This is a genomic window from Chryseobacterium lactis (genome assembly GCF_003815875.1).
Classification (GTDB): Bacteria; Bacteroidota; Bacteroidia; order Flavobacteriales; family Weeksellaceae; genus Chryseobacterium; species Chryseobacterium lactis.
Genome location: NZ_CP033924.1, coordinates 1,037,856 through 1,268,541, shown reverse-complemented (window position 1 = coordinate 1,268,541; position 230,686 = coordinate 1,037,856). Strand labels below are relative to the sequence as shown.

At 36.2% G+C, this 230,686-nt stretch carries 199 protein-coding genes, 6 tRNA genes and 1 pseudogene (2 of these 206 only partly in view); 100 read left to right on the top strand and 106 right to left on the bottom strand.

From position 1 onward, the window contains the following. The 4 genes from EG342_RS05475 to EG342_RS05460 form a co-directional block, all read right to left on the bottom strand. Nucleotides 1-7,381, bottom strand: partial view of a non-ribosomal peptide synthase/polyketide synthase gene (locus tag EG342_RS05475; RefSeq protein WP_123868036.1) — the beginning only. The gene continues 35,597 nt to the left of window position 1, outside the view; the window shows 7,381 of its 42,978 coding nt (coding positions 1-7,381); it begins with the start codon at nucleotides 7,379-7,381; its stop codon lies off the left edge, out of view. 614 nt (nucleotides 7,382-7,995) lie between these two features. Further along, nucleotides 7,996-9,756 carry a fibrobacter succinogenes major paralogous domain-containing protein gene (locus EG342_RS05470; RefSeq protein ID WP_103288751.1) on the bottom strand — a complete coding sequence of 587 codons (1,761 nt, stop codon included), beginning with the start codon at nucleotides 9,754-9,756 and terminating at the stop codon, nucleotides 7,996-7,998. Nucleotides 9,757-10,015: 259 nt separating this feature from the next. Further along, nucleotides 10,016-10,579, bottom strand: a complete 564-nt coding sequence (locus EG342_RS05465) for a hypothetical protein (RefSeq protein ID WP_123868035.1) — start codon at nucleotides 10,577-10,579, stop codon at nucleotides 10,016-10,018. 188 nt (nucleotides 10,580-10,767) lie between these two features. Then, the gene (locus tag EG342_RS05460; protein WP_103288749.1) at nucleotides 10,768-11,430 is read right to left on the bottom strand and encodes a 4'-phosphopantetheinyl transferase family protein; all 663 of its coding nucleotides are present in this window, start codon (nucleotides 11,428-11,430) and stop codon (nucleotides 10,768-10,770) included. Nucleotides 11,431-11,654: 224 nt separating this feature from the next. On the opposite strand from EG342_RS05460, the gene EG342_RS05455 reads away from it, so the two are divergent. After that, entirely contained in the window at nucleotides 11,655-12,158 is a 504-nt protein-coding gene (locus tag EG342_RS05455) for a superoxide dismutase family protein (RefSeq protein WP_103288748.1), read from the top strand. A 53-nt stretch (nucleotides 12,159-12,211) separates the two neighbouring features. Here the strand turns inward: EG342_RS05455 and EG342_RS05450 are convergent, their stop codons facing one another. Continuing rightward, nucleotides 12,212-14,341 (bottom strand): carboxy terminal-processing peptidase, encoded by a 2,130-nt coding sequence (locus EG342_RS05450; RefSeq protein ID WP_103288747.1) that lies wholly within the window; start codon nucleotides 14,339-14,341, stop codon nucleotides 12,212-12,214. Nucleotides 14,342-14,688: 347 nt separating this feature from the next. Here EG342_RS05450 and EG342_RS05445 point away from each other — a divergent pair, with 347 nt between their 5' ends. Then, nucleotides 14,689-14,859: a lmo0937 family membrane protein gene (locus tag EG342_RS05445; protein WP_027372130.1), complete on the top strand. Its 171-nt coding sequence runs from the start codon at nucleotides 14,689-14,691 to the stop codon at nucleotides 14,857-14,859. Nucleotides 14,860-15,172: 313 nt separating this feature from the next. Next, the gene (gene surE / locus EG342_RS05440; RefSeq protein ID WP_103288746.1) at nucleotides 15,173-15,961 is read left to right on the top strand and encodes a 5'/3'-nucleotidase SurE; all 789 of its coding nucleotides are present in this window, start codon (nucleotides 15,173-15,175) and stop codon (nucleotides 15,959-15,961) included. Between the two features lie 179 nt (nucleotides 15,962-16,140). On the opposite strand, the gene EG342_RS05435 is transcribed toward surE, so the two are convergent. The 3 genes from EG342_RS05435 to EG342_RS05425 are packed head-to-tail and all read right to left on the bottom strand — an operon-like array spanning nucleotide 16,141 to nucleotide 18,543. Beyond that, nucleotides 16,141-17,544, bottom strand: a complete 1,404-nt coding sequence (locus EG342_RS05435) for a radical SAM protein (RefSeq protein WP_103288745.1) — start codon at nucleotides 17,542-17,544, stop codon at nucleotides 16,141-16,143. A gap of 10 nt (nucleotides 17,545-17,554) precedes the next feature. Next, nucleotides 17,555-17,791, bottom strand: a complete 237-nt coding sequence (locus tag EG342_RS05430; protein ID WP_103288744.1) for a hypothetical protein — start codon at nucleotides 17,789-17,791, stop codon at nucleotides 17,555-17,557. Next, complete coding sequence (locus tag EG342_RS05425; protein WP_103288743.1) at nucleotides 17,788-18,543, bottom strand: prolipoprotein diacylglyceryl transferase; 756 nt, start codon at nucleotides 18,541-18,543, stop codon at nucleotides 17,788-17,790. The genes EG342_RS05430 and EG342_RS05425 overlap by 4 nt, the downstream gene beginning before the upstream one ends. A 63-nt stretch (nucleotides 18,544-18,606) precedes the next feature. On the opposite strand from EG342_RS05425, the gene EG342_RS05420 reads away from it, so the two are divergent. Next, the gene (locus tag EG342_RS05420) at nucleotides 18,607-19,644 is read left to right on the top strand and encodes a GMP reductase (protein WP_103288742.1); all 1,038 of its coding nucleotides are present in this window, start codon (nucleotides 18,607-18,609) and stop codon (nucleotides 19,642-19,644) included. Nucleotides 19,645-19,738: 94 nt separating this feature from the next. Here the strand turns inward: EG342_RS05420 and fabG are convergent, their stop codons facing one another. The 4 genes from fabG to EG342_RS05400 all read right to left on the bottom strand — a co-directional run bounded on the left by fabG (nucleotide 19,739) and on the right by EG342_RS05400 (nucleotide 24,343). Then, nucleotides 19,739-20,482, bottom strand: a complete 744-nt coding sequence (gene fabG, locus EG342_RS05415; protein WP_103288741.1) for a 3-oxoacyl-[acyl-carrier-protein] reductase — start codon at nucleotides 20,480-20,482, stop codon at nucleotides 19,739-19,741. Nucleotides 20,483-20,658: 176 nt separating this feature from the next. Continuing rightward, nucleotides 20,659-22,107: a WG repeat-containing protein gene (locus EG342_RS05410; RefSeq protein WP_103288740.1), complete on the bottom strand. Its 1,449-nt coding sequence runs from the start codon at nucleotides 22,105-22,107 to the stop codon at nucleotides 20,659-20,661. Between the two features lie 65 nt (nucleotides 22,108-22,172). Then, entirely contained in the window at nucleotides 22,173-22,847 is a 675-nt protein-coding gene (gene rsmI, locus EG342_RS05405; protein ID WP_103288739.1) for a 16S rRNA (cytidine(1402)-2'-O)-methyltransferase, read from the bottom strand. Nucleotides 22,848-22,849: 2 nt separating this feature from the next. Beyond that, nucleotides 22,850-24,343: a hypothetical protein gene (locus EG342_RS05400; RefSeq protein ID WP_103288738.1), complete on the bottom strand. Its 1,494-nt coding sequence runs from the start codon at nucleotides 24,341-24,343 to the stop codon at nucleotides 22,850-22,852. A 61-nt stretch (nucleotides 24,344-24,404) separates the two neighbouring features. On the opposite strand from EG342_RS05400, the gene EG342_RS05395 reads away from it, so the two are divergent. The 6 genes from EG342_RS05395 to EG342_RS05370 all read left to right on the top strand — a co-directional run bounded on the left by EG342_RS05395 (nucleotide 24,405) and on the right by EG342_RS05370 (nucleotide 33,029). Continuing rightward, the gene (locus tag EG342_RS05395; protein WP_103288737.1) at nucleotides 24,405-24,992 is read left to right on the top strand and encodes a thymidine kinase; all 588 of its coding nucleotides are present in this window, start codon (nucleotides 24,405-24,407) and stop codon (nucleotides 24,990-24,992) included. Nucleotides 24,993-25,050: 58 nt separating this feature from the next. Further along, entirely contained in the window at nucleotides 25,051-27,498 is a 2,448-nt protein-coding gene (locus EG342_RS05390; RefSeq protein WP_103288736.1) for a bifunctional UDP-N-acetylmuramoyl-tripeptide:D-alanyl-D-alanine ligase/alanine racemase, read from the top strand. 2 nt (nucleotides 27,499-27,500) lie between these two features. Continuing rightward, the gene (locus tag EG342_RS05385; protein ID WP_103288735.1) at nucleotides 27,501-29,657 is read left to right on the top strand and encodes a patatin-like phospholipase family protein; all 2,157 of its coding nucleotides are present in this window, start codon (nucleotides 27,501-27,503) and stop codon (nucleotides 29,655-29,657) included. Nucleotides 29,658-29,661: 4 nt separating this feature from the next. Then, on the top strand, nucleotides 29,662-30,081 hold the full coding sequence (gene ybeY, locus EG342_RS05380; RefSeq protein ID WP_103288734.1) for an rRNA maturation RNase YbeY: 420 nt from the start codon (nucleotides 29,662-29,664) through the stop codon (nucleotides 30,079-30,081). A gap of 146 nt (nucleotides 30,082-30,227) precedes the next feature. Further along, nucleotides 30,228-32,090, top strand: coding sequence for a tRNA uridine-5-carboxymethylaminomethyl(34) synthesis enzyme MnmG (gene mnmG, locus EG342_RS05375; RefSeq protein ID WP_103288733.1), 1,863 nt, complete (start codon nucleotides 30,228-30,230; stop codon nucleotides 32,088-32,090). Between the two features lie 117 nt (nucleotides 32,091-32,207). Further along, on the top strand, nucleotides 32,208-33,029 hold the full coding sequence (locus tag EG342_RS05370; RefSeq protein WP_103288732.1) for a class I SAM-dependent methyltransferase: 822 nt from the start codon (nucleotides 32,208-32,210) through the stop codon (nucleotides 33,027-33,029). Between the two features lie 1,324 nt (nucleotides 33,030-34,353). On the opposite strand, the gene EG342_RS05365 is transcribed toward EG342_RS05370, so the two are convergent. Next, nucleotides 34,354-35,544 (bottom strand): phosphoglycerate kinase, encoded by a 1,191-nt coding sequence (locus tag EG342_RS05365; RefSeq protein WP_103288731.1) that lies wholly within the window; start codon nucleotides 35,542-35,544, stop codon nucleotides 34,354-34,356. A 646-nt stretch (nucleotides 35,545-36,190) separates the two neighbouring features. On the opposite strand from EG342_RS05365, the gene rpiB reads away from it, so the two are divergent. The 7 genes from rpiB (at nucleotide 36,191) to tsaB (ending at nucleotide 42,922) form a co-directional block, all read left to right on the top strand. After that, nucleotides 36,191-36,625, top strand: a complete 435-nt coding sequence (gene rpiB, locus EG342_RS05360) for a ribose 5-phosphate isomerase B (RefSeq protein WP_034694035.1) — start codon at nucleotides 36,191-36,193, stop codon at nucleotides 36,623-36,625. A 336-nt stretch (nucleotides 36,626-36,961) separates the two neighbouring features. Further along, nucleotides 36,962-39,112: a ribonuclease R gene (gene rnr, locus EG342_RS05355; protein ID WP_103288730.1), complete on the top strand. Its 2,151-nt coding sequence runs from the start codon at nucleotides 36,962-36,964 to the stop codon at nucleotides 39,110-39,112. Nucleotides 39,113-39,360: 248 nt separating this feature from the next. After that, nucleotides 39,361-40,047, top strand: coding sequence for a LysE family translocator (locus tag EG342_RS05350; RefSeq protein ID WP_103288729.1), 687 nt, complete (start codon nucleotides 39,361-39,363; stop codon nucleotides 40,045-40,047). Beyond that, nucleotides 40,044-40,973: a S66 peptidase family protein gene (locus tag EG342_RS05345; RefSeq protein WP_103288728.1), complete on the top strand. Its 930-nt coding sequence runs from the start codon at nucleotides 40,044-40,046 to the stop codon at nucleotides 40,971-40,973. Before EG342_RS05350 ends, EG342_RS05345 begins: the two co-directional genes overlap by 4 nt. A gap of 18 nt (nucleotides 40,974-40,991) precedes the next feature. Beyond that, nucleotides 40,992-41,363, top strand: coding sequence for a YraN family protein (locus EG342_RS05340; protein WP_103288727.1), 372 nt, complete (start codon nucleotides 40,992-40,994; stop codon nucleotides 41,361-41,363). 67 nt (nucleotides 41,364-41,430) lie between these two features. Then, nucleotides 41,431-42,180: an SDR family NAD(P)-dependent oxidoreductase gene (locus EG342_RS05335; RefSeq protein ID WP_103288726.1), complete on the top strand. Its 750-nt coding sequence runs from the start codon at nucleotides 41,431-41,433 to the stop codon at nucleotides 42,178-42,180. 67 nt (nucleotides 42,181-42,247) lie between these two features. Further along, nucleotides 42,248-42,922 (top strand): tRNA (adenosine(37)-N6)-threonylcarbamoyltransferase complex dimerization subunit type 1 TsaB, encoded by a 675-nt coding sequence (gene tsaB / locus EG342_RS05330; protein ID WP_103288725.1) that lies wholly within the window; start codon nucleotides 42,248-42,250, stop codon nucleotides 42,920-42,922. A 76-nt stretch (nucleotides 42,923-42,998) separates the two neighbouring features. Here the strand turns inward: tsaB and porW are convergent, their stop codons facing one another. The 4 genes from porW to EG342_RS05310 all read right to left on the bottom strand — a co-directional run bounded on the left by porW (nucleotide 42,999) and on the right by EG342_RS05310 (nucleotide 47,487). After that, the gene (porW, locus tag EG342_RS05325) at nucleotides 42,999-45,578 is read right to left on the bottom strand and encodes a type IX secretion system periplasmic lipoprotein PorW/SprE (protein ID WP_123868034.1); all 2,580 of its coding nucleotides are present in this window, start codon (nucleotides 45,576-45,578) and stop codon (nucleotides 42,999-43,001) included. Between the two features lie 87 nt (nucleotides 45,579-45,665). Then, the gene (locus EG342_RS05320) at nucleotides 45,666-46,220 is read right to left on the bottom strand and encodes a Maf family protein (RefSeq protein ID WP_103288724.1); all 555 of its coding nucleotides are present in this window, start codon (nucleotides 46,218-46,220) and stop codon (nucleotides 45,666-45,668) included. Between the two features lie 9 nt (nucleotides 46,221-46,229). Continuing rightward, nucleotides 46,230-46,748, bottom strand: a complete 519-nt coding sequence (locus tag EG342_RS05315; RefSeq protein ID WP_103288723.1) for a KdsC family phosphatase — start codon at nucleotides 46,746-46,748, stop codon at nucleotides 46,230-46,232. Further along, nucleotides 46,738-47,487: a Rossmann-like and DUF2520 domain-containing protein gene (locus EG342_RS05310; protein WP_103288722.1), complete on the bottom strand. Its 750-nt coding sequence runs from the start codon at nucleotides 47,485-47,487 to the stop codon at nucleotides 46,738-46,740. The genes EG342_RS05315 and EG342_RS05310 overlap by 11 nt, the downstream gene beginning before the upstream one ends. Nucleotides 47,488-47,667: 180 nt before the next feature. Here EG342_RS05310 and EG342_RS05305 point away from each other — a divergent pair, with 180 nt between their 5' ends. The 7 genes from EG342_RS05305 to EG342_RS05275 all read left to right on the top strand — a co-directional run bounded on the left by EG342_RS05305 (nucleotide 47,668) and on the right by EG342_RS05275 (nucleotide 54,041). Next, entirely contained in the window at nucleotides 47,668-48,219 is a 552-nt protein-coding gene (locus EG342_RS05305) for an RNA polymerase sigma factor (protein ID WP_103288721.1), read from the top strand. A 17-nt stretch (nucleotides 48,220-48,236) separates the two neighbouring features. Then, nucleotides 48,237-48,782: a hypothetical protein gene (locus EG342_RS05300; protein WP_103288720.1), complete on the top strand. Its 546-nt coding sequence runs from the start codon at nucleotides 48,237-48,239 to the stop codon at nucleotides 48,780-48,782. Nucleotides 48,783-48,791: 9 nt separating this feature from the next. Continuing rightward, nucleotides 48,792-49,301: a hypothetical protein gene (locus EG342_RS05295; protein WP_103288719.1), complete on the top strand. Its 510-nt coding sequence runs from the start codon at nucleotides 48,792-48,794 to the stop codon at nucleotides 49,299-49,301. Nucleotides 49,302-49,401: 100 nt separating this feature from the next. Next, nucleotides 49,402-50,424 (top strand): hypothetical protein, encoded by a 1,023-nt coding sequence (locus tag EG342_RS05290; protein ID WP_103288718.1) that lies wholly within the window; start codon nucleotides 49,402-49,404, stop codon nucleotides 50,422-50,424. A 74-nt stretch (nucleotides 50,425-50,498) separates the two neighbouring features. Next, on the top strand, nucleotides 50,499-52,295 hold the full coding sequence (gene lepA / locus EG342_RS05285) for a translation elongation factor 4 (RefSeq protein ID WP_103288717.1): 1,797 nt from the start codon (nucleotides 50,499-50,501) through the stop codon (nucleotides 52,293-52,295). A 141-nt stretch (nucleotides 52,296-52,436) separates the two neighbouring features. Continuing rightward, nucleotides 52,437-52,892: a T9SS type A sorting domain-containing protein gene (locus tag EG342_RS05280; RefSeq protein WP_103288716.1), complete on the top strand. Its 456-nt coding sequence runs from the start codon at nucleotides 52,437-52,439 to the stop codon at nucleotides 52,890-52,892. A 9-nt stretch (nucleotides 52,893-52,901) separates the two neighbouring features. Further along, complete coding sequence (locus EG342_RS05275; RefSeq protein ID WP_123868033.1) at nucleotides 52,902-54,041, top strand: NHL repeat-containing protein; 1,140 nt, start codon at nucleotides 52,902-52,904, stop codon at nucleotides 54,039-54,041. A 35-nt stretch (nucleotides 54,042-54,076) separates the two neighbouring features. Here EG342_RS05275 and EG342_RS05270 read toward each other — a convergent pair whose 3' ends face one another. Continuing rightward, the gene (locus EG342_RS05270; protein WP_103288714.1) at nucleotides 54,077-54,709 is read right to left on the bottom strand and encodes a DUF1579 domain-containing protein; all 633 of its coding nucleotides are present in this window, start codon (nucleotides 54,707-54,709) and stop codon (nucleotides 54,077-54,079) included. Nucleotides 54,710-54,832: 123 nt separating this feature from the next. Here EG342_RS05270 and EG342_RS05265 point away from each other — a divergent pair, with 123 nt between their 5' ends. The 16 genes from EG342_RS05265 (at nucleotide 54,833) to EG342_RS05190 (ending at nucleotide 67,785) form a co-directional block, all read left to right on the top strand. Beyond that, nucleotides 54,833-55,528, top strand: a complete 696-nt coding sequence (locus EG342_RS05265; protein WP_103288713.1) for an NUDIX hydrolase — start codon at nucleotides 54,833-54,835, stop codon at nucleotides 55,526-55,528. A 304-nt stretch (nucleotides 55,529-55,832) separates the two neighbouring features. Further along, entirely contained in the window at nucleotides 55,833-56,375 is a 543-nt protein-coding gene (locus tag EG342_RS05260; RefSeq protein WP_103288712.1) for an NADAR family protein, read from the top strand. A gap of 31 nt (nucleotides 56,376-56,406) precedes the next feature. Beyond that, a complete protein-coding gene (locus EG342_RS05255; protein WP_103288711.1) occupies nucleotides 56,407-56,952 on the top strand; it encodes a 2OG-Fe(II) oxygenase in 546 nt (181 codons plus the stop codon). 71 nt (nucleotides 56,953-57,023) lie between these two features. Next, nucleotides 57,024-57,359, top strand: coding sequence for a hypothetical protein (locus EG342_RS05250; protein ID WP_103288710.1), 336 nt, complete (start codon nucleotides 57,024-57,026; stop codon nucleotides 57,357-57,359). 2 nt (nucleotides 57,360-57,361) lie between these two features. Continuing rightward, nucleotides 57,362-58,216, top strand: coding sequence for a hypothetical protein (locus EG342_RS05245; protein WP_103288709.1), 855 nt, complete (start codon nucleotides 57,362-57,364; stop codon nucleotides 58,214-58,216). A gap of 233 nt (nucleotides 58,217-58,449) precedes the next feature. Then, entirely contained in the window at nucleotides 58,450-59,520 is a 1,071-nt protein-coding gene (locus EG342_RS05240; protein ID WP_103288708.1) for an adenylosuccinate synthetase, read from the top strand. An 87-nt stretch (nucleotides 59,521-59,607) separates the two neighbouring features. Next, nucleotides 59,608-60,201: a DUF4291 domain-containing protein gene (locus EG342_RS05235; RefSeq protein ID WP_103288707.1), complete on the top strand. Its 594-nt coding sequence runs from the start codon at nucleotides 59,608-59,610 to the stop codon at nucleotides 60,199-60,201. A 290-nt stretch (nucleotides 60,202-60,491) separates the two neighbouring features. Beyond that, a complete protein-coding gene (locus tag EG342_RS25610; RefSeq protein WP_260232357.1) occupies nucleotides 60,492-60,626 on the top strand; it encodes a hypothetical protein in 135 nt (44 codons plus the stop codon). 54 nt (nucleotides 60,627-60,680) lie between these two features. Next, nucleotides 60,681-61,499, top strand: coding sequence for a TIGR02452 family protein (locus tag EG342_RS05225; RefSeq protein WP_103288706.1), 819 nt, complete (start codon nucleotides 60,681-60,683; stop codon nucleotides 61,497-61,499). Nucleotides 61,500-61,520: 21 nt separating this feature from the next. Next, nucleotides 61,521-62,561 carry a DUF2971 domain-containing protein gene (locus EG342_RS05220; RefSeq protein WP_103288705.1) on the top strand — a complete coding sequence of 347 codons (1,041 nt, stop codon included), beginning with the start codon at nucleotides 61,521-61,523 and terminating at the stop codon, nucleotides 62,559-62,561. Next, nucleotides 62,558-63,244: an SIR2 family NAD-dependent protein deacylase gene (locus EG342_RS05215; protein WP_103288704.1), complete on the top strand. Its 687-nt coding sequence runs from the start codon at nucleotides 62,558-62,560 to the stop codon at nucleotides 63,242-63,244. Before EG342_RS05220 ends, EG342_RS05215 begins: the two co-directional genes overlap by 4 nt. Further along, nucleotides 63,244-64,191, top strand: coding sequence for an ADP-ribosylglycohydrolase family protein (locus EG342_RS05210; RefSeq protein WP_103288703.1), 948 nt, complete (start codon nucleotides 63,244-63,246; stop codon nucleotides 64,189-64,191). The genes EG342_RS05215 and EG342_RS05210 overlap by 1 nt, the downstream gene beginning before the upstream one ends. Next, nucleotides 64,188-64,667, top strand: a complete 480-nt coding sequence (locus EG342_RS05205) for a hypothetical protein (protein WP_103288702.1) — start codon at nucleotides 64,188-64,190, stop codon at nucleotides 64,665-64,667. The genes EG342_RS05210 and EG342_RS05205 overlap by 4 nt, the downstream gene beginning before the upstream one ends. A 15-nt stretch (nucleotides 64,668-64,682) precedes the next feature. Next, entirely contained in the window at nucleotides 64,683-65,225 is a 543-nt protein-coding gene (locus tag EG342_RS05200; RefSeq protein WP_103288701.1) for an RNA 2'-phosphotransferase, read from the top strand. A 2-nt stretch (nucleotides 65,226-65,227) separates the two neighbouring features. After that, complete coding sequence (locus tag EG342_RS05195) at nucleotides 65,228-65,956, top strand: metallophosphoesterase family protein (protein WP_103288700.1); 729 nt, start codon at nucleotides 65,228-65,230, stop codon at nucleotides 65,954-65,956. 104 nt (nucleotides 65,957-66,060) lie between these two features. Beyond that, entirely contained in the window at nucleotides 66,061-67,785 is a 1,725-nt protein-coding gene (locus EG342_RS05190; protein ID WP_103288699.1) for a M14 family metallopeptidase, read from the top strand. Between the two features lie 60 nt (nucleotides 67,786-67,845). On the opposite strand, the gene EG342_RS05185 is transcribed toward EG342_RS05190, so the two are convergent. Continuing rightward, nucleotides 67,846-68,727 carry a cupin-like domain-containing protein gene (locus EG342_RS05185; protein ID WP_103288698.1) on the bottom strand — a complete coding sequence of 294 codons (882 nt, stop codon included), beginning with the start codon at nucleotides 68,725-68,727 and terminating at the stop codon, nucleotides 67,846-67,848. Nucleotides 68,728-69,397: 670 nt separating this feature from the next. On the opposite strand from EG342_RS05185, the gene EG342_RS05180 reads away from it, so the two are divergent. Further along, the gene (locus EG342_RS05180; RefSeq protein ID WP_103288697.1) at nucleotides 69,398-72,106 is read left to right on the top strand and encodes a TonB-dependent receptor; all 2,709 of its coding nucleotides are present in this window, start codon (nucleotides 69,398-69,400) and stop codon (nucleotides 72,104-72,106) included. A 52-nt stretch (nucleotides 72,107-72,158) separates the two neighbouring features. On the opposite strand, the gene EG342_RS05175 is transcribed toward EG342_RS05180, so the two are convergent. Beyond that, nucleotides 72,159-72,656 carry a DinB family protein gene (locus EG342_RS05175; RefSeq protein ID WP_103288696.1) on the bottom strand — a complete coding sequence of 166 codons (498 nt, stop codon included), beginning with the start codon at nucleotides 72,654-72,656 and terminating at the stop codon, nucleotides 72,159-72,161. Between the two features lie 169 nt (nucleotides 72,657-72,825). Here EG342_RS05175 and EG342_RS05170 point away from each other — a divergent pair, with 169 nt between their 5' ends. The 8 genes from EG342_RS05170 to EG342_RS05135 all read left to right on the top strand — a co-directional run bounded on the left by EG342_RS05170 (nucleotide 72,826) and on the right by EG342_RS05135 (nucleotide 82,394). Then, nucleotides 72,826-73,728, top strand: a complete 903-nt coding sequence (locus EG342_RS05170; protein WP_103288695.1) for a GLPGLI family protein — start codon at nucleotides 72,826-72,828, stop codon at nucleotides 73,726-73,728. A gap of 133 nt (nucleotides 73,729-73,861) precedes the next feature. Beyond that, entirely contained in the window at nucleotides 73,862-74,116 is a 255-nt protein-coding gene (locus tag EG342_RS05165; protein ID WP_103288694.1) for a FeoA family protein, read from the top strand. Further along, the gene (gene feoB, locus EG342_RS05160; RefSeq protein ID WP_103288693.1) at nucleotides 74,116-76,149 is read left to right on the top strand and encodes a ferrous iron transport protein B; all 2,034 of its coding nucleotides are present in this window, start codon (nucleotides 74,116-74,118) and stop codon (nucleotides 76,147-76,149) included. The genes EG342_RS05165 and feoB overlap by 1 nt, the downstream gene beginning before the upstream one ends. 218 nt (nucleotides 76,150-76,367) lie before the next feature. Further along, nucleotides 76,368-77,381 (top strand): DUF4421 family protein, encoded by a 1,014-nt coding sequence (locus EG342_RS05155; protein ID WP_103288692.1) that lies wholly within the window; start codon nucleotides 76,368-76,370, stop codon nucleotides 77,379-77,381. A gap of 71 nt (nucleotides 77,382-77,452) precedes the next feature. Further along, nucleotides 77,453-78,835 carry a phosphoglucosamine mutase gene (gene glmM, locus EG342_RS05150; protein ID WP_103288691.1) on the top strand — a complete coding sequence of 461 codons (1,383 nt, stop codon included), beginning with the start codon at nucleotides 77,453-77,455 and terminating at the stop codon, nucleotides 78,833-78,835. A gap of 51 nt (nucleotides 78,836-78,886) precedes the next feature. Continuing rightward, nucleotides 78,887-79,468: a Crp/Fnr family transcriptional regulator gene (locus tag EG342_RS05145; protein WP_103288690.1), complete on the top strand. Its 582-nt coding sequence runs from the start codon at nucleotides 78,887-78,889 to the stop codon at nucleotides 79,466-79,468. Nucleotides 79,469-79,836: 368 nt separating this feature from the next. After that, complete coding sequence (locus EG342_RS05140; protein WP_103288689.1) at nucleotides 79,837-80,808, top strand: quinone oxidoreductase family protein; 972 nt, start codon at nucleotides 79,837-79,839, stop codon at nucleotides 80,806-80,808. A 206-nt stretch (nucleotides 80,809-81,014) separates the two neighbouring features. Then, a complete protein-coding gene (locus tag EG342_RS05135) occupies nucleotides 81,015-82,394 on the top strand; it encodes a tetratricopeptide repeat protein (protein ID WP_103288688.1) in 1,380 nt (459 codons plus the stop codon). Between the two features lie 55 nt (nucleotides 82,395-82,449). Here the strand turns inward: EG342_RS05135 and EG342_RS05130 are convergent, their stop codons facing one another. The 4 genes from EG342_RS05130 to EG342_RS05115 are packed head-to-tail and all read right to left on the bottom strand — an operon-like array spanning nucleotide 82,450 to nucleotide 85,305. Next, nucleotides 82,450-83,301 carry a hypothetical protein gene (locus EG342_RS05130; RefSeq protein ID WP_103288687.1) on the bottom strand — a complete coding sequence of 284 codons (852 nt, stop codon included), beginning with the start codon at nucleotides 83,299-83,301 and terminating at the stop codon, nucleotides 82,450-82,452. A 47-nt stretch (nucleotides 83,302-83,348) separates the two neighbouring features. Beyond that, complete coding sequence (locus tag EG342_RS05125; protein WP_103288686.1) at nucleotides 83,349-84,227, bottom strand: DMT family transporter; 879 nt, start codon at nucleotides 84,225-84,227, stop codon at nucleotides 83,349-83,351. Continuing rightward, complete coding sequence (aat, locus tag EG342_RS05120) at nucleotides 84,214-84,867, bottom strand: leucyl/phenylalanyl-tRNA--protein transferase (protein ID WP_103288685.1); 654 nt, start codon at nucleotides 84,865-84,867, stop codon at nucleotides 84,214-84,216. The genes EG342_RS05125 and aat overlap by 14 nt, the downstream gene beginning before the upstream one ends. A 60-nt stretch (nucleotides 84,868-84,927) precedes the next feature. Next, nucleotides 84,928-85,305 (bottom strand): DUF3127 domain-containing protein, encoded by a 378-nt coding sequence (locus EG342_RS05115; RefSeq protein ID WP_103288684.1) that lies wholly within the window; start codon nucleotides 85,303-85,305, stop codon nucleotides 84,928-84,930. A gap of 180 nt (nucleotides 85,306-85,485) precedes the next feature. Between EG342_RS05115 and EG342_RS05110 the strand changes: the two genes are divergently transcribed. The 5 genes from EG342_RS05110 (at nucleotide 85,486) to EG342_RS05090 (ending at nucleotide 86,107) form a co-directional block, all read left to right on the top strand. Continuing rightward, a tRNA-Leu gene (locus EG342_RS05110) sits at nucleotides 85,486-85,567 on the top strand. 4 nt (nucleotides 85,568-85,571) lie between these two features. Beyond that, nucleotides 85,572-85,647 (top strand) — tRNA-Gly (locus tag EG342_RS05105). A 5-nt stretch (nucleotides 85,648-85,652) separates the two neighbouring features. Continuing rightward, nucleotides 85,653-85,736 (top strand) — tRNA-Leu (locus tag EG342_RS05100). A 123-nt stretch (nucleotides 85,737-85,859) separates the two neighbouring features. After that, nucleotides 85,860-85,941, top strand: a tRNA-Leu gene (locus tag EG342_RS05095). A gap of 82 nt (nucleotides 85,942-86,023) precedes the next feature. Next, nucleotides 86,024-86,107, top strand: a tRNA-Leu gene (locus EG342_RS05090). Nucleotides 86,108-86,259: 152 nt separating this feature from the next. On the opposite strand, the gene EG342_RS05085 is transcribed toward EG342_RS05090, so the two are convergent. After that, the gene (locus EG342_RS05085; protein WP_394338011.1) at nucleotides 86,260-86,904 is read right to left on the bottom strand and encodes a helix-turn-helix domain-containing protein; all 645 of its coding nucleotides are present in this window, start codon (nucleotides 86,902-86,904) and stop codon (nucleotides 86,260-86,262) included. 100 nt (nucleotides 86,905-87,004) lie between these two features. On the opposite strand from EG342_RS05085, the gene EG342_RS05080 reads away from it, so the two are divergent. The 5 genes from EG342_RS05080 to EG342_RS05060 all read left to right on the top strand — a co-directional run bounded on the left by EG342_RS05080 (nucleotide 87,005) and on the right by EG342_RS05060 (nucleotide 95,866). Beyond that, entirely contained in the window at nucleotides 87,005-87,400 is a 396-nt protein-coding gene (locus tag EG342_RS05080) for a type III secretion system chaperone family protein (protein WP_103288682.1), read from the top strand. A gap of 19 nt (nucleotides 87,401-87,419) precedes the next feature. Further along, nucleotides 87,420-88,121, top strand: coding sequence for a PspA/IM30 family protein (locus EG342_RS05075; protein WP_103288681.1), 702 nt, complete (start codon nucleotides 87,420-87,422; stop codon nucleotides 88,119-88,121). A 3-nt stretch (nucleotides 88,122-88,124) separates the two neighbouring features. Further along, the gene (locus tag EG342_RS05070) at nucleotides 88,125-88,781 is read left to right on the top strand and encodes a hypothetical protein (RefSeq protein WP_103288680.1); all 657 of its coding nucleotides are present in this window, start codon (nucleotides 88,125-88,127) and stop codon (nucleotides 88,779-88,781) included. Between the two features lie 109 nt (nucleotides 88,782-88,890). Further along, entirely contained in the window at nucleotides 88,891-90,912 is a 2,022-nt protein-coding gene (locus EG342_RS05065) for an SPFH domain-containing protein (protein WP_103288679.1), read from the top strand. Between the two features lie 151 nt (nucleotides 90,913-91,063). Next, the gene (locus EG342_RS05060) at nucleotides 91,064-95,866 is read left to right on the top strand and encodes a DNA repair ATPase (RefSeq protein ID WP_103288678.1); all 4,803 of its coding nucleotides are present in this window, start codon (nucleotides 91,064-91,066) and stop codon (nucleotides 95,864-95,866) included. Nucleotides 95,867-95,923: 57 nt separating this feature from the next. On the opposite strand, the gene EG342_RS05055 is transcribed toward EG342_RS05060, so the two are convergent. Further along, the gene (locus EG342_RS05055; RefSeq protein ID WP_103288677.1) at nucleotides 95,924-97,216 is read right to left on the bottom strand and encodes a DUF389 domain-containing protein; all 1,293 of its coding nucleotides are present in this window, start codon (nucleotides 97,214-97,216) and stop codon (nucleotides 95,924-95,926) included. A 186-nt stretch (nucleotides 97,217-97,402) separates the two neighbouring features. On the opposite strand from EG342_RS05055, the gene EG342_RS05050 reads away from it, so the two are divergent. The 3 genes from EG342_RS05050 to EG342_RS05040 are packed head-to-tail and all read left to right on the top strand — an operon-like array spanning nucleotide 97,403 to nucleotide 99,727. Further along, nucleotides 97,403-97,768: a hypothetical protein gene (locus EG342_RS05050; protein WP_103288676.1), complete on the top strand. Its 366-nt coding sequence runs from the start codon at nucleotides 97,403-97,405 to the stop codon at nucleotides 97,766-97,768. Between the two features lie 43 nt (nucleotides 97,769-97,811). Beyond that, a complete protein-coding gene (locus EG342_RS05045; RefSeq protein ID WP_103288675.1) occupies nucleotides 97,812-99,230 on the top strand; it encodes an aminotransferase-like domain-containing protein in 1,419 nt (472 codons plus the stop codon). A gap of 11 nt (nucleotides 99,231-99,241) precedes the next feature. Further along, entirely contained in the window at nucleotides 99,242-99,727 is a 486-nt protein-coding gene (locus EG342_RS05040) for a GNAT family N-acetyltransferase (protein ID WP_103288674.1), read from the top strand. Nucleotides 99,728-99,803: 76 nt separating this feature from the next. Here EG342_RS05040 and EG342_RS05035 read toward each other — a convergent pair whose 3' ends face one another. The 6 genes from EG342_RS05035 to EG342_RS05010 form a co-directional block, all read right to left on the bottom strand. Then, nucleotides 99,804-101,657: an alkaline phosphatase family protein gene (locus EG342_RS05035; RefSeq protein ID WP_103288673.1), complete on the bottom strand. Its 1,854-nt coding sequence runs from the start codon at nucleotides 101,655-101,657 to the stop codon at nucleotides 99,804-99,806. Between the two features lie 361 nt (nucleotides 101,658-102,018). Continuing rightward, a complete protein-coding gene (locus EG342_RS05030) occupies nucleotides 102,019-102,687 on the bottom strand; it encodes an HAD-IA family hydrolase (protein WP_103288672.1) in 669 nt (222 codons plus the stop codon). A 6-nt stretch (nucleotides 102,688-102,693) separates the two neighbouring features. Further along, nucleotides 102,694-103,848: a TIGR03364 family FAD-dependent oxidoreductase gene (locus EG342_RS05025; RefSeq protein WP_103288671.1), complete on the bottom strand. Its 1,155-nt coding sequence runs from the start codon at nucleotides 103,846-103,848 to the stop codon at nucleotides 102,694-102,696. Nucleotides 103,849-103,859: 11 nt separating this feature from the next. Then, nucleotides 103,860-105,158, bottom strand: a complete 1,299-nt coding sequence (locus EG342_RS05020) for a DUF5690 family protein (protein WP_103288670.1) — start codon at nucleotides 105,156-105,158, stop codon at nucleotides 103,860-103,862. A gap of 9 nt (nucleotides 105,159-105,167) precedes the next feature. Beyond that, nucleotides 105,168-107,993, bottom strand: a complete 2,826-nt coding sequence (locus EG342_RS05015; RefSeq protein ID WP_103288669.1) for a TonB-dependent receptor — start codon at nucleotides 107,991-107,993, stop codon at nucleotides 105,168-105,170. Nucleotides 107,994-108,530: 537 nt separating this feature from the next. Then, nucleotides 108,531-109,100: a helix-turn-helix domain-containing protein gene (locus EG342_RS05010; RefSeq protein ID WP_103288668.1), complete on the bottom strand. Its 570-nt coding sequence runs from the start codon at nucleotides 109,098-109,100 to the stop codon at nucleotides 108,531-108,533. A gap of 206 nt (nucleotides 109,101-109,306) precedes the next feature. On the opposite strand from EG342_RS05010, the gene EG342_RS05005 reads away from it, so the two are divergent. The 10 genes from EG342_RS05005 to EG342_RS04960 all read left to right on the top strand — a co-directional run bounded on the left by EG342_RS05005 (nucleotide 109,307) and on the right by EG342_RS04960 (nucleotide 118,706). Further along, on the top strand, nucleotides 109,307-110,014 hold the full coding sequence (locus EG342_RS05005) for a response regulator transcription factor (RefSeq protein WP_103288667.1): 708 nt from the start codon (nucleotides 109,307-109,309) through the stop codon (nucleotides 110,012-110,014). 3 nt (nucleotides 110,015-110,017) lie between these two features. Continuing rightward, entirely contained in the window at nucleotides 110,018-111,418 is a 1,401-nt protein-coding gene (locus EG342_RS05000) for a sensor histidine kinase (RefSeq protein WP_103288666.1), read from the top strand. Between the two features lie 241 nt (nucleotides 111,419-111,659). Further along, nucleotides 111,660-112,154 (top strand): hypothetical protein, encoded by a 495-nt coding sequence (locus EG342_RS04995; RefSeq protein WP_103288665.1) that lies wholly within the window; start codon nucleotides 111,660-111,662, stop codon nucleotides 112,152-112,154. A 29-nt stretch (nucleotides 112,155-112,183) separates the two neighbouring features. After that, complete coding sequence (locus EG342_RS04990; protein ID WP_103288664.1) at nucleotides 112,184-113,011, top strand: YoaK family protein; 828 nt, start codon at nucleotides 112,184-112,186, stop codon at nucleotides 113,009-113,011. Nucleotides 113,012-113,297: 286 nt separating this feature from the next. Next, complete coding sequence (gene mutL, locus EG342_RS04985) at nucleotides 113,298-115,085, top strand: DNA mismatch repair endonuclease MutL (RefSeq protein WP_103288663.1); 1,788 nt, start codon at nucleotides 113,298-113,300, stop codon at nucleotides 115,083-115,085. A gap of 5 nt (nucleotides 115,086-115,090) precedes the next feature. Beyond that, nucleotides 115,091-115,819, top strand: a complete 729-nt coding sequence (locus EG342_RS04980; RefSeq protein WP_103288662.1) for a rhomboid family intramembrane serine protease — start codon at nucleotides 115,091-115,093, stop codon at nucleotides 115,817-115,819. 9 nt (nucleotides 115,820-115,828) lie between these two features. After that, entirely contained in the window at nucleotides 115,829-116,818 is a 990-nt protein-coding gene (locus EG342_RS04975; protein WP_103288661.1) for an endonuclease/exonuclease/phosphatase family protein, read from the top strand. Nucleotides 116,819-116,892: 74 nt separating this feature from the next. Further along, on the top strand, nucleotides 116,893-117,864 hold the full coding sequence (locus EG342_RS04970; RefSeq protein WP_103288660.1) for an endonuclease/exonuclease/phosphatase family protein: 972 nt from the start codon (nucleotides 116,893-116,895) through the stop codon (nucleotides 117,862-117,864). A 4-nt stretch (nucleotides 117,865-117,868) separates the two neighbouring features. Continuing rightward, nucleotides 117,869-118,231 (top strand): hypothetical protein, encoded by a 363-nt coding sequence (locus EG342_RS04965; RefSeq protein ID WP_103288659.1) that lies wholly within the window; start codon nucleotides 117,869-117,871, stop codon nucleotides 118,229-118,231. 28 nt (nucleotides 118,232-118,259) lie between these two features. After that, nucleotides 118,260-118,706, top strand: coding sequence for a hypothetical protein (locus EG342_RS04960; protein WP_103288658.1), 447 nt, complete (start codon nucleotides 118,260-118,262; stop codon nucleotides 118,704-118,706). Nucleotides 118,707-118,804: 98 nt separating this feature from the next. Here EG342_RS04960 and EG342_RS04955 read toward each other — a convergent pair whose 3' ends face one another. From EG342_RS04955 to mraZ, 17 genes are all read right to left on the bottom strand, one after another. After that, entirely contained in the window at nucleotides 118,805-120,319 is a 1,515-nt protein-coding gene (locus EG342_RS04955) for a GH3 auxin-responsive promoter family protein (RefSeq protein ID WP_103288657.1), read from the bottom strand. Between the two features lie 104 nt (nucleotides 120,320-120,423). Continuing rightward, complete coding sequence (locus tag EG342_RS04950) at nucleotides 120,424-120,834, bottom strand: BrxA/BrxB family bacilliredoxin (RefSeq protein WP_027372869.1); 411 nt, start codon at nucleotides 120,832-120,834, stop codon at nucleotides 120,424-120,426. 428 nt (nucleotides 120,835-121,262) lie between these two features. Beyond that, nucleotides 121,263-121,709 carry a GatB/YqeY domain-containing protein gene (locus tag EG342_RS04945; protein ID WP_103288656.1) on the bottom strand — a complete coding sequence of 149 codons (447 nt, stop codon included), beginning with the start codon at nucleotides 121,707-121,709 and terminating at the stop codon, nucleotides 121,263-121,265. Nucleotides 121,710-121,722: 13 nt separating this feature from the next. Beyond that, nucleotides 121,723-122,295: a cysteine hydrolase family protein gene (locus EG342_RS04940; protein ID WP_103288655.1), complete on the bottom strand. Its 573-nt coding sequence runs from the start codon at nucleotides 122,293-122,295 to the stop codon at nucleotides 121,723-121,725. A gap of 8 nt (nucleotides 122,296-122,303) precedes the next feature. Next, nucleotides 122,304-124,211 (bottom strand): cell division protein FtsZ, encoded by a 1,908-nt coding sequence (ftsZ, locus tag EG342_RS04935; protein ID WP_103288654.1) that lies wholly within the window; start codon nucleotides 124,209-124,211, stop codon nucleotides 122,304-122,306. A gap of 91 nt (nucleotides 124,212-124,302) precedes the next feature. Further along, nucleotides 124,303-125,685 carry a cell division protein FtsA gene (gene ftsA, locus EG342_RS04930; protein WP_103288653.1) on the bottom strand — a complete coding sequence of 461 codons (1,383 nt, stop codon included), beginning with the start codon at nucleotides 125,683-125,685 and terminating at the stop codon, nucleotides 124,303-124,305. A gap of 84 nt (nucleotides 125,686-125,769) precedes the next feature. Further along, the gene (locus tag EG342_RS04925) at nucleotides 125,770-126,747 is read right to left on the bottom strand and encodes a cell division protein FtsQ/DivIB (RefSeq protein ID WP_103288652.1); all 978 of its coding nucleotides are present in this window, start codon (nucleotides 126,745-126,747) and stop codon (nucleotides 125,770-125,772) included. Between the two features lie 218 nt (nucleotides 126,748-126,965). After that, nucleotides 126,966-128,327 (bottom strand): UDP-N-acetylmuramate--L-alanine ligase, encoded by a 1,362-nt coding sequence (gene murC / locus EG342_RS04920; RefSeq protein ID WP_103288651.1) that lies wholly within the window; start codon nucleotides 128,325-128,327, stop codon nucleotides 126,966-126,968. Nucleotides 128,328-128,454: 127 nt separating this feature from the next. Then, entirely contained in the window at nucleotides 128,455-129,555 is a 1,101-nt protein-coding gene (gene murG / locus EG342_RS04915) for an undecaprenyldiphospho-muramoylpentapeptide beta-N-acetylglucosaminyltransferase (protein WP_103288650.1), read from the bottom strand. 61 nt (nucleotides 129,556-129,616) lie between these two features. Continuing rightward, entirely contained in the window at nucleotides 129,617-130,855 is a 1,239-nt protein-coding gene (locus tag EG342_RS04910) for an FtsW/RodA/SpoVE family cell cycle protein (RefSeq protein WP_103289279.1), read from the bottom strand. A gap of 22 nt (nucleotides 130,856-130,877) precedes the next feature. Next, entirely contained in the window at nucleotides 130,878-132,215 is a 1,338-nt protein-coding gene (gene murD, locus EG342_RS04905) for a UDP-N-acetylmuramoyl-L-alanine--D-glutamate ligase (protein WP_103288649.1), read from the bottom strand. Nucleotides 132,216-132,299: 84 nt separating this feature from the next. Continuing rightward, complete coding sequence (mraY, locus tag EG342_RS04900; RefSeq protein ID WP_103288648.1) at nucleotides 132,300-133,541, bottom strand: phospho-N-acetylmuramoyl-pentapeptide-transferase; 1,242 nt, start codon at nucleotides 133,539-133,541, stop codon at nucleotides 132,300-132,302. 79 nt (nucleotides 133,542-133,620) lie between these two features. Beyond that, complete coding sequence (locus EG342_RS04895; RefSeq protein WP_103288647.1) at nucleotides 133,621-135,081, bottom strand: UDP-N-acetylmuramoyl-L-alanyl-D-glutamate--2,6-diaminopimelate ligase; 1,461 nt, start codon at nucleotides 135,079-135,081, stop codon at nucleotides 133,621-133,623. 61 nt (nucleotides 135,082-135,142) lie between these two features. After that, nucleotides 135,143-137,134 carry a penicillin-binding transpeptidase domain-containing protein gene (locus EG342_RS04890; RefSeq protein ID WP_103288646.1) on the bottom strand — a complete coding sequence of 664 codons (1,992 nt, stop codon included), beginning with the start codon at nucleotides 137,132-137,134 and terminating at the stop codon, nucleotides 135,143-135,145. Further along, nucleotides 137,118-137,483, bottom strand: a complete 366-nt coding sequence (locus EG342_RS04885) for an FtsL-like putative cell division protein (protein ID WP_100377881.1) — start codon at nucleotides 137,481-137,483, stop codon at nucleotides 137,118-137,120. Before EG342_RS04885 ends, EG342_RS04890 begins: the two co-directional genes overlap by 17 nt. Nucleotides 137,484-137,549: 66 nt before the next feature. Next, complete coding sequence (rsmH, locus tag EG342_RS04880) at nucleotides 137,550-138,443, bottom strand: 16S rRNA (cytosine(1402)-N(4))-methyltransferase RsmH (RefSeq protein ID WP_103288645.1); 894 nt, start codon at nucleotides 138,441-138,443, stop codon at nucleotides 137,550-137,552. A gap of 49 nt (nucleotides 138,444-138,492) precedes the next feature. Then, the gene (gene mraZ, locus EG342_RS04875) at nucleotides 138,493-138,951 is read right to left on the bottom strand and encodes a division/cell wall cluster transcriptional repressor MraZ (RefSeq protein WP_103248544.1); all 459 of its coding nucleotides are present in this window, start codon (nucleotides 138,949-138,951) and stop codon (nucleotides 138,493-138,495) included. Between the two features lie 272 nt (nucleotides 138,952-139,223). Between mraZ and EG342_RS04870 the strand changes: the two genes are divergently transcribed. From EG342_RS04870 to EG342_RS04860, 3 genes are all read left to right on the top strand, one after another. Next, nucleotides 139,224-139,985 (top strand): alpha/beta fold hydrolase, encoded by a 762-nt coding sequence (locus tag EG342_RS04870; RefSeq protein WP_103288644.1) that lies wholly within the window; start codon nucleotides 139,224-139,226, stop codon nucleotides 139,983-139,985. A 65-nt stretch (nucleotides 139,986-140,050) separates the two neighbouring features. After that, on the top strand, nucleotides 140,051-140,674 hold the full coding sequence (yihA, locus tag EG342_RS04865; RefSeq protein WP_103289276.1) for a ribosome biogenesis GTP-binding protein YihA/YsxC: 624 nt from the start codon (nucleotides 140,051-140,053) through the stop codon (nucleotides 140,672-140,674). Continuing rightward, nucleotides 140,667-141,116, top strand: a complete 450-nt coding sequence (locus EG342_RS04860; RefSeq protein WP_103288643.1) for a GNAT family N-acetyltransferase — start codon at nucleotides 140,667-140,669, stop codon at nucleotides 141,114-141,116. Before yihA ends, EG342_RS04860 begins: the two co-directional genes overlap by 8 nt. Before the next feature lie 89 nt (nucleotides 141,117-141,205). Here EG342_RS04860 and EG342_RS04855 read toward each other — a convergent pair whose 3' ends face one another. The 5 genes from EG342_RS04855 to EG342_RS25075 all read right to left on the bottom strand — a co-directional run bounded on the left by EG342_RS04855 (nucleotide 141,206) and on the right by EG342_RS25075 (nucleotide 145,286). Next, the gene (locus EG342_RS04855; RefSeq protein ID WP_103288642.1) at nucleotides 141,206-141,511 is read right to left on the bottom strand and encodes a hypothetical protein; all 306 of its coding nucleotides are present in this window, start codon (nucleotides 141,509-141,511) and stop codon (nucleotides 141,206-141,208) included. A 78-nt stretch (nucleotides 141,512-141,589) separates the two neighbouring features. Beyond that, complete coding sequence (locus tag EG342_RS04850) at nucleotides 141,590-142,657, bottom strand: type I restriction endonuclease (protein ID WP_103288641.1); 1,068 nt, start codon at nucleotides 142,655-142,657, stop codon at nucleotides 141,590-141,592. Nucleotides 142,658-142,768: 111 nt separating this feature from the next. Further along, a complete protein-coding gene (locus tag EG342_RS04845; protein WP_103288640.1) occupies nucleotides 142,769-143,434 on the bottom strand; it encodes a helix-turn-helix domain-containing protein in 666 nt (221 codons plus the stop codon). Between the two features lie 4 nt (nucleotides 143,435-143,438). After that, nucleotides 143,439-145,076: a tetratricopeptide repeat-containing sensor histidine kinase gene (locus tag EG342_RS04840; protein ID WP_103288639.1), complete on the bottom strand. Its 1,638-nt coding sequence runs from the start codon at nucleotides 145,074-145,076 to the stop codon at nucleotides 143,439-143,441. Nucleotides 145,077-145,121: 45 nt separating this feature from the next. Beyond that, nucleotides 145,122-145,286, bottom strand: a complete 165-nt coding sequence (locus tag EG342_RS25075) for a hypothetical protein (protein ID WP_164465148.1) — start codon at nucleotides 145,284-145,286, stop codon at nucleotides 145,122-145,124. Nucleotides 145,287-145,666: 380 nt separating this feature from the next. On the opposite strand from EG342_RS25075, the gene EG342_RS04835 reads away from it, so the two are divergent. Further along, on the top strand, nucleotides 145,667-146,491 hold the full coding sequence (locus EG342_RS04835; protein WP_103288638.1) for a hypothetical protein: 825 nt from the start codon (nucleotides 145,667-145,669) through the stop codon (nucleotides 146,489-146,491). Nucleotides 146,492-146,519: 28 nt separating this feature from the next. On the opposite strand, the gene msrA is transcribed toward EG342_RS04835, so the two are convergent. From msrA to EG342_RS04785, 10 genes are all read right to left on the bottom strand, one after another. Beyond that, the gene (gene msrA, locus EG342_RS04830) at nucleotides 146,520-147,074 is read right to left on the bottom strand and encodes a peptide-methionine (S)-S-oxide reductase MsrA (RefSeq protein WP_103288637.1); all 555 of its coding nucleotides are present in this window, start codon (nucleotides 147,072-147,074) and stop codon (nucleotides 146,520-146,522) included. A gap of 343 nt (nucleotides 147,075-147,417) precedes the next feature. Continuing rightward, on the bottom strand, nucleotides 147,418-148,386 hold the full coding sequence (locus tag EG342_RS04825) for an ROK family protein (protein WP_103288636.1): 969 nt from the start codon (nucleotides 148,384-148,386) through the stop codon (nucleotides 147,418-147,420). Between the two features lie 79 nt (nucleotides 148,387-148,465). Continuing rightward, entirely contained in the window at nucleotides 148,466-149,677 is a 1,212-nt protein-coding gene (locus EG342_RS04820; RefSeq protein ID WP_103288635.1) for a PepSY-associated TM helix domain-containing protein, read from the bottom strand. Between the two features lie 51 nt (nucleotides 149,678-149,728). Then, nucleotides 149,729-151,840, bottom strand: coding sequence for a TonB-dependent receptor (locus tag EG342_RS04815; protein WP_103289273.1), 2,112 nt, complete (start codon nucleotides 151,838-151,840; stop codon nucleotides 149,729-149,731). After that, on the bottom strand, nucleotides 151,840-153,042 hold the full coding sequence (locus EG342_RS04810; protein WP_103288634.1) for a PepSY-associated TM helix domain-containing protein: 1,203 nt from the start codon (nucleotides 153,040-153,042) through the stop codon (nucleotides 151,840-151,842). The genes EG342_RS04815 and EG342_RS04810 overlap by 1 nt, the downstream gene beginning before the upstream one ends. A 38-nt stretch (nucleotides 153,043-153,080) precedes the next feature. Further along, a complete protein-coding gene (locus EG342_RS04805; protein ID WP_103288633.1) occupies nucleotides 153,081-155,285 on the bottom strand; it encodes a TonB-dependent siderophore receptor in 2,205 nt (734 codons plus the stop codon). Between the two features lie 32 nt (nucleotides 155,286-155,317). Beyond that, nucleotides 155,318-157,492, bottom strand: a complete 2,175-nt coding sequence (locus EG342_RS04800; protein ID WP_103288632.1) for a TonB-dependent siderophore receptor — start codon at nucleotides 157,490-157,492, stop codon at nucleotides 155,318-155,320. 152 nt (nucleotides 157,493-157,644) lie between these two features. After that, on the bottom strand, nucleotides 157,645-160,719 hold the full coding sequence (gene secA, locus EG342_RS04795; protein ID WP_103288631.1) for a preprotein translocase subunit SecA: 3,075 nt from the start codon (nucleotides 160,717-160,719) through the stop codon (nucleotides 157,645-157,647). 126 nt (nucleotides 160,720-160,845) lie between these two features. Further along, nucleotides 160,846-161,067, bottom strand: coding sequence for a DUF2795 domain-containing protein (locus tag EG342_RS04790; protein WP_002662059.1), 222 nt, complete (start codon nucleotides 161,065-161,067; stop codon nucleotides 160,846-160,848). 136 nt (nucleotides 161,068-161,203) lie between these two features. Further along, a complete protein-coding gene (locus EG342_RS04785) occupies nucleotides 161,204-162,232 on the bottom strand; it encodes a GDP-mannose 4,6-dehydratase (protein WP_103288630.1) in 1,029 nt (342 codons plus the stop codon). A gap of 90 nt (nucleotides 162,233-162,322) precedes the next feature. Here EG342_RS04785 and EG342_RS04780 point away from each other — a divergent pair, with 90 nt between their 5' ends. From EG342_RS04780 to EG342_RS04770, 3 genes are all read left to right on the top strand, one after another. Then, entirely contained in the window at nucleotides 162,323-163,120 is a 798-nt protein-coding gene (locus tag EG342_RS04780; RefSeq protein ID WP_103288629.1) for a DUF2797 domain-containing protein, read from the top strand. Between the two features lie 31 nt (nucleotides 163,121-163,151). Next, nucleotides 163,152-163,382 carry a hypothetical protein gene (locus EG342_RS04775; RefSeq protein ID WP_123868032.1) on the top strand — a complete coding sequence of 77 codons (231 nt, stop codon included), beginning with the start codon at nucleotides 163,152-163,154 and terminating at the stop codon, nucleotides 163,380-163,382. 140 nt (nucleotides 163,383-163,522) lie between these two features. Further along, on the top strand, nucleotides 163,523-166,174 hold the full coding sequence (locus EG342_RS04770; RefSeq protein ID WP_103288627.1) for a hypothetical protein: 2,652 nt from the start codon (nucleotides 163,523-163,525) through the stop codon (nucleotides 166,172-166,174). A 119-nt stretch (nucleotides 166,175-166,293) separates the two neighbouring features. On the opposite strand, the gene EG342_RS04765 is transcribed toward EG342_RS04770, so the two are convergent. Continuing rightward, nucleotides 166,294-166,644 (bottom strand): hypothetical protein, encoded by a 351-nt coding sequence (locus EG342_RS04765; RefSeq protein ID WP_103288626.1) that lies wholly within the window; start codon nucleotides 166,642-166,644, stop codon nucleotides 166,294-166,296. A gap of 176 nt (nucleotides 166,645-166,820) precedes the next feature. Here EG342_RS04765 and EG342_RS04760 point away from each other — a divergent pair, with 176 nt between their 5' ends. Both EG342_RS04760 and EG342_RS04755 read left to right on the top strand, forming a co-directional pair. Continuing rightward, on the top strand, nucleotides 166,821-167,015 hold the full coding sequence (locus EG342_RS04760) for a hypothetical protein (protein WP_103288625.1): 195 nt from the start codon (nucleotides 166,821-166,823) through the stop codon (nucleotides 167,013-167,015). Nucleotides 167,016-167,138: 123 nt separating this feature from the next. Beyond that, nucleotides 167,139-168,185 (top strand): PA0069 family radical SAM protein, encoded by a 1,047-nt coding sequence (locus EG342_RS04755; protein WP_103288624.1) that lies wholly within the window; start codon nucleotides 167,139-167,141, stop codon nucleotides 168,183-168,185. A gap of 372 nt (nucleotides 168,186-168,557) precedes the next feature. Here the strand turns inward: EG342_RS04755 and EG342_RS25070 are convergent, their stop codons facing one another. Continuing rightward, complete coding sequence (locus tag EG342_RS25070; RefSeq protein WP_164465147.1) at nucleotides 168,558-168,719, bottom strand: bacteriocin-like protein; 162 nt, start codon at nucleotides 168,717-168,719, stop codon at nucleotides 168,558-168,560. Nucleotides 168,720-168,947: 228 nt separating this feature from the next. Between EG342_RS25070 and EG342_RS04750 the strand changes: the two genes are divergently transcribed. Next, nucleotides 168,948-169,220 carry a hypothetical protein gene (locus EG342_RS04750; RefSeq protein WP_103288623.1) on the top strand — a complete coding sequence of 91 codons (273 nt, stop codon included), beginning with the start codon at nucleotides 168,948-168,950 and terminating at the stop codon, nucleotides 169,218-169,220. A gap of 50 nt (nucleotides 169,221-169,270) precedes the next feature. Here the strand turns inward: EG342_RS04750 and EG342_RS04745 are convergent, their stop codons facing one another. Further along, nucleotides 169,271-170,221, bottom strand: a complete 951-nt coding sequence (locus EG342_RS04745; RefSeq protein ID WP_103288622.1) for an isopenicillin N synthase family dioxygenase — start codon at nucleotides 170,219-170,221, stop codon at nucleotides 169,271-169,273. Between the two features lie 84 nt (nucleotides 170,222-170,305). Here EG342_RS04745 and menD point away from each other — a divergent pair, with 84 nt between their 5' ends. Together menD and EG342_RS04735 are read left to right on the top strand one after the other, a co-directional pair. Beyond that, complete coding sequence (menD, locus tag EG342_RS04740; RefSeq protein WP_103288621.1) at nucleotides 170,306-171,982, top strand: 2-succinyl-5-enolpyruvyl-6-hydroxy-3-cyclohexene-1-carboxylic-acid synthase; 1,677 nt, start codon at nucleotides 170,306-170,308, stop codon at nucleotides 171,980-171,982. Between the two features lie 37 nt (nucleotides 171,983-172,019). Further along, a complete protein-coding gene (locus tag EG342_RS04735; RefSeq protein ID WP_103288620.1) occupies nucleotides 172,020-173,666 on the top strand; it encodes a GLUG motif-containing protein in 1,647 nt (548 codons plus the stop codon). 1 nt (nucleotide 173,667) lies between these two features. Here the strand turns inward: EG342_RS04735 and EG342_RS04730 are convergent, their stop codons facing one another. Together EG342_RS04730 and EG342_RS04725 are read right to left on the bottom strand one after the other, a co-directional pair. Then, nucleotides 173,668-174,294, bottom strand: coding sequence for an aminotransferase class IV (locus EG342_RS04730; RefSeq protein ID WP_103288619.1), 627 nt, complete (start codon nucleotides 174,292-174,294; stop codon nucleotides 173,668-173,670). Further along, nucleotides 174,278-175,255 carry an aminodeoxychorismate synthase component I gene (locus tag EG342_RS04725; protein ID WP_103288618.1) on the bottom strand — a complete coding sequence of 326 codons (978 nt, stop codon included), beginning with the start codon at nucleotides 175,253-175,255 and terminating at the stop codon, nucleotides 174,278-174,280. The genes EG342_RS04730 and EG342_RS04725 overlap by 17 nt, the downstream gene beginning before the upstream one ends. 44 nt (nucleotides 175,256-175,299) lie before the next feature. On the opposite strand from EG342_RS04725, the gene EG342_RS04720 reads away from it, so the two are divergent. The 4 genes from EG342_RS04720 (at nucleotide 175,300) to EG342_RS04705 (ending at nucleotide 178,181) form a co-directional block, all read left to right on the top strand. Further along, entirely contained in the window at nucleotides 175,300-176,025 is a 726-nt protein-coding gene (locus EG342_RS04720; protein ID WP_103288617.1) for a hypothetical protein, read from the top strand. Nucleotides 176,026-176,097: 72 nt separating this feature from the next. Next, entirely contained in the window at nucleotides 176,098-176,826 is a 729-nt protein-coding gene (locus EG342_RS04715) for a beta-carotene 15,15'-monooxygenase (RefSeq protein ID WP_103288616.1), read from the top strand. Between the two features lie 11 nt (nucleotides 176,827-176,837). Then, nucleotides 176,838-177,917 (top strand): AI-2E family transporter, encoded by a 1,080-nt coding sequence (locus EG342_RS04710; protein ID WP_103288615.1) that lies wholly within the window; start codon nucleotides 176,838-176,840, stop codon nucleotides 177,915-177,917. A 12-nt stretch (nucleotides 177,918-177,929) separates the two neighbouring features. Beyond that, nucleotides 177,930-178,181 carry a DUF3820 family protein gene (locus EG342_RS04705; protein WP_103288614.1) on the top strand — a complete coding sequence of 84 codons (252 nt, stop codon included), beginning with the start codon at nucleotides 177,930-177,932 and terminating at the stop codon, nucleotides 178,179-178,181. A gap of 52 nt (nucleotides 178,182-178,233) precedes the next feature. Here the strand turns inward: EG342_RS04705 and uvrB are convergent, their stop codons facing one another. The 3 genes from uvrB to EG342_RS04690 all read right to left on the bottom strand — a co-directional run bounded on the left by uvrB (nucleotide 178,234) and on the right by EG342_RS04690 (nucleotide 182,199). Then, nucleotides 178,234-180,225: an excinuclease ABC subunit UvrB gene (gene uvrB / locus EG342_RS04700; RefSeq protein ID WP_103288613.1), complete on the bottom strand. Its 1,992-nt coding sequence runs from the start codon at nucleotides 180,223-180,225 to the stop codon at nucleotides 178,234-178,236. Nucleotides 180,226-180,395: 170 nt separating this feature from the next. After that, complete coding sequence (locus EG342_RS04695; protein ID WP_103288612.1) at nucleotides 180,396-181,826, bottom strand: M56 family metallopeptidase; 1,431 nt, start codon at nucleotides 181,824-181,826, stop codon at nucleotides 180,396-180,398. A 1-nt stretch (nucleotide 181,827) separates the two neighbouring features. Further along, nucleotides 181,828-182,199, bottom strand: coding sequence for a BlaI/MecI/CopY family transcriptional regulator (locus EG342_RS04690; protein ID WP_103288611.1), 372 nt, complete (start codon nucleotides 182,197-182,199; stop codon nucleotides 181,828-181,830). Nucleotides 182,200-182,304: 105 nt separating this feature from the next. Between EG342_RS04690 and EG342_RS04685 the strand changes: the two genes are divergently transcribed. Beyond that, nucleotides 182,305-183,522, top strand: a complete 1,218-nt coding sequence (locus tag EG342_RS04685; RefSeq protein ID WP_103288610.1) for a PQQ-dependent sugar dehydrogenase — start codon at nucleotides 182,305-182,307, stop codon at nucleotides 183,520-183,522. A gap of 77 nt (nucleotides 183,523-183,599) precedes the next feature. Here the strand turns inward: EG342_RS04685 and EG342_RS04680 are convergent, their stop codons facing one another. From EG342_RS04680 to EG342_RS04640, 9 genes are all read right to left on the bottom strand, one after another. Then, complete coding sequence (locus EG342_RS04680) at nucleotides 183,600-186,041, bottom strand: TonB-dependent receptor plug domain-containing protein (RefSeq protein ID WP_103288609.1); 2,442 nt, start codon at nucleotides 186,039-186,041, stop codon at nucleotides 183,600-183,602. A gap of 162 nt (nucleotides 186,042-186,203) precedes the next feature. Beyond that, the gene (locus tag EG342_RS04675; RefSeq protein ID WP_103288608.1) at nucleotides 186,204-187,361 is read right to left on the bottom strand and encodes a pyridoxal phosphate-dependent aminotransferase; all 1,158 of its coding nucleotides are present in this window, start codon (nucleotides 187,359-187,361) and stop codon (nucleotides 186,204-186,206) included. Between the two features lie 3 nt (nucleotides 187,362-187,364). Next, nucleotides 187,365-188,441 (bottom strand): FAD-dependent monooxygenase, encoded by a 1,077-nt coding sequence (locus EG342_RS04670; protein WP_103288607.1) that lies wholly within the window; start codon nucleotides 188,439-188,441, stop codon nucleotides 187,365-187,367. Nucleotides 188,442-188,706: 265 nt separating this feature from the next. After that, nucleotides 188,707-190,083 carry a tryptophanase gene (locus EG342_RS04665; RefSeq protein WP_103288606.1) on the bottom strand — a complete coding sequence of 459 codons (1,377 nt, stop codon included), beginning with the start codon at nucleotides 190,081-190,083 and terminating at the stop codon, nucleotides 188,707-188,709. A 90-nt stretch (nucleotides 190,084-190,173) separates the two neighbouring features. After that, nucleotides 190,174-190,791 (bottom strand): DUF502 domain-containing protein, encoded by a 618-nt coding sequence (locus EG342_RS04660; protein WP_103288605.1) that lies wholly within the window; start codon nucleotides 190,789-190,791, stop codon nucleotides 190,174-190,176. Between the two features lie 24 nt (nucleotides 190,792-190,815). After that, the gene (locus tag EG342_RS04655) at nucleotides 190,816-191,397 is read right to left on the bottom strand and encodes a MiaE family protein (RefSeq protein ID WP_103288604.1); all 582 of its coding nucleotides are present in this window, start codon (nucleotides 191,395-191,397) and stop codon (nucleotides 190,816-190,818) included. A gap of 74 nt (nucleotides 191,398-191,471) precedes the next feature. Next, complete coding sequence (locus EG342_RS04650) at nucleotides 191,472-192,560, bottom strand: acyltransferase family protein (protein WP_103288603.1); 1,089 nt, start codon at nucleotides 192,558-192,560, stop codon at nucleotides 191,472-191,474. Between the two features lie 112 nt (nucleotides 192,561-192,672). Next, nucleotides 192,673-193,563, bottom strand: coding sequence for a neutral zinc metallopeptidase (locus EG342_RS04645; protein ID WP_103288602.1), 891 nt, complete (start codon nucleotides 193,561-193,563; stop codon nucleotides 192,673-192,675). Between the two features lie 187 nt (nucleotides 193,564-193,750). Next, the gene (locus tag EG342_RS04640) at nucleotides 193,751-194,638 is read right to left on the bottom strand and encodes a neutral zinc metallopeptidase (protein WP_103288601.1); all 888 of its coding nucleotides are present in this window, start codon (nucleotides 194,636-194,638) and stop codon (nucleotides 193,751-193,753) included. Between the two features lie 186 nt (nucleotides 194,639-194,824). Between EG342_RS04640 and rplU the strand changes: the two genes are divergently transcribed. The 6 genes from rplU (at nucleotide 194,825) to EG342_RS25760 (ending at nucleotide 196,624) form a co-directional block, all read left to right on the top strand. Then, nucleotides 194,825-195,403, top strand: a complete 579-nt coding sequence (gene rplU, locus EG342_RS04635; RefSeq protein WP_103288600.1) for a 50S ribosomal protein L21 — start codon at nucleotides 194,825-194,827, stop codon at nucleotides 195,401-195,403. Nucleotides 195,404-195,415: 12 nt separating this feature from the next. Next, complete coding sequence (gene rpmA / locus EG342_RS04630; RefSeq protein ID WP_027372929.1) at nucleotides 195,416-195,673, top strand: 50S ribosomal protein L27; 258 nt, start codon at nucleotides 195,416-195,418, stop codon at nucleotides 195,671-195,673. A gap of 189 nt (nucleotides 195,674-195,862) precedes the next feature. After that, nucleotides 195,863-196,027 carry a bacteriocin-like protein gene (locus tag EG342_RS25775; RefSeq protein ID WP_407919939.1) on the top strand — a complete coding sequence of 55 codons (165 nt, stop codon included), beginning with the start codon at nucleotides 195,863-195,865 and terminating at the stop codon, nucleotides 196,025-196,027. Nucleotides 196,028-196,044: 17 nt separating this feature from the next. Then, nucleotides 196,045-196,203, top strand: coding sequence for a bacteriocin-like protein (locus EG342_RS25770; RefSeq protein WP_407919938.1), 159 nt, complete (start codon nucleotides 196,045-196,047; stop codon nucleotides 196,201-196,203). A 65-nt stretch (nucleotides 196,204-196,268) separates the two neighbouring features. Beyond that, nucleotides 196,269-196,442, top strand: coding sequence for a bacteriocin-like protein (locus tag EG342_RS25765; RefSeq protein ID WP_407919937.1), 174 nt, complete (start codon nucleotides 196,269-196,271; stop codon nucleotides 196,440-196,442). A gap of 17 nt (nucleotides 196,443-196,459) precedes the next feature. Further along, nucleotides 196,460-196,624: a bacteriocin-like protein gene (locus tag EG342_RS25760; protein ID WP_407919936.1), complete on the top strand. Its 165-nt coding sequence runs from the start codon at nucleotides 196,460-196,462 to the stop codon at nucleotides 196,622-196,624. 69 nt (nucleotides 196,625-196,693) lie between these two features. Here the strand turns inward: EG342_RS25760 and EG342_RS04625 are convergent, their stop codons facing one another. The 7 genes from EG342_RS04625 to EG342_RS04595 form a co-directional block, all read right to left on the bottom strand. Beyond that, complete coding sequence (locus tag EG342_RS04625) at nucleotides 196,694-199,159, bottom strand: DUF5686 family protein (RefSeq protein ID WP_246008736.1); 2,466 nt, start codon at nucleotides 199,157-199,159, stop codon at nucleotides 196,694-196,696. A gap of 340 nt (nucleotides 199,160-199,499) precedes the next feature. Next, nucleotides 199,500-199,576, bottom strand: a tRNA-Asn gene (locus EG342_RS04620). Between the two features lie 292 nt (nucleotides 199,577-199,868). Next, nucleotides 199,869-203,042: a S41 family peptidase gene (locus EG342_RS04615; protein ID WP_103288597.1), complete on the bottom strand. Its 3,174-nt coding sequence runs from the start codon at nucleotides 203,040-203,042 to the stop codon at nucleotides 199,869-199,871. Between the two features lie 309 nt (nucleotides 203,043-203,351). After that, nucleotides 203,352-204,086, bottom strand: coding sequence for a metallophosphoesterase (locus tag EG342_RS04610; protein WP_103288596.1), 735 nt, complete (start codon nucleotides 204,084-204,086; stop codon nucleotides 203,352-203,354). Nucleotides 204,087-204,127: 41 nt separating this feature from the next. Then, nucleotides 204,128-204,490, bottom strand: coding sequence for a hypothetical protein (locus EG342_RS04605; RefSeq protein ID WP_123868031.1), 363 nt, complete (start codon nucleotides 204,488-204,490; stop codon nucleotides 204,128-204,130). 125 nt (nucleotides 204,491-204,615) lie between these two features. Next, nucleotides 204,616-205,029 carry a hypothetical protein gene (locus EG342_RS04600; protein ID WP_123868030.1) on the bottom strand — a complete coding sequence of 138 codons (414 nt, stop codon included), beginning with the start codon at nucleotides 205,027-205,029 and terminating at the stop codon, nucleotides 204,616-204,618. A 6-nt stretch (nucleotides 205,030-205,035) separates the two neighbouring features. Then, nucleotides 205,036-205,500, bottom strand: a complete 465-nt coding sequence (locus tag EG342_RS04595) for a hypothetical protein (RefSeq protein WP_103288593.1) — start codon at nucleotides 205,498-205,500, stop codon at nucleotides 205,036-205,038. Nucleotides 205,501-205,650: 150 nt separating this feature from the next. Here EG342_RS04595 and EG342_RS04590 point away from each other — a divergent pair, with 150 nt between their 5' ends. Continuing rightward, the gene (locus tag EG342_RS04590) at nucleotides 205,651-205,905 is read left to right on the top strand and encodes a helix-turn-helix domain-containing protein (protein WP_103288592.1); all 255 of its coding nucleotides are present in this window, start codon (nucleotides 205,651-205,653) and stop codon (nucleotides 205,903-205,905) included. 242 nt (nucleotides 205,906-206,147) lie between these two features. Here EG342_RS04590 and EG342_RS04585 read toward each other — a convergent pair whose 3' ends face one another. Together EG342_RS04585 and EG342_RS04580 are read right to left on the bottom strand one after the other, a co-directional pair. After that, complete coding sequence (locus tag EG342_RS04585) at nucleotides 206,148-206,594, bottom strand: JAB domain-containing protein (RefSeq protein WP_103288591.1); 447 nt, start codon at nucleotides 206,592-206,594, stop codon at nucleotides 206,148-206,150. A 271-nt stretch (nucleotides 206,595-206,865) separates the two neighbouring features. Next, nucleotides 206,866-207,216 (bottom strand): hypothetical protein, encoded by a 351-nt coding sequence (locus EG342_RS04580; protein WP_103288590.1) that lies wholly within the window; start codon nucleotides 207,214-207,216, stop codon nucleotides 206,866-206,868. 353 nt (nucleotides 207,217-207,569) lie between these two features. On the opposite strand from EG342_RS04580, the gene EG342_RS04575 reads away from it, so the two are divergent. The 3 genes from EG342_RS04575 (at nucleotide 207,570) to EG342_RS04565 (ending at nucleotide 209,617) form a co-directional block, all read left to right on the top strand. Beyond that, on the top strand, nucleotides 207,570-207,887 hold the full coding sequence (locus EG342_RS04575; protein WP_213083879.1) for a hypothetical protein: 318 nt from the start codon (nucleotides 207,570-207,572) through the stop codon (nucleotides 207,885-207,887). Continuing rightward, on the top strand, nucleotides 207,887-208,846 hold the full coding sequence (locus EG342_RS04570) for a hypothetical protein (protein ID WP_246008735.1): 960 nt from the start codon (nucleotides 207,887-207,889) through the stop codon (nucleotides 208,844-208,846). Before EG342_RS04575 ends, EG342_RS04570 begins: the two co-directional genes overlap by 1 nt. A gap of 165 nt (nucleotides 208,847-209,011) precedes the next feature. Then, entirely contained in the window at nucleotides 209,012-209,617 is a 606-nt protein-coding gene (locus tag EG342_RS04565; RefSeq protein ID WP_103288588.1) for a hypothetical protein, read from the top strand. A 14-nt stretch (nucleotides 209,618-209,631) separates the two neighbouring features. On the opposite strand, the gene EG342_RS04560 is transcribed toward EG342_RS04565, so the two are convergent. The 4 genes from EG342_RS04560 to EG342_RS04545 form a co-directional block, all read right to left on the bottom strand. Then, complete coding sequence (locus EG342_RS04560) at nucleotides 209,632-210,855, bottom strand: DUF3871 family protein (protein ID WP_103288587.1); 1,224 nt, start codon at nucleotides 210,853-210,855, stop codon at nucleotides 209,632-209,634. Beyond that, the gene (locus EG342_RS04555) at nucleotides 210,842-211,804 is read right to left on the bottom strand and encodes an AAA family ATPase (protein WP_103288586.1); all 963 of its coding nucleotides are present in this window, start codon (nucleotides 211,802-211,804) and stop codon (nucleotides 210,842-210,844) included. Before EG342_RS04555 ends, EG342_RS04560 begins: the two co-directional genes overlap by 14 nt. A 402-nt stretch (nucleotides 211,805-212,206) precedes the next feature. Then, a complete protein-coding gene (locus tag EG342_RS04550; RefSeq protein ID WP_103288585.1) occupies nucleotides 212,207-214,723 on the bottom strand; it encodes a DEAD/DEAH box helicase in 2,517 nt (838 codons plus the stop codon). Nucleotides 214,724-214,777: 54 nt separating this feature from the next. Then, nucleotides 214,778-215,980 carry a site-specific integrase gene (locus EG342_RS04545; protein WP_103288584.1) on the bottom strand — a complete coding sequence of 401 codons (1,203 nt, stop codon included), beginning with the start codon at nucleotides 215,978-215,980 and terminating at the stop codon, nucleotides 214,778-214,780. A gap of 505 nt (nucleotides 215,981-216,485) precedes the next feature. Here EG342_RS04545 and EG342_RS04540 point away from each other — a divergent pair. Next, entirely contained in the window at nucleotides 216,486-217,697 is a 1,212-nt protein-coding gene (locus EG342_RS04540; protein WP_059344206.1) for a site-specific integrase, read from the top strand. 36 nt (nucleotides 217,698-217,733) lie between these two features. Here EG342_RS04540 and EG342_RS04535 read toward each other — a convergent pair whose 3' ends face one another. The 12 genes and pseudogenes from EG342_RS04535 to EG342_RS04480 form a co-directional block, all read right to left on the bottom strand. Further along, nucleotides 217,734-218,657 (bottom strand): nucleotidyl transferase AbiEii/AbiGii toxin family protein, encoded by a 924-nt coding sequence (locus EG342_RS04535; RefSeq protein WP_228428817.1) that lies wholly within the window; start codon nucleotides 218,655-218,657, stop codon nucleotides 217,734-217,736. 79 nt (nucleotides 218,658-218,736) lie between these two features. Further along, nucleotides 218,737-219,281 (bottom strand): annotated as a pseudogene (locus EG342_RS04530) (DUF6088 family protein). A 215-nt stretch (nucleotides 219,282-219,496) separates the two neighbouring features. Beyond that, complete coding sequence (locus EG342_RS04525) at nucleotides 219,497-220,675, bottom strand: hypothetical protein (RefSeq protein WP_123868029.1); 1,179 nt, start codon at nucleotides 220,673-220,675, stop codon at nucleotides 219,497-219,499. A gap of 6 nt (nucleotides 220,676-220,681) precedes the next feature. Then, complete coding sequence (locus EG342_RS04520) at nucleotides 220,682-221,023, bottom strand: hypothetical protein (protein WP_123854600.1); 342 nt, start codon at nucleotides 221,021-221,023, stop codon at nucleotides 220,682-220,684. Between the two features lie 585 nt (nucleotides 221,024-221,608). Next, nucleotides 221,609-223,822 carry a multicopper oxidase family protein gene (locus tag EG342_RS04515; protein WP_246008785.1) on the bottom strand — a complete coding sequence of 738 codons (2,214 nt, stop codon included), beginning with the start codon at nucleotides 223,820-223,822 and terminating at the stop codon, nucleotides 221,609-221,611. A 7-nt stretch (nucleotides 223,823-223,829) separates the two neighbouring features. Continuing rightward, nucleotides 223,830-224,525 (bottom strand): heavy metal-binding domain-containing protein, encoded by a 696-nt coding sequence (locus EG342_RS04510; RefSeq protein ID WP_123868028.1) that lies wholly within the window; start codon nucleotides 224,523-224,525, stop codon nucleotides 223,830-223,832. Nucleotides 224,526-224,532: 7 nt separating this feature from the next. Then, nucleotides 224,533-226,659 carry a heavy metal translocating P-type ATPase gene (locus EG342_RS04505; RefSeq protein ID WP_059344210.1) on the bottom strand — a complete coding sequence of 709 codons (2,127 nt, stop codon included), beginning with the start codon at nucleotides 226,657-226,659 and terminating at the stop codon, nucleotides 224,533-224,535. Between the two features lie 37 nt (nucleotides 226,660-226,696). Next, nucleotides 226,697-227,269 carry a DUF305 domain-containing protein gene (locus tag EG342_RS04500; RefSeq protein ID WP_223200381.1) on the bottom strand — a complete coding sequence of 191 codons (573 nt, stop codon included), beginning with the start codon at nucleotides 227,267-227,269 and terminating at the stop codon, nucleotides 226,697-226,699. Nucleotides 227,270-227,315: 46 nt separating this feature from the next. Next, nucleotides 227,316-227,876 (bottom strand): AAA family ATPase, encoded by a 561-nt coding sequence (locus EG342_RS04495; RefSeq protein ID WP_059344211.1) that lies wholly within the window; start codon nucleotides 227,874-227,876, stop codon nucleotides 227,316-227,318. Nucleotides 227,877-227,885: 9 nt separating this feature from the next. Next, a complete protein-coding gene (locus EG342_RS04490; protein ID WP_059344212.1) occupies nucleotides 227,886-229,259 on the bottom strand; it encodes an MBL fold metallo-hydrolase RNA specificity domain-containing protein in 1,374 nt (457 codons plus the stop codon). A gap of 12 nt (nucleotides 229,260-229,271) precedes the next feature. After that, a complete protein-coding gene (locus EG342_RS04485; RefSeq protein WP_059344213.1) occupies nucleotides 229,272-230,114 on the bottom strand; it encodes an ATP cone domain-containing protein in 843 nt (280 codons plus the stop codon). Between the two features lie 26 nt (nucleotides 230,115-230,140). After that, on the bottom strand, nucleotides 230,141-230,686 hold the 3' portion of the coding sequence (locus EG342_RS04480) for a class I fructose-bisphosphate aldolase (RefSeq protein WP_078677243.1). The gene runs 516 nt beyond the window's last position; only the last 546 of its 1,062 coding nucleotides appear in the window; its start codon lies beyond the right edge, outside the window; the stop codon is at nucleotides 230,141-230,143.

Sequence of the window (230,686 nt, the reverse complement as noted above, 5' to 3'; positions counted from 1 at the left end):
AACTTTGAACTCCAAACATTACCTGAAACACCGGATGACGGGACGTATCCTGTTCTACTCCCAATTCTTCAACCAATTTTTCAAAAGGAAGATCCTGATGTGATTGTGCTTCTGCTAGTGACTCTGATATCTGAAAAATAAAATCTTTAAGATTCTGCTCAGGACGGATATTTCCCCGTAAAGCCAATGTGTTAACAAAAAAGCCTATAATGTCTTCAAGACCTGCATGATGACGGTTTGAAATCGGACTTCCAAGTATAATATCTTCCTGTCCTGAATAGCCAGATAGCATAAGATAATAGCCGCCCAGCATCACGCTGTATAAGCTGACACCAAGGTCTCTCGAAATTTTTCTCAATCCTGAAGCTACTTCATCTGACAGACTAAAATAAATAGCTGCTCCTTCATAAGAAATAGTCGCCGGACGTTTAAAATCCAATGGTAAGTTGAGGGCTTCAAAATCGTTTAGCAGATCTTTCCAATACGTAATTTGCTGATCAAGTATTTCTCCTGTCAGGTAGTTTCTCTGCCAAAGAGCGAAGTCTTTATACTGGATTTTAAGCTCAGGAAGCTGATGCCTTTCATTTTTAATCAAAGCATCATAAACCGTCTGTACCTCTTTTAATAAAATATCTATCGACCAGCCGTCAAAAGCAATATGATGAACGACAACTGAAAGATAATGCAGATCGTTCAGCTTTAATAAAGTAATCTCCAAAGGAAGCTCCTCTTCAAGGCGGAAAACCTTGTGCGCACAAGCACTGATTGCATTGTACAGTTCTTCTTTGGTATTTACTTCTACCATTTTAAATTCCGGAACAAGCTCGCTGACGATTTGATATCCTACTCCTTGTTCTGTTGTTTTGATCACAGAACGAAGCACTTCATGACGTATGATAACGGTCTCCAGAGACTTTTGAAGTACATCCAATTGCACATTTTCATCCAGATTGAATAGCATCGGAATATTGTAAGCATTACTTCCCCCCTCATAAGCCTCTATAAACCAAATTCTTTCCTGTGCGAAAGACAAACGTTGCTCTTCAACTGAAGAAACCTCAATCGGTTCTATTACAATATTCTGATCATCTTTATACCCGGTTTCCAGGAAAGTGGATAAGGAAGCTATAGTCTTGTAGGTGAAAACAGTGCTTACCTGAATATGCCTATCCAGGATATTTTTAATTTTACTGATCAGTTTGATTGCCATAATGCTATTGCCTCCCAGCCTGAAGAAATCGTCATGGATACTGATAGTCCCGGAATCCAGTCCTACCACTTCACTGTAGATGTGACAAAGTTTTTCCTGAAGTGTATTTTGTGGGGCTGTATATTCTCTGATTCCGGTAAATTCCGGCTCCGGAAGAGCTTTTCTGTCGAGTTTTCCGTTAATCGTTAACGGAATATTTTCAAGCTGCACAAATACAGCCGGAATCATATAATCCGGTACAACTTTGGCCAGGAATGCAGAGAGATTTTCTTCACTTATCGTTGTATCAGATACATAATATCCGACAAGAAATTTCATTCCTGCTTTGTTTTCTTTAGCAAGTACAACCGCTTGTTGTATTGCAATATGCTGCTGCAATTTATTTTCTATTTCACCTAATTCAATGCGGTAGCCTCTGATTTTAACCTGAAAATCATTCCTGCCTATATATTCGATATTTCCATCCGGAAGGAGGCGAACAAGATCACCGGTTTTGTACAGCTTGCTATTTATTCCTCTCATTCCCTGTATTGCAGATTGAAAAGGATTTGCAATGAAACGTTCGGCAGTAAGTTCCGGTTGATTTAAATATCCCCTCGCAATTCCGTTTCCTCCAAGATAAAGTTCCCCCATTGCTCCAACAGGAACCGGACGATGGCTGCTATCCAACACATAAGCAGAAGTATTCCCTATGGGACGGCCAATCAGATGTACATCACCGTGTTCCACTTTTTTATAGGTTGCATAAATGGTAGCTTCTGTAGGTCCGTAAAGGTTGTAAAGGGATGTATATTCCGACCAGTATTTTCCGGTTTCAAAATCACAAGGTTCTCCGGCATATAAGATTCCTTTGAGCGCAGGATATTCTATTCGCGGCAGAACAGAAAGCATTACCGGCGGCAGATAGGTATACGCAATATTATGTTTTAAAAGGTAATGGCTTATAGAATCTGCATCTTTTTTAATGCTTTCTTCCAGAAGGTGCAGCTCATTTCCGTACAACAACGCATTGAAAAATTCTGATACAGATACATCAAATACATAAGAGGTATAAGCGGTTATCTTTTCTCCTTCACTAAACCCATAGGCCACTCTGATCTGGGAAATGACATTGACTACATTTTTATGTTCTATCATAACCCCTTTAGGCATACCGGTCGTCCCACTGGTATAGATGACGTAGGCAAGGTTATTGGAAGTAACCGTTGTAGTTGGATCATGAGAATCTTCCTTTTCAAGAATTGTTCTGAATGACAAATCATTTAAAGAAATAATATCTACATTTTCTTGTGAAATATCATCTATCAAAGTCTCTCCTGTGATGACTATTTTTGCATTAGTATCATTCAAAATATGACTTATTCTTTCTGCAGGATATGATGGATCCATTGGAACATAGGCTGCTCCTGCTTTCAAAACGGCCAGGATGGCAATAAGCATATTTTCTGAACGATCGAGACATAAAGGAACCAGGTCATCAGGCTGAAGATGATATTTTCTGATCAGATAATTTGCAAGACGATTGGCTCTTTCATTCAATTCGTTATAAGAAAGCCTGGTATTCTGATAGACCAACGCTGTAGCATCAGGAGACTTTGTTACCCGATTTTCAAACAATTGATGAATGGTAAATCCTTCAGGATATGAAGATTCATTTTGATTCCAATTCTCAGTTATCTTTTTATAGTCTTCTTCTTCTAAAAAACGAAGAGTATTAATCTTAGTATTTTTTGAAACTCCAATTTCAACGAACTGCTTCAGAATGAGCAGATACGTCTCTTTCATCCTCAAAATGGTCTCAAAACTGAAAAGAGAAACGGCATAATTAAAGATTCCCCGAACTTTTTCCCCATGATCATCGATTATCATGGTCAGATCAAACTTTGCTGATTTATAATCTATATCTCCGTCAAAAGGAAGAAGGATTGCTTTATCATTTTTGGAATGTATTTCTGCTTCAAAACTTTGAATTCCAAACATAACCTGGAATACAGGATGTCTTGATGTATCTTGTTCAACTCCCAGTCCTTCCACTAATTTTTCAAAAGGAAGATCCTGATGAGACTGAGCTTCCGTCACCGACTGTGATACTTGGAGAATAAAGTCTTTTATGTCTTGCTCCGGATGTATTTGTTCTCTTAAAGCTAAGGTGTTGACAAAGAAACCGATCATATTTTCAAGGCCGGCGTGGTGTCTGTTGGCAACCGGACTTCCAACCACAATATCGTCCTGGCCTGAGTAGGCAGACAGCATCAGGTAATACCCGCTCAGCATGATGCTGTACAGGCTTATTTCAAGATCTTTAGAAAGCTTTTTTAAATCCGAAGCGAGAACTGAAGGCACCTCAAAATAGGTTGTAGCCCCCGCATAGGAAATATGGGTAGGTCTCTTACAATCTAAAGGAAGATCCAGCGTATGAGAACCTTCGAGCTTACTTTTCCAATACAATATTTGCTGATCAAGAATCTCCCCGGAAAGATAATCTCGCTGCCATAATGCAAAGTCTTTATACTGAAACGCCTGCTCCGGGAGTTCAATATTTCTTCCTTCTTCAAGAGCCTGATAAATTGTATTAAATTCTTTAATGAAGACTTCTGTAGACCATCCGTCAAAAGCAATATGATGAATCACCACCGACAAATAGTATTGATCTTCCCATTGTATAACATTGACATGTATCGGAAGTTCCTCATTTAAACTGAAGATTTTACCGGCTGCCTGATCCGTTACCTGTTCAAGCTCTTCCCTGGAATTGGCATGAATACAATGAATATGAAGTTTCTGATCTGTAACAACCTGATATCCTACTCCTTCCTCAGTGGTAAGAATAATACTTCGCAATACTTCATGACGTTGCATTAGTTTTTCAAACACATTTTGAAGAAGATCTAATGAAAGCTGTCTTCTGAGTTTAAAAATCATGGGAATATTATAAGCGCTGCTACCTCCTTCGTAAGATTCTATAAACCAAAGCCTTTCCTGTGCAAATGACAAACGCTGTTCTTCCGGAGAAGATACTTTTACAGCATGCAATAGAGCTTCCTCGGATAACTTGTCTTCATCAAGTACATCAGACAATGACTCAACTGTTTTGTGAGCAAATACCATCGTTATATTTACCTGTATTCCTAGCTCTTGTTTAATCTTACTGATCAACTTAATAGCCATGATACTATTTCCTCCTAACCGGAAGAAATCATCATGAATCCCAATGGCAGACGGATCAAGTCCCAGAATTTCTCCGTAAATCCTGCAGAGTTTCTGCTGCTGGTCGTTCTCTGGTCCTGTGTATTTTCTATTTTCAGTGAATTCCGGTTCAGGAAGCTGGTTTCTGTCCAACTTCCCATTTATTGTCAGTGGCAAGGCAGTTAAATGTACAAAAGCTCCCGGCAGCATATATTCAGGTAAAGCTTCAGACAGATAATCTGTTAACTTTTCAGCTTCTATCTTTTCTTCAGCAACATAATAACCTGCCAGATATTTCATCCCGGCAGCATTCTCTTTGGCGAGAACTACAGATTGTTTCACTTTCGGAAACTGTGAAAGTCTGTTTTCAATCTCTCCCAGCTCTATTCTATACCCCCGTATTTTTACCTGGAAATCATTTCTTCCGAAATATTCTATGTTTCCATCCGAAAGCCACCGTACCAGGTCTCCGGTTCTATATAGCCGGCCATTCTCTCCTTTTTCTTTCTGCTCATTCGTTTGAAAAGGATTGTCAATAAAGCGTTCTCTGGTAAGTTCGGGAAGGTTCAAATATCCTCTGGCAATACCTGTACCTCCCAAATAAAGCTCTCCTACCGCTCCAACAGGTAGTAAACGATGTGAAGCATCCAATACGTAAGCAGAACTGTTTTCGACAGGACGACCAATTAAGTGAACATCTCCCCGGTCTATCTTTTTGTATGTGGCATAGATCGTGGCTTCAGTAGGGCCATACAGATTATATACTATTTTATTTTCCGACCAGTATTTTCCGGTTTCATAATCACAAGGCTCTCCGGCATAGAGAAGTCCTTTCAACAAAGGATAATCTACACGTGGCAAAACAGATAATATCACCGGCGGAAGATAGGCATAAGCAATCTCATTGATTAACAAATATTTGCTTATTGCCTCAGCATCTCTTTTTGTAACCTCATCTAAAAGGTGAAGCTCATTTCCGTACAATAACGTGTTAAAAAACTCTGATACTGATACATCAAAAACATAGGAAGTAAAAGCAGTAATCCTTTCACCTTCCGAAAAACCATAAGCTTCCCTTACCTTATCCAGTACACTTACAACACTTTTATGCTCTACCATTACTCCTTTTGGGAGTCCTGTCGTTCCACTGGTATAAATGACATAAGCCAAATGGGTTGGGTTGGTTTCAGTAGAAGGGTTGGTTGATTCCTGTTGTTTTAAAACTTCACAGAATCTCAGTCCATTTAAAGAAACCGGCTCTACAGAAAGTTGATTCAGTTTTTCTATTGTATTTTCTTCTGCGAGTACCACCTTAGCTCCGGTATCCTGAATAATATGTTCTATTCTATTTGCAGGATAAGAAGGATCCATCGGAACGTAAGCTGCTCCGGATTTTAAGACTCCTAAAATCGCGATCAGCATATTTTCTGACCGGTCGAGATACAATGGAACTAAATCATCCGGTTGCAACCCATGGGTTTTAATTAAATAATTTGCTAAGCGGTTTGAACGCTCATTAAGCTCTTTATAGGTTAATTTAACATCCTTATAAACCAAAGCAATAGCTTCTGGTGTTCTTACAACTTGTTCTTCAAAAAGTTTATGAAGAGTTTTTATGGACTGATCATTTAATCCAATTGAATTCCAGGCATTTACTATAACATCATGGGTGTCTTGAGTCAAAAGTTCATATTGAGTGATCAATTTATCTGAATTCCCTTTCAACAGATCTTCCAGAACCTCAATGAATACTCTTTTGTACATATTGGCAAAATTGAAAACCAACTCCTGATCAAGTTCATCATTTTTGAACTTAATTCTATAGTTGAGTTGTTCATTCTTTATTTCCTGTTCAAACAATAATTTCCCGACCAGATCAACATTCAGTTCTTTGTTAATTGTACAATGATTGATTCCTTCATACTGAATTGCCCCGTCTTTAAGGTTGGTTTGAATAAATGCAAGTTCGAAAACATTCAATCCCGGAGTATATCTGATTAAATCTCCAATGGGAAGATATTTTGCTTTATTAACTTTGGATTCCTGAAGGTGAGCTATATTCTCGTTAATAATATCTTCAAGCTTCGTATCTGCGGTAAATCTATATACTTTTAAGATCGTATTGACATGGGAGCCAAAAATAAAATCTTTACCTTCCTTAATTCCGATTGGATAGCTAATTGCTAAATCATCAATCCCTGTAATTCTATGCAATATTATCGCAAATACCAGTTTTCCAAAGGTGTAAGGCGTGAGCTGAAAACTCTGATTTAGTTGTTTTAATTTCTCAAATACCAGGTCAGAAAAGGTAAACCGAAACTCAGATATTGATGGGATATTACTATCATTGGGTTTGAAGTGAGAAGACTTACCACCTTTTAAAAAATTCAGATCAATATTTTCAACACCCTGCATATAATCACTCCAGAAATTTTTCATCTCTGTTCCATGATGATGTAAAGTAGCATCCAGACTTTCGCTTAGTTTTTCGTGTAATTGCTTTTGTTCCGTAAGATCAAACCTGTTTTTATAATTCGGGTCATTATAATACAGACTTAATTCTTCGCACATCTGATCAATGCTTAATCCGTCCAAAAGAATATGAGGAATAATATAAATAATCCTATGATCTCCGTTATTTTGTTTAATCGCATAAAACTTTGCAAGCAGTTCTTTTTCAAGGTCACAAGGTTGTAAGGCAATCTTTAATACTTCTTCGTCACTTGGTTCCTGAGCAATGAAATTCAGTATTTGAGCATCTTTGGAAAGCAATGGTCTGTGTCTCCAAAACAAATCTCCTGATTCATTTACAACATTACTGTTTACGAGTAAATTATTGTTTACAAATCTGACTAAACTCTCGTTCAATCTTTGAATATTCAGATGCCCTGACATGGACTGATCAAAAATAATGTTGTAGTCACTTCTGGATGGATGCAGTATCCATTCATGATAAAATGTTGATTGGTATGGTGTTAGCTTCATAGAAAATATATCCGAAAGGATATCAGGTTAGGTTAGGTGTAGGTACATTTCTTATTCATTCAGCTATGTAAAATGTTCGTCCATTCAAATATCCCAGGCATAACGAGAATACCGTATCTGAAGAACTTTACTTTTATAAAAGATGAATAACGAGGCTTGCCAACAAGAAGCTACAAGGTGAAAAAGTTACATGAGATTAAGTTAGGAACTGATTTTAAGACATACATCCGTAGCCCACAAACCATAAAGACTCACCTCATCAGGAAAGAAATAATTTTTTTTGTTTGGTGTCTTTCTCAATAACATTTCAATATGCATTTTACTTATAATAGCAATGCCTATTTTTATATTAACATTATTTAAAATTTACATATAAGGATATAAGACCAGATTGAATAGATTTCAAAGCAGCGTACAGCAAACCCGAAATCATCAAGAAAAAGATGATTATTTTATCTATTAAGTGTTTTTTTAAAAAAAAGGAATACTCCAATATTGCAACTTTTTCTTACAATCACAATCTTGTCTTTACATATTTAATAATTATTTAATCTATCAAATAGCTACCAACAAATGTTGGCAGCTACTCAATGGATATATGTCAATTTTTACTTTTACTCTTTAATACAACGAACTGAATTTCCTTGTGATTTCGTAGATCCGCTGGTAGTATTAGCAGTTCCAAATGTTGGAATCTGAAGAACATAGGCGGCAGGATTAGCAACGGCATCAGTTGAACTACTCCAGTAAAATCCTTGTTGTCCGGTATATATGGATGAAAGTGTTCCCTGTCCGGCATCACGTATTCCAGGAACCGTGAGTCCAAGTTTATTTGATGAAGCTCCGGATGATCCATTGATTACATTGGCATCCAGATAGCTGGACAATTGAGCTCTTGTAGGAACTTTAAATCCGATAGGACATGGATTATTCGTTGAAGTTGAATTATCCCATAAATTCGAATTCGGATTTACTCTCCAATCGCCTCCTACAGCTATAAATAATGGATTAGCAGGAACATCGCTTTTCGTACCGGTTATTCCGTTTACAGGAGTTCCGTTATTAGGCCCTGTCCATTTAATCAATTCATGTGCATCCGGTCTTCTTCCCCATTGGAATAACGATCCGTAAGCACGGTAATCTGATGAAGAAGTTGCTTTTTGTCCAAGATTAAAATTAGGACTGTTGATATCAGTATAATCTGCTCCTAAGTTATGATTCAGCCATACATTATTATCTTCACCCTGTACCGGCAGATAAAGGAAATTATGATTAAAGTTACCCTGAACATCCGGTTCATTAAACATTCTATCAGGGATAGCTGCAATAATACGAACCTCATATCCTTTCTGAGCTCCGGAATTTGGCAGCACAAATCTTCCCAGCAATACTCCCAGGTAATCATTTCCAATTCCGGCATTTACATCCAGCTTACGGGCATTTAATGTGCCTACTTCAGATTTTAGAGTTGCCGTTATCGATTTAGTAGAGGCATTATAAGACTGCGAGTTCCATGAAAGAGTGATATTTCTGGAAATACCGTCTTCAGTAAGATTTGCAGGGATATTTATAGTTTGGCTCCATGCTCCGACAGTTCCACTTCCGGTGGCTGTAGCAGGAATATAAACGGTAAGGCCTGATGTAGGGATAATTCCCTGAAGATCTACCAGTGTATCATTGATTCCATCGGCTGCAACAGGTCTTGCCGTAGTCGCCGGTCCAGTTGGAAGCGTAAATGGTGAATAGTCCTGATCATAAATTGAAGCAATAAAATATCTACCTTCAATGGTAATATTTGTCGGAATCACTGGTGTTCCAGGATTTACCGGAAGAGAGATTGCAGAACAGGTACTACCATTCACTGTAATACTAAAAACTGCACTTCCCGAGCTAATCGGATAACCTGTAACTGTAAATTGTAATGTTCCGGGACCTACAGCAAATGTTCCGGGTGCTAAGGTGGCGGTTAATCCATTAGCCTGAACAGTTTGCCCGGGATAAGCACTTCCGTCTCCTCCGGTGTAGGGAATTGTTAGCGTCCCATTATAAAGTTGTCCTTGTGTTGCAGTAGCGGGTGAAAATACAGCAGAGCCACAGGTTAGTGCAAAATTGGGATTATCTTTCCAGAAGCATTTTGACCATGCTCCTCCCTGATAAGCCTTTACGCATTGCTCTGACACATCGTAAATCACCATACCGTTAATCGGATTTTTTACTACGCCAGGGTTGGGAACTCTGTTTAATAGTAAGCTTTTGTTTGTAGATCCCAATTCAAGATCAGCACTGAGATTTGGATTAGGTTGATTAATCCCAACCTGTGCTAGCAAGTAAATGCTAAAACAAAAAAAGACTGTTAGTAATAATTTTTTTTTCATTTTTGAATTTTTTTTGTGGTTTTAAAATTTGTCTATAAAATATTTCCTCAACGAAGTTGCCATGAAAATAGGATAGAAAAGCCAGGTAGATAGGTTCAACTGTGTTTTATAAAATATGCTCTAATGAATTACTAATACCTCCGTAATTATCAGAAACCTGCCTGCAAAAGGCAAATTCTACTTTCTGCATTCAATAAAATGCATGAATTAGATATTAAAAATGTATTAATTGAAACCTGCCACCCATATTTCTATCGGATTACCGGGAAGCAACTGAACAGGTATTTCCAACAACATTAACGTTAAAAGTTATGTTTCCCGTTTGATCAGGCGTACCCGTTACCGAATACTGCAGATTTCCGCTGCCCTGCGAAAACATTCCTGCAGGTAATACAGCACTCAAACCATTGGTCTTGACTATTTGACTTTCATAAGAGCTTCCATTTCCTCCGGTATAAGGAATAGTTAAGGTTCCTTTATATGTTTTTCCAGAAGTTGGAGCAGGTGAGATTGTCGCAGAACTACATGACAAAGAAATAGAGCTTATGGCACTCCTGCTGTTGAGACCTTTACCAAGGCATTTTGACCATTTCTTGTTTTGATATGCTTTTACACATTCTTCAGACCTATCATAAATCATCATCCCATCAACGGGATTGGCAATGGCACTGGTGTTAAGAACTCTGTTTAAAATTAAAGTTTTGTCGTTTGAACCTAGTTCAAGGTCTGCACTGGGATAAGGCTTATCCGTCTTAATGCCAACCTGTGCAAAGGAAAGCATACTGATGCCGAAAGTAATCAGCACACATACGTTTTTCATCATTTGTAAATGTTTTTTAGTGTTTAAAATAATTTTTTTCTCCGAGTAAAGATATATGTTAATTTTGAATGTGCAAAAAAAAATCCGCAAAATTTGCAGCTTTTATCACTGCATAAGGACTTTTTATTTTACTTTAAGCATTTGGATTTCATCGGTATAATAGGCGGTACAAGAGGTAATTTTCAATTAACTCAAATTTTATAAGGGACAAAAAAAGGTACCATATTTTTAATATTTTTATCTGTAGACGCCAGACTAATTTGGTAATTATTATCCACAAGAACATCCATTATAAAGAATTTATTTCCATCAATTTCACATTCATTATTTAAAATTTCAAAAGAATTCAAAGGAATCATCATCCCATCACCATGAGCCTTTATAACGGCTTCTTTTCTCGTCCAATATGTAAAAAAACTCCCGATTTTATCTTCAGCATGTTGAATTTCCTCAAATTCATTCGTCGTCATTTGAAATCGGAAATCGAGATAATTAATATTCCTGTCTAAAAATTCAATATCAATTCCTATGGGAAACTGAGCAATTGCACACACTACAAGATCCCCGGAATGCGATATATTAAAATAAACCGGGTTCTCTTTTAAATAGGGTTTATGATTAGATGATGTACAAACTTCAAATTCTGCCAGATGAAAGTAGGTATTTAAACCATGCCGCAAAAGGATCCTCCCCAGTAGAGAAAGTTGAGCATCCTGCCATCTTCTGTACTTAAGAATATTCGCTTTAAAATCTTCAGAAAATGCATTTAAATATCTGTCTAAAAGATCCTGATGCTTTTCTTCATTAATGAATGCATGTAGAATTACTACTCTTTTATATTCTTCAGATAACATACTTTATTTAAATTTTCTTATTTGCCAGCAAGCTAAAAATAAACAATTTTTCACTCCTTACAAAACAATTACTAATGACCCTCACCGTTCGAAATACGCCTATTAAATTGCCTCAATCTAAACTCTCCTTTCAAGTAACTTCTGAAAAAAAGACTGAAATCATAAAGCGCTTTGGAAAATCTTTTTTAAATTTAACATCAAATCACTATAAAATCATTTAAAAAATGAAAGTACAAACATTAGCATTACTGGCAGGTTGCGCATTTTTGGCCGCTTCATGTGGAACAACAAAAACGTACTCCGTAAATGCCAAGAGTGGAACTCAAACGGAAGGAACGGCCAAGTTTACCCAACAGGGAAATGAAGTCGTTATGAAGCTTGATGTGATGAACCTTACCCCTGGAATTCATGCCGTACATATTCATGAAAAAGGAGACTGTTCAGCAGCAGACGGAACATCTACAGGCGGACACTGGAACCCAGGCAAAGATGATCACGGAAAATGGGGTGCAGAACACTTCCATATGGGAGATATAGGAAATCTGGTAGCTGACCAAAGTGGTAAAGCAACGCTTACTTTCAAGACTGACAAATGGTGTCTTGGTTGTACAGATGATTCTAAAAACATTATCGGAAAAGGTCTTATTTTACATGCTGCGGCAGACGATTTCCATACTCAGCCAACTGGAAATGCAGGAGGAAGAGTAGGATGTGTAGAAATTAAGTAATCAATTTACTCTGTAAAAAGACCCGCTAATTTCGTTAGCGGGTCTTTTTTATTTTATGATTTTGTTCCCATCTCTGATACAATATTCATTGCTTCCTGCAGGTAAAGATCTTTTTTCAGATTCTTGATCCACATTTCAGATTTTTTCTTGAACGCTTCATCTTTTTTCTCTCTTTCAACTTCACTCGGATACATCGTAAACTGAAGTCCGTTCTCAAATTTTGTCAGAACTTTAAACTTTTCAATCTGAGCCTTTCTATGCTTCATCACTTCATTGAATTTATTGATATTCAAAGTAATGTTTTCTTCTTTGTCCAGTTTTTCTCTCCATTGAGCTGATTCCAGCAATAATTGATAATTGCTGTTTTTGGCCATTCTGTCGGCACTTGCTTTTTCAAGAGCCTGGATATTGAAATAGTTCAGTTTCTCGAATTTTGTTGGCGGAATTTTATCCCAAGCCAGCGCATAATCATCATATCTCTCTCCTACTTCTGCATAGGTAAAGAAATCTTTCATCTGAATATCTGAAACAATTCCTTTTCTTTGGGTAGATTCTCCGGTAATTCTGTAGAACTTCTGAATCGTTAATTTTAAAGATCCGAAATCATCTTCCGTATTTAAGAATCTGTTCAAATCCACAAAGGTCTGAACAGTTCCCTTCCCAAAAGATTGTGGCGACCCTATAATCATTGCTCTTCCGTAATCCTGCATTACTCCGGCTAAGATTTCCGAAGCTGATGCCGACAGTTCGTTTTGCATAATCACAAGAGGACCTGTCCATATCGGAGTCTCATATTTGTTTTTTAAGGTCTGTATTTTCCCGTTTCCATCTTTTACCTGAACATAAGGTCCTGCATCCATGAAAAGTCCCATAATATCGCCTACTTCCGTTAAAGAACCTCCGCCGTTATTTCTAAGGTCAAGAATAATACCTTCGATATTTTGTGCTTTAAGCTTTACAATTTCGTTTTTAATATCATCAGAAGCATTTCTTCCTTTTGCATTTTCAAAATCAGCATTAAAGCTAGGTAAGTTGATAAACCCGTATTTTTTTCCGTTTGGAGCATTCACTACAATACTTCTTGCAAAAGTATCTTCAATAGCAACTTCTTCACGGATCATGGTTACATCCTTGATGCTACCGTCTTTTTTCTGAACTGTCAGGGTAACAGGAGTTCCTTTCTCTCCTCTGATGAGTCTTACGGCTTCATCAGAAAGCATTCCCACAACGTTTACAGCATCATCTTTTGGTTTAGATTTCACTTTCAAAATCTTATCGCCTTCAGAAAGCTGCTTAGACTTCCAGGCTGGTGCTCCGATCGTAAGAGCTCCCAGAAAAAGATTTCCTTTTTTCTCCTGAATAAGTGCACCAATCCCAATTACTTTACCGGTAAACTGGGTATCAAAATCTTCTTTATCTTTTGGAGAATAATAATTGGTATGTGGATCAAATACCTCTGTGTAGGCATTCATATACACTGTAAACCAATCCATTTTCTTTCTCTTTTTGAATCTTGTGAATGTATCTTTTACAAGATCTTTCACTTCATCTGTCGCTTTTTTAAGCTTCTCATCCTGACTAAGCGCCTTAAACTTAATCGTGTCTTTTAATTTATATTTCTGAACAGAATCTTTCTTTTCCTTTTGGGCTTCTTCCTTGCTGTTCATAGATTCCATTTCAAGAAGAATGTTGTATTTAATAAACTTCTTCCATTCATTATACTGTTCCTGCTTATTGGCAGGTACCTTTTTAAGCTTTGGTTCTAAAGTAAGATTCTCTTCTTCCTGAAGATTAATAGGCTTGCTCAGGATATCCTGAGTAATTTTATCAATTTCATCAACTCTCTGGTAAAGCCTGTCTATTGTAACTTTGTAGAATGAGAGGTCTCCTTGCCCAATATAGTCATCAAGCTTTGTTTCATGCTTGCTGAACTCATCCATATCAGATTGAAGGAAATATCTTTTAGCGGGATCTACTAACTCAAAATAATGCTTATAAACGTCCTTCGAATAAGCATCATTAATAGTTTTCGGGCTATAATGAAGATAAGAAAGTGTGTTTTTTACGCTCACCATTATTGTTTGCATCTTTTCATCGTCATTCTTTGGCGAGTTGAAACAAAACATTAGACTGGTTAATGGAATTAGTAGTAAAAATTTATTCAGTTTGAAATTTTTCCACATAAACTGTCTTTATTTATTAATTTTTAAAAAATACGTACTGTAATTAGTAGCAAGAACTACCGGGTCGTTACAAACGATCAAATTTAATACCTTATTTACAAATATCAGGCAGTTTTGATCTTTTTTATTGGAAGAGATTTGTAAATAACAAATCTTATTTCTGTTCTAGCCGATAATCAAAGCATTTATTGAAAGATAAGAAAAATAATTATCTACTTTTCAAATGATTTACTAAAAAGTTTAATTTTCGTTAAAATTTTAAAACAGATACCACAAAAACTAATTATAATCCAAAAAGGCATAAAATATGCAGGTAATTCATCAGATAACTTTAAAAAAATATCATTATGAGAAGTTTATTATGGTTAGTCGCAGTCATTTGTATTGTTGTATGGCTTTTAGGAATGTTGGGAATTATACCCGGAATCAGTACAGGTTACCTGGTTCATGTTCTTCTGGTCATTGCTATTATTGTTGTTCTTTACAACATCATTACAGGTAGAAAACCTCTTGACTAGGGGTTACCTTGTTAAAAGCAAAGTTTAATATCGGGCCATCTTTTACAGGAAGAGATCCTATTTCATTTTTAAAAATTCAAAAGTAAAGTTCCTGGTCTAAAAACAGATTTTTACATAAAATTTTTAAGCTTCGGCAGTCTTTTTTGATTGAAATACAGTTGTATTTAGTTTTAACTCACCTCATATTATCATAAATAATCTGTTTTATAGCAGCTTATTTTTAACTACATTTGATGTGTTGAAAATTCTTATTGTCCCATTTTAAAGATGGGCATACAGCACTGTATTTGAATTAAAAAATTAAAAATAATTTATGGAAAGACCACTTATTCTGGTTACTAATGATGACGGAATTACAGCTCCCGGTATCAGAAATCTTGTCAATTTTATGAATGAAATAGGAGAAGTAATTGTTGTAGCTCCAGACTCTCCTCAAAGCGGGAAAGGTCATGCTATTACGATAAATTCTACCTTAAGTTACGAAGAAGTAAATCTGGATGGCCCACAAACTGATTTTTCGTGCAGCGGAACTCCCGTTGACTGTGTAAAAATGGCTCTTGATAAAATTCTTACAAGAAGACCGGATATTGTTGTTTCCGGAATCAATCATGGAGCCAATTCATCCATTAATGTCATCTATTCAGGAACGATGTCTGCCGCTGTTGAAGCTGGTGTAGAAGGAATTCCTGCCATCGGATTTTCATTACTGGATTTCAGCTGGGAAGCAGATTTTACTCAGGCTAAGGAATATATTCAGAATATTGTAAAAAGAACGCTGGAAAACCCAATGCCAAAAGGAATTGTCCTGAATGTCAATATCCCTAAACTTTCTGCAGAAGAAATAAAAGGAGTAAAAGTTTGCAAGCAGGCTCATGCAAAATGGGAAGAAAGCTTTGATGAAAGGGTAAACCCACACGGCAAAAAGTATTATTGGCTGACAGGTTACTTCAACAATATGGATGAATCTGAAGATGCTGATGAAACGGCTTTGGCCAATGGCTACATCTCTATCGTCCCTGTAAAGTTTGACCTTACAGCGTATGAATACATGAAAACACTGGAAGACGTAATGGCTTTCGATAGCGTGAAAGAAGCAAAGTAAAAGTTGTGAACTAAAGATAGAAAAAGCGTGAAATCAGATTTCACGCTTTTTTATTTAAAACTCTCATCACAGATTGAGGTGATATCACAAATTTATTTTACTTTAATAGTAGCTCAAACGCGATCATCTGTGAAAATCTGTGTCATCTGTGGTAAAAAATAAGACTTACTCCCATGGGGCTAAAACAGTACTTTATCTTCTTTCCTTAATTCCTCAAGATAACTTTTCTTATCATCTCTGTAGAAAAGATTCATGGTTTCAAAAGGAATTAGTTTCAGGTCTTTGTTGACGATATGAACACAGGACTTTTTTACGGCTCTTACATCAAAATCGTGAGCATCCATAAAGTTCATGATAATAATTCTAAACAGATTGTCATAATCCAGATCCGGAGCAATGACTTCCGGAAGGCAGCAAAGTAACTGGTTAACCTTTGGCTGTACTTTATCTACAGAAATCCCGGTACTGAATATATCCAGCAATTGCATATGAAGGCCTTTATCCTGTTCATAAACAATTGTATTTCTCGATTCATTATTCAGAAGATCGGCAGGATTGATATATCTGGTCAAAGGGATAATTTCACCCTGAAGTTTTAAAATATAACCCATCGCCAAAGCGTCCGGATTACACGGAACCGGAATAATATCATCAGAATTTAATAATGGGAATTGATTCAGAATTTCCTGTCTTACTTCCGTTAAGGTTATTTTTTCATGAGCAGAATCTTCCCTGTTTCTTCCGGCAATTTCCACTGGTTGAAAAGTAATTCCTCTAACACATTTCTGTTTCAGGGCAAATTCGATAATCTTTCCGATTTCATCTATATTCTTCCCTTTTTGAAGGACGATAACCAACGTTGTGGAAAGATTAAGTTCATTTAATTTTTCCAGGGCTTTCATTCTGACAGCCGTAAGATCTTTGCCTCTGAAATCTTCCAGAACTTCAGGTTTGAAGGAATCAAACTGGAGATATACTTCAAATTCCGGAGCATAAGTCGCCAGTTGTTCTGCAAATCCCGGATCATTGGCAATTCTGATTCCGTTGGTATTCAGCATCAGGTGTTTAATGGGTTTTGACTTTGCAATATCCATTATTTTAAAAAACTCAGGATGTATCGTAGGCTCTCCCCCACTAATCTGGACCACATCCGGCTCTCCTTCGTTTCTCACAATGGTATCAAACATCGCTTCTATTTCTTCCAGACTTCTGTGACTGCCATAATGCGGAGAAGACATCGCATAGCAAGTAGGACAAGTCAGGTTACAACGGTCGGTAACTTCCACAATCGAAAGACAGCTGTGTTGCTCATGATCTACACAAAGTCCACAGTCGTAAGGACATCCGTATTCTACATCAGTCCCGAAATGAACGGGCATCTCGGAAGCTTTATTGTAGTTTCTTATGTTTTTATAATAATGTACGTCAGAGGCAATTTTTGTTTTAAAAAAGCCATGATCAGGACATCTTTTGGTCATAAAAACCGCTTCATCTTCGATAATAATCTTTGCGCCGACTCTTTTAAGACATTCCGGGCAAAGACTGATTGTATAATCGTAATAGGTATAATTTCTTACTGGCATAATTAAACTTTTAAAATCCTCCCCCACAAATATATCCGCTAATCAATCCACAGATTAAAAGACATATCAACATGGTTTGTATAAATTGTTTTTTGCTGAATTTCCGGTCACCTTTCCATTCGTAAATTATTTTAGCAACAAAAGTGACCACCAGAGAAATAAAAAGTGCTCCTAAGATAATCATCCCGACGATCATGACGACCACTCCGGTTAAATCACCTACTTCTAAAATGGTTAAAGTTTTCATCTTGAATATTTTAAATACAGAGATCTGGTATTTTTAATAATATAAATGTAGTAAATAATTACACTAATGCAAACAATCTGAATAGTTCCCAGATTTCCTACGATTTCTACTCTCGGTTTTATAAAATCCAGAAAGAATCTGAACGTAAAATAACTTAGCATAAAGACCTGGAAAAGAAATCCTGGTGGATATTTTTTCCAGGTCTGAATATATTGTAAACCTATCCATAGAACAATTAAAAACCCGATTTCATACAGCGCAACCGGATGCCGCAAATATTGATCTCCCAAATGCATCCCAAAGATTGAATTGGTGGGTACCCCATAGGTTTCCTCATAAATCCCTGTAAGAAAGCATCCTACCCTTCCTATGATTATTGCAAACATCAGAGGAAAAACAATCAGATCTCCCGTACTTTCTTTATGACCTACTATTTTCTTCGCGAGTTCAACTCCCAGAAGACCAAAGGCTAAGCCCCCGACAATCGTATTATTGGACCAGAATTTCTTAATACTGAAATTTTCAAATAAAGCATACGGACTTTCCAGATTGCCAATAAGCTTGGAACCAATTAAAGCCCCTGCAGTAGCTCCGATCAAAACCGCAGCAGAAGTATTGAATGATAATTTCTCCTTAGATTTTCTTTTAAGGTAAAAATAAAATCGCATCCCCAAAAACATCCCGACAGCCTCAAAAAGAGGATGCGCAAGAATTGTTTGACCGAAAATATGAAATGTTACAGGAAAATCCATGGTTTCAAAAATAATCTATTTCATACTTATTTACTACCTTTATTCTGATAAATAAATTACAAGATGCGTATAGAATATGACATAAAACTGGGTTTTAAGGATGTAATGTTCCGCCCGAAACGTTCTACTTTAAAATCCCGTTCAGAAGTAGATTTAGAGAGAGAATTCACTTTTAAACATACAGGAAAAAAATGGAAAGGCGTTCCCATTATTGCCGCTAATATGGATACGGTAGGAACTTTTGAAATGGCTGTAGAACTGGCTAAAGACAAAATTATTACCGCCATCCATAAACACTATACTCCGGATGAATGGCATCAGTTTCTGCAGAGCCAGCCCGAGAGCATCCATCAATATATTGCCCTGAGTACCGGAACGGGTAAAGCAGATGAAGAAAAAATCAGATTGATCCTCGATAAGCACCCAAAAATCGAATTTCTTTGTATTGACGTTGCCAATGGTTATTCGGAGCATTTCGTTGACTTTGTGAAGCGGGCAAGGGCCAATTTTCCAGATAAAATTATCATAGCCGGAAATGTAGTTACGGGAGAAATGGTTGAAGAGCTTCTTTTGGTAGGTGCAGATATTATTAAAGTAGGTATCGGGCCGGGTTCCGTTTGTACAACGAGGGTAAAAACAGGAGTTGGCTATCCTCAGCTTTCTGCTATCATTGAATGTTCTGATGCCGCACATGGGTTAGGAGGTCATATTATTGCAGACGGTGGCTGTAAGGTACCTGGAGATGTTGCCAAAGCTTTTGGAGGCGGTTCCGACTTTGTCATGTTGGGCGGAATGTTTGCCGGTCATGATGAAAGTGGCGGAGAAATGATTGAAGAAAATGGTAAGAAATACCGTCTGTTTTATGGGATGAGTTCAAAAACAGCGATGGATAAACATTCCGGAGGAGTTGCCGAATACCGTGCTTCTGAAGGAAAAACAGTAAAAGCAACCTACAAAGGACCTGTCTCGGAAACGGTGAAAGATATCCTGGGCGGAGTACGTTCTACCTGCACCTATGTAGGCGCATCCAAGCTTAAAGAACTTTCCAAAAGAACTACTTTTATCAGGGTTCAGGAACAGGAAAATCAAATTTTTAGCTAAGGATTTCAATAATGAAACTTACTAGTTTTTTAAAAACTTAACCTTTGAAATAGGAAAAAGAGGTTACACAAATTGTATAACCTCTTTTTTATTTTTAAGTCAGCATTCCTCCATCAACGTTTAATGTCTGCCCGGTAATATACGCTGACATTTCACTTCCAAAGAACACGCATGCATTAGCAATGTCTTCAGGCTGTCCCCCTCTTTTCATAGGAACTCCTTCTCTCCATCCCTGAACTGTCTTTTCATCTAAAACAGCAGTCATTTCTGTTTCAATGAATCCCGGAGCAATTGCATTACATCTGATGTTTCTTGAACCCAATTCCAGTGCTACAGATTTCGTAAATCCGATAACACCTGCTTTGGATGCAGCATAATTGGCTTGTCCTGCATTTCCTTTTACTCCAACTACTGAAGTCATATTGATAATAGATCCTGATCTTGCCTTCATCATTGGCTTGATCACAGCTTTTGTAAGGTTAAAAACCGAATCTAAATTTACTTTGATTACTTGATCCCAATCTTCTTTGGACATTCTCAATAACAGGTTGTCTTTTGTAATCCCTGCATTGTTTACCAAAATATCAATCTGGCCGAACTCCGTCATTACTTCATCCACCAATTTTTGAGCTGCATCATAATCCGATGCGTCAGACTGATATCCTTTAATTTGGGTTACAGAACTTAAAGCTGCTTCTAATTCTTTAGCTTTGTCTACAGAGCCTGCGTAGGTGAATGCTACTTTTGCCCCCTGTTGAGCAAACATTTCAGCAATACCCTTCCCGATTCCTCTTGTAGCTCCGGTAATTAGTGCTACTTTTCCTTCTAATAATTTCATATCTCTTAACAATTATTTTCTTATAACTTGTTCAGCTTGTGAGAGCTGAATCATTCAGTATCTATAATTCTCTTCTGGAATTAAACGGTTTGCAAAGATATTATAAATTGTTATTCAATACATTTAAATCAATAAAATACATGATTTTTTTATAGTTTTTTATGATTTAACTACAATTACAGTGAATTATTTTTAAATCTTGAGAAATAAATAAAATCAGATTTTTTGTTTTTATCCAGCCTTAACGCTTCCTTTTGCCAAAGGTAGGAATCATAGATAATCTCCTTTAATGGCTCATTTTGAAAGTTTAAAACTCCATATTTCCCTTCCTTTTTTACTACAACCTCATTCTCAGCATTCTCAAACGCTATAATATCTTCGTATTCGAACGGAACAATTTCCGTACCCTTTCCATCCAAAATACCATAAAAATTGGCATTATTTTTACAAACAAGAGGTTTTGAATATTGATTAAGGAGATTAAAGTAGTTCATATCCTGGTTTTTTATCAGGTTGATATCCTTCAGCTCCGTTATTGATTGATTCGTTACCGAAAATTTAAAGTATTTCTCCGCTCTTCTGATGATTACATTTTGAGGATAAAAGCCCATAATCTGCGCTCCGTCAATTATTGTATTTTTAAGTTCCTTATCTAAAAGTTTTTCCTCTCTTCCTTTTTTAAGGTAAATAAAATCCTTTCCGGAAATGGTAAAACTCTTAATAAAATCAAATTCCTGAGGAAGAATTATATTTCCCTGCAGATCAACAATTCCGAATTTATCAGATTTATCCGTGTAAGCGCTGAAAAGATTGTCTGATAAAGGGTCTAGATATTTAAAACTATTTGGATAAAGTTTTTTATCTTTTTTTGCAAAAACTGTGGTTTTACCGCCTTTTCTAAGATAAATAAATTCTCTTTTACCAAAATATTCAGGGGTGATATCATTGAAAAGTTCTTCAGCCAATATATTTTCATCGACATCGATCAGGCCGTATTTACCGGTAGTTTTATTTCTGGTGATTAAAAATGGATAGGCATTGATATCTGAGATTTGTTTTGAAAAGACATGCAGGGTTTTCCCATTATTATCAATGATTTCGCTTTGATTATCGTCGTTAACAATCAATGCTTTGCCATCGTTAAAGGTGTAATCATCTTTAAATCCTCTTTCACTGATCTGCTTACCATTCAAATCATAGAGAAACCATTTTTTATCTCTTAAAACAAAAAAACGATTCTTTCCCGAAAAGCGGATTCTGTCTGAATATGGGATAATTTCTTTCCCATTATAATCATACACCGCTTCTTTTGCCTGTTTGGAAGAAATAATTCTCTCCTTACTCCACCAGGGAGTATTAAAATCATGATCATCAAAGGGAATCAATTCATTCCCTTTTTCATCAATAACGGCAGATTTTCTTCTGGTATTGGCTTCATCCGAATATAGGATAAATCTGTTTTTAAAAATATGTAAAATGCTGCCTTTGTAAGGGGATTCAAAAGTAATAGTACCCAAAGAGTCTACAATACCCTGCTTTTTTGAAGCAGGATCATAAACAGTTCCATATCCTTCAGCATAGGAGTTTACTTCCTGTCCGGTTTTTTTGGATAGGATAACCTTCATGTACTGGTTAGTTTGTGCCGTACAAACTGCAGAACATAATACGAAAAGTAATTTTTTCAATGAAATCAGATAGAATTGTTGACAATAAGAACGATCTCTCCTTTTAAAGTTTTCGACTTGGAAAATTCAATTAGTTCATTGATTGTTCCACGTTTTGTTTCTTCAAACTTCTTAGAAATCTCGCGACTTAAACTTACTTTTGTTTCTTCTCCAAAGAATTCTTTAATCTGCTCGAGAGTTGTATTGATTTTATGGGGACTTTCATATAAAACAATAGTCTTCTTTTCTTCGGCAAGCTGCTTCAGTTTTGTCTGTCTTCCTTTTTTCTGAGGTAAAAAACCTGCAAATAAAAATTCATTATTCGGCAGACCTGAGACTACCAATGCAGGAATCAATGCTGTTGCTCCCGGAAGGCAGATCATCTGAATATTATTATCTGCACCGGCTTTTGCCAGCAGATAACCCGGATCTGAAATACCGGGTGTTCCGGCATCTGTGATAATAGCGATATTCTGACCGTTTTTAAGGTCTGTAATCACTTTTTCCGTAGCCTGATGCTCGTTGTGTAAATGATACGATTTTAAAGGCTTGGAGATTTCGAAATGCTTTAAAAGTATTCCTGAAGTCCTGGTGTCTTCGCATAAAATATAGTCAACTTCTTTAAGGACATTCACCGCCCTGAAAGTCATATCTTCAAGGTTCCCGACTGGTGTGGGAACAAAATATAAGATTCCGCTCAAAATTATAAGAATTTATTTTCCACCAATATCCAAAGTCTCTGTGCATATTCGTCCACCTTACTCCACTTTCTGTCGTAATAAAGATCGCTCAGGTATTCTTTAGCTTCTTCCAATGTTCTGAAATGGTTCAGCTGCGCTATGGCATCATTAAGATCAGTCTGACTTCCTTCAAATAACATTTTTGAGAAAGCAATTCTGTCATTCAAATCTAATTTAAATTCCGGTTTTTGCTTTTCGGCTTCCATAAAATTGGTTGGAATATTAGATTTAAGAATACTTCCCGTATCTTCTTTTACAGCTGGATTTTCGATTTCCTTTGGAGTTTCTCTTTCCAGAGGATCATCGTCAAAAAGTGACTGCACTGCTTTCAGTCCTTTGATATTGGATAATTTTATTTTTTTCTCCTGATGATATTCGTCCAGATTTTCAAAACTTTCATCAGAAGGATGTATTTCTGTTTCTTCGGGAACAGGTTTGTCTATCTCAACAATTTTTCTCCTGTCATATACTTCTGCAAGTATATTTTCCTTTTTCTCTTCCTCTGAATGATCGTTTTTAATCTCACTCAGGATATTATCTACATTGGAAGTTTCAGTAACCAATTCTCCTTGTTCTATGGAGGAATTTGATGGACTGAATTGTTCTTCACTTTCTTCAATCAGCATTTCATCATCAAGGGTTTCCGTATCAAAAATACTTGGAATCGTTTCCTTTACTGTATTTTCTCTGATTTGAGTTATTTCGGCATGATCTGCATCGTTTTTTGATTCAGGCTCAGAAATGTTCTCATCCTGATCAATTTCATTCAGTTGATTATTAAATATCGCCTCCTCTTCTGTCACGTCATCAGTAAACATCTCTTCATTGATATCTTCATCTGAATCCGGGTGAGCATCTGAAAGAATTTTTTCTTCATCCACAAAACTCATAACAGCTCCGTATGGCTCTGTTTCTGAAGATTCATTTTCGATATCATTCAACTGGCTATTGAAAACATCATCATCCTCTGCTGTAGGATCAGGAAGGGTTTCCTCACTATTTTCAGCCGGCTTCCCTTCATAGTTTTCTGCTGCAAAACTTACGATATTCTCATGGAATTCATTTTCAACAATCTCATTCAGCTGGTTATTGAATACGGCTTCTTCCTCATTGCTTTCATGAAGGAAATGATCATTTTCATGCTCGTCAATTTCATTTAGCTCGTTATTAAAAATAGCCTCTTCTTCTGTTACTTCGTTGTGATGGTCATGATGATGATCCTGTTCTCCCGAGGCAAAAGAAACGTGCTTATTTTCCGAATGCTGAAGATGATCATCAGCCACGAAATATTCAATATTCTTTTCCAGTAGTTTCAAAAAAGAAATCCTGTTAGCAAGCTCATCTACAAGATCTTGCTTGGAAAGTAATTCGTCTACGTTATTTATTTTATCCAGATTATCAATGATATTCATGGACTCAAAAAAAATCTTTTCCTTTAAATCTTGGATATTTTGCATAATAAGATTCTTATTAAAATTGCTTACTTTTGATGTTAAAAATATACGGCTAATTTAACAAATGTTTTTAGAAAATACAATTAATCATTCCAAACAAAGCGGTTGGATGGAAGTGATCTGTGGCTCTATGTTTTCTGGTAAAACTGAAGAATTGATCAGAAGATTGCGAAGAGCAGAAATGGCGGGACAGAATGTAGAAATTTTTAAACCGAAACTGGATATCCGGTATTCTGAAGAGGATGTAGTTTCTCATAATCAGAATAAAATTCGTAGTACCGCAGTAGAAAATCCTAATGAAATTCTGCTGTTGGCTTCCAATTGTGATGTAGTAGCCATTGATGAAGCCCAGTTTTTTGATGAAAGTATTGTAGATGTTGCCAACCAACTTGCCAATAGTGGAATAAGAGTGGTTATAGCCGGATTGGATATGGATTTTCTGGGACGTCCGTTCGGGCCGATGCCCAACTTAATGGCTACGGCAGAATATGTAACAAAAGTGCATGCTATTTGTAAGAGAACTGGTAATCTTGCCAATTATTCCATGAGAACTTCACAAGGAGATAATCTCGTAGAACTGGGAGAAACCGAGAGTTATGAAGCAGTAAGCCGCCGCGTATTTATTGATGAAGTACTTTTAAAGAGAAAATAAAATATTCATAAAAACTGATTAGCAAATTTGCTATTAAAATAAAGCAGAAAGGGCACCAATGAACTATACAGTACAACACATTGCAGAAATCACCAATAGTCAGGTTATTGGAGACAAAAGTTTAATGATTAAAAATATCGCATATGACAGCAGGATTATTTATTCGATAAAAAACACTGCTTTTATTGCGATTAATACCCCGAAAAATTCGGGTGAAAAATATATTGAATCTGCAATTGACCGGGGAATTAATATCATTATTTCTGAACGTCAATATCCACAGTTTGAAAATATCACGTGGATCATTGTTGAAAATTCTATAGATTTTCTTCAAAAATTAGCAAAATATCATTTTGAAAATTCTCATCTACAATCGATCGGAATCACAGGAAGCAACGGGAAAACTATTTTAAAAGAATGGTTATACCAATGTTTATGGAATGAATTTGCTACTGTAAAAAGTCCCAAGAGTTTTAATTCTCAGATTGGCCTTCCCCTTTCTCTTCTTCAAATCAACAGTTCTCATCAACTAGGAATTTTTGAAGTAGGAATATCTCATCCGAACGAAATGGAAAAGCTTAAACATATTTTCCATCCTCAGATCGGATTGCTTACCCATATCGGAACTGCCCATGCAGCCAATTTTTCTTCCGAAGAACAGTTGATTGATGAAAAGATTAAACTTTTCAAAGATTCGCAGGTGATCATTTATAATGGTGACCATCCTTTGGTTGATGAAAAAATTAAAAATTCATATGCTGATAAAAAATTAATTTCTTACGGTTTTAAAAAAGAAAATAATGTCTTCATCAAAAACAATATTTCCAAAGATGAAAACATCATTGTTGAATATTTTGGTGAAGAAATCAGTTTTCCTGCTCATCAAAGAGACGAAGCGACATTAACCAACGCTATGGCGCTTATCACAGTCCTTAAGGAGTTACATATCGAAAATAAAAAGATCGTTGAAAAAATCAACCTTTTAAAAGCCGTTGAAATGAGGCTTGAAGCGATCGAAGGAAATAAAGGGAATATTATCATCAACGATTCTTTTAACCTGGATCTCGATTCTTTAAAGACTGCCCTTCAATTTTTGAATGAATACAATAAACAAAAGAAATCTTTGGTCTTAACAGATATAGTAGGAGTGAATGCGAATTCCAAAGAACTGTATGAAGAGGTTTCTGAATTGGTGAACGAGCAACATTTTGATTCCGTCTTCCTGATCGGCGATGAAATTTCAAAGTTTAGTGAATTATTTAAAAGTAAAACATTTACTTTCATTGATACCAAAGAGTTGATTGAAAGCAAACACCTTACTGAAATAGAAAACCAGATTATTTTACTGAAAGGAGCAAGAAAATTTGAGATTGAAAAACTTAAAGATATCCTTGAACTCAGAAAACACGATACCGTACTGGAAGTAAATCTGAATGCTATTCTTCATAATATCAATTATCACAAATCACTGCTGAAGCCCGGAACAAAAATGATGGCCATGGTAAAAGCCAACGCTTACGGATTGGGCAGCTACGAAATATCTGAATTTCTTCAGTATCATCACATCGATTATCTTGGTGTAGCATATGTAGACGAAGGTGTGGAGCTTCGTAAAAAAGGAATCACCACTCCTATTATAGTGATGAATCCTGAGCAACACAGCTACCACACTATTATTGAATACAACCTGGAGCCAGAAATTTACAGTTTCAGAGTGCTCGAACTATTTTATGAAGCGGTACAGAAATCCGGATACGATAAAAAATATCCGATTCATATCAAACTGGAAACAGGAATGCACCGTCTTGGTTTTAAAGATTTTGAATTGGATCAGCTTAGTGAAACTTTAAGTGAGAAAAATCTGAAAATACAGAGTATGTTCAGCCACTTGTCATCTTCAGATATGCCCGAAGAAAAAGAGTTTACTTTAAAGCAGTTTGAGATTTTCGAAAAAAATTCAAGTTATTTAATAGAAAAAATTGGTTACGCTCCACTTCGTCATATTTTGAATTCTTCTGGAATTACTAGCTATTCTGATCATCAGTATGATATGGTGAGAATAGGAATAGGAATGTTGGGAGAATCACCGGACGAGAAGATACAAAATCAACTGCAGTCTGTAGTTAGCTTTAAAACTGTAATTTCACAAATTTCAATGGTTGAAAACGGAGAATCGGTAGGCTACAGCAGAAAATATAAAGCAGATCATCTGACAAAGATTGCTACCATTCCTGTTGGCTATGCAGACGGAATCCCGAGATTAATCGGAAATCAGGTAGGAAGTTTAGGCGTTAATAAAACGTTAGCTCCTATCGTTGGAAATATCTGCATGGATATGATGATGATTAATGTTGACAATATTCCGAATGTAAAAGACGGAGATACTGTAACTGTTTTCAATGCCAAACCAAGCTTAAAAGAATTCGCAGGCTACTGCAAAACTATAACCTATGAAGTATTAACCTCCATTTCACCTCGGGTGAAACGGATTTATATAAAAGATTAACTATGAGAAAACTCCTGATTCTTCTTTTCGTATTCCAGCTCCTTTTGATCCATTCTCAGGTAAAAAAGAACTTAGTGATTCCGAAAAATCCCAAAATAGGATTATCACTTGCAGGTGGTGGTGCCAAAGGCTTTTCACATGTTGGAGTACTTAAAGTATTAGATTCGCTAGGAGTAAAAGTAGATTATATTGCCGGAACCAGTATGGGAGCCATTGTTGGAGGACTTTACGCTTCCGGCTATTCAGGGAAAGAAATAGAAAAAATTGTAATGGATACAGATTTCTATTCTCTGATTATGGATCCAAAATCCAGGCAGGAAGCCAGTTTTTTCAATAAATCTGTAGATAAATATCTGTTATCTATTCCTTTGAAAAACGGAAAAATTACACTTCCCTCTTCCATCAGTACAGGGCAACGAAATGTCTATTTGCTAAAAGAGCTTTTTAAAAATGTCTCAAATATTGATGATTTTTCTAAAATGCCCATTCCTTTTTTATGTGTTGCCACCAATCTTGAAAGTGGAAATATGCAGATATTTGAAAAAGGAGATCTTGTACAATCCATCATGGCCAGCTCAGCGTTTCCATCTTTAATGGATCCCGTTAAAATCGGAGACAGTATTTATATTGATGGTGCTATGACGGTAAATTATCCTTCAAAGCCTTTAAAAGACAAGGGAATTGATATCGTCATCGGTGTTGACCTGAACCAGGATCTGTCCAAAAGAGAAGATTTAAACAATATTATATCCATCCTGAACCAGGTGATCGATTTCGGAATAAAAAGAGATACAAAAAAACAGTACAGATACACAGATATTAACATTAAGCCTGACCTTAAAGGAATGTCTGCAACCAGTTATGATGATAAGAAAAAAATCCTCGATAGCGGGTATGCAGAAGGCTTAAAATACACGAAAATACTGGATGAGCTTCCTAAACGTCCCTTTGACCGTCTAAGACAGCAAATAAACCCAATATACTCCAATGTATATAAGATTGACAGTATATCCATTGAAGGAAGCAAAATCTACGGTAAAAACTATGTTTTAGGGAAAATGGGATTACGTCTCCCCTCTCTTCAAACCTACGGCAATGTCAACAAAATGATTGATAAATTGGTTGCTACCAATAACTATAAATTCATTAACTATGATATTGTTCAGGAAAATAACGCCAACTACTTAAAGCTGTATGTCACAGAAGACGATGCGCGCCATTTTTTAAAATTCGGATTACATTATGACGAAGTTTTCAAAACAGGTCTTTTGTTGAATTATTCAGCGAAAAGACTTTTATTTAAAAACTCCAATCTTTCAGTAGATGTCATTGTAGGAGACAGACTCAGATATTATCTGAATTACTTTATTGACAACGGATATATTCCGGGATTCGGTATTTACTCTTCCGGTATGAGTTTCGACTTGAAAAATGCGGATAATAATGTCATGGATAAATGGGCCTGGACCAGAAACGAGGCCTATATACAGTCTATTTGGAAGGATAAATTCGCTATTGGAGGTGGAATAAGCCACGACTATTTCAGAGCCGAAATTAACGGTGATAATAAGCGATACGGACGTTTTCTAAATCCATATATATTCTTAAAAAGCGATACACAGGATGATAAAGAATTTCCAACAAAAGGAGTTTACTTTTCCGCGGAAGGAAAGGTCATTGATCTTCTGAAATCCGAGGTAGATAAAAGGATCGTCCAGATAAAGGCCGATCTGAGGATAAATATTCCTCTCTGGAAACAATTTACTTATCGTCTTAATTTATTTGGTGGAATAACATTAGGGGAACATCTCCCCCAATACTACCAGTACAGACTGGGTGGAATATTTGAGCAGAATATTATTAATTTCAGAAGCTTTGGTGGATTTTATTTTGCCCAGCTGAACACTAATAATGTGATTATTGCCTCGAATGATATCCAGTTCAGGTTTAACAAAAACTATTTTGTCAGCGGAAACTTTAGCTTTGCCAACCTTTCCAATGATATAAAATTCGAGGATGCCGTTAAAGTAAATTATAGCTCATTAGGGATTACCGCAGGGTATAAATCTCCTTTCGGGCAAATTAAAGTAAACTTTAGCCACTCACTTAAAAACAATCAAAAAGGTATATTCAGTGTGATATTAGGGCACTGGTTTTAAAAAAATGATACAGTTCTTTTACGAAAATTTACCGGAGTCGGTAAATACAGATTACAAAAAATGGCTGGAAGATCTTATTCTTTCAGAAGGAAAAAAGCTAGGCGAAATCAATTATATTTTCTGCGATGATGAATATCTTTTAAAGATTAATCAGGATTATTTACAGCATGATTATTACACCGACATCATCACTTTTGATTATGTAAAAGGCAAAACTATAAGCGCTGAGATTTTCGTATCTTTGCAGCGCATTTCTGATAACGCCTCTACCCTTTCGAGAGATCACGAGGAAGAATTAAGAAGGGTTTTAGCCCATGGAATTCTACACCTGGCGGGGTATAAAGATAAGACGGAAGAGGAAGAAAAAGAGATGCGAAGAATGGAAGATTTGTACTTAGACAAATATAGGGATTCAAGGATTTAAATTGAACAATCACTTAAAGTCCGATATGTAAAGTGCTCAAATATAGCAATAATACAAGATCACTTAGAGTGCATTCTCCAAAAATGTTTCACGTGAAACATTGATTATAAAGATAAGGTTTAAAGCTTAATAAGCGAGATAGAAAAATGATTTCAGAAATATATGATGTAATAGTAGTCGGTGCCGGACATGCAGGTTGTGAAGCAGCAGCAGCAGCAGCCAACCTCGGTTCAAAAACCCTACTTGTTACTATGAATATGCAGACCATCGGACAGATGAGTTGCAACCCGGCAATGGGTGGAATCGCAAAAGGACAAATCGTAAGAGAGATTGATGCAATGGGAGGATACTCCGGAATTGTGGCAGACAAATCTGCAATCCAATTCAAAATGCTGAATCTTTCAAAGGGTCCTGCCATGTGGTCTCCAAGAACCCAAAATGATAGAATGCTTTTTGCCGAAGAATGGCGATTGGCATTAGAGAATACTCCCAATCTTGATTTCTTTCAGGATATGGTGAAACAACTGATTGTTGAAAATAATAAAGTAACTGGAGTTGTTACTTCTTTAGGAATTGAGATCAAAGCAAAATCAGTGGTGCTTACCAACGGAACTTTTCTTAACGGACTAATCCATGTTGGAGACAAACAATTAGGCGGAGGAAGAATGGGTGAACCAAGAGCATTCGGAATTACCGAACAATTGGTAAATTTAGGCTTCGAAGCCGGAAGAATGAAAACCGGTACTCCACCGAGAGTGGACGGAAGAAGTTTGGATTATTCTAAAATGGAAGAACAAAAAGGAGATGAAAATCCTCAAAAGTTCAGTTATCTGGATACTCCAAAATTAACCAAACAATTAAGCTGTCATATCGTTTACACAAACGAAACAGTACATGATATTTTAAGAGAAGGCTTTGATAGGAGCCCAATGTTTAATGGAACTATTCAAAGTTTAGGACCTAGATATTGTCCAAGTATTGAAGATAAAATTAATCGTTTTGCAGAGAGAAACAGGCATCAACTTTTCGTAGAACCGGAAGGATGGAAAACTGTGGAGATCTATGTAAACGGATTCAGCTCTTCTCTTCCTGAAGATGTACAGATCAAAGCAATGAAACATATTCCAGGATTTGAAAATGTAAAAGTTTTCAGACCGGGTTATGCTATCGAGTACGACTACTTCCCTCCTACCCAATTGAAGCACACCCTGGAAACAAAATTGATTGACAATTTATATTTCGCAGGACAGATCAATGGAACAACCGGATATGAAGAAGCAGCTGGTCAGGGATTAATTGCAGGAATCAATGCTCATAATAAAGTTCATGAAAAAGGGGATTTTATCTTAAACAGAGATGAAGCCTATATTGGAGTTTTAATTGATGACCTTATTACAAAAGGTACTGAAGAACCTTACAGAATGTTTACTTCACGTGCAGAATACAGACTTTTATTAAGACAGGACAATGCCGATATCAGATTAACAGAAAAAGCGTATCAATTAGGACTGGCAAAAGAGGAGAGATTAAGAAAAGTAGAATCCAAAATATCTGATAGTCAATCACTTGAAGAGTTTTTACGAGAAACTTCTTTAAAACCAGGTGTTATCAATCCAATTCTGGAATCTATTGAAAGTAACCCGGTAGATCAGGCTTACAGAGCAGCTCAGATCCTTACCAGACCTAATATGACGTTGGAAAAGTTGGATAATATTGATTTCATCAAAGAAATTTCATCAAAATATAACGATGAAGTAAGAGAACAAGCAGAAATCAATATCAAATACAAGGGGTATATTGAGAAAGAAAAAGAAAATGTAGCCAAATTAAACCGTCTGGAGAACATTAAAATTCCCGAAGACTTTGATTATACTAACCTTTCCAGCCTTTCTGCAGAAGCAAAACAGAAAATGTCCAACGTTCGTCCGAAAACTATTGCACAGGCAGGAAGAATAAGCGGTGTATCACCAGCTGATATAAACGTTTTACTAGTGTATTTGGGACGTTAAAAATAAAAATGTTTCACGTGAAACATATATAAATTTAAAATAAAAATTAAGGTATTTATAAGCTTACAAGCAGCTTCTGAATATCTTAATTTTTTAATATAAAAGATCACGACTTCAATGAAAATAAAAGATCATTTTCTTTCACAGGAAATATTTGAAATCAAAGAAACAGAAACTAAAGGAGTATTCAAAACCTCCCCTATTCCATCCAATATTTCCAAATATTATGAAAGTGAAGATTACATTTCCCATCATCAGGATTCCGGAAGCATAAAAGAAAAATTATATAAATTCCTTCAATCCTTTAATCTGCAGTATAAGAAAAATATTCTGCTGGATCGTATAAAAAAAGGATCCCGTGTTTTGGATTATGGATGTGGTGCCGGAGAATTTGTAAAATATATAGAAAATGATTTTGAAACTTTCGGATTTGAACCGGATTCTGACGCTCGTACAGCAGCACAAAGTAAAATAAGCAAAGCAGAAATTTTGGATAATATCCAAAAAATCGAAAATACAAGTTTAGACGCTATTACTTTATGGCATGTATTTGAGCATATAGAAAACCAGGATGAAATGCTCAACCTCTTTCATGAAAAATTAAAAGATAAAGGATTACTTATTATAGCTGTTCCTAACCCCACCTCTTATGATGCTCAACATTATAAAGAATATTGGGCGGCTTATGATGTACCAAGACATATTTATCATTTTTCAAAAAATGGAATGGAAAATCTAATTTCTAAAAATCCAAATTGGAAAATGAGAAAAATCAAACCATTGGTCCTTGACTCTTATTACATCTCTATGTTAAGCGAAAAATATAAAAAATCACCTCTTTTTTGGCTGAAAGCAACCATTTACGGAACAATTTCTAATATAAAGGGCATTTTTTCGTCCGAATTTTCAAGTTTGATATATATTATCGAAAAAAGATAGAAAATCGATTTTTAAGCCATTTATGAAGGTCAAATTTCAGCCTTTTGAATCAAAAAATATAGAAACTCAGGAAAATCTCCTGAGTTTTTTTATTTGGAACTATAATCAAACGATGGATAAAAAATGAAGATCTTAAAAAAGAAAAAATTTAATACATAAAATCAAAGACTTATATTTTAAAGAACTCCCCTACCCCTTAATTTGATATCATTAAAAAAAAATTATCAACAGCGTTAAACCACATATCAAAGTTTACCATAAAATATAGTAAGCACCCGATGGAAAAATTACACAAAGCCACAAGAAAGCTTTAAAAGTAAAAAAAATAGAAAACGAAAATAATTCATACAGAAACACCCTTATTATCCCTCAAATCAAAAATTATAGGATTTAATAGGTAAGAATTAAATTATTACGTAAAAACACCAGTTCTGAAGGTTACTTTTTTACCATAAAAAAAAATAATAATCATTTGCTTCCCTACTCTATGCATTCGCAAAAAAAAACGAAACTTCGTTAAAACAAAATTCTTATAACATTAAATCAAAGAATAGTATTTTTCCAAACTTAGGAGCTTTTAAAAAAAATTTAGTTGATTACTAAGTAAGATTAAAAATCTAAAATTCTACTAAGAAATAGTATACTTATATCAGCTCACAAATTCTAAATAAAAAAATAACATCATTTCAATTTTCAATAACTCTTCAATGCACCTTCAAAGAATTGAGAAAATACATATGAAAAACTAATGTGAAAATTTGGAATTTATTCATTCAAGAAAAACGAACAAAGCTGAATTTAAATTTTTTTATATCACTAATTCCTGCTTTGCACCGTTGAAAAAATTGAAGATTGGCTACCAAATATAAACAACAATTTCCCGATTAAAGCTAAAAATCCAACCATTATAGTTATAACTTATAATTATAACTAAGTATTTACGGTTGCTTATTATACTAGCATCAATTCTTCAAAAATAAAGAAAATCCATAACAAATCGTGGTAAAAATATCTAAAACGTTTACCAAGTAAAAGCGCCAATATTAACATATCCTTAAACAATGAAACCAAACCTTAAGGTATTAATGTTCTCAAAATTAAAACATCCATTATAATAATCATAAGAAATAATCAAAATATGTATGTATAATACAATATGAATACACATGAAAATCTCAGTTCAGATCTGTGAAAATCCCAATATTTACGCCCTATTTAGCACTTTTCTAAAGCACAAAATACAATTAAATTATAGGAAAAAAACATCAAAAAATAAAAAAACCTGCTAATAAAATTAGCAGGTTTTATATCTGAAAAAATAATATTAATTATTGATAGCAGCTACTCCAGGAAGCTCAAGACCTTCCAGACTTTCAAGCATTGCTCCTCCACCTGTAGAAACATAACTCACCTGATCAGCATATCCGAATTGTTTAACGAAAGCAACACTGTCACCACCTCCTACTAACGAGAAAGCTCCCAATCTTGTTGCTTCAGCTATACTCTCACCCAATGCAACAGTTCCACCAGCAAAATTTGACATTTCAAAAACACCGATCGGACCGTTCCAAAGTATTGTCCTTGAGTTCAATAGCACATCATTAAACTGATCTCTGGATTTATGACCTGCATCCAATCCCATCCAACCTTCAGGAATTGCATAGATATCAGTCTCTTTTCTTTCAACATCATTACTAAAACTTTCAGCAATAATAGCGTCTGAAGGAAGATATACTTTTACTTTATGTTCTTTTGCTTTTCCTAAAATCTCAAGGGCCAAAGGAAGTTTATCCTCCTCTACTAAAGAGTTACCAATTTTTCCACCAAGAGCTTTAATAAAGGTAAAAGCCATACCTCCGCCAATGATTAAATTGTCTATCGCAGGAAGGATATTTTCTATAATGGTAATTTTAGTTGAAACTTTCGAACCACCCAAAATGGCTGTAATAGGTCTCTCACCACTTTTTAATACTTTATCAATCGCCTGTAGTTCCTTATTCATTAATAAACCGAAAAACTTAGTTGATGGAAAGAACTTGGCAATAACAGCTGTAGAAGCATGAGCTCTGTGCGCAGTACCAAATGCATCATTTACAAAAGCATCTCCCAATTTCGAAAGTTGCTCAGCAAATCCTTCATCGCCTTTTTCTTCTTCATTATGAAAACGTACATTTTCCAATAATAGGATCTCACCCGGCTTCAATTCAGCTGCAGCTTTTTCAGCCTTCTCTCCTATACATTCATCAACAAATTTCACTTCTTTTCCAAGAACAGCAGAAACTTCACCAACGATATGTTTCAAAGAGAACTCATCTTTCACTTCTCCTTTCGGTCTTCCAAGGTGTGTCATTAAAATGACAGAACCGCCATCATTAAGAATTTTCTCAACCGTAGGTTTCACCGCTACGATTCTTGTGTTATCAGATACGTTGAGTTGATCATCCTGCGGAACATTAAAGTCCACTCTTACCAGAGCCTTCTTGTCTTTAAAATTGAAATCATTGATTGTTTTCATATGTAGATTTATTTTATTTCTTGAGATCGAATGCAATCGCCCTGGTTAAAATGGTTTGCCTTTCGGCATATTTTGTCTGGGGCAATTTCATCAATTTGATTTGAATTTTCGTTTCACAAATGTAAGGTTTTAAACTTTTTCAACAGATTGATTAAAATAAAAGTTTTCAAAAACTTTCCCCGAACCCAATCACCCATTAATCAACAAATTCTTTCTCTTTAAAAAAAAGAATAACGTTGTTGTTGTTATGTATTGTTAGTATCGGGGATAAGTTTTAGGCTTAAAGTTTATAATACTCAACTCCTACTCAATTCATATTTAACTCACAATGTAAAAGGCTGTAAATAGGCTATTTCACACACTTATTCACAATTGTTGATAACTTTGAGAAATACCAATTCTTAGTTATTTTTTTATGGAAAAGCCTGGGGATAGCTGAAGAAAACATCTGGAAAGTTGTGGTCAAAATTTCCGGAAGAGTTTTCCATTACGAAATAAATTGATCTTTAAAAATAGAAAGTTGATAAAAGTTTTCCACACTTATTAACATACCTTTTAACAATTAATCCCCGGTTTACTAACACGAATTGTTATTATCCTTACCTTTGTAATGAAATAAAATCTAAAAAGACTTAATACAAGTATTATGAAAAGAAAAATTGCTATTGCAGCAGACCATGCAGGCTATGAATATAAAGAGATTGTTAAGAACTATCTTTCAGAACGATTTGAAGTACAGGATTTTGGAACGTTTTCCACAAACAGTGTGGATTATCCGGACTTTGTACACCCTGCAGCAACCTCTGTTGAAAATGGGGAAAATGAGTTGGGAATTCTGATCTGTGGAAGCGGAAACGGAGTTCAGATCACTGCCAACAAACATCAGAAGATAAGATGCGCACTTTGCTGGATGCCGGAGATTGCAACACTGGCGAGACAACATAATGATGCCAATATGATTTCTATGCCGGCAAGGTTTATATCAAAAGAATTGGCTCTTGAAATTGTAGACAAATTTCTTTCAACAGATTTCGAAGGTGGAAGACACCAGAACAGAGTTGATAAAATTGCAGTTTGCTAAATATACTAAGGCTTGTAAATCGTATTACAAGCCTTATTTATTTTTTATTCGTACATTTGCATTGTCCAATAGAAATTACATTCTATTTTTCTCTACAATCCTTCTCCATATTAAGAGATATTTTAATAGAAGGTTTTTCTCTTTTCTTCTCCATATTTGTAGTAAATTTATACAGAACTAAAGCTCCCGTTATAAGTAAACTGAAATGGAATTGCTGATGTTTTTACTGTAACAAATTAAATAACAAAAATTGAATTACCTTTATATTATTATATAGAGAGAAATTTTAAGATGGGTTTATTTTGATGGAACCCAAAACAAATTAAAAAAATTAAAATGCCAAAAAAAAGAAAATATATAAGTCATAAAAATGATTTAAAACTAATGGAAATCGGAAGACTTATTCTCCGATTTATGAATGCAAATGCATCCAAAATTTATAACTATAAACAGATCGCTGAAGGGATCGATTATAAGAACCCGAGACAACGAGAATTAGTCATTCAGGCTCTACATAAACTTCAAGGTTCTGAAAAGATCCAGGAAGTAGAAAAAGGCAAATATATTGTGAATTTGAAAATTGCCGGAACACTTACGGGAATTATCGATTTCAATCAAAGTGGTAATGCCTATGTAAGTGTCGAAGGATTGGAAGATGATGTCTTCATTCATGCAAAAAATGTGAAAGATGCCTTACAGGGTGATAAGGTTCTTATTATAACTTATCATTATAAAGGTAAGAAGCTGGAAGGTTCAGTTCTCGAAGTTTTAGAAAGAACCAGAACAGAATTTGTAGGTACTTTTCAGAAGGTTGCTCACAAAGATTTCGGCTTTGTTGTTTGTGATAAGAAATCAATCAATACAGATATTTTTATTCCCAGAGGAAAATTCAGTGATGCCGAAGATGGCGACAAGGTAATTGTCAAAATGACGGAATGGAGACCAGGTGATAAAAATCCTCAGGGCGAAATTACCCAAGTACTGGGTGCTCCGGGAGAACATGAAACAGAAATCCACTCTATTCTGGCGGAATATGGACTTCCTTATGAATTTCCGAAAGAAGTTGAATTAGATGCAGATAAAATTGACCGAAGCATCACTGATGAAGAAGTAGCAAAACGTCGGGATATGCGTAGTATCTGTACATTTACTATTGACCCTAAAGATGCTAAGGATTTTGATGATGCCTTATCAATTCAAAAGCTGGAAAATGGAAACTGGGAGATTGGCGTTCATATTGCCGATGTATCTCATTACGTAGTTCCGGGAACGATGCTTGATGATGAAGCTTATAAGAGAGCTACTTCGGTATATTTGGTAGACAGAGTAGTTCCAATGTTGCCGGAAGTGTTGAGTAATGATGTTTGCTCCCTTCGTCCAAATGAAGATAAATATACATTCTCTGCAGTTTTCGAATTGAATGATCAGGCAGAAATTCAGAAACAATGGTTTGGAAGAACAGTAATTCATTCAGACAGAAGATTTACGTATGAAGAAGCTCAGGAACGTATCGAAACAGGACAAGGAGATCTGGTTGATGAAATCAACACGCTTGACCGGTTAGCCAAGATTTTGCGTAGCGAACGTATCAGAAAAGGTGCTATTACATTTGATAGAAGTGAAGTAAGATTCAATCTTGATGAGAATAATGAACCGATCGGAGTTTACTTTAAAATAAGTAAAGATTCTAACCACCTGATCGAAGAATTCATGCTTTTAGCTAATAAAAAAGTGTCGGAATTTGTATCCCTTACGAAAAAAGGAGAGATTACAAATAATACATTTATCTATAGAGTGCACGATGACCCGGATCCTGCAAAGCTTGAGGCTTTAAGAGACTTTGTTTCCACTTTCGGATATAAAATGGATCTTGCCAATACCAAAAAAGTGGCGGAATCTTTAAATAGATTACTTCACGATGTAAAAGGTAAAGGGGAAGAAAATATGATTGAAACATTAGCGATGAGGAGTATGAGCAAGGCAGTTTATTCTACAGAACCTATCGGACACTACGGCCTTGGTTTTGATTATTACAGTCACTTTACCTCTCCTATCCGTCGTTATCCTGATTTGATCGCTCACCGTCTTCTTCAGCATTATCTGGATGGAGGAAAATCTCCAAACAAACCTGAGCTGGAAGAAAAAGCAAAACACTGCAGTTCAATGGAGAGATTAGCTGCCGATGCAGAAAGAGATTCCATTAAGTTTATGCAAGTGAAATTCATGGAAAAACACCTTGGAGAAACTTTCACAGGAGTGATTTCCGGGGTTGCAGAATTTGGTTTCTGGGTAGAAATTCCTGAAAACGGTGCGGAAGGTCTTATTAAATTAAGAGATCTTGTAGATGATTCCTATATGTATGATGCCAAAACACATGCTGTTTACGGTATGAAACACGGAAATAAATACCAGTTGGGAGACCAGGTTCAGATCAAAGTGGTAAAAGCCAATTTAATTCAAAAGCAATTGGATTTTAAGATTGTGTAGGATTAGTATTTGTCTTCGGATAAAATATAAAATGAAAAAAGACCGTTATGTTGTAAAAACAGACGGTCTTTTGTTTTTAAGTTCCAGGTACTTTCTTTTTCGGTTCTACAGCACATTCATTGAAAATCTGTTGTTCAAAACACGAGCTAATTACTATTGATATATCACAACTTTATTGAATAATTAAATCATAAAGTATAACTTTGTATTAAACGAAATGAATTTTTGTTCATTTTAAAATATATTAAATGCTTGAACTTGTATTATCTGCCGTCATATTAGGATTCATGCTGAGTCTGGTTTTTATAGGGCCTATCTTTTTCCTTTTAATTGAAACCAGCTTTTCCAGAGGTCCAAAACATGCTTTATCATTGGATCTCGGAGTTATTACTGCGGATCTCTTATGTATTCTTGCGGCATATTATGCTAGTGCGGATATCGTCACTTTAATTGATAAACATCCCGGTTTTTACAGAATCACTTCCATCCTTATTTTCGTCTACGGAATTGTAATGCTGGTTACCAAAACCAAGATGCATATGCCGGGTGAAGAAAAAATTATTAGTCAAAACTATATTAAAACTTTTTTTAACGGTTTTTTCTTTAATCTCTTAAATGTAGGTGTCATTCTTTTCTGGCTGGTAACGGTAATTTCCGTAAGGAATCAATATCCGGACACTAGCAGCTTTGTTTTATATATAGGAATTGTAATCGGAACCTACCTTTGTATTGATCTGGCTAAAATATTTCTTGCCAAACAATTTCACGATAAACTTACCCAGAAACTGGCCAACCAGATCAGAAGAGTGGTTGGTGTTATTCTTATTATTTTCAGTTTCTTTATCTTTTTACAAAGCTTCAAAAAGTTTAACCAGTTTGAAAGACGACTGGAAGAAGCAGAGAAAAAAGAAGTAAAATACCAAAAAACAAAATGAAAAAAATGATCTTTCCGAAACCCCTTAAAAAAGGGGCGAAAATTGCCGTTATTTCCCCAGCGGGAGCCGTAGAGCCATCCCAACTGGAAAAGGGAATAGAAATGATTAAAAGCAGAGGATTTGAGCCTGTCCTGGGAAAACATCTATACACTAAGTTTTCTAACGGCTACAATTATGCAGGAACGGAACAGGAAAGGATAAAAGATATCAACTGGGCATTAAACGATAAAGAAATCGGTGCAATCTGGGCTTCCAGAGGCGGTTACGGATGTCAGCATCTCGTTCAGCATCTGAAGTTGAAAAACTTTACAGAAAACCCGAAATGGTACATTGGCTATTCTGATAATACGGTTATACAAAGCTATTTGTTGAAAAAAGGATTTGTTTCTATTCATGGGCAAACTATTAAAACATCAAGTTTTGGAGTAACCGATGAAAGCTACAACGGAATTTTTGATATTTTAAAGGGTAAGACCCCAAAATATAGCCTGCAGCCCCATAAATTAAATAAAAAAGGAAATATTGAAGGTGAAGTTATCGGAGGCAATTTGGCACTGGTTTATGCCCTTTTGGGAACTTCCTATTCTTTTGATTTTAAAGATAAGATTCTATTCATTGAAGACATCGGAGAAAACTTTTATGCCTTAGACCGAATGATTATGAGTCTTGAACTGGCTGGAGTTTTCAAAAAGATTAAAGGCCTTATCGTTGGTGGAATGACCAATATGGGTGATGAAAAAGACAATAAAAGCTACGAAGAAAGCTTTGATGAATTTGCCTATCAACTGATCTCCGAAAGAATTTCGAAATATAAATTTCCGGTAGTTTTTGGCTTTCCCAATGGTCACATTAAGGATAACAGACCTCTGCTGATTGGAGGAAATGCAAAGGTGAAAATTGACACCAATGTAAAGATCGAATTTTAATACTCTCCTACTTAAACGATGGCTAGTCACAATGATTTTGGAAAAATAGCAGAAGATATGGCAACAGATTATCTTCAGAAAAACGGCTATAAAATCCTGGTCAGGAATTTCCGTTTCCAGAAAGCAGAAATCGATATTATTGCTGAGAAAGATAATCTGATCATCATTACCGAAGTGAAGGCAAGATCTACCGATGCTTTTATACTGCCTCAGGAAGCCGTCACCAAAACAAAGATCAGATCTATTGTTTCCGCTGCCAATCACTATCTGGAAGAATTTAAAAGAGAGAATGAAGTGAGATTTGATATTATTTCCGTTTTACCTGATGAAAAGAGAAACTTGTGTATTGAGCATATTCCCGATGCGTTCCAGGCATTTGATGCCAACTAATAAATAAAAGATAATAACAATTTGTCAGTATCGTACACTGTCCGATTGATCCATTAATACTTACTTTATGAAGACAATATTAATCACCGGAGCGACTTCTGGTATAGGTAAATCCACTGCTGAGTTATTGGCGAAACAAGGGAACAGAATTATCATTTGTGGAAGAAGAAAGGAGGTGTTGGAATCTCTTAAAACGGAGCTTTTTCAATATGCCGAAATATTTAGTTTAATATTTGATGTGCGTCAACTAAACGAAGTGGAAGCTGCCATCAGCTCCCTTCCGGACGAATGGAAAGATATTGACGTTCTGATCAATAATGCCGGTAATGCTCACGGGCTAGATCCATTGTCAGCAGGAAAGACAGATGATTGGGATTCAATGATAGATGGGAATGTAAAAGGACTTTTATATGTTTCCAAAATGATCATCCCGGTTATGAAAACTAAAAACTTAGGTCATGTAGTTAATATCAGTTCCGTTGCTGCAAGACAAACTTATGCCAATGGTGTTGTGTATTGTGCTACCAAGAAAGCAGTAGATGTTATCTCAGAAGGAATGAGATTGGAACTTACTGAATTTGGAATTAAAGTAACCAATCTTCAACCCGGTGCTGTGGAAACAGATTTTTCAATGGTACGATTCAAAGGTGATTCTGAAAAAGCAGCTAATGTATACGCCGGATATGAACCTTTAAAAGCCGAAGATATTGCAGATGCCATTGCCTACTGTGTGAATGCTCCGAAACATGTGACGATTTCCGACATGACCATCTATCCCAGTGCTCAGGCTGAACCAAGAACGATCTACCGCAAATAGTCTCAAAATAAAGCTTTAAATTTGTAAAATATTACCTGCAATTTGCAGTTTAGTTTAAATCAAGAAAATGAAAATTCTATATCTCGAAACCTCTTCAAAGAACTGTTCAGTAGCCGTATCTGATGATGATAAATTATTGTGTCTGTGTGAAGAAGTTTCTGAAAATTATAAACAATCCGAAAGCCTTCATACCTACGTGGAATGGGCGCTGGAAGGCGCTGGAATTTCACTTAAAGAAATCGAAGCTGTTTCTTTGGGTAAAGGACCGGGATCATACACGGGTTTAAGAATTGGTGCAGCTTCTGCAAAAGGATTCTGCTACGGACTGAAAGTTCCATTGGTAGCCGTGAATTCTCTTGAAAGCATGATAGAGCCTTTTTTAGGCCATAACTATGACTTTATAATTCCATTGGTCGATGCGAGGAGAATGGAGGTTTATACGGCCGTTTATGACGGTAAAACCGGAAAAGAGCTTGCAAAGACCGAGGCTAAAATTCTTGACGAGAATTCTTTTGAAGAATTCAGAGATAAAAAAGTGTTGTTTGTAGGAGACGGAGCCAAGAAAACAAAGGATATTGTAAATCTTCCTGACGCTGAATTTAAGGACGACGTATACCCTTCTGCGCAATACCTTATCAGGCCTTCACTGGATAAACTGAAAAACAATAAGGTGGAAGATATCGCCTATTTTGAGCCTTTTTATCTAAAAGATTTCCACGGAGTAAAGAAAAAGGAATCGTAGTATTCTGTACGAACAGAGAATAAACAGCTCTTAATAAAAAAGCAAAAAAGCGAAGAATATATCTTCGCTTTTTTTATTATTGTGGCTTAGCAGGAGCATTTGAGTTGTTGAGTTTCTTCAGTTTCTGCTGTTGATTATTACTTGAGTTTGGCTGTTGCTGGGTGGGATCTATCATTTGAAGATCAGTAGCTTGTTTATTATTCATCATTGGAGAATTATTATTATTCAGCTGCTGGTTCTGATTGTTAGGCTGTACAGGCACTCCCGGTTGTTGTGGGATAGCATTTCCCTTATTGTCCGTTGCTTGGAAGCCAAGGTCACTCTTTAGATAATTGAGCATTTCTTTAGCCCTTACTCCTTCCTGTGTTTTAGAATAATTAAGAGCAATCTGTTCAAGCTGCAGAATCATGACCTCTTTCCCACTCGATTTCCCGGCATTAAAGGCATTTAAGAGATAAAGCTTAGGAACCAGAGCATCCTTTGGAAACTTCTGAAGCGTTTCGTCAATCACTTGTTTACTTTCCCCGAATTTCTCCGATTCATATAATGCGTAGGCCTTTTTATATTCATTTTCAACATCTGCCGTTGACTTTACAAAAGAGTTGTTTTTAGGATTTCTTGCAAACTCTGCGTACGAAGTATAAGGATAATCTGTTAAAAGAATTTGTTTTGCTCTGTCGGCAGCCTGAGGAGTTTTCTCATAGTTCATCGCAAAAATCTCGTACAATGCCTGAAGCATTACCTTTTCTTCCGGTTTTACCTCTACAAGATCATACAATGTTTTGGTAGCTAAAGGAGTATTGGTAAAATAGTTCTGGTACATCATACCCAGCCCTAATGAAGCCGTATCTCTATCCTTTTTTAACTGGGATAATTTCCCCTGATCTGTAGGTATCTGTTCTATATAAAACGCTGGTTCAAAACGTCTTGGGTTCGGTGCAGAAGTTACTCCCAATGCTTCATTTTTCATATCCTCAATAGAAGCCATTTTTTTAGAATAACGCCAGTTATCAGAAAGAGCTCTTTCGCCCCAGACCTGCTTAAACGAAGATGATCCTTTGCTTACCGTTCCGGTATTACTGAAATAAAATCCTTTGGTAGTCACTCCGAAATCCTCGAAAGAATTGGCACTATTGGCAAAAATTGAATTGGCATTATAATCTCCCGTATCGAATCCTTTGTTCCTTTCAGCACGTTTTCTCTCCAGTTCTTCTTTCTCTTCCTTGATTTTAAGTTTTGCAATATGCTTGCTAAAGAAATCAGTTCTTTGAGCATCATTCATTTTTGCTAAAGAAAGGATACTGTCGTTCTTTTTGATCAAGTAGTAATTTTTTGAGATTTTTTTGATGTAGGCAGATTGGTCTTTAAGTAGAATTTTAGACGGCTCGTAGGTCATTACTACAAGTGCAGAGTCATAATATGCTCCGGCCCCGATGTAGTCATTCTTCTCCAGATAGCTCTTCCCTATTTCATAATACGCCAATCCACGAATCTGAGGATCAGATACTTTCTCAAATAAAGACTTTCTGAAAAACTGCTGTGCTTCGTCCTTTTTACCGGCTTTATTAGCCATTAAACCCAAAGCATAGTAAAACTCATTTTTTCTTGAAGCGTAAGTTCCTTTTTTACTGATTCCTTCCAGGTAATTTTTAGCCCCGTTGTAATCCCCTTTTCCGTTAAAAGTTTTGGCAATAGCAATTTGGGATTTTACTTCAAATTCAAAATCATTGGCATATTTGTAGGCATTGGTGTAGCTTTCTCTGGCTTTATCAACCTGTCCGAGATTTTCCAGTACCTGCCCTCTTAAATAAGCAATTCTGCTTTTCAGTTTCCTGTCGGAATTCAATTCATAAGCTACATCAAGTTCTTTGGCAGCCTCTTCTTTTTTTCCTGCATCCAGCAAAGACTCAGAATAATAGATGCTCAGGAGCTTTCCGTAGCTTTTATTGATGTCCTCTCCTTTCAGCTTGGCAAAAGTTTCATGGGCTCTGTGATAATCTTTAATTTTATCGTAAGCCACTCCCTGATATATTCTTGCCAATGGTACTCTTTTATCATCTTTCATATGAGTGAAAACATAATTAAGGGCATCCAATGCTTCCAAAGGCTTGTTCTGATAGATTCTTGATTGAGCCAGAATAATATAAGCATCAAAGATCTGCTTATTTTTCTCTTCCCCGTTTCTCGTAACAGAATACTTATTAATAGCTTTTAAGGCCTTAGCTTCTGCAATTTCAAGGGTGGTCGCTCCTTTCGCCGGACCTTGATCTCCTTCTTGTTTTCCGGAGTTATTATTTCCCTGGCCAGGTATATTGGGCATACCCGGAATGCCGGAATTACCTCTTCCCGAAGGCCTGTTGACCACCTCGCCCATCTTCATGGAGTTTTCGGCAAATGCAGCAGACTGACCCAGATCACTTCCTAAAGGTTGCTCCTCAAAGGTGAGAATAGAGATATAAGGAGCATAAAAATTGTCCTTATGTCCTTTATCACGGTTCGTAAACTCACTGTTTAATGCGTCTTTAGCATTAAACAGAGTGTTATAATATGTGGAAAATCCTTTTAGCAGCTTGGATCGCTGTTCCGGCTTCTTTGTTTTGGTAGCACAGGAAGCAACAATACATATGACCAGAAGGAACAAAATATTCTTTTTCATTATTCAATATAACTCGCTAATCTGCTTTTTATTATCAGCAGGTTTGATGATTTTGTAAAAATAATAAAATTTTATAATGAATAATATTTATATTTCTTTCAAAATTTTGTACACAAGATGAGTAGGAAGTCCCATAATCGTGTAAAAACTTCCAGTCATCGTCTTAATCTTGGCCATTCCCAGCCATTCCTGGATGCCATAGCTTCCGGCTTTATCAAACGGCTTATAATTTTGAATATAATACTCTATTTCTTCATCGGTAATTTCATCAAATGTTACGTCTGCAACGTCGGTCTCCGTATAGATTTTATCCGCTGTTTTAATCGTAATTCCTGTATACACCTGATGTGTTTTTCCGGAAAGACGGCGAAGCATATTTTGAGCGTCCTCTTTATCTTTTGGTTTTCCAAGGATTTGATTATCAATGGCAACTACAGTATCTGCTGTCAGTAAAACTTCGTCGTCTACCAAGTTTCTGAAGGCATCTGCTTTTAATTCAGATAAATAAGCGGCCGCTTCCTCTATTTTCAAATGCTCCGGGATAATCTCTTCACAGTCAATTTTGACCACTTTGAATGCAAATCCAAGGCTTGAAAGCAGTTCTTTTCTTCTTGGTGATTGTGAGGCTAAAAGTAATTTCATCATGATCGTTTATACAGATTGAGTATTATCATCATGCCAGTTCCCCTGAACTTTCATTACCTGTTCAATCACATCACGTACTGCTCCGCTTCCGCCCATTTTAGGAGAGATATAGTCTGAAATTCCTTTAACTTCCGGTACCGCATTTTCAGGACATGCTGCAATCGCTGAACTTTCCATGATATGAATATCCGGGAGATCATCTCCCATCGTCAGAATCTCTTCATTTTTAAGATTATACTTCTTTTTGAAATCTTCAAAATCTTCAATTTTATTATGAGATTTCGGATAATAATCCTGTATTCCAAGGTAATTGATTCTATGTTTTACCATGTCATCGTTTCCACCGGTGATTACACCTATTAAATAATTGTTTTTTAATGCTTTAACTACTGCATAGCCATCCAGCACATTCATTACTCTGCACATGTTTCCTCCGGGTAAAAGATAAACACTCCCGTCTGTGAAAACTCCATCAACATCAAATACAAATGCTTTAATATCTTTTAATTTCTCTTTATAGCTCATACATTTTCTGAATAGAATGATTCATTACTTTATAAATATCAAGACTTTCGCCTTTTAATAACTGTTCATGCAACTGTAAAACCCTAACGTCATTTCTTACCGCAGGACCGGTTTGCGCTAATTTAGGCTCAATTTCATAAATCTTCTGAACCGTTTCATCAATTAAGGGTAAAAAATAATCAAACGGAATATCCTGAGAATCTGAAATTTCTTTCGCTCTTGAAAAAAGGTGGTTCACAAAATTGCAGGCAAAAACAGCCGTCAGGTGAATGTATTTTCTTTTTTCATGATTGCTTTCCATGACATTTTTTGAAATTTCGGAAGCCAGCTCAAATAAAACCTTTTTATCATTTTCATTCTCCGTCTCAATGAAGAACGGAATTTTTTCATAGTCCAGCTCTTTTGATTTGGAAAATGTCTGTAAGGGATAAAAACTTGCTTTTCTATATTCGCCTGCCAGGATTTCTTTGGGAAGAGAGCCTGAAGTGTGGGCTACCAGACAGTTTTTCTTAGTAATGATCTTAGAAACTTTCTCTACAGAATGATCACTCACACAGATGATGTATAGATCTGCATCTTCCAAATTTTCGGTGGAGTATGGGATGTTGAGTTCTTCAGAAATTTTATTCAATTCTTTTTCGTTCCTTCCAAAAATCTGGGTCAAAGGAATGCCTTTCTGAGTGAAAGCTTTGGCCATATGATAGGCAACATTTCCGGAACCGATAATTACAATTTGCATCTAACAAATATAAGATTTTAAGTCGAGTTTAAAAACGAGAGGGGTGGTATCAATCTCAACTTTTGCCTAGGCACGCTTATTGCGTAACTATCTCATATTATTTTTAATATTTAAATTAAAAAGTGATTGAATAATTTAACTTTCGGTTATTTTTGTAATCTAAAACAGTGAAAGGCATTTATGAAGATTAAGGACGCGGAAATTATTTCGTTGATGCAGAATCCACGGACCCAGGATAAAGGTGTCCGTGCCTTGATGGATGCCTATCAAAGCAGATTATATTGGCATATTCGAAGAATTATTGTAGACGGAGATCTTGCCCAGGATACTTTGCAGGAAACTTTTATTAAAGCTTACCAGAATTTTCATCAGTTCAAAAATGATAGTCAGTTGTACACCTGGCTGTACAGAATCGCTACCAACGAAGCATTACAGCAGGTCAACAAAATGAATAAAATGAAAAAAACGGATGAAGATGCAGAGTACCATATGCAGAATCTCGTTGCCGATAATACGGAAGGAGATGCCGAAGAAATACAGATCCTGTTGCAAAGCGCCATACAAAGCTTACCGGAAAAACAGAAACTTGTATTTATGATGCGGTATTATGATGATTTACCTTACGAAGAAATATCTAAAATTGTAGATATGTCTGTAGGGACGTTAAAGACGAATTATCATTATGCCAAGCAGAAAATTGAAGAGTATATTAAAGAAAATTACGAAAGATAATTTTTGACAAAACAAAGATGAAAGAGTTCGACATAGAAAAACTAGAACGTAAGAACATTTACACAGTTCCTGATAAATTATTTGAAAGTATTCAGGATAGCGTTATGAACGATATAAAGACGGATACAAAAGCACCTGTCTTTAGGCTGAACTGGATGTATGCCGCAGCAGCGTCACTGGCTTTGATCTTTGGAGTGACTTATGTTTTTAATTCTGATAATAACAATTCAGTGGAAGAGGGTTTGAATTCAAAAACGACAATTGCTTCCCAAAAAGGTGAGCCAAAATCAGAAAGCGAGGTAGCCTATGAAACTTTAAAGGCTGATTTAACTTCTGTTGAAAATAATAATCAAACTGTTGAAAATCAGAAAAATAATTCTACCTACGCTTATAAAAGCGAAAATGGAATTGAAAAAGCAGCTGATTCACCAAAACCCGTGAAAACTGCACCTAAAAAAGAAGATACCCGAATGAATGAGTATTTGGATTCGTTCTCTAATTCTGAGATTGCAGAATTGGCAAGTAATTCAACTCAAGATGTTTATTTGGATTTATATAACTAATAAAGAAAGATGAAAAAGATATTATTGACGTTTTTTATTATTTATGGTTTTGGCTTAAATGCTCAAAGATCAGATTACGACTGGAAAAAGATGGATCCTAAGGAAAGAAAAGAGGTCATCAACAACCTTTCTCCGGAAGAAAGAAAAGACCTTCTTAAGAAGTTCAGAAACAATATGATCGTGGATAACCTGAATATCGATGCCGGAAATAAAGCGGAATTTACACAACTTTATAACGAGTATCTCGATAGCCAGAAAAAAATAAAAAGTCAATTTGATCCGGGCTTTAACCCCGAAACTTTATCAGATGATGAAGCGAAAGCAAAGTTGCAACAAAGCTTTGAAATAGGGCAGAAGCTCCTGGATAACAGAAAAAAATATGCAGATAAGATGCAACAGGTGATACCCTGTCAAAAAGTCCTGAAACTGTTTCAATCCGAAGGAATGATGAGAGATAAAATGAATGAAAGAAAACCTCACGGAAATAATATGAACCAGGGATCTAGACAAAACCCATAATAGTTTATTTTTTTAATGTTGGACGGCTCTTACAAATTTTTTTGTGAGAGCCGTTTAATTTTATCTTCTAAAAATTATATTTTTGCCGAAAAATTAAATAATGAAAAAATTATTGCAGATCGTTTGTACTTGTATAGCGATCATTTCTTTTTCACAGGCAAAAGAAGTAATTAAACTAAAGGGAAACATTGTCAATTATACTGAATATGCATACAAAAGCATCAAGGTAATCGATCAGAGAGAAGATAAACAAATAGGAGAGATTCCTTTCGGTGATAATAAGGAAATGAGAGAGGTGGTATTTCCTTCAACACCTGCTATTGATTTCAACGGTTGGTTTGCCAAAGGGAATGACCTGGATAAAGGGAAAGTTGAATTTGTGCTGGTTTTAAAGAAACTGAAACTTTCCGTAGGTGAATCTGATGGAAAAACCACAACAGGAACAATGGATTTTTCTGCTCAAACATTTGCAAAAGCAGGAGATAAATATCAGTTTATCTATAAAAAAGACACGGTATTTACTTTTAATCATAAAGAAGTTTCTGAGCAAATGGTGAAAAATATTCCCGTAATTTATTCAGCTTTCATTAAGAAATCTTACACATTAGATCCCTCAGATAAGAAAATTACTGACAATGATATCAAAGATTATGAGTCATATGTAAAGGCTAATGCTGCAGCGCTTAAGGAAGAGCAATTGAAAGATGGGATTTATTTAAGTTACACTTCTTTTTTTGATCAGCTTCCGGAACCGGGAAAGTATAATCTTGAAACCAACAGCAAAGGGGAGATTACAAAGGCCGTGAAGGAAGAAGATGGAAAGAAAAGTAAAATATCCTCATACAAGATGTTTGCTTATGTAGAAAAAGGAAAAGCTTACAAGCAGACATTTTCTGGCTTTTTGGAGCTGAACAGAGATGAAAAAGGCTTCTATGTTACAACAAACAGAGGTCATCTTTTCCCTGTACAGTCCAACAGCACGTATGGGATGTTTGGTCTTATCGGAGGTATTGCAGGAGCAATAGAACAAGGAGAAAGACAGAAAAAAATGAAAAAACAGGAAGCCGAAAAGATCTATATTGATCCTCTTACAGGAGAATATGACTTTTCTGGTGAATCATAAATTATTCATTACAATGAATTTAAGAGAGATATATCGCTCTCTTTTTTTATCTTTGCAAATTACAAGATTCTTAAATGAAAAACATACGAAATTTTTGCATAATCGCTCATATCGACCACGGTAAAAGTACCTTGGCAGACCGTCTTTTGGAGTACACCAATACTGTTACTCAAAGAGAATTACAGTCTCAGACGCTGGATGATATGGATTTGGAGAAAGAACGTGGGATTACTATTAAATCGCACGCCATCCAGATGGATTATGAATATAAAGGCGAAAAATATATTTTAAACCTGATTGATACCCCGGGACACGTAGATTTTTCTTACGAAGTTTCCCGTTCTATTGCTGCCTGTGAAGGAGCGCTTCTTATTGTTGATGCTGCACAAAGTATTCAGGCGCAAACGATCAGTAACCTTTATCTGGCTTTGGAAAATGACCTTACGATCATTCCGATCCTTAATAAAATTGATCTTCCATCTGCCAATCCTGAGGAAGTAACCGATGAGATTATGAATCTTATCGGATGTGAATATGAAGATGTATTGAGAGTTTCAGGAAAAACAGGTGAAGGAGTACATCATCTGTTGGAACAAATCGTTGATAGAATTCCACCTCCGGTTGGAAATCCGGACGGGCCGCTTCAGGCTTTGATCTTTGACTCAGTTTATAACCCTTTCAGAGGAATTGAAGCTTATTTCAAAGTAGTAAACGGGAGTATTTCTAAAAATGAAAAAATTAAATTCTTCGCAACAGGAAAAGAATATGGAGCTGATGAGGTAGGAACCTTAAAACTGAAGCAAGTTCCTAAGAAAATTGTTGAATGTGGCGATGTAGGATATTTAGTTTCCGGGATTAAAGATGCCAGAGAAGTAAAAGTTGGTGATACAATCACTTCTTTTGAAAAACCGGCTGAAGGTCCTATTGATGGATTCGAAGAGGTGAAACCGATGGTATTTGCCGGTATTTATCCAATCGATTCCGAAGATTTTGAAGAATTGAGATTCTCATTAGAAAAATTAAGACTGAATGATGCTTCCCTGGTTTTCGAACCGGAGAGTTCTGCAGCGCTTGGTTTCGGATTCCGTTGTGGATTCTTGGGAATGCTTCACATGGAAATCGTTCAGGAACGTTTGGACAGAGAATTCAATATGAACGTAATTACTACGGTACCTAACGTTTCTTATTTCGGATATACTAAAAAAGAACCTGAAGTTCCGATTTTGATCAATAACCCATCTGAAATGATGGATCCTTCGACAATGGATAGAGTAGAAGAACCTTTCATTAAGGCTTCTATCATTACAAAATCTGATTTCGTAGGAGCAGTAATGACTTTATGTATCGAGAAAAGAGGTGAGATCGTAAACCAAAGTTATTTAACATCTGAAAGAGTTGAATTAATCTTTAATATGCCATTGGCAGAAGTGGTTTTTGACTTTTATGACCGATTGAAATCAATCTCTAAAGGATACGCATCATTCGATTATCACCCAATCGGGTTCAGAGCTTCCAAGCTTGTAAAAATGGATATCCTGATCAACGGTGATATGGTAGATGCTCTTTCATCACTGATTCACGATAGTAATGCTTATTATATCGGAAAGAGAATGTGTGAAAAGCTTCGTGAGCTGATCCCGAGACAGCAGTTTGATATCGCTGTACAAGCGGCATTAGGTACGAAAGTTATCGCGAGAGAAACGATCAAGGCATTAAGAAAAGATGTTACCGCAAAATGTTACGGAGGAGATATTTCCAGAAAGCGTAAACTATTGGAAAAGCAGAAAGAAGGTAAGAAAAAAATGAAGCAGATCGGAAGAGTAGAAGTACCTCAATCAGCATTCATGGCTGTATTAAAGCTTAATGATTAAAACAATCACAATTATACTATAAAAGACCGGTTTATCGCCGGTCTTTTTCTTTTTAATAAATGTTGTTTGGAATTAATTTAACATAAAATAAATTTTAAAAACTTAGCCTTCTTTAGTTTATATTTGTTAAAATTAATTTCCATGAAAAAACTTTATGCTCTGACAGGGGTTTTAATATCTGTCACCTTCTATTCCCAAAGTCTCATGGGAGGAGTCAATTCCGGAGGAGTATCCAATGAAAATCTTATGCATACGGTGGGCGAGATCTATGTGATCCCTGATGATCCGGATCAGCAAAATTCCGGAACCCTCGGAATGCTTTATCAAACTGTTTTAAATGTCCTAGGCGTTAATGAAGTGGTCGCGAACCAGGAGAAAGTCAGCGTTTATCCTAACCCTACAGCAGATTATATTACCCTTCGCATTTCTTCAAAAGAAAAGCCAAAAGAGGTTTCCATTTATGACCTGTCCGGAAAACTGGTTATGCAAAAAGAAATCAACGGCGATCGTATTGATCTTTCTTCCCTCATTAATGGAGTGTATCTGCTCACCTTTAAAAGCTCAGACTTAAAACCTATAAAAATCATTAAAAAATAAACTAATATCATGAAGAAATTATACACTTTATTGCTGGCAATGACAACAGCTGTTGTCTTTGCTCAGGTTCCTCAGGGATTTACCTATCAGGCTATTGCCTTTAATCCTTCTGGAAACCCTGTAGCCAACGGAAATGTATCTGTAAAAATTAGCATTTTAAATAATTCTGTTACCGGAACTAATCTTTATACGGAAACACATTCTAAAACAACCAATTCCAAAGGGTTGATTAATTTGAATATAGGACAGGGGACACCGGTTTCAGGCACTTTTTCCGGAATCAACTGGGCCATAAATTCTAAATTTATTAAAGTAGAAATAGATCCGGCAGGAGGAACTAATTATACGAGCGTGGGTACCAATCAATTAATGAGTGTTCCTTATGCAATGACTGCGTCTAAAATCGATATTTCTTCTCCTGGTTCGTCGATCGGAGATGATATATTGGAAAGTAAAAGTACTTCTCATTTTTTTACAGACAAATATGATGGAAAGGTCTATGTTTTAAGCTCCAGAACAGGGATCTGGTCTCCTCAAACGTATAATGTCGGATACACCAATAATAATACTACACCTGAAGTGACTGCCAACAATGGAAATGTTATTTTTATCGATAAATATGACGGGAAAGTTTACATATTTAGTTCCAGAGCAGGAACGTGGTCTTCACAGCCATATAATGTGGGCTATACCAATAATAACATTATCCCTTATTTGTTTGCTTTATCTAACGGAAGTACCTTATTTATCGACAAATTTGATCACAAAATCTATGTTTATAATTATACGAGCGGAACATGGTCTTCACAGGATTTTAACATAGGCTATACCAATAACAATATTGAACCTTCAACCTTTGCTTCAGGAAGTAACTTTGCGTTTATTGATAAATATGACCATAAAGTAGTGGTTTATAACACTAAAACGATGGAATGGAAGTCACAGCCTTATAGCATTACATACTATAACAATAATTTGAGTTCTCCTGATATTACCAGATCTAACGGAAACTTTATATTTGTAGACAGGTATGATCACAAAATATACGTTTTCAATGCAAAAACAGGAAATTGGACTTCTCAGGAATACAATGTAGGATATTTGAATAATAATAGTATTCCAACACTTTTGGGATCAGAAACTAACTAAATAATAAAAAAAACGCTTCATCTGAAGCGTTTTTTTTATTGACGGGTAAACTTTACTTCCATCGTTCTTATAACCTTTCCTGTTTTAGGATCCGGACCAAATATTTCCACGGTGTGGCTTTGGTCGTCTATAAAAGTATACACTTCTCTTGCTTCCCATTCTTTTCCCGGTTGAATAGGATCTGGCATTTTTCCTTTAAAGCTGATTGTTTTTTTTGCAGCATTCCATTCCCCTTCGGTTTGCATAAATCCTGTTCCCATATTGTCGATAAGAGTGCTTACAAACTTTTTCTTGGCTTTATCATAGCCCATTGTTTTCATTACTTCAAAAGGTTGTCCCATAATAGTTCCCGAATAGTTGGTGATAAGGTAACGACCCCCTAAAATCATGGTATTGGTACATTCAGATTTGCTGATGATTGCTTTTCCATTGTCTTGTATCCATGTACTGACCTCGCCTTTCCAGTTGCCTTTATATTTCTCCAATACTTTATGCATTTCTCCGGGACTTCTGAAATCCGTCCAGGTTTTAGCGGCCATAGCTGAATCTACTGAGTTCCAGGTGGGCTCTGATGCAGTTTTGCCGGAATTATCAGCCTTTTTTTTGTTCGTTTTTTCACAAGCTGTGAAAGCAATAAACAGTGAAAGAACAATGAGTGAATTTTTCATAATTGTGTAATTTTATATAACTTATTATATGATCCCGAAAATATAAAATTTTTATTATTCATAAATTATTTTTTATTGTAATGATAAATTGTAATTTTGTGTATTCGTAACGCAAATTAATATATGGAGTCTCCAAAAAAATTACAGGATATAAAAGTGGCTGTAGATGCCGTTATTTTTGGATATTTTGATAAAAAAGATCTTCAGATTCTTTTAATTAAAAGAAATATTGAACCATTCAAAGGAGGGTGGGCGCTTCCGGGAGGTCTTGTTCTTGATGATGAAAACCTTGATGATGCCGTTAAAAGAGAACTGCATGAAGAAGCCGGTATAAAGCCCGATTTTTTAGAGCAACTTTATACTTTTGGTAATGTGGGCAGGGATCCCAGAAACAGAGTGGTTTCCGTGGCGTATTTAGGCCTTGTAAACCCTTCTTATCATGAACTCTTCGCCGATTCTGATGCAGACGATGCACAGTGGTTTAGCGTAAACCAACTTCCGGCAGTGGCATTTGACCATAAAAATATCATCGACATTGCTTTAAAAAGACTTCGCACAAAAATTCAGTATCAGCCAATCGGTTTTAATCTCCTCAATGAAGAATTTCCGTTTTCAGATCTTGAAAATCTCTATAAAACAATTGTAGGTCAGGAAATTGACCGCAGAAATTTCAGAAAAAAAATCATGAGCTACGGATTACTTAATGAAACGAATAACATAAAGAAAGAAGGCAGCGGAAGACCCGGAAAACTCTTTACGTTCAATCAGGAAAAATATAAGGAACTGGAAGAACAAGGCTTTTATTTCGAGATTAAATAACTGTTTAAACACGAATAGCACAAATACCTTGATAGTAACTGCTGTTACAATAGATGATCTTCTAAAAAATATTTAATTACAACGGGCTTTAACCCGTTTTTTTTATAACATTACCCCTCATTGGCTTTAACCGAAAGTTCTTCATACCTGCCATAATTACCGGACATTAGAAATCATAGTATTTTACAGATTAATTTTTTTATATTGATAATCAACTGATTAAGTTCATTAGTGTAAAATTAACACAAATAAATTTGGTTGGTAAAATGATATTCTTTTAAATTTGTGTAAAAATAACGCAATAATGAACTACACCTTACAAAATACAAAAGAAAGATTTCAGAAAAAGGAAAGAATCAAGTTTCTGTTTTTCTGGGGTCATTCAGCAAAAGATGAGATTACCAAATCCTGTTTCAGCCAATGGTTTCCGGGAAGGATTGAAGAAAATGGAGTAGTATATAAAACAGCTGAGCATTATATGATGGCGGGGAAAGCAAATTTATTTAATGATGTTGAAACGTTGAAAGAAATTTTGCAGGCAAGTACTCCCAATCTGGCAAAAAGCTTAGGAAGAAAAGTTAAAAATTTTGATCCTAAGAAATGGGATGAGTATAAATATCAAATTGTAAAAAACGGAAATCTTTTAAAATTTTCTCAGAATCAGAAATTCAAAGACTTTCTTTTGTCAACCGGTGATAAAATTTTAGTAGAAGCCAGTCCGTACGACAAAATTTGGGGAATCGGAATGTTGGAAACAGATACAAGAGCAGACAATCCTTTACTATGGAACGGAGAGAACCTGTTAGGGTTTGCTTTGATGGAAGTACGGGATGAATTGAGAGGGTAAAAACACAATAACCAAACACAAAATATTAATTATGGAAAAAGTTGAATTGCACCCACAGATATTTATGATCGAAGATTTCCTGACTGAAAGTGAATGTGATCAATACGTTAGTCTTTCCATGGAAAAAGGTTTTGAGGAGGCAAAAGTTGGCGTTCAAGGGCAGCAGAAGATGAATAAAGGAGTCAGAAATAATGACCGTCTGATGATTTTTGATAATCATTTAGCGGAAGACCTCTTCGAAAGAGCAGCAGGATTTCTTCCAGACTATCATGAAGGCCTTTCGCTTTTAAATTTTAATGAAATGTTCAGAGTGTATAAGTATTCTCCCGGACAACGATTTAAAATGCACAGAGACGGAAGCTACATCCGAAATGAGAAGGAAAAAAGTTTTTACACTTTTTTAATCTATCTGAATGATGATTTTGAAGGAGGAGAAACTGAATTCGAAAACCTCTTTACCATTACCCCTAAAAAAGGAACGGCTTTAGTATTTTGCCATCCTTTAAGACACGAAGGGAAAACATTACTCACCGGATTTAAGTATGTCTTAAGAACAGATATAATGTATTCCTTTTAGAAAAAAGAAAAAAATAAGGCATAACTGTGCCTGTTTTAATTAGCGTAATAATAACACAAATAAGTTTTGATATGGAAGACAGATTACAACCAAGATTTATTGAATCATTACAAAGAAATAATGATCAGATAAGAGAAGATCGTGCGCGTACCATCGGAGAAGATTCAGAATTAATCTACAGACGACGGGTGGAAGATATCGAGCTCAGAATAAAGAAGCTCGAAAGAGAGCAGGAAGGGCTTATTGACATCAGTCCTTTGGATAGAAACAGCCTGACATTCGCGGATTTTAATTCCGAAACATTTGTTCAGAAAGATATGGAACTATCATTAACCATCAGAAATCTGAACATCCAGCTCGAAGTCAGCAGAAAAAGATTTGAATATTTATTTGGAAAAACATTTTAGTTATGGGAAGCACAAGATACGATATAGACGCTCGTTATGACAGAGCAAGTAAAGCAGGCTACGGAACAAAATCCGCAGGAGAGATTTTCACTCAGAATGCCAAAAGAAAAGCTCATGAATCAATGAATCCTAAAGGCATTTCTTTCAGAGAATCCAGAGATTCTGAGGTTCATCCGAATTCCATTCCCATTATTTTGGGACTTGATGTTACGGGAAGTATGGGACATATTCCATACGAATTAATTAAAGAAGGATTACCGAAACTCATGGGAGGTATTATTCAGGGCGGAGTCCCGGATCCTGCATTATTATTCCTGAGTATAGGAGATCATGAATGTGACAGTTACCCGTTGCAGGTAGGACAATTTGAATCAGGAGATGAAGAACTGGATATGTGGCTTACCCGTACCTATATTGAGTCCGGAGGCGGAGGTAATGCAGGAGAAAGTTATCTGCTGGCATGGTATTTTGCAGCGTTCCACACCAGAACAGATGCCTTTGAAAAAAGAAATCAAAAAGGATTATTATTTACAGTGGGTGATGAACCTTGTTTACCGGTGCTTTCCGCTTCCGCAATCAGAGAAATTATGGGATCAGGTCAGCAAACTTATACTCATCTGGAATTGTTGGAAGCGGCGAAGAAAAAATATGAGGTCTACCACATCAGTGTTTTACATTCTGATCAGGGCATCAGAGCCGATAGAGGCTGGAAAGAATTATTGGGACAGAATTGTATCTCCATTGAAGATCACCGTGAGATTCCCAATGTTATTAAAGAAATTATCTGTGATAAGTTTAAAAATCAAGCTTTAAAAACAAATGATCTGTCAGGATTAGATGGGATTCAGATGCTTTAAAATATGGTGATTATATACAGTTTACACTAATTCTGATATCTTAATTATTATGACTCTGTCATTCTGAATATAACGAAGTGAAATGAAGAATCTAGCCACATATCAGATTCTTCCTTTGTCAGAAATCTAAGATTCGGCGTAGCCAATGACAATGATGTAAATTTTATATAGTCACCTAAAATATAAGCGACAATTGGGATGAAATAGGATTTAATATAAAATGTAAAAAAAATATGAAAAAGGCACAAATCGTTATAGGATTGGGTTTTGGTGATGAAGGAAAAGGAATTACAACTGATTTTCTGGCGCAACAAAATCCGGAAGCGGTGGTCATCAGATTTTCAGGAGGACAGCAGGCTGCCCATACCGTGATGATCGACGACAGAAAGCATGTTCATTCCAGTTTTGCGAGCGGAGCATTGCGAGGCCTGCCTTCTTATTTTACAGAACATTGTACCATTCATCCTGTTTTCCTGTTAAATGAACGGGAAGAGTTAAGAGAGAAAGGAGGAAATATAGAATTACATATTCACCCCTTGGCAAAAGTAACTACTCCTTTTGATGTCTGGCAAAACAGAACAAGCTCCAAAAACCTGGAAGATGGCACCTGCGGAAAAGGAGTTGGAGCTACCATGAAAAGACATGAAAGTCCTTATAAACTATTTGCCATTGATTTGATTGCCCCAAAAGCAATGCTGGTCGAAAAGCTGAAAAACATTGCTTATTACTATGGTTTTTTAGATAAGGACGAGGTTGAAAAACAATTGCAGTCTTTTTTAGAAGCAATCGATGCCATCGACTGGAAAATAGATGATTATCATTATCTTAATTCCTTTGATCATTTTATTTTTGAAGGTAGTCAGGGAATTTTATTGGATATGGATCACGGAGTTTTTCCCAATGTGACTTATGCCAGCACCACTTCAAAAAATGCCTTTGAGGTATGCAAATATCTTGGGATTGAAAATATAGAAATGTACTATGTGACAAGAAGTTATACCACGCGTCATGGAAGCGGATGGATGAGTAATGAAAAGCCATTGAATTTAAAAAATAATGAGGAAGAAACCTGTATATTTAATGAATATCAGAAACACCTGAGATTAGGTGATCTGGATTACAACCTGCTGAATTATGCCTTAAAGCTTGATAGTGCCTATGTTAATTCAACAAAAAAGAATCTGATAGTAACATGCCTGGATCAGATTGATAAGGAATTTAAATGGGAAAATCTGGAAATGAAGTTTGATGCCATTTTTGGATCTTATTCTCCTTATTCAAAAGATTTTCAACAGCTTTTTTAAATCTTATCCGGTAAAATAGAAAGATGTAGAGGCATAAATTTTATATTTAATGGAAGGTTATAGAAATTTTGAATAAAACGAACAACAATGAAAGAATTTGAAATAAGAGCAGATTATAAAAATGATACCCTGGTGGTATATCAGGCCTATAATAAAGTCATTGCAAAAGCTGCTTTAGAGAATCAGAAGTTTACAGCTCCGTTTTCATTCAACAGAATGACGTGGATTAAACCTTCTTTTCTGTGGATGATGGAACGGAGTAATTACGGACAAAAACCGAATCAGGAATATACGCTTGCCTTGCATATTAAAAGAGAAGCCTGGGAAAAAGCACTGGAACTGGCTATTTTAACTTCTCCTGAAAAAAGAGCATATCCCAATCCCAAAATCTGGGAAGAAGAGTTTGAAAATGCCAACGTATATGTACAATGGGATCCGGAACGAAATATCAAAGGTACAAAACTCAATTACCGTTCCATACAGGTCGGAATCAGCAGGCATCTGATAGAAGAATTTAATGAAGATTGGATCGTCAAAATAGAAGATTATAACCCTTTGGTAAAGAAGATTTTAAACTTGACAAAGTCCGGAGAATTTGAGAAGGCAAAAAAACTCTTACCTGTGGAAAAAAATTATCCATTATCAGGAGAACTGGCCCGGAGAATAGGAGCCGATATTTAACAAAAAAAAAAATCATGCAAACGATAAAATTATACAGACCCGTAGGAGAAAAAGAAATGATCTTAATTATAGAGAATGGATACAAAATGTTTCCTCCCAGATTAGAATGGTAGCCCATTTTTTATCCAGTTCTGAATGAAAACTATGCAGCGGAAATTGCTGAAAAATGGAACACCAGAGATGAATTTGGTAACTACCTTGGTTTTGTAACAGAATTTGAAATTATAAAAGAAATCGCAGACCAATATCCTGCACAAAATGTTGGTGCCAGAAATCATAATGAATTGTGGGTGCCTTCAGAAGAGCTGGAAACATTTAATCAGGCCATTGTGGGAAAAATAATAGTAAAAAAAGTATTTGTAGGAAGTAGTTTTAAAGACTCTGAAAATGAAGGAGTAAAAAACCTGATCAATACTTTACAATAATCTTCACAAATTCACAGCGAAATAATATATGGATTTGTGATAAAAAAACGAATCATGACAAATAAAGGAATGGCAAAAGATACACTGGAAATCCTTGCCAAAACATATTATATAAATAAAGAAAACGAAAGAATAAGTATAGCAAACGAAATGGAGTCCAGTAAAAAAAGGACTACATTATACACTCCGGAACGACTTTCAGGATTGGTAGAAAACCCAATGCCAGAACCCACTTTTGAAACTCGGATTGAAACCTGGAATTGCAGTTCTCTGAAAGCTATTTTAAAACTGGCTGAAGAAGAAAATCAAGATAAACTTATGTGCCTGAATTTTGCTTCAGCAAAAAATCCGGGTGGTGGTTTTATGAGTGGCGCAGAAGCACAGGAAGAAAGCCTGGCCAGGACTTCAGCTTTATATGAAACCCTGTTAATGGCAGAGGACTATTATACCACCCATCGCAATATGAAATCATGTTTTTATACGGATAATATGATTTACAGCCCGCAGGTTCCCGTTTTCAGAAAAGATAAAGGGGAATTGCTTGATAAACCTGTTTTATGTAATTTCATCACTTCTCCTGCAGTCAATGCAGGTGTTGTAAAACGCCAGGAACCGGAAAGGATAGATGAGATATTAAGTGCTATGGCGAAGAGAATGGACAAAATGTTTTCACTAGCATTAAACGAGGGAAATGAAGTCTTAATCTTGGGAGCATGGGGATGCGGAGTGTTCAGAAACGACCCGAAGGAAATTGCGGGATTATTTAAAACACATCTTCAGGGGAAATATAAAAATAAATTTAAGAGAGTGGTTTTTGCAGTGCTTACAAAGAAAGAAGAAATGCTGAAACTGTTTGAGGAAGTTATTTCCTAATAGAAAAATAAAAGAATTATCATGAAAGTTTACAAATATCGGTCAATAGAGGAAGATATCTTTAAAAGAGATTTCGAAACTATAAGTAACAATTCTTTTTACTCATCAAACTATAGCATGTTAAATGATCCGTTTGATATTTATTTTAATGAAGAAATATCTCAAGTTATAGATCTTTTGAAAACATTGTTTCCACATAGTGAATTGGACAACCTCGAAAAACAATTTCGGGAAGTTTTAAATTTTAAAGAAGAGATTGGGGTTTATTGTTTAAGCACGGATTTTTTGAATGAACAATTATGGGCCTATTATGCTACTTCATATTTTGGATATTGTATAGAATATGACTTAGACAAATTAGTTGATAAAGGACAAAATTTTGATTTTCAATATCAATTTGAAATAGATTATAAAGATAATATTCCAATTTTGGGAATTGAGGACCTAATAAATTTGCAAGATGGCTTTATAAGAAAGATGTTTGCTACAAAGAAGTCTGCATGGCAACATGAAAAAGAAATACGTCTAATCTTTGATCAGTATGGGATGAAAAAAATTCATCGTTCGGCTATCACGGGAATTTATTTTGGAATTAAGACACCGGAGAAAATAAAGGAAAATTTTTACAAGCTTTTCGGGAATGATGATGTGAAATTTTATGAAGTTTTTCCTTCAAATTTTGAATTAGATTTTAAACTAGTAAATGAGACCAAAAGAAAGTTAAAACATGATATAAATAAGTTTGATTTTGAAATATTGAAACATCGAATTAATGTATCTCATGAATCATATTATGTTCTTTATAAGGGTAGCAAAAATGAAATAGATATAAAAGAATTTATTTTAGCATTTAGAGAAGCTTTTTTAATTAAAGAGAATAATAGTCTTTACATTTTTGATAATAAAGAGGTAGAACCTTTAATTGATATTTATCCTAAAAATGATGAACAATATATTAATTATGCTAACTCAATAATTAGTGTTTGTGAAGATTGGGAAGAAGCTGGTATCAATAATCCCTATAAAGACTTTCATTATAATGAAATTATAAATAAAAGATGAAAAAACTAACGATATTAAGCGGCGCAGGAATCAGTGCCGAAAGCGGAATAAAAACCTTCAGAGACGGAGACGGTCTCTGGGAAAATCATAGTGTAACCGATGTGGCAAGTCCGGAAGGATGGAGAAAAGACAGAACTTTGGTGTTAGAATTTTACAATCAACGAAGACGTCAGCTTCATGAAGTAGAACCTAATGATGCCCATAAGTTACTGGCTGAATTGGAAAAACACTTTGAAGTGCAGATCATTACTCAAAATATCGATGATCTTCATGAAAGAGCCGGGTCAACCCGGATTTTACACATCCACGGAGAATTATTAAAGTCCTGTTCCAGTAATAATAAGGGACTGATTTACGAACAAAAAGATGATATCAATATCGGGGATAAAGCAGAAGACGGAGCCCAATTAAGGCCATTTATTGTTTGGTTCGGGGAAGATGTTCCTCTATATCAGACCGCGAGGGAAATGGTAAAGGAAGCCGATATCTTACTGGTTATCGGAACCTCTTTACAGGTATATCCCGCTGCCGGATTAATTCATGATATTAAAGATGATTGTCTCTTAATTGTGATCAACCCTAACGAAACAGGATTTGGATATGGTCAAAGAGCGGTAGTAATGAAAGAAACAGCAACCCAGGGAATGAAGCTGTTATTTGATAAACTGGTAAACCTTGCCTGATGGAAAATAAAATAAAGGCAGGAATTTTCGGTGTTTGCATCGGAGATGCTTTGGGAGTTCCGGTAGAGTTCAAAAGCAGAGATTATTTAAAAAATTTTCCAGTAAAGGACATGCAGGAGTTTGGTTCCCATAATCAGCCTAAGGGAACGTGGAGCGATGATAGTTCTTTAACATTATGCCTTGCGGAAGAACTTACAAAAGGGTATAATCTCGAAAAGATCGGACAAAGCTTTGTAAAATGGAATAAATATGGCCATTGGACGGCCCATGGAAGACTTTTTGACATTGGCTTAACTACCAGAGAAGCCATTGCAAGACTGATAAAAGGGGAAAGTGCCAGATTTTCCGGAAATATTTTTGAAGAAGACAATGGGAATGGTTCTCTGATGAGGATCCTTCCTTTGGCTTTTTATCTTAAAGATGAAGAAAACATCGAAAAGGTATATCAAACGGTAAAAGAAGTTTCAACGATTACGCATGGTCATTTCCGTTCCGTTTTTGCCTGTTTTATCTATGTAATTTTTGCAATTCAATTGTTAAAAGGTAAAAATAAAACCGAAGCTTATGTGCATACCCAAAATACGGTGCTGGAATATGCAGAAAAACAATCGTTTAGCTTAAATGAAGTTGCGCTTTTTCATAGGGTTTTGCAAAATGATATTTCCGGTTATCCTGAAGATGAAATTAAAAGTGGTGGATATGTTTTACATAGTTTAGAAGCTTCATTATGGTGTTTATTAAACTCTGAAAGCTATGCAGAAGCCGTTTTAAAAGCCGTCAACTTAGGTGAAGATACCGATACCACAGGAGCCATAACGGGAGGTCTTGCAGGAATTTATTACGGCTTTGAAAATATTCCGCAGGAATGGGTGGCTGAGCTCGTGAGGAAAAAAGATATTGAAGAACTTTGTGATAGATTTCAAAATAAATACCCTCAGACAACATGAATTTTTTTCTAAAAGTCTTGTCAGGTTTCTTTTCCAGTCATGATCCCAAGAATATCACTCAGGTTGAACCTTTACGAAAATATGAGGATGACATTGAAATAATTCAGTATATTGAAATGGGAAATAATAGTGTTCGGGATTCAAAAGACCACTTATTTCAAACACCAACTGAAGTTTTGGATATCCTGCATGATAATACGGTTCTTTGGATAGATAAAAGGAATGACCGGTTTGGCATCTCAAACCATATGAAAAGTTTGATCATTCCGCTGCATCAGGTAAAAGGATTTGAAATTCAGAATATATTGCAGGGAAAAGGCTCTGGAGAATCTTATATTTTAGTTTGTCTGTCCAATAGCAAATATTTGATGCTCACGACCTCTCCTATTACTTATGAATTTGATCAATACTCGGATATCTTATCCAAAACTTTAGGTGTACCCGTTACTTTTGCACCTGAGTTTTATAATTGTTAAATTACAATACCAACCATGAACGAAATAGAAAAGAAAAAAATAAGTAAATTTTTAAGCCTTATTTTAAGGCACCAGCCTGAAAGTATCGGGTTAAAGCTTGATGAAAGCGGATGGGCAAATGTTGAAGAACTGAAAACAAAATCAGCCCAAAAAAGAATCTATTTTACTACCGAAGAATTAGATGAGGTGGTAGAAACCAATAATAAAAAGCGTTTTGCATTCAATGAAGATAAAACCATGATCAGGGCAAGTCAGGGTCACTCTATTGATATAGATCTGGCTATAGAAGCCCAACAACCCCCTGAATTTTTATATCATGGAACCGCAGAATCAAATATTTCCTCTATTTTAGATCAGGGGATTCAAAAAAGAAATCGTCAACATGTACACTTAAGTGCTGATAAAGAGACTGCTACAAAGGTGGGAATGAGACACGGAAAGCCTGTTATCCTCACCATCAGAACAGGAAAGATGTACGAAGACGGATTATCTTTCTATCTTTCGGCCAATGAAGTCTGGTTGACGGATTTTGTAGATGCAAAATATATTTCAAAATAAAAATGAGCAGAACACTAGTTATAGGAGATATTCACGGGGGATTTAAAGCCTTGAAACAAGTTCTTGAAAGAGCTGAAGTTACACAAAATGACCAATTGATTTTCCTCGGCGATTATGTAGACGGGTGGAGTGAATCTTCACAAATTATTCAATTTTTAATAGAATTTTCCGAAAATCAGGATTGTATTTTCATCAAAGGAAATCATGATACCTGGTGTGAAGATTGGCTGGTATCCGGATTGGCTCCCGATCTTTGGCTTTTCAACGGAGGACAAAAGACCGTAGAAAGTTACGCTCACTACTCTTTGGAAAAGAAGCTTGCGCATTTTGAATTCTTTCAAAAAATGAAAAGTTATTATGTAGACGATCAAAACCGTTTATTTATTCATGCCGGCTATGCTTCTATGCATGGTCCGGAAAAAGAAGTGTATTCAAGCAATTACCGATGGGACAGAACCCTTTGGGAAACAGCAGTAGCTATGGATAAAAAACTAACCAGGAATTCTGAATTATACCCTAAGAGATTTCTTTTGTATAACGAAATATTTATAGGCCATACTCCCACTCTGGATATCGGAATTACAACCCCCGCCCATAAAGCCAATATCTGGAACATGGATACGGGAGCTGCCTATACTGGTGCATTGTCTATCATGGATATCAATACCAAAGAATTCTGGCAGAGTGATCCGCTTCCTTCCCTATACGCCAATGAGAAAGGGCGAAATTAGCAGGATAAAAAATATCGATTCGAAAATTTGCTGCCAGCTTTTGCTGTTTTGCTTTTGTAGCCAGATGAGATTACTTAATTTTAAAGTCTGAAAATATGACTTCCATGAAATTGAAATATCTCCTGCTCACCCTGAGTTCAAGCTTAATTTTTGGCCAGAAAACTTTTCCGACCCCTTTTGAAAAAGGAAATGGAAACCAAACGGTAACCTATGATGAAATGAATAGGTATTATCAGGATCTGTCCAAGAATTTTAAAACGATTCAATATCTTAAAAAGGGCGAAGATGATAATGGCCAACCCATTTATGTAGTGCTTTACAATCCTTTTCCCGAAAAAGACATTGAAAAACTGAGAAAAGATAAGGCTATTCTTTTTGTAAATAACGGAATTCATCCGGGAGAACCTGATGGGATCGATGCAATGATGATGTTGATGAGAGACCTGGCAACTCAAAAGATTGAAACTCCAAAAAACTTCGTCATTGCTGCTATCTCTGCCTATAACGTAAGTGGAATGCTCAACAGAGGTTCTCATTCCAGAGCTAATCAGAATGGGCCGGAGCAATACGGTTTCAGGGGAAATGCAAGAAATTATGACCTGAACCGGGACTTTATCAAAGCAGATTCTAAAAACGCAAGAAGCTTTCAGGAAATCTATCAATGGCTGAAGCCGGATGTTTTTATTGATAACCATGTCAGCAACGGAGCCGATTATCAATATACATTTACCTATATTTCTACGTTTAAAGAACGATTGGGGAATACTTTAGGTACTTACTTTTATAATGATTATCAGGCTAAAAATCTTGATGATATGAAAAAATTAGGTTATGAAAGTACACCCTATGTCAACATTCACGGCGATATTCCCGAGGTTGGATTTGCCTCTTTTGAAGACTCACCAAGATATTCCACAGGATATACTTCTCTGTTTAATTCTTTGGGAACCGTTCCTGAGACACACATGCTGAAGCCTTATGATAAAAGGGTAGATGCTACCTACAAATACATGTTGGTAAATCTTAAAAATCTCGATAAAGATTATCAGAAAATAAAACAACTTCGCGTTGACAATTTAAAACAATATCAGGCTGGCAAACAGTACGGAATCCGTTGGAAAATAGACTCGACGAAGTTTTCAACGATGGATTTTAAAGGCTATGAAGGCAAATATAAACCCAGCGAGATCTCCGGAAAACCAAGATTATATTACGACAGGAATAAACCTTTTACCAAAAATATAAAACTGTTTACCACTGCTGTTCCTACAGGATATATTAGTATTCCTAAGTATTATGTGATTCCGAAGTCTCAATACCGGGTGATTGAGGAATTCAATAGAAATCAGATTCAGATGAAACCGATCCGAAAGGACAGTACTTTTTCCGTTGAATCTTATAAAATCAAGGATTTTAAAACAGTAAAAAACCCTTACGAAGGACACTATCTGCATTATGAAACTACGGTAGATAAAAGGACGGATAACCTGAAATTTTCTACCGGCGACTACTTGGTTTCTACTGATCAACCTGGAGTAAAGTACATTATTGAAACCCTTGAACCTGAGGCATTAGACTCATTTTTTAACTGGAATTTCTTTGATGGTATTCTGGCACAGAAAGAATATTATTCAGCCTATATATTTGAAGATACCGCTGCAGAATTAGTAAAGCAGGATAAAAAACTCAAGGCAGATTTTGAAGCAGCAAAAGCAGCCGACAAAAAACTTTCGGAAGACGGCACTGCTCAGCTGGATTGGATATACCGACATTCACCTTATTTTGAAGAAAAAACTTTCAGACAGTATCCTGTTTACAGAGTCTTGTAATGTATTGTTAATGAGTGTTTAAAATTAAAAAAGACGTTTCAATCTGAAACGTCTTTTTAGTTATCTTGGTAAGCCCCTTTTCAAGGCAATTTCTGCTCTTTTAACAGCCATTTTTTCTTTCCAGTCCATGTACTGGGTTTTGAATTTTGACTTCATAATATCGTCAAATTTACGTTGTACGGTGAGGTTCCACAAAGAATGTGCCTTTACCGACCATGATTTGTCCCAGGCTCTTAAAGAAATAGAGAAACTTCCGTCCAGATATTTCATCCAGTGCCACCATCCTGTCGGCATAAATAACGTATCGCCGTGTTCAAGGAAACACTCGATACCCTCTACACCATCCAACGCCGGGAACTTGGTGAAGTCAGGGTTTTCAATATCATAATCCTCCAACGCATAGGTTGCGTAAGGAATCTGATACAGTCTTTCTTTCCATTTATAATCGAAAAGAAGAATATGTTTCCTTCCATTAAAGTGAGTATGGAAGATATGCGCCATATCAATATCGAAATGAAGGAACGTTACAGATCCTTTTCCACCAAAAAACATATTGGGATATTTATCGAGAAATCCACCCATTAATTCCTTGGGAGAAATATAATCTTCTAAAAGTGTTGGAGCATATTTTATAGGATCAAAAAGGAAAATTCTCAGGTCGGTAGGCTCTCTCTGGATGAGATCTATATAGTCTCCGAATTTCATTTTTGCAGCTGAGGAATTGATGGGAGCAGAAGGGTCTGCTTTTGAACTATCATATAACGGAACTTCCACATCTCCTACTACCTCCTTCATATATTCCATCGTCCATTTCTGGTAAGCAGGCCATCTTTTTGCCATATTTTTGATGACAACGGGCCTCCTTGGCTTTAGATACTTTTCGTAGAATTCTTCTTTAGAAATATCATCTACAATATCTATAGGCTTTAAATTAATTCCCATTTTGTAAATTTTATGTTACAAAATTATTAAATAATTATTTACGACACTTTGTTTAAGTTTTTTTTAATCTATGATTCAAATCAGATTTAACGATCCTTTTTAAGTTAAAAAATTGAAATTTTAATGTAGTGATAAGACCCTTTTTTTTGAAGAATATAAACAAAATACCCTGCGATAAATATCACAGGGCAAAAACACAAAATAGATGAATAAAAATCCATTCTGGTGCTAAGGTATTATTTTTAATTAAATAGCAAACTTCAGGAAAAGTTGATAATATAAATAGAAAATAGCAGATAAGTTATATCAATTCAAAATATGGGGAAATAATTTTTAATTATAATTCAAAAAAAGTAAGACTTAAGAAATTTTTAAAGTTTAAAAATAAATTTACTTTTTTTAATATTGTTTTTAAATAATTGATACAGTGTAATTTAAATTTAATTTTATTTCAAGAAATTGTGAGTTTTAAGGGTTTAATTTGGTGTTTCGGGCTCCTGATTTTGATTCTAAAACACTTTTTTCATGTGTTTTGTATTTTTTCTGCTCACCATAGAATAAATATAACTATTTTTATAGTGATATAAATTTAACTTTTACTGATAAAAACGATCTTTAAAAAAGTGTAACGAAAAACAAAATTGACAAACTAATTGTGCAAATAATAAATATGAAAAAAAATATTTCCTTATTTCTGATGCTTTTCTTTACTGTGCTCACCTTTGCGCAGAAAACGGTTTCCGGAAAGATTACCGATGATGACGGAATGGCAATACCAAGCGCAAGTGTTACCATTGAAGAACCGGGGAAAGATGCTATTTTAGCTTACGGAATTACCAATTCAAAAGGGGAATATAAAGTAACTTTCACTTCTGCAGAATCCAATGTGGATTTAAAAGTGAAAGCATTCAATCAAAAACCACTTACCAAACAGATCAGCAACAGCGATCAGAACCTGAATTTTAAAATGCAGTCTGAAGCTACTGAAATAAAGGAAGTACAACTGAAAACCAAAATGATCACCGCAAGAGGGGATACCATTTCTTATGATCTTAAAGCGTTCAACAGTAAAAATGACCGAACCCTGGCCGATGTTATGAGAAAGATCCCGGGAATAGAAGTCAATAAAGATGGAACCATCCTATATCAGGGAAATGCGATCAATAAATTCTACGTCAACGGAAAGGACCTTATGGAAGGTGGTTACGGAACCATCAACAACTCACTTCCCAAAGACGCCGTACAGAAAGTAGAAGTCCTCGAAAATCACCAACCTGTCAAGATCCTTCAGGACAAAGTCCCTTCAGATCAGGCCGCCATCAATATTAAGTTGAAAAACTCGGTGACCATGACCGGAAGAGGAGAGGTGGGAACCGGTTTTGGAGATCCATGGCTTTGGAATGTAAAACTTACTCCAATGTTTTTCGGACAGAAAAGTCAATGGGTGGTTAATTACAAGACTAATAATATGGGTGAGCAGGTAGAAAATGAAGGGAATATTTTGGCATTTGGAAGCAGCTGGGAAGGAAGAAGAATTAATGCCGGGCAAAACAATTGGTTGAATGTTGACAATGCAAGTACGCCAGATCTGCCGGTACGAAGATATTTAATGAATAATGTTCATTACCTGTCAGCCAACTATCTTGTTAATATTGATAAAAAGAAAGAATGGGAATTAAAGGCCAATGCCAACTATACCAATAACACTGTAGAAAGAGAAAGTTATAAGCAAACTGATTATTTTGCAACGGCTAATGTACCTGCTTCAAAAGTAACCCAGAATATTTTCAATAATTTTTACACGGATAAACTAAAAGGAGAGTTAATTTTCACTAAAAATGCTAAAAAAGGATTTTTTAAAAATACAACGAGTTTCTCTCAGTTTTGGAATGCAGACAGAGCTATTGCCGATAGGGTAAGTACCAGTTTGAATACTTCTACCAGACATGGTGAAGAAGCATTAGAATCACCCACATCATCCTTTCAAAACTCATTAAGTACGATTATTCCCTGGAAAGAAAAAATGGTTAATCTTAGATCATTTATCAACTACCAGACCGATAAACAGACATTAAATATTTCTCCCGCTTCCTATCTAGAAGTTCCTGCTTTCACTCCTGTTAACAATTCAGAAACAGTAATACAAAATTTCAGGTTGAAGACCTTCGAAGCCAACCATTCTGCCAATATAGGTTTTTCAAAAAGTGGATGGACATTTACTCCCGAAGTTGGATTTAACTTTAAAAGAACCTCTCTGACTTCAAACCTGTACAATTTGCAATATGGAAACGGGCAGCAAGGCGAAATATTTAATAACGATCTTACGTATACCACAGCCATTCCATATGGAAGTCTTGGAGTAAACTTCAAAAGCGAGTCGTGGATGTTATTTGCCAATCTTCCGGTAAATTCGAATAATATTAAGGCGGAAGACCCACTGAGGAACGTTTCAAGAACAACCAATAAAGTTACCTTTGAACCGAATATTTTTGTCCAGTATTCATTTGCATCCTTCTTTAAAGCAAGTGTGAACGGAAACATCAGCAATAACTTTGGTGAAGTAAATTCTGCGTATGCTGGATTTGTAATGCTTTCTCCCAGTTCAATAAATGCAATGGACCCTAATAATCCAATTCCACAAAATAATACTAAATCAACAGGGACAAGATTAGAATATAGAAACCCATTAAATAACCTGTTTTTTAATGTGAATTATCGCTTTAATGATGTTAAAAGAAATCTGATTGCTGATCCGGACCGAAACAGTGCGGGAGGAATAATCAGTCGTTATATAGAACAGGATAATCATGCTATCAGCAATGCTTACAGTGCAGAAATAGGAAAATACTTCCCTAAGTTTAAAACCAATGCTTCAGTCAGCTATAGTAACAATACTTCCAGGTCAGATGCTTATCTCAACAGAGGAGCGTATACGAATAAAAATATTGTTCAGTCCTATGGATTTAAGCTAAATAACACTTATTTCAGCTGGATGAGTTTAGATTATAACGCGAGTATTTCTCTCACAAAACAAATCAGCACAAGTTTACTTCCTGAATATAACAATGAAACCTCAAGGAATGGCTTTACTCACAATCTGGCAGTATATTTTTACCCGATTGAAAATCATACGGTAGGTTTCAGCTGGGATCAGGTGAATAGCAGCATTGGAAGCCAAAAATATAACAATGCATTTTATGACATTTCCTATCAGTTTTCCTGGGCAAAAAAGAAAATTGATTTTGAATTGAAATGGATGAATATTGCTAACAGAAAGGTCTTTGAAACATATGATGTCAATGCAACATATAATTCATACACCAGAATTCAGTTGCGCCCTAGCCAGGTAATGTTTACGGTTAAATTTAATTTCAAATAAAATAAAAACCAATCCATCCGGATTGGTTTTTTGTTGAGATATATTGATGGTATTAAAAGCTTTGCTGATCTGCAGAAGGGCCATAACTTCCCGGTAAAGGAATATTATTTAACCTGTAATATACACCCAGTTGTGCCCTGTGGTGAGTAATTTGATTAAGCGCATGGCGGATAGCTCCATACTTGCTCCAGCTCGCCAGCTCATGGCCATCGTTTTTAATGGTCCAGCTTGGATTGAGCTCATCTTCTGAAGCCTTTTCCAATGCTGATTTGCCGGCCTCATAGCTGTCGTCCAGTTTTTTGATAAGATCTTCTTTCGTTGAAAGAATGGTAGGTTGAAATCCACCTGTGGCAAAATCTAGTTCAGAAGTATTCAAAATGGTATTAGGCCATTCAAAAACCTCTACCAAATGGGTGGCAAGAGGCATTAATTTCATGCTCTTTTCATGAGGAGCGTAGTCGTTTTTTCCTTCAGGAAACAAATTGATGAATTTTTTTGTGGTTTGAAATTCTCCCTCCAGTTCGGATTTTAATTGAGATAAGGTGTCCATAATATTTTGTTTTTTAGAAACTTAAAGGTAAGATTTTTAGAACCGAAAATGTTTTAACAGAATCATAATTTTTTCATGAATCACCATTGTTGGTTACCGAAAAAATAAATTTTTAAAAAAGTTGTAACAAAATGATACTTACGGGTACTAATTAGGAAAACTTGATTCAATGAGAAATTTATTCTCAATATTTTTGATCACTCTTTTTGCCTTTGCCAATGCACAGGAAACTAAGGAAACGGCCAACCGATTCTTCTATGAGCTTACTTTTAAGCCAAAGAAAGATTCGGCTAAACTGGATAAAGTCATTACTATTTTAGATATTACTGATAAAAACAGATCTATTTATCAAGACTATACTATAATAGCCCAAGATTCTATTATGAAAATTGAAATGGAGGCTATTAAGAAATCAGGAATGATGAAAGATTTTTCAAAATCACTTAAAACACCAAAGATTTCTGCCAGAATATATAAAACATATCCAGAAATGAAAGTTCAGTATGTGGATAAAATTGCAAATGGTTTTACTCCAACAAACATTGGCTATACTGAAAATTTAAAATTCAATTGGAATATTCTTGCTGATAAGCAAAAAATTGGAGAATATAATGCACAAAAAGCAACGACTGATTTTGGCGGGAGAAAGTGGACGGCTTGGTTTACAACAGATATTCCTTTTCAGGACGGGCCATATAAATTTTATGGGCTTCCAGGTTTAATCGTCAAAATCGAAGATGCAGACAAAAATTATTCATGGGTTTTACAGGGCAATAAAAAAGTAAATGATTACACGGAATTATCCTATATTGAAAATCAAATGAAAATGTCAGTAAAAGTGAATGATTTGTCAAGAGAAAAGTTTGAGAAAACATTTAGTGATTTCAAAAAAGATCCATTTTCTTCTGTGCGCCCTATGATGACTCAGGAAATGCTCTCAAAGACTATACCAGGAATGGATGGAACAGTAGGAGACATGATGAAAAAGCAGGAAAAACAATATAAAGATTTTTACAATGCTAACGATAACCCAATAGAAAAAGATCAGATATCTGATAAAAAGAAAAAATAGCACATTCATATCAACTAAATTATATTTCAGGTCACCCCAGATACAGCGATGTATTTGGGGTGATTTCTTTTACGACATACGTTATTTAGATTAAATTTAAATAACGTATATTTGCAGGACTAAAATTTAGGCTTTGAAAGAGAAAGGATTACATAAATTAAGTGGATTTCCTAAAAACAAAATGGGAAAGATATTGGGATATGATAATGACCATCTGAAAATGCCCAATAAAATCATCGAAATGGGTCTTCTTCCGGAGACCGTTTTCAGGATTTTATACCAAGCTCCGTTCAATGGGCCGATGTATGTGGAATTTGGAGTAGAAAAAAGCCGGATTGCTCTTCGTGAGGAAGAAGGAGAATATATCATTGTTGAAGAATTGAATTAATGCAGGCAAATAAGAAAAAACAGATCCTTTTAGTTGGAAATCCCAATGTAGGAAAGTCGACGGTTTTCAATACACTTTGTAACAAAAAGCAGAAAACGGGAAACTATGCCGGAGTTACTGTGGCAAGTCATTCGGGAAATTATGTTTATAAAAATGAAGAAGTTGAGGTTATTGATCTTCCGGGCTCTTACAGTGTGTATCCAAGCTCTGAAGATGAAGCTATTTTTTCTAAATTCCTGATTGAAGAGCAGGAAAATTATGCCGGTGTTGTTTATATTCTGGAAGCATTAAGCTTAAAAAGAGGGCTGCTTTTATTCCAGCAGATCCAGGATCTGGGAGTTCCTATGATTCTGATCGTAAATCAGATCGACCAGGCTGAAAGGAGAGGGATTACTATAGATATTCAAAGATTTTCTGAAGCACTGGGGATTAAAATTATTCAAACCAATGCTAAACAGAAAATAGGAATTGATGAAGTGCGTGAAGCAATTCACAACAATGAATTCCTAAAGACCGATAAAACATCTTTTGAAACCCCGAATGAACATAGAGATTTCATTCAGAAACTGGCGGCACACAAAGGCTTTACCAATGAGTATAAAGCATGGATGAGTCTTTCATTAGGGACAGATCTTGGAAGAATAGAGTCTGTTATGGAACAGATTCATGATTCTGAGGTTAAAAGTTTGGTTCCTAAAAGATTACAGGTTCAGGAAACTGTGAGAAGATATCAGAATGTTGACAAAATATTAGAAAATGTAATTTCTAAAAAAGCTCAGTTTAAAGAGCTGCTTACAGAAAAGCTTGACAAAGTATTGGTTCACAAATTCTGGGGATATATCGTCTTTTTGGCGATTTTGCTGGTTATTTTCCAAAGTGTATTTTTTCTTGCAGAATATCCGATGAACTGGATTGAGAACTTTTTCTCGTGGCTTGCTGCCTTTACCAGTGAGCATCTTCCGGAGGGACCTATCAACTCTCTGATCTCAAACGGAATTGTTCCCGGAATCGGGGGAATTGTAGTATTTGCCCCTCAGATCGGGATTTTACTATACTTTCTTTACCTGTTGGAAGATTCCGGATATATGGCAAGAGTGGTGTTTCTGATGGATAGAGTTCTTCGCCCGTTCGGACTGAATGGGAAAAGTATTGTTCCGCTTGTTTCGGGAACCGCATGTGCTATTCCTGCCGTTATCTCCACAAGAAATATTGAGAACGTCCGTGAAAGATTACTAACGATTTTGGTAACTCCTTTCATGACGTGTTCCGCGAGACTTCCGGTGTACAGTATTATTATTGGACTGATCATTTCGGAAGGCACATTTTTAGGCATAAAATATAAAGCAATTGTACTGATGGGAATGTACCTGTTAGGATTCTTTGTCGCATTATTTTCTGCTGCCATTCTTAAACGATTTATTAAAGATAAAGGCAAAACATACCTGGTAATGGATCTTCCGGCTTACAAAAAGCCACTTTTCGGATACGATTTCAAAATGGTTTTAGGAAAAGTATGGGACTTTATTACAGGAGCCGGGAAAATTATTTTTATTGTAAGTATCATCATCTGGTTCTTAAGCTATTTCGGACCAAAACAAAAACAGGATGAATTGGTAGCAACCAATGTGCACCTTGATCACTCCTACCTGGCGAAAATGGGTAAAGGAATAGAACCTGTAATTGCTCCGTTGGGCTATGATTGGAAAATGGGAGTAGGTATTCTTACGAGTTTCGTTGCACGTGAGGTCTTTGTAGGAACAATGTCAACGTTGTACAGTCTTGAAGATGACGCTCCTGAAGTGAAAGTAATTGATAAGATGAGAAGAGACGTAAAACCCAATGGCGAAAAGGTATTCAGTTTTGCGACGGGAGTTTCCGTACTTCTGTTTTACGCGTTTGCAATGCAGTGTGTTTCTACACTGGCAGTAGTCTACAGAGAAACCAAAAGCTGGAAATGGACAGGCTTTCAGGTAGCAATGATGACAGGTTTGGCATATTTTGTGTCGATGATAGCATATCAGATTTTAAAGTAATGGATTCATCATTAATTTTTCAATACGTAATTATTTTCTTAGTAGTGGCATTTGCGTGTTACTCTTTGTTTAAGATGCTTAAAAAGAATTTTGCACCCAAGAAATTCAGTTCCAAAAGAACAAATTGTGATAAAGACTGCGGCTGTTCATAACATAGACTTCTCCGGATAATTGAAAAAAATGTAGTAAATTCATTTTTTTAATTTAAAATATCCAGTTTGAGTCTTTCAAAGCTAGCATTCGTTTTATTCTTTTTTTCATTTGCTGTAATAGCGAAAGCACAAAACGATACTGCTAATATCAAGTCGTATAGGGATCAGATTATGATTCGTTTAAATCTTGATACCAATATCGAAGGATTTGTTATTTCAAACGGAAATGAACCGAACGTACAAAAGACTGTCCTGTCAATTAATAACAGAGCCAGCACCTCTATTTCATTCGATTACAAGGTCATTAGTGCCAGCATTACTATGACTCCGCGTTTTATCTCCGGAGGAAATGATGAGTTGAAGGGCAATAGTTCCTACAGCGATTTCCAGTTCAGGCTTTTTCCAAAGAGATTTATTCAAAACGTTTATTACAAAAATGTCAAAGGCTTCTATGTTGAAAATATGAAGGACTTTGTTCCCGGATGGGAAGAAGGGAAAGATCCTTATATTCGTTTCCCTGGCCTTCAGGTACAGAGCTACGGAGGTTCTACATCATATATCCTTAATAAAAGCTTTTCTGCAAAGAGTATTTATACCCAGGGCGAATGGCAGAAGAACAGCGGCGGAAGCTGGATCCCTTCAATCGATTACGACTTTACCATTCTAAGCAATACAGCCAACGATGAGAAAAATAAAGTTACTCAGTTAAAAATTGGGGGAAATATGGGCTATTTCTACAATTGGGTAATTGGCAAAAAAGTGAATATAGCCCCTTATCTTGCCCTTGGAGTCGGTGCCAAATTTGCGAGTTATCGTAATATCCTGGAAGATAGTGAGAAACAGCATACCCAATACCTGACCATACGCATGGAAGGAGGACTTCACGCCGGATACAATACCGACCGGTTTTTATTCGGAGGTAAAATTAATTTTAATGCATCAGCTTATAACGAGAAAAAAAATCAGACTATAGAAAATAATTATATCTATGGTCTATTGTATATTGGTTATCGTTTTCGCCCACCGAAAGTGGTGAAAAAGACCTACGACAAAATGCAAAAAACAATTCCTCTTTTATAACATAAGACTCTTTTAAGTATCTTTGTTTCGGACAAATTATTATATAAACAATAAAGAAATATAAAAACATAATGTCGTTAATAAAATCTATTTCAGGAATTCGCGGAACCATTGGCGGAAAAGTAAATGATAATCTGACACCACTTGACGTGGTAAAATTTGCTTCCGCATTCGGAACCTGGCTTCAGAATAATAAAAATAAAAAAGACCTTACTCTTGTCATCGGAAGAGACGCAAGAATTTCAGGGCAAATGGTTTCTTCTTTAGTAACTGCTACCTTACAAGGATTAGGGATCAATGTTGTTGACCTGGGACTTTCCACAACACCAACTGTTGAGGTAATGGTACCGGAATTGAAGGCAGACGGAGGAATTATCCTTACAGCTTCTCACAACCCAAAACAATGGAATGCATTAAAGCTGTTAAATGATAAAGGAGAATTCATCAGTGGTGAAAACGGAGCAGAAGTATTGGCTTTAGCAGAAAATGAGGATTTCAATTATGCAGAAGTAGATGATCTTGGGAAATACGAAACAAGAGATGATGCTTTTGATATTCATATCCAGCAAATCCTTGAGCTTCCGATGGTTGATGTGGAAGCTATTAAATCCAAAAACTTCAAAGTAGTATTGGATGCGGTAAACTCTACCGGAGGTATTGCAATCCCAATGTTATTAGATAAATTAGGTTGTGAAACTATTAAATTATACTGTGAACCAACTGGGCACTTTCCTCACAATCCTGAACCTTTAAAAGAACATTTAGGAGATATCTGCGAGTTGGTTAAAAAGGAAAATGCAGATTTGGGAGTTGTAGTAGATCCCGATGTAGACAGATTAGCTTTAATAGACGAGAAAGGGGAGATGTTCGGTGAAGAATATACCCTGGTTGCCGTAGCTGATTATTTATTAAAGAACAAAAACGGAGCAGCCATCTCCAATCTTTCTTCAAGCCGTGCCTTGAGAGATGTTGCACAGACTCACAATTCAGAATATTTTGCAAGTGCTGTAGGAGAAGTGAATGTAGTTACCTTGATGAAAGAAAAAAATGCGGTAATCGGTGGCGAAGGAAACGGTGGTATCATCTATCCTGAATTACATTACGGAAGAGATTCTTTAGTAGGAGTTGCTTTATTTTTAACACATTTGGCAAAAGAAAATAAAACCGTTTCAGAATTGAGAGCTGGATATCCAAGCTATTTCATGGGAAAAAAGAAAATAGAACTGACTCCCGAAATTGATGTAGATGCCATTTTAAGCAAAATGGAACAGGAATATCAGAATGAACAGGTTTCTACCGTTGACGGTGTTAAAATTGATTTTGAAAACAACTGGGTTCACCTTAGAAAATCCAATACGGAGCCCATTATCAGAATCTACACAGAGGCAAAATCTCAGGAAGAAGCAGATCAACTGGGAGATGATATCATTGCAAAAATTAAAAGTTTAATTTAAATAAAAACAAAAGAACGGAACAGATGCGCTCCGTTCTTTTTTTATATCGAAATGTTTGAGCATATCACCAATAAGTTTCCCTTTCCCAAAGAAAAATGGAGAAAATTTCTGGGCGGTTTTGAGCGGATGGAAGTCCCGGCTAAAACTTTACTGTTACAGGAAGGTAACGTTTCATACAATGCCTTTTATCTTGAAAAAGGACTGGTAAGAGCCTGGTATAATAATGACGGGAAAGATGTGACCTTTCAGTTTTTTATTGAAAACACAATGTTTTCTTCTCTCGAAAGCTTTAAAAAAGGATTGCCAAGCATGGTCTCTTTTGAAACCATAGAACCTTGCGTTTTGTATAAAATAAAAAAACCTGATGTAGAGGCTTTTCTGGAAGAAGTGTATGAATGTCCGGAACTCAGAACGCTGTTGATGGATGCTCTTTTTGAAAGGATGTTTGATTATATGAAACATTTTTTCTCATTTATTAAAGATTCACCCCAACAACGATATCTTAATCTTGCTAATGAAAAACCGGAGATTATCAGAAGAGTTCCCCAGCATTATATCGCTTCGTATCTGGGCATTACAACGGTACATCTCAGCAGGATAAAAGCCAAAATATTAAAAGAAAAACTTTCTTAGCCGGAAATATGGAAGCCAGAGATTGGATGTTTTTGCTGGCCCTTTATTCGTTTCTATTTTACTTATCTTATTTTGCCGCAAAAGACGCAAATAATTTTAAAATAATTTCTTCAAAAAGTCCACAATGGCGTTTCACTTAGCAAAGGTTCGCATTCTTTGCTGAACGAAGTGCCTCTGCGAACGAAAAATAATACGGTATTTATCAACCTTTGTGGCCTTAGCGTTTTTATACCATACCTTTATTAATAAAGTCTTCAACAACTTCCAGCACCCCTATCCCAGCTTCCTTTTCTTCTTCTTTCAACTGATAACAAATGTTATTGCTCTCCCGCTTTCCCCACCTTAATTTTGTATAAAAATTTAAAATAATGAAAGCAGCAGTTGTATTTGAAAAAGGGGGTATACCACAATATGCAGAATTTTTAGACCCTGAAATCGTTCAGGAAAACGAAGTATTGGTATCCGTAAAAGCGGCCTCTATTAAAAACCTTGACAGGGCAAGAGCAAGTGGAAACCATTATTCAACCGAGAATGAAGCACATCAGCCTAAAATTATCGGTTCAGATGGAGCTGGCTATCTGGAAAACGGAAATAAAGTATATTTTTTCAGTAAAAAAGGAACTGTTGCTGAAAAAGCGGTGGCAGATAAAAAGATGATCGTTCCTATTCCTGAAGAACTTGATTTTTCTACAGCAGCAGCTTTGCCCAATGCAGTAATGGGATCTGCAATGGCGCTGAAATTCAAGGCGGGAATACAACCTGGAAATACGGTTCTTATCAACGGAGCAACAGGTATTACAGGCAGAATTGCCGTTCAAATTGCTAAGTTGTATGGTGCTCGCAAGATTATCGTGACCGGTAGAAATGCAGAATCTCTGAAAGCTTTGTTCGAACTGGGAGCCGATGAGGTAATCTCTTTACTGAAAGAGGATGAAGATTTTAAGCAGAATATTAAAAAAATACATGAGGAAACACCTATTGATATTATTGTGGATTATATTTGGGGTCATTCTGTGGAAATAATATTATCAGCGCTGAAAGGCGATGGCTCCTTTTCTCATAAGACAAAGCTCGTTACCATAGGAGGAATGAGTGGAGATACCATTCAATTGTCTTCTCAAATTCTCAGATCAACGGACATCAGTATTTCAGGATCAGGGTTGGGAAGCTGGGCAAAAGAAGAATCAGCTCTTTTATTTTCAGAAATAATCCCGGAAATGTTTGATGCAGCAGTAGCCGGGAAAATTAAAATAGAAACGGAAGTCTTTGATCTTGAGAATATTGAATCAGCCTGGAATCTTGAAATTCCTAACGGAAAAAGACTGGTGATAAGAATTTAACCACAATTTCATTTTTTTATCCACAATCCTTTTATCTGTTTTCTTTTTTTACTATTTTTATAATAGAAATTTATGAAATGGAAAATTCAAAAAAAAGTTGCAACTTTGCATAAATATTTGAATATCAGTTTCAGATGTATTATTAATTAAAAGTTTGCCGAGGTTTGTAAGCAATTTCAAACATCAGGTTGACAAAGAGGACACTATTGGAAGAGTATTTTGGAAATGAACTTGTAAAAAAGTTCGAGGAAATGATGGAAAACAATGATGAATTCTACTTCGACACCGAAGAGTTGGAAGACATTATTGTTTATTATTTGGAGCTGGGTGACTTTAATTACGCCGATATGGCTGTTAATTATGGTCTGAAGCTTCATCCTAATTCTTTAGATATCAAGATTAAAAAACTTGAGATTCTTTTGGAATGGGAAGAGTATAATACAGCGAAGGAGCTTATCAATGAGCTCAAAGGTTCCTCCATGGAAAATACAGACTTTATGGTTTGCTACGCCAAGTATTATTCGAACTTAGGAAATCCTAAAAGATCCATTGAAATTTGCAAACAAGCTTTAACATTAGGGGAAGAAGAAAACTTCCTTCACAACTTTATTGCAGATGAATATGTGAATCTGGGAGATCCTTTTAACGCTCTTAGACATTACAGAAAAGCACTGAAAGAAGATCCTACGGATGAGTATGCATTAGAAAACTGTATGGTGTGCTTTAGCGACTTGAATAAGAGTGAGGAGGCAATTGCCTTTCTTAATGAATATTTAGATGAGTTTTCTTATTCTGAAACCGCATGGTTTGAGTACGGACAATTCTATTTCAACAGAAAGAATTTTGATGAAGCGATAAAAGGGTATGACTATTTATTAGCCATCAATTCAAGTTCTGTTGGTGTATATGCCAATAAAGCAGCTTGTTACGAAGCTTTAGGACAATATCAGAAAGCGATCGAAACGTATGAAGAAATGCTGGAGCTGGAATATACAAAAGCTTTTACTTTTTATAAGATCGGACTTTGCAACAAAGCATTAAAGCAACCTATTGTAGCTTTAAATGCGTTCCAGAAGTCATTGAGAGAAGACCCGCAGTTTTATCTTGCGATGATGGAACAGTCTTATCTGTATGAAGAAATGGGCGGAATGTCCGAGGCTTTGCACTTTGCAAAAGAAGCCACTCAATTGAATGAAAATAATCTGGATTATCAAAAAAGATTAGCTTTTCTGTTCATTGATTCAGGAAAATTTGAAGAAAGTCTTGCTTGTCTTAAAAAACTGGTAGATGCAGAGCCGTCGAGGTTTTACAACTGGTATGCTTACTCCGAAGTATTGATGCTTTTAGGTGAGTATGAAGAAGCAGTAACTGTTTTGAACAAGGCTGTAAAAAACCATCACCGTGCAGAACTGTTTTACCAGCTTGGAAATTGTTTTTTCAATTTAAAAGACGAGAGCAAAGGAATGGAATCCCTTCAAAAAGCCCTGGATCTGGATTCATCTTTAGCGAAGGATATGCAGAAAAAATATCCGTTTATCAAAGATGAGGTGAAAAAGGTTAAAGCCAGAGTGAAAAAGAAGAATTAATTAAAAAATTACTTAATTAAATAAGAAATCCTGCAGCAATGCAGGATTTTTTTTGTTAATGATTGTAATCGTATATAAATTTATCCGGTTGCGTGGTCGTAGGATTTCCGCTTGCATCTACTGATTGCCTGATTTCAGTGGCAGGATAACCGCTGGGAGTAAACATGGTAGTATATTCATACCCTACATAAGCACTTCCGCTGCCACCGGAGGTAAGTGTTCCTTTGTAGGAACTTAAACTATTCTGGATATTAGAAAACAAAACCGTTACCCCATCACTTTCGTCGCCGTTGAAAATAATTTTATCAAACCCTTTTACATTTTTAAATGCATAGCTTTTATTGGTATAAGTATAAGCTCCGTCTTGAGTATAAGTTACCGGAACTCCGTTGTTGTTACCATTTCCTGAGCCTGTAACCTTTACCATATTGCCGTTTCCATATGTATATACGCTGTTGATGATATAATTATTATTGGTTCCGAGGTCAGCCTGCTTTTTTACATTAATCTCTGTTGTACTCACAGGAGTATACGTATAAGAGATTGTTTTTTCCAACGCACCTGCAGTAGAATATTTCTTATTGATTGAAGAGGTCATCTGTTGACCGGAGTAGGAAAACTGAACCGTATTCTGAAGAATATTATTTTCGAAACTTTTAATACCGGTAATAAAATCATCAGTATAGGTAAATTCTGTACGGTATCCGGGATCTTTGATGCTGGTTAAATTAAGAATCTTAGTTCCATTGTAATTGATTTTCATGGAAGAACCACCCATCGTTATTTTCACGGGAAGCATCACGCTTTGATTGGCAGGATCGGTATTATCAAATGGAGTTTCCTCATCAGAATTCCCACAGGAAAAAAGAAATAAGGCAAGAGAGCCCAATAGTAGAGTTTTTTTCATAGTTATAAATTAGATTATCCAAATATAATTTAATTTATAATGAAACTCTATTTTTTTTGATTTGTTCTTAAAAATATCAGTCCTGCAATGATAATTCCTGCACAGATAAATTGCATGTAAGTAAGCTTTTCACCATCTACAATTCCCCAGATAATAGCAACAATGGGCATAATTAAAGTAACCGTTGAAGCAAAAAGAGGACTGGAAACTTTCAGTAAACGATAATTCATGGTCATTGCTAATCCGGTCCCGAAAACAGAAAGTAGGCCCACGAAAAGTAAACCAAGCATATTGTCCTTTGAAAAGGTAAACTCAGAAAAGAATCCTGTAGAAGTGAGGGCAATAAGTGAAGGTAAAAATAAAACGAATGAAAAAATAAATCCTGAGAGAATGACCGAAGAAACATCCATCAATTTTGATTTTACAGTTGTTGTACTCACAGCATAACACAAAGTGGCTAACAATAACAGCAAAATCGGAATCATTTTAAATTCACCGCTGTCACCTCCACCGAAGGCCAGAATACAAACTCCGGTAAAACTTATAAAAGTCCCGATAATCTGCTTCTTTGTCGTTTCAAACTTCCAGACCAAAGCACCTACGATAATGACAAAAATAGGCATCATAGAATTGATTATCCCGGCAATACTGCTGCTTATCTCAGTTTCAGCAATGGGAAATAGGAACATGGGGATAAAATTCCCCGTAAAAGCAGCCAGAATAAGCCACTTCAAATGCTTTTTCGGAAATAATTTATAATTGGAAATAGCTACGGGAAGCAAAACAATTCCCGCAATAAGAACTCTTAAAGATCCAACCTGAAACGGATTGAAATGTTCCAGTGACTTTTTGATCAGAATAAAAGATGATCCCCAAATAATACTCAGGATGATCAAAAGAACCCACTTTTCTTTATCTGCGTTCATTATTTTCGTGTAAGATTTTTAGAAATTCTTGTTTAGGAATCATTGTAGCGCCCAAGCTTTCCAGGTGTTCTGTATGAGATTGGCAATCAATTAATTCCAGCTGGTCTTTATTGGTTTCCACAAAATGAATAAATCCTGCCTTGGAAGCATTGCTTACCTTGGCAAACATGCTTTCACCACAGAAAACATTTCCGATTTGCAATCCGTAAAAGCCGCCAACAAGTTTTCCGTCCTGCCATACCTCAATACTTTTGGCCAGGCCGTATTCATGAAGCTGAATAAAGGATTCCATCAATTCATCAGAAAGCCATGTTCCGGATTGCCCCTTTCTATTTGCTTGCTGGCAATTTCTGATGACTTCCCTGAAATTTTGATTCTCTGAAAAAGAAAAAGTATTTCTGTTTAAAATTTTTCTCATCGACTTGGAAACCTTTATTTCTGCTGGAAATAAGACAAATCTTGGGTCGGGACACCACCACAGAATCTCTTCTCCGGGATTGTACCAGGGGAAAATTCCCAATTGATAAGCAAACCAGATGCGTTCTACAGAAAGATCACCACCAAAGGCAATCAATCCGTCATGACCGTCATAAAGCTCGGGGTCAGGGAATGAAATGTCGTTTTCGTCTAATCGGATCATTTTGAGCAAAAAAATCCCACTTTAGCAAGCAGGATTTATATTTAGATCTTTATTCCTTAATTAGAAAGGTAAATCATCATCGTCATCTCCGGCAAACGGATTCTCATTAGAAACAGGAGAAGCTGATTGCTGAGGCATAGCCTGAGTAGGCTCTGATGCATTATCAGAAACTTTCTCTACTCTCCATCCTGTAATAGAGTTGAAGTACTTGGTTTCTCCCTGTGGAGATACCCATTCTCTTCCTCTGATGTTGATTCCTACCTTTACGTTCTCTCCCTCTTTCAGGTTATCTAATAAACTAATTTTATCAGATAAAAATTCTATGTTTATCGGCTGTGGATACTGTTCTTGAGTCAAAATAACCATTTCTCTCTTTTGAAACCCGCTCGCAAATGTTTGAGCATCAAAAAGTTTCTTTACCGTTCCTTGTAATTCCATATCGTAAAATATTAACGATGTAAAAGTAATAAAATCAATTGTAATAATATGTGCCGCGAGGAAAAAAACTATAAATTTTAATTTTTTTTTCTGAAAAGTTTGGAGGTAAAGGAAATTGTCCTATATTTGCACTCACAAAAACGAAGCAAGCTCTTTAAAACTTACAATATAAAAAAACCAGCGGATGTGGTGTAATTGGTAGCCATGCCAGACTTAGGATCTGGTGCCGTGAGGCGTGGGGGTTCGAGTCCCTTCATCCGCACTATGCGAAAATAGCTCAGCTGGTAGAGCACAACCTTGCCAAGGTTGGGGTCGCGGGTTCGAATCCCGTTTTTCGCTCCACACCTGCCCTGGTGGTGGAACTGGTAGACACGCAGGACTTAAAATCCTGTGCCTCTTTTGGCGTGCGGGTTCAAGTCCCGCCCGGGGTACAAAGCCCTCTGTATTTCGTTACGGAGGGTTTTTTGTTTTTATAGAGGGTGTTCTTTAAAAAGAATTTCTTATATTTGTAAGAGAAACGATAGAATCTGTAGAAAAACAGATCAATATAATCAGCGGATGTGGTGTAATTGGTAGCCACGCCAGACTTAGGATCTGGTGCCGTGAGGCGTAGGGGTTCGAGTCCCTTCATCCGCACTATGCGAAAAGTGCTCACTGATAAGTAAGCCTTTAAAGGTTGGAGCCATTGGTTCGAATCTTTTTTTTCGCCCACAACCAAGCCCTGGTGGTGGAACTGGTAGACACGCAGGACTTAAAATCCTGTGTCCGCAAGGACGTACGGGTTCAAGTCCCGTCTGGGGTACAAAGCCCTCTGTAATCGGATTACGGAGGGCTTTTTGTTTTTCTTAAAATTCTGATTTCAGGTAATGAAAAATTACCTTTCAAATAAAAATGCTCCCTGCTATTCATAATTGGCGGGGAGCATTTTTTATATAGGATTCTTTGTGTGAGCAGCTATCTGTTCTTTCTTTCCAGATTTTCCAATCTTTCAAAGATGCTGGTGAAAATGTTTTTTTCAGCAGTAGAAATATAGCCTACCATTTTAAATACCTCGGTGGATTTAAAGTTAATTTGTTCATTGTCAGAAAGATATGTAAGTTTTCCATCTGTATGTACGAATAAGGTCTGAGATAGCTCTTTTTTAGCATCAACCTTATTCAAAAACAAAATGTCTCCATACTGATATTGGGGCAGCAATGGTGTTTCTGTGGTAAATTCATACACCAGATCTACGGATGCTAATATTTTTTGCATAATTAAGGCGTTCGGCGAATTATCCTTAATTATAGTGTTGGCTTCCTGGCTGTTTTGTATGGCAAGCTCAGGAAAAAGCATCAGCTGATCAATGTCTGAAACGCTTACTAACTGGTTTACCTGCAGGATTTCTGTTAATAATTTATCAAGATTAAGATTAAAATGATTGGCCACTTTTAGTATTGTGTCAATTTTTGGCTCGGCACGACCTTCCTCATAGGAACTGATTACTCCTCTGTTTAAATCAAATAAATCAGCAAAAGCTTTCTGACTCAGTCCTTTAACCTGTCTTATTTTTTTAATATTAGTCCCAAAGAAGCTCATTTTGTCTAATCTTTTTTGCAAATATAGAGAATCTCAAACAAATGAATGCTAAAAATATTTGCAATTTGAAAATTTTATGTTATATTTGTTAGAAGAATTTTAAACACTAAAGCCAGTCATCATGAAAAATCAAATATTTAGAACGGTCAAAGAGTGGTTGTTAGATTATGAGTTTAACATCACGTTGGAAGATGAGGCTCAGAGAATACTGATCATCGAAAAAGAATCCAACGGGATAAAAAATATGATCCTTATTATATCAGATTCTATTCTGATCATGGAACAGTTTCTTTTTGAAATCAAAAATCCATCCGAAAAAACATTCCTGAGGTTGCTTCAGAAAAACAGAGATATTGTACACGGAGCCTTCGTTTTGGACAGTACAGGAAGAAGGGTAATTTTCAGAGATACGCTTCCCACAGATAATATGGCACAAAATGAAGTGATGGCTTCTATCAATTCACTAGGAATTCTTGTAGGAGAATTTACCAACGAAATGCTTGAAATGAGTAAGTAATTTACAAAAGATATTTAAAATGAACATTTTCAAAAGATTATTAACAATAGGAAAAGCAGAGATCCATTCTGTGATCGACAGCTTTGAGGATCCCATCAATTTAACGGAACAGGGAATCCGTGAAATGAAAGAAGAACTGGGGAAAAGTGTTGAGGCACTGGCACAGCTTAAAGCACTGGATATCCGGAAAAAGAACGAAGCGGAAGCCGAGGAACAAACAGCTACAGATTATTATAACAAAGCGATCGTGATTATTCAGAAAGCCGAAAAAGGAGATGTTGTGGCTTCAGAAGCTGATCGTCTCGCTAAAGAAGCGTTAAAAAAACAAGCTTCTGCTCATGAAAAAGCACAACTTCTGCTTAAGGAACATGAAAAACTTCATGTCGAATGCGAGAAAATGCAGGGTAATATTGCTCACCTGAAATCGAGTATTGCCAAATGGGAAAATGAATTGAAAACTCTTAAAGCAAGAGTTCAGGTAAGTGAAGCTACAAAGGATATTAACCGTAAAATGACACAGATGGATACGGGAAGTACGGTAAGCATGCTGGAAAAATTAAAAGATAGAGTAGTGCAACAGGAGGCATTGGCTGAGGCTTATTCAGATCTTTCGAAATCAGGGAAAACTATTGATGAAGAGATTGATGCCCTGGTCAGCAACAATGACACAGAAGCTGAAGAAGCTTTAAACAGATTAAAAGAAACCCTTAAAAAAGGCTAGTATATGACCTTTCAGGAATTTTTAAATGTGGCGTTTTCCCCGGTGAATACGATATTAAGCGTATTGCTTGGACTTTCAGTGATCTATTGGTTATTTACCATAATTACAGGATTGGATATTGACGTGGGAATTCATTCTGATCTGGATGTGGGAGGAGATATTCACGCTCCGGATGGCCATATTCATGCGCCGGATCACAATCCTTCAGGATGGATGCATTTTCTGAAGTTTCTGAATCTGGATATTGTTCCGGTCACCTATTTTCTCACATTGTCACTTTTGATTACCTGGCTGGCGTCGTTTTACCTTAATTATTTTATTCCGATGCCGGTTTGGCTGGGGGTTTTGGTGATACTACCATTAATGATTGCGGGAATGCTGCTTACTAAAATCATTCTTAAACCTTTAAATCCCTTTTTCAGAGAGATTAACCACAAAGGAGAAGTCGCTCATGATTTTTTGGGGAGAGAAGGTCGTCTGAAGTCCAATATTCAGGATGGAAAAATAGGAATGATGGAAGTTTTTATCGGAAGCGATCCGATGACGTTGATGGTGAAAAGTAAAGACGGAACCAGACTGGAACATGGTACAAAAGTTATGATTGTAGACGAAGAACCGGATAAAAGAATTTACTACGTACAAAAGTCGATGTGGTCCTAAAACCGAAAAATATGCTGTACCTCTTTCTTATTGTACTGAATTATATTTTGGACGTTTTGTACCTCTATTTTTAAAACAAAAACACACTTATATATAAACTTATAAAACTATGAATTTACCTTTAATTGCTGGAATTATTGTTGCTGTAGTAGCAACAGTAGGGTTGATTTTCTGGATTCTATCCATGTATAAAAAGACCGTTCAGGGAATCGTTATTTTGAGAACAGGCTACGGAGGAACAAAAGTTTTCTTTAATGCCGGAATTGTTATCCCTATTATTCACCGTATGGAATCTATGGATATTTCCGTGAAAAAGCTGGAAATATCTCGTGAAGGAAGAGCAGGATTGATCTGTAAAGATAATATGAGAGCAGATATCCAGGTAGCCTTCTTTATCAGGGTTAATAAATCGTTGGATGATATCATTAATGTTGCTCAAACAATCGGATGTCAGAGAGCTTCTGATGCACAAACATTAAGAGAACTATTTGAAGCCAAATTCTCGGAAGCCCTTAAAACCGTTGGGAAAAAATTTGATTTTACAGAATTATACGAAGCCAGAAGTGAATTCCGTCAGGAAATCCTTGATATCATCGGAACAGATCTGAACGGATATGTGTTGGATGACTGTGCAATCGATTATCTGGAACAGACTTCCATCGACAAATTAGATAAGGACAACATCCTTGATTCTGAAGGGATTAAGAAGATTACGGAACTTACAGCTACACAGAATATTAAAGCCAATCAGGTTCGAAGAGACGAAGAAAAAACAATTACGAAGCAAAACGTAGAAGCCCGCGAAGCTATACTTGAGCTGGAAAAACAATTGGCAGAGAAACAGGAGTCTCAAAAAAGAGAAGTCGCCAATATCAAAGCCCGTGAAAATGCTGAGATTTTAAAAGTAGAAGAGGAAGAGCGCCTGAGATATGAAACTGTACGTATTGCTACTGAAGAAAAGCTGCAGATTGCGGAAGAAAATAAACTTCGTCAGGTAGTAATTGCCGCTAAAAATAAGGAAAGAGCAGATCTGGTAGAAACGGAAAGAGTATTGAAAGACAAAGCGCTGGAAGCTACAGAAAGAGAAAGAATTGTTTCTCTTGCTCAGATTGAAAAAGAAAAGGCGATAGAACTTGAGAAGAAAAGTATTCAGGATGCAATCCGTGAGCGTTTAACAATGGAAAAAACGGTGGTGGAAGAGCAGCAGGGAATCAAAGATCTTGAAGCATTCAAAACGGCAGAGAGAAACAAGCAGGTTGAAATCACGGTGGCCACTCAGGAAGCCGAGAAAAAACTGATCGAAGAAACAAGAGCTGCAGAGTCAAGAAGATTATCCGCAGAAAAAGATGCACAGAAATATGTAATCGAAGCACAGGCGAAAAGAGATGCGGCAGAAAAAGAAGCGGAAGCAAGAAAAATTATTGCTGATGCAAAAGCAAAAGAAGAAGCAACAGTGGGGCTGTCTGAAGCTCAGGTAATGCATGCCAAAGCAGATGCTGCCGAAAGACAGGGAATTGCTGAAGCAGTAGTGATTGAGAAGAAAGCGGATGCCATTAAAAAAGAAGGTATTGCGCAGGCAGAAGTGATCAAAGAAAAAGCATTGGCAGAGGCTGCAGGAATTACGGAGAAAGCAGAAGCAATGAAAAAACTGAATGAAGCAGGAAAAGATCACGAAGAATTCCGTCTGAAACTGAATAAAGAAAAAGAAGTGGAATTGGCTGAAATCGCTATCCAGAGGGATATTGCAGATGCACAGTCATTAGTATTGGCGGAAGCCTTCAAATCAGCAAAAATTGATATTGTAGGCGGAGATAACACCTTCTTTGACAATGTGATCCGCCAGGTTTCGGCAGGAAAAGGATTGGATAAATTCATCAACCATAGCGAAAATGCACAGCTTATAAAAGAAAACCTTCTGGGAGACGGTGAAAATATCATCGGAAGAGTGATGGGAATGGTGGATAAATACAAAATTTCATCTGAAGATATTAAGAATATGAGCATTGCCTCTCTGATTTTTAAACTGAAAGGAGTGGCTAATCAACAGGAAAACGGAATCCTGGAAAGAGCTCTTGACATGGCAAAACATTTAGGTGTAGATCATAAACCGGTAAATAATAACCACATTTAAACCATTCATGAAACTCTCAATGAGATTCATTAAATGGTTAGAAATCTGATTCTCATCATAAACCTTATAGGACCTAAAAACCTATAAGGTTTTAACCAACACTGTGAGGAACTGCTATTGTATGGCAGGAACTACAACTTAATTAAACACTATGTCAGAAAAACTTAATTCCGGAACCTACGAAATTATTCAAAACCGTCTGAATGAGCAGAAGAATAACCTTATTCAGAGGCTTCAGCAGCTTAATGAAAACCGTAAAAATATATTCGGTGGAATCGACTTTTCTCTCATTGCCAACGAAAGAATTTCTACGGAACACAACTGTATTGCCAAGGATATTTATTCCTTAGGTAATCATTTGATATTCGGATCCAATGCCCATTTGGGATTGCAGACGGAGATTAACATTTCGGATGTATTTTCAATATACACGATCAATAAAAACAGATTTGAACCTCAGGATCATGCCTTAATCAATAATGAAGTTTTCATTGATGAGTTTAAAAATCTCTATAAATACTACAGAAATACATTCTTTGCCCGATTCTGGTTTACGGAAAACTATCTGTATATGGTTTTTCAGCTTTCGGAAAGTACTACAGACATTAAAGCTTTCAAATGGCTGGTCAGAGAAAATCAATTGATCTATGTAGATTCTAGAAGTGCCTCTGAGACGGCCTATCCTCAACAACATGACTTTGTATGGACAAAAGCTACAAGGGATATGCAACGTTCTGGAAAACATCCTCATATCTCTCTTGCAGATAAAGTTTTTGTAGAAAGTATCGGTGGAGATATTACTATTAAAGTAGAAGACAATACAGATACGGGAAAAGGAATTTATTCCGAAGATGTTATTCATAAGGATCAGAACCTTGACGATGCTGAAATCCATTTCTGTGATCTTGATAATCTTGTTTTGTTTAAAATAAAACCCTATCAGGAAACAGAACGGTATTTCATCTATAACCATAAGGAAAAAGCAGTTTCAAGAGCTGATGCTCTTAAATACTCAGGCGTATTACTTCCTGAGAATCAGGGAATATTGTTTTCGAACGGGTATGCTTTACAAACAGGTGGTCTCAAGGTTATTTCTCAGGAGCAAAACAGACTTTATTATCTGAAAACGGTTATTGAGCCCAATGGAGAGAACTTTTTATACGTTTTCTACGATGATAAAACGAATAATTATCAGCTGATTTCGTATAATATCATCACACAAACTATAGAAACGCCCATCCGTTGCAGTGGTTTTACCTTTTTGAATGATGGAAGGCTGATCTATCTCAGAGAAAGTATAGAAACGACTAAACATCATCTGGCTCAGATCTGGCAGACTCCTTTTTCCAAAGAATTACAACCTAATGCCGAAAAAGCAGATAGTTTGTTGTACAAGATCGGAAACAAAGATATTGTGAGAGTGATGGCGGAAAGTCAGGAACTGATCACGCTTTTAAATAAAAAAGATTCTTACAGCGGGCTGTATAATGATATTGTAAAACTTTCAACATTCATTCTGGATACCTATTATTTTTTGGGTGAAGAGGAGGTGCAAAAGCTGGATAAACCATTGAAGGAGATCAGAGCCATTGCCCATTCTGCAATCAATGAGTATGAAAAGGTTGTTGAACAGAGAAAAAGTACAGAAGAAGCATTAGAAAAAATAAAGCAGTCTTGTGACAAGATTCTTGAGGACACCAAAAGGCTCCACTATTCTCAGCTTACAGAATATATTGATGCGCTTTCCCAGATAAGAGCGTTAAGAGGCGAAGTAACGGGAGCCAGAGAGCTTAAATACGCTGATGAATCGTTGCTCAATTCTCTTGAAAAATTGCTGGCAGACCGATATACGGAGCTTTCCAATGCATGTGTTGATTTTCTGCTGCAGGATGGGGCATTAATACCCTACGAAGAAAAGGCACAAAAAATTTCGGAAGAAATTATCGGATTGCAAAAAGCAATTGATGCAAAAAGCATAGATGAAAATATCAGTACATTATCAGGGCAGCTTGAATTATTGGTAGATATTGTCAACAACCTGAAAATAGAAGATACCTCCCAGTCTACGCAGATTATTGAAAATATTTCATTAATCTTTGCCCGCCTGAATCAGGAACGCCTGGAGCTCAGCAAGAGGAAAAGAGAAATTTCAGGAAAAGAACTTGCCTCGGATTTTCAGGCACAGATTACCTTGTTTGATCAGTCGGTGATTAATTTCCTTGAACTTTCCCAGACACCGGAAAAATGTGATGAATATTTGACAAAACTTTCCATTCAGCTGGAAGAAATGGAAACCAAATTTATCGACTTCGAAGAATTTATTCAGAAAATAGGAAGTAAGAGAGAGGAGGTGTACGGGCATTTTCAGAATAAGAGAGTACAGCTTACCGAATCGAGAAATAAAAGAACCCAAAGTCTTTTTGATGCGGCACAAAGAATCCTAAAATCTATACAGACCAAAGGAGATTCTTTTGACTCTGAAAATGAGATTAATGGATATTTTGCCTCAGACTTAATGGTTGAAAAGGTAAGAGACTTTGCCCGGCAATTGGCTGAAATGGAAGATTCTGCAAAATCAGAGGAGATCCTGACTCTTTTAAAAACATCCCAGCAGGAGGCGATCAGGAAGCTGAAAGATAAAAAAGAAATCTATGCGGATGGGGAAAGTATTATTGCTTTAGGAGACTATAAATTTGCAGTTAATCAACAGAAACTTGACCTTACGCTGGTCTTGAGAAATGCTCAATATTATTACCACCTTACCGGAACAAGCTTTTATGAGCCTCTGAATTTTAACACGATAGATGAATTTAAAGAAGTGTGGAACCAGGAATTCATTTCAGAAAATAATAAGGTAAAAAGATTCGAATACCTTGCCTGGAATGTATTTTCAACTCATAAAGATATTGTAACGGAACAACAGAATGAGCAATCTGTGTTACAATTTGTAGCAGAACATTTCGGGGAAGGATTAGTTAAAGGAATTCATGACCATGACGCGAGAGTTATCGTTACTAAACTTCAGCAGATGCATAATGAACTGGGACTGATGAGGTTTACTGCTCAGGAAAGAAGCCTTGCTCAGCTTTTCTGGTTCTTTTTAGATGCCGGAAGAAAAGAATATTATACTAAACAGCTTGATGCTGCAGCTATTATTTCCCAATCATTTGTTACAAAACAGGGATTTGAATATTTAAGCAAAGAGCTTGCTACAGAAATGAAATCTTTTGCATCAGGTCACGGTATTTTTAAAGAGACAGATTGTATCAACGCTGCAACCTATTTGAAAGAGGAAGACAAAGAAAACTTTATTATTTCTGAAAAAGCTTTGGCTTTGTATGAATTATTCCTGAAAGAACTTAAAGAAAAAGGAAAGGATCTGGAATTTATAACACAGATCCAGGCCATGTATCAATATCCGTCGGCTTGCTATTATATTGCAGAAAGTGCCTTGCAGGCTTTTAATCCGGAGGCTGAAAAAAGTACCATAGAAGAGACCGTTGGGTTTGTCATCACTCAAAAGTTTGATCCGAAAAATATCAAACATATTTCTTACCATGAAGCGATCAGGAATCTGAAGTCCCTTGAAAAAGACACGGAATATGATCTTAATTATTTTGAATTCGTATCTCGGTTAAGACATTTTAATGATCATACTGTCCCGAAATACAGGCATCTTCAAGAGTTGAAGTATGGCTGGATCAACGAAAAGAAAAAAGCATTAAAACTGGATACCTTCCAACCGCAGGTGTTGAGCTCATTTGTAAGAAATAAACTGATCAATAATGTTTATTTTCCATTAATAGGAGCTAATCTTGCCAAGCAATTGGGAACAGCCGGTTCAGATAAGAGAACAGACCGAATGGGAATGCTGTTGTTGGTATCTCCTCCGGGATACGGAAAGACCACATTGATGGAATATATGGCAGAGCGTATGGGGCTGGTATTCATGAAAATCAACGGGCCGTCTTTAGGGTATGATATTGTATCAACAGATCCTGCGGAAGCTAAAAATGCAGGCGCAAGACAGGAACTTGAAAAATTGAATCTTGCCTTGGAAATGGGTGATAATGTGATGTTATATCTCGATGATATTCAGCATTGCAATCCTGAATTTTTGCAAAAATTCATTTCTTTGGCTGATGGACAGAGAAAAATAGAAGGAATCTACAATGGGGAAAGCAAAACATATGATCTTCGTTCTAAAAGATTTTGTCTGGTGATGGCCGGAAATCCTTACACGGAAAATGGAGAAAAGTTCAAAATTCCGGATATGCTGGCTAACCGTTCTGATACCTATAATTTAGGAGAAATATCAGGTTCAAAAACCGATCTTTTTGATCTCAGTCTTATTGAAAATGCTTTGATGTCTAACGAATATCTTACCAGACTGACACAGCCGGGAATGGAGAATTTATATGAACTGTATGACTGTGTATTGACAGATAATCCGGCAGACAATCTGAAAGGAAACTTTAGTTCAGGTGAAATATCGGATTTCAGAGCCGTGCTGAAAAATACCGTCAGAGTGAGAAATATAGTTCTGAAGGTAAATAAAGAATATATTGCATCTGCTGCAATGTCCGATGATTACAGAAATGAACCTCCATTTAAACTTCAGGGATCCTATCGTAATATGAATAAGCTGATTGCACAGATTCAGCCTATTTTAAAAACCGATGAGGTAACACAGATTGTTCTGAATCATTATCAGAATGAATCACAGACCTTAACAACAGGTGCAGAAGCCAATATGCTGAAACTGAAGGAGCTGATCAATACCATTTCAAAAGATGAAACAGAACGATGGAATGAAATCAAAAAGACCTATGTAAAAAATAAAACATTAAAAGGCTTAGGTGAAAACGATAGAATGGCTCAGATTGTAGCCCTCCTTGCTCAGTTTGGCGAAGGTCTTGACGGAATAAAAGAAGTTTTAAAAAGAGAATCTTAATTCTGTGAAGAAATAAAATTAAAACAGCATCCTTATGCAGGATGCTGTTTTTTGTATTTATTGACGAATGACTTTAGCATTTTTGTCAGACAATTTTTCAGACAACCATTGTTTCATCTTTTCTTCCTGCCCCTTTTCTTCTTTCTCAGACTGGTAGAGAACAACAGTGCTTACGTTGGCGCTATCCGTATTCGGAAAATTCGTTATTTTACCGATAGAAATGTGGTTGAAATCAGGGAACAAAATAGTAATCTCTTTAATAAGGCTTGAGTCCTTTACCGTATATTTATCAAGCTGTTGCCTTAATTGATTGATGACAATATCTTTTTCAGATAATACATTATTTCGCTGTCCGATTTCATTGAGGATTTCTGATTTAAGATCGGTAGCATCCTGTTTGACGATTAATTTAGTGTTTGTGATTCCAATATTTTCCAGCTTTTTATTGATGTTTTCGAGTTCATTTTTGTCAAATTTTTTAGATAAAAAAGCCAGTTCTACAGTTCTTGGAGAAGCGTTATAATTTACTTTTTTATAAATGATAGTGTATCCTTTTTGAGTAAATTCATTGGTAATGAACTGATCAATATTCTGGGTAAACTTTTTCTGATTCAACAGATTATACGCCAGATAAGAACTGGGAACAATCATAATAATAATCAATGCCGTAATTCCGTAACGTATATGCCTTTCATATTTCCTGTCAACCAGTTCTATGGCTTCATATTTTAGATATTTAATGATAAGAAATGTAGCAATGCAAATGAAAAAGCAGTTGATTGTATAGAGATAAAAAGCACCTATAAAATAACTCCAGTTACCAATAGAAAGGCCGTAGCCGGCAGTACAGAGAGGAGGCATTAATGCTGTAGCAATGGCTACTCCCGGGATCGGATTTCCCTGTTTCACTCTTGTAATGGCAATAATACCAACCAGACCTCCGAAAAAAGCAATCAAAACATCATAAATGTTCGGTGAGGTACGGGCTAAAAGCTCAGATTGAGTTTCCTTAAAAGGGCTTAAGAAAAAATAGATAAAAGATACCAGCAAGCTGACTATGGTGGCAATCAGGAGATTTTTAATCGACCTTTTAAGCAGCTGAAAATTATAGGTCCCTAATGCAAATCCTGCTCCTACAATAGGTCCCATTAAAGGAGAAATAAGCATTGCCCCAATAATTACTGCTGTAGAATTTACATTCAATCCCACAGAAGCAATAACGATAGCACAGGCCAGAATCCACAGATTAGAACCACGAAAAGAAATATTGTCAGTGATATTCTCAAGAACTTTCTGCTTGTCTTCCTCACCAAAATGAAGGTTGATAAACCTCAAAAATTTTCCAGTCATTGTACCTAAATTAATTTTTATCGTTTGAATTCAAAAAATAAAAATACAGATTTATAGGCAACCTTTCCTGAAAGTCTAAATAAAGATCTGATGAAAGTATAATCTGTATCCATAATAATACTAACTTCTGTATCTGTGTCTTAATGAAAAGACTCCATAATTTTGTTAAGCTAAAGAAGAAATACTATGGAAACAATTGCACAACATCAGGAACAACTTCAATATGCTGAAGTCTATATTTCAGACATGTTGGCGCTGAAAAACCTATTTCTGCAGGAACAGAATGTTTCAAAGGAGAACTCAGATTTCGGAATCCCGTTTCTTTTAACAAAGAAAAAAAATAAAATTCTGTCATTTGCCAGTCTTGTTATCAGTGAGAAAGGTGAAATTGCGTTTAAAATCTATGCTCAGAAAGAAATTACAGAATCTGAAAAAAGGAATTTTTATGCAAAAGCTGAAAACTATTTCAAAAGAAACACCACTCCTAATTTCCGAAATCCCAAACAATTAGAAAGCAGTATCAAAAGTATGATGAGCTGGCTGGATTTTTAATAAAGCTGAGATAAATTGTACATTTACTAAAAACTGTAATCCGATGCCGAAAGATGTCCTGTATCTTAAAATAGCCAATGCTGTCACCGAGCAGATCAAAAGCGAAACCCTGCAATTTGGAGACAGGCTGCCTTCGCTGCGAAGTGCCCAGAAACTTTACAATGTCAGCCTGAATACTGTAAAACAGGCTTATATGGAGCTGGAAAGCCGGTCATTGGTAGAATCCCGTCCCAAGTACGGATATTACGTAAGCCAGACCTCACAACGAAAACTGGCGCTGCCTTCTATCGCTAAAATGAAAATTTCAGAGGGAAAGAATTCTCCTGAAGATTTGATCGGTAAAGTATTCGGAACTATTGCCGGAACTGATGTTACTCAGTTTGCATTAGGGATTCCGGGAAAAAGCCTCCTTCCGGTTGCTAAGATGAAGAAATGCATGATCAATGTGATGAAGAGAAAGCACGACAGTGGTACCAATTATGAGCCGGTACAGGGAAATGAGCGCCTGCGCCGGGAGATTGCCAAATGGGCGATGGTAATGGAGGGAAAAATCACGGAAGATGATCTTGTGATTACCTCCGGAGCGATGAATGGTGTTTATAACTGCCTGATGGCGGTGACTCAACCTGGTGATTCGGTGGCAGTGGAAAGTCCAGTGTACTTTGGAATCCTCCAGGCGATACAGCTGTTGGGGTTAAAAGCGGTAGAAATTCCTACCCATCCGATTACAGGGGTAGATCTGGATGCTTTGAGTAAGGTGTTACCCAAGATTTCTGCCTGTTGCTTCGTGGTTAATTATAATAATCCTTTAGGTTTTCAGATGCCTGATGAGAATAAAAAAGAGCTGGTAAGAATGCTTACCGAGCAAAATGTTCCGCTCATTGAAGACGACGTATATGGAAATATTTATTTTGGAGCAGGAAGACCGAAACCATGTAAATTTTATGATGAAGCGGGCATTGTGATGTGGATTGGATCTGTTTCCAAAACACTTGCTCCCGGTTATCGTGTGGGTTGGGTGGCTCCCGGAAAGTTTAAAGAAAAAATTATTCGTCAGAAATTAGTGCAGACTGTTTCAAGTCCGTCTTTATTTTCAGATGTGATTGCGGATTTTCTTGAGCATGGTGGCTATGATCATCATTTACGGATGTTCAGGAAGAAATTATATGCCAATTATCTTCAGATTCAGAAGTCGATCACCCAATATTTTCCTGATAATACTAAAATTTCCGAACCGAAAGGAGGTTTTATGCTTTGGCTGGAGCTGGATAAAAAGATTTGTACTGAAGATCTCTATGACGAAGCGGTGAGTCAGAAAGTAAACTTCGCTCCCGGAAGAATGTTTTCTCAATACAATCAGTATCAGAACTGTATGCGTCTGAATTATGCATTGGAATGGACTGATCGTGTGGAAAGCGACCTTGAAAAGTTGGGAAAAATGATTAAAAACAGAATATATTAAAACATATAGAGATGGATGATAAATATAATGAAGTAAAAATTATAGCGTACGAACCTCAATACAAAGAGGCTTTCAAAACATTGAATGAAGAATGGATCAAAACATTCTTTATAATGGAACCCGGAGATTATAAATTACTGGATAATCCTGAAGAATACATTTTAGATAAGGGTGGATACATTGCTTTTGCTTTGTTGAATGGTGAGGCAGTAGGTACATGTGCCTTGGTAAAAGCCAAAGAGGAACCGCTGAGTTTTGAACTTTCAAAAATGGCTGTAAGTCCAAAAGCGCAAGGAAAGAAAATAGGATATTTGCTGGGCAATGCTCTTGTGGAAAAAGCTAAAGAATTACAAGCAGAAAAAGTATTTCTGGAAACAAATTCCATATTGGTTCCCGCAATAAAGTTATATGAAAAGCTTGGATTTAAACATACAGAAATTACCAATCCCGGCTATGATCGTGTAGATGTACAGATGGAGCTGGATCTTACATCATAATCAAAAAAAATATTGGAACAAGGATATAACCATCCGAGTTCCAATATCAAAATTAAAATCTAATTGCTTTACTATTTTATTTCTTGATAAAAGTCTTGGTCAATGACTTTTTGCTTGCGTTGAGTTTTATAAAATACATTCCTGATGGAAGGTTTTCAATATTAATTTTCTCTTCAAAATTCCCATTGGAAGGCTTTATGCTTTTCGCTGAAACAAGAGCTCCTTTAGCATCAATGATTTCGATCTTAGTATGTTGATCTTCAGATTGATATTTGATGGTGATGTCTCCTGATGCAGGGTTTGGATATATTTTAAAATCATTACCAGTTTCCTTTACTTCCCCTGTTGCCAGTGACTCATTGGAACAAACCGGAATCCTGTTAACTCCATCAATTCCCCAAGCAGACTGTACAGGAATGCATAACCAGTTTAAGACAGTGGGAAAGTGATCTGTTTCTCTCGTTGTTGAGGTATAATTATATATTTTAAAATTATTAACCGTACCGGCGCTGTAGGTAGCAGCTCCTGTTATCGTCATGTGATTGGCATTCGGGCTTGAGTCAGCTAAAGTATTTCCGGATAGTTCCTCACACTTCCAGTTCGCTAAAAGTTGATTATAATAAGGATGGGATGAGGTGATATCCTGATTGGCCCAGTTCACAATCACATCATTTGGAAGTGCTGATTTCCAGATTCTGATATCCTTGTAAGATGCCGCGAGATTTTGGCCATATACATTGGTTCCATCCTGATTTAAGGTTAAAGGAAGGGCAGAGTCAATATTTCCAATGGTATTCATTTTGGCAAAAGTGACCGGAACTCCGTCTTCATATAGAGTCACAAGGCCGTCTCTGTCGAAGCTTGCAGCAATATGTTTCCACTTATTGGTTTCTACTTTTCCACCGACAAGATCAATTCTGTTGGTTCCGTCTCCGATATTCATTTTAAAAGTCTGCCCGGAATATCCTGAGAATACAAGACCTTTATTCTTTCCGTTTGCCCAGTTTTTGTTCCCGATCAAGACCGGATCACTGGAATAGCTTGCGTTAGGTTTTACCCAAAATTCAATAGTAAAGTCCTGACTTGTTCCAAAATTGAATGGAACCTGATTGGAAGGTTTTGCGTAGATCCCTGCCGGGAAACTAAGTTGATTAAAGGTTTTATTTGATTCGAGAACTGTTCTGCTGATCTGCTGAGGAACAAATCCGGGATTGGAATAAACGGTAAAAATATTTCGCTCAGAAAGATTTCCTCCGCCATGAGAACTTTCTATGGCCCCATGATCTGTGGTCAAAACAACCAACCAGTCTTCATTATTGTAAGTCGATCTATTTTTCATCGCATTGACAATTTCACCTACATAAGAATCTGCGGTTTGAATAGACGAAATATACTGCGGGACACTTGAAGAAAAACCGTAAGAATGCCCCGCATGATCCACATCATCAAAATCTACAAAGAGAATATCAGGATTATCATTCTGTAAAGCACTGATTGCAGCATTTTTCACTGCCAGATCACTTCCCAGATTGCTTTTTACATCTGCCGTTTTGATAATTTTATCATTAATTGGAGCCCAGTTAACAACAGAAATAGTTCTTAAATTAGGATTATAGGTTTCTGCTCTTGTTAAAAAATCGGGATAGTTCACATAATTCGGATTGGTAAAATTATTGTCCTGCACATTATGTTTGGTATGCCATACCCCTGTAAGCATCGTACTCCAGCCATTTCCGCTCCATGTGGTAGCCGCGCACAATCCGTCAACAGAATAAATTGACTGGCTCATAAGGTTTTGAATGTTAGGAATGTTTGTAGACATCATAACATCAGCACGACATCCGTCGATACCGATAAAGAGAACTTTTTTGGTTTGAGCTCCAAGGAAACAGCTCATTACAACTGCCATTGAGAATAGTTTTGTTTTCATGAGGTAAAAATGTTTTTGAAAAAAGTTTACAAATAGTAATTTATTTTTAATAATTGTAAAATTAGTTTACTATTTGTAAACACATGTGAACGAAAGATTAATTAAATGATAAATAGTTTCTGTAGAAAATAAGAGCTTAAAAACACAAGTTTCTTCACCTCATTCCATTTCGCTCAGAATGACAATATGAGTAGATTTTATGGACAAATACTCAGTCGATAGAGTAATTATTCCACTGCTGCGGAGGGGTGGCGAAAATTCAAAGAATTGTTGACTGGGTGGTTAAAACAAATGACACATCTACCACTTAAAATATTCGTGAGCATTTGTGCCATTTGTATTAAGTTTGAAAAAGAAGTTTCTAAAGTATATTTTCAGCTTCAGAAATTGTATTTAAAATATAATCGGGTTGAGCCTTTTCCAGTTCTTCCCTGTTTTGAGCTCCGGAAAGAACGGCGATAGTCAAACCGCAGCCTGCATTTTTACCCTCCTCTATATCAATCACGGAATCTCCTGCTTTAAGAACCTTTTCAGGCTCAGTAATATTGAATTTTTTCATCGCCAGCCGGATCATTTCAGGACTTGGCCTGCTTTCTGAAACATCATCTGCCGTGATCAGCGCATCAAAATGTACATTTTCTTTCCACTGAAGTTTATCTAAAAGCTGCCGGGCAATTGCATAAGTATATCCTGTATTGAGAACTACCTTCTTATTCTGAGCTTTCATATGAAGCAGAAAATTTTCTGTTCCGTTAATAGGTTTTACCTCCAGATTCTGGTAGGCTTCTTTTAATTTTTCAGAGAAATTTTCAAAGATTGGTTGGGCATCAGTTTCATTTCCGTTAATTTCTTTTAATAAACTTGTAATGGCTTCCAGTTTTTCCATTCCGGCACAGCTTACAAGTACTTTATCAAGACCTACGGAATACCCATGCTCGTTAACGGCATTCGTTAAAGTCTTATACACTACATTATCTTCATCAATCGTTGTTCCGGCCATATCCAGAACCAGTAATTCTATATTTTTCATTGAAATTTATGCGTAAATTTTGTCTATGTTAAACTTAGAGAAGCCTCCGCTTCCCGTCATCCCTTTTCCGCCAATACCTGTTATAATATGAATATTGGGAGACGGATTATATTCGAAAATATCCTTTGTCTTGCACTGAGAGTATACTCCGAACCATCTTCTCTGAATTTCATACGTAGGAAGATCAATAATTTTTTTAGCCTCAAGAATCATGAACTCATCAATTTCCATGTTGAGGTCATAGCCCAGTTCGTCTGCATTTCTGGCATCCGCGTACTCATGAGAATCTCCCAGAATAACAGATCCGTCAAGAGCCTGCTTAAAGAGAATATGGACCCCATATTTTTTTTCAAACGAATTTGGATCTTCTGAAGCCTTGATTTTCTGAAATGAAGGACATTGGCCAAAGGATTCATATCTTCTGATAGACAATCCGGTAAGAATATTTCCAGGAAGAGAATAAATTCCCTGAGGTTTTGTCTGAAGCATCTGCAATTTGCTTACTTCCAGATCACTTTCATTGAATACCGCAGGATATAAGGTCTTGAATTCATGACCACCGCAAATAATCATTTTTGAAGCATGAAATTCCGTTCCTTCGGCTGTAACAGCTGTGCATTTCTGATCATCTTCATGTGTTTCAATAACCGTTGTATTGTAAAAAATATCCAGGCCCATTTTTTCCTTCAAGAGTTTATGAAGCTTTACAATCATATCTGCAGAATCTACGGAAAGTTCCTGTGGAAAGAATAAACCTCCTTTACAATAATCTGAACGAAGACCGTCAAACTGTTTGATGCAATCGCTTTTTGATAATAAAACCGATTCATAATTATTATTTCTGTTGATTTCAAACAGCTCTTCGATAAGCTGAAGCTCTTCATCATTGGAAGCGATATATACAGATCCGTTTTGCCTGATGGTAAGATCGGCCTGGCTGTGAAGTTCATTATATATAGCGAGACTTTCTCTTCCGAAATTTTGCCACTTCAGATCCATCCCCGAAGGAACGACCTGTCCGAAGTTTCTTACCGTTGCTCCCTGAGGTAAAGAATTTCTCTCCAGCAGAGCTACTTTAAGATTTTTCTTCAATGCATGGTAAGCATGGAATGTTCCTAAAATTCCACCTCCCACAACGAGTAAATCAAATTTTGTTGTCATTTTAGTATAATTTATAAAATTTTCGAAGTATCGAAATTGATGTATTGATTAGAATTTGAATTGGGTTTTGCCTTTTTTTTGAAAGCCAGAAAAGCAATGATTGAAAGAATTAAAACACTAATGGTGATAATATAATTCAGACTGATATAAAAATTGAGCCATGAAGTTTTTGCAGAACCGAAGTTCTTGTACAACAGAATCAAAACGCTTCCCAGATATCCGAACGAATCAACAATATAAATCAGAAAACCTACATTGCCTTTAATCTCAAATGCGGCGATCATTCGGTCAAAATAAATTCCATTGAAGGGAATATAACAAATGTACATTCCAAATCCGGAAATAGTCATCCATAAAAAAGGAGACAGTAAATTTTGCTGAAATAAATAAGTGGAAAGTCCTACGACAAGAATTCCTGCAAAAAGAATATAATGATAATAAGCAAAAGCCTTTTTGTTATTTTTTACTTTAACCATAAAGCTTAGGATCACCAGAACCATAATCGCAATCGGAATCTCAGTAAGAGTGAAAATGGAACTGTCAAAATTAAAATGCAATCCATCCCAGATTTCACGGTTGAAATTATCCCGGAAATCTCTTAAAACCGTCAGGCATATATACAAAAAGATAATGCAGACAATCGGAACAAAGAATCGTTGAATAAGCGCCTTTCTCTCATGACCGTTCAAGGGCTGTCTTTTATTTTTAAGCAAAATATCTTCTTCAGTAGGTTTCGGAATTCTTTCCAAAAGTATTCCCGAAACGATTAATGGAATAACAAAAACCAACCCTGCTGAAAATGGCATCCAGAATTCAGAAATTGAAAAAGTATCCATCAAAAACTTTCCTACAGATTTTGTAAACCCGGAAGAGACAACAAAGCTTGAACATAGGAACAAACCGATAATTTCAGTGGTTTTACGACCTTCGATATAAGAAAAAACGATCCCCCAGATCATTCCCAAAGGAATCCCGTTGAAAAACATAAATAGAATGTTGTAAGGAGCGGGAGTCACGGCAAATCCCAATAAAGAGAGCTCTGCCACTGCTATAAAAGAAAACAGATATGATATCCTTTTTGCCGGTTTTAGCTCAGAAATAAATTTTATTCCAATGAATTTCGAAATGAAATATCCTACAGCCTGAGCAATGATAATCAGGATTTTGTAATCTACTCCCCAATAGGATAAACCTTCAAAAGATGCTACGGTAAAAGGCTTTCTGAAGCCATACATGCAGAAGTAAACACCAAAAGCGGCAAAAGCTGCCTTCAGTGTTACCAGTGTGTGTTTGTTGATGGTTTTGGCCATATTACTATTTTAGAAATTCAGTTTTATTCCAAGATTGCATCGTACACCATAGTATTCTACCTGCTCTGGACGGTCTTCATTTTTACCAAAATGATAAATAAGAGGCTTGTTCAGAATATTATTTACATCTGCATAAAGGCTCAGATACTTTGTAAATTGATAGGAGCCTCCAAAGTCAAGACTGCTGTACTTTCCGTAATAGGTATCGTTGATATCGTCTTCGGCATATTCTACAGCATATTTGCCTTTATAGTTGTAAGCAAGCCTTGCATTAAAGCCCTTTTTCTCAAAGAAAAGCTGAACGTTATACAATTCTTTAGCCTGGTACGGTAGAGCTACTTTTCTTCCGCTTGGTTTCTCCATTTCTGAAGTCATAAATGTAGCATTCACCTGTGCTCCAAAATATTGAAGGAATCCCGGAAGAAAGTCAAACCTTTTATTGATTCCCAGTTCAATACCTCCTAGCCATGCAGAGCTGCCGTTATTCGGTGCTGAAAACTGTACTCCGGACATTCCGTTATAGGTTCCGATAAAAGAATCCTGGAAAATAGGATCAGTAATTGATTTATAGAAAACACCCCCACTCAGAATCCCGACATTGGAAAAATAATATTCCCCCATCAGGTCAAAGTTTAATGAATAGGTAGGATTCAGATTCGGATTTCCTCCTTTAAATTCATTGTCGGCTTCAATATAAGTTCCGCCAGGAGTCAGATCACCAAAGTTGGGTCTTGAAAAAGTTCTTGTGGCGGCGAAACGAAGATTCGTTTTATCATCCAGGGCATACTTTATATGAAGCATGGGAAGTACAGCCAGATAATTTTTAGTATGTTCCACCGGAATAAGAACATTATCCGACACATTATAGCCTTTTACCTTCGTATTTGTATTGGAAAATCGTATTCCTCCTAAGATCGTAATCTGATCGTTCAGCTTATAAGTTCCCATTCCGTAGGCATCGGCGTGCTTTTCAAAAACATCGAAGTTTCTGCCCAACGCTTTATTGTATTCCAGGGCTTCCGAATCGGTAGTATTGATTTTCAAGTTCCTCTGATTCTCGAACCAAAACTGATTCATCCCTGTTGTAGAAAGTACCGGCCCAAAAGTATTTCCGATATGAGCATTCATTTCACTTAAATATTTCGGTCCGTTGGGCTGTGTCGTAATATATTGGGAATAATCAGAAAGAAGAGGAGCGGTTCCGTTGCTCCAGTTGTAAAAAATGTCTGAAAACCTTGCATTACGTTCCTTATCTCTGAATTTGATCCCATATTTCAACGTCAATCGATCAGAAACATTGATTTCATGGTTAAAAGTCGCCACTATTTTATCTTTTTCTTCCACAAAAACCTTATAGAATTCAAGATCTGTAAATCTCATCTGAGAAGCGTCCATCTTAAAATTTGGGTCGCTGTAGAATCCAAACAAGGCATCTGTATTTTTATAATCCAGTTTCCCTCCGTCTGCCTTCCAGTAAGCTCTCGGTCCATTTCCGTGATCTGCAATATAATCCGGATTGATTCCTACACCTGACTGAGTGTATTTAATCACATAATAAGAATTATTCTGTTTGTCAGGGATATTTCCATATTTGAATTGGTTATCGTAATATGACAGATCCCAGTCAATTTTTCCTTTATCCAGATTATGAACACCTCCCAATGAAACAGAAGTAAGTTGCGTGATCAGCAAATTATGAATGTTTTGAAGCTCTACACGGGCTGTATTGTTGGCTGCACTGAATTTGTCAAATCTGATTCTGTGTTTGTAATGCGTTTCATCATCAGAAAGAGTTCCGTACATTCCTTTTATATACAATGTGTTTTTGGGAGAAAGTACATATTCAAATGCTGTATTGATTCCGGTTGTTTTCCTCACCCCGTTATAATCACGAAGTTCCATTCTGAATACTCCTTCATCACCGCTTCTTCTTGCTTCAAAATTATCGGTAGACCAGTTTCTGATAAAGTGCGCAAAATTGAATAGATACCCGAATTTTTTATCCTTTGTTCTTCCTCCGTACAGCAATCCGATGTTGTAAACACCTTTATCTGCCTTGGCGTTGTAACCACTTCCTAACGTTGCTTTGAATTCCGTTTTCATCGGAGGCGTCTTGGTGATGAAATTCACTCCGCCACCGATTCCATCTGCTTCCATATCGGGAGTGAAGGATTTATTTACATGAACGTAAGAGATCAGGTCTGTAGGAAAGAAATCGAAGGCCGTTGCTCTGGAGGTGGTTTCCTCTTCAGCGGTGGGCAGCCTGTTTCCATTGATCGTGGTCGATGCCCAGAACGGAGGAAGTCCGCGCAGAGAAACAAATCTTCCTTCTCCCTGATCTCTTTCGATAGAAACTCCCTGTACCCGCTGAACAGTTTCAGCAGCATTTCTGTCCGGAAGTTTTCCAATTCCGTCTGAAGCAATAACGTTGGTAATATTAATGGCATTTTTTTGAAGGTTTAATGCCCTTGCCTCTGTATTTTTTAAAGTTCCGGTGACAATAACTTCATCAATATTTTTGCGGGGCTGGGAAAGCTTAATAATTCCCAGATCTGAAGTTTCTTCTAATTTTAAATCAACAGGGATTTCTTTTGATTCATAACCAATATAGCTGATTTGTAAGATGTATTGGCCTTCTTTGATATCATTGATGGCAAATTTCCCGTCAATATCCGTACTTATATTTCTGGTTAAACCTTTTATTTTTATGGTAGCTCCTGGGAGGGGCTGACTGTCGTCAAGAACAGTTCCTATAATTAACTGTTTTTGCGCCGAAACAAAAATGATGAAACAGACAAAAACAAGGGTAAGTAATTTCTCTAATTTTGTTTTCATTTTTACATATATTAAATTTTTTATGCAAATCAAGCCAATAATTTTAATATATATAAATATTTTATGTTAAGTATTAATTAATAAATACATGCTGTTTGTTACGCTTATTTTACTTTTAAAGCCGTTTCCATCAGGTTCTAAAAATGATCTTAATATGGATTTGAGCGCACTGTTTCAACGTTTTCTGTAAATATTTCTTTTACATTATAAGATTTGGATTTTGCCTAAAACTGGTGTATTTTGATTAATATTTCGTTCATGTGACGAGAAAATTGGAAAACAAAAGTTGCATATTTGTAAACTTCGTGCTGGGTTAAATATCAAATTCTGAAGAATGATGTATAAGTAAATGAATAAAAATGATATTATTTAGAGGCAAAGCGTGATTTTCCAAACGTCATATTGATAAGGATACAAAGAGTACAGCCGCCTCAATGAAAAACTGCTGTCATTATGCATGGTTAAGTGAAGAATCAATTAAGTTGATTCCATTACAGGTATAAGCTTTTAATAAAAAATTGAAAAAAAAAGACGGAGCTATGCCGTATAAAAATAAAGAACGAGCATGACACAGCTTTCGTTGCTGATGCTCACCGGCACGTGCGGAAATTTTCCGTTGAAGTATAAAGAATCACCTTCTTTGAGAATAATTTCTTCATTGTCAATAACGTATTTAACTTCTCCTTTTAAGATGTATTTGAATTCCCAGGCATCTGTAATTACCTTTTCTCTTTTAGAATTGGGTTCAAGAGTTAGCAAAACCGCTTCAAAACCTAAGGAATGCAGACTTTTGCTGAAGATATGCATATACTTAAAGCCTTCAGCTTCTACTTCTTTTTCAATCACCTGCTGATTGTCTTTCGGAACATAAATGAATTTTGCATTGGATTTTTTCTCCACGCCTTCAAAGAAATAGCTGGCATCAATTTCCAGAGACTGAATAAGATCAAGCAAAACAGGAAGGGAAGGAATCGTTCTCCCGTTTTCAATCCGGGAAACCAAACCATTGCTTACATTGGCTCTGAAAGCCAGCTCATTAATGGTTAAATTATTTTTTTTTCTAATATCCTTTAATCTTTTACCGATCCCTATTAAGAAGTCATTCATGCTGTATTCAATTTAACCTCAATTATATTTCGTCATGAGTAGAAAGACAAAGGTAGTATTATTCTATATAGGATATACAAGGGGCAGAATCAATTCACTGAAAATTATTGTATGGGATAGAATAGGGAAGAAAAGGAAGAAGACAATGATTATCCTTTAGTTCCCAAAAAAAATTCCCTATTTTTGTAAAACTCCTTATTTCATTTATGAAAAAAATTATTCTTATCGAAGACGAAACCAGTGTGGTGTCTTTTATTAAAAAAGGACTGCAGGAAAACGGGTATGAAGTTTCTGTTGCTTTTGACGGACGTACAGGTGTACAGTTGGTTCAGGGTAATGATTTTGATCTGGTGATTTTAGATATTATGTTACCAGAAATGAATGGTTTGGATGTCTGTAAGGAAATAAGAAAAACCAATCAAAGTGTTCCTATTTTATTCTTAACGGCGCTTGGTACTTCCGAAAATATTGTACTGGGCCTGGAAAGCGGCGGTGATGATTATCTGGTAAAGCCCTTCAAATTTATTGAACTGGTAGCCCGTGTAAAGTCTCTGTTGCGAAGAAGCAATAATAATGGTCCGCAGGAAACGATAGAACCTGAGCCTGATAATGAACATGTATTTCAGTTTTCAGATCTGATGGTGAATGATTATACAAAAAAGGTGACCCGTGCAGGAGAGGAAATTACCCTGACCTCTACCGAATACAAACTGTTACTGTACTTCCTTAACAATCCTGAAAAAGTGATCTCCAGAGCAGAAATCCTGGATGCAGTTTGGGGAGTCAATTATGAGCTGGGAACCAATGTGGTAGATGTTTATGTCAATTATTTAAGAAAAAAACTGGACAGCCAGGATGATAATAAACTGATTCATACCGTCATTGGAATGGGATATGTTTTGAAAAAAAATTAATGGATGTTTAATAAAGTGATTACAAATCAAACCAAAACGATGGTGCTTTTAATGTTGGTTTTTACTGCCATTATTCTGTTGTTCAGTGGGTTGGTTTACTTTTCTATCGTTAATTTTTCACATCAGAGGTTTTATGAGCTGTTAAAAATTCGTACCGCTACCATTATACAGATCGAAAAAAGTAAGGACCATCTTGATCTTCCCGAAAATTACGTTCTCAGCAGCCTGAACGACGAGGAACTTCCGATGGAAAAAGATTATGTCTTTGCGGTTCCCACGGATTCCAATTTTAAAAAAATTTCTCAGGAGGTTCATATTCCAGATTATTTCTTTAAAAACATCATCAAACAAGGAGAATCTAATTACAATGATAAGGAGTTTTATTATATCGGGCAGAGCTTTAGATATGATGATAAAGACTATATTGCAATAGCTTCTGCCAAAAATCATTATGTGGTTTACTACCTTGGGTTTTTAAAAAGAACATTGCTTACCTGTATTGTACTTTCACTGTTCTTTAGTATGATATTTTCTTTTTATTTATCGAAAACACTCTTTAGACCCATTTTAAAGATTACCGGAAAAGTAAAGGAAATCAGTTCCGAAAATCTTCACTTAAGACTCGAATCCCAGCCGGATAATAAAGAACTTAATGAGCTGGTAGATACCTTTAATGATATGCTCAATCGTATTGAGACTTCTTTTGAAACCCAAAATCACCTGATTGGAAATGTTTCTCATGAGCTAAGAACTCCTTTAACTTCCATTATGGGAGAAGCGGATGTAGCTCTTTCCATCAGCAGGACTCCGGAAGAATATAAGGATACACTGGAAATTATCCTGAATGAAGCCGAAAAGCTGGATAAAAAGATCAAAGCGCTGCTTATGATCGCCCAAACCGGATTTGACGGTAAAATCCAGAAAATGGATAAAGTGAGAATTGACCAGCTGCTGTGGGATGTCATCGAAACATTGAGAAGGATTGATTCCAGAAATAATATCTATCTGGATATCAGTATGCTTCCGGATAATCCTAAAAAACTGAAGGTGCAGGGCAATGAGCAATTACTTCATCTTGCGGTAGCCAATATCATCAGTAATGGATGTAAATATTCTAATTTTCAACAGGTTAAAGTTTCCCTGGGAGCAACAGATACAGATGTCTATATCATTGTAAAAGACAACGGAATCGGAATTCCCAAAGTGGAAATGAACAAAATCTATGATCCGTTCTTCAGAGCTTCCAATACCAATAATTACGAAGGGTACGGAATAGGTCTTCCACTTGCCAGAAACATTGTGAGAATGCATCACGGTGAACTTATCGTCAGCTCACACGAAAATCAGGGTACGACCGTACAAATGCGTTTCCCGAATTTTTATAGTATGCAGCAGGAAGGGTAGCAACACCCGAAGCATATTTTTCTCTTTTTTATTCTAAAACTTTATATAACAGAGCATTGATGGACTTGCATCAGTGGCCAATTTGTTATTTTCATTCTCCATATTAATTCCTCTTAACGATTTTCTAATCTCATTTTAATCTCTTTAATCACATTTTAATTCCATTCCAAAGAGCTTCTAATTTGGTCGTTCTAGTTTTGTATCATCAAAAAAGATCAACACAAAACAAATAATAAAGAACATGGCTAAAACAATTTTAATTGCAACAGATTACTCTCTTGAGTCATTAAACATATTAAAAAAAGTATTAAAAGAAAAAGACGCATCGGAAGATCAGAATCAATATAATATTCTTCTCACTTCAGGATATGATTCTGGAGATTCTATCAGAGATCTTTTGTTTAATACCAAAACCACAGTTTTCAATAAGATAAGACCTGCGGAATTTTGTGATGCCTACGGGATCATTAAGAATAAATACCCTCATCTGGTTAATAAGATCATCTGTGATGTTTTCACAGGAAGTTTCCAAAGAACATTTAACCAATATGTAGAGTCAGAAAATATTGAAGAGGCTTACTATTCTCCATCCATAAAAAGTAAGGGTAAAGGAAAATTTGATCTGATTCCTTACATCAAAAAATGCAAAGAGCTGCAGTCTAAAGAAATCAAAGTTGAAGTTCAGGAAAGACTTCCGGAGAGAGGAAGACTGGCGGAGATCTTTGTGGAGGTCTAAAAAAATAAGAACAATTAAAAAAAGAAAAAATGTTAAGAAATTATAGTAACAGCAGGACACTGGGAGACAATATCAGGTTGGGGACGCTGACTGCATTTACAGCAGGTACTATAAATATAGCATCCCTATTGATATTTCTTTCCTTTACCTCAAACGTAACGGGACATTATGCGATTTTGGCAGCAGAGATCAGTAAAGCAAACTGGGCACAGGTAGCTGTAGTAGGAGGATGGATCTTTTTATTCTTCTTCGGAAGTTTCCTGTCCAACTTTATTGTGATCAATTTTAATAAAAAAAGTAAATACTTCGCCCACGCCATGCCGATTGTGCTGGAAATCATATGTCTTCTTTTTGTAGGGGTGTACGGACAATTTTATTACCAAAAAACATTAGAAGAAACAGAATATCTTGTCGCATTAATGCTTTTTGCCACAGGATTGCAAAACGGATTAACAGCAAGTATCTCCAATTTCTCGGTAAAGACAACTCACCTTACGGGAACAACAACCGACCTGGGAATTCTGGTGTCCATGTTTACCCAGAAAAAATATAGAAAAAACGGTGAGCTGATCGGAAGGGCGAAATTGCTATCGAGCATTATGTTTGCCTATGTTTTAGGAGCTGTATTCTCAGGGTTAACATATTACTACCTGGAATTCAGGGTGTTTTATGTGATCAGCGTATGTCTTTTGATTGTCATCGGATACGATGCTTATAAAATTCATATCAGACATTTCAATACTAAATACAGGTATAACAGGATTTACAGAAAGCCTAATGTCCTGGCTTACTTATATGAAAAGATCCATGGAATTCCTCAAAGAGAAAAGAAGAGAAAGCTTGTCTTTGAAGATTAAAATAAAGATATCACTATTAATTTTTTGTATAAACTAGCTGTAAACGCCCTTCTTTATGATGTAAAAGAGGGGCGTTTTTTATACTGACTTTAGTAGGTGTAGATTTGATTCAGACATAAGGTTTCAAATTAAATGAAGAGACCGGCTAACGCCCTTCGTTACAAACATTAAAAAAATCGAATGGGGATAAATATGGAAAAATGTTGATAATTAAATATTAAATCACGATTTTAGTATTTTAATTCCCGTTTTCATTAACTATTTTTGTAAGTTGATTTACGTTTTTATGTCAGATATTATTCAGCTTTTACCGGATCATGTAGCCAACCAAATTGCAGCAGGTGAGGTGGTGCAGCGGCCTGCATCCATCGTAAAAGAACTTTTGGAGAATGCTATAGATGCAGAGGCAACGAAAATTGAACTGATCGTTAGAGATGCCGGAAAAAACCTTATACAGGTGGTTGACGATGGAAAAGGAATGTCTGAGACAGATGCACGAATGGCGTTTGAAAGACATGCTACATCCAAGATCAGAGGAACAGAAGATATCTTTAAGATCTCCACAAAAGGATTCCGTGGCGAAGCATTGGCTTCTATTGCTGCGGTTTCGCAGGTAGAGCTGAGAACGAAACAAAATGACGCTTCTGTAGGAACCAATATCTATATTGAAGGTGGAGTTTTCCAGTTTCAGGATCCGGTTCAGACTGCAGAAGGATCAAATTTTTTAGTTAAAAACCTTTTCTATAATGTTCCTGCCAGAAGAAAATTTCTGAAAAATAATAATATAGAATTCAGGCACGTAATCGATGAATTTCAGCGTGTTGCACTGGCTCATGAAGGGTTGGAGTTTTCTTTATTTCATGATGATGAACCTGTTTTCAGATTGAGAAAAGGAAGTCAGATGCAGCGTATAGTAGATGTTTTCGGAAGAAAATTGCAGCCGCTTTTAATTCCGATCAAAGAAGATATTATCTGGTGTAAACTTCACGGATTTGTTGCTAAACCTGAAGGCTCTAAAAAATCCAGAGGTGAACAATTCCTGTTTGTTAATGGAAGATATTTTAAAAGCCCTTATTTCAATAAAGCGGTTCAGGAAGCTTTTGAAGGATTGCTTCAACCGGGTTATGTACCTTCATTTTTCCTTTTCTTAGAGCTTGATCCGGACAAAATAGACGTTAATATCCACCCACAGAAAACGGAAGTGAAATTTGAAGATGAGCATCTTATTTTCGCTCTGCTTCGTTCCACAATTAAGAGATCTCTGGGGATTTATAACGTTTCTCCAAGTCTTGATTTTGACAGAGATCCCGAACTGGATGAGATGATGAATAAACCTATTCCCAGCAAAGGCAACGGCGGGGGAAGCGGTGTTATAAAAATGCCTGAAATCATTGTAGATAAAGACTACAATCCATTTTTGGAAGAAAGAAATGTGCGCCCGGAAGAAATTCAGAACCTTACGGAAATGTATCATCAGAATATTACCGCGGAGCCTTCAAAAATCAATTTGTTTGAAGACGAAGACTTTGATGAAGATCTGATGAGACTTCCCAACGGATATTGGCTTTTCAATAAAGGAGATGTGACCCTGATGTTGGATCTCGGAAGAATGCACAGGTTATTGGTTTCCGAAAGTAATAAATCAACCAGAAAATCAAATACAAACAGCCATGCGTTACTCTTCTCTCTCGAGTATCATATGAATGAAATAGAAAAGAATAAATATAATTCTATTAAAAAATATCTTCCTGAACTTGGGTTTGACATGAAAATTGCTCATGAAAGTGTACTCAGAATAGATTCACTGCCTGAAGGGCTCAAAGAAACCCAGGCAATGAAGTTTCTGGAGAACCTTTTTGAGATTCTGGAATATAAGACTGAAGATGAATTCATGCAGTATTACCACAATCAATGGAGTAAAATGCAGTCGAAATCCAGATTTGATTTTATTTATAAAAAAGATGCGGAACAAGTCATCAAAGATTTTACAGCACTAGGCTTTCCGGAATTTTTACCGGATGGAAAGAGATGCTTTTATGAAGTTCCGTTTAATGATTTTAAGAACAAATTTTAAAAAATATGTTTAACAATATACCGCCGATTACCAGAAATATTATCATTATCAATGTCATTGTGTACATTGTTACTTCCTTAATGGGGAATCAGGTGATTGGCTATCTTGCAGGCTTTTATCCCTTCTCACCATTTTTCCATTCATGGCAGATTGTTACCCACATGTTTATGCATGGAAGTATTATGCATATTTTATTTAATATGCTGACCCTATTTAGCTTTGGACCTATTCTGGAACAAACGCTGGGAGATAAAAAATATCTGATACTTTACTTTGCCAGTGGTTTGGGTGCTTTTTTTCTTTTTAACTTATGGAATTTTGTAGAAGTTCAGCAAATTTCAGCAGAATTGCAACAACTTGGATTTAATGTAAGTGCCTACCTATCCGGAGCCAGTGTTGAGTTTTCTGGAGCTGGAGATACCGTTCTTAGACAAAAAGAGCTTTTAGGAAGCTTGAAAGATATTGTAGCAACTCCTATGGTAGGAGCGTCCGGAGCCATCTTTGGAGTCGTGGCAGCTTTTGCAACACTATATCCGGATTCTAAAATCGGAATTATGTTTATTCCCGTACCTATAAAAGTAAAATATCTGCTACCGATCATTGTTGTTGTTTCTGTATATCTTGGTGTTTCAGGGAATGGAGGAGGAATTGCACACCTTGCTCACGTGGGTGGAGCTTTAGTGGGGTGGCTGTTGGCACGAATTTGGAAAAAGCATTTGTACAGATTCAATTAAATCAATTTTGTGAAGATTTTCCGACTTATCGTTTTCATAGCCCATCTTGGGATTTTATTTTTATTGCTGGCTACTTTATTGAATGCCTATATTCCACCTAAAATATTTCCGTGGTTTAATTTGCTTTCCCTGGGATTTCCGGTACTGATAATCACTTACTGTATATTGACGCTTTTCTGGGTTTTTAGCTGGAAGAAAAGGGCTTTTGTATTCATGTTTGCCGGATTGATTTTCCTGAGTCCGATAAAACGATGGGTCAATTATTCAACAGATAAAAGGGGAAATCCCAACATAAAGGTGGTTTCCTTAAATACCAAATCGGGTGGTTTGGGAAGAGATAAAATTCAGTCTTTTCTGCAATCTCAAAATGCTGATGTGATTCTTTTACAGGAAGAAGGTAAAGGGTATGACATTGAAGGATATCAAAAAGTAAATCCATTTGGTGGTTTTACAGTCCTGACCCGTCATAAAATTATCAGCCAGAAAGTATTGAGGCCTCAGGATGAGGATCTAAGGATTCCCGGCGTACAAATCGATATAGAAATCAAAGGTAGAGTTTACCGTTTTATTGATGTATATCTTCATCCGTTTCGTTTTGAAAAAGAAATGGTAAAGCTTAACGGAAATTCTGATGCCAATGAGCAGAAAGTGAAAGACGTTATCAAAAAGCTTATTCCCACCTTTAAAAAACATCAGGAACAAATTGGTTTTTTGCGGGAAGCGGTAGAAAATTCGCCTTATCCGGTGATTTTAGGCGGAGATTTTAATTCTGTTCCTAATTCTTATGAATACTATCATTTGTCTGAAGGACTTGAAGATGCATTTTTAAGTACCGGAAAAGGAAGTGCAACCAGTTTTCATGATTATAAATTTCCCATAAGAATAGATTATATTTTTTCTTCTAAATCTGTACGCCCGGTTTCCTATGTGGTTGACCGTTCTGTCAGTCTTTCAGATCATTATCCTGTTGTTGCAGAATTCTCCGTAGAACCTAAATAATCATAAAAATAGTTAAAATTTGACTGCTTGGTAGGGTTTTTGCTTAAAAAACTCCGTACCAAGACCGTTTTTTCATGAAGTCGAATCAGATATTACTATTTATACATATCGTTGTTGCTGTTTTATTGCTGTGCACATTGGGGAATGCATGGATTCCACCTAATATTTTAGGGAATCTTAATCTGCTTTCTCTAGGTTTCCCATATCTGATACTGACACACATCATTCTAACACTGGTATGGATTTTTAAAAAGAAAAAAGTAGCAATCGCTTTCGCACTGGGTACACTTATTTTTTACAATCCGATAAGAAGATGGGTTAATTTTTCACCCAAAACAGAAAATCTTAAAACAATCCGTGATATTAAAGTGTTAACTTTTAATGTAAAGTATGGGGAATATGGATGGGATAAGATAAAAGGGTATATTAAAGAACAAGATCCAGATATTATTTTGGTTCAGGAAAAAGATACCAACCGTGCAATCAAACATGATTTGGTAAAGTATCCTTCAGTAATTCTTAAAACCAAGCATAAAATTATAAGACAGGCGGAAATTATTGAGGACAATGCACGAGGTAATTCCTTCTTTGCCGATGTAGATATCAATGGGAAAATTATCAGAATTGTAAATGTGTATCTGGAGCCTTTCAGACTTCATAAAACCATGTTTACAAAACTGGATGCTTTTGGAATAGGGAATTTATCGACTTTGCTTTCCCATATGATTCCTACCTTCCAGGCTCATGAAGATCAGGTAAAAAAAATAAGAAATATAATTGATATGTCCCCGTATCCTGTCATTCTTGCCGGAGACTTTAATTCTGTACCCAATTCATATGAGTACTATAATTTGGGTAAAAACCTTCAGGATGCATTTTTAGTAGCCGGAAGGGGAAGTGCAAGTAGTTTCCATGACTATAAGGTTCCTTTACGAATTGATTATATTTTTACCTCAAAATCAATTATTCCTTTGAGCTATAAAGTTGACAATTCTGTAGAATTATCGGATCACTATCCTGTAATTGCAGAATTTCTGTTAAATTAGTTCCATGAAAAATTTACTCTTCGCGGTTTTTATTTTAACCCTTCTGTGTACTGCCTGTTCTAAAAAAGAATCTGCCGGTTTTAGTGCAGAACAGGATGTTAAGATTCACTATGATACAACTGCTGTCGATTCTTTTTCTACAGGAGCTGTTTCAGTGGATATAGCACGTAAGATCAGAATGTCTTCTCCACAATTTCTTGACTCTGTAAAACAAGCTAAAAAAGCTCAGGAAGAAGAGAAAAAGCTGAAAGAAGAGCTGGAAAAGGAAAATAAAAAGAAACTGGACGAAGAAAAGAAAAAAACGGAATCTGAAAAGAAGGCTAAAACTTCAGAAACACCCGCGGCCAATGTGCCCAAAACAGAATAATCCAAAACATTTTTAAAAAATATAAAATATGAAAAAACAAATCTTAGCAGCTGTAGCGATTTCAGTATTCGCTGTAGCATGCACAAAATCGACGACAAAGACAGAACAGGTAGAAGGAGCTGATGGATCGGTAACCACTACAACCACCACGGTTACTGAAAGCTCTCCTCACGTTGTAGATTCTGCAAAAGTGAACCAGGCTAAACAAGATGTCAACGCAAAGTTAGATAAGGCCGGAGACAAGATTGATGATGCAGCGCAAAAGGCAAAAGATAAAATTGATGCCACTGCAGATAAAACAAAACAAGACCTTAACAAGGCGGGACAGAATATCAAAACAGAAGCTAACAAAGTAGGGAAGGATATTAAGTCCGGAGCTCAGGAAGCAGGAAAAGATGCTAAAGACGCTGCCAGGAAAGGAGCAGCAAAAGTAGAAGATGCTGCCAAGAAATTAAAAGAAGATTTAAGCAAATAAAAAGAAAACCGCAGTTGAATTCAGCTGCGGTTTCTTTTTTATAGTTGGAAGCTGGAAGTTTCTCCCTTATTTGGAGCAAGCCTCTCGCTTTCTTTCTATTATTTATTAAGTTCCAGTAGTGGGTCTATATACTCTCTGTCATTGCTTAATCTCGGAACTTTATTCTGGCCTCCCAGTTTCCCTTTTGATTCAAGCCAATGATAAAAGAGGTTGTTTTTTGCAATATGAACAATAGGCCTTTTAAGTGTTATATTATTATATCTTTTCGCTTCATAGTCTGAATTGATCGTCTTCAGATGCTGATCAAAAATATCAATGAAACTTTCCAGGCTGTTCGGGTGCTGGCTGAATTCAAAGATCCATTCGTGGGCTCCCCCTTCATTTTCTTTCATAAATACCGGAGCTCCGGTAAAGTCTGTAATGCAGGCTCCTGTAAGATCACAGGCTTTAGAAAGAGCAGATTCTACATTAGTAATCATCAGTTCCTCTCCGAAAGCATTGATATAATGTTTGGTTCGCCCTGTTATTTTTATCCTGAAAGGATTCGTAGAGGTAAATACGACCGTATCACCAATTAAATATCTCCACAAGCCTCCGTTGGTCGTAATCACCATCGCATAGTTTTTTCCTATCTCGACGTCTTCCAGGCTTACTACTTTTGGATTTGAAAAATGGAACTGATCCATCGGGATGAATTCATAGAAGATTCCATAATCAAGCATTAAAAGCATTTCGTCACTATTGGATCTGTCCTGTATTCCGAAGAAGCCTTCAGATGCATTGTAAATTTCGTAGTAATTGATGTTTTTTCCGATGATCTGCCTGAATTGCTCCCGATAGGGCTTAAAACTTATTCCACCGTGAAAAAAGACCTCTAAATTAGGCCAAAGTTCAGACACACTACCAATGTTGGTTTCCTTTAATACTCTTTGTAAAAGAACGAGCATCCAGCTTGGTACTCCAAGGATACTTCCAACATCCTCATTTTTAACTTCGGAGGTGATGGCTCTTAGTTTGCTTTCCCATTCTCCCATCAGGGACACTTTCTTGCTCGGAGTTGTGGTGATTTCTACCCAAAATGGAAGATTATCAATTAAAATAGCCGATAAATCGCCAAATTTTGTATTAAAGTCTGCATACAGCTCAGAACTTCCTCCTAAACGTAAGTTTTTATAATTAAAGAGCTGATTTTCCGGATGGTTATTAGCGTAGATGGAAACCATGTCTTTTCCAGCCTTCATATGACAGTACTCAAGACTTTCAGTGGAAATAGGAATAAATTTGCTCTTCGCATTAGTGGTTCCCGATGATTTGGCAAAATGTTTAATAAGTCCCGGCCAGCTTACATCCTTGTAACCTTGCCTTGCTTTTTCAATATAAGGTTCAAAATCTTCATAAGTGACTATGGGAACCTTATTTTTAAAGTCCTGGTAGCTTGAAATAGAATTGAATCCGTGTAATTTACCATATTCCGTATCCTCGGCATGAAACAGTTGGGAGAATAATATACCCTTCTGTGTTTCAATAGGATGATCCATGAAATTCTGTATCTGATCTATCCTTTGACGGATAAACCAATTGACGACGGTATTGAAAAGTGCTTTGGTTGCCATTTCAACAAATATAATGATATTTGAATTTTCAGAGAATTTTTTATGGAGTTAAATAAAAAAACCGTTACAAAATCTGTAACGGTTTGTTATGTAGTGTATTGTTTCTAGCAATATTCATCATAAGCAGCCTGTAGGTTTGCTGCAATAGCACCTGCAGGATTTCCTTCAATGTGATGTCTTTCCAGCATATGAACCAATTCTCCATCTTTGAAAAGAGCAACACATGGAGAGCTTGGAGGGAATGGAGCAAGGTGTTTTCTTGCTTCTACTACTGCCTCTGTATCAAATCCAGCGAAAACTGTTGTTAAATGATCAGGTTTTTTATCTCCTGTTAAAGAGTAAACAACTCCAGGTCTTGCAGCTCCTGCTGCACAACCACATACGGAATTGATTACTAATAATGTAGTTCCCGATTGCTTCAAAGCATCTTCCACCTGCGCAGGTGTCGTTAAATCCTGGAAACCTTTATCTGTAAGTTCTGCCTTCATGGGCATTACCAAATCTGTTGGATACATATATTTTGTTTTTTATCCCTACAAAGTTAAGGAATTCTTTGCGTTTGTTCAATATATAATAACTATCAATAGTTTAGTCATATAAAATTAACTGAATGTTAATATTGCAACTATATTCAAAAAAAAGTGAATTAATGCTAGGAATAATAAAATATAATTGTTAAATTTGAAATGATTCTGAAAAACGATGACCATGAAAAAAACATTTAATGCTTTCCCTCAAGCAATCACCTTTTTTAATACTGTCTGAAATATGATAGTAAATCAACTCTTTTTTACAGTTTTGTATAAACTGAATAACAAATTTGAATATTTAAAAAAATGAAGCCCGGAACTGAAAAGTCCCGGGCTTCTTTAATCAAATCGATATGCAAAGGTTGAATATCCTAATAAAATAGTTGATTATATCAATCAACTGAATCTGTCAATTAAGACAGAAGTTTTTTGGCCGTCTCAGAGATGCTTTTTCCATCTGATTTTCCGGCTAATGCTTTTGAAGCAGCTCCCATTACCTTGCCTAAATCTTTAATAGATTCGGCTCCGGTTTCTGAAATAATGTTTTTAATTTCTGCTTCTAATTCTTCTGCAGAAAGTTGCTTTGGTAAAAATTTCTCAATGACCTTCATCTGAGCATCTTCTACTTCTGCAAGGTCTTGTCTGCCCTGAGCAGTAAACTGTTCGAAAGAGTCTTTACGTTGTTTAATCATTCTCTGCAGAATGGCAATTTCCTGTTCCTCAGAAACTTCAGCACCTCTTGCCTCAGTTTTTAAAAGAAGGATTTGAGATTTTACTGCACGAAGAGAATCCAGAGCTACTCTGTCTTTTTCTCTCATGGCTGTTTTTATTGCTTCACTTATTATATTTTCTAGTGACATATTAATTTTAGTCTTATTGTTCAAGCAAAGGATTTAACTCATTGGTTGTTAAAACTTTTGCAAATTCATTATTTAAACAGGATAATTCCATCATATGGATTTCCTGTGCGCTGTATTTTTTTCCATCAATACCTAATTTATCGAATGTTGCACATGCATCTTCTATAACATAGGTATTGTAGCCAAAATTGCCCGACATTCTTGTTGTTGTGCTTACACAATGTTCTGTAGTAATACCGACAATTACAGTGTTTTTAATCGATAATTTGTCCAGAAGATCTTTTAAATCAGTACCAATGAAGCTGCTATTGACACTTTTCTTAATAAGATATTCATGTTCTAAAGGAGCAAATCCATCTTTTAACTCATTTCCTGCATTGCTTTCATGCAAAATAGAATCTGGATTTTGCGAACAATGCTGAATAAAAAATATGGGTAACTTTAATTGTCGGAATTTTTCCAGAATAGCTTTTGCATTTTCTTCGGCATTTGGATTATTTCTATTTCCTCCCCAGTACGCTAAGTCATTAAATCCCTTTTGAATATCAACAATAATTAATGCTGTATTTGTGCTTAAAGTTCCCATTGTTTTAATTAATCAACATCTTTATTTAAAAATCTGTTTTCTCTGATCTGCATAGATCCGTTGTTGTCAGACAGATATGTGTTAATATTCTGGTCTGAGGCATTGTTTCCGTCGATAGAGATATTTTTTCTTTTGAAAGCAGGAATAGATTCGAATTCACTAGTGCTGTCAAAACTTTGATAACGTGAGTTGAATTCTTTTAATTTATTTCTTCTTTCTATAACTCTTTCCTGATCTACCGTTTTATTCACAAAAGTGAATTCTGATTCTTCAGTTTTTGGAGTTTCAATTTCTTTTTTGTTTTCAAAAGCGGGTTTTGTTTCTGCCTTTGGCTCTTCTTTTTGATAGAATGTTTCTATCTTTTGAGCAGGTTCAGCTACAGCACTTGCCGGGGCATTAAACTCTGCTTTAGGCTGGCCAAAATCTGTCTTAGGCTCATTTCTTACCGGCTCGTTTACAAAAAAGCTGAATTCAACAGGTTTTTCATCTGAAAAAGAGTTGTTAAAAGAAGTTCCGGATTGAGGTTCTTCTTTTTTATTTTCAAAATCAAATGAGAAAGATTGAATTTCCAGATCATTTGGATCTTCATTTTCTTCATCAATAGAGAATAAACTGAATTCCTGATCTCCTTCTTCTTCATTTCTCCAGGCTTGTTCAGGAGAATTTAAGGCATCATCTTCATTATCAAAGAATTTTATTTCTTTTTTGATATACTCTTCTTCAATAATCATTTTTTTTTCAGTAGACGACATATTGAAAGGAGCATCATGATCCTCGTCATCTAATCTGAACATGTTTTTTCCTCCGAAATCATGGGTTGCTTCAGGAGTAGCTTCTCTTTCTTCTCTTGTTTTGAAAGGAGAAGATTTTTGAGCATCAAAACTATCGTTAAGACTGATTCTGATTTTTTCGGTAGGACCTGAAAACTTCTTGTTATCATTAGAGAATCCTGTAGCAATTACAAGAACGCTTACTGCATCTCCTAATTCTTCATCAGCACCTACTCCGAAGATAATATCTGCGGTATTACCGGCTTCTTTCTGGATATGATCCATGATGATACCGATCTCGTCCATCGTTACTTCTTCCGCACCACTTCTGATCAACAACAGTACATTTTTAGCACCTGTAATCTTATTATCATTTAACAATGGAGAATCAAGAGCTTTTCTTACTGCTTCTTCGGCTTTATTTTCACCTGAAGCCGTACCTGTGGACATAAGAGCTGTCCCGGAGTTTTGAAGCACAGATTTAGCATCTCTAAAGTCAATGTTTACATCAAAATAACCTGTAATAACTTCTGCCATTCCTTTTGCGGCATTGGCTAAAACTTCATCTGCTTTTGAGAATCCTTGTTTGAACCCAAGGTTTCCAAACTGCTGTCTCAGTTTATCGTTATTGATAACAATAAGTGAATCAACGTTATTTTTTAATTTTTCAAGACCGTTTTCGGCCTGATCAAGTCTTCTTTTTCCTTCAAAGCTAAAAGGAACGGTAACAATACCTACCGTTAAGATTCCCATGTCTTTTGCTACTTTAGCAATAACAGGGGCTGCTCCGGTACCGGTACCACCGCCCATTCCGGCAGTGATGAACACCATTTTTGTGTTCTGTCCCATCGCTGCTTTGATGTCTTCAATACTTTCAATAGCTGATTTTTCACCCACTTCAGGGTCAGCACCAGCACCAAGACCTTCTGTGATAGAAGTTCCCAATTGAACTTTGTTGGCAACAGGGTTATTATCTAAAGTTTGAGCATCTGTATTACAAATCACGAAATCAACTCCGTGGATCCCTTTTTCGTACATGTGCTTTAGAGCGTTGTTTCCACCGCCCCCTACACCGATTACTTTTATGATGGATGAATTTCCTTTTGGCAAATCAAATGAAAATCCTTGTGTACCTATATTTTCCATAACTATACTTTTTATAATTATAATTGATAATTGATTGATGATAATTGATAAGGAAAAAATCGTTTATCGCTTATCATACATCATTTATAATTTATTCTACTTCTTCAAAGAATTTTTTTACTTTTTCCATAAGCGACTGGCCAAAGGTCAACTTCGCTCTTCTGTTCTCTTGCTGCTGGCTCATCACGGGTTGTTCCTGTACAGGAGTCGCCTGTTGTGAAGGTTGAATGTTTTCAGTCTGTGTAACAGTTACTTCAGGCTTAGTCTGTTCAACTACCATTTCCATTATATCATCAGCATTTTGCTTTTTGTCTCTGATTTTTAAACTCTCCATCAGTAATCCGATAGAGGTAGCAAATTCAGGACCTTTCAGATACTGGTTTTTGTCATTGGCGATATATTCATTCGCAAAACCGATTCTGCTGTCAAAACCTGTTGTATAATTAGCCAGCTGACGAAGATGCTTCAGGTTTGAACCACCACCCGTCAGAACAATTCCTGCGATCAGTTTTTTCTTTTGTTCAAACGCTCCGTAGGCTTTTAACTCGGTATTTACCATTTCAAGCACTTCTTCTACTCTGGCATTGATGATCTGTGCTAAAGTTTTTAAAGAAATTTCTTTATCTGGTCTGCCGTGAAGCCCCGGAATTGTTACAAAAGTACTGTCTTTTTCCAATTCTGGAACAGCCGAACCAAATTTTACTTTCAGTTGTTCTGCATGTTTTTCAATAATTGAACAGCCTTCTTTGATATCTTCCGTTATAATTCCACCTCCGTAAGGGATTACACAGGTATGACGGATGATATTGTCTTTAAAGATCGCAATATCGGTAGTACCACCACCAATATCTACAATAGCTACTCCTGCTTCTTTTTCTTCTTTGGTAAGTACCGCTTCTGAAGAGGCCAAAGGCTCTAAGGTCAGCGCTTCCATTTCTAACCCAGCTTCGCGAACGCATCTTGCAATATTTCGGATGCTTCCCATTTGCCCGACTACAACGTGGAAGTTAGCTTCTAAGCGCTTTCCGTGCATTCCTACAGGTTCCTGAATTTCACCCTCGGAATCCACTTTGTATTCTTGTGGAAGTACATGTATAATTTCTTCTCCAGGAAGCATAACCAGTTTTTTTACCTGATCTTTTAATGCTTCAATGTCATCATCTGTAATAAATTTATCAGGATGTTCACGCATAATATAATCGGAGTGCTGCAGAGAACGAATGTGTTTTCCTGCAATACCTACCGTAACTTTGCGGATAGGAACCCCAGCACTGGATTGTGCTTCGGATACTGCAGCCTTGATTGAATTAATAGTTTGTGAAATATTATTCACAATACCTTTATGAACACCAAGACTTTTAGCTTTGCCTACACCGAGAACTTCTATTTTCCCGTGTGCATTCCTTCTTCCGACAATCGCGACTATCTTTGTTGTCCCGATGTCCAGACCTACTGAATACTCTTGATTTTCCATTTTTATATCGATTTGATTTTTTCTACTTTTTCCATGGTAGGACTTTGTCCTATTTTGTGTTAAATCGTCCCTTCGGACTCTTTTTTATTCTATTTTCACCTTTGGTTTCGGCTTTGGCTTGGACTGTGCCGGCGCCGGGGATTTTTTTTCTTTTTTCTTTGCCTCTTTTGAGTGTGTTTTTGGTTTTGTATTCTCTTTCGGTTTTATGGAAGTTGAATTTGTTTTCTTCGCTTCTGTAACCTTTGGCTTGGTTTCCGTTTTTTTCGCCATTGCTGCCGGAGACGGAGCTCTTGCCAATTCTAGTTTCCCGGCTTTCAAAAGGCTGTCGTTTTCCTTGAAGTAAGGATTCAGGGTGGTGACAATCTGATTCTGATATTTCACGGAAACCATGTTATATTTTTGAGGATCCTGATAGACCAGGTATTTCTCTACAAAGGTTTTAAATCCTCTTACTTTAAAATCAATATTATCTAAATCCCCGATCTCTACTCTGTAGTTTCCTTCGCTGGTGAGGAGATTATAGCTGTCTTTATTTTTTGAGATTCCAATAAAGAATTTTTTACTGAAATCGTCTTTATCGATTTTTCCGACGAGTTCTGCCAGTTTCTCATATTCATCAGGTTGTACATTTCCTGTTACCAGCATACAAGGATGTGAATAGGTTCTTGAAATAGGAAATTCAATACCTTTTTCATCTACATAAAAGTCTTTTCCGTCCTTATTAAGCCTGAAAACCGGAACTCTCTGTTTGATATCCAGATTTAGTTTTCCATTGAGGTTCAGATAGACATTGGCACTATCAACAGCAGGAAGAGTATTGATTCTCTTTTCTAAAGCGGGGATGTTAAGATCACCTACTTTACCTGAAGGATTCTCTTTTTTTACAATTTCCCGGATATCCTTTTCATCAACAAAATAAACCGGAGTTTTTTCATTCATTTTTACAGAAATTTTATTGTCCGTAATCTGCTGATGCCCGAATCTCTTCAATGAGAAACTCAGTAACAATCCAAGGATGATTACGGTAACGACAATTTTTAATATTCTGTATTTATTTTTCATTTTTTCTTTAACGCTAAACTCACAAAGATCTTTACTGTTCTTCAGTCCGATCGCAGAGGCGTTTTACTCAACGATGGCTGATTTTTTTTATAAATTATTTTTATTCTTACATCTTACAAAGCAGCCTTTGTTAATGTATTTTTATTGCTAAGTGAAACGCCTTCGCGAACGGAAAATATTTTCTTTTTAAATTTTCCTCTCCGAACTTTGCGTTTTATTTAACTCAAATTTTCTATCCATTCACAAATTGGGTCGTACAGGGTGTCTATATTTCCTGCTCCCACTGTAAGGAGGATATCAAAATCTTTTTCTTTTATTTTTTCAAAAGCATCAGATAAAACGGATACTTCTTTTTTCTCTAAATTCACTTTTTCAAGCAACCAGCTTGAAGTAATTCCTTCAAAATTTTCCTGAAGTTCTCTTGCAGGATAAATGTCAAGCAAGATCAACTCATCAGCTTTGCTCAGGCTTTCAGCAAACCCATCTGCAAAATCTCTCGTTCTGCTGAAAAGGTGTGGCTGGAAAACCACCAATAATTTTTTATCGGGATAAAATGTTCTGATAGAACCCACTACAGCGTTAATTTCTGTTGGGTGGTGGGCATAGTCGTCAATGTAAATTTTACCGTTTTGATAAATATGCTTGGTATATCTTCTTTTAATTCCTTTAAAATTAGCAATCGCTTTTTTCAGCGTATCAAAATCTGCGCCTAAATTGTGCAGAATAGCCAGTGCTACCGTAGCATTTTCTACATTATGAATTCCCGGGATTTCCCAAACAAAATCTTTTATTGTTTCTGTTGGGGTGTGGAAATCAAAATAAATTTTATCGTGATCCATTCTCAGGTTGTCAGAATAATAATCTGCAGGCTCGTTTACCGCATAGGTTTGATGGCCTCTTCCGATTTCAACTCCTTTTCTTACAAATAATTTTTTGTCATCGGGAACCAACGCTGCAAATTGTCTGAAACCTTCTTCAATATGGCTTTTATCTCCGTAAATATCCAAGTGGTCGGCATCTGTAGAGGTTACTACCGCCCAGTCCGGAGAAAGGTTCAGAAAACTTCTGTCGTATTCATCAGCTTCTACTACAGAATACGTTGATCCGTTGTACAGAAAATTAGACTTAAAGTTTTCCGAAATACCTCCTAAAAAGCATGAGAAAGGCAAGTCTGCCTCTTTACATAAGTGAGAAACCAGGGTAGAGGTAGTTGTTTTCCCATGGGTTCCTGCTACTGCGATACAGTCTGTGTTTTCTGTAATTAACCCTAAAACCTTGGCGCGTTTTAAAACTTCAAACTGATTTTGGTTGAAGTAATCGAGAATTCCAAGCGTTTTGATAGCCGGCGTATAAATGACCAACGTATCTTTTTTTTGCAGAGAAGTGATTTTTTCATCAATAAGGTCTTCAAAAACGATATCAATACCTTCGTTGATCAGATTTTGCGTCAATTTTGTATTGGTTTTGTCGTATCCCAATACTTTTTTCCCGGATGCATTGAAATAGCGTGCTAAAGCACTCATTCCGATACCTCCGATTCCAACGAAGTAAAAAGTTTGATATGTTTCTAAGTTCTTCATTATTTATTAAAAATTTTTCATTTGTCATTGGCTACGCCTAATCTTTGATTTCCGAGGAACGAGGAATCTCAATAATGGAAATTCTTCGCTTCACTACGTTTCGGTCAGAATGACAAACCTTACCTATTTATCTTATTATTTTAAATATCTCATCTACAATTTCTTTTGCAGCGTCCGGCTTGGCAAAATACTTCAGATTGTCAGACATTTCTTTTCTTACACTTTCATTCCCGCAGATTTCTGATAATGTATTCCAGAATTTTTCCTGCATTTCAGAGTCTTTTACCATTCTTGCTGCATTTTTTTCAACCAGATTTAGGGCATTTTTAGTTTGGTGGTCTTCCGCTGCAAAGGGGAAGGGTACTAACAGTACCGGTTTTTGTGCTACTGCCAACTCTGAAATGGCAATGGCTCCTGCTCTTGAAACAATGATATCTGCTGCAGAATATGCCAGTTCCATGTCTTTGATGAATTCAAGGATCTGGATATTTCTGGTATCAACATTTTTTGTTTCTTCTAAAATATCTTTATAATCAAGCTTACCTGTTTGCCAGATGAGCTGATAATCTTTATTTACAATTTCATTTAAATGAGATTTCCAGGCATTATTTAATGTTCTGGATCCTAAAGAACCCCCTACTGATAAAATAGTAAGCTTGTCTTTGTTTAGTCCCATTTTTTCCTTCGCTATTGCTGTTTCCTGCATACCTGAAACAATAGTGGAGCGGATCGGATTTCCTAAGAACTTTATCTTTTCTGCAGGGAAGCCTTCTACTTTTGGATAAGCTGTAAAAACTGCTTTAGCTTTTTTGCTTAAAATTTTATTAGTCACTCCTGCATGGGCATTCTGTTCCTGAATAAAAATTGGAATTCCCATTTTACTCGCTTCATAAAGAGCGGGTCCGCTGGCAAAACCTCCTGTTCCTACTGCGAAATCCGGAGCGAAGTTCTTAATGATCTTTTTGGACCTGGATAAGCTTTTCAGAATTTTGAAAGGCAGTCCCAGGTTGGATAACAAGTTTCCTCTGTCGATTCCAGCGATATCAATTCCTTCTATTTTATAGCCGGCTTGTGGAACTTTTTCCATTTCCATTTTACCGTTGGCTCCAATGAACAAAAATTCTGCATCCGGAAATCTTTTTTTGATTTCATCAGCGATGGCGATGGCAGGGAAGATATGACCTCCTGTTCCTCCGCCTGATAGTATTATTTTTAGTTTTTTGTTCATTGTCTAATATAATAGGATTCATCCTATTTTTGGTTAAATCGTCCCTTCGGGACTCTTGGGTTTATGCGATATCGTTTATTTCTGCTATACTTTGTTTCTTGCCCATCCCTTCTTCGTCATAAATCTGGATTCTTGAGCTTATATTTAAGATAATTCCAAGCTGTAGATAGGTTACCAGCATGGAAGTTCCTCCATAACTTATCAATGGCAACGGCTGACCTGTTACCGGGATCAGGTTGATGGCCACGGCAATATTAACCGAAAGCTGTATAAAAATCATCACCCCGAGACTGAGCACCAGTAATGACCCGAAGAATGCCGGCATTTTACTGGCGATCATTACTATCCGTATCATCATAATGAGATAGAGACAGATCAGAAAAGCGGCGCCGATTACTCCATATTCTTCTACAATAACTGCGAAGATAAAATCGGAGGCAGACTGTGGCAGCATTTGTTTCAATGCACTTTTCCCCGGTCCCATTCCGGTAATACCTCCATGTACAATGGCTGCTTTTGCCTGCATTACCTGATAGTTTTTTGCTTTTACACTTTCATCATCTACATCGGCAGATTTTGCTTTGCTTGAAGTAAATGTTTCTACACGGCTCATCCAGGTATGAACACGGTTTCCGCCGATCATGTTGGTATTTAAAGCAATTAACAGGAAGAGAACGATCGCTACAAATGAAGCTGAAATAAATCCTGCAATATACTTCCAGTGAAGCTGGCCGATAACCAAAACAACTACGGATACCATTAAGATCATTAATGCAGTTGATCCGTTATCTTTCGCCACCAGCACAAAAACAAGAAGAATAGGGCCGAATATATACATGATATTTTCTATCGGAAGTCTCTCTCTTGTTATCTTTTTGGTTAAATACCTGCACAGATAGATGATTAACATCAAGAATGCAAATGATGAGGGCTGGAAGGAGATGGGAGTTCCCGGTATTTTCAGCCATCTGGAAGCACTGGCTCCGTCAATGGTCTGGCCGGTGAACATAGTAACTACCAATAATACGATCATCAGGCCAAGCAAGATACTGCTGAGCTTTCCGATGTATTCATATTTTATAGTTCCTACCAATCTCATAATTGCTAATCCAAGGACTACAAAGAACATGTGTTTGATAACGTGACCTGTTGTGGTTCCGTTATTAACAATGTATTCGAGATTTGAACTTGCAGAATAAACAGGGAAAATAGAGAAAATGGAGATCACAAGAATGACCATCCAAAGTACTTTATCGCCCTTTAGAAATTCAAATCTGTTTTCTGTGTTCTGTTCGTCCATATGTAATGCTATTGGCTTTTGGCTAATGGCCATTGGCTTTTAATACCTGCGCTTTAAACTGTCTTCCTCTGTCTTCATAGCTTTTGAATAAATCAAAGCTTGCACAACAAGGAGATAGTAGAACAGTGTCTCCGTTTTTAGCCAATGATTTTGATATTTTCACGGCTTCTTCCATACTTGAAGTATCATAAATAAATTCTTTTTTATCTTTAAAGAAATCTATGATCTTCTTGTTATCAATTCCTAAGCAAACAATTGCTTTTACTTTTCTTTTGACTAAATCTTCAATTTCGGTATAGTCATTTCCTTTATCGAGACCGCCAACAATCCAGACGGTTGGGTTTTTCATGCTTTCTAAGGCATAATAAGTAGCATTTACGTTGGTTGCTTTACTGTCGTTGATATACTTAACGCCTTCAATTTCAGTTACTAATTCCAATCTGTGTTCTACTGCCTGGAATGTCATTAACGAATGTCTTATACTTTCATTGTTGATTTCCAGTATCTTACCTGCTATCGATGCGGCTAAGCTATTGGCAACGTTATGGTTTCCAAGGAGTGATAATTCTTCAACTTTCATTGAGAATTCATCTTTCATTTTTACCACAATGTTATCGTTACTAATAAATCCCCCTTCAGACAATTTCTCTTTGATTGAAAAAGGGATCATTTTTGCTTTTATCTCCAGCTTTTCAAGAAGGCTTTTACTCATTTCATCATCTTTATTGTAGATGAAGAAATTGTCATTTTCCTGATTTTCTGCTATTCTGAATTTTGCCAGCGCATATTCTTCATAGTTATAATTGTACTGGTCCAGGTGATCCTGAGACAGATTGAGCAATAAAGAAATATAAGGTCTGAAGTTCTGAATGTCATCCAACTGGAAAGAGCTTACTTCCAATACATAATATTCATGGTTTTCATCAGCGACCTGTTTGGCAAAACTGTAACCGATATTTCCTCCCAAGCCTACATTTAATCCGTCATTTTTCAGGATATAATAGATCAGGGAAGTGGTTGTTGTTTTTCCGTTGCTTCCGGTAATGGCAATGATTTTTGCATCTGTAAATTCAGAAGCAAATTCAATTTCAGAGGAAAGTCTTATTCCTTTCTCATGAATTTTTTGAATGATCTCTGCCTTTTTGGGAATTCCAGGGCTTTTTACAATCCAGTCTGCATTTAAAATGATTTCTTCGTTGTGATTTTCTTCTTCAAATTCAATTTCATTTTCGGTAAGAAACTGCTTGTAGTTATCTTTAATGGCTCCCTTGTCTGAAAGAAATACTTCCAAACCTTTCTTTTTAGCCAAATAAGCAGCTCCGCATCCGCTTTCTCCACCTCCTAAAACAACTATTTTCATATTCTTTTTTTTGTAAAGTGTAAAATGTAAAAAGTATTAATGTAATTTGGTTTTTGAGTTAAAACTTTCTACGTTATACAAAATTTATCTCATTTTTAATGTGATTAAACATATAATAGCCAGTATAACACCGATGATGATCATCCTGTTCACAATTTTACTTTCGTGAAATCCTACCTTTTGGTAGTGGTGGTGTACTGGTGACATTTTGAACAATCTATTGTTTTGGGCATATTCCAACCCATATTTTCTTTTTCTGTATTTGAAAACGATTACCTGAAGCATTACGGAAAGGTTTTCAATTAAGAAGATTCCGCATAATACTGGAATCAGCAATTCTTTTCTTAAAATAATTGCTAACACGGCAATTACTCCTCCCAACATCAAACTTCCTGTGTCTCCCATGAAAACCTGGGCAGGGTAAGTATTGTACCAAAAGAACCCGATAACGGCACCTACCATTGCGACGGCAAAAATGGTGGTTTCTCCCATATTGGGGAGGAACATAATATTGAGGTAGTCTGCAAAGATGATGTTACCAGAAAGATAGGCGAAGAGGGCTAGTGTAAGCAATATGATAGCACTTGTTCCCGCTGCAAGACCATCAATTCCGTCGGTAATGTTTGCTCCATTGGAAACTGCTGTTACAATAAAAATAACAATCGGGATAAAGACAACCCATGCCCATTCGTGGGCATCTTTATCATTCATCCAAAATAAAATCCCGCTGTAATCAAACTCATTGTTTTTTGCAAACGGAACGGTGGAAACTGTAATTTTTTCGGTAGGCATAAAGTTCTGCTCTACGTTGTTTCTGTTGACCACTTTTGCATCAGCATATTTTCTTTTAACGGTGATGTCGGGGTGGAAATACATTGTAACTCCGACAATTAACCCTAATCCCACCTGGCCAACTACTTTAAATTTGCCGCTTAGGCCGTCTTTATTTTTCTTGATTTTCTTTAAATAATCATCCAGGAAACCAATGGCTCCCATCCATATCATTGAAACCAAAAGCAGGACAATATAAACATTGGTGATTCTTGTAAACAGCAATACGGGAATGATGGTTGCCAAAATAATAATGAGTCCTCCCATGGTAGGAGTTCCTTCTTTCTGCTTTTGCCCATCCAGGCCAAGATCACGTACTAATTCTCCCATTTGCTTTGCTCTCAGGTAATTGATAACTCTTTTTCCGTAAACAAGAGCGATGATAAGAGAAAGCAATACCGATATGCCGGCACGAAAGGATATGTATTTTAACATTCCCAGTCCCGGAACATGGATTCCGTGGTCGGTTAGATATTCGTATAGATAGTATAGCATAGTTTCAATTGTTAATAAATGATCATTGATAATTGACGAATGATAAATCGGTTATTATTTATCAATTATCGTTTCTGATTTACTTGCTCATTAATTTCCAAAGCTCATTAATTACTTCTTTGTCATCAAAATGATGTTTTACACCATTTATCTCCTGATAGTTTTCGTGGCCCTTTCCGGCTACCAAAACAATATCTTTAGGTTCTGCAAACTTTATGGCCATTTTAATGGCTTCTTTTCTGTCCGGAATTGAAGTGTATTTGCTGAAGTTTTGAGGTTCAACACCTGCTTCAATTTCCTTTATAATTTGTACCGGATCTTCTGTTCTTGGGTTGTCTGAAGTGATAATTGCCAATGTTGATTTTTTAGCGGCAATATTCCCCATTTCAGGTCTTTTTGAGTGATCTCTGTCACCTCCGCAACCGAAAACCGTGATTAACCTTTCATTTTTTGTTCTGATATCATTGATGCTGTCCAGGATGTTTTCTAATGCATCCGGAGTATGTGCATAATCAACGATGAAGAAGATTCCGCCATCAGATTTAAAGGTTTCAAATCTTCCAGAAACTCTTTTCAACTTGCTGATGGCCTGCAGGATTTCATCCTGTTCAAAACCAAGTTCTTCTGCAATTCCAAATACAAGCAGTAGATTGTAGGCATTGAATTTACCGGTTAAGGTGGTCCAGAATTCTTTTCCATTGAAGTTCAGCAACATTCCGTTGAAATCAGCTTCTAAAAGTTTTCCGTGGTAGTCGGCCATGGTTTTCAAAGCGTAAGATTTCTTTTTAGCTTTGGTATTCTGAAGCATCACATTTCCATTTTTGTCATCCACATTGGTGATGGCAATGGCTGTATCTTCAAGTCCGTCGAAGAATCTTTTCTTTGTTTTTAAATATTCTTCAAATGTTTTATGATAATCTAAATGATCATGAGTAAGATTGGTAAACCCTGCCACTTTGAAGTGTAATCCTTCGATTCTGTTTTGGGCAATTCCATGAGAGCTTACTTCCATGAATGCATATTCGCATCCTTTTTCAACAGCTTCAGCTAAAATTCTGTTGATGGTAATCACATCCGGAGTGGTGTGTGTTGCCGGAATAATTTCTTCTCCGATTCTGATCTCAACAGTAGACAGTAAAGCGGAATCATAACCCAAATTCTTGAATACATCAAAAAGAAGGGTAGAAACAGAGGTTTTTCCATTGGTTCCGGTAACGCCAATCAATTTCAGTTTATGAGATGGGTTTCCATAGAAATTGGAAGCAATATGTCCCAAAGCTTTTGATGAATCTTTTACTTTTACATAAGTGATATTTTCATCCAGTACTTCAGGAAATTCTTCGCAAACGATCGTTTTAGCCCCTTTTTCAATAGCGGATGCGATGAACGAATGTCCGTCCACCACAGTTCCTCTCATTGCAACGTAAAGAGAGTTCGCTGTAACCTTTCTGCTGTCGATCACCAACTCAGTAACCTCACGGTTGCTGTCACCGTGGATTTCTACTACTGGGATTCTGTTTACTAATTCTGTTGTTATCATTTTCTATCAATAGGACTTCATCCTATCTTGTTTTAAATCGTCCCTTCGGGACTCTATTTTTCTAATTTTGCAGAGATAAATAAATTCTCTGGTTCTTACTGATCGTGGTGCCTTCCAGCGGGAATTGTTCTTTAATTCTTCCAACTCCTTTATAATCTACACGATAGCCTAAGTTTTCCAATTGTGGAATTATATTTTTACCTATTAATCCTACCACATTAGGCATCTGTTTGTCATTTACGGCAATTTTTACGTTAGGTTCAACCATTTTGCTCAGGTTTACCTTTTTATCTACAAGCATTTCTCTTTCGATATTCTGAGGTGTTTTTAAGAATGTTTTTCCTGCAATTTCTTTAAACACCGGAGCCGAAACCGGACCTCCGTAGAATCCTATTGCTGTATTGGGTTCACTCACCATGACATAGCAGGTATATTTTGGGGCATCAGCGGGATAAAAACCTGCAAAGGATGCGCGATATTTCATTGGACCAGGAAGCCAGTATTCAAATCTTGCGGTTCCTGTTTTCCCTGCCATTTTAAGGTTGGGTGTGAAAATGCTTCGTCCCGTTCCTTTTTCAACGGCTTTGGTTAAGGCGCTGGTCATCATTTTAATTGCTTTTTCGGAAGCCATTTTGTTGACCATTACTTCTGGTTTTGCAGTGTACATTACCTTCCCGTCTTTCATGATCTTATCGATGAATAGGGGCTTAAGCATTTTACCACCGTTAGCAACTCCGTTGTAGAAAGTTGTCAGCTGCAACAGGTTAACATTGGATGAGTATCCGAATGAAATAGAGGCTAATGTAGCGGCATTCCATCTTTTATTTTGTGGAGTTAAGATTTTCGGTTTTGTGATTCCCGGAAGTTCGATATCCATTTTATCAAAAAGCTTCCAACGCTTCAGGTGATCAAGGAAAATCTGAGGTTTTTCAGCGTAATACTTTGTGATCAGCTTTGCTGTTCCTACGTTACTTGATTTTGCCAGAACATCACTGATATCATAGGTTCCTCCTCCGTGGCCGTCTGAAATTCTTTGTTTGGCATAGGTCCAGACCCCATTACCAACATTTACAGTCGTATTTTCATCGATGAATCCATCGTCCATTGCTGCTAAAAGCGATATGGTTTTAAAAGTGGATCCGGGTTCGATATTATCTTTTAAGGCATAGTTGTAAGAGTCTTCGTAATCTCCTGATTCCGTTCTTCTTAAGTTAACCAGTGCACGTACTTTTCCTGTCTCTACTTCCATGACGATTACGGTGCCATGTTTTGCTTCGTAATGGATCAGTTGCTTCTCCAGAGCAGAGTGTGCAATGTCCTGAATTCTAAGATCTAAAGTAGTATATACGTCTTCTCCGTCGATAGGTTCCTGAACTTTCCAGAAGTCGATTGGTTTCCATTGGGAAGAGTTGATTCTTTGTTCTAGTCTTTTACCGTCAGTTCCGGTTAAATATTTTGAGAAAGCACCTTCAAGACCGGATCTCAGTTCTCCGTTATCCATTCCGATGGTACCGGCTCCGATTTCTGAAGTTGCCAGTTCTCTTTTGTAGTTTCTGTCGACGATGAAACCTCCTTTATTTTTACCTCTTTTGAAGATAGGGAATTGTCTGATTCTGTCGTATTGGTCAAAATCAAGGCCTTTTACCAGGGTATAGTATTGATTTTTCTTTTTCTTTTGCTCGTCAAACTTCTGTCTGAATTCTCCTCTGGATTTTCCGAACATTTTGCTTAGAGAATCTGTCAATGCTCCGATGCCGTTGCTGTAAACGGTATCTTTCATGGTTTTGAAATCCAGGTAAATGTCGTAACGCATTACGGTTGTAGCGAGGATGGATCCGTCTGAGGCGAAGAGGTTACCACGGGCAGCCTTTAGAGTGGCTTCGCGGTAATTTTTATTAATGTAATCGTCTTTAATCTCCTGGACATTGGTGTTTTGAAGGATTACAATCCTTGCCAAGAACATTACAAACACGCACAAAGCTACCACTGCGAAGAGGTAGCCCCATCTTAACGTTTTTTTACGTTTATTGTCGTATTCATTTTGCTTTTGCATCTGTACTGTCCAGTTTTATTAGCAATTTATGGGGATGGTTTTCGAGGGTCATTAATGAGTCCCTTGCAACCTCTTTCCCCAGTTCTGATTCCATTTTCACTTTGATCAGCTTACTCTGGGCGTAAGCGTTTCTCGATTTGTATTCTTCTGTTTCTTCTTTTAAAGCATTAACAATTTTAATTTTCTTGTTGACGAGATGGTTGCTGTAAATCATAGCCATCATCAAGACAAACAACAGGAGGAAATACTTGTAATGTATTTTGATCTCATCGCGGTTGAGAAAATTCCCTTTTATAATGTCTATAAAAGTGAGTTTCTTCTGTGGGCGATTTGTTGTTCTCTTTGCCAAAGCTTTGTTTGTAATTGATTAATGATAAAAGATAATTGATATCGCTTATCACTTATGAGTTATCATTTATACTTTTATTCCTGTTCTCATTTTGGCGCTTCTTGCTCTGGAATTATCTTCGATTTCCTGGTCATCCGGGATAATCGCTTTGGTTTTGAGCAATTCAAACGCTTTTTTATAATTTCCGTAGATGTCTCTTTCCGGTTCTCCTTCGAACATTCCGTTTTTCAGAAATCTTTTTACCAATCGGTCTTCTAAAGAGTGGTAAGAGATCACTACTAATCTTCCTTCCGGTTTTAAAACGTTGTAAGCCTGAACCAGCATTTCTTTTAATACTTCAAGTTCCTGGTTTACTTCAATTCTTATGGCCTGAAAAAGCTGGGCATAGAATTTATTAACCTTATGAGGAGGGATATAGCTGAAAAGCTTTTTTAAATCCTCAGTAGTATCTATACTTTTTGTTTTTCTCTGATGAACGATTTCTCTTGCCAGTTTTCTTGCTTCTCTTAGTTCACCGTAATAATAAAAAATATCTGCAAGCTGTGCTTCGTCATAGTCATTAATTACTCTTTTAGCATCAAGACCTTGCATTACATTCATTCTCATGTCTAGCGGAGCGTTGCTTCTTGTGGAAAAGCCTCTGTCTGCTTCGTCAAACTGGTGAGAAGACACTCCTAAGTCGGCCAGAATACCATCAACCTGAGGTGCTCCGTACATTAACAAAGAATTTTCAAGAAATCTGAAATTCTGGTTGATTAATGTAAACCTTGCATCATCAATTGTATTTTTAAGCGCATCCAGATCCTGGTCAAAGCTGAACAATCTTCCTTTATCAGACAGTCTGCTTAGTATTTCCCTTGAGTGACCGCCACCACCAAAGGTGCAATCCACGTATATTCCGTCAGGATTCGTCACCAAATCATCAACACTCTGTTTTAACAAAACGGGGTTATGGTACATGCTTAGTTGTGTTTTTTATTTACAATATATTCTTAATAACCTTCAACAGTTATTCTTCATCGAAAGAGCCCATCACATCTTCGGCCAGGCTTGCAAAATCAGTTTCATTGGTGGCAATTACCTTTTCATAGGCTTCTTTATCCCAAATTTCAAAGAGTTCTCCTGCGCTTGTGATCACAATATCTTTCTGAAGATTTGCAAAAAGCGTCAGGTCTTTGGAAATTTGTAGTCTTCCTGCATTATCCAATTCTACTGTTTTTACTCCTGCCGTAAACATTCGTATGAAATCAGCATTCTTTTTTATGAACCTGTTCAGTTTATTAATTTTGCCCATCAGTTTGTCCCATGCATTCATAGGATAAACTTCCAGACAAGGTTGGAACACAGATCTTTTGACTACAAATGCCTTGTCTTCGAAGTTTTCCATCTGTTTAATTAAAGATGAAGGAACTTTTAAGCGGCCTTTGTCGTCAATTTTACACTCATATGTCCCAATGAAATTTTTCATTTGGGACAAATTTATATAATAATTTCCAAAATTTCCCACTTTTTCCCACTTTTTGACTCAATGTTAATAAGTTTTATTAAAGATTTGATTTCAAGAATGTAAAATGCTGATATGTTGTAAGTTGTAAAAAGTACTATTTAAGCCATAATAAAGAGGTTTTTAAAAAAAAAGTTAAAAAGCAGAATATTGTATTATTTTTATCTTAAATTAGGATAATCAAAATATTTTTGAGGTTTAATTTGTATTTTTGCAGGGCTTTATTAAGGCGACTTATGATATTTAGTACAAAAAAAGAAAAGAAATATTCCTATGTAGAAGCAGGAGAAGGACATCCATTAGTGCTGTTGCACGGGTTAATGGGTGGTTTGAGTAATTTCGATAAAATGGTAGATTTTTTTTCGGAAAGAGGATATAAGGTATATGTTCCTCAGCTACCGATTTACGATTTGCCGGTACTCAATACCAATCTTACCACTTTAGCAAAATATATTATCAAGTTTATAGAGAGCCATATTTCCGGACCTGTGAGCATTGTAGGAAACTCAATGGGAGGTCACGTGGGGCTTATCTTAACTTTGGCAAGACCGGATCTTGTAAAGAATCTTGTGTTGACAGGAAGTTCAGGATTATATGAGAGAACTTTCGGTGATAGTTTTCCGAGAAAGAACGACAGATCTTATATCAGGAAGAAAACAGAAGAGGTTTTTTATGACCCTAAGGTTGCTACCGAAGATCTTGTAGATGAAGTTTTTGGAGTGGTGAATGACAGAATGAAAGGAATAAAAACAGTAATGTTGGCAAGAAGTGCAATTAAGCACAATATGATAAACGATCTTCCTAAGATTTTGACTCCCACTTGTTTGATCTGGGGGAAACAGGATAATGTAACTCCTCCGGAAGTTGCGGAAGATATGCATAAATTTATCCCGAATTCGGATCTTTTCTGGATTGATCATTGTGGCCATGCTGCCATGATGGAAAAGCCGGATGAATTTAATGAAATCCTTTTCAACTGGATAAAAGATAAAGTTTAAAATAAATAACAAATAACCATTAGGAGCTTTTCTTAATGGTTTATTTTTCTAAAATATATTCAAAAATGGTTATTAAGACAGCAGAGTTTGTAAAGAGTAGTGGAAAATGGCAGGAATGTCCTGAACCAAATATTCCCGAATATGCTTTTATCGGAAGATCTAATGTAGGAAAGTCATCATTGATCAATGCCATGATGAACCATAAAGATTTGGCTAAAACTTCGGGAACTCCCGGGAAAACTCAGCTGATCAATCATTTTTTGGTGAATGAGAGTTGGTACCTTACCGATTTACCCGGATATGGATACGCAAAAGTTTCAAAAGTTCAGCGAAAGGATTTTGAAAAACTGATTACCAATTATATTCTTAACAGGAGGAATCTGGTGAATCTTTTTGTTTTGGTAGATTCGAGACACAGTCCTCAAAAGATCGATCTTGAGTTTATTCAATGGTGCGGAGAAAGTGGCGTTCCTTTTTCAATTGTTTTCACAAAGGCAGATAAGCTAAAGCCTAATGTGGTTATTAAAAATGTTGAAGACTATAAAGCAGAGCTTCATAAAACATGGGAAGATCTTCCTGAACTATATGTAACCTCTGCAGAAAAGAAAGAAGGAGGAGATCATATTCTCGATTTTATAGAAAAAACGAATGATTTTTTAAAAAATAATAGTGTAAGTTTCGATGAGTAATATTGTTTGGAAGATTAAAACCTTTGATGAATTTACTGTTCCTGAGCTGTATGCAGTATTGAAAGCCCGTATAGATGTTTTCGTTATTGAACAGAATTGTCCTTATCCTGATCTGGATAATTACGATCAGAAAGGAATTCACATCTGGGCAGAGGAAGACGGGCAGGTTCTTGCCTATTGCCGTGTTTTTGATAAGGGAATAAAATATGATGAAACGTCTCTGGGAAGGGTCTTGACCACGGAACAAGCCAGAGGTAAGAGTTTAGGGAAACTGTTGATCCAATATGCTGTGGAAACTATTGAAAACCGTTTTCACACTTCTGAAATCAGGATTTCAGCACAGGATTATCTGTTGAGATTTTACAGCGGATTCGGATTTGAAGATACCGGTAAAAAATACCTGGAAGATGACATTCCGCACACGGAAATGATTAGAAAATAAAAGAAAAGGTATCTCATGAGGGATACCTTTTTCAATGGTTATATGTGGAGTGTTTTTTTATCTGAGCTTCATGGTTATCAGTCCCAATTTTATCTGCAGCCTGAGCAATAAGATCTGTCTACATATTGCTTGCTGCTTCCTGAGTAATAGTAGCAACCGCCTCTTGATCCTACATATAATTGATTTCCATTATAAGTGCATCCGCCACTGCCGGATGATGAATATGATTTTGAAGATCTTGAGCTTGTAGATTTACTTTTTCTGCTGCTTTTGCTCTTTTTTGGTTTTTTCCCGGTTAATTCTTTCGCAAAAGAAACCGTGCTTGGTGTGGCTGAAAAGTTAGCAGGTAATAATAGTCCCAGGCCTAAAAGGCTGGTAAAAAGTAGTTTTTTCATAGTGATGGTTTTTAAGTAAGTATTTATAGAATGGTTTTCATGATTGTTTAATCTATTTAAAAGTATTCATTACAGTGCTTAATAGTTTTCTAAAGTTTTGTGAAGTTCTTCTCTGAATTTATAGATGTCATCTAAATCACTTAGCAATACTTTTTCACCCGCATCTTTACCATTGTGAAATGTTTCAATATATTTATTTGCCGTATTAAAGTGAAGTCTACATAGTGGCTTTCTATTATTATCATCAAGGAGAATTCCAAAATAAGATAAGGTATCTCTATAGGCGATTCGTGTTGCTGGAATTCTTTCACGCATGATCGCTTTCACAATCTGGAATCCCTCAAGCTCTTCCTCCGTTGTGACGATTTTAGATTCATTATTTTCATCTATTGGTTGCGCGGATTTTACATCATCATCTTGTTTTTCAATTTGTTCATTGATATTTAATGCTGATTTAAGCCTGAAGCTGATAGATTCGTTGATGGATGTTGTTAATGCTTTTTTAGTGTATTCTTTAAAAGAAATCATTCTGTTTGCAGTAATAGGCTTTTCAAAGAATCTGCTGACTAAGAGCTTTACAATTTCATCAGATGGAGTTTCTATTTCTTTTTCGAATTCTTTTCTTATCGCCTTAATATATTTTAATGCTTCAGCAGAATCTAAAATACTTTCCAGGTTATAATCTTTTTTTGTGAAGCTTTCGAGTATTTTTATTGAGCTATCTTTTAAGTCTTCAATATTGATGGTAAAAAAAGGTTTTTCATCCATAATATTAGGTTTTTCAAGATCTGTATAAAAGTTATATATGATCCCGTTTGTAAGGACTCCAAACCTTGTCTTGGATACATGATAGTACCTATGAAGTTGAGAATTGTGGGCATCTGCACTTTCTTTCCAGTGTTTACATTCAATAATGAAAATAGGCTCGTCATTATTTTTGATTACATAGTCTACTTTTTCACCTTTTTTGGTTCCAATATCACAAACGTGCTCGGGGACAACTTCGGTAGGATTAAAAATATCATAACCTAAAATCTGTATAAAAGGCATTACAAAAGCATTTTTAGTAGCTTCTTCGGTGCTAATTTGATCTTTTAATCCTGATACTTTCTGCTGTAGTTGTTCAAGTTTTATTTTAAGGTCCATTATTTAGTTTTATTTATACTCCAAAAGTATAACGCTTTAAGAGGTAATCCTTACGGGATCCCGTAATATTAAAAGACCTTTCGAATTTACTCGAAAGGTCTTAAATTTTGATTATATAATTCCCCAATCCTTACAATGAGCAATTAATTGTTCATTGTTTGCGACACCCAGTGATTCCTTAAGATTATTCAGTGTTTTTTCTACACTACTAAGGCTAGATGGTTTGATATTGTTTTCCTTCAAATAGTCAGGAATGTTTTTTTGAAGCATTCCTTTAGAAAGTAAGGAAACAAGTATTTTATCAAACTTTGTAAAATCATAAGCATTTTTATTTTTAATGGCAGCTTTTATATTAGAGGAAATATATTTTTCATTGTTATAAACAGCTTTTATCGCTTTTTTCAACTCCTTTATATCTTCTCTTCCTTTGGAAACAAAACCATTGATTTGATGAATCGTGAATAAATTCTCAATAACTTCTGGCCTGCTTTCAATAGAAAAAGTAATTACTTTAATGTTTGGAGCATCATCTTTTACGGCGTTAATTAGCTCTCGTCCATTTGTTAGACGCTGTTCCCGGTGATCTGTATCAAATGAGAGATCAGTAATTAATAAGTCATAATAATCTTTTTCCCGGATGCCTTTTTTTATTTTCATCCATGCATCATCACAATAGTGTACATTATCTATGGTTTCAATTTTTAATTCTTCAACTGCTTTTTGAACGGAAATATTAAAACTTTCAAAGTCTTCGGCTATCAGTACTTTTTTAAACATAATTTTATTTTTTGGCTGGGAATGAGAGGCTTATCTTTAATCCCTTTTCTGTTGTCGTTTCAAAATTAATTGTTCCTCCTATAGAATTTATACGGGATTCCGTATTCTTCAAACCATTTTTGGGAGAATATCCATGCATTCCCACTCCATTATCTGAATAAGCAATTGTGATTATATTATTTTCTCGCTCAAAATCTATAATAACACGATCTGCTTTGCTGTGTTTTTTCATATTGGTCATTAGCTCCTGAAGAATATAGAAAGTTTCAATCTTGGCTGTTTCTGAAGCCCCATTCCATAATTCTTCTTCATTTCCAATGATAGGAACTTTAATAATATCTGAAGAATAAGATTTTAGCATTTGAGAGAGTTGTTTTGAAAAATCTTTTTCTATAGCAATATCTTTGTCTTCATAAGATATATCACGGGAAATATGATAGATGTTTTCTAATTTATCTAACAATTCATTTTTATCAATATTTGATGTATTTTCTACTTCTGACATGACGTGATATACTTTATTAGCAACTTTATCGTGAACTTTTTTTGAATATTTGAGGGCTGTATTTTTTACTTCAAATTTTAAGTTTATTTGTCGTTTACGGAACCAGATGATAATGATTATAGCAAAAATTAAGGCTACCAAAAGGAGTAAGATGTTATTTTGCTTTTGAGAATTATCTGCTTTTAACCTTTGATTATCAGCATTACTTTTTTCACTGTCATACTTGATATAAGCAAAGCGATTACTGTAATTGTTCCTACTAAGTTGAATGCTATCTGATAAAATTTTATATTGATTGAATAATTTTTTAGCATTGTTAGGGGTATCAACAACTAGAATTTTTTCAAGAGCCTCTAACCGATCTACTGGACTTTTATTTTTTGTCGCAGTAATCAACATTTGTTTTGCATAAACTAAAGATTTTTCTGAATTTTTATCTTTATAAATATCAGATAGATGGGAGTAACTAGAATTCATTCCCCATGAATCATTTTGTGAAATTTTTATTTTCAAGATTTCTTCCAAACTGTTTTGTACATCATAAGTATTGTCAAATAGCCAATGAAAATATTCTTTATTATCTTTTATAGTATATATTGTATTTTTTTTCTGAATGGAATCTAAAATGATTTTTTCAAGTGTTTTTAATGCATTTTTGTAATCCTTTAATTTTGAAAATGCTACTGCTTTATTATTTAAAAGTCTTGCTTTTGTGTCATATTCTATGTTGCTTTCAGACAATGTTTTATCGGACCATTTAATTGCTTCCTTATATTCCTTTTGATCAAACTTGATATTTGCCATGGTTCCATAAAGAGAATAAAAGCTAGAGTCATTTTCTTTCATGTAGGTAAGAGCCTCAACTAATGTTTCCTCAGCACCCATATAATCTCCTTTATTGTTTTGGATGTTAGCTTGAAATATTAGAGCTTTAGAAATATTGGAAGAGTCATGTGATAATTTATAGTAGGATATAGCTTTTTGAAAGTTTTTATAAGCCTCTATGTCATTTCTTTGAAATAGTTCTGATCCTTTTGTATAAAAGGTATCTCCAATTTCAGTGTTTTCGTTTGTAATCTTATGCTTTTTACAGGATATACACGATAAAAGTATTAAAAAAAATATAAATCTTGCCATCCTCTAAAATAAAAAAAACCACTCAAATAAGAGTGGTTCATAATTTTATTTTTTTGGAGGTAAAATCGGAAGTGTCTCTCCTCCCGTATCCTCTCCCAGTTCTACAGAAGCATGTACTGTGACCGGTGCCGGATTGTTATCAGATGTTGTTGTATTTGCGTTATTATTTGGGAATGCTAAACCTAATAGCATTAATATAAACTGGATCATTTCCTTAAAAATTTAAAATTTGAGCATTTCTGTAGTTGCCAGTGAAACCGATCACAGGTAGAGCTACACGATTAAAAAAATTTGAAGCGCTTCTAAATTTTTGGGAAGTGAACCTTCAAAAACGGAGGAGAAACATCTGCTTCCCAACCCGGAGTTTTCCTCCGTTTTATCAGGTGAATTTGAAATCAGTTTTGTACTTTTGTTTTTGTAATGTTTTGTTTGTCACTGATTTCTGAAGCAAAGATGCGACAAAACGTGACGCAAGTGTTAGTCACGGTTTGGACATCTATGGACACAAAATGGACATGAGTGCTTTATGGGAATCCGTAATGTGGTATGATTGAAAATCAGCTATTTTGTAAAGGCTCAAAAAACTATATATGTCCAAGAAAAAACTACTAATCCATGAAGTGTTTAAGAAAGCACAGAAAGACTTTCCAGCTGAAAATACTAAGAGCGGCTGGGCTTCTGAACTGTCTGATTATTTTGATAAAGAGTTGAATTTTATAATTAACGAGAGAACGTTTGTAAGGTATTATAATGCCTGCATACGTGATAACGGAGAGCCTGATATAAAAGATGGGCTTATACTTAATAAACTTTGTCAGTACTTAGAGTATAAAGACTTTCTTGATTTCGCTACCACTTTTATCAAAGAGGATGAGAGGGCAAATAAGACGACAGTCAAAATAAAAGTAGACGAACATGAGGAATCATTTTCGGAAAAATTAGGTAATATTTTTATTACCATAACTAACGAACAGAATTTCAAAATGCCTGAATTTGTCAAGCAAAATGGCTTGGGAATTGCCGGGGTTCTTCTGATTGGAAGTTTATTTATTGGCAACTACTATTATTCATCAAAAAGCAAGACCCCATTGGGCTTTTTCGGACCAATCAATGAGAAAAGCTGTATGTATTGGGATAAAAATGAGTATAAGCTGGTAGATTGTGAAGATAAAGATCCGACACGAAGCCTTATGCCTAAGGATACCATACAGTTGAGATACTTTAAAAGAATTACAAGAAAAGATACGCTTACAATAGACAACGCATTAGGAAGGACGTGGTATTCTAAGTATAACGGAAATGTTGAGTTTTTTACAATGGATGGAGTAGATCCGGATAATGGACGAGAACTCAGATCTTCAACACCATATATTATTGATAAATATGCCGGTGCGCCGGTTTCTGTGGAAGAATAAAAAAGCGAAGATTTCTCTCCGCTGTATATTATTCTGCATCTAGCATTCCCAGTTCCCCGAAATGCTTTTTAAACTTCTGGATTTTAGGCCCCACTACTGCACTGCAGTAAGGCTGCGTAGGGTTTTCATTATAATATCCCTGATGGTATTGTTCTGCAGGCCAGAATGTGTCGAACGGGCTTAATTCTGTTACATAAGTTCCCGCCCATCTTTCGGATTGCTGAGAGGTTTTGATCGCTTCTTCAGCTTTTGCCTTTTCAGTATCGTCTTTATAATAAATAACAGAACGATACTGTGTTCCGATGTCATTACCCTGTCTGTTCAGTTGAGTAGGATCGTGTAGGAAAAAGAATACATCCATCAATTGTTCATAAGAGATAATTGAAGGATTGTAAGTAATTTGTACAACCTCAGCGTGCCCTGTTTCACCGGTACATACTTCTTCATAGGTCGGATTATCCTTATGTCCTCCTGAATATCCTGAAACAGCCGATTCAACACCTTTCAGCATGTTGAAACAACTTTCTACACACCAGAAACATCCACCACCGAAAGTAATTTGTTCTAAATTATTGTTATCCATTTTTTGGTAATTATATTGTTTTATTGTCTTTTCCGTTATGCGATACTGATCAGGAAAAAACTAATCAAAAATATGAAAAAGTTTTTCATTGGGATATGATTTTAGACTGCTAAACTCAAATTGCGATGATAGATGTTGCAAATGGTTTTTAAACACAAATGCCACGATTATTTATCACAAATAATAAAGAAAGAATATTGGTTATGAAAGTATCCCGATTGTCATGCTGAGCATAAACTAAAGGTTTACGAACGTAGTTCACGAAGCATCTTCGTAAAGGAATTTATGGTAAACAAAAAAGCACCCTAAAAAGGATGCTTCTATGATTTATAATAGCTTTCAGTTATTTTTCCCAAACCAGAGCACTGGCGCCAAGGATGGCTGCATCTGCTTCGTTAAGTTCACTGAATACCAATTTTACTTTATTTCTGAAAATAGGAAGAAGGTTTCTTTCCATGTGAAGTTTTGCCGGTTTTAAAATAAAGTCTCCTGCTTTGATAACCCCACCAAATAAAAGAATAGCTTCCGGTGATGAAAACATGACAAAATTAGCCAATGCTTCACCTAATTTTTGTCCCGTATACCTGAAAACCTCGATAGAAATAGGATCCTCCTTTAAGGCACATTCGTATACTGTCTTAGAATTAATTTCATCTTCAGGATACTGATTCAGGATCGATTCAGGAAATTCTGCTCTCATTTTCTTGGCTGTAATGGTAATTCCGGTAGCAGAGGCATAAGCTTCCAGACTTCCTTCTGATCCGGTACTCCAGTGCTTTCTTCCGCCTGGTTTTACGATTGTATGACCAAGCTCTCCTGCAAAACCATCATGTCCGTAGATTAAGTTTCCGTTGGCAATAATTCCGCTTCCAACACCTGTTCCCAGGGTAATCATGATAAAATCTTTCATTCCTCTTGCCGCTCCGAAAAGCATTTCACCCAAAGCTGCCGCATTGGCATCATTGGTGACGGTACAAGGTAAATTGAACTTGGCAGTCATCAGTTCTGCAAAAGGAATTACACCTTTCCATGGCAGATTAGGGGCAAGCTCAATGGTTCCTTTATAATAATTAGCATTCGGTGCGCCTACACCAATTCCGTCGAAGTGCTTTTCAGTACCATGCTTTTCCATTAAAGGAGCTACATGTTCATATAAAGCATCGATAAAATCTTCTACTTTGTCATAGGCATCGGTTTTCAGGTTTCCTTTATCCAGAACCTCGCCACGATGGTTTACAATTCCAAATTTGGTATTTGTCCCACCGATATCAACTCCCAGGGCAACTTGTTTTGATAAATCTATTAATGACATTTCTATTATTAAATTCTAAGGTCTAAAAATATAAAAAAGATTGTATTAATAGATTATGAACCAGATATTATTTGAAGTTTTAAGCAGTTTTTACCGGTTTTTTCTTTCTTCTGCCCCACCAGATCATAAATCCGGTTACAGGAAGAGATGCACAGATCAAACTTACAATGAAGGCAATAATCTTTGTAGGAAGGCCTAAAATCGCTCCAACGTGAATATCATAATTGGCATTAACCACCTTTTCACCAAAGTTTTTGTCTTTCGGATCGTGAGTGTGTAGCAATTCTCCTGAATTTTCATCAAAGATCAGACTGCTGCTTTTGTGGTAAGAATAAGATAAGTGCTTTACATAAACTTCAAAGTTGGGATGCTCATGATCATCCATATGTTCATGGCCAAGATCTATTGCAAAACCGTAAGAATCCGGATATTTTGCTTTTACTGTACTGATGATTTTGTCAAGTGTTCCTTCTGTCCTCAGCTCAATCGGAGCTTTGGTTTTAATGTGAGAGAAATCCGGATACTTCGTTTCTCCACCGGAAAATATTACGTAGATCATCGCCTGAACAACAAAGAACGCATAGAAAAGTCCGGTAATAGAAAATATTAAAGCAAAAATAGAGGCATAGAAACCTAATACATTATGAAGGTCATAGTTCTTCCTTTTCCAGCTTTTGATGTTTTTCCATTTGAATGAAAAACGTTGCTTTCTAGCAGCTTTGTTTTTTGGCCACCATAAAACAATCCCAGTAATAAGCATAATTACGAAAATAATTACCGGTATTCCCACCACATAGGTTCCCCAATCTTGCTTCAGAAGAAAACTCCAGTGAATCATTTTAACAATATTGAAAAAACCGTTCTTTTCATCGTAGACTCTCAATACCTTTCCGGTGTATGGATTTACGTAAGCCTGTTTATAGACCGGAAATTCATCGAAATAATTCCATCCTTTGGTATTGTGCTCATACCAGAAGAACATGTACGACATTTTCTTGTCAATAGGAACATTTACCCAGTGGATAGGATATTTTTCCTTTACCTGTTCTGCAACCGCTTTTTCCATCACCCGTATAGGAAGAATTTGTTTCTGCTCAATATTTTGCTCATGATGGTAGATCACATCTTTTCGTGTGAGGTTTTCTACTTCATCTTTAAAGACATACAGCGCGCCGGTAATGGAGATAATAAAGATCAGGAATCCGATTCCCAATCCAAACCACAGGTGTAATTTGGAAGACCATTTTTTAAAAAATCCCGGTTTGTTTTTATGATGATGCTTTTTCTTCATAGGACATTTAAAGGTTTGGCAAAGATAGTCTTTACTTTTTATTTAGATTAATTAAAATTTATATTCAATCATGAAGGTTCCTCTTGCTCCCGGTGAGTTAACGTAATCACTATCTCTCGCAGCCCACCATGCAATAGAAGGTTGATACAATCTGTTAAATACATTTTCAACACCCAATGAAACTTTCCAGTTATGATTGACCTCATAACTTGATTTAAAATTAAAAACGGTATAATCAGGTACAAAACCTTCTCCATAGGCATATAACCCTTTCGCATTGGTTGTAAACCTGTCCTGTTTGAAGGAATGAAGCATATCAATCCCCAGGGATAATGAAGGAATCGGCTTTGCCTGGATATAAGCAAGTACTTTAGGAGCGGTGATTCTGCTGTTGTTGATTTTTGCTGAATAATCTCCGTCATCCTTTATGGAAGTAATGCCTTCCATCCAGCTGTAGCTTCCACCAAACTGAATCCATCTGGCAGGCGTAAAGTGTAAAAACCCTTCCACACCGTATACTATTTCCGGAGATCTCTGGATCATTAACGCTCTGTCCGGGCTTTGTACAAATGAAGCTCCCAATTTGGAAGTACTTACATAAGAAGTCAATTCGTAATTAAGCCAGTTTGAAAGTTGTCCTGTCGCTCCCAATTCATAATTATTGACAATGATGGGTTTTGTTTCAAGATTTTTAATCGTTTCAGAAGTTGATGTTCTTAAAATTCTTCCCAATTCATTAATAGAGTAGGCCTGTGAGAAGCTTGCGAAAAGGTTGATAAATGGCTCAATATTATATCGGATACCAATATTTCCTACCAATGCGTTGTAATTAAGTTTTCCTCCTGCTACCGGAATACTCTTTGTAAAAGTTCCGTCGCTTTTAATGACTGAAAGTGTATTGAAGTCATCTACATTTACTTTGATATTTTCATAACGGAGTCCTCCCTTGATCGTTAACTTTTTAAGTAAGTCGATTTTTACCAAAAGGAAAGGGGCAATATTGGTCATATTCATGTTGGGAGTCCAGAAACGTCCATCTTCCAGTTTTTGAACGGTTTCATCATTGAGGATATCGGCACCATATATAATTTCGCCCTGTGAATTGGCAGCATTCCAAAGCTGGGTATCAAAATTAAATCTCGCACCAGCTTTTTTCGAAAGAACATTGGATTGTCCTCCATTAAAGAAGGTGTCACTGTAGCCGTAAACGGTTTTAAAATCCTGATAATAAAGATTAACATTAAGGGAAGTTCCTTTAAATAAATTTTTATTATCATAACTCACCCTGATATTATGATTCTTTGGCGTTCCCTGTGGGGTTGTTTCAAGACTTTTGCCTTCTCCTTCACCAATAGTGGGCTTTTGTCCGTATATACCTGTCCCTAAACCTAAATTTAAATTCGATCTTGAAGAATATCCTATATAGGAAACTTCCACTCTTTGATTGTCGTTAATATCATAGCCCAGCTTCAACATTCCGTTATAGTTATCCATTTTCGCGGTGCTGTAAGTCGGACTTAGGTAAACACCATCGGCGTCTTTCATATATCCCGTTCTTTCATAAGCCAATGAAAGGGTATAATCAAATTTGTTAACTTTTCCGGATAAAAGCTGGCTGGCTCTTACCCCTAAAGTTCCCCCATAAGGCTGACCGGTAAGTCCAATCTGTGATATCCCGGAAATCTTTTTGTCGGTCTTGCTCCTTTTGGTAATGTAATTGATGATCCCACCGTCGGCACCGTTTCCATAGATAGAAGAGGCTCCTTTAATGACTTCAACTCTTTCAAGTGCTGAAGGATCGATTACTCTTAAGTCTCTTGCTCCGTTTCGAAGTGGGGTAGATTGGGGAATTCCGTCAATTAAAACTAAAACCTGACGACCTCTTAATGTTTGTCCGGTGTTGGAGGTTTGTCCTGAGTTTGTTCCTAAACTGGGAACTGTATATTGCAGGATGCTCGTAATATCTGAATTGACCGTCAATTGCGACTGAATCTGCTTTTCTGCAACCACCGTAATTGAACTGGGTACTTCTTTTATATTTTCTTTTTTTCTTGAAGCGGTCATTACAACCTCTTCTACATTCTTGGTAAGTAACGTATCTTTAACCTGAGCGAAAACAATAGTTGTTCCCAGACAGGCAGCTGATATAAACGCTTTTTTCATTATATTTTCTTTCCTTGTTTTTTTCTTTTTCCCCACCAAACCAGAAATCCGGTCACCGGAAGAGAGGTGCAAATGAGGCCCGCTGCAAACCAAATGATCTTTCCAATCAATCCGAAGTAGGATCCGGTATGGATGTCATAGTTGGCATTGGCATATTTTTCAGCATTGCTTAACTTTTGATGAGGTTTATTGGCCAGAAGTTTTCCTGAGTATTTGTCAAAAGTCAACAGGTTTCTTTCGCTAAACCTTCCGTCTTGTCCGTATACAGTAACGGGCAGGTTTTTCAATTCTTTTCCTTTTTTATTCTTTCCGTTTAAAGAAATCCTCAAACTGGATGATCCTGCGTATAATTTTTGAGTTTGTGCTGCAGCAAGATCAAAAACAGCATCATTTTTTACCATCAGAGAATCCGGGGATTTGATTTCTTTTTCCTTCGGAAGATCCATAGATCCCGACAATGCAAGATTGAATGTGTTTTTTATATAGGGATAAGCAAAATAAATTCCTGTAACACTCAATAATAAAGCAATGAACGAAGCATAAAATCCGAGAATATTATGAAGGTCATAGTTTTTCCGCTTCCAGGTTTTCACGTTTTCCCAGCTAAACCAGAGACGTCCTTTTCTGGCATTTTTATTTTTAGGCCACCACAAAATAATTCCGGTAATCAGCATGATGATAAAAAGGACAGTAGGAATTCCTACGACATATTTTCCCCAGTCAGAGTTGAGAAGAAGCCCCCAATGGATGTATTTTAAAATATTGAAGAAATCATATTTCTCATTGTAAACGGCAAGAATTTCTCCTGTATACTGGTTGACATATGCCTGTTTGTTGATGAGAACTTCCTGGAAATAGTTCCAGCCTTTTTTATTCTTTTCGTAATATAAAAAACGATAGGATTTGCTTTTGTCTAAAGGAATCTCAACAGAGCTCAATGGATATTTTTCATTGAGTTCCAGACTTACTTTCTCGCGAAGAATATTGAGGGGTAATGCTTTTTTAGCAAGATCTTCGTGTTTTATATAGATGGCTTCCTTACGAAGGATATTTTGAACTTCCTCTCTGAAAACATACAAGGTTCCCGTAAGAGAAACAATGAAGACAATGATACCAACGGACAAGCCAAACCACAAATGCAGTTTGGCAGACCATTTCTTCGTAAAGGAAACTTTCTTCTTATGTTGATGTTTCTTTTTCATAGAAAAAAGTTAACCCCGAAGGGCTAACCTTTATTTTTTTAGAATTTATATCCGATTGATAATCTGAAATTTCTCGGAGCATCTGCCTGGTAATAGTAATAACCAGCATATGGTGATCCTGAGTACAGATATCTGTTAAAGACATTAAATACATTAAAGTTCACTCTGAACTTTGAATTTTCCCAGGAAGCTCCTGCATCAAATTTAACATAGTCAGCCATTTGTAATGTGTTGGTGCTTCCCCAATCCCAACTGCTTCTGTCTGCCATATAAGTTCCTCCAAAGCTTAATCCGAACCCTTCAAGAACATTATTGCTAAAGGTGTAATTCAACCAACCGTTAGCTGTATGTTTTGCATAACCAGGGACTCTGTCTCCTTTTTTTCTGGTTGCTGTAGTTTCTGTAAATTTATTCTCTGTAAAGGCATAATTAAAAATGGCATTAAATCCTTTTACAATTTCTCCTTTAAGATCAAATTCAACTCCTTGTACTCTTGTTTTTCCAAGAAGAATGGAATATTTACCGTTTGGATTGTTTGTCAGATCCGGATCTCCCGTGATTTCATTATTTTTATTGATATTGTATAATGAAAGGGTAGTGTTCCATTTTCCTCCCAACCAGTCTTTTTTGAGACCCACTTCAATATTGTCTCCCGTGAGTGGTGTCGCTGTTGTTCCATCTCTAAATAAACCTGCTTGTGGGACGAAAGACTGATCATATAATGCGTAAGCAGACATATTTTGATCAATAGAATAACTTAACCCAATACGAGGAGTAATTCTGTTGGCCTCTGATTTTGTACCGTAATTCGTTTCTTTCACATTCGTGTAGCGGGCAGCAAGAGTTAATCTTAAAGCGTCATCTAAAAATCCTAACTCATCCTGTAAATATAAACCTGTGTAGTTTTGATTGATAGTACTTCCTGCACCTGCTCTTTCTGTTAAAGATTTACTTTTCCCGTCAAATGCTTTGTATGTACCATTTGGACCACCATAATTTCCGGAACCATTGATATCATAGTTTAATGTATCCACATTATACCAGTATCTTTTGTCTGCTACAGGATTTGTTAGTGCATCATAATCTCCGTTTGCATTATATTTATCTAAATTGTATCCTTGAGACCAGTCTGCCATGTATTTTTTGCTTCCCAAATCCAGTCCTGCCAAGATTTTGTGAGAAACGGGTCCTGTTTTTACAAGTCCGTTTAAGAAAATCTGACCAAATTTCATTGTATTATCTGCTTCCCAGTAATTTAAACGACGGATCATATGATTACCCTCAAACATACTTGGCCAAAGATCACTTCCCATTGTATATTCATTGACATACGTCAGTTGAGAAGTTAACTTCCAGTTTTCATTAAATTTATGTTGTAGATTTACATTGATTGTATTATTATCAACTTTTGTTGGTTCAATTCCGGGATCCGTAAGTGTATATCCAACAGGCTTCGCTTTATATCCCTGAAAGCTGAATACGTAGGCAGAACCAACTTCAGACATCTTTGCTTTTTGGTAAATATACTCAGCTGTTAAGGTAGTTTTATCAGATAGCTTTACCTTTAATGAAGGATTAATAATATAACGATCGTTAAACTCATAATCTCTGAAACTGTTTTTGTTTTGAGCCATTAAATTCAACCTGAAAGCAACCTTATCTGTAATTTTGGTATCGATATCTGCTTCTCCTCTGTACATGTTAAAACTTCCCAGAGTTATCCTAGCCGTTCCGTTCAGTGAGTTTCCGGTAGGCTTTTTAGTTACAATATTATAAATTCCGCTTGGTTCTCCATTTGACATTAAGAATCCTGACGGGCCCTTAATAAATTCAATGTGATCCACATAACTCATATCCTCACTTAATGGTCCCCAGGTTGAGGTTACATTTACTCCATTCATAAAAGCTGCTGCTCTGGAACCTCTCATATTAACTCTGGTGTACATGTCTCCCCAGTGTTCCAATCTTTGTGCACCGGCAACATTTCTTAGAACACCATCGCTTAGGGTAGTAACCTGCTGGTCTTCCAATGCCTTGTTCGTAATAATTGAAATGTTCTGAGGAATTTTGATAAGCGCCTCATCAAGTCGAAGAGAAGATGAACCTTCCTTTTCTACATATTTTTTGTAATATCTACCGTTGACAATTACTTCTTCAATATCATTAGATTTAATCGTATCTTTTTCCTGAGCAAATGTTAACATTGAAGTTAATAATACAGCTCCTATCGTCAGTTTTTTCATTGTTTTATAAGGGAGTAATTTATTGTAACAGTTTAAAATTTATAAGTAAGGGTACCTACAGCATTAATTAACCTTTGTGGATTTGCTGTGGTATATCCGATCCAGTAATGTTGATTGGTAAAGTTGTCCACTTTAACACCAATTCTGAATTTCTTGGCATCATAGTAAGCGCTGGCATTAAGAACAACATAAGAAGGCAGCGAGAACACTCCATCTACAGCGTTGTAGATTTTATTTTCGCTGGCATAGTTTCCGCCAACTCCAAATCCTAGTCCTTTCAGTGTTCCGTCTAAAAATTGGTAGCTTGCATACAGGTTGGCAAGATAAGGTGATCCGGATGTATTAGGCCTTCTATTTAATACCGATGCATCAGCTTCCGTATATTTTGAGTCATTGTAGCTAAAGCCTGCAATCGCTGTGAAACCTCTTAGTAAATAAGCGTTTATTTCCAGTTCAACCCCTCTGCTTACAATGGTTCCGTCTTGAACTTGTGCACGGGGGTTGGATGCCCCTATTGCAGTTCTTAAAACATCTTTTACTTTAATATTATAGTAACTGAATGTAGAAGATAATTTTCCGTTGAATAGATTGGTTTTGATACCCCCTTCCAGCTGGTTCGCTTGTTCAGGAACTGGAGTGGCTGTCCCTCCGGAAGCATTTATATAATAATCAAGATTTTTAAAGCTGTTTTGATAATTTCCAAAAACAGAAACCTTATCTTTTATTAACTCATATACAACTCCCAGTTTTGGAGAGAAGAATGTTTGATTTAGCTTTTTCTTGTCAGCTACGGTAATATCAGGTTTATTAGTGAAGTTATCTACTCTTAACGCCATTAATACATTAAGGTTATCCGTTATATTAAGGACATTTGAAAGATAAACAGCATAATTTTCCTGAATTCCTGATATTAAATAGGGTGCTTCTTTTCCTGCCATGGCATTATATTGTGCCTGTAGTGCAGAACCATTGAAATTCGTGTAATCAAAACCAGACTGATGTAGAGGAACAGGAATAGATTCACCTTGTGAGTTTTTATCAAATCCGTTTACATCATAGAAGTTCTGATTATTATTTACCCTTAAATAATCAAAACCTAAAACCACTCTGTTTCTCAGATTTCCAATTTTGAAATCCCCGTTAAAGTTTTGTTGAAAATTAAGAGATTTTTTTCTACTGTCTCTCGTAGATTGGTCGCTTCTGTACATACTGTCTGCGCTATCTCCCATAAAATATAAATAAGGCATAAACCCGTTCGAATAACTGGAAGATGTACTGAAATTGGTATTTGAAGTAATTGAGTTTGAAATCTTATAATTAACCTGACCAAAGAAATTAATGCTTCGTCCGGTATTGGTAAGATCTTTTCCTAAATATGAATTTTTATAATCAAGATTAAGATCTTTGATATTGTTTACTTTTTGCAGGTAACTACCAGAATAGAAGAAAAAGGTTTGGTCTGTCATATTCTTCATCTGGAATAATTCCATATCCAAATTGATACTTAAACGATCAGTTGGTTTGTAGCTTAAACTTGGTGCAATGGCCAGATTTCTTCTAAACCCTTCTGTCTGAAAAGTGCCCTCATTGGTATAGGCAGAATTTAAACGGAATAATAATTTTTTGTCCTTTGTAAGTGGGGTATTAACGTCTACTGCGGCTCTGTATGTGTCATAGCTTCCTCCTGCTAAGCTTATATTGCCTCCGAATGTTTCAAAAGGTTTTTTCGTTACTCTGTTGATTACCCCTCCGTAGCTTGAAAGTAAGCTGCCGAACAAGGTTCCTGATGGTCCTTTTAGAACTTCTATCTTTTCAAGATTAATGGCATCAATAGTTCCTGTTACGGCTCCTAAAACTCCATTTCTTAATGAATTGGCAGATACAAAACCTCTTAAGCTTACGTAGGCTCCTCCATCACCGGCTCTTCCATTTGAGGTCCACATCTGCTGTAATCCCGGGATGTTCTTTAAGGCATCATCTACGGTGTAAAGTCCTTGGTTTTCTAAAATGACTTTATCAATACTTGAATATACTTGTGGATTTTCAATAGCCTTTAAAGGCATTTTATTTGAATATTCACTATCTTTCTTAATGTAAGTGTTGATAAGTACTACTTCATCAATGCTTTTTGTGTTTACAGTATCTTTTTTTTGAGCATAGGTCGCCAGAGATCCCAGCATCGAAGCACAGATTAGTACATTTTTCATGAAAGTCAAATTTTATGCAAATATATTATTTTTAACTATTCTAAATAAATAATAATATTGATATTTATCATAAAATTATTATACAATAGATAATAAAAAACCGCTCCGGGCAATGCCAGAGCGGTTTTTTATAAAATATTATTAATTATTTCTTAAGCAGGAATTTCACCTTTGTATAAGAAAGAAATAATTTCTTTGTTCAATTTGTCGATCATTTCACTGAATAAGTGGAAAGATTCCTGTTTGTAAATCACAAGTGGATCTTTCTGCTCGTAAACTGCACCCTGAGATGATCTTCTTAAATCATCCATTTCACGAAGGTGAAGCTTCCAGTTTTCATCAATGATTGATAATGTAATATTCTTCTCAAAGTCATTCACTAAGCTTTCACACTGAGTTTCGTAAGCTTCTTTAAGATCAGCAACGATTGTCATTGTTTTGTGCCCGTCTGTGAAAGGAACCTGGATCATTTTGAACATTGAACCCTGATTTTGATATACATTCTCAATGATTGGGAATGATTTTTCTTTCAATAGATTCAGTTTCATCTGATAATCTTCCTGAGCGGCTTTGAATAAGATATTCGTCAGATCCTGAATATTTTTATTAGCAAAATCACTTTCAGAAACCGGAGATTCCATCGTGAACGTTTTGATAATTTCGTATTCAAAGTCTTTATAATTTCCGGTAGCTTTTCCTTTCGCAACGATAGAATTGGCCACATCGAAAATCATATTGGTGATATCATATTTCAAGTGATCTCCGAATAGAGCATTCTTTCTTCTCTTGTAGATTACGTCACGTTGTTTGTTCATTACGTCATCATACTCAAGAAGTCTCTTTCTCGTTCCGAAGTTATTCTCTTCCACTTTTTTCTGAGCTCTTTCGATAGACTTGCTGATCATAGAATGCTGAATAACTTCACCTTCTTTGTGACCCATTCTGTCCATCATCTTAGCAATTCTTTCAGAACCAAATAAACGCATTAAGTTATCTTCAAGAGATACGTAGAACTGAGAACTTCCCGGATCTCCCTGACGTCCTGCTCTACCTCTTAACTGTCTGTCAACACGTCTTGAATCGTGTCTTTCAGTACCGATAATCGCTAAACCTCCTGCATCTTTTACCGCTTTTGAAAGCTTGATGTCGGTACCACGACCTGCCATGTTGGTTGCAATTGTTACCACTCCCGGCTGTCCCGCTCCGGCAACAATCTCTGCTTCTTTCTTGTGAAGCTTCGCATTCAATACCTGGTGCGTAATCTTTCTTAGCTGAAGTGCTTTTGAAAGCAACTGAGAAATTTCAACTGAAGTTGTTCCTACAAGTACAGGTCTTCCGGCTGCCGTTAGTTTTTCAACCTCCTCAATTACAGCGTTATATTTTTCTCTATTAGTTTTGAAAACTAAATCTTGTCTGTCATGTCTTAAGATAGGACGGTTAGTAGGAATTACCACAACATCTAATTTGTAGATCTCCCAAAGCTCGCCTGCTTCTGTTTCTGCAGTACCCGTCATCCCCGCAAGTTTGTTGTACATACGGAAATAGTTCTGAAGCGTAATCGTTGCAAAAGTTTGAGTAGCTGCCTCAATTTTCACATTCTCTTTTGCTTCAATCGCCTGGTGAAGACCGTCTGAATAACGACGTCCCTCCATGATACGACCCGTCTGCTCGTCAACGATTTTTACCTCTCCATCGATTACTACATACTCATCATCTTTTTCAAATAAAGTATAAGCTTTCAATAGCTGGCTCATCGTGTGTACACGCTCAGATTTTTCAGCAAAATCAGCGAAAAGTCTTTCTTTAGCCTCGAACTCTTCTTCTTTAGTTAAATTTTTAGCCTCTACTTCAGCAATTTCTGTCCCGATATCCGGAAGAACGAAGAAGTTGGAATCAGAGTTTCCTTGAGACATGTATTCAACACCCTTGTCTGTAAGGTCTACCTGATTGTTTTTTTCCTCAATAACGAAGTAAAGATCTTTATCTACAATCGGCATATCACGGTTGTTGTCCTGCATATATTGTCCTTCAACCTTCTGAAGTAATGCTCTGTTTCCGCTTTCCGATAAGAATTTGATTAATTGTCTGTTTTTAGGAAGACCTCTGTAAGCCTGAAGTAATTTGAAACCACCTTCTTTATTATTTCCGGCAGCGATTAATTTTTTAGCTTCATTAAAGATCGTAGAAACAGTTTTTTTCTGAACTTCCACGATTCTGTCGATAGAAGGCTTTAGAACATCAAATTCCTGTCTGTCTCCCTGTGGAACCGGACCTGAAATAATTAGCGGTGTTCTGGCGTCATCCACCAATACTGAATCCACCTCATCTACGATCGCAAAGTTCAAATCTCTTTGTACCAATTCTGAAGGTGAAGCTACCATGTTATCTCTCAGATAATCGAAACCGAATTCGTTGTTTGTTCCGTAAGTAATATCTGAGTTGTATGCTTTTCTTCTTCCATCTGAGTTCGGCTGGTGGTTATCGATACAGTCGATAGACATTCCATGGAACTGATAAAGAGGTCCCATCCATGCGGAGTCTCTTTTCGCAAGGTAGTCATTCACGGTTACTACGTGAACTCCTCTTTCCGGAAGTGAATTTAAGTAAATAGGTAATGTTCCTACCAAAGTTTTACCTTCACCGGTTGCCATTTCGGCAATTTTACCGCTGTGAAGGATGATACCTCCGATAAACTGAACATCATAATGGACCATATCCCAAACTACTGGAGTTCCGGCAGCGTCCCATGAGTTTTTCCAAACAGCTTGGTCTCCCTGAATTTCAACAAAATCCTTTCCTGCAGCAGCCAGTTCTCTATCCCAGTCACTTGCTGTTACACGAATTTCCCCGTTCTGAGCCCATCTTCTTGCCGTTTCTTTGATCAATGCAAAGGCTTCGGGAAGAACCTGAATGAGAACTTTCTCTTCAATTTCGTATGATTCTTTCTTTAGAGACTCAATTTTTGTGAAAAGAGCTTCCTTTTCGTCAACGTTGGTTGAATTTTTTATCTGCTCTTTAATCTGTTCTATTTGAGCTGTGATTTTGCTGGTTGCAGATTTTATATTCTCTTTAAACTCAGCCGTTTTTTGTCTCAGACCATCATCCGACAATTGTTGGATGTTGGGTTCTACAGCTTTGATTTTTGTTACAACTTTTTTTACTTCTTTTAGGTCCTGCGCTTTTTTGTCTCCCAAAAACCCTTTAAGAACTTTGTTTAAAAAACTCATAAATTTTTTGCTTTATGCTTAATGCAAGATGCTTTAAGCGTTTTAAATGACACGCTTATCGTGTAAATTAATATATATAAAAGGGCAAAAAAGCTCTAAGCGTGCGGCCTAAAGCTTATCGCTTTATTAATATTCGTCCTCGTTCCAAAGGAAGTCTTCATCTGTTGGGTAGTCACTCCAAACTTCCTCAATAGATTCATAAATTTCACCTTCGTCCTCGATAGCCTGAAGGTTTTCTACTACTTCCATAGGTGCACCAGTTCTGATCGCGTAGTCAATAAGCTCTGCTTTTGTCATTGGCCAAGGTGCGTCACTTAAATATGAAGCTAATTCTAATGTCCAGTACATAATTTTCTAATTTTTTGCAAAAGTATAAAAATAGGTTGTATAATAAACTTTTTTATACTTGATTTTCAATTCTTTTTATAATTTTTTCTTATAAATTACCATCATCAACTGCATAGCAGCTTTGTCAGTAATTTACTTAATGTCGTTTTCTCAAAAACCATTCCACAAATTTTTTTATGCCATTTTGGAAGTCTGTGTCCGGTTGGTAGCCTATTAAAACCTTTGCTTTTGTAATATCTGCATTGGTTTTTGTGACATCTCCGGGTTGCATTGGCAGATTTTTTTTCGTGGCAGTTATTTTTAAAGCTCCTTCTATGGTGGCCACCATCTCCGATAAAGTAATAACCTGGTTTTCTCCTAAATTCAGAATTTCATACACTCCGTCATTTTTTTCAAGATAAAGAATAGATTTCAGGATTCCATCCGTAATATCATCAATATAAGTATAATCTCTGGCTGTATTTCCATCGCCATAGAAAGGAATTTCCTGTCCTTCTGAAATCAGCTTGGTAAACTTATGTATGGCAAGATCGGGGCGCTGTCTTGGCCCATATACGGTGAAGAACCTTAGCTGAATCATATCTATGTGATAAAGCTGGTGATAAACATGTCCTAAAATTTCGCCACATTTTTTGGTAGCAGCATACGGTGAAATAGGATTGTCTACATTATCGGTTTCTGCAAAAGGAATTTTTTCATTGTTTCCATAAACACTTGACGAAGAAGCGCAAATGAATTTCTTAATATTAAAGTCTTTACACAATTCCCAAAGGTTCATGGTTCCGCGGACATTTACCTCCTCGTATTCCAAAGGTCTTTCAATGGAAGGGCGAACACCGGCTAACGCAGCCAGGTGAATCACCATATCAATCTTATGGTTTTTGAAAATGTTTTCAAGTCCTTTTTTATCCCGGATATCCTGATAATAAAGGGAGTATTGATCAGATTTAGTGAGGGAAATTAAGTGGCGGATATCAGACTCTTTGTCAGAGAACTCAAAATTCGGAATTTTGTCAATAGACTCTAAAGTATTTTTAATTTTTATCTGATATGGATAGAAATTATCAAAATTGTCAACGTTTATGACAGAATGTCCATTTCTTAATAATTGTTCAACTAAATGGGAACCAATGAAACCGCTACCGCCTGTTATAAGATAAATCATCTGTGGTTTTTTATGGATACAAAAATATAAATTTTACTATTTGAAAAATATAATCATTAAATTTACTTAAAAAAGTAATACAAATATAATATGCAGTTTCAAGGGCAAATTTTAAAAATGACGAGCTATGATGCGAAGCCAATTCAATACTATCTTAATCTTTCAGGGGATCTGATCCATATGAATGAGCTGTTTGGTAAGGAGTTAAGCATAAAGCATGTAGGGTTTCAATGTGTAAACTGTAACGAAAATAAACCTATTTACAGGATGGGTTTCTGTAAAAATTGTTTTTTCGAAAGTCCGTATGCCAGTGATACAATTATCCGCCCGGAGCTTTCTACAGCGCATTTAGGGGTCGCTGAGCGTGATCTGGAAGTAGAACAACAAATCCAGCTTCAGCCACATACCGTTTATTTGGCTTATACCGGAGATGTAAAAGTAGGAGTCACCAGAAATACTCAGATTCCTACAAGATGGATCGATCAGGGAGCTACTTTTGCCTTGCCCATTGCAAGAACTGAAAACAGGTATGAAGCGGGAATGATAGAAGTTGCATTAAAAGAACATCTTGCAGATAAAACAAACTGGAGAAAGATGCTTCAGGATGATTTTGAAGGAGAGGTTGATCTTGCAGATTTCAGACAGAAAATCAAAGAACATTTCCCTGAGGACTTCCAGAAGTTTTATAGTGAAGGAGAAGAACTTTGGATGTTTGATTATCCTTTTGAAAAGCCTGAAAAAGTATCTTCCTTTACGTTGGATAAGAAACCTGAGTTTACAGGAATACTAAGAGGAATTAAAGGGCAGTATCTTGGTTTTGAAGGGGGGAATTTCATCAATGTACGAGGACATGAAGGATATGTGATTGAATTGGGAATTAATAATTAAAGGCATTAAACTAATAAAACTAATAAGGGGCATGAAAATAAGAAGAATAGGTGCATTCTTGCTGGTGGTTTTTGTAATGAGCATCATTATTTTTGTGTTTGAACTGAATACCGCGAAGAGTGACAATGGACAAAATTTATCAAAAACAGATATTAACCATTTGCTGTTTTGGTCATTTATAAAATCTTTTGTAATGTCTTTGGCTATTTTTGTGACCAACTATTTTAACAGAGGAACGTTGAAATCGAAAAATTTAGATTAAAACAGCTGCAATAATCAAATATAAAAGGCTCTTGTTTTTGCAGGAGCTTTATTTTTTGACAATTCTATTTGTTTTTTCTCCGGTTCTTCAATAACTTTAGAAAAGAAAACTGATAAAGAGCATTTTCAAAATAAACCAATATGAACAAATGGGTTAAAAGAACATTAATAGGTTTCGGGATTGTGGCAGGAATTATCCTTGCTGCGAATTTCGGGCTGAATCTATGGCTTAAAACTCAACTTCCGGGTTATATCAAAAAGAATACGGATTACAAAGTTTCCTACAAAACCCTTGATGTGGATTTAGGAACGGGAAATATCTGGGCTACAGGGATTACAGTCAATAATAAAAATCCTCAGAATACCAATGTTATTGGTTTGCAGGGAACAATTGATACATTGAAAATCAATCGTTTTGGTATTTATGACGCTATTTTTAATAAAACGATAAGCTCTTCTGATCTCTTACTCGCCAAACCGAATCTGAATATAATTCTGGCCAAACCTGTAGACCGTAAAACAGGAAAAAAAAGAAATCCGCTTTTGTTTGAAAATATTCACATTAATAATGGAAAGATTGCTATTTTCAAACACACCAAACAGAAATTTTTATCGGTACAACAACTCAATTTGTTTGTAGAGAATCTACAGATGACGGAAGAGTCTGTGGAAGATAAATTACCAGTTGTTTTTGATCACTATAGCATTAATGGGAAGGATTTTTTCTTTCGTCCGAAAGAGGAGTATGCCATTACCATCCATTCAATTGATACCGAAAACGGGCAAATGTCTGTTGAAAATTTCAAGCTGATTCCTCTTTTGTCTTTTAATCAATTTAAAAAGTTCTTTCCCAAAAAGACTCAGCTATTTGAATTTGCCATTCCCAAGATGGATTTCAAGGATATTGTTTTGACTAAAAATAAAGTTTCCCTTGCGAATGCTGATTTTCAAAATCCTGTTCTTACCATTTATAAAACGGGAATAAAATCAAAAAAAACAGAAAGAAAATCCGATTTTGAAATTGATCTTGAAAATATAAAAGTTAATAATGCTGTAGTTCAGGTAAACAAGCCGGACGGGAGCAAGCTTTTATCAGCAGGAAATCTTAATGTAAAAATCAACAAACTCTTGTTCAGTAAGGAAACTTCGGAGCAGATTATTCCTGTAGGATATAAAGATTTTACATTTTCAGGAAAAGACATAGCATATTCTGATCATCAAAATATAAACATTGGAAGTATTGCTTTAAAACCTACAAATTGTGAAATCAACAATATTTCTCTTAGTCCGGGATCTCCCTCCGTTGGTAAAACGACAATGGATTTAAAAACCAATCATGTCGCTTTTAACATTAATAAACTTGACTTTGTAGATAAAAAACTGGTGCTGGATCTTAAAGATGTTCTTGTCGAAAATCTAAACGGAACCATCAAAGCAGGAGAAAATAAACAAAGCAAGAATTCTGAACCAGGAATTATTCATTCTGTGATTGTAAGAAAAGTCTCCTTAAAAAACTCCAATATTACATATGATAAAGGAAAAGAGCCATTGGCTTTTCATGATTTGAATGCAACGGTTAACGATATTAAAATAGCTCCTGATCCCAATAAACAGGGACTTTCATTTGATGTTAAAGATTATTTTTTAACTACCCGGAATTTTGCCTATAAAACTCAGTTTTACAATATGAGCCTTGGGCTTTTAAAATTGAATAAAAATAAGATTCAGATTAATAATTTTGCGATGAAGCCCCTCGTTTCGAGGGCACAGTTTATCAAAATGATACCCGTTGAAAGGGATTTATATGATTTGAAGGCAGGGCAAATAACTGCAGAAGGAAGCTGGGATGTATTTTCGAAGAATAAATTTATCAATGCTTCCCAAGTAACGATTCAATCTGCCGACGCTAATATTTTCAGGAGTAAAATCCCTAAAGATGATCCGAAAATAAAGGCTTTATACTCAAAAATGCTTCGTTCCATTAAGATTCCGATGACTGTTGCGAATATGGATCTGAAGAATTCAGTTTTAGTATACGAAGAAGATACACCCGAAAGTATGGGTCCTGGGAAGCTGACATTCAGTAACTTCAATATGCATGTGAAAAATCTGAACTCTGCCAAAACCAAAGGGAAGCCTACCAAAGTTGACATTAAAATCAACTGCTCATTTATGAATCTGGCGCCACTTTCTGTGAACTGGAACTTTGACGTTGCGGATCAAAAAGACGCCTTTGGAATTTCCGGAAAAACAACCAATCTTCCGGCCAGCGGGATCAATCCGTTTATCAGACCTTATCTTCACGTGACCGCTACGGCAGGGACAATTCAGGAAATGCTCTTTAATTTTAAAGGAAACCCTTCCGGTTTACATGGAACATTTAACATGAAACATAAAGATTTAAAGATTGCAGTCTTAGATAAGCACAATCATGAAAAGAAAGGTTTTCTGACTGCTGTTGTCAATGTTTTCCTGAAATCGGATTCCGGTAGTTTCCCTGAATCAGTTGCGGTGGAAAATGTAGAACGTGATCCTACCAAGTCATTTTTCAACCTTTTCTGGAAAGGAATTGAACAGGGATTAAAGAAAACTCTGATTGGGAAAAATGTAGAAAAAACAGAAAAGAAAGTGAAAAATGCCGTTTCCAATGTGAAGGAGATGAAACAGTCTGTGAAGGAAATAAAGCAGGAGATTAAAAGCAAAGTAGCTCTAAAACCTGAGGAAGAGAAAAAGGAAAAGAAAGGATTTTTAAATAAAATCTTTAAAAAGAAAGAAAAATCTGACACAGAATAATTCTTTAAACCATCAAAAGCCATTAGTAGGTAACCTCAATGTATTTGTGGAGATGGTTAAAATTAATTTAACCTAAATAGCCTTTAATGGTTTAAAAAATCAATATCTGATAAAGTGTTTTAGAAATTGAATTCATCACTGTCCAGGACAGGTATTTTTCTTAAGAATTCATCGAACTCCTGACCGGGGTAATTGCTGTCTGCACCATAAGAATCAATGATCATTCCTCTGTTTCCCGCATCGTCTTTTAGCACATACAATACTGCATTATCATCAGGATTACTGTCACCCTCAAAACGGTATGTTTTTAAGATGGTTAATTCGGTTGGTTGATAAATTTTTTCAGAGTTTTCGAACTTCATCTCGCAACGGTCATTCATTCTGAATTCCCTGTGTATCCCTCTTTCGGCTAGCGTTTTCATGACTTGACTTAAGGTGGTCATTCTGTCGATGTTTTCCGGATTTTCCATAATACTATTTTTGTTTGTAAGTGCAATAATTAAACCATTGCATTTTCTAAATATAAAGAAAAATAACAGATTATAATTTCCATAAAAATAAAGTTTAATGTTAACAAAATTTATAATTTGAAAAAATAAAATAGGTATACTTTTTGCAATGGTATCACTAATAAATCAGAGAAAATATGAAAAAAGAAGTTGGAGTTTTACTGGCAGGAGGAGTTGGTCTTTTGGCAGTATTAAGTTTAATTGGACTAAAAAAGATATTGACTAAAAAAGATAAAAAATATAGTGATACCTATTCGGATTATCACAGACACTTTGATGAAAACGGCCACGACGATGAACACCACGGAGTGGAATTTTACGCGCTGAAGTAGTAAAAAAATATATTTAATTATGTTTAAATCCAACACTTTTGAAAGTGTTGGATTTTTTCTGTGGAAAACTTTAGTGTTAAAAATCATTACTTTATGGAAAAAGCATTATAATTTTACATCAGCATGTCAAACGAAAATTTCATAAAAGGTCAGGGAGCACAGCGAAACGTTATCAATCGTTTCGACAGGTATACCTATGAGCCTGAAGATGAAGATTTCGAAGCGGTAAAGACTTCTTTTACCGAGGTTTTTCCAAAAACGATAGTTAATCAGGTTAAAAGCGAAGACCTTCCGATGGAATACTCCATGAATCCTTACCAGGGATGTGAGCATGGTTGTTCCTATTGTTTCGCAAGGCCCACACATGAATACTGGGGGTATAGCGCCGGAATTGATTTTGAAAGAAAAATCATGGTGAAAAAAAATGCTCCGGAATTACTGGAGAAGTTTTTTCAAAAAAGAGGTTATAAAGCCGCTCCCATTTTACTCTCCGGAAATACCGATTGCTATCAGCCTGCCGAAAGACAATTTGAAATTACAAGGAAAATACTGCAGGTTTGTCTTGATTACAGACACCCTGTCAATGTGCTGACAAAAAATGCGCTGGTTTTGAGAGATCTCGATATTCTAAAACCAATGGCCGAACAAAATCTTGTTTCTGTTTCCCTAAGCATTCCGACTATTAATGAAGATCTGAGAAGGAAAATGGAACCCAGAACAAGTTCTGCCAACAATAAATTAAAGGCGATAGAAATTCTGTCCGAAAATAAAATCCCTGTGCATGTAATGGTTGCACCCATTATTCCCGGGCTTAACAGCGATGAACCTTTAAACATTCTGAAAGCCATTTCAGACGCAGGTGCCCTTGGGTTTGGGTATACTCTGGTACGATTAAATGATACTGTTGAGCCTGTATTTGTCAACTGGATTGAAGCACATTTCCCCGACAGAGCTCAGAAAGTGCTGAATTTAATCCGTTCTATGCGAGGAGGTAAGCTGGGAGATAAAAGATATTTTGAAAGACAGAAAGGGGAGGGTAATATTGCAGAAATGATTCACACTACTTTTAAAATCGGGAAAAAGAAATTTTTTGAAGGAAAAGAATTTCCAAAACTATTAACGGCCAATTTTACCGGAAGCCGCGATCAGCAATTGCGATTATTTGACTAAGTGACAGTTCTCTTTAAATATAAAAACCGTTCTCACAAGAACGGTTTTGTCATAAATCCATTTTATTTTAGTAAATAATCGGTTGTTCTCCGTCAGGACAAATAAATTCGAGGCGACATAATGCCCTGTATTGTATTCCGTCACTGCATACGTAAAAGCATTCTCCCGGAAAGGGATAGCTGATTCCTCCTGAAATCGTTTTCAATTGGTCTTTTCTTAGTTTTTTAGATTTTTCATATTGTTTTAATTTGATTGTAAGTTAAAGATAATCAAAATATTATTAACCTATTATGGGTTGATATCAAGACTTGTCACAAATAAAAAACCGTTTCAAGAAGAAACGGCTCATTTATTACATTTTGATTTCAAATCTTACATATCACTATTCGTGTCAGGACATTTGAAGTCATCACTGCAGCCTGCACAAATTACAACTCCGTTGCAATAGTACATGCAGAAATCTGGCTCAGGAAGTTTAGTGCCACCAGAAATTCCTTTTAATTGGTCTTTTCTTAGTTTTTTTAAATTTTTCATACTGTTTTAATTAAAAATTTGATAGTAAAACAAAAGTAATTAAAATATTTTTAACTAAATCAAATGAGGTAGGTGAAAAATAAAAATTTATAAAACCTTTGAGTAAAACTATTGGAAATGACAAATATTTTTGGTAAATATTTGAATATTAATGAAATAAATTTTATTTTTAAGCAAGCGATATCCGAAAAGCTTATAGAGTAGGAAAAAACCAAAAACCAAAAAACTATGAAAAATTTAAAGAGACTTTCCAGAGATGAACAAAAGAAAATGATTGTGGGTGGCGTAGGTCCTGCGTATTGCTTTGAAGGAGAAGGGCCGGGAACGGGAGGCTGTGCAGCCGGATATATCTGTGCCGGCGGAAAATGTGTTCCTTATATCGGAGAACCCGGTGGCGGTGGAACTCCTGGGGGAGGTGGAGATACCTACACCTGTATTTGTCCTTGGGGAACTGTCACTCAATCGACTCCTTGTCCGGAGTTTTACTGTATTACAGGATAAAATAGAGGATAAAAAAATAGTCAGTAATTTAATTACTGACTATTCTATGATTATTTCTTAATTAAACCTAATTCTATAAGTCTTTCATGTAAGAATTCTCCTGCTGTTGTGTCTTCATACAATTTCGGATTGTTTTCATCTACACAGTTGTCAAGAGCATTTAAAGACATTCCGCTGATTGGGTGCATAAAGAAAGGAATTGAAAATCTTGAAGTACTCCACAATTCTCTTGGTGGGTTTACCACTCTGTGGATCGTAGATTTCAATTTGTTGTTGGTGTGTCTTGATAACATATCTCCAACGTTGATCATCAATTCATCCGGTTCAGCAATAGCGTCAATCCATTCTCCATTATGGTTCTGAACCTGAAGACCTTTACCCTGAGCACCCATAAGAAGAGTAATAAGGTTGATATCTCCATGTGCTGCTGCTCTCACCGCATCATCCGGTTCTTCAGTAATAGGTGGGTAATGAATAGGTCTTAAGATAGAATTTCCTTCTGCGATCTTGTCGTCAAAATAAAACTCATCTAAACCAAGGTGAAGGGCTAAGGCTCTTAAAACATACTGTCCTGTTTTTTCAAGCATTTGGAAAGCTTCTTTACCTACTTCGTTGAATTTCGGAAGTTCTTCAACGATTACATTGTCAGGATACTCTGTTTTGTATTTTGAATCATCAGACAGGTACTGTCCAAAATGCCAAAATTCTTTTAAGTCTCCTTTTTTGAAACCTTTTGCGGTTTCTTTACCAAAGCCTACATACCCTCTCTGGCCACCAATTCCTGGAATCTCATACTTTCGTTTCGTTTCCACTGGTTGTTCAAAAAAGTTTTTTACCTCTCCATACAAATCATCTACAAGGGTGTCATCAAGAAAGTGGCCTTTTAGGGCTACAAAACCAATTTCTTCATAAGCTTTTCCGATTTCATTTACAAATTTCTGTTTGCGTTCCGGGTTGTCCGAAAGGAAATCACGCAGGTCTACACTAGGTATTTTGTCCATTTTTAGAAATTTACGAATAGCAAAATTACATTTTTTTTAAATTAAATGATTTTAAAATCATTATTTATAAGTTAAATTTGCTGTATGAAAAAATATTCTTCTAAGAGAAGTATCCAAATACTCGCACATCTTCTTCAGCAGTACGGAATTGCAGACATTGTAATTTCTCCGGGATCAAGGAATGCTCCTTTGGCGATTCACTTTTCAGAAATGGATAACTTTAACTGTTTCAGTATTGTAGATGAGAGAAGTGCTGCTTTCGTAGCAATGGGAATGGCAATAAGTGAGAAGAAGCCGGTAGCGATTACATGCACCAGTGGTTCAGCGGTAGTTAATTACTATCCTGCGATTACAGAAGCGTTTTATCAGAATATTCCACTCTTGGTACTTACTGCTGACAGACCTACCGATTATGTAGATATTTTCGATGGTCAAACGATCAGACAGAAGGATGTTTTTCATCAGCACTCTTATGGTGACTTCCAGCTTTTGGAAGACAGTAAAGAGCATGCTGAAGAGATTAATTTTGATACTATAAAAAAGGCGATCGAACTCTGTTTTGAAAAGCAGGGACCGATACATATCAATATCCCTTTAGAGGAACCTTTATACGAACTGGTTTCTGAGCTTCCTACTTTTCCTACGGTGGAGAAGACGATCAGACATAAAGAATATGACATTCCATCCAATCTGATTGCAGACTGGCACACTTCTCAAAGAATAATGATTCTGGTGGGAACGAGAGATTACAGCCCTGAACTGGAAAATCAGTTGACTCAATTGATTAAGAATCACTCTGTTGTTGTGTTGAGTGAAGCCAATTCCAATCTGTATCACGAGAAGTTTTTCAGACATATTGATCGTTATATTTTCAACTTTACAGAGGCAGATTTTAAGACCTATGCTCCTGACTTACTGATTACAGTGGGGCAGAATGTAGTGTCCAAGAAAGTAAAGCAGTTTTTAAGAAGTGCAAGACCAAAGCAGCACTGGCATTTGGATGAAGTGTGGCAGCCTGATACCTATTTCTCCTTGACAGAGAAAATTGAGCTTAAACCTGAAGTTTTCTTTTCTAAATTATTGAAACATATTAATTTAGAGCCAAGGCCTTACTACAATCTCTGGGATGTTTTAAGAGATAAAAAAGATGCCAGACACCAGCAGTTTTTAAATACGGTGGAGTTCTCAGATTTTTATTTTTTCAATAAAGCTTCACAGACTATTCCGGAAAACTACAATATTCATTTTGCGAATTCTTCAGCAATCCGATATGCACAACTGTTTGATTTTGGTAAAAACAAAGTATACTGCAACCGTGGAACCAGCGGAATTGACGGTTCTACTTCTACAGCCATGGGATTTGCCATCAAAAATGCCAATCCTACGTTGCTGATTACAGGAGATTTAGGTTTCTTTTATGATATCAACGGACTTTGGAACCAATATATTCCTCCATTTGTAAGAATTATGATCTTTAATAACGGGGAAGGAAATATTTTTAAAATCATTCCGGGACCCGGAAATGCCAATCCTAATACTTTAGATGAGTTTATTGCTACCAAGCACCGAAAAAATGCCGAACATCTGGCTAAACATTTTGGATTCTCTTATATAAGAGTTGAGGATGAGCTTACCTTAGATAGAGTAATGGAGAATTTCTTCAAACCCGATGCACAACCAAAAATCCTGGAAGTAAATACCTATGGGAAGAATAGTGCAGATGTGCAGAAGGCGTATTTTAATTTTATGAAAGAAAATTAATGGTTAATTTTGAGCTTTTATTTTTTAAAAGCTAACCATGAAAAAACTTTATTTTCTTTTATTAAGCACGGTATGTGTACTGAGCTATGGACAAAATTATTCCGGAGGGGCAGGTACTATTAATAATCCTTATCAAATTTCAACCCTTGACGACTTAAAATATTTAAGTGAACATTCATCGGAATTGGGTAAAAACTTTATACAAACCGCAGATATTGATGCTTCGGCCACTTCTACGTGGGATTTTGGCAGAGGTTTTTATACTATTGGAGGCTCTTCGTCTTTCTATGGAATCTACGACGGGGGCGGTTACAAAATAATTGGTATGGTTGTTAACCGATCTTCTTTTATGTATGGAGGAATGTTTGCGTCTTTATCTGCTTCCGGAACTCTTAAAAACATCAATTTAGTAGGAGGTTCTTTTTATGCTGATATGTATGTAGGAAGTCTGGCAGGGGAAACAAAAGGGACTGTTAATAATTGTAGCTCATCAGCAACTGTAAAAGCCAGGAAATATGGTGGTGGTCTTATTGCAATAGTGTATAATGGCCTTACCAATTGTCATGCGACAGGAAATGTGGAGGCTAGTTCTACTGCCGGAGGCTTGGCTTCATCAGCCGCTGGGGTCATCTCAAATTGTTATGCAACCGGGAATGTTTCGGGAAGTGGCGCCGTTGGGGGACTGCTAGGTGGTTCTACTGATAAAGTAATCAATTGTTATGCAACGGGAAATGTATCCGGTGATTCCGCAGGCGGGCTTATCGGAAATGCATCAAAGTTAGTTTCGGATTGTTATGCTACAGGAAACGTAAATGGTAGTCAAGCAGGAGGTCTTATTGGATGGATGTATAGTGATGTAACACGAAGTTATGCTACAGGAAATGTTACCGGCTATGCGTTAGGAGGAGGTTCTGTAGGAGGGTTAGTAGGTATTGCCGGGCATGGATTTGGATCCGGCTCTTTTTCAAGTATAAGTCTCTCTTATTCGACAGGAACTGTTACTGGAGCTGGAGTTAAAGGAGGATTGCTTGGAAAATCAGATGGCAACCAGATAATTAGCGTTTTTAACTGTTATTCAAGAAGCAATATGCCTGGGGGAGGCAGCGGACTGGTAGGCTCTTTTTCACAAGGAGGATCATCTATAACAATGAGTTATGCAACCGGACAATTAGGAGGAACTGCTACCAATGGGGGACTACTGGGATTGGGTATGGGAACTTTATTTGACAGAGCTTACTGGGATTATGAAACTACCGGATCACAGGTGGCAGATGCATCGGGCTGGACCTCAACAGATGGGGCGAGAACAACCCAGGCTATGAAAGCTCAAAGTACGTTTGTTAACTGGGATTTTTCCAATATATGGAGTATTGATCCCTTAATTAATGATGGCTATCCATACTTGAATCCTAATTCAGGTACTTTATCTACAAATGAAACGGTTGTAAAGTCTGCTGCTGAAGTGAAAGTATACCCGATACCAGCTAATAATCAGATTTATATAGTATCTGAAGCACCTGTTTTAAAATATTCAATTACTGATGTACAGGGAAGATTAATTAATGAAGGAGCTCCAAATTCAAAGAAATTCGATGTAGAAATCAGTTATTTGAATAAAGGGGTTTACTTTATAAATCTTACATACACGAAAGGGCGTGATTCAAAAAAGATTATTAAAAATTAATTTATAAATCCAAATATTCTTCATTCCCCGGCAGATTCATAATTCTGTCAATCGGATAGATAAACATATCATCAAAATCATTTAAGGCGTTGATGAGTTGAAAGTGGCTGAATTGCTTTATGTTTTGTAGAGTAATTTCAGCCTCTTTTATTTTTTTATGTTTTAAAAGATGTTGTCTTTGTACTCCGTTCAGCAGATAGGTAGTTGGGGTAAACCAATCTTTACCTTTTAAGAACAAAAGGTTAGAGAAAGAAGTGTCAGTGATATGATTGTTTCTGACAATGATGATTTCTTCAGCTTTAGCCTTCATTTTCATCTTGTCCAGTTCCTTTCTGTCCTCAAACTTGAAAGAGTAGTCGTAGCTGTTATTTTCTACCAGCTGGAAATCTTGTATTTCAGGAATAGCATAAGGAATCATCTGAGTCTTGATTCTTTTATCAAGGTCATAGGAAACTCTTAACTTGAAAAGCCCGTCTTCGTTATGTTGGAGGTTTTTATAGATTTTAGCCAGATCAATACCATCTTCTTTCCCGAAGTGGGAAAATGTTTGATTGACACGTTTCTGATGGAGTTCCAATAGAAAAATCTCCTGATCTTCTACTTTAATGCTTTCAATGAATTGGGACATAGATTTTGTTTTTCATTTCCTGATATTCGTCTTCTAATTTACTCATGTGGGTAATACCACCACCGCTTTTGAAATAAAGTTGATCTCCTTCTTTTTCAATAAAGCGTATCATGACACAGCTGTCAACATTCTTGCCGTCAAACCAACCACATACTCCTGTATAATATCCCCGGTCATATCCTTCGGCATCGAGAATAATCTCCAGTGTTTTTGGTTTTGGGGCTCCTAAAATGGATCCGGCAGGCAGCAATTTTTGCATAATGCTTCCTACTTTTCCATCAAACTCAGGTTTCAATATCCCTGAAATTTCTGAACTCATTGCATACAGATCCTTTTGTTGGGTTTTAATAAAATCTATATGCTGAAACTGATCAACTTTTACCTGATCTGCAACCATGCTCAGATCATTACGGAGAAGATCCACAACGGTATAATGTTCTGCCTTTTCCTTTTTGTCATTTTTCAATGTTTCTGCTGCATTTTCTATCGAAGCATCAATAGTTCCTTTCATAGGATAGGTCAAAATTTTGCCATCGATGATCTTCACAAAAGTTTCAGGTGAAAAAAATACAAAAAAATCTTTATAAAAAACCTTGTACTTCGCATTTGAGTGATAAAAAATTTCTTCCAGGCTCAAATTCGTCTCGATTTCAGTTTTTCGGGTGTAATTGACCAAATAAGAATTTCCGAAGCGAATATTTTTCTGAACTTTATCAAAACCTGTTTTAAAGCTTTCCAACGTCTCAGGAAATGATTTCCAATGTACTTTTTTATCTAAATCAGGTGCTTTTTTTGTGTTTGAAAATCCTTGAAAATCAATTAATAAGCCTGATTTTTCAATATCAGGTTCCTGGTAGATCTCCACATTCTCTGAAAGAAAATCGATGACGAAGAAATAGGGGACTTTCTGAAGAGAAAGCTCGTCCATTTCTATAAATTTTTGATGATTCACTGAAAACATTCCGCAAAAATACTTATTGATGTTTACTTTTGCATAAAATTTTTATGATGCAGAGTAAATATCCTCAGAAACCGGGAATTGATTTTATATTGAAGCAGGCCTTTTTTTACTGGAATAAAACGCTGGTTTTTCAGTTGATGTTTTCAATGGTCTTTTTTGGAATTTTTCTTACTTCCGTGTTTTTCTTTGGCGCCAGATACGGAATATTAGAACAGAATCAGATACTGGCTGAAGCCCTTAAACAGGGAACAAAGGTGTATATGGAGAAGATTGCTGAACTAAGTGCTACGGAAAACTATCAAATGTTTACCTATGCAATCTGGGGAACGTTGGCTTTTCTTTACCCTTTGAACTTAGGAATGTTTCAGATTTTCAGAAAGCTGGATCTCAAAGAAAAAATTGAGATGGGAGATCTGTTTGCAGGGTATAACGGACTTAATTTTTTTAAATACCTGAGTTACTATATCTTCTGGTTTCTGATTTATAGATTCACCATTCCTACCATATTTCTGGCTGTACTTTGGGTTTCAATGACGGTGTTCGTTGCACCATTGATGTTTTTTACCAATAAAAGAATTTTTGAAGCAATTTCGTTAAATCTTAAAGCACTTAGGATGTATTTCCTTGAAATTATCGTTTGTGTGATTGTAGCTGTGCTATTTAAATACATTGGGTTTACATTGTTTTTGGTAGGAGGGCTCTTTACATTTCCTTTCTGGAATGCAATGATTTATTCTTTATACAAAACTGTTTTTTCAGAGAAAGTTTAAATTTCATCAATGTTTAATATGTTTTTTTACTAAAAAGAGCTATTTTTGGTAAAATCATTAAATATTTAAACTATGTCTGAATTTAACGAATTTGATCAGCAAGGTTCTGTTCCCAACAAGGATACAGGATCCATTATTTCGCATGCCTTTGAAATGTACAAAGGAGTTTTTGGTTATGGAATTGTTGCAATGATCATTTATCTGATCGGAGGAATTATTATCCAAAGCCTTACCGGATTCAATTCTGCTTCTATGATGGAAGAGATGAAAAGCGGCGGAGATTTTAATTACTGGAATGCTCCTGGATTTTCTATGTATATGACTTTTTCCGGTCTGTTTGGGCTTTTATTAGCTCCTTTGTATGTAGGATTAATCTACATCGTTAATAAATATAATACTAAAAGCCCGATTGAATTTTCTGATCTTTTTATCGGATATCGTCAGAATTTTGTAAACATATTGATTTATAGCTTCCTTTCAGGGTTGATTACTACCATTGCGGCGGCATTGTGCTTTTTCCCTGTTATTTTTGTGTATCCATTCCTGTTAATCGGATATCCTATTCTATTATTTGAAAATGCATCTGCCACTGAAGCTTTAAGCAAATCATTCAATATTGCAAAAGAGAATTATGGAGTGTTCTTACTTACAGGATTCCTTGGTGCACTGATCTCTTTAGCAGGGGTTATCCTTTGTGGAATAGGGATTATCTTAACAGCTCCGTTTATGATGGTAGTGATGTATTCTACCTATTGTGCTTTTTTAGGAAAACCGAGACAAATTATGTACAACAAACAATAAAAGAAAAATAGATGATGAATAAAGATAAACAAATAAGCAGTGTTGCCATAAAGCAGATGTCTTTGCTGGCCATTATTTTGGTGTTGGCGGGGTTGGTTTGTTTTAATCTTTCATTGTTTATTCCTTCCGTATTGGGAGCAATTACCATTTATGTAGTCTGTAGAAAATACAATTTTTACCTGCAGGAAGAAAAAAAATGGAAACCCTCTCTGGCTGCTTTTCTATTAATGTTTGCCAGTCTTATTATTTTGATCCTTCCGATTTATTTTATCGCCGATCTGTTGATTGATAAATTAGGAAATGCTCAGGCTTATATGACTAAGTTCAATGTGTTTTTAGATAAAATACACTCTTATATTTATTCAAAAATAGGGTTTGATATTCTGAGCCAGGAAAATATGAGCAAACTGAAGAATGCTGTGGGGAAGGTTTCTACTTCAGCACTCAGCGGTACATTCAATACCCTTACTGTGGTAATGTCAATGTACTTTATTCTTTATTTTATGCTGGAAAAACCTAGGCTGTTTGAAAAAATCCTTACGTCTTCTGCTCCATTAAAGAGAGCTAATGTATCTTTAATCGGAGATAAGATGAGGAAGTTGATTATGGCCAATGCGATCGGAATTCCTGTAGTTGCAATAGGACAGGGAATTGTATCATTAATCGGATATCTGATCTTCGGAGCTCCGGGACCGGTTCTGCTTTTTGCGCTTACAGCAGCCTCTTCAGTTATTCCTGTTGTAGGAACGGCAATCGTATATGTTCCGGTATGTATTTTTATGATTGCTGAAGGAAATACCGGCCAGGGTTTAGGTTTGGCCGCTTACTGTGTGGTTGTAGTAGGTCTTACAGATAATCTGCTCCGCTTTACCCTTTTAAAAAAGCTGGAAAATATCCATCCTCTGAATACCGTTTTCGGAATTATCATGGGAATGAATTTGTTTGGCTTTATGGGACTTATTTTCGGACCTATTCTGATTTCATTGACTATTCTTCTGATACAGGTATATAGAAATGAATTTTCTGATGAAAATGCACCTCCTGATCTGGAGCTGCCGGAACGGAATGATTTGAATGAAAAATTAATTTAATTAGATAAAAAAGTGGAAGGACTCAATCCGGAAATATTAAAAGAAATTTGTTTAGTGAAAATGCCCTTTGGAAAGTACGAAGGTACCATTCTCGCTGATCTCCCCATAAGTTACCTGGAATGGTTTAATCGAAGCGGAATGCCCAAAGGAAAACTGGGAATGCAGCTTTCAACCGTTTACGAAATAAAATTAAATGGATTGACCGATCTTTTGATTCCAATCAAGGCTTCGGTAAGGAATGAAAGGTTAAAAAAAGGGGTATAACAATAGTTTCGGCGGCATCGAAGATGCCGCCGAAACTATTTATAATCTATAATTATGCTCTTAAAGCGGCAATTTCATCTCTCAATTTGGCTGCTTTGATAAAGTCAAGATTCTTGGCTGCGGCTTCCATTTCTTTTTGCTTCTGTTCAATCATCTTTTCGATATCTTCACTTGCATAGCTGGCTTTAGTTTCAGCTACCTTTTGCATAATTTCCTTTTGAGTATATTTTTCATCTGGGAAATCTTTGCTTCTGCCCACAAGATTTTCGGAAATCTTTTTATTTAATGCCTGAGGTTTTACTCCTTTTTCATCATTGTACTGAATTTGCTTGGCGCGACGATATTCTGTTTCATCTAATGTGGCCTGCATTGATTTGGTAATCTTATCAGCATACATAATGGCTTTTCCGTTAATGTTTCTTGCTGCACGGCCGACTGTCTGGATCATTGATCTTCTGCTTCTCAACATCCCCTCTTTATCCGCATCTAAAATTGCTACCAGTGAAACTTCCGGTAAATCCAATCCTTCTCTTAAGAGGTTTACCCCAATCAGAACATCAAATAGCCCCAAACGTAGATCCTGCATAATCTGAATACGTTCCAGGGTTTCAACATCGGAGTGAATATATCTCGTTCTGATTCCGAATTTGGTGAAGTATTTCGTTAATTCCTCCGCCATTTTTTTTGTTAAAGTGGTGACAAGAACCCTTTCGTCTGCATCCGATCTCTTTCGAATTTCTTCCATTAAATCATCAATTTGATTTAAAGAAGGTCTTACTTCGATAATTGGATCAAGCAATCCCGTAGGTCGGATAATTTGTTCAATATAGGCGCCTCCGGTTTTCTCCAACTCATAGTCGGCAGGAGTTGCAGAAACATAAATAACCTGATTCTGAATCGCTTCAAATTCTTCAAACTTTAAAGGTCTGTTATCCATTGCTGCCGGCAGTCTGAACCCGTATTCCACTAATGCTTCTTTTCTGCTTCGGTCGCCTCCATACATAGCATGAACCTGTGGAACCGTTACGTGGCTTTCGTCAATAACCATTAAAAAGTCTTTAGGGAAATAATCAAGCAGGCAGAAAGGTCTTGTTCCTGGCAACCTGCCGTCCAGATACCTGGAATAGTTCTCAATTCCGGAGCAGTAGCCCAATTCTTTAATCATTTCAAGATCAAGTTCCGTTCTTTCCTGAAGTCTTTTTGCTTCCAGAGGTTTTCCGATAGAGCTGAAAAAATCTACCTGTTTTACCATGTCATCCTGAATATCCTTGATCGCTCCGTTTAAAGTCTCTTTTGACGTCACGAAAAGGTTCGCAGGGTAGATCTGTATTTGATCAAAATTATCCTCCACATTCCCTGTTACAGGATCGAAACTTTGGATCTTTTCTATTTCATCTCCGAAAAACTGGATTCTGATTGCATTATCAGCATAGGCAGGGAAAACATCAATCACATCTCCTTTTACCCGGAATGTACCTCTTTGGAATTCGTTTAATGTTCTGGCATATAAGGCATTAACCAAAGAATGAAGAAGGGCTGTTCTCGTTACTTTTTCACCAATAGCTATGGAAATTAGAGATTTATGAAACTCTGTAGGATTTCCGATACCGTAAATACATGAAACTGAAGCTACAATCAAAACATCTCTTCTCCCTGAAAGAAGGCTGGCTGTTGCAGAAAGACGTAATTTTTCAACTTCTTCATTGATGCTCAGGTCTTTTTCAATATAGGTTCCTGTGGTCGCGATATAAGCTTCCGGTTGGTAATAATCATAGTAACTGACAAAATATTCAACCGCATTTTCAGGGAAGAATTCTTTAAACTCCATGAAAAGCTGGGCTGCCAGGGTTTTATTGTGTGCTAAAACTAAAGTCGGTCGCTGAACATTTTGAACAACATTAGCAACGGTAAAGGTTTTTCCGGAACCCGTTACCCCAAGAAGGGTCTGGTATTTTTCTCCGATCTCAATGCCTTCCGTTAATTTTTCGATGGCTTGAGGCTGGTCTCCGGTGGGTTTATATTCTGATTGAAGATTAAAATTCATAGAAAGGAATGTATACAACAAAAATACGAAAGAAATTATTAGACTTGATAATGTTTTGACATTGAATCTTTTGATAATAAATTTTCAACCGTATTTATGACTATTGTATTCCCTTTTTTAAAATAACCTGAAAGGTAAAAAGTAAAAAAGCGCTCGTTGAGCGCTTTTTTCTAATTGGGTTCAAAGGACATCGTTGCAGGTATTTTTAATACCGAGGCTACTGCTTTTCCATCCTGTGTTCCAGGTTTCCAGGTAATCTCATTGCTGATGTCTGTGATTGTTTTTAAGAGTTCCCGGTTAAGGGGCTCATTGTCTCCGGAAACTTTGATGTCCGTTGTTTTTCCTGTGGCATCAATATGAACATAAGCTACAGATTTTATAACCCCTTTTTGTAGAGTAAGATTAGCTGTATTCATATTTTTGCCGATTTTTTCTCTCAAAGCTCTTGGTCCGCCGGGAAATTCCGGTTGTGTAATGTTTTCGTTAGCATTTGAGTTTACAGAAGTGTTTGTGTTTTTACCTTCGTTGTTTTCTGTTTTTGCCTTTGGAGCGATTGTATCTGGAATGGTTATTAGTTTTTCAGTTTTTAATTCGGACAATGTTTCTTTTTTTTCATTAAATACTTTTTCATGATTAGCTTCAGCTACAGAATTTGTATTGGCTATTTCCGGAATTGCTCCAGGTACTTCTGAAACATTCTCGTTTCTGAGTTTGGTTAAGGTATTTTCTTCTCCAGTTTGTACTACTTCGGTAGCATACATCTTTTCAGAAAATAAAGCCGCTGCGGTAATGAGAACTGTTATGCCTGCTGTTTTTCGCAACAGTCCGAATTTGGTTTTTTTAGCGTTCATCATGGTAAATCGTTTTTTAGTGTTATTAAAATTAAATGAATGGGTGAGCGATAGATTCTGATTATTAATAATTTCCTCAAGAATCAGCTTCTGGTACTCTTTTACATTGAATTTGCCTTGTAGAACGACTTCATCTGCCAAAAACTCATGATTGACGATCATGGCTCTTTTGTATAAAAAGATAACAGGATTGAACCAGGTGAAAATTTTGAAAAAATCTATTAAAACTAAGTCTATGCTATGTTTTTGATCAAGATGGCCCTTTTCATGCAGGAATATTCTCGGATCGATTGTATTATCTTTTACATAATTCCTTCCCATATAAATGGTATTCCAAAAGCTGAATGGGGAAAGATTTTCTGTGGTAAGTACGACTTTCCGATCTTGATACAAACGCTTTTCACCTTTTATCTTTTTAATTTTTAAAATGGCTGCAATACTTTTAACCAATAAAAATAAAGTAATCATTATGTAAATAAGTCCTATTATATTCAACCAATTGAGGTTTGATTGTCCTGTTTGGATGGCTGCAATCTGCTGTGTTGTTTCTTCAATGATCAATCGTGGCTTTGAAACTGTTTCCCGGGAAGGGAGTGTAATCGTAATAAAAGGAATTATATAGGAAAGGATCAATGAACTCAACAAATAGAACCGATTAAACCTATACATTTTTTCCTTTTCCAGAAACAGGTAGTATACCGCAATGAAAATGGAAGAACACAGAATTATTTTTAGAATAATGGGTATCATTTTATTCCTTTATCTGATCATCAATAATATCTCTAAGTTCTTTCAATTGTTTCTGGCTAAGTTTTGCGTTCGATGTAAAAAATGACGCAAATTGCGTAACAGAACTATTAAAAAAACGGTCAATCATGGAAGTCATTTCTTCCTTGAAATATTCCCCTTTCTCCACTTTTGGATAGTATTCACGGGAATTTCCATATAATTTATAACCTACCAGATCCTTGTTCTGCATCCTTTTAAGGAGCGTTGCAATTGTGGTTGCAGCAGGTTTGGGTTCGGGATAAGCTTCCAGAATGTCCTTCATGAAGATGTTTTTTTTCTCCCAAAGGATGTCCATAAGAACTTTCTCCGAATCAGTTAGTTTAATCTCTTTCATTCTACAATGTTGTAATTTGTTCTACAAATGTAGAATAAAAAATTAAATAACCAAATTTTATGGCATTATTTTTCCATTCATTTTTCTGTCACCAATCGTAATATTATGAAAATCAATCAATTTTATGTTCCGCTTCTAAGTGTTTTTCTTCTTTTATCTTCATGTAAAGAGAATCATGCCAACGCACAGCAAACCGGAAATGATGGAAGTGTAGAAACAGATAATCCCAATTCTAACTACAAACCAGCCTTTAAAGGACAAACAAGAATTAAAGCTGTAAAAACTGCCACACCCTATACTGTTGAAATTATCAACAAAGATCTCGGAAGGCCATGGGGAATCATCAATCTACCGGATGGAAGATTTCTTATTACAGATAAAAATGGTTTTATGAATGTTGTTTCAAAAGATGGAAAACAAGTTTCAAAAGTAGATGGCTTTCCAAAAGTTGATTCTAAAGGGCAGGGTGGAATGCTGGATGTCGCACTGGATCCCGATTTTCAAACCAACAATATAATTTACTTTAGTTTTTCAGAACCTTTTGGAAAAGGGAATTTAACCTCTGTTGCTAAAGGAAAACTATCTGCCGATCTTAAGAATATCTCCGGGATTAAAGTGATTTTCCGTGCAGAACCTTCTTATGACGGTGACAAGCATTATGGAAGCAGGCTGGCTTTTGATAAAGAAGGATATTTATTTGTAAGCACAGGAGAAAGATCGGATAAAGTAACCAGGGTGTATGCTCAGAAAACAGATAATTATTTAGGAAAAATTATAAAAATTACCAAAGACGGAATGCCTGCTCCAGGTAATCCATTCATAGGAAAACAGGGATATAAACCTGAAATCTATGCTTATGGGGTTAGGAATCCACAAGGATTGGCAATCGATCCAAACGGAAATCTTTGGGATGTAGAAATGGGTCCCAGAGGTGGTGATGAGATCAATTTAATTCAACCCGGAAAAAATTATGGTTGGGGAGATGTTACCTATGGAATTGAATATTCAGGAGATAAAGTAGGACAGGGCATCACCCAGAGACAGGGAACAGAGCAGCCGGTTTACTATTGGGATCCCGTGATTTCTCCCAGTGGAATTACTTTCTACACCGGAAGTATTGATGAATGGAAAGGAAATCTGATCATCGGATGTTTAAGCGGAGAACATATTGACAGAATTGTCATGAAAGATAATAAAGTGGTAGGAGAAGAACGCCTTCTTGCAGATCAGAAAGAACGCTTCCGGGATGTATTAAACGGAATAGACGGTAATCTATATGCTGTTACAGATAGCGGAAAACTCTATAGAATATCCAGGAAATAAAAACCGCCCGGTTGAAAATTCTCAACCGGGCGGTTTTGTAAGGAAGCTGGAAGTTACTATTTGCCAACTCCTCCTTCCTAAAACTTAAAATTAAGTCTTGCAAAAACCTGTCTTCCGGCAAATCCCATTTGCACAGGATCAAAAATACCTCCTCCCTCTGTATTTCCCGTAGTTACGTGAGCACTTTGCAGTGTAGGATATCTGTTAAACACATTTTTACTTCCCAAAGTCAGATTTAGGTTCCTGGAAAATTCATATCCAAAAGATAGATCGGTCGTTACTTTAGGATTGTATACCTGTTCTAAATCATCATACCCGATCAAGGTTACCTTATCAAACCTCACCATTTGCAGGTTAACATTGAATTTGTTGATTTTGTAGTTGAGGTTTAAATTAACCTTTGTTTTCGGAGCAGAAGCCAAAATAAAAGCTCTTTCTCTTGCACTTAAATAAATGTTTTCTTTCCCCTCAAGCTGCTTTGAAGTATTAACTTTTGTAATCTCCATATCGTTATAGTTCCCGGCTAGAGTGGCAGTCAGTTTTCCGGATCCAAGACTTTCAGTATAGCTTAATATAAGGTCAATTCCCTTTGTTCGTGTGTTGATTGCATTAGAGAAAAACTGTGCCTGATCGATATACGGATAATCGGCCTGAACATCTAAAGGAAGGTCATCTCTTGAAAAATTTCCTGTAAGAACGATTCTGTTCTTTACATTGATATAATACCCATCAATTGTTGCTGTAAATTTAGCTGTATTAAAAGTAAAACCAGCACTTCCATTTACAGATGTTTCCTGTTTGAGTTGAGAAATACCGACTCTGCTTGCCAAATCACTGTCATTGGATGCCAATTGAATGGTTACCAGTTTTCCTCCCTGAAAATTAGTAAACTGCTGACTATAATATTTCTGTGCTAATGAGGGAGCTCTGAAGCCTGTAGAAACTGAGCCACGAAAAGCAAACTGTGGTGTAATGGCGTATCTGGTTGCAAATTTTCCGTTCAAAGTGCTTCCAAAGTCATTATAATTTTCAAATCTTCCTGCGACACTGATCATCCAGTTTTTAGTAATATCAAGTTCCGTATCTACATAAGCGGCAAAATTATTCCTGTTTTTGCCAATATCGGTAGAATAGCCTGGAAATCCCTGCGATCCACCCGGTCTTACAGCGCCGCTTAAAGGGTTTGTTACCAGTTGACTTTCTGGAGTGCTGCTTGTTACAATGTTTCCATTGATATCGTACATGGAATAAGAAGCTTCTTCTCCTTTAATGATGTTAAACTTTTCATATCTGAATTCAGATCCGAAAGCAATATTAAGTCCTTGCAATACGCTGAACTGCCTTACGGCGTTAAAACCTGTCGTATTCTGTAATAAAGAATGTCCTCCCGCATTGAAGCTTGTGGGCGATTTTACCCCTAGAGTGGCATTGATCGTATTATTAATATTATAAGTAAATCTGTTGTTTCCGAATGCATTATAAAAATCTACCTCCCAATTAGCTACTTTAAATTTTAAGCCGTTGTCAAAGGTAAAATCTGAAATATTAGTATTTTCAATAGGATTGAATCCTGCCGGATATATTTCAGGAATGTTTCCGTCTGCATCAACAGTCCTCGTCCATGCATAAGCTTTCGTATTTCTATGAGAAAAGCCCTGACGGGAATAGAATTTCAAACCGTCTGACAATGGAAGCTCAATATTACCAAAAAAATAGACATTTTGTGCTTTTGCATCTCCAAAACGCTGTCTTGGTGCAGGCTGTGGATTGTTATAAATATCCGGATTTGCATTTCTTATGGCGTAGTCTTTATTAATAAACTCTACAGTAAAGTTTCCGAAACCTCCTTTAGTTCCGATCTTTGTTCCCAGATTTCCACTGAAATCAAACGTCATACCGTCGACTTTGTGATCGGATACAACGTCATTATTTCCGGGGCTTTTAAAAAGATTCATCCCATAAAATGCATTGCCTTCAAAACCTTTGTCACGATCATTAAGAATTACGTTGATAACCCCAGCTATGGCATCAGATCCATATTGTGCGGAAGCTCCGTCGCGAAGAACTTCCACTCTTTTGATCGCTCCGATAGGAATGGTATTCATGTCATACCCTGTATTTCCTCTTCCCTTTGTTCCGAAAAGATTAATTAATGAAGATTGGTGATATCGTTTTCCATTTAAAAGAAGTAAGGTCTGATCCGGTCCCAAACCTCTTAACGTAGCCGGATCTACTGCATCAGCACCATCTGACCCTGACTGTTTATTGGAATTAAAAGAAGGAGCAGAAAACTGTAATAATTGGTTAACTTCCACTTGTCCTGTGGCCTGACTTACCTGCTTGATGTCGATAATATCAATAGGAACAGGGGTGTTGACAACTGTTCTTTTTTTATTCCGGCTTCCGGTAATGGCTACTTCGTCTATTTTTGATTCTTTGGCTAGTGTATCTTTTATTTGCTGGGCATACGACAGAGAAGAGATACCAATTAAAATAATGCTGATGTATTTTATTTTCATATTGATAGATTTGGATGGTGATTTGTTCAAAAATATCAATATTTATTTAAAGATCGGTATTGAATTTTATTATTTGTTATGAAAATCTTAATATTTTGTTGTTTATCTCGGTTGCTAGTAAAAAATACCGTTGTTTCTTTAAAATGATGAAAATTTTTAATATTAAAAGCTTGATATAATTCTGGTAAGCCCTTCTTCCAGAATTTCATGCGACGTAGAGAAGCATATCCTGATGTGTCCTTCTGCTCCTTTTCCGAACCATCTTTCTGAGCCGGGAACCACCGCAACTTTTCCCTGCTGAAGAACATGTTGGGCAAATTCATCACTAGACATTCCGTTTTCAATTTTCGGAAACAAAACAAATGTAGCCTCAGGAAGGTTAGGGGTAAGAATTTCCGATTTTTCCAGCATTCTAAAGGTAAAATCTCTGTTTTGCTGAAGGTGAGATAAAAATTCCTTATACCATGGCATTGCCTTTTCCAGAGCAACACTGCCGGCAATCTGTGATAGTGTAGAAACTCCTTCTATGGTAGAGTTGAAATTTGATTTTTCAGTAAAGTCATTCAGTACTTCCTCATCATTACACAAAACAGCACCGATTCTTAACCCGGCAATTCCAAATGATTTTGAAAAACCATAAACCGTAAAACTCTTATTCTTTGCTTCTTTAGAAACAGATGAATAGGTATGAAAGTCTTTTTGGTCATAAATAATATCGCTCCAGATTTCATCACTCATAACCCAAAGATTATGAGCAGAAGCAATTTGAGAGATTTTTATTAAAGTTTCTTTAGAATATACCTTCCCGAGCGGATTGTGGGGATTGCAAATGCTGATCAATTTTGTTTTCGGACCAATTAATGAAACCATTTTTTCAAAATCAATCTCCCCGGTTATCGTATTTACCGGGCACAGCATTACTTTTCCGCCGGCCGTTTCTACAGATTTTTTAAACAGAAAATCTACCGGATCAAGAATGATAGCTTCATCTCCAGGATTCAGTACGTAGGAGGCAATCAAAAACATACCTTGTGCGGCACTGTTAACAGCAAGTATATTTTCAGGAGAAAAAGATCCGTGTTTTTCTTTGTTAAAATATTCTGCGACACTCTTCTTAAACTCCGGGAGTCCTGAAAAAGGGCCGTAACTCAGATAACCGTCTTTGATATACTCGATAATTCCCTGCTCTATTTCAGGAGCGGTTCTGAAATCCGGATCAGCTGCCGTTAAAGGAATGATTCCATCTTCAAGAGTGGCCCATCTTCCGTTGTAGGCTTTTCTCTTTAATGCTTCAAAATTGATATCGTTATTGCTAAACATTTTTTATTTGTATGATATGGGTAAAATATTTTCTGTCTGTTGGTTAAGCGGAAGCAAAAACTGGTTCAGCAAAACCCTGCCATTATTGATGTGGGTCTCTATTTCGGGCTTCCTTTCTGTCTCATACTTTCTGAAAGCGTCTTCTATATTGTCTTCTTTAACTAAGTACTTCGTTAACGTAAAAGAATCTTTCAAAGCTGAAGTAACTCCCTGGCTTGTAAAAGGAATTAAAGGATGAGCCGCATCTCCAATGAATACAATATTATCTTGATAGAACGGGTTGAGTTCCTCTAATTCGTAAACACACCATAAATGTACGTTTTCATAGCTGGAATTTTGAATAATTGACGAGACTAAAGGGTTCCAGGCGGTAAAGATCTCGATCATGTATTCTCTTAAGTGAGTAACCGGAAGTTCATTGATCCGGTATTTTTCATTATCAAACTGAGCATACCAAAGTATAGTATCGGCGGAAAGCTTCAATATTCCAAAAGTAAGGCCTCCGTCTTCATGATGAAACTTCATAAAGTCATTTTCAATACGGTCTGCAATGCTTTTGTTTTTAATAATATTGACGACTTCATTTTCCCTGACCGTCCTCATTTTTTCTTCCTTGAAAATTTCTCTTCTGATTCTGCTTTTGGAACCATCGGAAATAATAGCAATATCAGCATCAATATCAGATCCGTCAGAATGCCTTAGTTTTTTCTTATCCGAATTTGAGAATAACACAGTTTCTCCGTAGGTTATTTTTTCAGAAGGAATTTGTTGAGCTAAAAGATTGACTAATGATTGTCTTGAAATGGCGAAAACGTTGTTGAGGTCCTTTTCTGCCAGGACTTTTCCTGTATGAGTATATTGGGTGTATTTTTTTAAAAAACTTCCATGTTCAAAAAGAAGTGAAGGATCAATAATCTGAGATAGGTATTCAATTCCCTCTTGAGGAATGAGGAATCCGTGACCAGCTAAATCTTCCTTTTGTCTTCTTTCATAGATATGGTAGTTTATATTTTGTTTTTCTAAGTAATTCGCCATACTTAAGCCGGAAATACCAGCTCCCACGACAGCAATCTTGTTCATTTTCGGAATAAAGGATTTTCAGGTTAGTGTTTAAATACTTTTTGAATCTGTTTCTTTAGATCGATACAAAAATAAATTAAAAACACTCACTATTTAAAAAAAATAAATTAAATTAATTTAGAATTTTTAAAAATTAAATGAAGTGCATAGGATGTAATATTGATGAAAAAAATAGATGAATCTCAATGGCCTACAAATTTTTTGTGGTATCTGTATTTTACCCGAAACAGAAATAAAAAAACCGGAAAAAATTCCGGTTTTATGTTTATGCTTTTTCAAGCTGAACGGTAAAATGTCTTAATATTTCCGGCTCCCAGGTAATTTTATATCCTTTGGCTATCTCTTCACGTCTTTCATACACGTTTTTAATCGCAGCAGCAATATAATCCATGTGATTATTGGTATAAGTTCTTCTTGGAATTGCCAAACGCACCAACTCCAGCTTAGGATAGCGGTTTTCTCTCGTTTCAGGATCTCTGTCGGCTAATAAAGTTCCGATTTCTACGGTTCTGATCCCTGCTTCTTTATAGATTTCAAGCCCTAAGGTTTGTGCCGGATATTCTGCACGCGAAACATTAGGAAGGAAATTTAATGAATCAATGAATACGGCATGTCCCCCGATAGGTTTCTGAACCGGGATTCCGTATTCAATCAATTTATTTCCAAGGTATTCAACCTGAGAGATTCTGCTTTCAAGATAGGCGAATTCCGTAGCTTCATTAAGACCTACAGCCAATGCTGCCATATCTCTTCCGGCCATTCCTCCATAAGTAATGAACCCTTCATAGATGATCGTGAAGTTGGATGCTTTTCTGAAAATTTCTTCATTATTCAAAGCAATGAAACCGCCGATATTGACTAATCCGTCTTTTTTGGAACTCATGGTCATTCCGTCACCGTATGAAAATATTTCTTTGCATATTTCTTTGATGCTTCTATTTTCCTGGCCGTTTTCTCTTTTTTTGATGAAATAGGCATTTTCTGCAAATCTCGCAGAATCAAAAAATACGGGAATTCCATATTGATCGGAAAGTGCTTTTACAGCTTTCATATTCTCAAGGGAAACTGGTTGTCCTCCTGAAGAGTTACAGGTGATGGTAATCAGGCAGAAAGGGATGTTTTCTTTAGGATGACTTTTATAAACCTCTTCCAGTTTTTCAAGATTAATATTTCCTTTGAAAGGATGAAGATCATTAATGTCAAATGCTTCGTCAATCGTACAGTCGATGGCATGAGCCTTTCTGATTTCGATATGTCCTTTTGTGGTATCAAAGTGTGAGTTACCCGGAACGACATCGCCTTCTTTCACCAACACTGAGAAAAGAACGTTTTCTGCAGCTCTTCCTTGGTGAGTGGGTAATAAATAGGTAAAGCCGGTAATTTTTTCAACCGTATTTTGAAGCTCTTCAAAAGAACGTGAGCCTGCATAACTTTCGTCTCCGGTCATTAACGCGCCCCATTGTCTGTCGGACATTGCCCCGGTTCCTGAGTCGGTTAAAAGATCGATAAAAACTTGTGAAGATTTTAAGTTGAAGAGATTATAATTCGCTTGCTTAAGCCATTGTTCTCTTTCTTCTCTGGTAGATTGGCGGATTTCTTCCACCATTTTAATGCGGAAAGGTTCCGCGTACGGTAAATTCATGTGTTAAAGTATGTTTTTAATTGTTTGTAAAGAAAATCGGTTTGAAAATAATTTCAAATTCATCAAAGTACATTTAAGGAAGAATGGGAATTATTCCGGAGCCTTAAATATATTTTCATCAGAATGGAATCCGGCTACACCACCGCTTACTGCAAACTTCATAGCCGAAGCAGCTGTCATTCCCACTACAGGTTTGATGTTTTTTTCTTCAGTAACAATTACCCATCCCGAAATTGCATAGGAATGAGGAAGATATACCGCAACGTAATTATGCTTGTCAACGTCCGACATTTCTTTTTGGGTTAAAAAACCGATTCTCCAGATTTCCGGATTTTCATTGGTTTTTACCCATACAGGATCGTTGAATTTTTTCTTGTCGCCCACAAATGAAGACATCACGTCTTTTGTGGGAGTGTAAATGTGCTTTACTCCGGGAGTTTTTTCAAGCAAACTATCCATCGTGTCGAAAAAGAATCTTCCCACCACGAATTTGTTTCCTAAATACCCCAGAATCGCCGTAAATAATATAATTGAAATGAAAACAAGCCCGGGAATCTGGTGAGCTAATGAAGGGATCAAGTTGTCGATCGCACTTACAACATACCAAATTACAAAAATAGTAAGCCCGATAGGGCCAATAATAAGCAATCCCTGAAAAAAGTTTTTCAGAAATAAATTGGCAATATATTCAAAGCTTGATTTCTTCAATGTATCGTCTTTACTGTTTGTATTTTAACCGTGAATGGTTTCTTTGTTTCCGTAGGATTTAATAATGTTAGCTTCGTATTCAAGCCATTCTTCCCAACGCTGGTTTACTTTTTCAGGATCTTCTCCAAGCTGTCTTGCGAAACTGATAAAAGTAGTATAATGGTTGGCTTCAGAAATCATCAATTCTCTATAGAACACTTTAAGCTCTTCATCTTTGATGTTTTCGGTAAGCACTTTAAATCTTTCACAGCTTCGGGCTTCGATCATCGCGGCAAAAAGCATTTTGTCGACAATCAGTTCTTCTCTGCTTCCCTGAATGATAAATTTTGCCAATTGGTTCACATAATCATCTTTTCGTGCTCTTCCGAAAGTATAACCCCGTTTCTTAATAATCTCATGCACCTGATTAAAATGATCCAGTTCTTCCTGTGCGATGGCAAGAAGTTCTGTAACGATTTCGGGATATTCCGGAAGCATTGTGATCAGTGTAATGGCATTGGTGGCAGCTTTCTGTTCACACCAGGCATGATCCGTTAAAATTTCTCCGATGTTTCCTTCTGCAATATTTGCCCACCTTGGATCGGTAGGAAGTTTCAACTTAAACATGTTGTAAAATTTTTGTAAATTTAAACAAATTGGGGAAAGAAATGTGACTTTATTTCAATTTGATCGCTAAAGTATTAAGATGCGGTCTTTCTTCTTAGGAATTCCAAAATCCTCCATCCTAAAGTGTCAACCTTTTTCAGCCCTGTAGAAATAACGAAAGCCAGCATAATATTAATGATATAAATGATGATCATTAAAGCCCACCAGCTCATGTTTTCTTTTAGTGGAACCACTAAAAAATAAACCAGCGAGGAACTGATTCCCTGTGCAAAATAAAAGAAAATAGCATTCTTTCCAATGTAGGTGACAAAATTTTCTTTAGTGATTTTTAACCTATTGTAAAGGACAAATAACGTAACCAGAGAAAACTGAGCCCAGATAATATAGGGGATTTTTGGAGGAAATTTATTTTTATTGATTTTATAGAAAATATCATTGCCATAATACCAGAACATCCAGATTAAAGCGCCAGCAACTGCTGCATACAAAACAGGAATGATGGAGTGGGGTATTTTCTTACCCCGCATTTTGTTTCCTACCAGAAATATGGCGAGGTAAAATGCTACATAACCCACCTGGCCTGCAGGATAATATTCCGGGAAAATATTAAAAAGTAAAGTCAGGCCAATACAAAGCCCGATAAACCAATTGATATGTTTTGGGAAAAATTTTAAAATCAGTACTCCGAACAAAGTAAGAATAAAGTAAACCTTCAGATACCAAAAACTTCCCATGACCACCGGAAAAGTATCTGCATTGGTATATTGATGCAGGTACCAATTACCAAGATTCTGCCATTGAGGAACCGTTGAAATACTGGTGGTTGAATATTTTGACCCAAAAGTTGAATAAAAGTTCTGAAGCCATTCCATAGAAAAGAAAGTGAGCCCAAATATCTTGAAGAAATAATCTAAAAAGAATAAAAAGGTCACGAAAATCATGTAAGTGATCTGCAATTTTAATAACCTGTAAAAAGTTTTTTCAATGTTAGATCCTGAAGTAATACCACTTAAAGCATAAAAAAGAGCAACATCAAAGACCAATGAAAATACTCGCACCTCTGCAGGGATATAAAACTGCCCTGACCAGAAGGCGGTGTGAATGAAGATGATAGAGAGTGTTGGCAGTCCTTTGGCGAAATCAATATAAAGGTCTCTGTTCATGATGCTGGGATATGGTTCAAAAGTAAATAAACTTCCGCTATTTTTCAAAACAAAAAAGGGCAAGACCAAAGTCCGCCCCTTTCTTGAATATGCTAAAAATGAATGTGTATTTTTATTTAAGATTTTTAAATTCTTCAGCAGAGATTTCTCCGGATTGAATTTTTTTCAATTCGTCAACGTATTGATCTAAATAAGCCTTAATTTCCGGTCTTATTGTATTGTCAACCATTTTAAGTGAGCCATCCAAAACACCATTGTAATAGGCAAAGAAGGTAGTGTCAAAATCCTTCGCTGTTACATCGTATTGTCCTATAAGGAATCCTAAACGAACAGCTGATCTTCTTTGGGCAGGTGTTCCATGGTGCCCTGGATTTGTAGTTTGATAATCTCCGATGCTTTGCGCAAATTCATACGCAGCAGCAATCTGAGAGAAATCTGTTTTGTTGTAACCATTAGGTCTTCTTAAATAATATCCAGCGAAACCGTCTGCTTCCAAGTCAATAGATCTTCCGGTGTTTTCCTTCACTGTAGGTAGGTTGTAAGCATATTGTAGTTGATGCCCATATTCATGAGCAAGAATCATGGCGTTTACAATATCTCCACCTTTTGCTTTTGCGTCATTATAGATGGCGTACCCATAATATATTCTATATCCGGTTTTATATGATGCCGCATTATAAGTCGAGCCGGGGCTTACCGGATCATTTACAAAGAGTAATGTCGGTGTACTTTTTCCCCACATTTTGGCAATATTTACCATTTGGGAATTCATAAAGTTAGTGTCAGTTGTGGTTGGAAGAGTATTTATTAAAACTGCTGACCATGACCAATTAGAATCTACATATGAACAGCTTTTTTCGGATGGGTTCGGTTGTTCTGGTTTTGCGTTGGCTGTCTGGACTTGATCAGGAGTTGTTTCTTCCATTTTGTCATCTCTACATGCTGTTAATGAGAATACAGCGATAATGCCTGCTAGAAAGCAGGGATTTAAGATTTTTTTCATATTGTTTTTTTTAGTACATCGAATTTATAAAAAAATCACACACTGTTGAATTTTTTATAAACAAAAACTATTTATTGCATAGTAAATGATTAGCAGTCAGTTGTTAATGTCAATATAATTCAATAAAAAAGAGGCAAGACCAAAGTCCGCCCCTTTCTTAAATATGCTAAAAATGAATGTGTATTCTTTATTTAAGATTTTTAAATTCTTCTGCAGAGATTTCTCCGGATTGAATTTTTCTTAACTCATCAATATATTTGCTCATGTAAGCATCAATTTCCGGGTTAACTTTATTCTGAGCCATTTTATAAGTCCCATTTAATACCCCCTGATAATAATAGAAGAAATTATAATCAAAATTAGAGGCATTAAGATCGTACTGTCCAAGCAGGAAGCCTAAACGAACAGCTGATCTTCTTTGTGCAGGTGTTCCGTGGTGCCCTGGACTTGTAGTTTGATAATCTCCGATACTTTGTGCAAATTCATACGCTGCAGCAATTTCAGAGAAATCAGTTTTATTGTAACCATTAGGTCTTCTTAAATAATACCCTGCGAAACCGTCGGCTTCCAATTCGTTTGGTCTTGCTGTATTCTCATTTACGGATGGAAGGCCGAAGATGTATTGCAACTGGTGTCCATATTCATGAGCAAGAATCATGGCGTTTACAATATCTCCTCCTTTTGCTTTTGCATCATAATAGATGGCATACCCGTAATAAATCTTTCCAGTGGAGTAGGAAATTGCATTATACGTTGAGTTAGGACTGGAAGGATCATTTACAAATCGTAAAGTAGGATTGCTTCTTCCCCACATACTTGCAATTTTAGTCATTTGAGCATTCATAAAATTGGTATCGGCAGAATTTTGAAGCCCTGTCATCAAAACAGAAGAGGAACTCCAGTTGTTATCTACATAATAACAGACTTTTTCAAGGTCTCCCGGTTGATCAATTTTTGCACTAAGGCTTTCTTGTTGAGGCTGAACGGATTCGTTCATTTGGTCATCACTACATGCTGTAAGTGTAGAAACAGTGATGGCGCCTGCTAAAAAGCAGAGATTAAAGTTTTTTTTCATGTCGTAAATTCAATTTGGTCAAACGAAGGTAATAAATTATCTCTTAAGTGTGAATACATTATTGCAAAAAATTATTCAAAGCATAGTGAATAGAAAATATTCTAAAAAAACATTGCTTTGATTGTAAGCTATTTATAAAATAATTCATATATTTGCACCTCGAAATAACTAAAAATTTTATAAACAATGTTTGCAATTGTAGAAATAGCAGGGCTTCAATACAAAGTTGAGCAAGACCAGAAGTTGTTTGTAAACCGTTTAAAAGGAGATAAAGGAGGAAAAGTTTCTTTCGATAAAGTTCTTCTAACTGTAAACGGAGCAATCACTGTAGGCGCCCCAGCTGTAGGCGGAATCACTGTAGAAGCAGAGATCCTTGACCACGTAAAAGCTGATAAAGTAATCGTTTTCAAAAAGAAAAGAAGAAAAGGTTACCAAGTGAAAAACGGTCACAGACAATCTTTAACTCAAATCGTAATCACTGGTATTACTGGTTTTGAAGGTGGAGCTAAAAAAGCTGCTGCTAAAAAAGAAACTGTGAAAGGTGAAGTTCTTTCAGATAACGCAACTGTTAACTTTAGTGAAGATCACGAGTTGAACTATCACTTGAAGAAAAACAACTTGTCTCAGTCTAAAGAGAACAGAGAAACTTTAATTGTTTTAGGTAAAGCAGTTAAAGTTGAATTAGAAAAGAATATTCTTACTCATGAAGAAGTAGATGCTGCTATCATTAAGAATATCGATCAATTTAAAGCACTTAATAAATAATCCAATAATAAAATGGCACACAAGAAAGGAGTCGGTAGTTCCAAGAACGGTAGAGAGTCTCACTCTAAAAGATTAGGTGTGAAGATTTTCGGAGGACAAGCAGCTATTGCCGGAAATATTATTGTTAGACAAAGAGGTACTCAGCACCACCCAGGTGATAACGTGGGAATCGGTAAAGATCACACTTTGTTTGCATTAGTAGATGGTAAAGTAGTTTTCAGAAAGAAAGCAAATAACAGATCTTTTGTATCTGTAGAGCCAAACGCATAATTATAAGCGTTTTATAAAAATTAAAGCCTCAACATTTGTTGAGGCTTTTTTGTTGTGTGAAAAGTGAAAAATATCCATAGATATTCTATTAAGTGTGAAATATTTATATATTTGTGAAATACCAAATAATAAATCAGTTGCGGAAGCCGAAAAGCATATAGAGTAGGCAACAAATTAAAACTAATACCTATGAAAAATTTGAAAAAACTGACCAAAAAGAGTCTGAAAACAATTAATGGAGGAGCAGAGAACTGTCCACCAATAACCAGCTCTTGCATGGTATGGTGTAGATGGTCCCCATGGCAAAAAACACATTGCCTTACTAATACTTATGAAGACCCATGTGCTTGCTAATCTTATAATGAATTAATATGAAAAATTTAAAAAGATTAACTAAGAAAAGTCTCAAAAGTATTAACGGAGGAGCGGGAATCTGTCCTTCTATGTCAGATACATGTGATCAGTGGTGTGGATGGACTCCGTGGCAAAAATCGCATTGTCTATTGAATGAGGCCTGTATGCCCTGCTAAAAATATCAGACACTAATCAAGGCCGAAAAAGTATTTAATAGGCCATAAATTAAAACTAAATAAACATGAAAAATCTTAAAAAATTAAACAAAAAGAGCCTGAAAACCATCACCGGAGCAGCAGGAATATGCCCTCCTCCGGCATACTATTGTAAGGAATGGTGTACCTGGACCGGGGTGCAAAGATTGCATTGTTCGACTGAATTAATTGATGAGCCTTGTGATTGTTTTTCAATCTAAAGTATAAAATAGTGCATATGAAAAATCTAAGAAAACTAACCAAGAAGAATTTGAGGCAAATTAATGGTGGTGATGTACTGTGCCCGGCAAGACCAATCAGATCGTGTGATCTATGGTGTGGATTAACTCGCGAGCAGAAAATGCGTTGTTTGCTTGATGTAGATGAGCCTTGTGCATGTTAATGAGGCTTTTAAAATAAAGTTGGGCGGCTTCGAAGAAGCCGCCCAACTGTTTTATATTGTTCTATTCTTTTAAAATCCTAGCTGAAATCCTGCTTTAATCCCAAATTTCGAGATATCCGGTCTGTCGAGATAATTACCTCTCCAGTTAAAGTCTACTCTGAAAATTCTAAGATTACCGATTCCGATATTTTCAATACCAAAGCCATACTCATAATAGATATGTTCACTTGGTGCAGAGTATTTGAAGCCTTCTACATTAATTGCTTTAGAAGCATCACTTAAAGTACCGTAAGCTCCTCTGATAAAGGCTACTTCTCTAAGCTTCAGTTTTTTGATTAAAGGAATATAAGAAAGTATTTTTCCATTAAAATGATGCTCCAGATGAAGAGTGGTATAAGCATCCGCAACAAATTCATAGTAGTTAAGCTGAGAGAAAGTGTTGGGAGCTAACCCATAGGAAAGGTTAGCCGGAATAATATTCTGTAATGCTAAAGGAACGGTATTGAAGTTTTTTCCTGCTTCAAAATTAACAATCATTTTTCCCATGCTTCCAATCAAAAACGGCTTGTACAACATAAATTGCAGCTTGTTATAATTGAAATCAGCATTGAAAAGACCTTCTATACCTCTGGTGTATCTCAATACAATCGTTGGGGCAAGATTTCTCGCCTGATATCGGTCTATTCCTGTTTGAGAAAATTTAGCACCTGGTTTTGCAATCAAACTTATGGTAACATGAGAATCATTGACTGTTTGTCTCAGATTACCATCCTGATAATACATCAGGTTAAACTTTTCAGGAATAGCGGATTTAATACTCTGCATTACTCCATCAACCCTTATCTGAAAATTTTTCCACGGCTCAATAGCTGCAAAGAAATTGGTTTGGTTTACGGAGCTCAAAGAAGTATTTTCTCCCCTAGCAAAAAAGGTACTGGAAGATAAAGATCTGGAAGCCACTCCATCTCCTGAAGTAAGCTGTCCGCCGAGCTGAATAATATCCCTGCTGGTTCCTCCACCAATCATAAAACGATTCAATCTGTTAAACATATATCGTGCTTCCACACCATATTTTACCTGATGATCTTTAAATCCGTAAGCGGTATAAAACTGAACTCTCCATGGGTCATTTAATCCAAAATAGGATCTGGCTCCTAATCTGATTCTGTCTCCTTCCACTTCATTTCTTCCGTATATGGAAAAGATAGGACCGATATCAACCCCTTTAAAGGCGTTGTAGTAGCGTGAACCAAGAGTCTCAACCAGTTTTACCATACGGTTGAATTTTGGAGTCTGTTGGAGCTGATCCAGCATTTTATAAACTCCCTGTTCAGCTTTGGATAATGTATCAGGTCTGGCTTTTGTCCAATAAGCGTCGTCTTTATCTGTAAACTTATCTTCGTATTCCTCTTCAGTTCGTTTAAATACTTTTGGATCAAGAGGTTTGTTGAATTCATAATCGGAATAGTCCACCGATCTTTTGGCTATAATACTTTTAGAGCCTTTCTTTTTTGAAAAAGGGCTCATCTCAAATTCTGTTACGAGCTTTTTAGGAAGAAATGTGGTCTCATCCGGATTGTCATATTCCAGTTGAGTGTAAACACTGTTGACGAAATTGACATTGATTTTCTGAGTCGACTTTAAAGTAGCTCCTAAAACCGCGTAAGTGTCTGTATCGATATAAAGGTTCCCTTGAAATGCAAGGATATCCTTCCTTTTAGGCTGATATCTTATCTGGAAGGCTTTCTCTCCACGAATGGAAATAGTGTCCATTAGACTGTAATCATAGGTACTGAACCCATCTGTCCCTACCGGACTCTGAAATCCGATATCGAAATAGTTCAATGTATTATCGTAAATGTTGATGTCGCGATAAAGATTTTTGGCAGAAACGGTGATGACCTGATTATCCTGAAAACCCGAAGTCTTTTGGGCAACAAGTGTTCTTTTGCTATCCTTATCCGGTCTGTTTTTTCCGTAATTTTCATATACAGCTTCATTGAGGAAGATCGGAAGTCCTAATCTTCCACTGGCCGTAGAATCAGCATAGCTGAATATAAAATCCAGCTTATTGAAGATCTTTTTCTTCATGAATGCGCTGTCGAGATTGTTGAGATCAAATTGAGTTTTTTCATATTCTTTGTAGGAATACGTATCAAACTTCTCTAATCCGTTATTTCTTTTGTGCGCCCATACTTTTTGCATGATAGCATAAGCGGGGTTTTCTTTTTTGCTTTTGTATTTTGATTTTCCGCTTGTGATTACAATTTCCTGAATGTCGCTTACTTTAGCCTGTGAAAGCTTTACAAAAATATTTTCAGCATTTTCCGGAGTAATTTCTAACGTTTCCGGAGCATAGCTTTTTCTGGAAAATTTTAATTTATTGATTATGCTGTCCGACTGAATATTGAAACTGCCTGATGTTGTAGTGATAAAAGGCTTTGCATTATCGTTGATAAAAATATCAACTTTACTGAGTTCTTTATTGTTTTTAGCATCAACAATTCTACCGCTAGCTTTGTTCTGTGCGGACATAAAACCGGTAAAGGCCAGGAAAAAAAATAAAAAATAGTGTTTTTGAGAATTATTATTTAACATCATTCGTTTCTTCAAGCAATTAGCACAAACAAAAAGTATGCAGTTTTATTTTAAAAACATACAAAAAATGAAATATTTTTTAATGTTCCTTATAAAGCAGCAAATGTAACGAAAATAATACTACGTTTTGCTAAAATGAATAAGATTTTTTTCGGCTTAAAGAGTGAATAATCAGTGAATTAATCATACAAGAAAAAGGCACATACAGTTATGAAGTGTAGTCTCATTTTTTGAACCTTTTAAATAAAAAAAAGACCTACATTTCTGTAAGTCTTTTTGGCTCCTCCTGCTGGGCTCGAACCAGCGACCCTCTGATTAACAGTCAGATGCTCTAACCAACTGAGCTAAGGAGGAATGTTCCTTTGTTTAAGGTGGTGCAAATATAATAGGAATATTAATATCAGTCAAGTTTTATCCTTAATTATCCCTGGTTTTAGACTAAATATGTTGAATTTCAATAAGAAATATTTTTATTTTTTTTACTTCAATTCCAAATGTCCCCAGATAAAACCCTGAAAAAGAATTTTCTTTTTCAAAAAGCTCTCTCTATATCTATTACTCTGTCCGTCTGTGTTAGCACAAAGCCCTCTGAAATAATGTTAGATTATTATTTCAGAGGGCTTAAATTCTTAAGGTCTATATTATTTTATTTCTTTACTTCTTTTAGTATTTCCTGAATGGCTCGTTCCAGTTGAGGATCATTTCCCTGCTGTCTGTCCATAAACGTATTTTTAACGTAAATGTCAGGTTTTACACCTGTTTTTTCAAGATTCTGACCGTCCAGAGTATAAGTTCCCCATGCCGGAAGCCTATAATAAGAACCATCTACAAGGCTTTTTCCTGAAGTAAAGATAATCCAGCGATAAGTTTCCTGCCCGATAATTTTTCCCAATTTCAGAGCTTTGAAACCGGCAGCAGTCATTTCGGCATCACTTAAAGACCCTTCATTAATCAAAAGAACAATAGGTTTTCCGGAAGGAGCAAAGTTAGGTTGTGTAGTCATTTTCCCTTCACGGTATTTCCATTGTAAATAAGGTTTTTGGGCAAGGAAGTTTAATACCTTGTCATGAACATTTCCTCCTGTGTTGTACCGTAAATCGAGAATAACTGCATCTTTTTTGTTTTCCTGTTCCACCATATCTAAAAGAAAGCGATCCAATTCATCGGTAGACATGTTTTTCATGTATGAATAGGCGATACGGTTGTTGCTTAGTTCATTAACGCGCTGTCGGTTATTAAAAATCCAATCATCGTACAATAATGCTTTTAATTCTGTATTTGAGATCGGGTGTATTTTAGTGGTTATATTTTTGCCACTACGACTGAAACTAAGAGTAAGTTCATCCTGTTTTTTAGGACTTGTGAAATAGGTTTCACGATTTTCATTGGAATCAATACTCTTTCCGTTAACGGCAGTCAGTACATCTCCTTGTTTAATATCTACACCAGAACGGAACGCCGGAGATTTTCGAAGAATGCTTTCAACAGTATAAGGTTGATCCTTTTTAAAGATGATTCCGGTTTCATTGGTAAAATAATTTAGGAATCTGGTTTCCTCTTTTCCTGTTGAAGAAAATCCCGTATGTGAAGAATTGAGTTCTCCCAAAAGATCATTTAGTAAGATGCGAAGGTCATTTCTGTTATTTACATATGGAAGATATTGAGCGTATTGTTCCTTTTTTGCTTTCCAGTTGACACCATGGAATTTTTCATCATAAAAGTTCTCCTCTACACCCGTCCAGGCTTCATCATACATCTGGTTGAATTCTGAAGCTAAATCTTTATCGAAGGTATATTGAATGGCTATTTTCTCAGGTTTCAGGGTAGCTAGCGTCATTTTATAAATATTGCCTTCTATTAATGCAAAAATATTTTTGTCATTTTTAGTAATGTTATTGGCTGCCTTATCAAAGATTTTTTCCGATTTTGCGGGTTCAAAATCTGTATATACTTTCTTAAATAACTGATTTTTCCCGTTATCCTGATTTGAATTAAATAAAAGAATTTCTTTTTTGTCATCAGCAAAAACTACCGGATCCTCCTGATTTCCGTATCGGTCGGTAACCAATTCAATCCTTTCCAGCGTATTTTCAGGATTGATTTTCAGTTCTTTTACTACAGGTTCTTTTTCCTCTTTTTTCTCTTTCTCTTTGTCTTCTTCTTTTTTTTCTTTACCGGCTTTCGCCGTTTCTGCAGGTTTTGTTTCTTTCTTTTCTTCAGTAAAAAGAGTATCAAATTTTTCAGATTTATAAGGCTCGTCAAACCAGTCAAGAGCCATCCTGTAAATATTGGATTTTTGCATTCCTAAAGGGTAGGAGGGATTGGTTCTGTCGCTTGCAAAATAAATATACTTACCACCCGGAGACCAAAAAGGATCTTCTTCTGAAACTCCCGTGTTGGTAAGGTTTATAGTCTGACCTTTTTTGACATTATAAATGAAAATGTCCAGTTCAAAATCTCTTTTGGCTGAGAAAAGGACATACTCATTATTGGGAGAAAAAGACGGTTTAGGGTTTTGAAAGGCCCAGATTTCATCTTTTACAATTGTTGTTGAGGCGAAACTTTTTAAATCCATTAATCTTACTTCATCGCGGCCGCTCAGGTATACCGCTTTTGAAAGGTCACTGTTAAAGGTAATATTGCGATTGTTGCGCAAATCATGGGTTAATTGTTTTTGCTGGCCTTTTCCGTCTGCAGCAACAGTAAACCAATTCTGATATCCCTTGTCGGTCTGGCTGAAAAGCAATGTACGATTGTCTTTTAACCATTTTGCCTCCATTACACGCTCTTTTCCATCGGAAATCTGATGGGCAAACTTTCCTTCAATATCAGAAACAAACAAAACACCGCGGCTTACAAACGCCATTTTTTTACCATCTGGTGACACGTCATAGTAGGATATATTATTCTCAATGCTAAAGTTCTGTTCTTTTTCTAAAGTTTTATTGGTGTTAAGGTTGATATCAAGAACTTTTGTGCTTTTTGCAGCTACATCATAAATATAAAGCTGATAATTTTTTTCAAATATTACTTTAGATCCGTTTGCAGAAACAAAAGGCTTTTTTATAGAAGTGTCAAATTGAGTTAAAGGAGTCTTTGTACCATTTTCAATTTTATAAAGATTATATTCATTATTATTTTCATCGGAGATAAAATAAATAATGCCATTTTTATCCACGCTTGGGTTGAAATCTTTTCCTTCGTAGCTGGTATATTGTTTGAAAGAACTATTCTTTGGATTATATCCTAAGATGTCTGGATTGTTTTCCCCTTTATAACGTTTGCGATGAACCTGATTGGCACTTTCGGGGGAGCTTGTAAAAAGATATTCGCCAGCCGGAGTTTCAGCAAGCCCGCTGGTATTGTTGAAATAATTGTTGAAAATTTTTTGTGGAGTTTTTCCTTCAATAGTTGTTTTAAAGCTGCCAAAATTATTATTTCTGTTTGAGGTAAAATAAATGGTTTTGCTATCCCATCCCCAGCTTTCCATTTCGTCCTTCCCGGTATGGAAAGTCAGCTGCTTAATGTTTCCGCCTTCTATAGGAATTGTGTAAACATCATAATTACCGTATTGATTGGAGCTGAACGCCAGCCATTTTCCATCCGGAGAAACCCGGGGATTAATTTCTTCCCCTTCCAAAGCCGTGATCCTAGATGCATTGCCACCATTGGAGTCTACTTTCCAGATATCTCCATCATAGGCAAAATAGGTTGTTTTCCCGTCCGGACTCAATGAAGGACTTGATAAAAAATAAGATTTTTGAGCTGAAATGTGAATGATAGCAAAAGCTGCTAATAGCGAAATGATTTTTTTCTTCATGGGATAAGTTAATATGTGCAATACTGAAATTTTGATGTATTCCTTTTTGCTCAGTAAATTTGCAAAAAAAAGAATATCAGTATGCTATAATAACTACAAATATCGATTTTTTTAAGGATATTGATATCTTTCCTATCATGAATTTGTTGCTCCCGAAGAAGATAAAAACAAAAAAAGACTTACATTTCTGTAAGTCTTTTTGCTCCTCCTGCTGGGCTCGAAGTTTACAATCTTACAGGTTGATATGTAATATCTTACATCTTTTTCTTAATGTAGGTATGCCTAAAAGTATGCCTTTTCACTTTAAAATTAACTACTTTCATTTGTGTCAGGATATAACTCTTCTATAATATCACTTTGCCATATTTCTTTGGAGTTAGCATCCATAATAGTAAGCCTTCCTTCAGCATAACCAGCTCCTGTATCTAGATTCCAAATGTTACATCTTTTAATAGGTACAGTCTCATTTAGGATAAGTGTAGGGGTATGACCTATAAAAAGTTCCTCATGAGCATTAAATATTTCCATTCTAGTCTCAACATTAAAAGTATTATGCTCTGTATTAGCCAATGACCACAGGCTTCTATCCCAATAATAATTCTTAGGAAATCTTTCATTCCCTAGACCATCATGAGAAGTGAAACCTGCGTGAACATATCCTCTGTTCTTAGTGTCAATATAGAAATAAAACATTTCATTGAAGAAGTTCAAATGAGATTCTTCATTGATATATCCTGTATTGATATAGGATTCTACAGTAGATTTACCTCCCTGCATTAGCCATTCCATTTTTGGGATTCCCCCTTTTAACCATTCATGGCAGAATACATCATGATTCCCTTTAATGAATAAAGGCTTGAATAAACATTCCTCTGAAAGTTCTATGTAAAACTGAACCAATTCAGCACTTTCAGTGCCTCTATCAACAACATCTCCTAAGTTTATTAATAAATCTTCATCTGGATTGAATTGACATCTTTCCAAAACTTGCTTTACAGCTTTTAAAGCTCCGTGATTATCAGAAGTTATAAGTATTCTTCCCATTTTAATGTTTTTAGATTAATGTTAATAATGATTTCAAAGTTTCACTCTAATAAGGATTTGATATAAGGAAATGAATTTGAAAAGTAAATCATTCTTATTTCTTTATTAGCAGGAAAATAGATATTCCAATAGTTCACTTTTCTAGTCATAAACTTGTGTATCATAGTACCATCAGGATGAATTTCAAAGTTCACTCTTTCCACTCTTTCTGATAAGGCTTTATTGAGCCTATTATAATAGTGTTCAGATTTCTTATCAAATTCCAGTATTACAACTTCCAGTCTATCCCAATAGAATATAAGCTCTGTTCTGTGAGGTATAAAGTTTAAGAACTTTTTAACTTCACTTCCTACCCACAAGTAACTACAATAAGAGTTATCAGATATACTGTCTGCTATACTCATTAGGCTTAATTCCCAGTTGCCATATTGGTAACCTATGCGAAATGGTATTTTAGGTTTCATATTAGTTTTAAGATTAAAAAACCACCTGCTTTGAGGTGGTTATAACTATAATTGTTTTGTAAAGCTTATTCTTTTCTACATACGGTTTTATATATTGTTTCAATAACTGAGTTTGGTACAACAGGTTTGGGTTCATCAGCTATAGGAAAATCATGTGTCCCTATAACTTTTCCTGCACTATCATACTTGATTGTATTCTTGAACAGATATGTTTTTTCTAAACATGAAACTCTCATAAAAGTTAAAAAGTACCCTCCTCCAGTAGTAGAATACTTTCCTGATTTGGTTTTTATTTTCTTTATTGAGATTCCTGTTTTTAACCAAAAGTCAGTGTATAAACCCATATTACTATCTACATCACTTGATATTTGATAGTAATAATCTGTTCCATCTTTACTAGTTGTAACATACTGAAATCCATCTTGTGAATAAAGACAAGCTGATATTGTCATTATGAATAATAGTAAAATCTTTCTCATGTTTACTTAGTTTACATATTTCACTTTAGGCTGTGGGAACTTTTTAATGTACTCTTTTGCTTTGTCAGGTTCAATAACATCAAAAGAAGCTTTTCCTGTTGTTAGACCATAAGCAGGACTTAGTCTTATGTAATAAGTCTTTCCCTCTTTTGCATTTACAGTAAAGAAATCTTTATTTTCAGTCTGATCCTTTCTGATTTTGTTGCCCTCAAAAGCTCCCTCTAAATTGTATTTACCAGCATCTACATCCCAACACAGATAGTTTTTATAATCAAGCCTCCCTATCATATCTCCATTAGATGATAAGGTTATATAATAATGGCTCAATTTTCCTGTTGGTCTTATAACATAAATTCTGGCTTTATTAGGAGATACATCAGAGTTTATATCTGGAAACTCTACATACTGAGATGTTTGAGAGTATAAGTAAGTTGAGCATGTTAAGATGAATAGTAGTAAAATCTTTTTCATTGTTTTAAGTTTATTTTAGTTAGCAAATTATCTATAAATCTTTTCTCTGCGTTACGGGATTCCATAAAGCTAAAAAACCAACCATGTCATATATGGCATTACAACAAGCAAACTTAACCTATTCCTTTGACATTGCCAAATATGTCAATAATGGATAAGCCAGAACTTCAAAAGTTAGTAGGTAGGAAAATTAAAGAGCTTAGAGAGCAAGAGGGTTTAACTCAACTACAATTAACTGTAAAGATTGTTGAGTTGGGTGGGAAAATGGATGCTACCAATATTTCTCGCATAGAATCTGGAAGAACCAATATTAGCCTCCATCAGCTTTATAGGATTGGTAAGGCATTAGATATCCCAATGAAAAACTTTTTGGATATAGAAGATTTGGCTATTTATGATCTCTAGGTTTTTAGAGCTTTTCTTACTCCTGTTTGTCTCCATGTTTAATCTAGAAGCTCCTGAGTAGTTGTATTTCATTCACTATTTGCTCCCTATATTCAGCTAGTAGCTAAGAGCATATCATGATTTGGCTATGATATATATGTAATAAGATTAGCCATTAGCTTTAAACTTGTATGGTTTGGAGTAATATTCAGCTCCTATGTGCGAGTGTGAATGATATTAAAATATGGAGAAACCTATATTAACTACAACAACCCCTCATCAGCAAAACTAAAATATCTTTCCTTTGAAATAATTAGATGGTCTAAAAGGTTTATTCCCATAACATCACACGCAGACTTTAATTTTTTAGTAATATCTAAATCTGCTTTGCTTGGTTTAAGGTTTCCAGTAGGATGGTTATGTACTAAAATAATTCCTGTTGCTATAGCCTTTAAAGCAACTGATAAGACCAACCTAATATCAACTATACTAGATGAAATACCTCCCTTTGATAGAGAGTAAAATCCTAGCACCATAAGAGCATCATTAAGAAGTATTACTTTTACCTCTTCCTGTACCTGAATGGTACTGAGATTCCAGAGATTCATAACAATATCATAAATGTCTGCACTATTACTTATTTTTTGTTCAAAACTTATATTGTTGGAATAAGAAACAAGTAATTCTGCAACTTGTGTATTTGTTTTCATATAAATATTTAGGTTGTTAGTGAATGAATAAACTGAAAAGTATGAGTTTCTGTATTTACTATATATACTTTTGCAAAAACTTGTACTTTTTCTAATAGATTCCAGTAGATAAGGAATTAAAAATGTCCATTTTATGCAGAGGTATATACTATTACTACACAGAATGGACATTTTCCTGTTTAAAAAGAAATGACAATACGTCCATAATTGTTAAACCCTATATATGGATTCAGGAAAAATGGACGTATTAAGTCTTTATGCTCTAGAGTAACTATGCAAAAGCTTCTTCAAGTTGTTTTGCTAGTTTCTCCTCAGAACTTTCTACACCTTCAGGAAGATAGATGTATTTGTGGTTAAGAGTAACTTCCTCCCCAGATTCTTTGATTGTGTACTGATAAGGTTCAGTAGTAATTTTGGAGATTTTACCTGGCATTTGAGAACCTATTAGCCCTTTGCAGGTTTCTTCATCAAATGTAGTTGATACAGTAGATTTCTTAGCTGTAGCATAGTATTGCCCTGTAGCTTTGCTTAATACCATTTCAATACCACCCTGTACCTCAATAAGATAAAAATTTGTTCCATCCTCTTTTTGTCTTTGTTTGTAGCCTAGAATTCTTACCATTGTTTTTGATTTTTGAGTTAAAAATTTATGATAGAGCTTGCTTGTTACAGACTCTAAGAATAAGTGGAGGTGTTGAGTGTGGGGTGCAGTGTAAAAAGTAACAGGTATTATCTTATTTTTTCTCTACATTCCTTAGTTCATTTAAAGTAGAAGGCTATCAAACTAAGCAGGAACATTTGAATGATAGGTGAAAAAAATAGAGATAAAGTCTCTAGAGAGTAAATAAAATAGATTTAGATCTATAGTAGAATAGAAACTTACACTATAGTTCAAAGAATAATATTTACCTCCAATAAAAAGGCTTTATTCTGGTTTGAGTAGGGGGTATTGGGGAAGAATAAATGAATAGGGGTATGCTTTACAAGGACATTCACGTGAGAATAAGCTCTACAAAAATTTTATTTTATAAAAAAAATTTAAGTAATTTTGAATCAAAGGCATCCCTGATGATTAATATTAGCTTCATGTGGATAGATATAAACTGTCCTAAATGTAAGTATGGCATTCAAATTCAACTCATTGATGTTAAAAATGAAGCTGTTATTTACTGTCATAACTGTAAGTCCTCCATTCATTTAAAAGATAATGACGCTTCTTCTCATAAAGGAGTAAGTGATATTAATAGTGCTTTTGATAAGCTAAATAAAACTCTGAAAAACTTAGGTAAATAATGTATTACAACCATAATTTAAGAACTGATTTGCAAGAATGGAAAAGCAGACTTGTAAGAGCTGAGTATGCTCAATTAGGAAATCAGCTTAATTACTTTGTTAATAATATTGAAAGTAACAAAATATTACATGGATTTCTTTTAGAATTAAGTAATCAATATAACTTTGATGTAGAATATTTTGATGTAAAATTTAAAGACAGAGGTGGTGTATTTCATAATATGAATTATCAAAATGATGCAGAACAGGCTGCTTTCTGTTATCAGCTACTTAAATATATACACCACTTATTAGGTAATTATAATATACACCAAACACATATGTTTGGCAGTTATGATAGATCTAAAAACATTATCATAGATGATATTATAACTCCCATAGTTTATTTTTTTCATGATAAATTAGACAAGTCTAATTCAATAATCTATTTACTTGAAAAGTATAAGAGAAGAGTTGAATGGTTTACTAAATCAGATCTTTCAAATAAGTACAAGAATGCTCAAAAAGAATATGAGGATATTCTCGAAGAAGACTTGAGATTGTTTTTATTTGACCAAGGGATAGATTATCCTTTTTCCACTCCAAAATCTGCTTCTGGAAGGACTGATATAGTTGGTGCTTTAGATACAGAAGATCCTTTGATAGTAGAAATTAAAATATTAGATAAAGAAAAAGGATATGGACTAAACAGAATAAAATCAGGCTTTCACCAAATTGTTAAATATTCAGAAGATTATAGTAAAGATGTTGGTTATCTGGTACTCTACAACTTTGACAAAATCAGATATGATTTTAAGCTTAATGAGAGTAATAATATCTTCCCACCTAAATTGATTTTTAATAACAAGGTTTACTACTTTATAATGATTGATATGTATGATGGTGAAACTGCAAGTAAATTAGGGGAAATCAAGAAAATAGAAATTACTGAAAATGAGATAACAAAACCTGATTTATAATGTATTATATATATTCTATTTTGATAAATTTGAGAAAAAGAATATAAACCATGTCAACCAAAGATAAATTGCTTAGTAAGTTAAAAAAAGATAAAACGTTTATACCTTTTAATGATAATTACAATTTTCAAGCAATAGAAACATTAACATAACTTAGATTTAGATATGGAATATTACACAGAGAGTGAATTGAAAAAAGTCTTTATACATGAAGTTGGACATTTTACAGCAAATTTAATCCTATTTGAAGAAATAGGTCAATATAAGCCAAAAGGAATTAACATTACATGGGACACTAAAAATCAAGTACTTACAGGAGCAGTACAAGCTAAGAACAGAACTGATATGAAGCCTGTTAAGTATTATTTTAATGCAGTACTATATGATTTTGAATCAGTTATTTCAACAATATATGGATGTATTTTTCAATCAATTTTATTTAATCTTGATGACTTTACTAATTGTACATCTACTTTAGATGGTAGCAGTGATTATTCATTTTACAAATTTGCAGTCCATAACTATTATTTAGATATCTCTGTAATTGATGGTATTCTTCAAAAACACTATGAAGAACTAAAAAAAACAGAATTAAGACAAAAACTCTTAAATTTTGATTTAGATTATTTTTTCAAAGAAACTCCTTTTTCATTAGAGTATTTTATAAGTTATGATGACTTAACAAAATATGAAGAATTAATTACTATTAAAAATATTGTTAAGCCATTAATGCTTATTACATATAATGAATTAAAACCACCCCACAATTAAGTGAGGTGGACAACTCAACTCAAAAACCAATGATAATCAGAATTACCATTGAGTGTTTTCTGAATACCCTTTGAAAATTCAAAAGCATTCAAATTTCTATCTAGGAAAGTATCTATGTAACTGCTCTTATTAGCTTGTGTAAAGAGATTGTAAACATCCCATAGGTTAATTCTTCCATCTGCTTGTCTACAAAAGTTATTATCTTCATAATAATCTTTTGCCATAGTATTAATATGGCTGTCATTAAAGTTCAGTAGAGGAATATTCTGTTTCTCAGACTTAGGTAGATGTTGATAGAGTCTACTTTTTCCTATAAGCTGAGCAAACTGATGTTCAGATAATGAATCATAAGTAAGCTCTTTCATTTCCATTAGATGAAGTTCAGCATTATAGCTCTGCATGGTCTCTAGTGCCTTAGTGTATAATTCACGAGCATTGGAAACTCTCATATCTTCAAGGAATCCATCTGTTGATACAGACAGATTCATGCAGACTTGGTTCTGGAATCCAATAAAGAACTTAAACTTTTCTAATGACTTTTTTGAATATAAATTTTCCTGATTGTAACTTCTGATCCCACCAATAGTAAGAGAAAGCTTATTACCATTCACAATATCTGTGACACTTGGAACTTTAATAATGAATGCCATTCTCTCATAGTAAATAGTCTTTTCGTGCTCTAATAACTCTTTAACAGGCTTATATATTGCACTTGGAGTTCTGCCTTTGATTTGGTGAGAAACCCTGATTTCTGGGTTACTGATACTATGATGTGGAAATACCTTGCCTACAGCACTCATGACACATTCTATAAATTCCTGATGGGCTATTGTCTTCTCATTATCCTTAGAAAATACAGGAATAATACAATCACTCTGTAAATGATGTAGTGTGACTTCTGATGTATTAGCTAGGATAAAGGGGCTGGGCTGATTCTCTACACTTTCAACTAGAACAGTAGGAGTATGAGATATAGTCTGCACTTTAGAATTAGGCATTAAAAAAGCCTGAACTACATTTGAAGTTTCAGGCTTTGGTTCTTCATTCATTCTGCTGGGATAGAATATTTCAGCATCTTCAAAATCTCCATTATCAGCTAGGAATAAATCTCTGATAGGTTTCTTTGATACATTTCTTAATTTCATTGTGCTGTAATCTTTCTCTATTATGTTGCCACTTTTTGGAATATCAAATGCTTCTTCTAAAGTAGCAGGTTTAATTTTATTAATGGTGTCCATTGGTTGAAAAATTTTGTGGGTTAGATAATTGAATTAAAAATGCTTTCTTAGCTTCATAATCAGGTTTTAAACTTTCCTGATATTGAGGGAACTGTCTATATAAGGCTAACAGTTCTGTTACAGAGTTGCAGTTCTGAATAGTTTCATATACTTCCTGTTCTGTAGCATCCATTAGGTTCTGGCTAGGAGTACACTCAAAAGCATCTTTTGGGTCTATTTTAGGCATAGAGTTTCTTCCTGTAGGACTTGTGACAAAGCTTTGTGTAGGATCAATTTTTGAACCTGAATTACACCATTCTAAGATTTGTTTTCCTGTAGCAGTTGAAATCTTAAACTCTGGTTTCCCCATGAATAGCTCAGTCCTGTCTTTACTAGATACAGCAAAATGCTTAATATCTATGTCAAATACCAAAGTAAATTCATAGTCCAAACCATCTCTCTGAACAGCTTTCAATCCTACTTTCTCAGGAATAAATTTACCATCTTTCTGATTGAGTACATAATCCTGCTTTGTTCTCATAGTAGCTATTACATGAGCATTACACTGTAATATTTTGTCTACAAAGAGCTTTTCTAATGGTTTGATTTTAGCCCAGTTTGTGAAGCTGTTGCCTGCTAATGAACTATGATAGTCTAAAAGATGATCCCAGCAGTGAGAGATACTATCCAAAATAATCACATTCATGCCTGAATTCTCACAGAGATCTATAGCATCAACATACTGCTGTGGTGTAAATGGAGGTTTTAATGAAACTACATTATAGTTTCCTAAATGTGCATACAAATCTGCACTTCCATTTTCTGTGTCAATAATGGCTACTTTGGATAAGTCTCCATTTGTAAGTCCTTGTGCTATGAGTAATGAGGAATAGGTTTTCCCACTTCCTGCACTTCCTTGTAAAGCCATTTTAATCTTGGCTTGCTTCCTTTCTGATTGTCTTAATTGCATAATGATTGATTTAAAAGTTTGAAAATGAATTTATTTTATGGGTGAATTACAATTTGGCTATTAGCTTCAAATGTGCATGAGTAGGACTGAAACTATTGATATTGTCCTGAAAAAAGTGTAATTTTGTATACCAAAAGTTTTGGAACAAAACTACAACAGAGTTGTCCTCCTCTGAATTCGTGCGTTGTTAAATCATAGATTTTTAAGGTTGGGGAGATTTAAAAAGAACCCCTTGTGTCATTACCTAAAACTAACCATTTTATCTAGAGTACAAGAGGTAATATGAAAAGAGAATTTATAACTTGATAAAATAATAAATCCCCGTACACTAGAGTACAGGGATTGTTTTTATACGTCCACTTTTCCTAAAACCTATATATAGACTCAGGGATTTTGGACGGATTAATTTCTTCTTATCTGTTCTGTTATATTTTTTACTTCTTCCTCAGAAAGTGCATTTACCTCAAAAAAACCTTCAGGTAAAGATTCATAGTCATAATCAGGCAAGGAAACATAATCTACTACTCCATAACTAGGAATAGGTTTAATGTGAAGAATTTTTTTACCATTTCTTCTCTCTCCAAAAGCTTCTCTATAACTTTCAGTTTTAAATAAATCTTCTATCATAATACAATATAGAGATTCAATTTGTTTGTTTTCTTCTTTTTTTACAATTCTAGTTTTAAAATCATATTTTGCCAATATCTCATCTTCTTCTAGGAAATGCTTTAGCATTTCTCTAAACTCTTCTATTCTGTCTTGTGGGATAAAATCAGCATCAGGTTTATTTAATACAAATTGAAATGTGCCCTGTTGAGCTGTAGTAATAGTTTGTTGTGAACTGATTATTTGTTGCCTTAGAAAAGATAAAAATTTGAATGCTTTAAGTCTTCTAGTAGCTAATGGGTTGTCCTGAACATCATCAATATTTATTCTTTCAGCATGAGCTAAACCTTCAAGGAAATATTGGCTTCTATCATATAGTCCATCATGAAGCTCTCCATCTTTAAAATACTTATACTTATTCACTGGATTATTGGGGTAACCAAAATGTTGTACAAGGCTAAGTAGTTGTAATTCAAATTGTTTATTGTGACTAGCTGTTCCATTCTTCTTTAAAGGTAGCTTTTGTCCACTAGAAGTTTGGAATATAAGTTGAAAGTTATTGAATAAATCATCTCTGAATATATTATAAAATTGAGCATCATTATAAAAATAATATATTGGCATTCTTCTATCATCTTTGAAGTAGTAGTTATTACAATATTCTTTCAATCCCTTTTGAATCTCTCCATATTTAAAAATTAAGGTTGACATTCTATTATTCGAAACTAGTTTACAGTTGATAAATTGGTTGGTAATAGCACAATATGTGATATAAGAAGAGAGATCATTTCCAAAGAAATCATATTTTTTAGCTAGTACAGCTTCTCCCTCATCTAGCTTAAATAAACTGTATTCAGGGAAATCTAATCTTGCTTTATTTGACCTATCTAATGTCTTAACAAAATCAATCTCTTGTTTAATATTCTCTTTGATTTCTTTTTCATAGAATGCACTAAGTAGCTCATTTTGTGATGATAGGGTGAGATATTTTACTTTATATTCTACTTCCTGAATATCCATTACAGAAGTGTAAAATTCTTTGAATTCTTCTGTCTTTTCTACTTCCTCAAAGTGGAGAGATTCAAAATCAAAATCTTTTGGTTTTGGGAGAATGAGATGTATTTCTCCTTTCACTCTTTGTCTTGCTAGTGCCTGAATAATGGAGTTTATACCTCCAGAGAATATTCCATAATTATTTTTAAAAGGCATTTTGGCTCCTTTAGGGGGTAGGATAATAACATAAGCATGATTCTCCTTTTTAATGCTTACACCAGTTTTAAAATTAGTGCCAACATTGCACATACTTGAATTGTATCTGTTTTGGGGTGTAGCTCTATCATTTCTTTGGTTTAGAACTAGTTCAGAAGTACAATTATTGATTTTATCATATTTCGAATATAATTCCTTTCCAATCCCTGAATCTCTATTTTTAATAATATTATCTGCTAGTGTCTTTGAGTAAGACAGGATGTCAATATCCTTACCCAAATATATAAGTTCTTTTACTAGGTCAGTAATGGTCTTATCATCATAAGTATAGTACTGTTCATTATTATAGTGTAAAAATAGTTCACTCTGTTTTTCAGAGAACCTTATCCTTTCAGATTCTATAATTTGTATTTTATCATCAGTCAACTCAGCAAGGTACTCAATAACAACTTTTGAAGCTTCATTATATGTAGCACTGATGATATAGTTTTTCAGGATTACATTTCTCCACTTCCAGAGATTGAATATATATTTTTCTTTAAAATTATGAATAGCATCATGTATTTCATCATAGATAAAGATTACTTTCTTTCCATGTTTTTCACAGTATTTCACAAGCCTGTTGAGATAATACCTTTTAGCACTGGAGTTTATAAAAGCATCTTCACCAGGGTTTCCTAAAAGACAATTTGCTGTAACTATATGAATTCTCTTATGCCAGAAGTCTGTGGGTTCTTCATTTCCCAAAACCTCATATCTGAATACATCTCTTTCAGGAATTTCTTTTTGTAATATGTCTTTATGATATTGCTCTACAAGGCTTACAAAAGGAGATGCTAAGAAAACAATATAATCAGTGCTGTCATAGTATTGCTTTACAATATCAATTATTGCTGTAGTCTTACCTTGTCCTACACCTGCATTAATAACTACAGTATTCTTGTCATGTAGCTTAATGTGACTAGTTAAAGGGGTTTTAATATATCCATTACTATCAGGAGAAATAATAATCTTTTCAGTAGTATGGAAGTTGGGGAAGTCTTCAGGATTGATTTGTTTAAACTCAATAGGGAAGTCTTCAAAATGTATATTTGGTAGCTCCATGCTTAATAAAATTTAACTGCCCTGTAAAAATAATACAAAGCAGTTAATATCAGGTCACATTATCTTACTTTTCAGCTTCTTAAGTTGCTCACTCAGTTTCTCAGGCATTACATCAGCGTAATAATCTTGTGTAGTAGTAATCTTGGAATGACCTAAAAGTTTAGATATGACTTCTATAGGTATATCATTACTCAATAAGACTGTAGAGGCAAATGTCTTTCTTGCGGTATGATGAGTAAGATTTTTAGAGATTTCCAATGCAGAAGCTATTTCCTTTAGCAACCTGTTGAAATATTGATTGCTTACTCTGGGTAAAATATATTCACTTTCAGAAGAATACTTTTCCATTACTTCAAGAGCTTTTGGAAGTATCAGAGGTACAGAAAAGGTTCTGTTTGTCTTTTCTCTTTCCTTATAAATCCAACTGATTCCATCAGGTTTAGTAATTAAATCTTCTTTCCTAAGTTCAAACATCTCCTTATAAGCAAGTCCTGTATAACAGCAGAATAAATAACAGTCTTTAATCTTATTAAGTGTTTCAGACTGGAATATATGACTTTCAAGTTTATCTAATTCCTCTTGTGTCAAGAATACAATCTTAGGATGAACTTTTTTAGGTGTATGTTCTTCAAAAGGATTGGATTCTATATGCTTCTGTGATAAAGCTTTCTTAACTACTTTCTTAATTCTCTGAATAGCTTTATTAATGGTAATCTGACTATGTTTAAGTTCAGTTTTAGAATAATACTCAAACTCTGTAATGAAGTCAAAATCTAAATCCTTTAGTTTTATATCTGATTTTTTGAATTTGAGTTGTATAAACTCTTCCAGATCATCTTTGATGTATTCAAACTTATCATAGGTGGGTTGTTTAATATCAATCCCTATAAGTTTTTTAAGCCTTTCAAGATAGAGCTTGTAATATTCAAGTAAAGAATAATCTTTAACTAAAGTCTCTCCCTTGTATTGTTTGTAAATATCATCTACTTCAAAGCTCTCATCTTGGAGTTGGAGTAATAGAAAAGCCTGATTAATCTTATTCTTAATCAGGCTTAATTGGTTGTTGACATAATTGTTTTCCTCATTGAGTGGTTTGGCTTTCTGCTGTTTACTATCCCAGTGCTTAGGATTTATAAATAATCCTGTAGCAAATGGTTTCCTTTCTCCTAAGTATGTAATTCTACATCTTAATGGGGCTAAACCTTTAGTGTTTGTCTTTGCTTTGTCTAATACAAAGAGTATGCTTATAGTGTTCATGTTTTTGTAGAATTAATAAGGGTTTGAATGGTGTTCCAATGTTTGAAAGTGGTGTTCCAATTCCTGAAATAATGGTGTTCCAAAGCTAAAAGAGAGTATGCCTTTTTGAATACCTATTGTTTAATAGAAAAGTGTGGGAAATAGGGTATTTAAAATATTGTGAAATCCCCTTAAACATAAGGTAACCCACAGAAAATGAGTAGAAATAAAAAAAGACCTACATTGCTGTAAGTCTTTTTTGCTCCTCCTGCTGGGCTCGAACCAGCGACCCTCTGATTAACAGTCGGTTTTATTGTGTTTTATTATAATTTGCTTAATCTTTATTATGCTTTATTTTCTTTGATTATCAATTGTTTACAAATATTTTTCTTGTACAGTATTTTATAATATTTTACTTTTGGAGGGCAAATGTTCGTGAAATGTTCGTGAAAAAATTTTTGTAAAACACGATAAACAGGAACATCTGAAAAAAATGTTCGTGAAAAACGATAAAAATTGACACAAAATGGTAAGTTACACCTTTACACTTGCTCCAAAAGCGAATAAAACAGGGGAGAGAAGTATCATAATTTCATTTATAAAAGACCGCAAAAACACAAGTCTTTCAATCGGGAAAACTTGCAAGGAGAAGGACTGGAGTTTTGACGCTTGTCGTCTGAAAACTTCGCATCCCAATCACGCTAACCTCAACAAATTTATTGAGCGCAGAATTAAGATCATTGACGAGATTATCGACGATTTCGATAAAAATGGAATCTACTTCACGCTTCCTGATCTTATCAATAAACTAAAGACGAGCAGCGGACAAAGCATTTCCTTAACCTATACGAGTTTCCACGAAGATTTGATTAGAAATCTTTTGGCATCGGATAAAACCGGAACAGCGAAAGTGGAAAAAGATACTCTGAATGCGCTGCAACGGTTCTTTGGCAAAAAAGACATTAGCTTTAATGAATTGGATTATTCTAACTTGAAAAAATTTGAAGCCTATTGCATTTCTCGTGGGAATAGGGAGTCCAGTATCGCGATTAGAATGCGGACTTTGCGTTCGGTTTTTAATCAAGCCATTAGAAACCAAGTAATTACGGAAAAACAATATCCTTTTAGGCATTATAAAATTTCAAAACTGAAGGAAAGTGGGAAAAAGGAGTATCTGAATGAAGAAGAAATAGAAAAACTCAAGAAATATGAGCCAAAAGACGAAAAACTTTCTTTTGCAAAAGATATGTTTTTGTTCAGTTATTATGCAAGAGGAATCAACTTTTTGGATTTGATTAAGTTGGAAAAAAAATTCTTGAATATTGATCGTATTAATTATATCCGCAGTAAAACAGGCGTTCCGGTGAGTTTTAAAATCAATGATTACGCTCGGAATATCATGGAAAAATACAAATCCGAAGACAGTTCAAAGTTCATTTTCAACATAATGAATACCGAAAAGCCAACGCAGATTTACCTAAAAAACAGATCCAAAAAAGTGCTGACCTATTATGTGAATATGCAGTTAAAAGAAATAATGAAAGAACTGCAAATCAAGAAGAATATCTCTTATTACTGCGCCCGTCACTCGTTTGCCACAGTTTTGAAGTTCAATAATATTTCAATTGAGACTATTCGCGAAGCACTTGGGCAAAAAGATATAAAATCTACACTGTCTTATTTAAACAGTCTTCCGGATAATAAATTGGATAAGATTATTGACGAGGTTTTGAAGTAAGAGTATTTGTTTAATATTTTAGCAAAACCTTTTCCCTTAAATCATTTCCCAATTGAGGCTGTTGATTTTATCTTTTAGTTTTTTAAGAGTTTCAATTATTTCAGAAAAAGTTGGTCTGTTTTCGCCATAAACCATTTCTTCTCGCATTTTGGCATAATCTTTTTCCCATAATTCAATGATATTTTCTGGTGGAATAGGGTTTATTGTGGCTGGCCTGTGCAGGCTATAGTCGATACCGGAGATATTGGCAAACTCCATTCTGTGCTTTACAATGGTTTCATAGAGTTCCTTATTCTGTAGGGCACTTTCTGCATATTCTGTTTTTGAAAGAGCATATAGATCGTACAAATGGCGGCTGAGCCGATCTACCCTTATTTTTTCAGCGGTTTTCTGAAACTCTTCATGCAGAAGGAAAATTTTTTCTAAAAAAGTCCTTTCCGGATTAACGGATGGTATTTCTTCGCTTTTCTCCGAAAAACTCTGCTCTGGATATTCATCATCAACCATCGCGGAAATTTTTTTCATCGTAAATGGCTCAATCAATGAACGGCACCCGACTTCTATTTGAACTCTCGGCTTCAGATATTCCGTAACTACAATTATATTTGGATAAAAAATATTGATAATACGAGGATCCTGATCGGAATCCTGGGTTTCGGCCAACGAGAAAGTGACATTTTCCAAGCCTTTCTCTTTAAATTTTTCCTGTAATTCTAAATAAAAAACCTCGCTGATATATTGGCCGGAAGCCTTCCTTAATTTGGTTTTCTTGTTTTTAGTCAAACTTCCTTCGAAGCCAAGAAACTCTCTTTCGATGGCCAAATCAATGTCTTCGGAAAACCTTTCTATGAGGTTCCACGCCTTGCTCAGCGAGGTGCCACCTTTGAAAACCAAATGCTCGGCTACATCCAATTCAAAAACCGCTTTCAAAGTTTGCGATACCCACCAGTCTTTTTCCACGGCAAACGGTGTTATTCCTCTTTTTTCGGCAACTTGTGTAAAAGCAAGGACCCTCGTTTATTGGGGAAGGGCTAAAAATTTATTTGTCATTATTTTTATTTATGGCGTTCCGCATTATTATCCTAATCCATTCTGGCGCAAGGCGAATGTCGTGTTCCAAGCGGTATGGATTTTCCTTTTTAAGTTTTTCTATAACTAAATCCTTTTCCTGTTGAGTGACATTGTCCTTCCCGATTTCTTTCAAAGCTTGGATTACAAGTCCGCTTATTTCACCAATCGCAGCGAGGTTTTTCGGGCTTGTTTTTTTGAATTTTATTTTTCTTTTGCCGAGATCAACTGTTCGTGCAGAACCGTCTGTAAGATACACCAAATTGAGGGGAATCTGGGTGGAGAGTCCTAGTGCATTGAGCGCCAGAATTCCCGTTGGAATAATGCGCGCCTTGTCTCTTTTGCGAATTACCTCTGCAATCTGTTCGGCAGAAGGCTGAATATTTCCCAAAACTGGATCCGTTTGTAAAACAGCGTAAATCCCCTCGCAACACGGGAAATACCGCCGCTATTGACCAATCTTTCCAATGCTTTTGCAACTGCTCTGGCATTGCCGAAAGCAAGAAAGCCTTCCATAAAAAACAGCGTACCCCTCTTCGCTTTTTTTATTTTTACAAGTATTTTATCATCAATGCTTTGCATATGCAATTTACGGTTATTTTGTCGCAAATTTAGAAAATATTTGCGACGAAAAAGAAGATTCGCTTCTCAAATAATTAGAGAAATCGGACGAATAAAGATTGAAAATAGTCTTTCTAGAACCTGGAATAAAAAATAAATTATTAAAACACTTAATTAAACACAACCTCGGTTTTATAAAAGAAAGTCTTTGTTGTTTCGAAACCTTCTGCCCTTTTCATAAGATAATAATCCAATTTTTCGATGCTTGCGCTGGCTACTTTAATAATCTTCATAAAGTCAGAAAGTTCCATTATATTGAGATAACAGTTATATTGTGAAATTAATTTAAAAATTGAAATGTTAAAATCTTCCCATTCCCCAAATGAGGGTAATTCTGAAACTAAAATAATACATTGTGGTACTAACCCTTTGTTAATCTCAATTTTCAGATTTGATTTAGAGTCAAATACCGATATTTCATTTGATACACTTCTCAAAGCTCCGGCAAGTTGATTAACCGCCTTTAATATTTGCTTTTTAATATTATCCTGTTGTTTGGAAATGGATTTATCAAAAGCCTTTTGAGAAGATAAAACCTTGGATTCAATATAAAATGTTCCCAATTCATAATGGGCAAAAATATCGGTGAATTCCTTTTTTCTGCCTGAAGAATTAAAATAAGGATTGAGAAAAATAGTATTGATTTTAAATATAGACTCTAAGGGTACGAACACTTTTTTTTCAAGCTGATCTCCCTCTTTTTCCTCTAAATAATGAGTGGTAATATTTTGATCAGTAATAAAAGCAGATTGTATCGCAACTGCATTGGAAACATTTATTTCTATTCTCTGAAAATCTTGATAGTTTTTGGCGTCAAAATCCAATTTCATTTGATCTAAAACTTTCTTCCAATTATCATTGTTATATTCAGTATCAATGTTTTGCCATTGAATTTCAACGGTATTCTCACTTAGGGTAGGATTGCTTGATAAAACGGGAACCCCCAATTCATCATAAAAGTCCAATAAAATTGAATTCCCTCTTTTCAATATTAATTTAAGTGCATCTATTTCAAGCAGGAAATTACTGGATTGAGTTACAATCAAGGGATTATCAATATGGTCATAAATGAATAATCCAATAACAGGGTATGTTTTTTCTGAAACAAAATACTGCCCTACTAACATTTCTAATTTACATCCTTGGTTGATGGCTCTAATAATATGATTAGGCAACTTAATAATAAACTTCTCTAAACCATTGTCATAAAACCAGATTCCCACTTCTTCATCATTAAGGCGGGAAGAAATAAAATCATCCAATGTTTCATATTTATTATTAAAATCCAAAATCTATTAATCCAGTTTTTTTAAGTATTTGAATTTTACAAAACTTGCAACTATATCGACTTCTGGAAATAAAGTAGCTTGGTTGAAACCAAAGCTTTCCAGTTGTTGTAATATTTGAGTTTTAGACTTTTTATCGATAATAATTCGTTGATCTGAATCACTTCCTCTTTCAATCCATTTTTTGTTAAATTTAGCCATTGGCTTATATAACCCGAAAACAGTAAATAATGATGGACTAATACCAAAAATTAAGAATGCCCCATGTTGCTTGGCAATCCTTGGGTTGTCAAGTTTAGGTTTAACGGCATAAACAGAAGAAACATCTTTCGGATCGAGATTTATCTTCACGAATGTTATGTAGTAATTTTCCAAAATATGTTTGATTGCATACTTCAATTGAGTCCTGAAGTTCTTTGCGGAAGTGACTTTGCAACTTTTCAACAAAAAAATATCTAAAAATGTTAACTTCTGAATTTGTTACAAGAGGAAACCTTACTTTAAATAAATTTAGATAAGAATTAAAGACATGCTGAAATGGGTGCCCGTCATTTTCTTCGTAGCCCTCAATTATCTTCTCTTCATTGTCATTTAAAAAATTTAAAACTTTTGGGTGAATTTCATCAAAATGCTCATGTAGTTCCACAGGGAGTTTTTATTTAAACCAATAAAGCAATGTAAGTCATCATTTTACTGACAGTAAGCAAGTTAGATAATTTTATAAACGCATAAGGCATCGTATAAACCATTAAACAATCCCCGATTTAGTCCCTGATTTTAGAAGTAGGGACTAGAAATTGATACTTCAAATTTCTTCGTAATAAGTATTTTCCCCCTTCCTTTATTACATATCTGGCTGCGTACGAGCAAAATAAAGTGCAATCGGTCTTTATTTAACGTGTTGCACCCTATTAAACATTGCTCATCAACAGTATCTTAATAATTCAAAGTAATCCCTGCACCCCAGCTCATATCGCTGTCGTAGTGGGTTGAGATTCCGATATTTTTTGTGACGATATATTTAAGACCTGCCATATATTCTTTGTCGGTATTGACCATGAATGCCCCGCGCAAACGCGCAGTCAACGGAATGTCTTCACGTTTCAGCTGGAACCTTACAATTCCGTCTGTAAATATTTCTGCCTGCAGGTCCACCAACATCGGGAGTTTATACATGATACCAGCGCTGAAAGTTTTTCTTTCATCTTTAGTAGATGCCTGTCCAAAAAGGTTTTTTTCAATATTATTCCTGTCAATCTTTCTATAATGATAGTTAAATCCGATAAATGGTTTCAGCCACTGCATACGGTCCACATACCTGCCGAGTTGGGTTTCCACCTCGTAGCCGTGATGGGGATTGTAACCTAAACGCCATTCTGTTCCCAATTCCCAGCGGGCATTTGAAATTCTCGCCATCCCGTCGTTACCATTGGTGGCGAAATCGTTTTCGGCCATCAGGTGCCACATGTTACTTTCGCGCTGAAGCTTTTTATAAGTTGAAGCTTTATCCCGCAGCAAAGGATTCTGATAATCGCCCACTGCGAAAACGCGGTTCATCCCCGCCATCATGTGATAGAGGATGTGACAGTGAAAGAACCAGTCCCCATCCTGGTTGGCTGCAAATTCTATGACATCGGTCTCCATCGGCATAATGTCCAACACATTTTTGAGCGGTGCCCGAACACCGTTTTTATTTAGCACCCGGAAATCAAAACCGTGCAGGTGCATCGGGTGACGCATCATCGAATTGTTGAAGAGTGTTATGCGAAGTATCTCTCCTTTTTTTACCAATATTTTGTCGGACTCCGCAAGGACTTTATCATCCATACTCCACACATAGCGGCTCATGTTTCCCGTAAGGGTAAACTTGAGCTCGCGCACGGGACTGTCTTTCGGAAGCGAAGTGTCATAAGGCGACTTCATCATTCCGTAATTCAATGTGGTAATCCCGGAAGCAGGCATCTGGTGCTTTGAGTGATCCATTTCCGCATCACTGTTGTCCATTGTATTCATCGGCATTGCTGCATTGTTTTCAGCATTAATCTCAGGGTACATCACCTGATTCATATCCATCGTCTGATAACTCATCTTCATGCCCATATCTTTCATGTCACCGTTCATCTTCATCATGTCATTCATCATCCTCATTCCTTCAAAATATTTGAGTTTGGGTAATGGTGCCTGGGCTTTTTTAATTCCTTCGCCAATGTAAACGGAAGCCGATTTTGTGCGGTCTTCGGGCGTAACAAGGAGCTCGTAGGAGGTGTTTCTTTCAGGAATTTCCACTACGATATCCACTGTTTCAGAAACTGCCAGAATAAGACGGTCCACTTCTACCGGTTCAATGTCCAATCCATCACTGGCCACTACTTTAATTTTTCCTCCTGCATAATTGAGCCAAAAATAGGAGGAAGCACCGCCGTTGGCAATTTGAAGCCGCACTTTGTCACCGGCTTTGTATCCTGCGAGCTGGCTTTCTATTTTACCGTTAATCAGAAAGGCGTCATAATACACGTCACTCACGTCCATGGCCAGCATCCGCTTCCACTCGTTGGTGAGTTTTGTTTTAAAGTGGCCTTCTTTAATGGCTTCGGCATAACTTTGAGTACTGCCTTTTTTAATAGCAAACCAGTCATTGGCGTTGTGAAGCATCCGCTGAACATTATTGGGGTTCAGGTTTGTCCACTCGCTCAGGATAAGGTGCTCTGTGGGCAAATCATCAATCCCCGGCCGGAAAGTAGGATCTTCGGGACGTTTTTTCAGAATCATCATCCCATACATTCCAATCTGCTCCTGCAGGCCAGTATGTGAGTGATACCAGTGGGTTCCGTTTTGGATGATCGGAAACGAATACGTGTAGGTTGAATGTGGTGGAATGGGTTTCTGGGTAAGCCAGGGAACCCCATCTTCTTTATTTGGAAGATGAAGACCGTGCCAGTGCAGCGAAGTTTCTTCGTCCATTAAATTATGGACAATCACTTCCGCCGTATCGCCCTCATAAAACTCCAGTTTTGGCATCGGAATCTGCCCGTTTACGGCAATGGCGCGTTTCTGTTTGCCCGCGAAATTTACCAGGGTGTCTTTCACATAAAGATGGTAGGTCACTTTGCGTCCGCCTTTTAGGTGCTTTTCGGGCATGGGCATGACCATTTTGTGTTCACCATGTATCTGCATGTTTCCGTGTGCAGAATGATCTTCCTTCTTTCCTTTTTTGAGGCACCAGATTCATACCGCACTTGGGACACTTTCCGGGTTTGTCCGATATCACCTCGGGATGCATCGGGCAGGTGTACATCTTTTGCGCTTCTTCATGCTGATGCGCATCTGAAGTTTGATGTTCCGGGGTTTTGCCGGTAGACTGATGCCGGCCGCTTTCCTTCTGAGGGACCAGATTCATTCCGCATTTCGGACACTGTCCGGGTTTGTCTGAAACGACCTCGGGGTGCATCGGACATGTGTAACTTTTTTGCGCAGCTTCATGCTGATTATGATCTGAAGTTTGATGTTGTGGGGTCTTAACGGCGGCTGGATCTTTCGGTGTTTGTTTAGCCTTTGGCAGGATCGTTTTTTTAACTTCCGTTACCGTCTTTGTTTTTGCAGCGGTAATTTCAGGTTTCTTAGCCGTAGTTTTTTTAACTGCTGTAACTTTTTTAGGAGCAGCTGCGGATTTGGCCGCCGTTTTTTTCTCAGTAACGGTTTTCTTCACCAGTGTCATGCCGCAAATGGGGCAGTTACCGGGTGCTGATTTCACGACCTGTGGATGCATCGGGCAGGTGTACACGGTTTTGGTGCTCTGTGAATAACTGTTTATGGACATTGCCATAAATAGGAAGAGCGAAAATATATATTTCATCCTGTGATTATTTAATTTTTAACAAACTTGCATTAAGTGCGACCACGATGGTACTGACACTCATCAGCACTGCGCCCATGGCGGGACTCAGGACAAATGTAGGATACAGAACACCCGCAGCAAGTGGAATAGCCACGACGTTGTAGCCCACTGCCCATACGAGATTCTGGATCATCTTGCTGTAGGTTTTCTTTCCAAAATCTATCATTTTCACCACGTCTCGAGGGTCACTGTTGACCAGAATAATATCTGCGGTTTCGGCAGCAACATCAGTTCCGCTGCCAACTGCAATGCCTACATCTGCTGCTGCCAAAGCCGGTGCATCATTTACGCCGTCACCTGTCATCGCAACGATTTCCCCTTTATCCTGAAATTCTTTTACTTTTTCCTGTTTGTGGTGCGGAAGTACATTTGCCAAATATCCGTCCATTCCTAACTGCTTTGACACCGCCGCCGCTACCTTTTCGTTATCACCTGTAAGCAGGAATGATTTAATGTTCATGCTTCGAAGTTGGTCAATAGCTTCTTTTGCGCCTTCGCGAATGGTATCTGCTAAAGAAACAATACCCACGGGCACGTCATCAATCAGAATAAAGTTCACTGTTTCTGCATCCTGGTTGATTTCTTCCGGAATGGCAGGTACCTGTTTATTGTTTTGAACAAAATAATTAGGACCAGCCGCGACAACCGATTTACCGTTTACGATTCCTGTCACTCCAATTCCCTGCATGTAGCGGAAACTGTCTGACTTCCATAGCTCCAGTTTTTTCTCGGAAAGGGTCTGCATGATTCCTTTTGCAATATGATGTTCGGAGTTCTGCTGCACTGCCGCTGCATACTGGAGTAAATCGTTTTCCGAATAGTGCTCAGTTAGAGGAATGATTTTCTGCACGGTGTGGGAACCTTTCGTAAGGGTGCCGGTTTTATCGAAAATAATGGTCGATAATTTTCTCGTGGTTTCAAAAGCCGTTCGGTTTCTGATGAGTAAACCATTTGTCGCTGAAAGTGTAGTGGAAATGGCCACCACCAGAGGGATTGCCACTCCTAAAGCATGAGGGCAGGCTGTTACCATTACCGTTACCATCCGTTCCAGAGCAAAAGCCAAATCTCCCATGGTGATGTACCAGTAAGCGAAAGTTCCTACTCCCACCACAATTGCTACTATAGTAAGCCATTTGGCTACTTTATCCGCCAGATTCTGAGTGTTCGACTTTGCTGCCTGAGCATCTTGAACCAAATTAATGACCTTATTGAGGTACGAATCCTTCCCAACCCCTGTTGCTTTTATCTTTAAAGCCCCGTCTCCATTGATAGACCCTGCGATAACCTTTCCACCGGACTCTTTTCTTACAGGAACACTTTCTCCCGTCAGCATGCTTTCATTTAAGTAAGAAGTGCCCTCGACAATCAGACCGTCAGCGGCGACTTTTTCGCCCGGTCTTATGATTACAGTATCTCCGTTTTTCAGCTGTCCCAGTTTTATTTTAACCGGACTTCCGTTCTGCTCGACGGTTACGTCATTTGGTAGTAAGGCAACTAGAGATTGCAACGCTTTTGAAGCAGCCATCTGCGAACGCATCTCGAGCCAGTGCCCAAGAAGCATGATCACAATTAAGGTGGCAAGTTCCCAGAAGAAATCCATGCCCGGCAGCCCGAATACGACTGCAACGGAATAGACATAAGCTACGGTAATCGCCAAAGCAACGAGCGTCATCATCCCAATAGCTCCGGCTTTCACTTCGCCCAAAAACCCTTTGAAAAAAGGCATTCCACCGTAGAAATAAATAATACTTCCCAAAACCAGAAGTACATATTTATCACCGTTAAAAGCAATTGTGAAACCAAGCCACTGCTGAATCATATGAGAAAGCAGAAGGACCGGAACGGTAAGTGCCAAAGAGATCCAGAATCTCTTCAGGAAATCCGGAGTATGATGACCTGCATGTTTGTCAAATCCCGCCGCTGAACTATCAGATTCTGAGTGATGATCATGATTCTGATGATGATGGCTGTGTTCGTCTTTTTCAGGTCGGGCGGTTCCTCCCAAGGGAATTAAGTTCATTCCGCAAAGTGGACATTTCCCCGGTTCGTCCTTCAATATCTGGGGATGCATGGGACAGGTGTATTTTTTCATAATTCAATTTTTTTGCGTTAAATTCTGCTATTTGAGATTACTTCCGGGTTTGAAGTTCCTTAATTTTCGCCCTCATGACGGCAATTTCTTCCTCCTGTGCTTTGATAATTTCCTCGCCCAACTTTCTCACTTCCGGATCGACCAGATTACTTTCTTCGACCATAAGAATAGCCCCTGCATGGTGTGGAATCATGGACTTTAGAAACTGGACATCTCCCACGGCTGTCTGCTGCCGAATCCCGGACCAAAACAGCACCATCATCAGCACTCCGAGGCCCATAAGAATTTTATTGAGTTTTTTGTTGGGATACATCTTCCCCATTAACAGCAGTTCGATGATTAACATAGGAGAAGCCATCAGGCCTGCCATGTATAACTGGTTTATGTTTGGAATTACGTTAGCCAGCTTGTCCACCATCGCATACATTAGTATAAACATTGAAATAAAGGAAATCAGAAGCATCCAAAATAACTTTTTGTATGCAGAGGCATGGCTTTTTTGCGCGTGCTGTACAGACTCCTTGCCCGATTCCATTTCATGTTTGGAATGATTGCCTGTTGCTGAATCAGTATCCTTAAGCATGTTGTGATCATGTTCTGAATTTTTCATAATAATAATTTCTTATATGTTAACAATTTGGATGAATATTTTTTGTTCATAAATTATCTAAAATGAATTTCACTCTTTCTTCGGGAGGCAAAACCGGAACAAAAACGATAGTGAAACCGAGATTGGTATAGCTTTCTATTATCAACTGATGAATTAGTTTTTGATCGTCTTCATTTTCGGTTCTCGCATAGTCTTTGGTAAAAGGCAATCGGTCTAAAATAAAGATTTTTTTGTAGGAAACCCCGTTGACGGCATTAAGTAACTTTTCATCATAATCCAAGTTTAAAAATTGATAATAAGCCATTGCGTCCGGGATAGCCCTGTCCAAAAAAACCATATCCTCCTTATTGAGCGATCCTTCTTGGGCAATCTGCATATCTAACACGCCCAATTGAAATTTCTTCTTATTGCTTCTAATTTCTTTAACGGAATTTCCTTCATTATGCATGGTATCAATGTAATGCCTTGCGTGTTCTATTGTCGTATGGTAACCTTGCTTCTGAAGCAAATCAATGGTCGTTGTTTTTCCGGTACTGGGTCCGCCGGTAATCACATACCAGTTGGTCTCTTCTGAATGCTTGATTTTACTGTCCCTTATATGATTCATATCTCCAAATTATAATTCTTCAATATCATAAAGTTGCGGTATTTGGGAATCCCAGCCGTAGGTTTCTTTTATGCCCAGCTGCAGCGCTTCTGCGCCTTCCTTCTCCCCATGTACGATGAAAATTCTTTCCGGAATATTTGTTATTCCATTCATCCAGCCAAGGAGTTCATTGTGGTCTGCATGTGAAGACAGTCCTTCAATTTCCGCTATTTCCATATTGAAAGGAACCCATTTTCCATACACTTTTAGTTCTTTCTCACCATCCAATAGTTTTCTTCCACGGGTTCCTTCGGCCTGATAGCCGACAAAAAGCAGGGTATTATCAGGGTTTTGTGCCTGGGTTTCAAGATAGTTGAGCATTCTGCCACCGGTGAGCATCCCGCTGCCGGCGATAACAATTTTTGGTTTGTTGTCGGACCGCAACTCCATGGTTTCCTGATAGCTGCTGACCACCGTGAAATGATCGCACATTTCATCACATTCGTCGGTTGTTAACCGGTGCCAATCTCTGGTACGGTAAAACAGATCGAGTATGCTGGCTCCCATCGGACTGTCCATGATTATCGGTACTTTGGGTATTTTATTTTCGTTAAGCAACCTCCATAAAATAAGCATCATCAGTTGAGCACGTTCAACCGAAAAACTTGGGATAAACAGGCTGCCTCCACGGTTAATGGTGTCGTTGACTAATTTTTCAATCTCCGGAACCGCTTCCACTTCATCCGGATGAAACCTTCCTCCGTAGGTCGACTCTATGAAAAGAACATCCGCCTTTTCTGGTTTCAGGGGTGGAAACAACAATAAATCATTTGTGCGTCCAATATCCCCGGAAAAAACAAAACGTTTTTCATGTATCTCCAGCTCTATGAAAGTAGAACCCAAGATATGCCCATTGTACTGAAATCGGGCACTGATGCCCTCAAACAACGGAATCCACTGTGATGGTGGAACCTCCTTAAAATGGGAAATGGTTTTTGCTACATCCTTCACACCATACAGCGGTTCTGCCGGACTGTGTTTGGAGTAACCTTCTTTATTAGCTCGCGCCGCTTCCTGTTCCTGGATTTTGGCACTGTCATTCAGAATGATTGTGGCAATATCCAAAGTGGGATTTGTTCCGTAAACTGGTCCGTTAAAACCATATTTTATTAATCGTGGAAGGTATCCTGTGTGGTCGAAATGGCCATGAGTCAATAAAACGGCATCAATGGCTGAAACGTCCACAGGCGGATATTCCCAGTTTTTAAGCCGTAATTCCTTTAACCCTTGAAAAAGGCCGCAGTCTATTAAGAGTTGATGATCTCCTGTATCGATTAAATATTTGGAACCCGTTACTGTTCCTGCAGCTCCCAAAAAATGAATGGTAATTTTAGTGTTTTTCATTGGTCAGATTGTTTAATGTAAAGAGCATAATTCTTTTGCATCTTTTATAATGTTTTTATGGCGAGGTTTTGAAATACCGATTTGGTTTAAGACCTCCGGGTTTTCATAAATTTCTTTGCACAGGACTAAGCCGAGGTCTAACAATTTTGTTTTTTCGTTTTTTGTCAGGGTCGTTAATGCGGTTAATGGGTGCAAACCGGATTTGTCTATTCTCTCTTTTAAACCGTTCCCAAAAGGATAGTCCCAGCTTGCCATTAGTAAACCTGCACATTTCCCATATTGTGTGGCATCAGAAGTGAATCTTGTATTGGTGTACACACCTCCTTTAGATATTTTTCCTTCGTTACTTTTTTGTTTTTTCCACTGTTTTTCTACATCCAGAAATCTGGAATTGACATACAGAGGAATTTTTACATTGCAAAATCTCCCTTGGTCGCTGTGAAATTTACATTCAATAAAACAGTGCTGGTCGTCTTTGTCAGCGATGACATCTATTTCATGCGACACGCAATTTCCCTGAACAATGACCCCAACCTGGGTGGAAAAACCTTCATGAGCCATCAGTTTGCCCACTAATTTTTCAAAGGGAAAACCGGAGGGACCCAATTCAAAGAGTGCGGTTTTGAGTTTGTATTTTGAAGCACTTACGCGGGAATATTTTTTTAACAAATCAAAAGCAATTTTATAGATCTTTGAGGTGGTCATGCCCTCGTAAATCGTGGACTGAACCTCACCAACAATTTGCTGAATGACGTTTTCCCCAGCAGACGCGCGCCTAAGTGAATTAGTGAGTTTTTCGACATCAAATACGACAATATCTCCGGACTTTTTTACGATGCTAATGGGAATCTTCATTTTCTGATAGTTTGTTGAAACTTACTTTAGGCAACTGTTATTTTATTATCGAGATATACATTCTGTACCCTTTGTAGCAAGTTCACACCGTCTTTAAACGGGTGCTGAAATGCCTTCCGTCCCATAATCAGTCCAGTGCCGCCCGCTCTTTTGTTGATGACCGCTGTTGTAATGGCCTCAAGCAGATCTGACTCACCTTTTGAATCGCCACCGGAGTTAATTAATCCGATTTTGCCCATGTAACAGTTCGCTACCTGCAGCCTGCAGAGGTCAATCGGGTGGGGAGTTGTTAGTGCCTCATACATCGTGTCATCGTATTTACCGAACTTAATGTTTTTGAATCCAAAATTATTTGTCGGCAATTTTTGTTTAATAATATCAGCTTGAATTGTTACTCCGATATGATTGGCTTGTCCTGTCAAATCCGCAGCGGAGTGATAATCCTGATCTGCTGTTTTAAATGCCTCATTTCGAAGATAGCACCATAATATAGTCGCCATACCGAGCTGATGGGCATGCTCAAACGCCTCGGAAATTTCTGTGATCTGCCTGTCGCTTTCGTCGGAACCAAA

Excerpts from the sequence above, each read along its gene's own strand:
- EG342_RS05470 (WP_103288751.1), bottom strand. The coding sequence starts at position 9,756 with ATGAAAAAAAAATTATTACTAACAGTCTTTTTTTGTTTTAGCATTTAC.
- EG342_RS05465 (WP_123868035.1), bottom strand. The coding sequence starts at position 10,579 with ATGATGAAAAACGTATGTGTGCTGATTACTTTCGGCATCAGTATGCTT.
- EG342_RS05460 (WP_103288749.1), bottom strand. The coding sequence starts at position 11,430 with ATGTTATCTGAAGAATATAAAAGAGTAGTAATTCTACATGCATTCATT.
- EG342_RS05455 (WP_103288748.1), top strand. The coding sequence starts at position 11,655 with ATGAAAGTACAAACATTAGCATTACTGGCAGGTTGCGCATTTTTGGCC.
- EG342_RS05450 (WP_103288747.1), bottom strand. The coding sequence starts at position 14,341 with ATGTGGAAAAATTTCAAACTGAATAAATTTTTACTACTAATTCCATTA.
- EG342_RS05445 (WP_027372130.1), top strand. The coding sequence starts at position 14,689 with ATGAGAAGTTTATTATGGTTAGTCGCAGTCATTTGTATTGTTGTATGG.
- surE (WP_103288746.1), top strand. The coding sequence starts at position 15,173 with ATGGAAAGACCACTTATTCTGGTTACTAATGATGACGGAATTACAGCT.
- EG342_RS05435 (WP_103288745.1), bottom strand. The coding sequence starts at position 17,544 with ATGCCAGTAAGAAATTATACCTATTACGATTATACAATCAGTCTTTGC.
- EG342_RS05430 (WP_103288744.1), bottom strand. The coding sequence starts at position 17,791 with ATGAAAACTTTAACCATTTTAGAAGTAGGTGATTTAACCGGAGTGGTC.
- EG342_RS05425 (WP_103288743.1), bottom strand. The coding sequence starts at position 18,543 with ATGGATTTTCCTGTAACATTTCATATTTTCGGTCAAACAATTCTTGCG.
- EG342_RS05420 (WP_103288742.1), top strand. The coding sequence starts at position 18,607 with ATGCGTATAGAATATGACATAAAACTGGGTTTTAAGGATGTAATGTTC.
- fabG (WP_103288741.1), bottom strand. The coding sequence starts at position 20,482 with ATGAAATTATTAGAAGGAAAAGTAGCACTAATTACCGGAGCTACAAGA.
- EG342_RS05410 (WP_103288740.1), bottom strand. The coding sequence starts at position 22,107 with ATGAAGGTTATCCTATCCAAAAAAACCGGACAGGAAGTAAACTCCTAT.
- EG342_RS05400 (WP_103288738.1), bottom strand. The coding sequence starts at position 24,343 with ATGCAAAATATCCAAGATTTAAAGGAAAAGATTTTTTTTGAGTCCATG.
- EG342_RS05395 (WP_103288737.1), top strand. The coding sequence starts at position 24,405 with ATGTTTTTAGAAAATACAATTAATCATTCCAAACAAAGCGGTTGGATG.
- EG342_RS05390 (WP_103288736.1), top strand. The coding sequence starts at position 25,051 with ATGAACTATACAGTACAACACATTGCAGAAATCACCAATAGTCAGGTT.
- EG342_RS05385 (WP_103288735.1), top strand. The coding sequence starts at position 27,501 with ATGAGAAAACTCCTGATTCTTCTTTTCGTATTCCAGCTCCTTTTGATC.
- ybeY (WP_103288734.1), top strand. The coding sequence starts at position 29,662 with ATGATACAGTTCTTTTACGAAAATTTACCGGAGTCGGTAAATACAGAT.
- mnmG (WP_103288733.1), top strand. The coding sequence starts at position 30,228 with ATGATTTCAGAAATATATGATGTAATAGTAGTCGGTGCCGGACATGCA.
- EG342_RS05370 (WP_103288732.1), top strand. The coding sequence starts at position 32,208 with ATGAAAATAAAAGATCATTTTCTTTCACAGGAAATATTTGAAATCAAA.
- EG342_RS05365 (WP_103288731.1), bottom strand. The coding sequence starts at position 35,544 with ATGAAAACAATCAATGATTTCAATTTTAAAGACAAGAAGGCTCTGGTA.
- rpiB (WP_034694035.1), top strand. The coding sequence starts at position 36,191 with ATGAAAAGAAAAATTGCTATTGCAGCAGACCATGCAGGCTATGAATAT.
- rnr (WP_103288730.1), top strand. The coding sequence starts at position 36,962 with ATGCCAAAAAAAAGAAAATATATAAGTCATAAAAATGATTTAAAACTA.
- EG342_RS05350 (WP_103288729.1), top strand. The coding sequence starts at position 39,361 with ATGCTTGAACTTGTATTATCTGCCGTCATATTAGGATTCATGCTGAGT.
- EG342_RS05345 (WP_103288728.1), top strand. The coding sequence starts at position 40,044 with ATGAAAAAAATGATCTTTCCGAAACCCCTTAAAAAAGGGGCGAAAATT.
- EG342_RS05340 (WP_103288727.1), top strand. The coding sequence starts at position 40,992 with ATGGCTAGTCACAATGATTTTGGAAAAATAGCAGAAGATATGGCAACA.
- EG342_RS05335 (WP_103288726.1), top strand. The coding sequence starts at position 41,431 with ATGAAGACAATATTAATCACCGGAGCGACTTCTGGTATAGGTAAATCC.
- tsaB (WP_103288725.1), top strand. The coding sequence starts at position 42,248 with ATGAAAATTCTATATCTCGAAACCTCTTCAAAGAACTGTTCAGTAGCC.
- porW (WP_123868034.1), bottom strand. The coding sequence starts at position 45,578 with ATGAAAAAGAATATTTTGTTCCTTCTGGTCATATGTATTGTTGCTTCC.
- EG342_RS05320 (WP_103288724.1), bottom strand. The coding sequence starts at position 46,220 with ATGAAATTACTTTTAGCCTCACAATCACCAAGAAGAAAAGAACTGCTT.
- EG342_RS05315 (WP_103288723.1), bottom strand. The coding sequence starts at position 46,748 with ATGAGCTATAAAGAGAAATTAAAAGATATTAAAGCATTTGTATTTGAT.
- EG342_RS05310 (WP_103288722.1), bottom strand. The coding sequence starts at position 47,487 with ATGCAAATTGTAATTATCGGTTCCGGAAATGTTGCCTATCATATGGCC.
- EG342_RS05305 (WP_103288721.1), top strand. The coding sequence starts at position 47,668 with ATGAAGATTAAGGACGCGGAAATTATTTCGTTGATGCAGAATCCACGG.
- EG342_RS05300 (WP_103288720.1), top strand. The coding sequence starts at position 48,237 with ATGAAAGAGTTCGACATAGAAAAACTAGAACGTAAGAACATTTACACA.
- EG342_RS05295 (WP_103288719.1), top strand. The coding sequence starts at position 48,792 with ATGAAAAAGATATTATTGACGTTTTTTATTATTTATGGTTTTGGCTTA.
- EG342_RS05290 (WP_103288718.1), top strand. The coding sequence starts at position 49,402 with ATGAAAAAATTATTGCAGATCGTTTGTACTTGTATAGCGATCATTTCT.
- lepA (WP_103288717.1), top strand. The coding sequence starts at position 50,499 with ATGAAAAACATACGAAATTTTTGCATAATCGCTCATATCGACCACGGT.
- EG342_RS05280 (WP_103288716.1), top strand. The coding sequence starts at position 52,437 with ATGAAAAAACTTTATGCTCTGACAGGGGTTTTAATATCTGTCACCTTC.
- EG342_RS05275 (WP_123868033.1), top strand. The coding sequence starts at position 52,902 with ATGAAGAAATTATACACTTTATTGCTGGCAATGACAACAGCTGTTGTC.
- EG342_RS05270 (WP_103288714.1), bottom strand. The coding sequence starts at position 54,709 with ATGAAAAATTCACTCATTGTTCTTTCACTGTTTATTGCTTTCACAGCT.
- EG342_RS05265 (WP_103288713.1), top strand. The coding sequence starts at position 54,833 with ATGGAGTCTCCAAAAAAATTACAGGATATAAAAGTGGCTGTAGATGCC.
- EG342_RS05260 (WP_103288712.1), top strand. The coding sequence starts at position 55,833 with ATGAACTACACCTTACAAAATACAAAAGAAAGATTTCAGAAAAAGGAA.
- EG342_RS05255 (WP_103288711.1), top strand. The coding sequence starts at position 56,407 with ATGGAAAAAGTTGAATTGCACCCACAGATATTTATGATCGAAGATTTC.
- EG342_RS05250 (WP_103288710.1), top strand. The coding sequence starts at position 57,024 with ATGGAAGACAGATTACAACCAAGATTTATTGAATCATTACAAAGAAAT.
- EG342_RS05245 (WP_103288709.1), top strand. The coding sequence starts at position 57,362 with ATGGGAAGCACAAGATACGATATAGACGCTCGTTATGACAGAGCAAGT.
- EG342_RS05240 (WP_103288708.1), top strand. The coding sequence starts at position 58,450 with ATGAAAAAGGCACAAATCGTTATAGGATTGGGTTTTGGTGATGAAGGA.
- EG342_RS05235 (WP_103288707.1), top strand. The coding sequence starts at position 59,608 with ATGAAAGAATTTGAAATAAGAGCAGATTATAAAAATGATACCCTGGTG.
- EG342_RS05225 (WP_103288706.1), top strand. The coding sequence starts at position 60,681 with ATGACAAATAAAGGAATGGCAAAAGATACACTGGAAATCCTTGCCAAA.
- EG342_RS05220 (WP_103288705.1), top strand. The coding sequence starts at position 61,521 with ATGAAAGTTTACAAATATCGGTCAATAGAGGAAGATATCTTTAAAAGA.
- EG342_RS05215 (WP_103288704.1), top strand. The coding sequence starts at position 62,558 with ATGAAAAAACTAACGATATTAAGCGGCGCAGGAATCAGTGCCGAAAGC.
- EG342_RS05210 (WP_103288703.1), top strand. The coding sequence starts at position 63,244 with ATGGAAAATAAAATAAAGGCAGGAATTTTCGGTGTTTGCATCGGAGAT.
- EG342_RS05205 (WP_103288702.1), top strand. The coding sequence starts at position 64,188 with ATGAATTTTTTTCTAAAAGTCTTGTCAGGTTTCTTTTCCAGTCATGAT.
- EG342_RS05200 (WP_103288701.1), top strand. The coding sequence starts at position 64,683 with ATGAACGAAATAGAAAAGAAAAAAATAAGTAAATTTTTAAGCCTTATT.
- EG342_RS05195 (WP_103288700.1), top strand. The coding sequence starts at position 65,228 with ATGAGCAGAACACTAGTTATAGGAGATATTCACGGGGGATTTAAAGCC.
- EG342_RS05190 (WP_103288699.1), top strand. The coding sequence starts at position 66,061 with ATGAAATTGAAATATCTCCTGCTCACCCTGAGTTCAAGCTTAATTTTT.
- EG342_RS05185 (WP_103288698.1), bottom strand. The coding sequence starts at position 68,727 with ATGGGAATTAATTTAAAGCCTATAGATATTGTAGATGATATTTCTAAA.
- EG342_RS05180 (WP_103288697.1), top strand. The coding sequence starts at position 69,398 with ATGAAAAAAAATATTTCCTTATTTCTGATGCTTTTCTTTACTGTGCTC.
- EG342_RS05175 (WP_103288696.1), bottom strand. The coding sequence starts at position 72,656 with ATGGACACCTTATCTCAATTAAAATCCGAACTGGAGGGAGAATTTCAA.
- EG342_RS05170 (WP_103288695.1), top strand. The coding sequence starts at position 72,826 with ATGAGAAATTTATTCTCAATATTTTTGATCACTCTTTTTGCCTTTGCC.
- feoB (WP_103288693.1), top strand. The coding sequence starts at position 74,116 with ATGCAGGCAAATAAGAAAAAACAGATCCTTTTAGTTGGAAATCCCAAT.
- glmM (WP_103288691.1), top strand. The coding sequence starts at position 77,453 with ATGTCGTTAATAAAATCTATTTCAGGAATTCGCGGAACCATTGGCGGA.
- EG342_RS05145 (WP_103288690.1), top strand. The coding sequence starts at position 78,887 with ATGTTTGAGCATATCACCAATAAGTTTCCCTTTCCCAAAGAAAAATGG.
- EG342_RS05140 (WP_103288689.1), top strand. The coding sequence starts at position 79,837 with ATGAAAGCAGCAGTTGTATTTGAAAAAGGGGGTATACCACAATATGCA.
- EG342_RS05130 (WP_103288687.1), bottom strand. The coding sequence starts at position 83,301 with ATGAAAAAAACTCTACTATTGGGCTCTCTTGCCTTATTTCTTTTTTCC.
- EG342_RS05125 (WP_103288686.1), bottom strand. The coding sequence starts at position 84,227 with ATGAACGCAGATAAAGAAAAGTGGGTTCTTTTGATCATCCTGAGTATT.
- aat (WP_103288685.1), bottom strand. The coding sequence starts at position 84,867 with ATGATCCGATTAGACGAAAACGACATTTCATTCCCTGACCCCGAGCTT.
- EG342_RS05115 (WP_103288684.1), bottom strand. The coding sequence starts at position 85,305 with ATGGAATTACAAGGAACGGTAAAGAAACTTTTTGATGCTCAAACATTT.
- EG342_RS05080 (WP_103288682.1), top strand. The coding sequence starts at position 87,005 with ATGAAAAATCAAATATTTAGAACGGTCAAAGAGTGGTTGTTAGATTAT.
- EG342_RS05075 (WP_103288681.1), top strand. The coding sequence starts at position 87,420 with ATGAACATTTTCAAAAGATTATTAACAATAGGAAAAGCAGAGATCCAT.
- EG342_RS05070 (WP_103288680.1), top strand. The coding sequence starts at position 88,125 with ATGACCTTTCAGGAATTTTTAAATGTGGCGTTTTCCCCGGTGAATACG.
- EG342_RS05065 (WP_103288679.1), top strand. The coding sequence starts at position 88,891 with ATGAATTTACCTTTAATTGCTGGAATTATTGTTGCTGTAGTAGCAACA.
- EG342_RS05060 (WP_103288678.1), top strand. The coding sequence starts at position 91,064 with ATGTCAGAAAAACTTAATTCCGGAACCTACGAAATTATTCAAAACCGT.
- EG342_RS05055 (WP_103288677.1), bottom strand. The coding sequence starts at position 97,216 with ATGACTGGAAAATTTTTGAGGTTTATCAACCTTCATTTTGGTGAGGAA.
- EG342_RS05050 (WP_103288676.1), top strand. The coding sequence starts at position 97,403 with ATGGAAACAATTGCACAACATCAGGAACAACTTCAATATGCTGAAGTC.
- EG342_RS05045 (WP_103288675.1), top strand. The coding sequence starts at position 97,812 with ATGCCGAAAGATGTCCTGTATCTTAAAATAGCCAATGCTGTCACCGAG.
- EG342_RS05040 (WP_103288674.1), top strand. The coding sequence starts at position 99,242 with ATGGATGATAAATATAATGAAGTAAAAATTATAGCGTACGAACCTCAA.
- EG342_RS05035 (WP_103288673.1), bottom strand. The coding sequence starts at position 101,657 with ATGAAAACAAAACTATTCTCAATGGCAGTTGTAATGAGCTGTTTCCTT.
- EG342_RS05030 (WP_103288672.1), bottom strand. The coding sequence starts at position 102,687 with ATGAAAAATATAGAATTACTGGTTCTGGATATGGCCGGAACAACGATT.
- EG342_RS05025 (WP_103288671.1), bottom strand. The coding sequence starts at position 103,848 with ATGACAACAAAATTTGATTTACTCGTTGTGGGAGGTGGAATTTTAGGA.
- EG342_RS05020 (WP_103288670.1), bottom strand. The coding sequence starts at position 105,158 with ATGGCCAAAACCATCAACAAACACACACTGGTAACACTGAAGGCAGCT.
- EG342_RS05015 (WP_103288669.1), bottom strand. The coding sequence starts at position 107,993 with ATGAAAACAAAATTAGAGAAATTACTTACCCTTGTTTTTGTCTGTTTC.
- EG342_RS05010 (WP_103288668.1), bottom strand. The coding sequence starts at position 109,100 with ATGAATGACTTCTTAATAGGGATCGGTAAAAGATTAAAGGATATTAGA.
- EG342_RS05005 (WP_103288667.1), top strand. The coding sequence starts at position 109,307 with ATGAAAAAAATTATTCTTATCGAAGACGAAACCAGTGTGGTGTCTTTT.
- EG342_RS05000 (WP_103288666.1), top strand. The coding sequence starts at position 110,018 with ATGTTTAATAAAGTGATTACAAATCAAACCAAAACGATGGTGCTTTTA.
- EG342_RS04995 (WP_103288665.1), top strand. The coding sequence starts at position 111,660 with ATGGCTAAAACAATTTTAATTGCAACAGATTACTCTCTTGAGTCATTA.
- EG342_RS04990 (WP_103288664.1), top strand. The coding sequence starts at position 112,184 with ATGTTAAGAAATTATAGTAACAGCAGGACACTGGGAGACAATATCAGG.
- mutL (WP_103288663.1), top strand. The coding sequence starts at position 113,298 with ATGTCAGATATTATTCAGCTTTTACCGGATCATGTAGCCAACCAAATT.
- EG342_RS04980 (WP_103288662.1), top strand. The coding sequence starts at position 115,091 with ATGTTTAACAATATACCGCCGATTACCAGAAATATTATCATTATCAAT.
- EG342_RS04970 (WP_103288660.1), top strand. The coding sequence starts at position 116,893 with ATGAAGTCGAATCAGATATTACTATTTATACATATCGTTGTTGCTGTT.
- EG342_RS04965 (WP_103288659.1), top strand. The coding sequence starts at position 117,869 with ATGAAAAATTTACTCTTCGCGGTTTTTATTTTAACCCTTCTGTGTACT.
- EG342_RS04960 (WP_103288658.1), top strand. The coding sequence starts at position 118,260 with ATGAAAAAACAAATCTTAGCAGCTGTAGCGATTTCAGTATTCGCTGTA.
- EG342_RS04955 (WP_103288657.1), bottom strand. The coding sequence starts at position 120,319 with ATGGCAACCAAAGCACTTTTCAATACCGTCGTCAATTGGTTTATCCGT.
- EG342_RS04950 (WP_027372869.1), bottom strand. The coding sequence starts at position 120,834 with ATGTATCCAACAGATTTGGTAATGCCCATGAAGGCAGAACTTACAGAT.
- EG342_RS04945 (WP_103288656.1), bottom strand. The coding sequence starts at position 121,709 with ATGTCACTAGAAAATATAATAAGTGAAGCAATAAAAACAGCCATGAGA.
- EG342_RS04940 (WP_103288655.1), bottom strand. The coding sequence starts at position 122,295 with ATGGGAACTTTAAGCACAAATACAGCATTAATTATTGTTGATATTCAA.
- ftsZ (WP_103288654.1), bottom strand. The coding sequence starts at position 124,211 with ATGGAAAATATAGGTACACAAGGATTTTCATTTGATTTGCCAAAAGGA.
- ftsA (WP_103288653.1), bottom strand. The coding sequence starts at position 125,685 with ATGGAAAATCAAGAGTATTCAGTAGGTCTGGACATCGGGACAACAAAG.
- EG342_RS04925 (WP_103288652.1), bottom strand. The coding sequence starts at position 126,747 with ATGAAAAATAAATACAGAATATTAAAAATTGTCGTTACCGTAATCATC.
- murC (WP_103288651.1), bottom strand. The coding sequence starts at position 128,327 with ATGAAGAACTTAGAAACATATCAAACTTTTTACTTCGTTGGAATCGGA.
- murG (WP_103288650.1), bottom strand. The coding sequence starts at position 129,555 with ATGAACAAAAAACTAAAAATAATACTATCAGGCGGAGGAACAGGAGGT.
- EG342_RS04910 (WP_103289279.1), bottom strand. The coding sequence starts at position 130,855 with ATGGACGAACAGAACACAGAAAACAGATTTGAATTTCTAAAGGGCGAT.
- murD (WP_103288649.1), bottom strand. The coding sequence starts at position 132,215 with ATGAAAATAGTTGTTTTAGGAGGTGGAGAAAGCGGATGCGGAGCTGCT.
- mraY (WP_103288648.1), bottom strand. The coding sequence starts at position 133,541 with ATGCTATACTATCTATACGAATATCTAACCGACCACGGAATCCATGTT.
- EG342_RS04895 (WP_103288647.1), bottom strand. The coding sequence starts at position 135,081 with ATGATAACAACAGAATTAGTAAACAGAATCCCAGTAGTAGAAATCCAC.
- EG342_RS04890 (WP_103288646.1), bottom strand. The coding sequence starts at position 137,134 with ATGCAAAAGCAAAATGAATACGACAATAAACGTAAAAAAACGTTAAGA.
- rsmH (WP_103288645.1), bottom strand. The coding sequence starts at position 138,443 with ATGTACCATAACCCCGTTTTGTTAAAACAGAGTGTTGATGATTTGGTG.
- mraZ (WP_103248544.1), bottom strand. The coding sequence starts at position 138,951 with ATGAAAAATTTCATTGGGACATATGAGTGTAAAATTGACGACAAAGGC.
- EG342_RS04870 (WP_103288644.1), top strand. The coding sequence starts at position 139,224 with ATGATATTTAGTACAAAAAAAGAAAAGAAATATTCCTATGTAGAAGCA.
- yihA (WP_103289276.1), top strand. The coding sequence starts at position 140,051 with ATGGTTATTAAGACAGCAGAGTTTGTAAAGAGTAGTGGAAAATGGCAG.
- EG342_RS04860 (WP_103288643.1), top strand. The coding sequence starts at position 140,667 with ATGAGTAATATTGTTTGGAAGATTAAAACCTTTGATGAATTTACTGTT.
- EG342_RS04855 (WP_103288642.1), bottom strand. The coding sequence starts at position 141,511 with ATGAAAAAACTACTTTTTACCAGCCTTTTAGGCCTGGGACTATTATTA.
- EG342_RS04850 (WP_103288641.1), bottom strand. The coding sequence starts at position 142,657 with ATGGACCTTAAAATAAAACTTGAACAACTACAGCAGAAAGTATCAGGA.
- EG342_RS04845 (WP_103288640.1), bottom strand. The coding sequence starts at position 143,434 with ATGTTTAAAAAAGTACTGATAGCCGAAGACTTTGAAAGTTTTAATATT.
- EG342_RS04840 (WP_103288639.1), bottom strand. The coding sequence starts at position 145,076 with ATGGCAAGATTTATATTTTTTTTAATACTTTTATCGTGTATATCCTGT.
- EG342_RS25075 (WP_164465148.1), bottom strand. The coding sequence starts at position 145,286 with ATGATCCAGTTTATATTAATGCTATTAGGTTTAGCATTCCCAAATAAT.
- EG342_RS04835 (WP_103288638.1), top strand. The coding sequence starts at position 145,667 with ATGTCCAAGAAAAAACTACTAATCCATGAAGTGTTTAAGAAAGCACAG.
- msrA (WP_103288637.1), bottom strand. The coding sequence starts at position 147,074 with ATGGATAACAATAATTTAGAACAAATTACTTTCGGTGGTGGATGTTTC.
- EG342_RS04825 (WP_103288636.1), bottom strand. The coding sequence starts at position 148,386 with ATGTCATTAATAGATTTATCAAAACAAGTTGCCCTGGGAGTTGATATC.
- EG342_RS04820 (WP_103288635.1), bottom strand. The coding sequence starts at position 149,677 with ATGAAGAAAAAGCATCATCATAAAAACAAACCGGGATTTTTTAAAAAA.
- EG342_RS04815 (WP_103289273.1), bottom strand. The coding sequence starts at position 151,840 with ATGAAAAAAGCGTTTATATCAGCTGCCTGTCTGGGAACAACTATTGTT.
- EG342_RS04810 (WP_103288634.1), bottom strand. The coding sequence starts at position 153,042 with ATGAAAAAGAAACATCAACATAAGAAGAAAGTTTCCTTTACGAAGAAA.
- EG342_RS04805 (WP_103288633.1), bottom strand. The coding sequence starts at position 155,285 with ATGAAAAAACTGACGATAGGAGCTGTATTATTAACTTCAATGTTAACA.
- EG342_RS04800 (WP_103288632.1), bottom strand. The coding sequence starts at position 157,492 with ATGAAAAATGTACTAATCTGTGCTTCGATGCTGGGATCTCTGGCGACC.
- secA (WP_103288631.1), bottom strand. The coding sequence starts at position 160,719 with ATGAGTTTTTTAAACAAAGTTCTTAAAGGGTTTTTGGGAGACAAAAAA.
- EG342_RS04790 (WP_002662059.1), bottom strand. The coding sequence starts at position 161,067 with ATGTACTGGACATTAGAATTAGCTTCATATTTAAGTGACGCACCTTGG.
- EG342_RS04785 (WP_103288630.1), bottom strand. The coding sequence starts at position 162,232 with ATGATTTATCTTATAACAGGCGGTAGCGGTTTCATTGGTTCCCATTTA.
- EG342_RS04780 (WP_103288629.1), top strand. The coding sequence starts at position 162,323 with ATGCAGTTTCAAGGGCAAATTTTAAAAATGACGAGCTATGATGCGAAG.
- EG342_RS04775 (WP_123868032.1), top strand. The coding sequence starts at position 163,152 with ATGAAAATAAGAAGAATAGGTGCATTCTTGCTGGTGGTTTTTGTAATG.
- EG342_RS04770 (WP_103288627.1), top strand. The coding sequence starts at position 163,523 with ATGAACAAATGGGTTAAAAGAACATTAATAGGTTTCGGGATTGTGGCA.
- EG342_RS04765 (WP_103288626.1), bottom strand. The coding sequence starts at position 166,644 with ATGGAAAATCCGGAAAACATCGACAGAATGACCACCTTAAGTCAAGTC.
- EG342_RS04760 (WP_103288625.1), top strand. The coding sequence starts at position 166,821 with ATGAAAAAAGAAGTTGGAGTTTTACTGGCAGGAGGAGTTGGTCTTTTG.
- EG342_RS04755 (WP_103288624.1), top strand. The coding sequence starts at position 167,139 with ATGTCAAACGAAAATTTCATAAAAGGTCAGGGAGCACAGCGAAACGTT.
- EG342_RS25070 (WP_164465147.1), bottom strand. The coding sequence starts at position 168,719 with ATGAAAAATTTAAAAAAACTAAGAAAAGACCAATTAAAAGGAATTTCT.
- EG342_RS04750 (WP_103288623.1), top strand. The coding sequence starts at position 168,948 with ATGAAAAATTTAAAGAGACTTTCCAGAGATGAACAAAAGAAAATGATT.
- EG342_RS04745 (WP_103288622.1), bottom strand. The coding sequence starts at position 170,221 with ATGGACAAAATACCTAGTGTAGACCTGCGTGATTTCCTTTCGGACAAC.
- menD (WP_103288621.1), top strand. The coding sequence starts at position 170,306 with ATGAAAAAATATTCTTCTAAGAGAAGTATCCAAATACTCGCACATCTT.
- EG342_RS04735 (WP_103288620.1), top strand. The coding sequence starts at position 172,020 with ATGAAAAAACTTTATTTTCTTTTATTAAGCACGGTATGTGTACTGAGC.
- EG342_RS04730 (WP_103288619.1), bottom strand. The coding sequence starts at position 174,294 with ATGTCCCAATTCATTGAAAGCATTAAAGTAGAAGATCAGGAGATTTTT.
- EG342_RS04725 (WP_103288618.1), bottom strand. The coding sequence starts at position 175,255 with ATGTTTTCAGTGAATCATCAAAAATTTATAGAAATGGACGAGCTTTCT.
- EG342_RS04720 (WP_103288617.1), top strand. The coding sequence starts at position 175,300 with ATGATGCAGAGTAAATATCCTCAGAAACCGGGAATTGATTTTATATTG.
- EG342_RS04715 (WP_103288616.1), top strand. The coding sequence starts at position 176,098 with ATGTCTGAATTTAACGAATTTGATCAGCAAGGTTCTGTTCCCAACAAG.
- EG342_RS04710 (WP_103288615.1), top strand. The coding sequence starts at position 176,838 with ATGATGAATAAAGATAAACAAATAAGCAGTGTTGCCATAAAGCAGATG.
- uvrB (WP_103288613.1), bottom strand. The coding sequence starts at position 180,225 with ATGAATTTTAATCTTCAATCAGAATATAAACCCACCGGAGACCAGCCT.
- EG342_RS04695 (WP_103288612.1), bottom strand. The coding sequence starts at position 181,826 with ATGATACCCATTATTCTAAAAATAATTCTGTGTTCTTCCATTTTCATT.
- EG342_RS04690 (WP_103288611.1), bottom strand. The coding sequence starts at position 182,199 with ATGAAAGAGATTAAACTAACTGATTCGGAGAAAGTTCTTATGGACATC.
- EG342_RS04685 (WP_103288610.1), top strand. The coding sequence starts at position 182,305 with ATGAAAATCAATCAATTTTATGTTCCGCTTCTAAGTGTTTTTCTTCTT.
- EG342_RS04680 (WP_103288609.1), bottom strand. The coding sequence starts at position 186,041 with ATGAAAATAAAATACATCAGCATTATTTTAATTGGTATCTCTTCTCTG.
- EG342_RS04675 (WP_103288608.1), bottom strand. The coding sequence starts at position 187,361 with ATGTTTAGCAATAACGATATCAATTTTGAAGCATTAAAGAGAAAAGCC.
- EG342_RS04670 (WP_103288607.1), bottom strand. The coding sequence starts at position 188,441 with ATGAACAAGATTGCTGTCGTGGGAGCTGGTATTTCCGGCTTAAGTATG.
- EG342_RS04665 (WP_103288606.1), bottom strand. The coding sequence starts at position 190,083 with ATGAATTTACCGTACGCGGAACCTTTCCGCATTAAAATGGTGGAAGAA.
- EG342_RS04655 (WP_103288604.1), bottom strand. The coding sequence starts at position 191,397 with ATGTTTAAGTTGAAACTTCCTACCGATCCAAGGTGGGCAAATATTGCA.
- EG342_RS04650 (WP_103288603.1), bottom strand. The coding sequence starts at position 192,560 with ATGAACAGAGACCTTTATATTGATTTCGCCAAAGGACTGCCAACACTC.
- EG342_RS04645 (WP_103288602.1), bottom strand. The coding sequence starts at position 193,563 with ATGAAAAAAATCTTAAATCCCTGCTTTCTAGCAGGCATTATCGCTGTA.
- EG342_RS04640 (WP_103288601.1), bottom strand. The coding sequence starts at position 194,638 with ATGAAAAAAAACTTTAATCTCTGCTTTTTAGCAGGCGCCATCACTGTT.
- rplU (WP_103288600.1), top strand. The coding sequence starts at position 194,825 with ATGTTTGCAATTGTAGAAATAGCAGGGCTTCAATACAAAGTTGAGCAA.
- rpmA (WP_027372929.1), top strand. The coding sequence starts at position 195,416 with ATGGCACACAAGAAAGGAGTCGGTAGTTCCAAGAACGGTAGAGAGTCT.
- EG342_RS25775 (WP_407919939.1), top strand. The coding sequence starts at position 195,863 with ATGAAAAATTTGAAAAAACTGACCAAAAAGAGTCTGAAAACAATTAAT.
- EG342_RS25770 (WP_407919938.1), top strand. The coding sequence starts at position 196,045 with ATGAAAAATTTAAAAAGATTAACTAAGAAAAGTCTCAAAAGTATTAAC.
- EG342_RS25765 (WP_407919937.1), top strand. The coding sequence starts at position 196,269 with ATGAAAAATCTTAAAAAATTAAACAAAAAGAGCCTGAAAACCATCACC.
- EG342_RS25760 (WP_407919936.1), top strand. The coding sequence starts at position 196,460 with ATGAAAAATCTAAGAAAACTAACCAAGAAGAATTTGAGGCAAATTAAT.
- EG342_RS04625 (WP_246008736.1), bottom strand. The coding sequence starts at position 199,159 with ATGTCCGCACAGAACAAAGCTAGCGGTAGAATTGTTGATGCTAAAAAC.
- EG342_RS04615 (WP_103288597.1), bottom strand. The coding sequence starts at position 203,042 with ATGAAGAAAAAAATCATTTCGCTATTAGCAGCTTTTGCTATCATTCAC.
- EG342_RS04610 (WP_103288596.1), bottom strand. The coding sequence starts at position 204,086 with ATGGGAAGAATACTTATAACTTCTGATAATCACGGAGCTTTAAAAGCT.
- EG342_RS04605 (WP_123868031.1), bottom strand. The coding sequence starts at position 204,490 with ATGAGTATAGCAGACAGTATATCTGATAACTCTTATTGTAGTTACTTG.
- EG342_RS04600 (WP_123868030.1), bottom strand. The coding sequence starts at position 205,029 with ATGAGAAAGATTTTACTATTATTCATAATGACAATATCAGCTTGTCTT.
- EG342_RS04595 (WP_103288593.1), bottom strand. The coding sequence starts at position 205,500 with ATGAAAAAGATTTTACTACTATTCATCTTAACATGCTCAACTTACTTA.
- EG342_RS04590 (WP_103288592.1), top strand. The coding sequence starts at position 205,651 with ATGGATAAGCCAGAACTTCAAAAGTTAGTAGGTAGGAAAATTAAAGAG.
- EG342_RS04585 (WP_103288591.1), bottom strand. The coding sequence starts at position 206,594 with ATGAAAACAAATACACAAGTTGCAGAATTACTTGTTTCTTATTCCAAC.
- EG342_RS04580 (WP_103288590.1), bottom strand. The coding sequence starts at position 207,216 with ATGGTAAGAATTCTAGGCTACAAACAAAGACAAAAAGAGGATGGAACA.
- EG342_RS04575 (WP_213083879.1), top strand. The coding sequence starts at position 207,570 with ATGCTTTACAAGGACATTCACGTGAGAATAAGCTCTACAAAAATTTTA.
- EG342_RS04570 (WP_246008735.1), top strand. The coding sequence starts at position 207,887 with ATGTATTACAACCATAATTTAAGAACTGATTTGCAAGAATGGAAAAGC.
- EG342_RS04565 (WP_103288588.1), top strand. The coding sequence starts at position 209,012 with ATGGAATATTACACAGAGAGTGAATTGAAAAAAGTCTTTATACATGAA.
- EG342_RS04560 (WP_103288587.1), bottom strand. The coding sequence starts at position 210,855 with ATGGACACCATTAATAAAATTAAACCTGCTACTTTAGAAGAAGCATTT.
- EG342_RS04555 (WP_103288586.1), bottom strand. The coding sequence starts at position 211,804 with ATGCAATTAAGACAATCAGAAAGGAAGCAAGCCAAGATTAAAATGGCT.
- EG342_RS04550 (WP_103288585.1), bottom strand. The coding sequence starts at position 214,723 with ATGGAGCTACCAAATATACATTTTGAAGACTTCCCTATTGAGTTTAAA.
- EG342_RS04545 (WP_103288584.1), bottom strand. The coding sequence starts at position 215,980 with ATGAACACTATAAGCATACTCTTTGTATTAGACAAAGCAAAGACAAAC.
- EG342_RS04540 (WP_059344206.1), top strand. The coding sequence starts at position 216,486 with ATGGTAAGTTACACCTTTACACTTGCTCCAAAAGCGAATAAAACAGGG.
- EG342_RS04515 (WP_246008785.1), bottom strand. The coding sequence starts at position 223,822 with ATGGTCATGCCCATGCCCGAAAAGCACCTAAAAGGCGGACGCAAAGTG.
- EG342_RS04510 (WP_123868028.1), bottom strand. The coding sequence starts at position 224,525 with ATGAAATATATATTTTCGCTCTTCCTATTTATGGCAATGTCCATAAAC.
- EG342_RS04505 (WP_059344210.1), bottom strand. The coding sequence starts at position 226,659 with ATGAAAAAATACACCTGTCCCATGCATCCCCAGATATTGAAGGACGAA.
- EG342_RS04500 (WP_223200381.1), bottom strand. The coding sequence starts at position 227,269 with ATGAAAAATTCAGAACATGATCACAACATGCTTAAGGATACTGATTCA.
- EG342_RS04495 (WP_059344211.1), bottom strand. The coding sequence starts at position 227,876 with ATGAATCATATAAGGGACAGTAAAATCAAGCATTCAGAAGAGACCAAC.
- EG342_RS04490 (WP_059344212.1), bottom strand. The coding sequence starts at position 229,259 with ATGAAAAACACTAAAATTACCATTCATTTTTTGGGAGCTGCAGGAACA.
- EG342_RS04485 (WP_059344213.1), bottom strand. The coding sequence starts at position 230,114 with ATGAAGATTCCCATTAGCATCGTAAAAAAGTCCGGAGATATTGTCGTA.